The organism is Rhodococcus sp. 05-340-2, from assembly GCF_002258915.1.
In the GTDB taxonomy this organism is placed as follows: domain Bacteria; phylum Actinomycetota; class Actinomycetes; order Mycobacteriales; family Mycobacteriaceae; genus Rhodococcoides.
This window is the reverse complement of record NZ_NOYU01000022.1, coordinates 56,737-287,422: the sequence shown is the minus strand read 5'-3', so window position 1 is coordinate 287,422 and position 230,686 is coordinate 56,737. Positions and strand designations below refer to the sequence as shown.

General features: G+C 65.3%; 186 protein-coding genes (2 of these 186 running past the window's edge). 59 read left to right on the top strand and 127 right to left on the bottom strand.

Annotation, left to right across the window (positions count from 1 at the left end):
* From tsaD to glmS, 8 genes are all read right to left on the bottom strand, one after another.
* Window positions 1-365, bottom strand: partial view of a tRNA (adenosine(37)-N6)-threonylcarbamoyltransferase complex transferase subunit TsaD gene (gene tsaD / locus CH271_RS12020; protein WP_094633713.1) — the start only. 673 nt of this gene lie to the left of the window's left edge; 365 of the gene's 1,038 nt are visible here — the first part of the coding sequence; it begins with the start codon at window positions 363-365; its stop codon lies off the left edge, out of view.
* Window positions 362-853, bottom strand: coding sequence for a ribosomal protein S18-alanine N-acetyltransferase (gene rimI, locus CH271_RS12015; protein ID WP_037188257.1), 492 nt, complete (start codon window positions 851-853; stop codon window positions 362-364). Before rimI ends, tsaD begins: the two co-directional genes overlap by 4 nt.
* Window positions 850-1,521: a tRNA (adenosine(37)-N6)-threonylcarbamoyltransferase complex dimerization subunit type 1 TsaB gene (tsaB, locus tag CH271_RS12010; RefSeq protein ID WP_094633712.1), complete on the bottom strand. Its 672-nt coding sequence runs from the start codon at window positions 1,519-1,521 to the stop codon at window positions 850-852. Before tsaB ends, rimI begins: the two co-directional genes overlap by 4 nt.
* 52 nt (window positions 1,522-1,573) lie before the next feature.
* The gene (gene tsaE, locus CH271_RS12005) at window positions 1,574-2,083 is read right to left on the bottom strand and encodes a tRNA (adenosine(37)-N6)-threonylcarbamoyltransferase complex ATPase subunit type 1 TsaE (protein ID WP_094633711.1); all 510 of its coding nucleotides are present in this window, start codon (window positions 2,081-2,083) and stop codon (window positions 1,574-1,576) included.
* The gene (locus CH271_RS12000; RefSeq protein ID WP_094633710.1) at window positions 2,076-3,095 is read right to left on the bottom strand and encodes an alpha/beta fold hydrolase; all 1,020 of its coding nucleotides are present in this window, start codon (window positions 3,093-3,095) and stop codon (window positions 2,076-2,078) included. Before CH271_RS12000 ends, tsaE begins: the two co-directional genes overlap by 8 nt.
* 3 nt (window positions 3,096-3,098) lie before the next feature.
* Window positions 3,099-4,301, bottom strand: coding sequence for an alanine racemase (gene alr, locus CH271_RS11995; protein ID WP_179274863.1), 1,203 nt, complete (start codon window positions 4,299-4,301; stop codon window positions 3,099-3,101).
* A gap of 80 nt (window positions 4,302-4,381) precedes the next feature.
* Complete coding sequence (locus CH271_RS11990; RefSeq protein WP_094633708.1) at window positions 4,382-5,815, bottom strand: NAD(P)H-hydrate dehydratase; 1,434 nt, start codon at window positions 5,813-5,815, stop codon at window positions 4,382-4,384.
* Between the two features lie 8 nt (window positions 5,816-5,823).
* On the bottom strand, window positions 5,824-7,686 hold the full coding sequence (glmS, locus tag CH271_RS11985; protein WP_037188267.1) for a glutamine--fructose-6-phosphate transaminase (isomerizing): 1,863 nt from the start codon (window positions 7,684-7,686) through the stop codon (window positions 5,824-5,826).
* Between the two features lie 100 nt (window positions 7,687-7,786).
* Between glmS and CH271_RS11980 the strand changes: the two genes are divergently transcribed.
* The gene (locus CH271_RS11980) at window positions 7,787-8,647 is read left to right on the top strand and encodes a dienelactone hydrolase family protein (RefSeq protein WP_037188269.1); all 861 of its coding nucleotides are present in this window, start codon (window positions 7,787-7,789) and stop codon (window positions 8,645-8,647) included.
* A gap of 22 nt (window positions 8,648-8,669) precedes the next feature.
* On the opposite strand, the gene CH271_RS11975 is transcribed toward CH271_RS11980, so the two are convergent.
* Genes CH271_RS11975 through CH271_RS11965 form a run of 3 tightly spaced genes read right to left on the bottom strand, consistent with a single transcriptional unit; the run spans window position 8,670 to window position 11,052 of the window.
* Complete coding sequence (locus CH271_RS11975) at window positions 8,670-8,939, bottom strand: hypothetical protein (RefSeq protein ID WP_141216921.1); 270 nt, start codon at window positions 8,937-8,939, stop codon at window positions 8,670-8,672.
* The gene (locus CH271_RS11970; RefSeq protein ID WP_094633706.1) at window positions 8,936-10,750 is read right to left on the bottom strand and encodes a hypothetical protein; all 1,815 of its coding nucleotides are present in this window, start codon (window positions 10,748-10,750) and stop codon (window positions 8,936-8,938) included. The genes CH271_RS11975 and CH271_RS11970 overlap by 4 nt, the downstream gene beginning before the upstream one ends.
* Window positions 10,747-11,052 (bottom strand): type VII secretion target, encoded by a 306-nt coding sequence (locus CH271_RS11965; RefSeq protein ID WP_094633705.1) that lies wholly within the window; start codon window positions 11,050-11,052, stop codon window positions 10,747-10,749. The genes CH271_RS11970 and CH271_RS11965 overlap by 4 nt, the downstream gene beginning before the upstream one ends.
* Before the next feature lie 152 nt (window positions 11,053-11,204).
* Between CH271_RS11965 and CH271_RS11960 the strand changes: the two genes are divergently transcribed.
* The gene (locus CH271_RS11960) at window positions 11,205-12,245 is read left to right on the top strand and encodes an LLM class F420-dependent oxidoreductase (RefSeq protein ID WP_094633704.1); all 1,041 of its coding nucleotides are present in this window, start codon (window positions 11,205-11,207) and stop codon (window positions 12,243-12,245) included.
* 4 nt (window positions 12,246-12,249) lie between these two features.
* Here CH271_RS11960 and glmM read toward each other — a convergent pair whose 3' ends face one another.
* The 8 genes from glmM to eccCa form a co-directional block, all read right to left on the bottom strand.
* On the bottom strand, window positions 12,250-13,605 hold the full coding sequence (glmM, locus tag CH271_RS11955; RefSeq protein ID WP_094633703.1) for a phosphoglucosamine mutase: 1,356 nt from the start codon (window positions 13,603-13,605) through the stop codon (window positions 12,250-12,252).
* A gap of 107 nt (window positions 13,606-13,712) precedes the next feature.
* Complete coding sequence (gene rpsI / locus CH271_RS11950) at window positions 13,713-14,237, bottom strand: 30S ribosomal protein S9 (protein ID WP_032397516.1); 525 nt, start codon at window positions 14,235-14,237, stop codon at window positions 13,713-13,715.
* Window positions 14,234-14,677 carry a 50S ribosomal protein L13 gene (gene rplM / locus CH271_RS11945; protein ID WP_037188282.1) on the bottom strand — a complete coding sequence of 148 codons (444 nt, stop codon included), beginning with the start codon at window positions 14,675-14,677 and terminating at the stop codon, window positions 14,234-14,236. The genes rpsI and rplM overlap by 4 nt, the downstream gene beginning before the upstream one ends.
* 199 nt (window positions 14,678-14,876) lie before the next feature.
* A complete protein-coding gene (locus CH271_RS11940; protein ID WP_052047436.1) occupies window positions 14,877-15,245 on the bottom strand; it encodes a TraR/DksA family transcriptional regulator in 369 nt (122 codons plus the stop codon).
* An 82-nt stretch (window positions 15,246-15,327) separates the two neighbouring features.
* Entirely contained in the window at window positions 15,328-15,609 is a 282-nt protein-coding gene (locus tag CH271_RS11935; protein ID WP_068051312.1) for a WXG100 family type VII secretion target, read from the bottom strand.
* Between the two features lie 64 nt (window positions 15,610-15,673).
* Window positions 15,674-16,039 carry a WXG100 family type VII secretion target gene (locus tag CH271_RS11930; RefSeq protein ID WP_179274862.1) on the bottom strand — a complete coding sequence of 122 codons (366 nt, stop codon included), beginning with the start codon at window positions 16,037-16,039 and terminating at the stop codon, window positions 15,674-15,676.
* A gap of 159 nt (window positions 16,040-16,198) precedes the next feature.
* The gene (locus CH271_RS11925) at window positions 16,199-17,656 is read right to left on the bottom strand and encodes a type VII secretion-associated protein (protein ID WP_143546047.1); all 1,458 of its coding nucleotides are present in this window, start codon (window positions 17,654-17,656) and stop codon (window positions 16,199-16,201) included.
* Window positions 17,653-21,651, bottom strand: coding sequence for a type VII secretion protein EccCa (eccCa, locus tag CH271_RS11920; RefSeq protein WP_094633807.1), 3,999 nt, complete (start codon window positions 21,649-21,651; stop codon window positions 17,653-17,655). Before eccCa ends, CH271_RS11925 begins: the two co-directional genes overlap by 4 nt.
* 231 nt (window positions 21,652-21,882) lie before the next feature.
* On the opposite strand from eccCa, the gene CH271_RS11915 reads away from it, so the two are divergent.
* From CH271_RS11915 to mycP, 3 genes are all read left to right on the top strand, one after another.
* The gene (locus CH271_RS11915; RefSeq protein ID WP_094633700.1) at window positions 21,883-22,872 is read left to right on the top strand and encodes an LLM class flavin-dependent oxidoreductase; all 990 of its coding nucleotides are present in this window, start codon (window positions 21,883-21,885) and stop codon (window positions 22,870-22,872) included.
* A gap of 128 nt (window positions 22,873-23,000) precedes the next feature.
* Window positions 23,001-24,608 carry a type VII secretion integral membrane protein EccD gene (gene eccD / locus CH271_RS11910; RefSeq protein WP_179274861.1) on the top strand — a complete coding sequence of 536 codons (1,608 nt, stop codon included), beginning with the start codon at window positions 23,001-23,003 and terminating at the stop codon, window positions 24,606-24,608.
* Complete coding sequence (gene mycP / locus CH271_RS11905; protein WP_373453613.1) at window positions 24,605-25,996, top strand: type VII secretion-associated serine protease mycosin; 1,392 nt, start codon at window positions 24,605-24,607, stop codon at window positions 25,994-25,996. The genes eccD and mycP overlap by 4 nt, the downstream gene beginning before the upstream one ends.
* A gap of 8 nt (window positions 25,997-26,004) precedes the next feature.
* Here the strand turns inward: mycP and eccB are convergent, their stop codons facing one another.
* A complete protein-coding gene (gene eccB / locus CH271_RS11900) occupies window positions 26,005-27,459 on the bottom strand; it encodes a type VII secretion protein EccB (RefSeq protein WP_094633805.1) in 1,455 nt (484 codons plus the stop codon).
* Window positions 27,460-27,594: 135 nt separating this feature from the next.
* Between eccB and eccE the strand changes: the two genes are divergently transcribed.
* Window positions 27,595-29,289, top strand: a complete 1,695-nt coding sequence (gene eccE, locus CH271_RS11895) for a type VII secretion protein EccE (RefSeq protein ID WP_094633698.1) — start codon at window positions 27,595-27,597, stop codon at window positions 29,287-29,289.
* Window positions 29,290-29,296: 7 nt separating this feature from the next.
* Here the strand turns inward: eccE and CH271_RS11890 are convergent, their stop codons facing one another.
* The 9 genes from CH271_RS11890 to infA all read right to left on the bottom strand — a co-directional run bounded on the left by CH271_RS11890 (window position 29,297) and on the right by infA (window position 34,616).
* Window positions 29,297-29,854 (bottom strand): NADPH-dependent FMN reductase, encoded by a 558-nt coding sequence (locus tag CH271_RS11890; RefSeq protein WP_094633697.1) that lies wholly within the window; start codon window positions 29,852-29,854, stop codon window positions 29,297-29,299.
* A gap of 30 nt (window positions 29,855-29,884) precedes the next feature.
* Window positions 29,885-30,781, bottom strand: a complete 897-nt coding sequence (gene truA / locus CH271_RS11885) for a tRNA pseudouridine(38-40) synthase TruA (protein ID WP_094633696.1) — start codon at window positions 30,779-30,781, stop codon at window positions 29,885-29,887.
* A gap of 5 nt (window positions 30,782-30,786) precedes the next feature.
* Complete coding sequence (gene rplQ / locus CH271_RS11880; RefSeq protein ID WP_032397527.1) at window positions 30,787-31,374, bottom strand: 50S ribosomal protein L17; 588 nt, start codon at window positions 31,372-31,374, stop codon at window positions 30,787-30,789.
* A 34-nt stretch (window positions 31,375-31,408) separates the two neighbouring features.
* Window positions 31,409-32,473, bottom strand: a complete 1,065-nt coding sequence (locus CH271_RS11875; protein WP_008718222.1) for a DNA-directed RNA polymerase subunit alpha — start codon at window positions 32,471-32,473, stop codon at window positions 31,409-31,411.
* A 99-nt stretch (window positions 32,474-32,572) separates the two neighbouring features.
* Window positions 32,573-33,178: a 30S ribosomal protein S4 gene (gene rpsD / locus CH271_RS11870; protein ID WP_032397528.1), complete on the bottom strand. Its 606-nt coding sequence runs from the start codon at window positions 33,176-33,178 to the stop codon at window positions 32,573-32,575.
* A 21-nt stretch (window positions 33,179-33,199) separates the two neighbouring features.
* Window positions 33,200-33,613: a 30S ribosomal protein S11 gene (gene rpsK, locus CH271_RS11865; RefSeq protein ID WP_027496331.1), complete on the bottom strand. Its 414-nt coding sequence runs from the start codon at window positions 33,611-33,613 to the stop codon at window positions 33,200-33,202.
* The gene (rpsM, locus tag CH271_RS11860) at window positions 33,613-33,987 is read right to left on the bottom strand and encodes a 30S ribosomal protein S13 (protein WP_008718227.1); all 375 of its coding nucleotides are present in this window, start codon (window positions 33,985-33,987) and stop codon (window positions 33,613-33,615) included. The genes rpsK and rpsM overlap by 1 nt, the downstream gene beginning before the upstream one ends.
* A gap of 204 nt (window positions 33,988-34,191) precedes the next feature.
* Window positions 34,192-34,305, bottom strand: a complete 114-nt coding sequence (rpmJ, locus tag CH271_RS11855) for a 50S ribosomal protein L36 (protein ID WP_025347279.1) — start codon at window positions 34,303-34,305, stop codon at window positions 34,192-34,194.
* An 89-nt stretch (window positions 34,306-34,394) separates the two neighbouring features.
* The gene (infA, locus tag CH271_RS11850; RefSeq protein WP_005140011.1) at window positions 34,395-34,616 is read right to left on the bottom strand and encodes a translation initiation factor IF-1; all 222 of its coding nucleotides are present in this window, start codon (window positions 34,614-34,616) and stop codon (window positions 34,395-34,397) included.
* A gap of 347 nt (window positions 34,617-34,963) precedes the next feature.
* Between infA and CH271_RS11845 the strand changes: the two genes are divergently transcribed.
* Complete coding sequence (locus tag CH271_RS11845; RefSeq protein WP_170945696.1) at window positions 34,964-35,857, top strand: glycosyltransferase; 894 nt, start codon at window positions 34,964-34,966, stop codon at window positions 35,855-35,857.
* Window positions 35,858-35,873: 16 nt separating this feature from the next.
* On the opposite strand, the gene map is transcribed toward CH271_RS11845, so the two are convergent.
* From map to rpsH, 9 genes are all read right to left on the bottom strand, one after another.
* Entirely contained in the window at window positions 35,874-36,671 is a 798-nt protein-coding gene (map, locus tag CH271_RS11840) for a type I methionyl aminopeptidase (protein WP_032397529.1), read from the bottom strand.
* Window positions 36,671-37,225, bottom strand: coding sequence for an adenylate kinase (locus CH271_RS11835; RefSeq protein ID WP_037188302.1), 555 nt, complete (start codon window positions 37,223-37,225; stop codon window positions 36,671-36,673). The genes map and CH271_RS11835 overlap by 1 nt, the downstream gene beginning before the upstream one ends.
* Window positions 37,222-38,544, bottom strand: a complete 1,323-nt coding sequence (gene secY, locus CH271_RS11830) for a preprotein translocase subunit SecY (protein ID WP_032397531.1) — start codon at window positions 38,542-38,544, stop codon at window positions 37,222-37,224. The genes CH271_RS11835 and secY overlap by 4 nt, the downstream gene beginning before the upstream one ends.
* A gap of 315 nt (window positions 38,545-38,859) precedes the next feature.
* The gene (gene rplO / locus CH271_RS11825; protein WP_032397532.1) at window positions 38,860-39,303 is read right to left on the bottom strand and encodes a 50S ribosomal protein L15; all 444 of its coding nucleotides are present in this window, start codon (window positions 39,301-39,303) and stop codon (window positions 38,860-38,862) included.
* Between the two features lie 2 nt (window positions 39,304-39,305).
* On the bottom strand, window positions 39,306-39,485 hold the full coding sequence (rpmD, locus tag CH271_RS11820; protein WP_008718256.1) for a 50S ribosomal protein L30: 180 nt from the start codon (window positions 39,483-39,485) through the stop codon (window positions 39,306-39,308).
* On the bottom strand, window positions 39,485-40,156 hold the full coding sequence (gene rpsE / locus CH271_RS11815; RefSeq protein WP_032397534.1) for a 30S ribosomal protein S5: 672 nt from the start codon (window positions 40,154-40,156) through the stop codon (window positions 39,485-39,487). The genes rpmD and rpsE overlap by 1 nt, the downstream gene beginning before the upstream one ends.
* Window positions 40,157-40,190: 34 nt before the next feature.
* Window positions 40,191-40,607, bottom strand: coding sequence for a 50S ribosomal protein L18 (rplR, locus tag CH271_RS11810; protein WP_032365631.1), 417 nt, complete (start codon window positions 40,605-40,607; stop codon window positions 40,191-40,193).
* A gap of 1 nt (window position 40,608) precedes the next feature.
* A complete protein-coding gene (gene rplF / locus CH271_RS11805) occupies window positions 40,609-41,148 on the bottom strand; it encodes a 50S ribosomal protein L6 (RefSeq protein ID WP_032397535.1) in 540 nt (179 codons plus the stop codon).
* A gap of 14 nt (window positions 41,149-41,162) precedes the next feature.
* The gene (gene rpsH / locus CH271_RS11800; protein WP_008718266.1) at window positions 41,163-41,561 is read right to left on the bottom strand and encodes a 30S ribosomal protein S8; all 399 of its coding nucleotides are present in this window, start codon (window positions 41,559-41,561) and stop codon (window positions 41,163-41,165) included.
* A 481-nt stretch (window positions 41,562-42,042) separates the two neighbouring features.
* Between rpsH and CH271_RS28820 the strand changes: the two genes are divergently transcribed.
* The 6 genes from CH271_RS28820 to CH271_RS11770 all read left to right on the top strand — a co-directional run bounded on the left by CH271_RS28820 (window position 42,043) and on the right by CH271_RS11770 (window position 46,624).
* Window positions 42,043-42,375, top strand: coding sequence for a WXG100 family type VII secretion target (locus CH271_RS28820; RefSeq protein WP_179274860.1), 333 nt, complete (start codon window positions 42,043-42,045; stop codon window positions 42,373-42,375).
* Complete coding sequence (locus tag CH271_RS11790) at window positions 42,372-42,662, top strand: WXG100 family type VII secretion target (RefSeq protein WP_037188306.1); 291 nt, start codon at window positions 42,372-42,374, stop codon at window positions 42,660-42,662. The genes CH271_RS28820 and CH271_RS11790 overlap by 4 nt, the downstream gene beginning before the upstream one ends.
* Window positions 42,662-43,864 (top strand): colicin E3/pyocin S6 family cytotoxin, encoded by a 1,203-nt coding sequence (locus CH271_RS11785; RefSeq protein ID WP_218828549.1) that lies wholly within the window; start codon window positions 42,662-42,664, stop codon window positions 43,862-43,864. Before CH271_RS11790 ends, CH271_RS11785 begins: the two co-directional genes overlap by 1 nt.
* A gap of 116 nt (window positions 43,865-43,980) precedes the next feature.
* The gene (locus CH271_RS11780; protein ID WP_143546046.1) at window positions 43,981-44,211 is read left to right on the top strand and encodes a DUF7683 domain-containing protein; all 231 of its coding nucleotides are present in this window, start codon (window positions 43,981-43,983) and stop codon (window positions 44,209-44,211) included.
* Between the two features lie 345 nt (window positions 44,212-44,556).
* Window positions 44,557-45,924 carry a glutamine synthetase family protein gene (locus CH271_RS11775; protein ID WP_094633692.1) on the top strand — a complete coding sequence of 456 codons (1,368 nt, stop codon included), beginning with the start codon at window positions 44,557-44,559 and terminating at the stop codon, window positions 45,922-45,924.
* Window position 45,925: 1 nt separating this feature from the next.
* A complete protein-coding gene (locus CH271_RS11770) occupies window positions 45,926-46,624 on the top strand; it encodes a DUF6885 family protein (protein ID WP_094633691.1) in 699 nt (232 codons plus the stop codon).
* Between the two features lie 91 nt (window positions 46,625-46,715).
* Here the strand turns inward: CH271_RS11770 and CH271_RS11765 are convergent, their stop codons facing one another.
* The 4 genes from CH271_RS11765 to rplN are packed head-to-tail and all read right to left on the bottom strand — an operon-like array spanning window position 46,716 to window position 48,166.
* Window positions 46,716-46,901, bottom strand: a complete 186-nt coding sequence (locus CH271_RS11765) for a type Z 30S ribosomal protein S14 (protein WP_008718273.1) — start codon at window positions 46,899-46,901, stop codon at window positions 46,716-46,718.
* Between the two features lie 4 nt (window positions 46,902-46,905).
* Window positions 46,906-47,478: a 50S ribosomal protein L5 gene (gene rplE, locus CH271_RS11760; RefSeq protein ID WP_008718275.1), complete on the bottom strand. Its 573-nt coding sequence runs from the start codon at window positions 47,476-47,478 to the stop codon at window positions 46,906-46,908.
* 1 nt (window position 47,479) lies between these two features.
* The gene (rplX, locus tag CH271_RS11755; protein WP_008718278.1) at window positions 47,480-47,797 is read right to left on the bottom strand and encodes a 50S ribosomal protein L24; all 318 of its coding nucleotides are present in this window, start codon (window positions 47,795-47,797) and stop codon (window positions 47,480-47,482) included.
* Window positions 47,798-48,166: a 50S ribosomal protein L14 gene (gene rplN / locus CH271_RS11750; RefSeq protein WP_032397538.1), complete on the bottom strand. Its 369-nt coding sequence runs from the start codon at window positions 48,164-48,166 to the stop codon at window positions 47,798-47,800.
* A 238-nt stretch (window positions 48,167-48,404) separates the two neighbouring features.
* Between rplN and CH271_RS11745 the strand changes: the two genes are divergently transcribed.
* The 4 genes from CH271_RS11745 to CH271_RS11730 are packed head-to-tail and all read left to right on the top strand — an operon-like array spanning window position 48,405 to window position 54,576.
* On the top strand, window positions 48,405-49,442 hold the full coding sequence (locus CH271_RS11745; RefSeq protein WP_094633690.1) for an endonuclease domain-containing protein: 1,038 nt from the start codon (window positions 48,405-48,407) through the stop codon (window positions 49,440-49,442).
* Entirely contained in the window at window positions 49,439-50,083 is a 645-nt protein-coding gene (locus tag CH271_RS11740; protein WP_094633689.1) for a hypothetical protein, read from the top strand. The genes CH271_RS11745 and CH271_RS11740 overlap by 4 nt, the downstream gene beginning before the upstream one ends.
* 17 nt (window positions 50,084-50,100) lie before the next feature.
* Entirely contained in the window at window positions 50,101-53,226 is a 3,126-nt protein-coding gene (locus CH271_RS11735; RefSeq protein ID WP_094633803.1) for an ATP-binding protein, read from the top strand.
* A 27-nt stretch (window positions 53,227-53,253) separates the two neighbouring features.
* Window positions 53,254-54,576: an AIM24 family protein gene (locus tag CH271_RS11730; protein ID WP_094633688.1), complete on the top strand. Its 1,323-nt coding sequence runs from the start codon at window positions 53,254-53,256 to the stop codon at window positions 54,574-54,576.
* A 64-nt stretch (window positions 54,577-54,640) separates the two neighbouring features.
* On the opposite strand, the gene rpsQ is transcribed toward CH271_RS11730, so the two are convergent.
* The 11 genes from rpsQ to rpsJ are packed head-to-tail and all read right to left on the bottom strand — an operon-like array spanning window position 54,641 to window position 59,941.
* Window positions 54,641-54,919 (bottom strand): 30S ribosomal protein S17, encoded by a 279-nt coding sequence (rpsQ, locus tag CH271_RS11725; RefSeq protein WP_032397542.1) that lies wholly within the window; start codon window positions 54,917-54,919, stop codon window positions 54,641-54,643.
* Window positions 54,916-55,161 carry a 50S ribosomal protein L29 gene (rpmC, locus tag CH271_RS11720; protein WP_027496314.1) on the bottom strand — a complete coding sequence of 82 codons (246 nt, stop codon included), beginning with the start codon at window positions 55,159-55,161 and terminating at the stop codon, window positions 54,916-54,918. The genes rpsQ and rpmC overlap by 4 nt, the downstream gene beginning before the upstream one ends.
* Window positions 55,161-55,577 carry a 50S ribosomal protein L16 gene (rplP, locus tag CH271_RS11715; protein WP_027496313.1) on the bottom strand — a complete coding sequence of 139 codons (417 nt, stop codon included), beginning with the start codon at window positions 55,575-55,577 and terminating at the stop codon, window positions 55,161-55,163. The genes rpmC and rplP overlap by 1 nt, the downstream gene beginning before the upstream one ends.
* A 3-nt stretch (window positions 55,578-55,580) precedes the next feature.
* Entirely contained in the window at window positions 55,581-56,390 is an 810-nt protein-coding gene (rpsC, locus tag CH271_RS11710; protein WP_027496312.1) for a 30S ribosomal protein S3, read from the bottom strand.
* Window positions 56,390-56,812 (bottom strand): 50S ribosomal protein L22, encoded by a 423-nt coding sequence (gene rplV / locus CH271_RS11705; RefSeq protein ID WP_037188319.1) that lies wholly within the window; start codon window positions 56,810-56,812, stop codon window positions 56,390-56,392. Before rplV ends, rpsC begins: the two co-directional genes overlap by 1 nt.
* On the bottom strand, window positions 56,809-57,090 hold the full coding sequence (gene rpsS, locus CH271_RS11700) for a 30S ribosomal protein S19 (protein ID WP_008718309.1): 282 nt from the start codon (window positions 57,088-57,090) through the stop codon (window positions 56,809-56,811). The genes rplV and rpsS overlap by 4 nt, the downstream gene beginning before the upstream one ends.
* Window positions 57,091-57,103: 13 nt before the next feature.
* Window positions 57,104-57,940 carry a 50S ribosomal protein L2 gene (rplB, locus tag CH271_RS11695; protein WP_008718311.1) on the bottom strand — a complete coding sequence of 279 codons (837 nt, stop codon included), beginning with the start codon at window positions 57,938-57,940 and terminating at the stop codon, window positions 57,104-57,106.
* A 39-nt stretch (window positions 57,941-57,979) separates the two neighbouring features.
* On the bottom strand, window positions 57,980-58,285 hold the full coding sequence (rplW, locus tag CH271_RS11690; RefSeq protein ID WP_027496310.1) for a 50S ribosomal protein L23: 306 nt from the start codon (window positions 58,283-58,285) through the stop codon (window positions 57,980-57,982).
* Window positions 58,282-58,959 carry a 50S ribosomal protein L4 gene (gene rplD / locus CH271_RS11685; protein WP_008718317.1) on the bottom strand — a complete coding sequence of 226 codons (678 nt, stop codon included), beginning with the start codon at window positions 58,957-58,959 and terminating at the stop codon, window positions 58,282-58,284. Before rplD ends, rplW begins: the two co-directional genes overlap by 4 nt.
* Window positions 58,956-59,621, bottom strand: a complete 666-nt coding sequence (gene rplC / locus CH271_RS11680) for a 50S ribosomal protein L3 (protein ID WP_027496309.1) — start codon at window positions 59,619-59,621, stop codon at window positions 58,956-58,958. The genes rplD and rplC overlap by 4 nt, the downstream gene beginning before the upstream one ends.
* Window positions 59,622-59,635: 14 nt before the next feature.
* Window positions 59,636-59,941, bottom strand: a complete 306-nt coding sequence (rpsJ, locus tag CH271_RS11675; protein WP_003938093.1) for a 30S ribosomal protein S10 — start codon at window positions 59,939-59,941, stop codon at window positions 59,636-59,638.
* Between the two features lie 491 nt (window positions 59,942-60,432).
* On the opposite strand from rpsJ, the gene CH271_RS11670 reads away from it, so the two are divergent.
* From CH271_RS11670 to CH271_RS11635, 8 genes are all read left to right on the top strand, one after another.
* A complete protein-coding gene (locus tag CH271_RS11670; RefSeq protein ID WP_094633687.1) occupies window positions 60,433-60,927 on the top strand; it encodes a hotdog fold domain-containing protein in 495 nt (164 codons plus the stop codon).
* Between the two features lie 12 nt (window positions 60,928-60,939).
* Entirely contained in the window at window positions 60,940-61,848 is a 909-nt protein-coding gene (locus tag CH271_RS11665) for a prephenate dehydrogenase dimerization domain-containing protein (protein ID WP_094633686.1), read from the top strand.
* A 35-nt stretch (window positions 61,849-61,883) separates the two neighbouring features.
* Window positions 61,884-62,837: an AurF N-oxygenase family protein gene (locus CH271_RS11660; protein WP_094633802.1), complete on the top strand. Its 954-nt coding sequence runs from the start codon at window positions 61,884-61,886 to the stop codon at window positions 62,835-62,837.
* Window positions 62,838-62,957: 120 nt separating this feature from the next.
* Window positions 62,958-63,929 (top strand): daunorubicin resistance protein DrrA family ABC transporter ATP-binding protein, encoded by a 972-nt coding sequence (locus CH271_RS11655; protein WP_037188328.1) that lies wholly within the window; start codon window positions 62,958-62,960, stop codon window positions 63,927-63,929.
* The gene (locus tag CH271_RS11650) at window positions 63,926-64,783 is read left to right on the top strand and encodes an ABC transporter permease (RefSeq protein ID WP_094633685.1); all 858 of its coding nucleotides are present in this window, start codon (window positions 63,926-63,928) and stop codon (window positions 64,781-64,783) included. The genes CH271_RS11655 and CH271_RS11650 overlap by 4 nt, the downstream gene beginning before the upstream one ends.
* A 10-nt stretch (window positions 64,784-64,793) precedes the next feature.
* Window positions 64,794-65,648, top strand: coding sequence for an ABC transporter permease (locus CH271_RS11645; RefSeq protein WP_052047376.1), 855 nt, complete (start codon window positions 64,794-64,796; stop codon window positions 65,646-65,648).
* Between the two features lie 55 nt (window positions 65,649-65,703).
* Window positions 65,704-66,585: a glycosyltransferase gene (locus CH271_RS11640; protein WP_094633684.1), complete on the top strand. Its 882-nt coding sequence runs from the start codon at window positions 65,704-65,706 to the stop codon at window positions 66,583-66,585.
* A gap of 147 nt (window positions 66,586-66,732) precedes the next feature.
* Complete coding sequence (locus tag CH271_RS11635; RefSeq protein ID WP_094633683.1) at window positions 66,733-67,668, top strand: esterase/lipase family protein; 936 nt, start codon at window positions 66,733-66,735, stop codon at window positions 67,666-67,668.
* A 71-nt stretch (window positions 67,669-67,739) separates the two neighbouring features.
* On the opposite strand, the gene CH271_RS11630 is transcribed toward CH271_RS11635, so the two are convergent.
* The 5 genes from CH271_RS11630 to CH271_RS11610 all read right to left on the bottom strand — a co-directional run bounded on the left by CH271_RS11630 (window position 67,740) and on the right by CH271_RS11610 (window position 118,628).
* The gene (locus CH271_RS11630; protein WP_094633801.1) at window positions 67,740-73,610 is read right to left on the bottom strand and encodes an amino acid adenylation domain-containing protein; all 5,871 of its coding nucleotides are present in this window, start codon (window positions 73,608-73,610) and stop codon (window positions 67,740-67,742) included.
* Window positions 73,611-73,721: 111 nt separating this feature from the next.
* Entirely contained in the window at window positions 73,722-95,477 is a 21,756-nt protein-coding gene (locus tag CH271_RS11625; RefSeq protein WP_094633682.1) for a non-ribosomal peptide synthetase, read from the bottom strand.
* A gap of 53 nt (window positions 95,478-95,530) precedes the next feature.
* On the bottom strand, window positions 95,531-116,416 hold the full coding sequence (locus CH271_RS11620; protein ID WP_256986374.1) for a non-ribosomal peptide synthase/polyketide synthase: 20,886 nt from the start codon (window positions 116,414-116,416) through the stop codon (window positions 95,531-95,533).
* A 268-nt stretch (window positions 116,417-116,684) separates the two neighbouring features.
* On the bottom strand, window positions 116,685-117,110 hold the full coding sequence (locus tag CH271_RS11615) for a PPOX class F420-dependent oxidoreductase (protein ID WP_037188346.1): 426 nt from the start codon (window positions 117,108-117,110) through the stop codon (window positions 116,685-116,687).
* Window positions 117,111-117,170: 60 nt separating this feature from the next.
* Window positions 117,171-118,628 (bottom strand): amidohydrolase, encoded by a 1,458-nt coding sequence (locus CH271_RS11610; protein ID WP_094633681.1) that lies wholly within the window; start codon window positions 118,626-118,628, stop codon window positions 117,171-117,173.
* 73 nt (window positions 118,629-118,701) lie between these two features.
* On the opposite strand from CH271_RS11610, the gene CH271_RS11605 reads away from it, so the two are divergent.
* Entirely contained in the window at window positions 118,702-119,136 is a 435-nt protein-coding gene (locus CH271_RS11605) for an acyl-CoA thioesterase (protein WP_094633799.1), read from the top strand.
* Here the strand turns inward: CH271_RS11605 and CH271_RS11600 are convergent.
* The 13 genes from CH271_RS11600 to mftE form a co-directional block, all read right to left on the bottom strand.
* The gene (locus CH271_RS11600) at window positions 119,112-121,058 is read right to left on the bottom strand and encodes an acetoacetate--CoA ligase (RefSeq protein ID WP_094633680.1); all 1,947 of its coding nucleotides are present in this window, start codon (window positions 121,056-121,058) and stop codon (window positions 119,112-119,114) included. The two genes, CH271_RS11605 and CH271_RS11600, sit on opposite strands and share 25 nt — an antisense overlap.
* Before the next feature lie 13 nt (window positions 121,059-121,071).
* Window positions 121,072-122,706 carry an AMP-binding protein gene (locus tag CH271_RS11595; protein ID WP_179274859.1) on the bottom strand — a complete coding sequence of 545 codons (1,635 nt, stop codon included), beginning with the start codon at window positions 122,704-122,706 and terminating at the stop codon, window positions 121,072-121,074.
* 55 nt (window positions 122,707-122,761) lie between these two features.
* Window positions 122,762-123,535, bottom strand: coding sequence for an ethanolamine ammonia-lyase subunit EutC (gene eutC / locus CH271_RS11590; protein WP_441347150.1), 774 nt, complete (start codon window positions 123,533-123,535; stop codon window positions 122,762-122,764).
* Between the two features lie 47 nt (window positions 123,536-123,582).
* The gene (locus tag CH271_RS11585; protein ID WP_094633677.1) at window positions 123,583-124,995 is read right to left on the bottom strand and encodes an ethanolamine ammonia-lyase subunit EutB; all 1,413 of its coding nucleotides are present in this window, start codon (window positions 124,993-124,995) and stop codon (window positions 123,583-123,585) included.
* Complete coding sequence (gene eat / locus CH271_RS11580; protein ID WP_037188356.1) at window positions 124,992-126,446, bottom strand: ethanolamine permease; 1,455 nt, start codon at window positions 126,444-126,446, stop codon at window positions 124,992-124,994. Before eat ends, CH271_RS11585 begins: the two co-directional genes overlap by 4 nt.
* A 136-nt stretch (window positions 126,447-126,582) precedes the next feature.
* Window positions 126,583-127,566 carry a cation diffusion facilitator family transporter gene (locus tag CH271_RS11575; protein WP_094633676.1) on the bottom strand — a complete coding sequence of 328 codons (984 nt, stop codon included), beginning with the start codon at window positions 127,564-127,566 and terminating at the stop codon, window positions 126,583-126,585.
* 26 nt (window positions 127,567-127,592) lie between these two features.
* Window positions 127,593-128,132 (bottom strand): DUF779 domain-containing protein, encoded by a 540-nt coding sequence (locus CH271_RS11570; protein ID WP_179274858.1) that lies wholly within the window; start codon window positions 128,130-128,132, stop codon window positions 127,593-127,595.
* Window positions 128,132-129,655, bottom strand: a complete 1,524-nt coding sequence (gene exaC, locus CH271_RS11565; RefSeq protein ID WP_037188363.1) for an acetaldehyde dehydrogenase ExaC — start codon at window positions 129,653-129,655, stop codon at window positions 128,132-128,134. Before exaC ends, CH271_RS11570 begins: the two co-directional genes overlap by 1 nt.
* Before the next feature lie 146 nt (window positions 129,656-129,801).
* Window positions 129,802-131,097 (bottom strand): transcriptional regulator, encoded by a 1,296-nt coding sequence (locus CH271_RS11560; RefSeq protein WP_037188366.1) that lies wholly within the window; start codon window positions 131,095-131,097, stop codon window positions 129,802-129,804.
* A gap of 109 nt (window positions 131,098-131,206) precedes the next feature.
* Window positions 131,207-131,344: a hypothetical protein gene (locus CH271_RS28815; RefSeq protein ID WP_167326762.1), complete on the bottom strand. Its 138-nt coding sequence runs from the start codon at window positions 131,342-131,344 to the stop codon at window positions 131,207-131,209.
* Between the two features lie 92 nt (window positions 131,345-131,436).
* Entirely contained in the window at window positions 131,437-132,921 is a 1,485-nt protein-coding gene (gene mftG / locus CH271_RS11555) for a mycofactocin dehydrogenase MftG (protein WP_094633674.1), read from the bottom strand.
* Between the two features lie 33 nt (window positions 132,922-132,954).
* Window positions 132,955-134,352, bottom strand: coding sequence for a mycofactocin biosynthesis glycosyltransferase MftF (gene mftF / locus CH271_RS11550; protein WP_094633798.1), 1,398 nt, complete (start codon window positions 134,350-134,352; stop codon window positions 132,955-132,957).
* A 125-nt stretch (window positions 134,353-134,477) separates the two neighbouring features.
* On the bottom strand, window positions 134,478-135,164 hold the full coding sequence (gene mftE / locus CH271_RS11545; RefSeq protein WP_094633673.1) for a mycofactocin biosynthesis peptidyl-dipeptidase MftE: 687 nt from the start codon (window positions 135,162-135,164) through the stop codon (window positions 134,478-134,480).
* Between the two features lie 70 nt (window positions 135,165-135,234).
* On the opposite strand from mftE, the gene CH271_RS11540 reads away from it, so the two are divergent.
* The 3 genes from CH271_RS11540 (at window position 135,235) to CH271_RS11530 (ending at window position 138,355) form a co-directional block, all read left to right on the top strand.
* Entirely contained in the window at window positions 135,235-135,960 is a 726-nt protein-coding gene (locus tag CH271_RS11540; RefSeq protein ID WP_094633797.1) for a GntR family transcriptional regulator, read from the top strand.
* Window positions 135,961-136,041: 81 nt separating this feature from the next.
* Entirely contained in the window at window positions 136,042-137,613 is a 1,572-nt protein-coding gene (locus CH271_RS11535; RefSeq protein WP_052047382.1) for an NCS1 family nucleobase:cation symporter-1, read from the top strand.
* A 10-nt stretch (window positions 137,614-137,623) separates the two neighbouring features.
* On the top strand, window positions 137,624-138,355 hold the full coding sequence (locus CH271_RS11530; protein ID WP_094633671.1) for an aspartate/glutamate racemase family protein: 732 nt from the start codon (window positions 137,624-137,626) through the stop codon (window positions 138,353-138,355).
* Window positions 138,356-138,358: 3 nt separating this feature from the next.
* Here CH271_RS11530 and CH271_RS11525 read toward each other — a convergent pair whose 3' ends face one another.
* Window positions 138,359-138,553 carry a hypothetical protein gene (locus CH271_RS11525; protein WP_037188375.1) on the bottom strand — a complete coding sequence of 65 codons (195 nt, stop codon included), beginning with the start codon at window positions 138,551-138,553 and terminating at the stop codon, window positions 138,359-138,361.
* Window positions 138,554-138,579: 26 nt separating this feature from the next.
* Window positions 138,580-142,353 carry an NACHT and WD repeat domain-containing protein gene (locus tag CH271_RS11520; protein ID WP_094633670.1) on the bottom strand — a complete coding sequence of 1,258 codons (3,774 nt, stop codon included), beginning with the start codon at window positions 142,351-142,353 and terminating at the stop codon, window positions 138,580-138,582.
* A gap of 224 nt (window positions 142,354-142,577) precedes the next feature.
* Between CH271_RS11520 and CH271_RS29300 the strand changes: the two genes are divergently transcribed.
* Complete coding sequence (locus CH271_RS29300) at window positions 142,578-142,904, top strand: LuxR C-terminal-related transcriptional regulator (RefSeq protein WP_256986372.1); 327 nt, start codon at window positions 142,578-142,580, stop codon at window positions 142,902-142,904.
* Between the two features lie 82 nt (window positions 142,905-142,986).
* On the opposite strand, the gene mftD (CH271_RS11510) is transcribed toward CH271_RS29300, so the two are convergent.
* Genes mftD (CH271_RS11510) through mftA form a run of 5 tightly spaced genes read right to left on the bottom strand, consistent with a single transcriptional unit; the run spans window position 142,987 to window position 147,016 of the window.
* Window positions 142,987-144,174 (bottom strand): pre-mycofactocin synthase MftD, encoded by a 1,188-nt coding sequence (mftD, locus tag CH271_RS11510; protein WP_094633796.1) that lies wholly within the window; start codon window positions 144,172-144,174, stop codon window positions 142,987-142,989.
* A complete protein-coding gene (gene mftD / locus CH271_RS11505) occupies window positions 144,171-145,349 on the bottom strand; it encodes a pre-mycofactocin synthase MftD (protein ID WP_037188379.1) in 1,179 nt (392 codons plus the stop codon). Before mftD (CH271_RS11505) ends, mftD (CH271_RS11510) begins: the two co-directional genes overlap by 4 nt.
* Window positions 145,349-146,581, bottom strand: coding sequence for a mycofactocin radical SAM maturase (gene mftC / locus CH271_RS11500; protein ID WP_037188381.1), 1,233 nt, complete (start codon window positions 146,579-146,581; stop codon window positions 145,349-145,351). Before mftC ends, mftD (CH271_RS11505) begins: the two co-directional genes overlap by 1 nt.
* A gap of 34 nt (window positions 146,582-146,615) precedes the next feature.
* Window positions 146,616-146,900, bottom strand: a complete 285-nt coding sequence (gene mftB / locus CH271_RS11495; RefSeq protein WP_094633669.1) for a mycofactocin biosynthesis chaperone MftB — start codon at window positions 146,898-146,900, stop codon at window positions 146,616-146,618.
* Window positions 146,901-146,902: 2 nt separating this feature from the next.
* Entirely contained in the window at window positions 146,903-147,016 is a 114-nt protein-coding gene (gene mftA / locus CH271_RS11490) for a mycofactocin precursor MftA (protein WP_080733295.1), read from the bottom strand.
* A 106-nt stretch (window positions 147,017-147,122) separates the two neighbouring features.
* On the opposite strand from mftA, the gene mftR reads away from it, so the two are divergent.
* A complete protein-coding gene (gene mftR / locus CH271_RS11485; protein WP_094633668.1) occupies window positions 147,123-147,776 on the top strand; it encodes a mycofactocin system transcriptional regulator in 654 nt (217 codons plus the stop codon).
* 79 nt (window positions 147,777-147,855) lie between these two features.
* Here mftR and CH271_RS11480 read toward each other — a convergent pair whose 3' ends face one another.
* Window positions 147,856-148,602, bottom strand: coding sequence for a FadR/GntR family transcriptional regulator (locus tag CH271_RS11480; RefSeq protein ID WP_037188388.1), 747 nt, complete (start codon window positions 148,600-148,602; stop codon window positions 147,856-147,858).
* A 117-nt stretch (window positions 148,603-148,719) separates the two neighbouring features.
* On the opposite strand from CH271_RS11480, the gene CH271_RS11475 reads away from it, so the two are divergent.
* From CH271_RS11475 to CH271_RS11445, 7 genes are all read left to right on the top strand, one after another.
* Window positions 148,720-150,396 (top strand): AMP-binding protein, encoded by a 1,677-nt coding sequence (locus CH271_RS11475; protein ID WP_094633667.1) that lies wholly within the window; start codon window positions 148,720-148,722, stop codon window positions 150,394-150,396.
* A gap of 9 nt (window positions 150,397-150,405) precedes the next feature.
* Window positions 150,406-151,188, top strand: coding sequence for an enoyl-CoA hydratase-related protein (locus CH271_RS11470; protein WP_037188392.1), 783 nt, complete (start codon window positions 150,406-150,408; stop codon window positions 151,186-151,188).
* Window positions 151,185-152,399: an acyl-CoA dehydrogenase family protein gene (locus CH271_RS11465; protein ID WP_094633666.1), complete on the top strand. Its 1,215-nt coding sequence runs from the start codon at window positions 151,185-151,187 to the stop codon at window positions 152,397-152,399. The genes CH271_RS11470 and CH271_RS11465 overlap by 4 nt, the downstream gene beginning before the upstream one ends.
* Window positions 152,396-153,466 carry an acyl-CoA dehydrogenase family protein gene (locus CH271_RS11460; RefSeq protein ID WP_094633665.1) on the top strand — a complete coding sequence of 357 codons (1,071 nt, stop codon included), beginning with the start codon at window positions 152,396-152,398 and terminating at the stop codon, window positions 153,464-153,466. The genes CH271_RS11465 and CH271_RS11460 overlap by 4 nt, the downstream gene beginning before the upstream one ends.
* 148 nt (window positions 153,467-153,614) lie before the next feature.
* Complete coding sequence (locus CH271_RS11455; RefSeq protein WP_094633664.1) at window positions 153,615-155,354, top strand: PEP-utilizing enzyme; 1,740 nt, start codon at window positions 153,615-153,617, stop codon at window positions 155,352-155,354.
* A complete protein-coding gene (locus tag CH271_RS11450; protein WP_037188400.1) occupies window positions 155,351-156,298 on the top strand; it encodes a TIGR03619 family F420-dependent LLM class oxidoreductase in 948 nt (315 codons plus the stop codon). The genes CH271_RS11455 and CH271_RS11450 overlap by 4 nt, the downstream gene beginning before the upstream one ends.
* Window positions 156,295-157,056: an SDR family NAD(P)-dependent oxidoreductase gene (locus tag CH271_RS11445; RefSeq protein ID WP_094633663.1), complete on the top strand. Its 762-nt coding sequence runs from the start codon at window positions 156,295-156,297 to the stop codon at window positions 157,054-157,056. Before CH271_RS11450 ends, CH271_RS11445 begins: the two co-directional genes overlap by 4 nt.
* Before the next feature lie 9 nt (window positions 157,057-157,065).
* Here the strand turns inward: CH271_RS11445 and CH271_RS11440 are convergent, their stop codons facing one another.
* From CH271_RS11440 to CH271_RS11420, 5 genes are read right to left on the bottom strand one after another with little or no spacing between them, the layout of a single operon-like run.
* The gene (locus CH271_RS11440) at window positions 157,066-158,112 is read right to left on the bottom strand and encodes a zinc-dependent alcohol dehydrogenase (RefSeq protein ID WP_037188403.1); all 1,047 of its coding nucleotides are present in this window, start codon (window positions 158,110-158,112) and stop codon (window positions 157,066-157,068) included.
* 25 nt (window positions 158,113-158,137) lie between these two features.
* Window positions 158,138-158,965, bottom strand: coding sequence for a sugar phosphate isomerase/epimerase family protein (locus CH271_RS11435; protein ID WP_252341852.1), 828 nt, complete (start codon window positions 158,963-158,965; stop codon window positions 158,138-158,140).
* Window positions 158,962-160,089 (bottom strand): sugar ABC transporter substrate-binding protein, encoded by a 1,128-nt coding sequence (locus CH271_RS11430; RefSeq protein WP_037188405.1) that lies wholly within the window; start codon window positions 160,087-160,089, stop codon window positions 158,962-158,964. Before CH271_RS11430 ends, CH271_RS11435 begins: the two co-directional genes overlap by 4 nt.
* Before the next feature lie 26 nt (window positions 160,090-160,115).
* Complete coding sequence (locus CH271_RS11425; RefSeq protein WP_094633661.1) at window positions 160,116-161,144, bottom strand: ABC transporter permease; 1,029 nt, start codon at window positions 161,142-161,144, stop codon at window positions 160,116-160,118.
* Between the two features lie 10 nt (window positions 161,145-161,154).
* Complete coding sequence (locus CH271_RS11420; protein ID WP_094633660.1) at window positions 161,155-162,699, bottom strand: sugar ABC transporter ATP-binding protein; 1,545 nt, start codon at window positions 162,697-162,699, stop codon at window positions 161,155-161,157.
* Window positions 162,700-162,946: 247 nt separating this feature from the next.
* Between CH271_RS11420 and CH271_RS11410 the strand changes: the two genes are divergently transcribed.
* Entirely contained in the window at window positions 162,947-163,477 is a 531-nt protein-coding gene (locus CH271_RS11410; RefSeq protein WP_094633658.1) for a VOC family protein, read from the top strand.
* Here the strand turns inward: CH271_RS11410 and CH271_RS11405 are convergent.
* Together CH271_RS11405 and CH271_RS11400 are read right to left on the bottom strand one after the other, a co-directional pair.
* Entirely contained in the window at window positions 163,474-163,947 is a 474-nt protein-coding gene (locus tag CH271_RS11405; protein WP_094633657.1) for a nuclear transport factor 2 family protein, read from the bottom strand. The genes CH271_RS11410 and CH271_RS11405 overlap by 4 nt on opposite strands.
* Window positions 163,944-165,380: an aldehyde dehydrogenase family protein gene (locus CH271_RS11400; protein WP_094633656.1), complete on the bottom strand. Its 1,437-nt coding sequence runs from the start codon at window positions 165,378-165,380 to the stop codon at window positions 163,944-163,946. Before CH271_RS11400 ends, CH271_RS11405 begins: the two co-directional genes overlap by 4 nt.
* A gap of 246 nt (window positions 165,381-165,626) precedes the next feature.
* On the opposite strand from CH271_RS11400, the gene CH271_RS11395 reads away from it, so the two are divergent.
* From CH271_RS11395 to CH271_RS11385, 3 genes are read left to right on the top strand one after another with little or no spacing between them, the layout of a single operon-like run.
* Window positions 165,627-166,241: a hypothetical protein gene (locus CH271_RS11395; RefSeq protein ID WP_094633655.1), complete on the top strand. Its 615-nt coding sequence runs from the start codon at window positions 165,627-165,629 to the stop codon at window positions 166,239-166,241.
* Window positions 166,238-168,781, top strand: a complete 2,544-nt coding sequence (locus CH271_RS11390) for a putative PEP-binding protein (RefSeq protein ID WP_094633654.1) — start codon at window positions 166,238-166,240, stop codon at window positions 168,779-168,781. The genes CH271_RS11395 and CH271_RS11390 overlap by 4 nt, the downstream gene beginning before the upstream one ends.
* A 10-nt stretch (window positions 168,782-168,791) precedes the next feature.
* The gene (locus CH271_RS11385) at window positions 168,792-169,862 is read left to right on the top strand and encodes an acyl-CoA dehydrogenase family protein (RefSeq protein ID WP_094633653.1); all 1,071 of its coding nucleotides are present in this window, start codon (window positions 168,792-168,794) and stop codon (window positions 169,860-169,862) included.
* A gap of 17 nt (window positions 169,863-169,879) precedes the next feature.
* Here CH271_RS11385 and CH271_RS11380 read toward each other — a convergent pair whose 3' ends face one another.
* From CH271_RS11380 to CH271_RS11355, 6 genes are read right to left on the bottom strand one after another with little or no spacing between them, the layout of a single operon-like run.
* Entirely contained in the window at window positions 169,880-171,130 is a 1,251-nt protein-coding gene (locus CH271_RS11380) for an acyl-CoA dehydrogenase family protein (protein ID WP_094633652.1), read from the bottom strand.
* Window positions 171,131-171,143: 13 nt separating this feature from the next.
* Window positions 171,144-172,298, bottom strand: a complete 1,155-nt coding sequence (locus CH271_RS11375) for a thiolase family protein (RefSeq protein WP_082323505.1) — start codon at window positions 172,296-172,298, stop codon at window positions 171,144-171,146.
* On the bottom strand, window positions 172,295-172,681 hold the full coding sequence (locus CH271_RS11370) for a Zn-ribbon domain-containing OB-fold protein (protein WP_094633651.1): 387 nt from the start codon (window positions 172,679-172,681) through the stop codon (window positions 172,295-172,297). The genes CH271_RS11375 and CH271_RS11370 overlap by 4 nt, the downstream gene beginning before the upstream one ends.
* Before the next feature lie 14 nt (window positions 172,682-172,695).
* The gene (locus tag CH271_RS11365; RefSeq protein ID WP_094633650.1) at window positions 172,696-174,150 is read right to left on the bottom strand and encodes a 2-oxo acid dehydrogenase subunit E2; all 1,455 of its coding nucleotides are present in this window, start codon (window positions 174,148-174,150) and stop codon (window positions 172,696-172,698) included.
* A 2-nt stretch (window positions 174,151-174,152) separates the two neighbouring features.
* A complete protein-coding gene (locus CH271_RS11360; RefSeq protein WP_094633649.1) occupies window positions 174,153-175,187 on the bottom strand; it encodes an alpha-ketoacid dehydrogenase subunit beta in 1,035 nt (344 codons plus the stop codon).
* 19 nt (window positions 175,188-175,206) lie between these two features.
* On the bottom strand, window positions 175,207-176,235 hold the full coding sequence (locus tag CH271_RS11355; protein WP_252341853.1) for a thiamine pyrophosphate-dependent dehydrogenase E1 component subunit alpha: 1,029 nt from the start codon (window positions 176,233-176,235) through the stop codon (window positions 175,207-175,209).
* 131 nt (window positions 176,236-176,366) lie between these two features.
* Between CH271_RS11355 and CH271_RS11350 the strand changes: the two genes are divergently transcribed.
* A complete protein-coding gene (locus CH271_RS11350) occupies window positions 176,367-177,914 on the top strand; it encodes an AMP-binding protein (protein ID WP_094633648.1) in 1,548 nt (515 codons plus the stop codon).
* 31 nt (window positions 177,915-177,945) lie between these two features.
* Here the strand turns inward: CH271_RS11350 and CH271_RS11345 are convergent, their stop codons facing one another.
* On the bottom strand, window positions 177,946-178,956 hold the full coding sequence (locus CH271_RS11345; protein ID WP_256986368.1) for an NADP-dependent oxidoreductase: 1,011 nt from the start codon (window positions 178,954-178,956) through the stop codon (window positions 177,946-177,948).
* Window positions 178,953-180,677 carry a PEP-utilizing enzyme gene (locus CH271_RS11340; protein ID WP_094633647.1) on the bottom strand — a complete coding sequence of 575 codons (1,725 nt, stop codon included), beginning with the start codon at window positions 180,675-180,677 and terminating at the stop codon, window positions 178,953-178,955. The genes CH271_RS11345 and CH271_RS11340 overlap by 4 nt, the downstream gene beginning before the upstream one ends.
* Window positions 180,678-180,836: 159 nt before the next feature.
* On the opposite strand from CH271_RS11340, the gene CH271_RS11335 reads away from it, so the two are divergent.
* Both CH271_RS11335 and CH271_RS11330 read left to right on the top strand, forming a co-directional pair.
* Window positions 180,837-181,613, top strand: a complete 777-nt coding sequence (locus CH271_RS11335) for an SDR family NAD(P)-dependent oxidoreductase (protein WP_037188431.1) — start codon at window positions 180,837-180,839, stop codon at window positions 181,611-181,613.
* A gap of 37 nt (window positions 181,614-181,650) precedes the next feature.
* Window positions 181,651-182,445 carry a maleylpyruvate isomerase family mycothiol-dependent enzyme gene (locus tag CH271_RS11330; RefSeq protein WP_094633646.1) on the top strand — a complete coding sequence of 265 codons (795 nt, stop codon included), beginning with the start codon at window positions 181,651-181,653 and terminating at the stop codon, window positions 182,443-182,445.
* Between the two features lie 8 nt (window positions 182,446-182,453).
* On the opposite strand, the gene CH271_RS11325 is transcribed toward CH271_RS11330, so the two are convergent.
* From CH271_RS11325 to CH271_RS11305, 5 genes are all read right to left on the bottom strand, one after another.
* Window positions 182,454-183,233 carry a ThuA domain-containing protein gene (locus CH271_RS11325; RefSeq protein WP_094633645.1) on the bottom strand — a complete coding sequence of 260 codons (780 nt, stop codon included), beginning with the start codon at window positions 183,231-183,233 and terminating at the stop codon, window positions 182,454-182,456.
* A gap of 16 nt (window positions 183,234-183,249) precedes the next feature.
* Window positions 183,250-184,638, bottom strand: coding sequence for a dihydrolipoyl dehydrogenase (gene lpdA, locus CH271_RS11320; RefSeq protein WP_094633791.1), 1,389 nt, complete (start codon window positions 184,636-184,638; stop codon window positions 183,250-183,252).
* 19 nt (window positions 184,639-184,657) lie between these two features.
* The gene (locus CH271_RS11315) at window positions 184,658-185,419 is read right to left on the bottom strand and encodes an SDR family NAD(P)-dependent oxidoreductase (protein WP_037188435.1); all 762 of its coding nucleotides are present in this window, start codon (window positions 185,417-185,419) and stop codon (window positions 184,658-184,660) included.
* A 39-nt stretch (window positions 185,420-185,458) separates the two neighbouring features.
* Window positions 185,459-186,157: a histidine phosphatase family protein gene (locus tag CH271_RS11310; protein WP_037188440.1), complete on the bottom strand. Its 699-nt coding sequence runs from the start codon at window positions 186,155-186,157 to the stop codon at window positions 185,459-185,461.
* 70 nt (window positions 186,158-186,227) lie between these two features.
* Complete coding sequence (locus tag CH271_RS11305; RefSeq protein WP_230596168.1) at window positions 186,228-186,869, bottom strand: TetR/AcrR family transcriptional regulator; 642 nt, start codon at window positions 186,867-186,869, stop codon at window positions 186,228-186,230.
* 49 nt (window positions 186,870-186,918) lie between these two features.
* Between CH271_RS11305 and CH271_RS11300 the strand changes: the two genes are divergently transcribed.
* From CH271_RS11300 to mftM, 5 genes are all read left to right on the top strand, one after another.
* Complete coding sequence (locus CH271_RS11300; RefSeq protein ID WP_256986366.1) at window positions 186,919-187,638, top strand: TetR/AcrR family transcriptional regulator; 720 nt, start codon at window positions 186,919-186,921, stop codon at window positions 187,636-187,638.
* Window positions 187,639-187,712: 74 nt separating this feature from the next.
* A complete protein-coding gene (locus CH271_RS11295) occupies window positions 187,713-188,447 on the top strand; it encodes a ThuA domain-containing protein (RefSeq protein ID WP_094633643.1) in 735 nt (244 codons plus the stop codon).
* 107 nt (window positions 188,448-188,554) lie between these two features.
* Window positions 188,555-188,860 (top strand): hypothetical protein, encoded by a 306-nt coding sequence (locus CH271_RS11290; RefSeq protein WP_052047385.1) that lies wholly within the window; start codon window positions 188,555-188,557, stop codon window positions 188,858-188,860.
* On the top strand, window positions 188,857-190,230 hold the full coding sequence (locus tag CH271_RS11285; protein ID WP_094633642.1) for an aromatic ring-hydroxylating oxygenase subunit alpha: 1,374 nt from the start codon (window positions 188,857-188,859) through the stop codon (window positions 190,228-190,230). Before CH271_RS11290 ends, CH271_RS11285 begins: the two co-directional genes overlap by 4 nt.
* A gap of 223 nt (window positions 190,231-190,453) precedes the next feature.
* Window positions 190,454-191,281, top strand: a complete 828-nt coding sequence (gene mftM, locus CH271_RS11280) for a mycofactocin oligosaccharide methyltransferase MftM (protein WP_094633641.1) — start codon at window positions 190,454-190,456, stop codon at window positions 191,279-191,281.
* Window positions 191,282-191,362: 81 nt separating this feature from the next.
* Here mftM and CH271_RS11275 read toward each other — a convergent pair whose 3' ends face one another.
* The 6 genes from CH271_RS11275 to CH271_RS11250 all read right to left on the bottom strand — a co-directional run bounded on the left by CH271_RS11275 (window position 191,363) and on the right by CH271_RS11250 (window position 197,027).
* Window positions 191,363-192,628, bottom strand: coding sequence for an acyl-CoA dehydrogenase family protein (locus CH271_RS11275; protein WP_032404639.1), 1,266 nt, complete (start codon window positions 192,626-192,628; stop codon window positions 191,363-191,365).
* 153 nt (window positions 192,629-192,781) lie between these two features.
* Window positions 192,782-193,789 (bottom strand): helix-turn-helix domain-containing protein, encoded by a 1,008-nt coding sequence (locus CH271_RS11270; RefSeq protein ID WP_082323508.1) that lies wholly within the window; start codon window positions 193,787-193,789, stop codon window positions 192,782-192,784.
* Window positions 193,790-193,936: 147 nt separating this feature from the next.
* Window positions 193,937-195,184, bottom strand: coding sequence for a molybdopterin molybdotransferase MoeA (locus CH271_RS11265; RefSeq protein WP_094633640.1), 1,248 nt, complete (start codon window positions 195,182-195,184; stop codon window positions 193,937-193,939).
* Window positions 195,181-195,423, bottom strand: a complete 243-nt coding sequence (locus tag CH271_RS11260; protein WP_094633639.1) for a MoaD/ThiS family protein — start codon at window positions 195,421-195,423, stop codon at window positions 195,181-195,183. The genes CH271_RS11265 and CH271_RS11260 overlap by 4 nt, the downstream gene beginning before the upstream one ends.
* Before the next feature lie 18 nt (window positions 195,424-195,441).
* Complete coding sequence (gene moaA, locus CH271_RS11255; RefSeq protein ID WP_256986365.1) at window positions 195,442-196,467, bottom strand: GTP 3',8-cyclase MoaA; 1,026 nt, start codon at window positions 196,465-196,467, stop codon at window positions 195,442-195,444.
* A complete protein-coding gene (locus CH271_RS11250) occupies window positions 196,464-197,027 on the bottom strand; it encodes a molybdopterin synthase catalytic subunit (protein WP_052047387.1) in 564 nt (187 codons plus the stop codon). Before CH271_RS11250 ends, moaA begins: the two co-directional genes overlap by 4 nt.
* 249 nt (window positions 197,028-197,276) lie before the next feature.
* Between CH271_RS11250 and CH271_RS11245 the strand changes: the two genes are divergently transcribed.
* Entirely contained in the window at window positions 197,277-198,284 is a 1,008-nt protein-coding gene (locus CH271_RS11245; protein ID WP_094633638.1) for a helix-turn-helix domain-containing protein, read from the top strand.
* Between the two features lie 19 nt (window positions 198,285-198,303).
* On the opposite strand, the gene CH271_RS11240 is transcribed toward CH271_RS11245, so the two are convergent.
* From CH271_RS11240 to CH271_RS11185, 12 genes are all read right to left on the bottom strand, one after another.
* The gene (locus tag CH271_RS11240) at window positions 198,304-199,293 is read right to left on the bottom strand and encodes an NAD(P)/FAD-dependent oxidoreductase (RefSeq protein WP_094633637.1); all 990 of its coding nucleotides are present in this window, start codon (window positions 199,291-199,293) and stop codon (window positions 198,304-198,306) included.
* Complete coding sequence (fdxA, locus tag CH271_RS29110; protein WP_037188451.1) at window positions 199,290-199,604, bottom strand: ferredoxin; 315 nt, start codon at window positions 199,602-199,604, stop codon at window positions 199,290-199,292. The genes CH271_RS11240 and fdxA overlap by 4 nt, the downstream gene beginning before the upstream one ends.
* A 34-nt stretch (window positions 199,605-199,638) precedes the next feature.
* Window positions 199,639-201,816 (bottom strand): molybdopterin-containing oxidoreductase family protein, encoded by a 2,178-nt coding sequence (locus CH271_RS11230; protein WP_094633636.1) that lies wholly within the window; start codon window positions 201,814-201,816, stop codon window positions 199,639-199,641.
* Window positions 201,817-201,935: 119 nt separating this feature from the next.
* A complete protein-coding gene (locus tag CH271_RS11225) occupies window positions 201,936-202,589 on the bottom strand; it encodes a MadR family response regulator transcription factor (RefSeq protein WP_032405004.1) in 654 nt (217 codons plus the stop codon).
* A 23-nt stretch (window positions 202,590-202,612) separates the two neighbouring features.
* Complete coding sequence (locus CH271_RS11220) at window positions 202,613-203,968, bottom strand: MadS family sensor histidine kinase (protein WP_094633635.1); 1,356 nt, start codon at window positions 203,966-203,968, stop codon at window positions 202,613-202,615.
* On the bottom strand, window positions 203,965-205,152 hold the full coding sequence (locus CH271_RS11215; RefSeq protein ID WP_256986393.1) for an iron-containing alcohol dehydrogenase: 1,188 nt from the start codon (window positions 205,150-205,152) through the stop codon (window positions 203,965-203,967). The genes CH271_RS11220 and CH271_RS11215 overlap by 4 nt, the downstream gene beginning before the upstream one ends.
* A 185-nt stretch (window positions 205,153-205,337) precedes the next feature.
* Entirely contained in the window at window positions 205,338-206,855 is a 1,518-nt protein-coding gene (gene madC / locus CH271_RS11210) for a MadC family VWA domain-containing protein (protein ID WP_094633633.1), read from the bottom strand.
* The gene (locus tag CH271_RS11205; RefSeq protein ID WP_037188459.1) at window positions 206,852-207,889 is read right to left on the bottom strand and encodes a MadB family AAA-type ATPase; all 1,038 of its coding nucleotides are present in this window, start codon (window positions 207,887-207,889) and stop codon (window positions 206,852-206,854) included. The genes madC and CH271_RS11205 overlap by 4 nt, the downstream gene beginning before the upstream one ends.
* A gap of 83 nt (window positions 207,890-207,972) precedes the next feature.
* Entirely contained in the window at window positions 207,973-209,244 is a 1,272-nt protein-coding gene (mdo, locus tag CH271_RS11200) for an NDMA-dependent methanol dehydrogenase (protein ID WP_032376592.1), read from the bottom strand.
* Between the two features lie 198 nt (window positions 209,245-209,442).
* Complete coding sequence (locus CH271_RS11195; protein WP_094633632.1) at window positions 209,443-210,675, bottom strand: MFS transporter; 1,233 nt, start codon at window positions 210,673-210,675, stop codon at window positions 209,443-209,445.
* A gap of 76 nt (window positions 210,676-210,751) precedes the next feature.
* The gene (locus CH271_RS11190; RefSeq protein ID WP_037147759.1) at window positions 210,752-211,528 is read right to left on the bottom strand and encodes a glutamate racemase; all 777 of its coding nucleotides are present in this window, start codon (window positions 211,526-211,528) and stop codon (window positions 210,752-210,754) included.
* On the bottom strand, window positions 211,525-212,697 hold the full coding sequence (locus tag CH271_RS11185; protein WP_032376589.1) for a cystathionine gamma-synthase: 1,173 nt from the start codon (window positions 212,695-212,697) through the stop codon (window positions 211,525-211,527). Before CH271_RS11185 ends, CH271_RS11190 begins: the two co-directional genes overlap by 4 nt.
* 81 nt (window positions 212,698-212,778) lie before the next feature.
* Between CH271_RS11185 and CH271_RS11180 the strand changes: the two genes are divergently transcribed.
* On the top strand, window positions 212,779-213,951 hold the full coding sequence (locus tag CH271_RS11180) for an acyl-CoA dehydrogenase family protein (protein ID WP_037188465.1): 1,173 nt from the start codon (window positions 212,779-212,781) through the stop codon (window positions 213,949-213,951).
* Between the two features lie 51 nt (window positions 213,952-214,002).
* On the opposite strand, the gene CH271_RS11175 is transcribed toward CH271_RS11180, so the two are convergent.
* Window positions 214,003-215,388: a cystathionine beta-synthase gene (locus CH271_RS11175; RefSeq protein WP_037188468.1), complete on the bottom strand. Its 1,386-nt coding sequence runs from the start codon at window positions 215,386-215,388 to the stop codon at window positions 214,003-214,005.
* A 96-nt stretch (window positions 215,389-215,484) separates the two neighbouring features.
* Here CH271_RS11175 and CH271_RS11170 point away from each other — a divergent pair, with 96 nt between their 5' ends.
* Both CH271_RS11170 and CH271_RS11165 read left to right on the top strand, forming a co-directional pair.
* Window positions 215,485-216,498 (top strand): SGNH/GDSL hydrolase family protein, encoded by a 1,014-nt coding sequence (locus CH271_RS11170; RefSeq protein ID WP_094633631.1) that lies wholly within the window; start codon window positions 215,485-215,487, stop codon window positions 216,496-216,498.
* Window positions 216,499-216,569: 71 nt separating this feature from the next.
* Window positions 216,570-217,790 (top strand): acetyl-CoA C-acetyltransferase, encoded by a 1,221-nt coding sequence (locus CH271_RS11165; protein ID WP_094633630.1) that lies wholly within the window; start codon window positions 216,570-216,572, stop codon window positions 217,788-217,790.
* A gap of 63 nt (window positions 217,791-217,853) precedes the next feature.
* Here the strand turns inward: CH271_RS11165 and CH271_RS11160 are convergent, their stop codons facing one another.
* The gene (locus CH271_RS11160) at window positions 217,854-218,702 is read right to left on the bottom strand and encodes a Bax inhibitor-1/YccA family protein (RefSeq protein ID WP_032404782.1); all 849 of its coding nucleotides are present in this window, start codon (window positions 218,700-218,702) and stop codon (window positions 217,854-217,856) included.
* Between the two features lie 197 nt (window positions 218,703-218,899).
* Here CH271_RS11160 and CH271_RS11155 point away from each other — a divergent pair, with 197 nt between their 5' ends.
* Window positions 218,900-219,325, top strand: coding sequence for a hypothetical protein (locus tag CH271_RS11155; RefSeq protein WP_094633629.1), 426 nt, complete (start codon window positions 218,900-218,902; stop codon window positions 219,323-219,325).
* Between the two features lie 4 nt (window positions 219,326-219,329).
* Here the strand turns inward: CH271_RS11155 and CH271_RS11150 are convergent, their stop codons facing one another.
* The gene (locus CH271_RS11150) at window positions 219,330-220,457 is read right to left on the bottom strand and encodes a class I SAM-dependent methyltransferase (RefSeq protein WP_094633628.1); all 1,128 of its coding nucleotides are present in this window, start codon (window positions 220,455-220,457) and stop codon (window positions 219,330-219,332) included.
* A gap of 92 nt (window positions 220,458-220,549) precedes the next feature.
* On the opposite strand from CH271_RS11150, the gene CH271_RS29295 reads away from it, so the two are divergent.
* Complete coding sequence (locus CH271_RS29295) at window positions 220,550-220,672, top strand: hypothetical protein (RefSeq protein ID WP_255138702.1); 123 nt, start codon at window positions 220,550-220,552, stop codon at window positions 220,670-220,672.
* Window positions 220,673-220,696: 24 nt separating this feature from the next.
* Here the strand turns inward: CH271_RS29295 and CH271_RS11145 are convergent, their stop codons facing one another.
* The 3 genes from CH271_RS11145 to CH271_RS11135 are packed head-to-tail and all read right to left on the bottom strand — an operon-like array spanning window position 220,697 to window position 222,604.
* Window positions 220,697-221,221 carry a peroxiredoxin gene (locus CH271_RS11145; protein WP_037188483.1) on the bottom strand — a complete coding sequence of 175 codons (525 nt, stop codon included), beginning with the start codon at window positions 221,219-221,221 and terminating at the stop codon, window positions 220,697-220,699.
* 17 nt (window positions 221,222-221,238) lie between these two features.
* Window positions 221,239-222,006, bottom strand: a complete 768-nt coding sequence (locus CH271_RS11140; protein ID WP_094633627.1) for a tyrosine-protein phosphatase — start codon at window positions 222,004-222,006, stop codon at window positions 221,239-221,241.
* A 25-nt stretch (window positions 222,007-222,031) separates the two neighbouring features.
* Window positions 222,032-222,604 (bottom strand): antibiotic biosynthesis monooxygenase, encoded by a 573-nt coding sequence (locus tag CH271_RS11135; RefSeq protein ID WP_037188487.1) that lies wholly within the window; start codon window positions 222,602-222,604, stop codon window positions 222,032-222,034.
* 171 nt (window positions 222,605-222,775) lie between these two features.
* Between CH271_RS11135 and CH271_RS11130 the strand changes: the two genes are divergently transcribed.
* Both CH271_RS11130 and CH271_RS11125 read left to right on the top strand, forming a co-directional pair.
* Window positions 222,776-223,273 carry an Lrp/AsnC family transcriptional regulator gene (locus tag CH271_RS11130; RefSeq protein ID WP_094633626.1) on the top strand — a complete coding sequence of 166 codons (498 nt, stop codon included), beginning with the start codon at window positions 222,776-222,778 and terminating at the stop codon, window positions 223,271-223,273.
* A complete protein-coding gene (locus CH271_RS11125) occupies window positions 223,270-224,415 on the top strand; it encodes an NAD(P)/FAD-dependent oxidoreductase (protein WP_094633625.1) in 1,146 nt (381 codons plus the stop codon). Before CH271_RS11130 ends, CH271_RS11125 begins: the two co-directional genes overlap by 4 nt.
* Before the next feature lie 68 nt (window positions 224,416-224,483).
* On the opposite strand, the gene CH271_RS11120 is transcribed toward CH271_RS11125, so the two are convergent.
* Entirely contained in the window at window positions 224,484-225,101 is a 618-nt protein-coding gene (locus CH271_RS11120; RefSeq protein ID WP_094633624.1) for a TetR/AcrR family transcriptional regulator, read from the bottom strand.
* Between the two features lie 146 nt (window positions 225,102-225,247).
* On the opposite strand from CH271_RS11120, the gene CH271_RS11115 reads away from it, so the two are divergent.
* Window positions 225,248-226,717, top strand: a complete 1,470-nt coding sequence (locus CH271_RS11115) for an MDR family MFS transporter (protein WP_094633623.1) — start codon at window positions 225,248-225,250, stop codon at window positions 226,715-226,717.
* 1 nt (window position 226,718) lies between these two features.
* Here CH271_RS11115 and CH271_RS11110 read toward each other — a convergent pair whose 3' ends face one another.
* The 3 genes in view from CH271_RS11110 to CH271_RS11100 are tightly spaced (at most 52 nt apart) and all read right to left on the bottom strand, a layout consistent with a single transcriptional unit that may run on beyond the window.
* Window positions 226,719-228,866, bottom strand: coding sequence for a thiamine pyrophosphate-dependent enzyme (locus CH271_RS11110; RefSeq protein WP_094633622.1), 2,148 nt, complete (start codon window positions 228,864-228,866; stop codon window positions 226,719-226,721).
* A gap of 52 nt (window positions 228,867-228,918) precedes the next feature.
* The gene (locus CH271_RS11105) at window positions 228,919-230,211 is read right to left on the bottom strand and encodes a dihydrolipoamide acetyltransferase family protein (RefSeq protein WP_037188503.1); all 1,293 of its coding nucleotides are present in this window, start codon (window positions 230,209-230,211) and stop codon (window positions 228,919-228,921) included.
* A gap of 48 nt (window positions 230,212-230,259) precedes the next feature.
* Window positions 230,260-230,686 carry the 3' end of an alpha-ketoacid dehydrogenase subunit beta gene (locus CH271_RS11100; protein WP_037188505.1) on the bottom strand. Its footprint extends 578 nt past the window's final position, so only the last 427 of its 1,005 coding nucleotides appear in the window; its start codon lies off the right edge, out of view — the gene reads right to left on this strand; the stop codon is at window positions 230,260-230,262.

The window sequence follows — 230,686 nt, the reverse complement described above, 5'->3', positions numbered from 1 at the left end:
GTGTCGACCGCGACGTGGCCACCGAGATGGTTGACCGCGTAGAACGGCACGCCCCAGGCCGCGGCGTACGCCTTCGCAGCGGCAACCCCGACCAGCAACGCCCCGGCCAGCCCCGGTCCGATCGTCACCGCGACGGCGTCGGGACGCTCGATGTCAGCGGTCGCCAGAGCCCGCCGCATGGTCGGCACGATGGCTTCCAGATGCGCGCGCGACGCCACCTCGGGCACCACTCCGCCGTACCGCGCGTGTTCGTCGACGCTGGAGGCCACCTCGTCGGCCATCAGCTCGCACGTCCCCGCCCCGCTCCACCGGACGATCCCGACTCCTGTTTCGTCGCAAGAACTTTCGATACCCATGACGATCATCGGGCTGATCCTTCCGTCTTCTCGGACCGACGCATGGTGAAGGCGTCGGCCCCGCTGGGCTGGTAGTACCCGACCCTGGTGCCGACGATCTCGAACCCTTCGCGTCGGTACAACTCGATGGCGGGCTCGTTGTCGGTCCGTACCTCGAGGAAGACCGGCCCACCGTGCTCGTCGGCCACTCGGAGCAATTCGTCGAGCAGTCGCCCGCCGATTCCTCGGCGGTGATGCGACGGATCGACACCGATGGTGTGCACCTCGGACTCACCGACGACGAACGCGCCGCGACTGGGCTGGCCCAGCAGGGAGATGCCTGCGTAGCCGACGACCTCGCCGTTCTCTCGCGCCGTGACGTAATGATTGTGTGGCGCCGCCAGTTCCGCGATGAATGCATCCTCCGCCCACGGGTCGTCACCCGGGAACAGCACGGTCTCGAGATACGCGCACCGAGCAGCGTCCGCCGTCGTCATCGACTCGATCGACACCGTCACTTCGAAGCCTTCGCTGCGGCGAGCTCGTCGAGCGTCTTGGCGTCGGGACGACGCAGGTACAACGGGACGAGCGGGCCCGGGACGATCCCGCTGCCGATGTCGGCAGCGGCAACGGCGACCAATCCGGCCGGAGACGGTGCCTGCACATCACGAATCGGAAGCTCGAATGCCGCAGCATGCGGTGCCGATCCAGCGACCGCGTCGACTCCGACACGATCCAGTTCGGCCGGGGCGACAACGTCGGGCCCTGCAATCCGAACCCCGGCTTCGTAACGCGCCCAATAGATTTCGCGCCGGCGCGCGTCGGTCACCACCAACAGGGACCCGGGCTCGGAGACATCTGCGGCGATGGCGTCGAGACTGCAGACGCCGTGCACGGGAAGACCGAGCGCGTCACCGAATGCCGCAGCTGTCGCCATGCCCACCCGCAACCCGGTGTACGGGCCGGGACCGACGCCGACGACGACGGCCCCCAACTCGGCCGCGGTGATTCCGGCCTCGGCCAAGCACTCGAGAATGTTGGGCGTCAAGATTTCTGCATGAGATCGCGCGTCCACCCGAACCCGTGTGGCGAGGGTCGTGGCCACTGCACCGGCGCCGGGCTCGGTCAGGCTCACCACACCTGCGGTGACGGCGGGGGTCGAGGTGTCGACGGCAAGTACAAGCACGATGTTTCAGATTACCCGTCTTCAGGGGTACGACCGCGCACCCGGTACCCGGTCAGCCTCGTTCTCGGTGATCCGCTCTGCTGTCCACCCGACTCGCCGTCACGCGCCGAACATCGGAATCCGGATCACGCGTCAGACGCACCGACACATGGCCGTCCGTCAGCTTCTCTACCAATCCCTCGCCCCACTCGACCACAACGACGGCGTCGGCGAGGTCGGTATCGAGGTCGAGAGCATCGAGTTCGTCGACCGCCGACTGCCCCGTCATGCCGAGCCGATAGGCATCGACGTGGACCAGCGCAACCGGCGGTAGTCCACCGGGCCGTGACCCGGCCCGGTGCTCGCGGGCAATGACGAACGTCGGCGAGGTGACGCGGCCCTGGACACCGAGTCCGGCCGCAATCCCCTTGGTCATCGCTGTCTTTCCGGCCCCGAGCGGGCCGTCGAGAATCACCAGATCGCCGGCGACCAGAACGTCGGCGAGCCGTGCACCGAACTCGGCAGTGTCTGCGGCAGTGACCAATTCGACGTTCACCGGCAAGGTCAGCGGCTCGTCAGACAACGCCCCACCGTCGCTTCTTGCCTGCGGCCTCCGTCGCCCGTGCCACGAGCCGCTGAATCGCGCCGTTGACCTGTTCGGGAAATTCGAGTTGGACCAGGTGCCCACCCTGGCGCACACGTACCGTCTCCGAACGCGGCAGGGCCCGAGCCAGAGCCTCCGAGCTGGCGAACGGAATGATCCAGTCCTCGTCGCCACACACCACCGACACCGGGATGTTCTCGAATTCCAGCAGGGCCTCGGACTCGTCGTGCAATTCGAGAGTCTCGAGGAAGTTGACGATCGTGATGACGGAGGTGTCGTCGATCATCGACTGGGAGAATGCCACCAGCCGCGGGGAGACCCTGGTGCCGTAGGACGCCGCCCGCAGTATCGGTGAAATGAGCGCACGCACGGCACCGCGACCGAACTGGACGAAACCGGGCGAGGTCCGCACCGCGAGCCGGAACGCGTCGACCGCCGGATTCTGCAGACTACGACCCACCCCGGACTGCGCGAGACCGGCCGCAGTCGTCGAGATCAGAACTGCGCCGATGACCCGCTGGCGCAACACGTCCGATCGTTGCCGCGCCATGGACAGGATCGACATCCCGCCCATCGAGTGCCCGACCAGAACGATGCGGCCCTTGGGTACCACCGAGCGAATCACCGCGTCGAGATCGAGGCCGAGTTGACCGATGGTGCAGCTCTCCGGGCTCGGCACTCCCGAACGTCCGTGACCGCGCTGGTCGTAGAAGACCATGCGTACCGTCGAACCCCACTGCTGTTCGAGCGCGCGGCGCTGAAAATGCCACGACGACATGCGCAGGCAGTAGCCGTGCACGAAGATCACGGTGGTCTCGGCGTCACACGGACCCACTTCGCGGACCGCAAGCGGTACACCGTCGTCCGCGGTGACGATACTGCCGCGATCGGCATCCATCAGGTCGAGGTTCTCGGTGGCCAACGGATCCTTGTTGGACCGAAACGCCGTCTCCCGCACCACAATCGCAATACTCTCCAGCAATCCGAGCATGATCTAGACCGTCGCCTCCCCTACGCGAGCGCCGACGAACCGTCGTCGGACGCGTCCACGAACGCCGGTGACGACTTCGTAGCTGATCGTGTCGAGCGCATCCGCCCAATCCTGAGCGTGCGCCTCTCCCCTGTCCCCTGATCCGAACAGTAGCGCCTCGTCGCCGACCGCGACACCCGAGCGGTCACCACCGAGATCGACGACGAATTGGTCCATGCACACTCGCCCCACCGAGGGATAACGACGTCCTGCGATGGTCACCTCGAACCGCCCGCTGAGGCGGCGAACCACCCCGTCGGCGTATCCGAGAGCAACGAGTGCGACCACGGTGTCGGCAGGAGCTGTCCAGGTGTAGCCGTAGGACACAGATTCACCTTCGCTCACCTTCTTGATGTTCGCCACCTGCGCCGACAGCGTCATGACCGGGCGCAACCCGAACGTTCCCAGCTCGGGCACCGGCGACAAGCCGTACAGAGCAATACCCGGGCGGACCATGTCGAAACCGAGATCGGGTCTGGTCAGCGTGGCTGCAGAGTTGGACAGGTGCACGACGGCGGGAGGCGTTCCGCGCCGGGTCGCGCGCCGCACCGCGTCGCGGAGCCGCTCGGCCTGGGCGTCGTTGGCGGGGTGCCCCGGTTCGTCGGAGCAGGCCAGATGCGAGAACATTCCCGTCAACCGCACAGTTCCCTCCGCGACGGCGGCCGCCGTACCGTCCAGGACTGCATCGAGATCCGATTCCGGGACCCCGTTGCGATTGAGTCCGGTGTCGATCTTGAGCGAGAGATCAGCGGTGGAACCGACTCGGCGTGCCGCTTCGACCACAGCGTCGAGCTGGGCCGCCGTGGACACCCCGATCCCTACCTGCCCGGTGATCGCCGCAGCGAAATCGGAGTCCGTTCGGTGCAACCACGCCAACACCGGGACCGTCACACCCGCAGCGCGGAGTTCGAGGGCCTCACCGATGGTGGTGACGCCGAGCTCCTGTGCACCGGCTGCCACTGCGGCGTGTGCGACCTCGACGGCACCGTGGTTGTATCCGTCTGCCTTGAGGACCGCCATCACGGCGGCGTCCCCGGCGAACCGCTGCAACACGCGGACGTTGTGAGCCACTGCGTCGAGGTCCACGGACGCCACAGCACCCGAACCCGTCCGAGGATCGGTCCTCTCGTCGCCGCAGCCGATACTCACAACATTCGATAGTGCCATCCGAGCCGCCGATACGACGGATCAGGGTGCCACAACTCGTGACACACCCGGCATCGGACGTGGGCCACGCACGACCACGGTCAGACTGTGAGCGAGCGCACGGTCCGGATGGCGTCGGGGATGGACTCACACAGTGGACTCGCAGAAATGGGCGCTGCGAACTCTCCGTCCGATCCGTGAGCCGCACGGGCCGCGGCCAGTGCGTGAACCTTCGCGCCGCAGGCAGCCGCAGTGGACGGTGCCATTCCCGACGCGAGTAGCGCCCCGAGAATGCCCGACAGTACGTCGCCCGAACCGGCGGTCGATGCAGCCGATCCCCCGGCATCGCTGACGAACGTGGTGCCGTCCGCATCGGCGACGATCGTCGCTCGCCCCTTGAGGAGAACGGTGACGCCCCAACGCGCGGCGAGATCTCGAACCGATCCCACTCGGTCGGGTGCGGGGTCGGATCCGGTCAGGCGCGCGAACTCCCCGGCATGCGGGGTCAGCAGAGTCGGTGCGGTGCGTCCGGCGACCCAGCGTTCGTTGCGTGCGAGGATCGTGAGCGCATCCGCGTCGACGACGACCGGCAGATCCGTCTCCAGCACTCGACGCACGATCTCCGCCGAATCCTCGTCGGTGCCGAAACCGGGACCGACCACCCACGCCTGCACCTTCCCCGCCGCGTCGAGGTCCGGGGCGGCAACGACCTCAGGACAGTGCGAAACGACTTCTGCCCCTGCGCTTCCCACGTAGCGGACCATTCCGGAGGTGGCCGCGACCGCCGCACCGACACAGAGCAGTGCGGCACCGGGGAACGTGGCACTACCGGCCAGGACACCCACCACGCCCTGCGAGTACTTGTCGTCCGAGGCCGACGGGATCGGCCACACCCGTCCGACGTCGGACGGCTCGAACGACGCCATCGCAGGCGCCGGCAGATCCAGGCCGATGTCCACGAGTTCGATTCGGCCACACCGGGGTACGGCCAGCACGTGAACCGGCTTGCGGGCACCGAACGTCACCGTCACCTCGGCCGTCACCGCCGGTCCCGGTGCGGCACCGGTCTCCGCATCGACTCCACTGGGAACGTCCACGGCCACGATCGATGCGGTGATCCGCTCGACCACCGCAGCAGCATCGGGCCGCAGCGGGCCTTTGCCGGAAATCCCCACGATGGCGTCGACCACGATGTCTGCGGGTCCGCACCGTGCCACCACGCGCCCGCCCGACGATCGCAGGGCCGCGAGACCCTCGGCGTGCACCCGCGTCGGATCGAGCAGCAGAGCCGACACCGAAACACCGCGTCGACGCAGATACGCCCCCGCCCACAGACCGTCGCCGCCGTTGTCTCCCGTGCCTACCAGAATCGTCACGCGGCGTCCCGCGACGCCGCCCGTGCGCGCCGTGAGCTCGGCTGCCACCACAGCGGCCAAACCATAGGCGGCGCGACGCATGAGAACGCCGTTCGGCAGGGAATTCAGTAGCGGCGCTTCCGCATTCCGAATCTGCTCGGGTGTGTAGTAGCCGCGCATGCCGAGCGCTATTCGACGGTGACGGACTTGGCCAGGTTGCGTGGCTTGTCCACGTCGTAGCCGCGCGCCTGAGCCACCTCGGCGGCGAACACCTGCAGTGGGATCGTCGACAACAACGGCTGCAGCAGCGTCGACGCAGCCGGGATCTCGATCAAGTTGTCCGCGAAAGGCCGCACTGCCTCGTCGCCCTCTTCGGCGATGACGACCGTTCGCGCACCACGCGCCTGGATCTCGCGAATGTTGCTCAGCATCTTCGAGTGCAACACCGCCCGACCCTTGGGCGAGGGCATCACGATGATCACCGGCACACCGTCCTCGATGAGCGCGATCGGACCGTGCTTGAGCTCGCCGGCCGCGAAGCCCTCCGCGTGCATGTACGCCAGCTCCTTGAGCTTGAGCGCACCTTCGAGAGCAACCGGATAGCCGACGTGTCGGCCGAGGAACAGAATCGTCGTGGCCGTCGAGAGCTCTCGCGCGAGCGCCCGGACCGGCTCGACAGTCTCGAGCACCCGTTGCACCAACTCGGGCATCGCTTCGAGTTCGGCGAATTCACGGGCGACCTCGTCGGGATACTTGGTGCCGCGAGCCTGCGCCAACGCCAGCCCGACCAGATAGTTCGCGGTCACCTGGGCGAGAAAGGCCTTGGTCGACGCGACGCCGATCTCCGGACCTGCCCGCGTGTAGAGGACGGCGTCGGCCTCCCGGGGAATCTGCGAGCCGTTGGTGTTGCAGACCGCGAGAACACGCGCCTTCTGATCCTTGGCGTGCCGAACGGCTTCGAGGGTGTCCGCGGTCTCGCCGGACTGCGAGATGGCCACGACGAGGGTCGAACGATCGAGAACCGGGTCGCGATAACGGAATTCGCTGGCCAGTTCCACCTCGACCGGCAACCGGGTCCAGTGCTCGATCGCATATTTGGCAAGCAGGCCCGAGTGGTACGCGCTACCGCAGGCCACGACGAACACCTTGTCGACGTCGCGCAGTTCCTGATCGGACAGTCGCTGCTCGTCGAGCACGATTCGACCGTTGTCGAAGTGACCGAGCAACGTGTCCGCCACAGCGGCGGGCTGCTCCTGGATCTCCTTGAGCATGAAGTAGTCGTGGCCGCCCTTCTCGGCGGCTGCCAGATCCCAGTCGATTCGGAACGGACGCCCCTGCGCCTCGTTGCCCTCGAAATCGCTGATGTCGTAGCCGTCGGCGGTGATGACGACGACCTGATCCTGGCCGAGCTCGACGGCGTCGCGCGTGTGCTCGATGAAGGCAGCCACGTCCGACCCGAGGAACATTTCGCCCTCGCCGACACCGAGTACCAGGGGCGTGGAGCGACGAGCCGCGACGATCGTGTCCGCGTGATCGGAATGGGTGAACACCAGAGTGAACGCACCCTCGAGACGACGCAGAACAGCTTTGGCGCTGGCCACGAAGTCGCCCGCGGTCGGACCCTCGGCGTAGGCACGCGAGACGAGGTGCACTGCGACCTCGGTGTCGGTATCGGACAGGAACTCGATCCCGACCGCTTCCAGTTCGGCACGCAGCGGACCGAAGTTCTCGATGATGCCGTTGTGGACCACGGCGACCGTGCCGGACGCGTCCCGATGGGGATGGGCGTTGCGATCGGTGGGACGGCCGTGCGTCGCCCACCGGGTGTGGCCCATGCCGGTCGTGCCGACGAATGTATCGGTGCCGATGTCGTCCAATTCGGCTTCGAGATTCGCCAGTCGACCTGCCTTGCGCTCGACGGCTGTCGCTCCCGCACCGTCCAGAATTGCGATGCCAGCGGAGTCGTAGCCCCGATATTCCATACGCCGAAGCGCTTCGACCACCACACCCAGAGCTGGGCGGTGGCCGACGTAACCCACGATTCCGCACATGGACAATCAGGGTACTCGGCGGGGCGCGCACGACCCATTCGCTCGGGTTGCCGTGTCCGGTGTCCCCCTGACGCGCCGCAGTTCGGTAGCGTCATCTCTCGTGGCGAAACCGAAGAAGCTGGCATCTGCTCTCTCCAAGCGCGGCCCGCACAAGGTGCTCCGAGGCGACCTGGCCCTCGCCGGGCAACCCGGTGTCGTCTACACCCCCGCCGAGGGCTTCGGCCTGCCCGGCGTGGCCTTCGCACACGGCTGGATGCTGCGTCCCAGCCATTACACCGACACTCTGAAGCACTTGGCGTCCTGGGGCATCGTGGTTGCGGCACCGGACACCGAGCGCGGCCTCGTACCCTCGCACCGCGGACTCGCGACCGACCTGGGCACTGTGCTCGACATCATGACCGGCGTGCGTCTCGGCCCCGGCAACATCAGCGTGCATCCGGACAAACTCGCCACAGCAGGCCACGCGATGGGTGCCGGGACCGCTGTTCTCGCAGCCTCTCGGCGAGCGGACATCAAGGCCGTAGCCGCACTGTTCCCGGCACCGACGGCACCGTCGTCCGAGGAGGCAGCCGCCGGACTTGCCATCCCCGGGCTCGTCGTCGGCGACAACTCGAACGCCGATTCGCTCACCGACAACTCACTCGCTCTCGCCCAGTCCTGGCGTGGACCGTCCGTGCTCCGACGAATCGACGGCTCGACGGCAGACGGATTCGTCGAAGGCAGGCGGATCCTCGGCGCACTGGGCATCAACAAGCCCGACCGCAAGACCCAACAACGCACCCGTGCCGTACTCACCGCGTTTCTGCTGTTCCACCTGACAGGTGACTCCGACTACGAGGAGTTGGCCGGATCGGCAGGTGAGATCGACGGAACCAGAGCGGTCGATCCGCACGCGCCGCTCGACGCGCAGCCCAAGCCCAAGGCGTCCGCGTCGATCAAGGCCCTGCTCGGCCGGGGCTAGTCCCGTTTTTCACCGACCGGTGTCACACCAGCCAGGACCTCGGCCGTTCGTCGGGATCGGTCTCGACGTGCGGTGTGGGTGCTCGCCGGTCCAGGTGAGCCGGTTGCAGCACCGAATCCGACATCGACTCGACGTCGGAGTCCGCTCCGCTCGCCGTCGCTGAAATCCGTCCGCCTCGGTCCACTGCCGGGGCCTGTGCCCGACTCAACGCCTCGGCCGCCCGCGCCATCGCGATCCGGTGCTCATCGCGTATTCGATGCAACTCCCGACGCCACGCACTGTCGGTGCTCACAGCTCCCCTGCTTCACTCAGGCCTGCACCGCTACCCGTGTCGGCGGGTTGCGGATCGGTGACCGGTCGATCCGCAACCACCGGATGCTGCACAGCAGGCTGCTCGGTGTCGGGTGCCTCGGGTGAGCACTGCGCCTGTGCATCCGAAACGGATTCGGACGGCGGCACAGGTTCGGTCGCAGGCGCAGGTTCGACCGCAGGAACCGGCCCGGAGGCAGGCTCCGGTTCGGCAGGCGGCACGGGTTCGGTAGGCAGCACGGGTTCCTCTGCCGCCGCGGATTCGGCCGCGGGCACCGGTTCGGTCGGCAACGGTGCAGCCGAGGCCGGTACGTCCACCGCGTCGGCGATGCCGGGAACTTCGACGATCTCGGGTAGGCCGAACGGTCCGATTCCGAGCTCGAACGAGCGCGTTCCGAGTCCAGGAGTCTCGAGTTCGAGGGACGCCGTGCCGTCGTGTTCGAGCGCGATGCGGGCCCGATGCCCGTCGAGCTCGGCCTCGAGATGGCCGCGCTCGTCGGTGGCCGCGGTCCACGACTGCTCGGGCTGCGGCAACGGAGTCGGTTCGGGTCGCTGGTCGCCACTCCCGTCCGGAGAAGCCTCCTCGGGGTTGCCGTCACCTGCCCGACTGTCGACGGCAGTGTCACCGGAGCTTTCGAGATCTCCGCCGTCGGTCGTCTCGGTCAACGCGTTGTCGACTCGGTCGATGATCTCGGCGACCACTCGATCCACGAGCCCGTCGAGAGAATTCCCCAGCTCCTCACCCACACCACCGTCGGCGGTGAGAGATCCGGCCGGATCCACGCTGCCTGCTCCGACGAGTGCGTTTCCGCCGGGCAGTGTCGCCACCGGTCCGGTCGCTGCGGGCCCGACAGCCGCCGGTGCGACAGCCGCCGGTGCGGCTCCGAAAGCGGAAGGCGTGGAACCGATCCCGGCAGGATCCGGGTCTGCGCAAGAGCCGTCGGGCCCCGGCCACCTCGCTGCTGCACCGGGTTCCATTGCCCAACCGCGCTCGTCGAGTTCACCGAACGACGGCTCGTGGACGCTGCCCAGAACGTCCACCACCAACGCCAGACAGTTTCTGACGGCGATATCCGTAGCGGTGCACGCTGCCATGACTGCCTCGCACGTACCCTGCACCCGCGGAACGAACTCGGTGTCGATCCAGCGCCTGCAGCGTTCGGTCACCTCGGCGGCGAACTCGTCGGAGAGATCGACGCTGCTCGCCCCGTCGTTCAGATCCTCGAACGCAGACGCCAATCGTGGGAACACCGACTCTCGATCCACCGGCAGGCACTCGATTCCCGACGCGAGCAGAATCGCATCGATCCGGTCCATGTCTTTGCCGTCCACCAGGTCGATGTCGAGGCCGCCGACGAGCTCTGCCTTGTCGGTCACTGCGTCGCGGAGAACGTCGACGGCCGCACACATCGTCTGATGGGAATCTTCGATCGACGCGAGGAACTGGGACGCCTTCTCCTGTTCGGCCGAAAGATAGGTCTGCACTGCCTCCCCTGCGTCACCGTGCCAGCGCAACTGCAGAACTCGGCGAAGTTGAATCTGTTCCTCGAGTTGATCGGCGAGTACTGCGGACACCGCCCCGACGGCGTCGGCATCGTTACCGAGCGCACCCAGGTTCAGTCCGCGCTGCTCGTCGTACCTGGCGCACATGTCCTGATACTGCGGAACCTCGACGCCCGGGACACGGCCGGCCAGCGGCAGGAAACGCTCGAAGAACAGCAGTCCTTCTGCGTTCGCATCGAGAATCTCGTCGATCGACGCCCCGTCACCGGACGAGGCCGAAGGAAGTGTCACCGGGGTGTCTCGATCGCGTATGCGGTGGCGTCGTCCTGTTGCTCGTACTCGTTCATCGCGGTGGTGAGGGCACCGGCAATGTCCTCGACCGAGGATCTCCATGCCCCGACTGCACGCCCGAGCCCGAGGTGCGCCTGGGAATAGGCAGCGCCCAGGTCGCCGTAGTTCCGTCCGGCCCCGGCTGCGCCGAAGCCCGCGTCGGCGACCGAATCGCCGGCATCACCGAGCGCCTCCGCCGACGACGCCAACGCATCTGCCACCCCGCGAACTCGGTCCGCGTCCACCCGAACTTCGCCGCTCATACGTTCCCGTTCCCCCCTCGAAGTGCCCCTATCTCACTATGACGTGCGCCGACTCACATCGGTTCCCCAGGGAGCGGTAACGTCCCGATGTGAAATGTCCGTAACAGGTACCTGAAGTGGCTGCACCAGCTGCTCACCGAACGAGGAGTCCCATGCACATCGGAACGATGCTGAATTACAGCGGTGGTTTCAACGAGACCGTTGCCGAGGTCGCCGAGCTCGAGAAGGCAGGTCTCGACATCATTTTCGTGCCCGAGGCCTACTCGTTCGACGCCGTCAGCCAACTCGGATTCCTCGCAGCCAAGACGCGCACGATCAAGATCGCGTCCGGCATCTTCCAGATCTACACCAGGACACCGTCACTGACCGCCATGACCGCGGCCGGTCTCGACTACGTCTCCGAGGGTCGATTCGTACTCGGGCTCGGCGCATCGGGACCGCAGGTCGTCGAAGGTTTCCACGGCGTCAAGTACGACGCACCCATCGCCAGAACCCGCGAGGTCATCGAGATCTGCCGCCAGGTCTGGCGTCGTGAAAAGGTGCAGTATCAGGGCAAGCACTATCAGATCCCGCTGCCGGCCGACCAGGGAACGGGCCTGGGTAAGCCGCTCAAGTTGATCAATCACCCTGTGCGCGATCGCATTCCGGTCGTCATTGCCGCTCTGGGCCCCAAGAACGTAGAGCTGACCGCCGAGATCGCCGAGGGCTGGCAGCCCATCTTCTACTTCCCGGAGAAGGCCGCCGACGTCTGGGGCGACTCTCTCGCGGCAGGCAAGGCCAAGCGTGATCCGTCGCTCGGCGAACTCCAGGTGTTCGCAAGTCCCACGCTGGCGATCGGCGAGGATGCCGAGAAGTACCTCCCCTGGGTCAAGCCGCACCTGGCGCTGTACATCGGCGGCATGGGAGCCAAGGGCAAGAACTTCTACAACTCCCTGGCTCAGCGATACGGGTACGAGGCCGAGGCCGAGAAGATCCAGGACCTGTACCTGGCCGGAAAGAAGGAGGAGGCCGCTGCGGCGGTTCCCGACGAGCTCGCTCGCGCGGTCAACCTCATCGGCCCGGAGAGCTTCGTCAAGGAGCGGGTCGCAGCCTTCGCCGAAGCGGGTGTCACCACTCTCAACGTCGCGCCGCTCGCCGAGAACACCGCAGGCCGCGTCGCGCAGCTGACCGCACTGCGCGAACTGACCGCCTGAGACGTCAGACCGACGCGACCCGGCCCGCCAGTTCTTCGGCGAGTCGGGTCGCGACGTCGAGTTCCGACGCTTCGACCATCACTCGCACCAACTGTTCGGTACCGCTGGGGCGCAACAGAACTCGACCCGATTCCCCGAGTTCCCGCTCGGCCGACGCCACGGCGTCCGATACCGACGGCGCCGACGCCACCGCCGCTTTGTCCGACACACGGACATTGATCAGCACCTGCGGCAGCGTCCGCATGGCCGACGCCAGATCCGCGAGGGAACGCCCGGTCTGCGCCATCCGCTCCATCAGTCGCAGTGCAGTGGCGATCCCGTCTCCGGTTGTTCCGACTGCGGGCAGCACAACGTGTCCACTCTGTTCACCCCCGAGTGCGAAGCCGCCGCGGCGGAGCTCCTCGAGCACGTAGCGATCTCCGACGGCGGTGGTGCGCAACGTGATTCCGGCCTCGCGCATCGCAATGTGCAGACCGAGGTTGCTCATCACCGTGGCGACCAACGTATCGTCGGTCAGGTGGCCCGCGTCGTGCATCGCGATGGCCAGCACCGTCATGATCGCGTCGCCGTCCACCACCGAACCCGCCGCGTCGACGGCGAGACATCGGTCGGCGTCTCCGTCGTGCGCGATACCGAGGTCCGCACCGTGCTTCACGACGGCCTTCTGCAACCCCTCCAGGTGCGTCGACCCGCAACCGTCGTTGATGTTGATGCCGTCGGGTTCTGCATTGATCGCCACGACCGTCGCACCGGCACGTCGGTAGATCTCGGGCCCGACGACCGAGGCGGCACCGTGCGAACAATCCACCACGACGGTCACACCGTCGAGTCGATGTGACACCGATCCGGCGAGATGCTCGGTGTAGCGGACTGCCGCGTCCTGTGCGACGTCGATACGGCCGATCGCGGCACCGGTGGCGTCGTAGTGCTGTGCGTCGTTCCGGGAGCGCCCCTCGGAATCGAGGGCAGCTTCTATCCGGTCTTCGACGTCGTCGTCCAGCTTGTGCCCGCCTGCGGCGAAGATCTTGATTCCGTTGTCGGGCATCGCATTGTGCGATGCCGAGATCATCACACCGAGCTCCGCGTCGTATTCGGCGGTGAGGAAGGCGACTGCGGGTGTGGGCAGCACGCCGACATCGATCACGTCGACACCCGATGCGGTGAGTCCGGCGGACACGGCTGCGCTGAGCATCGCGCCACTGACACGCGGATCACGACCGACCACTGCCACACGCCTGACGCCGTCGACATTCGGTGCCAACACGGCGGCTGCGGCGCGCGCGATTCTCAACGCCAGCTCAGCGGTCAGAACCCCGCCCGCCAGTCCCCGAACTCCGTCGGTGCCGAACAATCGCGCCATGAACCAAGAACCCCTTCGAGCGGAGAGAATGTGGTGTGAAATGCCTCGAGGGCAGGCGTCCGATACTGCTGGATGCCTGCCCTCGAGGATGAAGCGGGTAAGACGCGTCAGCGCTTGGAGTACTGCGACGCCTTACGGGCCTTCTTCAGGCCGTACTTCTTGCGCTCGACTGCACGCGCGTCACGCGTGAGGTAGCCCGCGGCCTTGAGCGGCGGGCGATCGTCGGGTGCGAGTTCGATCAGCGCGCGCGAGATGGCCAGACGCAATGCGCCTGCCTGTCCCGACGGTCCGCCACCGTGCAGCAGCGCGACGATGTCGAAGGACTCCGCGCGGTCGACCAGAACAAGAGGAGCCTTGATCAGCTGCTGGTGCACCTTGTTCGGGAAGTAATCCTCGAGGGTGCGGCCGTTGAGCTTGAATCCGCCGGTGCCCGAGGACAACCGAACACGAGCGACGGCTTCCTTACGGCGTCCGACGGTCTGGATCGGGCGATCGAACACGATCGGGGCCGGAGCGGCTGCAGCTTCGATGTCCGAGACGACCTCGGGATCTTCGACTGCCACGAACTCGTCGGCGGCGATCTCTTCGATGTTCTCCTGCGACGTCACGTCATTTCCCTCCGGCGCCGTCACTGGGACACCTGCTTGATCTCGAACGGAACGGGCTGCTGAGCGGCATGCGGGTGATTCGGTCCCGCGTAGACCTTCAGCTTGCTCGCGATGGCACTACCGAGCTTGTTCTTGGGGATCATGCCGACGACGGCCTTCTCCACGAGACGATCGGGGTTGCTCTCGAGGACCTGACGGGTCGAGCGCGACTTCAGACCGCCCGGATGGCCGGAGTGGTGGTGGTGGAACTTGCCGTCGAGCTTGTTGCCGCTGATGGCAACCTTCTCGGCGTTGATGATGACGACGAAGTCGCCGCCATCGACGTTGGGTGCGTAGGTGGGCTTGTGCTTACCGCGGAGCAGAGTCGCGGCCTGGACGGCGAGGCGTCCGAGCACGACGTCCGTGGCGTCGATCACATGCCACGTCCGGGTGGTGTCCCCGGCCTTCGGGGCGTAAGTAGACACAGAAAATTCCTGTCTTCATGATGTCGCTGCTGGCCAAGACGAGTGGATGCCCTCGGCGGCCAGTTGAGACCCGAGGACAAGAGCTCGATACGCACAGGAGTGCGCGGCGAGCCCATACACGCCAACGGGGAACGATACCGGGAGCGGACGCCCAGGTCAAAACGCCTCCGCTCGTCGGGGCCTGAACTCGTCGACGTCGTCAGCGCAGGCGCACACACTGCATGCACCGACGGGCAGCGGGCAGCGCCTCGAGCCTGATCGCCGGGATCTCGCCGCCGCACCGCTCGCAGGTACCGTACGTCCCGGCCGAGAGCCGTGACACCGCCGCGTCGATCTCGCGTATCTCGGATTCGGTGTCGGTGATGAGCGCCGCGATCTTCGCTCGCTCGAATGCGATCGTCGACCCCTCGGGATCGTGCTCGTCGTCGTCGGTCGTGAACCGCGATCCTTCGATCACCGACGCCAGTTCTGCTCGCAGGGACACCAGTCGATGCTCGGCACGAGACCGTTCGGCCCCCAGTACCGCTGCGAAGTCCGTCACCGGACCAGTAGACACCCCGGCCGGCATCGTGAACAGGACGCAGGGCCCCAGACGCAGCGGATGCCCCGACCGATGTCTCGGTCGGGGCATCCGCTTTCGTGACGATGGGTCAGCGAGCCATCCGCGCCTTGTTGGCCATCTCGACGCCGTGCATCGTCTCGCCACCGGTGCGGGCGGCCGCGACGAGGCTCGACAGAATGAGGTTGAGCTCGTCGGATGCGGAGTTCCACTGACGCTGCAGCTCGTAGTAGGACGTCATCGCGTCGCCCTCCCACGACTGGTAGAGCCGCTTCGCGGTGCTGTCCACGTCCCCGAGAAGGTCCTTGGTCACGTTCGCCTGCTTGTTCATCGCCTCGGTCAGCGCCGCGATCTGCGCGAAGTCGTATTTCATGTCGGATCGGTCTCCTTGGTCGAGCATGGTCGTGTGGATGGTCGTGTGGTCACCGGATGCGGCGTCACGTGAACGAGGACAGTCCCGAGTTCAGGGATCCGGCCACCTGGTTCACGGCCGACACGTTGTCGTCGTCGGCGTCCGAGTAACCGTGGCCGTTGGTCTTGATGTCCGCGGAGATCTGCTCGAGCGCACTCCGCATCTTCTGCGCACTGGTGTCCCACTGGGCCATGACGTCCTGAAACGACTTGCCCGCCTTACCGACCCACGCCTCGGCGGTCTGCTCGACGATCGAGCGAACGGCCGAATTGGACGCGTCGATCGACACGCTCAGGCCTTCGATCGTCGCTCCGGCAGCGACGAGTTCCTGCGGTGTGACCGTGACGCCGTTCGACGAACCCGTAGCTTCCGGTCCCCCTGGATATCCCACTTCGACTCCTTGTCTTCGATACTCGATTCACGTGCACCCGCGGCGCACGTGCTGCTCGACCGAGAGGCCGCTGTCGGCCCGCTCACTCCCCTACATCTCCTTTGACGCAACGACCCCTCGATTCGGTTCCGGCCGTGCGCGAAAAACTGTGGGCGGCTCTCACGACGCCGGGACGATCTCCAACGTCTGCGTTGCCTGCCCGCATTCGGCGTCGATCACCGACACGTCGCCTCCCTCGAACTGGCAACCGATGCTGACCTGTAGGTCGGACTCGACGAACACACGCCAGAGCACCGTCGAGTCGTCGATCGGCCTCTCTGTGTAAGCGATTCCGACGCGGCCGCCGAAATCGCGTGTGGATTCGAGAGATCCGATGGTGGAATCCGGCCCACGGGCATCGATGGCCGACCGCAGCTCGTCGGCGACCTGCTCCTGTGTCGTACCCGGCAACAGCTCTGCCACGGTGACGACGATCCGACGCTCGGGCGGGTTCGGCGGAATCAGCACCATGCGATCCGGGTCGTACACCTTCGTCCAGGTACCGGGCAACCGCATCGAGACGCGCCCGGACACGAACGTCACCGTCTCGACCGGCGTCGGCGCGTCGGCGATCGTGGTCGGTGGCGGTTCGACGACGGACGACGACGTAGTGTTCGGGGCCGCCACAGGCGAAAAGGGTTGTGCCGCCACGACATCGGATCCGCCCGGAGACTGTCCGGCGAAATACACGGCTGCGCAACCGAATACGACAACCGCTGCCACGACACCCACGGCGGCGAGCATCGGGGGACGCCGCTTCTGCCGGGACCGCGGCGGTGCTGTGACGTCGTCGAGCCATGCCGCCGATCGCGTCGTCGCGGCACGGACCGACGGTGCCGGAACGAGATCCGCCCCGGCTCGCCGGTACAGCGACCTGGCGATGTCGAGGCCGGTCAACCACTGTGTGGGGTGATCGACGACGGGATCCGCCCCGGCGCTGGTCGCCGCCACCACGTACACCTCGTCGGGGCAGCGCGTGACCGACGACCGAACGTAGTCGCCGACCGCTCGTCGCCACGCGTCGTCGTCACCCGTACCGAACGGAAGTATCGCGCCGGTGTCTCCGCCGTGCGCCCCCGACTCGTCGAGGACGACGACGGACGTGTCGAGAGCTCCGACTTCGACGACCACCGCGGCGGACGGCGCTCGTTCACCCGACCACGACAGGGCGGCCTCGGCCGTCTCCACGAGCACCACCTCGTTTGCCGAGGTCGCAAACAGTGCCCGAACGATGCCCGAGCGTTGCTCGCCCCAGGTAGACGGATACGCGATCTCGAGCACGTCGAGTCGGTCGTGCACTCCGGCGCTCTGCAGGGCCGACCACACGATTCCGTGGAGTACCGCCTCCCGGTCCCACACCGTGGCCCCCACCGGGATCGACGCATCGTCGATACAGAGCAGGGGCGGAATCTCGTCTTCGGCCGGGCCCCGGCCGAACACCAGACGGCCACCCTCCACCGTGGCGAACGCCGATCCGACGCTCTCTCTCGGGCCCTCGAATACTCCGCCCGTGGCAACGACGGAAATCTCCGTGTGGCCCAGATGCACTGCGGCATAACGCCACGAGGTGCCCGTCAACTCGAATGTCCGAGCTGAACGAGTGACTGGCCGGAGCGGTCGACGAACACCCCACGTCCGGGCGGCATGGCACTGGGACGTACCGTCCCGAGCAGGTTCCCCTCGTCGCGGCTTCCGCTCATGACCAGTCCCGGCGTCACCAGATCACGCAACCGCCCGATCACCGGGTCGAACAGCGCCCGACCTGCCCCGCCCGAACGACGCGCCACGATGACGTGCAGCCCGATGTCTCGGGCATGGGGAAGGTGTTCCACCAACGGGGCCAACGGATTTCCCGACGACGTGGCGACCAGGTCGTAATCGTCGACGACGACGAACACCTCGGGGCCGTTCCACCACGACCGCTCACGAAGCTGCTGCTGGGTCACGTCTGCACCCGGCATGCGATCGGCCATGCGGCCGGCGAGGTCGACGAGCATGGCCGTCAGCGTCGCCTGCGAAGCCGCATACCCGGCCAGATGCTCGGAATCGACTGCGCCCAGGAGAGTTCGGCGGTAGTCCGCGACGATGAGTTTGACGCTGCCGGACGAGTTCGCCTCGACGAGCGATCGACAGATTCCGCGCAACAGAGAAGTCTTGCCGCACTCGCTGTCGCCGAACACGACGAAGTGTGGATTCTCCGCGAAGTCGACCACCACGGGTGCCAACTCGGCCTCGTCGATGCCGATGGGAACTCCGAGCTCGGGGATATCGCCACGGGTTCGTGGCCACGCATCACCGAGCTGATCGAGTACCGCGGATCTCTCGAGCAGCTCCGGCAGCATCCGCACCGGCGGCGCTTGGGTTCCCGCAGATGCCGCCGCGATCGCGGCGACCGACCGACCGACTGCGCGAGACAGATCGTCGACGGAGCAGACGTCGTCCACCCGTGGAAGTGCGATCAACAGATGCAGACCGTCCCTGGTCATGCCCCGGCCCGGCCGGCCCTCGGGAACGCTCGCCGCTTTGGCGCGCCCCATGTCCGAATCCGACGGGTCGCCGAGCCGCAGTTCCAATCGGGTACCGATCAGGTCCTTGGTCGCAGGCCGAACTTCCGCCCACCGCGACGCGGTGAGGATCAGATGCAGACCGAAAGCGAGGCCCTGAGTCGTCAAGGTGGCGATCTGCTGTTCGAGACTCTCGAAATCGGACCTGATGGACGGCCAACCGTCGATGACGAGAAAGACGTCGCCGAACCGATCCTCGGGGTCGACGGGTTGCGTTGCACGTCGCCGTCGGAACTCGGCCATCGAGTCGATCCCGCGATCACGGAATGTCCTCTCTCGCTGCCGAACGACACCGGCGACCTCGGCCACGGTCCGCCGAACCCGATCGACATCGAGGCGGTTGGCCACCGATCCGACATGTGGCAGATCGGCCAGCCCGGCCAACGTTCCGCCGCCGAAGTCCAAGCAGTAGAACTGGATCTGTGCCGGCGAATGCGTCATCGCGAGAGCCAGGATCAACGACCGAAGCGCCGTCGACTTACCCGATTGCGGGGCACCGACGATGGCGACGTGGCCCGCAGCACCGGACAGATCGACGGTCAGCAGATCGCGGCGCTGATCGAAAGGCCGGTCGATGATGCCGATCGGGGCCCGCAGGGTGCTGAGCGGACCGATGCGCTCGGTCGGAACCGACCCGGGCAGCAACCGGTTCAACGTGGTTGAGGTGTCCAACGGTGGCAGCCACACCTCGTGGGCCGGCATTCCGCGACCCCGAATTCGTCCGACGACCACGTCGAGCACCGTCGCACCGGTGCTGTCGGAGTCGACCGGATCCGGTTCGGCCTCCGGCGCAGCGGCAGCCTCGATGCGGCCGAGATCGATGGAGTCGAGCGGTACCGTGTACGCGGTGAAGGGTTTCGGCCTGATGTCGCCCCCGAGCGAGGGCCGAGCGCCGGGACCGGACCGCGACGGCGAGTACGGACCGGAGACGTATGCCGCAGCGAACCTGACGATCTCGGCCGAATCGCACTTGAGGTAGCCCGCACCCGGCTGCGCGGGAAGGTGATAGGCGTCGGGAACTCCGAGCACCGATCGAGACTCGTTCGCGGAGAACGTTTTCAGGCCTATGCGGTACGACAGGTGACTTTCGAGACCGCGCAATTTTCCTTCTTCGAGGCGCTGGCTGGCGAGCAGCAGGTGCATGTGCAGCGAACGTCCGAGCCTGCCGATCGCGACGAACAGCTCGGCGAATTCCGGTTGCTGGCTGAGCAATTCCGAGAACTCGTCGACCACCACGAACAGCGCGGGCATCGGTGCCAGATCCGCTCCCGCGGCGCGCGCCCTCTCGTAGTCGGAGACGTTCGCGAAGTTCCCGGCCGAGCGCAGCGACTCCTGCCGTCGGTTCATTTCACCGGCCAACGCGTCGCGCATTCGATCCACCAAGGCCAAGTCCTCGGACAGGTTGGTGATGACCGCGGCCACGTGCGGTGCCGATTCCAGGCCCGCGAACGTCGCGCCGCCCTTGAAGTCGACGAGCACCAGGTTCAGCTGTTCCGGCGAGTGAGTCGACACCAAGCCGAGCACGAGTGTGCGGAGGAACTCCGATTTTCCGGAACCTGTTGCTCCGATACACAATCCGTGAGGTCCCATGCCGTTCTCGGCGGATTCCTTCAGGTCGATCTCGACGGCGCTGCCGTCGGGGGCGACACCGATCGGTACCCGCAGCCTCTCGCGTCCGCGCCGCATCGTCCACGCTCGATCCGTGTCGAGTGCGCCGACATCGGCGATACCGACCAGGCTGTTCCATCCCGAGATCCGGACTCCGTCGTCGTCGACCACATCGACGACCGACGAGGACGACGGCACACGATACGGCGACAGGCGTCGAGCGACGGCGTGCGCTTGGGTGGTGCTCATCGAATCCGCGACGGCGAACACCTCGACCGTGGTTCCGCTGACCGCGCCTATCGATCCGTTCTCGGCGAACAATCGGAGTCCACGCGACGCGGCGAGTCCTGGGCACATGCCGGACAGATCGACGATCGTGACGGAATCGAGGCCCGTGTCGGTGAGGTCGGTCGATCGGTTGTCGAGAAGCCCGCCGTCCACCACGATCACCAACTGCACGACGCCTGCAACCGGCACAGCTCCGCGCGCGAACCGATTTCGCATCGACAGCACGTCGCCCAGCGCACTTTCGAGTTCGAGAAAGCTGCCGAAGATCATCCGAGCGGACCCGGCCCCGTCGCGCAGAGCGTCGTGCTGAGTGTGCGGCAGCCACTTGGCCCACTCCCACTGCTGCACGGTGTCCGGGCCGCAGACGATCGCGACAGCGACGTGATCGGGTCCGTGAAAGCTGCACAGCGAGGCCAACATCGCGCGCACCATCGCGCGGGCTCCGTCGCGGTCGCCCGCTACGGACAACGCCGCAAATCCCCTCAGCGACACCGCAGTCGGCAGCGCGGCCACCACCGAATGCGCCCGCACGAATCGACGTAGAGACACGGCCGAGACGGGTTCGAGTTCTTCCACCGGCCCGGTTTCCGGCGGAACCAGTCGAGTGGCAAGCCGCTGATCCCCACGGCCGACTCGTACGTGTGCGAAATCCGGATCCGACAGTCGCCGTTCCCACATGCGCTCGGTTCCGGCGATCGACCACAACGTGTCGGGGGCCGGGTGACTCCATTCGAGGGCTCGGCGTTGCGCTCGCTCGGTCTCGGCGACGTCGCGGCGGAGCTGATCCAGATAGCGGAGGTAATCCTTGCGGTCCTCGTTCGCCTCGGCCGTGCGCGCTCCGCCGGACTTCCCGCCGCCGGCCAACATCCCCACCATGGACATCAACATCATGGCCGGGAACATCAGCATCATCGGGTTCGCTGCTGCCCCGGAGGTGAACATCAGCGCGACCATCCCGACCATCGCGGCGACCATCACCAGCGGCATCAGCTTCATCAGTAGATTGCCCGGCACCGCGCGCGGAATTTCGGGCGGCGGCTGCAGGGTGACTTCCCCGCCCGGAGATCGAGGTACTTCGCGTCGGGCACCGCGAACGAAGCGCACGGTACTCATCGATCCGCCCCCACGGCAACGCCCCCAGAACTGCATCGCGGCAGCCTCCCCCCGAGGCCGCAGGTCGACAGGCTAACGCATCGAAGACCGGGCGGTCCACAGCTGCCGTCTCGTAGGACGGACCCACGGGACCACCGGTCCGTCCGACGAGAAATAGAACGCTGCCCGACACCGTTGCACCTGAATGCGGCTCCTCGCCGCGCGCTCGACGAACGAAAGGCTGGCCCCACCGTGTCCGTACCCTTGTCCATCCTCGATCTCGCTCATGTGGGCGAGGGCGAAACAGTCCGCGACAGCTTCGATGCAAGCGTCACACTCGCTCAGCATGCCGAGAACTGGGGATACCGACGCATCTGGTACGCCGAGCACCACAACATGAAGACGATCGCGTCGTCGGCCACATCGGTTCTCATCGGCCACGTCGCCGCCAACACCGAGCGAATCCGGCTCGGATCCGGCGGGATCATGCTTCCCAATCACGCGCCGTTGACCATCGCCGAGCAGTTCGGCACCTTGGCGACGCTGCACCCGGGACGAATCGATCTGGGTCTGGGCCGCGCCCCCGGCAGCGACCAGGTCACGATGCGAGCGATGCGGCGCGATCCCGCGTCGGCCGATCGCTTTCCCCAGGATGTCCAGGAACTGCAGGGCTACCTGTCGACGGAGTCCCTGATCCCAGGAGTGAGCGCGACTCCCGGCGCAGGTACCGAAGTACCGCTGTACATCTTGGGGTCGTCGCTCTTCGGCGCGCAGCTCGCCGCTGCACTCGGCCTGCCCTATGCCTTCGCCTCGCACTTCGCACCCGACGCCCTCGAGCAGGCCGTCGAGATCTATCGACGTGACTTCCGACCGTCCGCGCAATTGTCGGAGCCGCACCTGATCGTGGGTGTCAACGTGATCGCGGCCGATTCGCTCGCCGATGCACAGGCGCAGTTCCTCCGCACCAAGCGCAGTCGCGTCAGCCTACTGCTCGGCCGCGGCCGGACCTTCACCGACGAGGAAGCCGACATGGTCCTCGAAGCGCCTGCGGGCCAACAGATCGCGAAGATGACCAAGTACTCGGCCGTCGGTACGCCGGACATGGTGAAGGACTACCTGGATCGATTCGCCGAACGCACCGGGGCGGACGAGCTGATCGTCGCGTCCGGTGTGTCCGACCGCGCGTCGTGGCTTCGCTCGTTCGAGTTGCTCGCACAGGTGAGTGACCTGGTTCCTGCCTGAGAGCTGCGCACTCCGCCGGCAGATCCCGACGAGCAATGGCTTGTCGCCGCGATGTCGTAAGGTTTGGACACCGATGCCCACTGGGGCGGGCATCGGAACGCGAATCGAACGCATCCGGGGGGATCTTCATGACACGCGCCGACAGCCGTCCATCGGCCGGCATTGTGCCGTCACGCACGGCACCTGCCGATCCGACACAGTCACCCACTGCATCGGACGCGAGTAGGCGGGCATCGGGCGCGCAGTCCGTCTTTGCCCAGGAAGTCTGCCGGGTGACGGTGTTGGCCAGGTCCACACAGGTGGACATGGCGCTGCCGGTCGACGTTCCGGTCTCGCTTCTCGTTCCTGGGATCGTCGACATGATTGCGGCGGGAGTGGAGCCTGCGGAACGACCTGGGAGAGCGGGAGTGGAGCCTGCGGAACGACCCAGAAGAGCGGGAGATCCCGGCGACGAGGATCCCTCGTCGGACGGGTTGCCCGTGGCATGGACGCTTGCGCGGATCGGGTGTCCACCGTTGTCGCAGACTGCAACGTTGGCCGAGTTGTCGGTGCGCGACGGGGAGTTGCTCGTGTTGGGTGTGGCCGAGCGGCCCGCGCCGGTTCCGCTGTTCGACGACCTCATGTATTCCGTTGCGCGATCGGGTAGTGACGATGTTGCGCACTGGACTGCGCGTACGGCGCGCACGGTGGGTTCGGTCGTCACCGGAGTCCTGGTGTTGTCGGCTTGCGCGGTCGTGTTGCGTGGGCCGATCCGGGCGGGAGCCGAGCACGTCGGCAGTCTTGTCGAGGGACTCGCTGCGGTCATTGCGTCGATTCTCTTCGCGATCGCGGGGGTGATTCTGGGGCGGGTCTATCGCCAGCACTCCGTCGCTGTCCTCTTCGGTGGGTGTGCCGTCGCGCTGATGTTCACCGGCGGGACTGTGCTGGTACCCGGGCAGTTCGGTGCGGCTCAGCTGATGCTGGGTTCGGCCATGGCAGGCGCGATCGCCCTCCTGTCACTTCGTATCGGCGGGACCGGGTTCGCACTGTTCACCGCTGCGATAGTGCTGTCACTTCTGACGTTCGCTGCCGCGGTGTGCGCACTGTTCACCACCATCCCGCAACCGGCGATCGGCACTGCCGCTGCTCTCGTCGGCCTGGCCGGAATTGCGCTCTCTGCCAGAGTGTCGATGATGCAGGCCAAGTTGCCGCTTCCACCGGTCCCCACTGCAGGCGCACCGTTGGACACTGTGGAGGAAGCCGAACTCGACGCGATCTCGTTCGCCGATCTGCAGATCGCCGCGGCCGGAGCGCGTAGCTACCTGACCGGTCTGCTGTCGGCCTTCACCGTCGCGGTGGTGGCGGGCGTGCTCGTCTCGGCGGCAGCCGATTCCGACGGTGGTGTCCGGTGGCCGGCGGTCGCGCTCGCAGCGCTGTGTGCGCTTGTCCTGCTGCTGCGCGGACGCACGTATGCCGTTGTGACGCACGCCGTTCCGCTGGTTGCAGGCGGAACGGCGATTCTGCTGGCGCTATTCGCCGGTGCGGTCGTTGCATCACCCGAATACGCTCTCGCCTTGTTCGGTGTGGCACTGGCAGGCGCGGTGACGGCATCGACCTTCGGGGCCTTCGTGCCCACCCGCACGTACTCGCCGGTGATGCGGCGATCGGCCGAGCTGCTCGAATATGCCACCATCGCCCTGGTCATTCCGATCGCAGTGTGGGTGTGCGGTCTGTACAGCGTCGTCCGCGGGCTGTGACGCCGCGCAAACAGCGAACGATCGTCATCGCGGCGTTCACTGCTCTTGCCCTGTCGTCGAACGCCGTCATCGGCGTGTATCCGGCACTCGCCGAACGTCCGGTGATCGACCCGTTCCAGCTGCCTGCACCGAGTCCTCCCGGCCCACTCGAACCCACCGAACAGAAGAATGCCTGCGCCCTTCCGTCCTCGACCGCCGATGCCCAGGACGTCCCGACCGCGCAGAAGGCACTCGACTTCGCATCGGTCTGGCCCATCACCCGTGGGGCAGGTCAAGTGGTTGCCGTCATCGACACCGGAGTCACCGCTCATCCGCGCCTACCGGGCTTGATCGCCGGCGGTGACTACGTCAGCGCAGGCGACGGGTTGTTCGACTGCGACGCGCACGGAACGATGGTCGCCGGCCTGATCGCCGCGCAGACCGCACCGGGCAGCGGATTCGCCGGGGGCGCACCCGACGCACGCATACTGTCGATTCGTCAGTCCAGCAATGTCTTTCAGATCGTCGACAACAGGCCGGAGGAGGAGCAGGGGGCCGAACCGGAGAATGCCGCGGGCTACGGCAACGTACGCACGATGGCGATGGCCATCCGCACCGCGGTGGACTCCGGTGCCTCGGTCATCAACATCTCCGAGGTCGCCTGTGTGCCTGCGGGAGGCGGCGTGGCCGACGGTCCGCTCGGTGCGGCCGTGCACTACGCCGTCCGAGAAAGAAATGTCGTCGTCGTCGCAGCAGCCGGCAATCTCGGCAGCGCTGCCTGCCAGGCACAGAACCCGATGACCGACCCGCTTCGGCCCGGTGCCGACCCGTGGGCGTCCTTCGCGACCATCGCCACTCCGGCGTGGTTCGACGACGTATTGACTGTCGGTTCGGTCGAGTCGGATGGCACACCGTCTCCGTTCGGCCTGGCCGGTCCGTGGGTCGACGTCGCCGCTCCGGGCTCGAATATGACCTCGCTGTCGCCGACGGGCAACGGACTGGCGAACGGCACCCTCGGCACCGATGGCGTGCTTCCCATGACGGGAACGAGTTTTGCGGCACCGCTGGTTGCGGCGGTGGCGGCGCTGGTGCGCGCTCACCGGCCCGAGCTGTCGGCGCTGGAGGTGGTGGACCGGATCGAACGAACGGCGCATGCGCCGGCCGAAGGGTGGAATCCCCTCGTCGGCCACGGCATCGTCGATCCGCTTGCAGCGGTGACCGATTCGGTGACGCCTGCTCCCCTCCCGGTCCCTGCGGACAGTGTTGCGATGAGTGCGCCGTTGCCGCCGCCCACTCCGGATCATCGCCCGCGGACCACAGCGGTCACCGGTTCGGTGCTGGTGGCGGTGATCCTGGCACTAGGGCTGGCACTGTCGGTGCCTCTGCGCCGACGCGGCAGACTCGACTGAGCCGGACGCTACTTCGTCGGAAGTGCCGCGGCCTGCGGGTCGGGAGCGACACCGTCGTGCATCGTCAGGGCCTGGCCGCGCCCCAGAGTGGGCCCACTGCCGAGCAATTGGAGTATCTGCCAGGGCGCGGGTGCCGGCGGTCCGAACCCCAGCGCCGACGCGGCCTCGGCACCGTCGACGCCGTAGCGCACTCCGGTGTCGGCCACGAAGAAGACACTGCCCTGACGTGTACTCGAGGTGGAGATTCCGGTACTGCGCACGAACCCGCCGCTACCGGGTGCCAGATAGACCTGGTCGACGGCGTCGCCGCCGCCATCTGCCTGAGCCAACGCAACCGGTTGGGAACCGGTCTCGAGCGGCAATCCTCGACCGGCGGACTCGATCAGTCGAGCCGACGGTCCGCCGTCGGCAGCTCCGAGTGGCTCCCACGTCAAGCACCCGACAGGGCGCTCACCGGTATCGACGATCGCAGGAGTGGTCGCCGGAAACGTCGAAACCTCCAGTCCTGAAGAAGTTTTGGGAGCGTTCGCGAGCAGGTCGGGATTGACGGCGGCAATATCCGGACTGCCCTGCGAATCGGTGAATTTGATCAGCAGTGCCGCAGTTTCGTTGATCGCCTGGATTCCGTCCTCGAGAACCACGTAGTACCGAACGTCGCGACCGGCGACCTGCACGACCGAACCGATCGTCCGGCCGTCGAACGGGAACGCAGGAGCCTCACCCGCTCGGGGAACGAACGGTGCTGCGACCGGCGGCGATTCGGGCACGGAATTGAGCAGACCGGCACTGACCGGGGACGGTGTCGCGTCCTCTAGTCCGAGTGCGCGGACCACTGCCCTGTTGTTCAGGTCGACCGGCGATTTGGTGCCGTTGTGCACGAGATACGCAGTGCCGTCGGATGTCCAGAGAAACGCCTCGGAGTCGGCGAGCGCAGCCGTGCTTTCACCGTATCGAGGATTGCCCACCACAACCGTTGTCGAGGTCACTCCTGCGATCGGGTCGACGGTGTCGCAGACGGTCCACGTTTCCGCGCTGCCGTCACCGTCGTACGGCAGCGCAGACGGAGCACCGGGAATACCCACCAGCGCGCCGCGGGGTCGCGACGACAATTCGGATTCCTTGACCGTCAGCGGGTTGTCGGGCTTGCCGACGATCAAGCGAGCCGACGCGAGATTGAGCACCGGATGGAACACGTCGTCCACTTTCACGAACATCGCGGCCGAGTCCTTACCGACCACGATCGACGCGTCGCCGATCTTGTCCTGTGGCCGAAACGGTGCCAGCGCAGCGCATCCCGCCAAACCGATGCAGGCGATGACGACACCCACCAGCAGTGCCCGCGACTGCGACTTCATCGGATCGTGCAGCATCCGAACGTCGCGTCTGATCAGTGCGTGTTCCATTCTGCGGACGAGAAAGCGGTAACCGCCGACCTGCCACTTGGTTGTCGGCGTCGACGCCATGATTCCTCCCCAGGATTGTGCAGACGACCCGATCCCCATTCGGGTCACGCGACACAGTACAGTTCCTCCGCACACCTCGGCGACCGCGTTGGCGGTCATCGATGGGGCACTGCGACCTTCGGGGGGAGGGTTTCGATGACGCGTATCGGTTGGGCAGAGCGTGGGCGCGCCGCCGTCCCTTTCGTCGCGCCCACGGTCCGGCGGGTGATCGTGGCCGAGACCGCAGCCGTGGCGATCAGTCTGGCTTTGTATGCGGCACAGGTACGGACCGGATGGGCTCTGCTCGCCGCTGTGGCAGTGGCGCTCGGTCCGTTCGTGGCCGTTCGGCGTAGACCGGTCGTCGACTGGGTCCGGGCCATCGGGAGGTTTCTCGCCGATCGCGCCCCCGATGTAGGCGTGACCACGGAACACACCGACACCGCAGGCGGCCCGGTCGGCGTCCACTGGCAGCGCGACACCGTCACCTGCACCATCGAGATCGTCCCGCCCGAGCACTCCACCACGGTCCTCGGCAGGGCGAGCGCCGAGACGCAGTACGCGCTCCCTGTCGACGCGTTGGCGTCGTGTCTGACCCAGCACGACATCGAGGTCTGCTCGATCGATGTCGTCGCCCTCGGTTTCCGCAGCTCGGCAGGTTCTGTCGCCACCGAGGTGTACGAGGGACTCATCGGTCCGCTACCGGCCGTAGCGGTGCGAACCGTCTGGGTGGCAGTCACTCTCGACCTGCGCGCGAATGCTCGGGCGATCGAGGTCAGAGGCGGAGGCAGGGCCGGCGCAGCCCGCACCGCTGTCGTCGCGACCACGCGTGTCCTCCGCGCTCTGCACGCGCACGGCCTGTCCTCGCGACTGTTGACGAGCTCCGAACTTCGGTCGGCCGTGTCGCAGCTCTGCCGGGGAGTGAGCACCGACGACCTGACCCAGACATGGTCGACGGCACCCATGCCGGGTGCGTCGAGTACGGGGTTCGGAATCGATTGCAGCGCAATCACTGCCGAGGACATCGCCACCCTGTGGGCAACACCGTCCCTCGGAACGACGATGTCCTTCCACCTGCAGCCCACCCGCGACTCAGGAAAGGTGCGCGTCCGTGCGTCGTGCAGATTCGCCGCCCGGACACCGATCACGAAGCCTCGCGTACGCGCGTTGACCTCGATGAGCGGAAGTCAACGCGACGGTATTCTCGCCCAGCTTCCACTGGCCCTACCCGCACCGAAATCGTTGTCTCCCAGCCGAATCCTCGATGTCTCGACGGTGAACGAGTTGATGCTCCCGGTGAGTGGCTGCGGCCAGCTGCTGGGATCCGACGCCCGCGGACGCGGTGTCGCGGTGCGGCTGTTCGGGCCTGGGCTGACGCGAGTGCGCATCGTCGGAGAGCTCTACCTCGCTCAGCAACTGCTGTTCCGCGCCATCGCCACCGGTGCCAGGGTCCTCGTCCGCACCGATCGCCCCCACGCCTGGCGCGCACTCCTCGACGCCATCGGGGATCCCGATCGACTACTGGTCGACGGAACCACATCCCGATCCCGTCCCTCGTACGACGTGATCCTCATCGACTTCGCCGACGGTTCGGCACCGCCTGCGCAACAGGGACCGTCGGGCGTCACCGTGATCTCGTTGTCCGAGCACCTACCGCGGACCGGCCGCCCCGAACAGGAGCGAAGCATGCAGCGCTCGGAGGCGGATCTGACGATCGTCCAACCCCACGCATCGGGTGATCGAATTCGAGTCCGGTCCGGTCCACTCGACGTCGAGTTGACTCTGGTCACCATTCCGCAGGAAACGGCCTTCATCGGACGGCCCAGAAGTCTGCGCCCCGCGGTTCGAGCATGACCGATTCTCAGCCGGGGTAGTCGGCACGCCCACGAGCGCCGGCCACCGCGTCGGCCCACCACTCCAGTTGGTCGAGAAGACGCCCGAGAGCGTCGACGGCGGCTGCATCGTCGATGCCTCCCGATTCGTCGAACCGCTTGCGCACCCGATGCAGCGACACCGCGTCTCGAACGGAGACCATGTGCAGTTCGGCGGTGATCTGCCGCAACTGTTCGGTGGCTCGAACTCCCCCGCCGAGCCCGCCGTACGAGACGAACCCCACCGGCTTGCCGCGCCACTCGTACTTCACCGTGTCGAGCGCAGTCTTCAACGCACCGGGTACGCCGTGGTTGTACTCGGGGGTGACGAACACGAAGGCGTCGGCGGCACCGATGATTCCGGTGAAGCGTTCGGAGTCCTCGCACGGAGCCAGGGAGTTGGGCAACTCGAAATCGGCCAAGTCGACGTCGACCACCTCGACGGTGGTGCGTTCGGCTGCAACACCTCGAACCCAGGCCGCGACGGTCGGTCCTACTCGACCGGCACGCACACTACCGACGACGATGGCGAGCTGTATCGGCTGCATCGCTCCGACACTAGACCCGGTGACGCTCGGTCAGCCCTCTCCCCCACAGCAACTGTCATCGGTGATCGCCGTGCGCACTTCTCGGGTGGCCGCGTTACGGGCAGCCAGCTCGTCGGCCGGCGGGTAGTCGACTCGAACCAAGGACAATCCGTGCGCCGGAGCCACCGCCACCTCGCTCGCCCTCTCCCGGCGAGTCAACAGCGACCGCGCCCAGTCGGGAGTTCGACGCCCTTCCCCCACGGCCTGCATTGCACCGACGAGGCTACGGACCATCGACCAGCAGAACGCGTCGGCGCTGACGTACGCGGTGAGACGGTCGCCGTCGCGCTCCCAGTCGAAGCGCTGCAGTTCCCGAACGGTGGTGGCACCGTCACGTCGCTTGCAGAACGCGGCGAAATCGTGCAGGCCGATCAATGCCGCGGACGCCTCGCGCACCGCGTCCAGATCGATAGGCCTGGGCCAGGAGACGACACCGGCGACATCGAGGGGGTCGACGCCGTAGAGCGCAGTGCCGAAACGATATTCGTAATGCCTGCGGTACGCCGAGAATCGCGCGTCGAAATCACCGGAGACGGCGCTGATGGCACGCACGCGAACGTCGGTGGGCAGAAACCGTGCCATTCGGCGGACCAGTCGGTCGAGATCGTCCGGAACGTCGACGGCGTCGAAGTGCGCCACCTGTCCCGCTGCGTGGACTCCCGCGTCGGTTCGCCCCGCCACGGTCAGCTCTATCGGTTGCCGCAGCACCGTGGAGAAAGCTTCTTCGAGCACTCCACACACGGTGCGAATGCCCGGTTGGCGCGCCCACCCGGAGAAGCTCGTGCCGTCGTACGAGATGTCGAGCCGAAATCTGGTGGGTACCGAAAAAGCGGGCCCGCCCTCCCCGGAGGGAATGGCGGGCCCGCTTCGATCGTGCTCGGAGCTCAAAAGGACTAGTCCTTCTTTGCTTCCTCGGCCTCGGGGGCGTCCGACGCGTGTGCGTCGTTGTCCTCGATGCCGTCGATGACTGCGTCGGCGTTGGCAACCTCGGCGTCGGTCGCGTCGGCTTCGACAGCCTCGACGACGTTCTCGTCGGTCGCGTCCTCGGCCGGAGCCTCGGTTGCGGCGGGAGCAGCCTGCGAAGCCTTCACGCGGCGAGCGCGATCGGCTTCGTTGGACACCGTCTGCTCGTTGACGAGCTCGATGATGGCCATCGGCGAGTTGTCACCCTTGCGGGGGACGGTCTTGATGATGCGCGTGTAGCCACCGTCGCGATCGGCGAAGAAAGGCCCGATCTCGGCGAACAGCTTGTGCACAACATCTTTGTTGTTGATCGTCTTGAGAACCTCACGACGATGCGCCAGATCACCCTTTTTCGCATGGGTGACGAGCTTCTCGGCGTGGGGACGAAGGCGCTTGGCCTTCGACTCGGTGGTGGTGATGCGGCCGTGCTCGAAGAGTGACGTCGCCAGGTTGGCCAGGATGGCCTTCTGGTGCGACGCCGACCCGCCGAGACGGCGGCCCTTGGTGGGCTTGGGCATGATGAATCTCCTAGTAAGAGCTCCAGCGAGCTGATTACAGCTGTTCTGTCTCGGCGTAGTCCTGCTCGGCACCTTCGGTGTCGCTGAAGGAGCCGGCGTCGGTGTCACTCCACGTGCCCGTGGTGGCGTCGTAGCCAGGCACGGTGCTCGGATCGAACGACGCGGGGCTGTCCTTGAGGGAGAGGCCGAGCGAATGCAGCTTGACCTTCACCTCGTCGATGGACTTCTGCCCGAAGTTACGGATGTCGAGCAGATCGGACTCGGTACGACCAACCAACTCGCCGACGGTGTGAACACCCTCGCGCTTGAGGCAGTTGTAGGACCGGACGGTGAGGTCCAGATCCTCGATGGGGAGTCCGAAGGAAGCAATGTGATCGGCCTCGGCGGGCGAGGGTCCGATCTCGATGCCTTCTGCTTCGACGTTCAGCTCACGGGCGAGGCCGAAGAGCTCAACCAGGGTCTTGCCCGCCGAAGCGAGCGCGTCCCGCGCGGTGATGGAATTCTTGGTCTCCACGTCGAGAACGAGCCGATCGAAGTCGGTGCGCTGTTCGACGCGGGTGGCCTCCACCTTGTAGGTGACCTTGAGCACGGGTGAGTAGATCGAGTCGACCGGAATACGGCCGATCTCGGCACCCGATGCCTTGTTCTGAACGGCGGGGACGTAGCCGCGACCGCGCTCGACGACGAGCTCGATCTCCAACTTGCCCTTGTCGTTCAGGGTCGCGATGTGCAGATCGGGGTTGTTCACCGTGACGCCGGCCGGAGGCACGATGTCGCCTGCGGTCACAGCGCCGGGGCCCTGCTTGCGGACGTACATGGTGACCGGTTCGTCTTCTTCGGAGCTCACCACGAGGCCCTTGAGGTTCAGGATGATGTCGGTGACATCTTCCTTGACTCCGGGGACTGTGGTGAATTCGTGGAGGACGCCGTCGATACGGATGCTGGTGACAGCAGCGCCGGGGATCGACGACAGCAGGGTGCGGCGGAGCGAGTTGCCGAGTGTGTAACCGAAGCCGGGCTCGAGCGGCTCGATGACGAATTTCGAGCGGTTATCGGCGATGACCTCTTCGGTCAGCGTCGGGCGCTGTGAAATGAGCATTGTGTGTTCCTCCTGTACGGGCGTCCGCTATTTGACGCCCACGTGTGGAGGCGAAGACGCATGTGAGCCTCGCGGGGAGACTCACATGCGTGCTGCGCCTTACTTCGAGTAGTACTCGACGATGAGCTGCTCCTGGAGCGGCACATCGATCTGTGCGCGCTCCGGCAACCTGTGCACCAGGATGCGAAGACGGTTGGGAACGACCTGCAGCCACGGGGCGACGGGACGGTCGCCGTAGCTTTCGCGGGCGATCTGGATCGGCAGCGTCTGTGCTGACTTCTCACGGACATCGATGATGTCGTACTGCGAGACGCGGTAGCTGGGGATGTCGACGCGCTTGTTGTTCACCAGGAAGTGACCGTGCGTGACCAGCTGACGGGCCTGACGACGCGTACGTGCCAGTCCGGCACGGTAGACGACGTTGTCGAGACGACTCTCGAGGATGGTCAGCAGGTTCTCGCCGGTCTTGCCGACGGTCCTGTTGGCTTCCTTGTAGTACAGACGGAACTGCTTCTCCATGACGCCGTAGGTGAAGCGAGCCTTCTGCTTCTCCTGCAGCTGGAGCAGGTACTCGCTCTCCTTGATCCGCGCGCGGCCGTGCTGGCCGGGCGGGTAGGGACGACGCTCGAACGCTTGGTCGCCTCCGACGAGGTCGACGCGCAGACGACGCGACTTGCGGGTGATAGGACCGGTATAACGTGCCATTTTCTAAACCTTTCCTTCCCGCTAGACCCGACGCCGCTTGGGCGGACGGCAGCCGTTGTGCGGCTGAGGGGTGACATCGGAGATGGTGCCGACCTCGAGGCCAGCGGCCTGAAGCGAGCGGATCGCGGTCTCACGGCCGGAGCCGGGACCCTTGACGAAGACGTCGACCTTCTTGACGCCGTGCTCCTGTGCCTTGCGCGCAGCGTTCTCGGCTGCGAGCTGTGCGGCGAACGGAGTCGACTTGCGCGAGCCCTTGAAGCCCACGTGTCCCGAGGACGCCCATGAGATGACGTTTCCGGCGGGGTCGGTGATCGACACGATCGTGTTGTTGAACGTGCTCTTGATGTGCGCAGATCCGTGCGGGACGTTCTTCTTGTCCCTGCGACGCGTCTTCTGCGCCTTCTTCGGACCGGTACCGCGTGCTTTGGGGGGCATTACTTCGCCTTCTTCTTGCCGGCAATGGTGCGCTTGGGTCCCTTACGGGTACGCGCATTGGTCTTGGTGCGCTGTCCACGGACGGGCAGACCACGACGGTGGCGAAGACCCTGGTAGCAGCCGATTTCGATCTTGCGACGGATGTCGGCCTGCACCTCGCGGCGCAGGTCGCCCTCGACCTTGAGGGACTCGTTGATGTAATCGCTGAGCTTGCGCAGATCGTCGTCGCCGAGATCCTTGCTTCGCAGGTCGGGGCTGACGCCCGTCGCTGTGAGGATTTCCTTGGAGCGGGTACGGCCGACGCCGTAGATGTAAGTCAGTGCGATCTCCATGCGCTTTTCGCGCGGCAGATCCACACCTGCGAGACGTGCCATGTGGCATTTCCTTTTCTTGTCCGGAGGTCTGCTCCCAGTCCGTCCCCTGTGTCCTTCTCACCGCTGGGGTGTGAAGCGTCTTTCAACAAACTCAGTGGGGCCCCGGCCTCCGTGCCGGGGGTATGCCGCGACGCGTGTGTCGCGGTTGGTGCTGGGAGGTCATCTTCTAGCTGTTGCCAAGCCGACGTGCGAAATGCTCGGTGGTTATCCCTGACGCTGCTTGTGACGCAGGTTGTCGCAGATCACCATGACGCGTCCGTTACGACGAATCACCTTGCACTTTTCGCAGATCTTCTTGACGCTCGGCTGAACCTTCACGTCGTTGATCTCCTGTGTGTAGCTCGGCCCCGCTGCATGCAGTGGCCCCGAGCATGGTTCTCCCCGACCGGACGTGGCCGGGGAAGCTGTTACTTGTAGCGGTAAACGATGCGTCCACGCGTGAGGTCGTAGGGCGAAAGCTCCACCACGACGCGATCCTCGGGAAGGATGCGGATGTAGTGCTGACGCATCTTTCCGCTGATGTGAGCGAGTACCTTGTGGCCGTTTTCGAGCTCAATGCGAAACATCGCATTGGGCAGCGGTTCGACAACTCGGCCCTCTACCTCGATAGCACCGTCTTTCTTGGCCATATCCTCCGCGATCCTGGCTCTCACACCTGGTTGATTGCATCTGTTTCCGTTACCGTGATGCCCACTGACCGACCCGAATGAAGGGACGATGTGTCGCCGGAACGGTTCGCAGCCCACCAGGGCACGCGAACATCCGGTACGCAGGGCGCACCGTCGATCCATGTTACCGGGTAAAGCACGTCTGGCCAAATGCGTCCCGCGTCCATGCTCCAGGTCATCGTTTGCCCCTCGTCGATTTCCTGGACTAGCGTTCTGCCGGGCTGCATCACAGCCGCACAACTTCGGGCCGTCCCGCCTGCGCTCGCAGCGACGGCCGTCTCCGCGACGACGACTACAAGGCACCCCTCTTGAAATCAGACACGCGCGCCGGAAACCCGGTCGTATCCGTCATCATCCCAGTCCACAACGCCAAGGATGTTCTCGACGATCAACTACGAGCTCTCGCTCGACAGGACTACGAGCATCCGTTCACGGTGATCATCAGCGACAACGGGTCGACCGACGGCCTTCGCGAACACATCGAGAACCATTGCCTCCGTGGTGCCCTGGACCTGAAGTACGTCGATGCCGAAGGAAAACCGGGCGCATCGTTCGCTCGTAACAGGGGCGCAGACGCCGCCCGCACCGAACTGCTCGCATTCTGCGACGCGGACGACGCGGTGCATCCGACCTGGCTCCGACGCATCGTTGCAGGCCTCGACGAGTACGGCCTGGTGGGCACCGGTTTGGAGACGGAGACACTGAACTCCGTTGCCACGCGAGCATCGACCCCCTTCGCACCGCCGTCGGACCAAGGCAAGTCGACGTTCCTCCCGTTCGCCATCGGTGCCAGCATGGCGTGCCGCAGATCGACCTACCGTGAGCTCGGCGGCATGCTCGAGCACGTACACGCGAGCGAGGACATGGAGTTCTCGTGGCGCGCACAGCACGCCGGCTGTCGATTGCACTTCATCGCCGAACCGCTGGTCTCGTACCGACTGCGCACCGGCCACCGGGAGAACTGGAAACAAGCAGGCGCTCTGGGGTACGGATCGGCTCACGTGCGCGGCCTCTACCGAGCACACGGCTGCCCGCCCTTCCGGGCCCGATCGATCTCCGTCGCCCTGCTGATGCTCGGCGTACGAAACCCACTGCTTCCGACTGCGGTGACCAAGATGCCCACTCGGCTCTGGCTCCGTCTGGTGGCTGCGCACCTCGGCCTGGTCCGCGGCGGTCGACGCTACGGATCGTTGGCCTGGTGACCTGGCCGGGTCGGACCTAGCTGGGTCGCAGGGTCAGAATGCGGGGCCCGTCCTCGGTGACGGCAACGGTGTGTTCCCAGTGCGCGGACCGGGATCCGTCGGTCGTCACGACCGTCCACCCGTCGTCGAGGATGTCGGTGTCGTACGTACCGAGAGTCAACATGGGCTCGATCGCGAGGGTGGATCCGACGACCAGCTCCGGTCCCTTGCCGGGGGCACCCTCGTTCGCGAGGAACGGGTCCATGTGCATTTCACGGCCGATTCCATGACCGCCGTATCCGTCGACGATTCCGTACTTGCGTCCGTGCGCCTGCTCGGCCGCATGGGTTCCGGATTCGATGGCGTGCGAGACGTCGGTGAGCCGGTTGCCGGGAAGCATCGCGGCGATGCCGGCTTCCATCGACAGCCTCGTCGCCTCACTGAGCATGGCGTCGGCCTCGATGATGTCGCCGACACCGAATGTCCATGCAGAGTCTCCGTGCCAACCGTCGAGAACCGCCCCACAGTCGATGGACACCAGATCGCCCGCGACCAAGAGCTCGTCTGCCGACGGAATGCCGTGCACCACACGGTCGTTCACCGACGAGCAGATACTGCCGGTGAAGCCGTGGTAACCGAGGAACGACGGCACGGCACCGGCGTCACGAATGACCGCCTCGGCCACTCGGTCGAGCTCGAGTGTCGAGACACCGGGTACCGCCGCTGCCCGGACGGCAACCAGAGCAGCGCCGACGACCGCGCCGGCCGCAGCCATGGCGTCGAGTTCGCCGGCACTGCGGAACGGCACGACCTTGCGTTTACGGCCGAACGCCATTACTTGCCGTGGTCCTCGATGGACTTCAGCGCGCGAGCGTTGACCTCGTCCACCTCACCGATCGCGTCGACCGTGACGAGTTGACCCTCGTAGTAGTCGAGCAGCGGCGCGGTCTCGTCCCGGTACACCTTGAGCCGGTTCCGGATGACGTCTTCCTTGTCGTCCTCGCGTCCACGCGAGAGCATGCGTTCGACGACGACGTCCTCGTCGACGACGAAGGACAGTACGGCGTCGAGCCTCGCGTTCAGATCCGCCAGGATGCCGACCAGTGCCTCGGCCTGACCCACCGAACGAGGGAAGCCGTCGAGCAGGAAGCCGTTGACGGCGTCCGGCTCGGAGAGGCGGCTGCGGACCATGTCGATGGTCAGCTCACTGGGAACCAGATCGCCGGCATCGAGGTACTTCTTCGCTTCGAGTCCGAGGGCCGTCTTCTCACCGATGTTCGCGCGAAACAGGTCGCCGGTGGAGATGTGCGGAACGCCCAGCTTCTCGGACAGGAGAACGGCTTGGGTGCCTTTGCCGGCACCGGGGGGACCGAGCAGAACAAGTCTCACTTGAGGAACCCTTCGTAGTTACGCTGCATCAGCTGGCTTTCGATTTGCTTCACGGTGTCCAGGCCGACGCTGACCATGATCAGCACGGCGGTGCCACCGAAGGGGAGGTTCTGTCCTCCACCCGAACTACCGATGTCGAGGAACAGGTTCGGGAGCACGGCAATGGTGCCCAGGTAGACCGCGCCCGGCAACGTGATGCGACTGAGGACGTAGTTCAGATAGTCGGCGGTCGGCTTGCCCGGACGGATGCCCGGGATGAAGCCGCCGAACTTCTTCATTTCGTCGGCGCGCTCTTCGGGGTTGAACGTGATCGCCACGTAGAAGTACGTGAAGAAGACGATCAGACCGAAGAAGATCGCGATGTAGACCGGGTTCGCGGGGTTCACCAGGTACTCGTTGATGATGCGCTGCCACCAACTCGGATCGACCGCGGTGCTCGCCGAGGTGAGCTGGGCGATGAGGTTCGGCAGGTACAGCAGCGAGGACGCGAAGATCACCGGGATGACGCCGGCCTGGTTGACCTTGAGCGGAAGGTACGTGGACGAGCCGCCGTACATCTTTCGACCGACCATGCGCTTGGCGTACTGGACGGGAATTCGACGCTGACCCTGCTCCACGAAGACCACGCCGGTGATGATCAGGAACGCTGCGAAACAGACGAATCCGAACACCAACCCGCCGCGGCTCTCGAGGATCGAGTTGCCCTCGGACGGGATACGCGAGGCGATTCCGGCGAAGATGAGCAGCGACATGCCGTTACCGACGCCGCGCTCGGTGATGACCTCACCGAACCACATGACGACGGCTGCACCTGCGGTCATGACGAGCACGATGATGACGAGGCCGAAGATGGACTGGTCGGCGATGATGTCCTGCTGGCATCCCTGAAGGAGCTGCCCACGCGAAGCGAGGGCCACCAGGCCGGTCGCCTGCAGGATGGCCAGCGCGATCGACAGATAACGCGTGTACTGCGTCATCTTGGCCTGCCCCGACTGCCCCTCCTTGCGGAGTTCCTCGAACTTCGGGATGACGACGGTGAGCAGCTGCACGATGATGCTGGCGGTGATGTACGGCATGATGCCGATCGCGAACACCGAGAGCTGTAGGAGCGCTCCACCGGAGAACAAGTTGATCAACGAGTAGATGCCCGCCGAGTCTCCACCGGAGACCTGGTCGATGCATGCTCGGACATTGGCGTAGTCGACACCCGGCGACGGCAATGTTGCACCGAAGCGATACAGGGCGACCAGACCGAGCGTGAAGAGGATCTTCCGTCTCAGGTCAGGAGTCCTGAGGGCCGACACGAAGGCGGAAAGCAAAGATCCTCCTGGCACGACTGCATTGACGCTGCGAGTGCATCGTCGGGAGCGCAACTGCTGCTCCCGTGAGCCTCACGAGCATGGACTGCAAGCGACATGCGTCGCCCGCATCGAAACGAACTTCTGTGAACTCTAGAACTCTAACAGTGCGTATCGAACCGCCCGACGGTCAGTGTTGGACCCTGTCCGTTCGGTCGACCTCGACACGTGGTGCCGAGGCAACGATGGCCGCAGCTCAGCTGCGAGAGCTGTGGCTGCGGCCATCGTCACGAACTGCTGGTCGATGCGCTACTACTCAGCACATCGAACCGATGCTCATACCTCGGTTGCAGAACCGCCGGCAGCGGCGATCTTTTCCTTGGCGGAGCCCGTGAACTTGTTGGCCGAGATCTCGACCTTCACGGTCAGGTTTCCGTCGCCGAGAACCTTGACGGGCTCGTTCTTGCGAACGGCGCCCTTGGCGATGAGCTCGGGGATACCGATCTGACCGCCCTCGGGGAACAAACGCTCGATGTCGCGCAGGTTCACGACCTGGAACACGACACGGTTGCGGTTGGTGAAGCCCTTGAGCTTCGGGAGCCGCATGTGGAGGGGCATCTGGCCACCCTCGAAGCGTGCCGGCACGTTCTTGCGTGCGCCGGTTCCCTTGGTACCGCGACCTGCGGTCTTGCCGCGCTTGCCACCTTCACCACGGCCGACGCGAATCTTCGTCGACTTGGATCCGGCTGCGGGGCGCAGATGGTGCAGTTTGATGGTCATGGTTAGACCTCCTCAACAGTTACGAGGTGGCGCACCGTGTTGACCAGTCCGCGGTTCTGCGGGTTGTCCTCGCGGACGACCGTCTGGCGGATGCCCTTGAGCCCGAGAGTACGCAGGCTGTCACGCTGGTTCGCCTTCTGGCCGATGGTGCTCTTGATCTGGGTGACCTTCAGCTGAGCCATTACTTCACCGCTCCTGCCTGTGCGCGTGCGCGCAGCATTCCGGCGGGTGCAACCTCTTCGAGGGTCAGGCCGCGGCGAGCCGCAACTTCCTCGGGACGCTGCAGACCCTTGAGGGCTGCGACGGTCGCGTGCACGACGTTGATGGCGTTGTCGCTACCGAGCGACTTCGACAGCACGTCGTGGACACCGGCGCACTCCAGCACGGCACGCACAGCGCCACCGGCGATGACGCCGGTACCGGCGCTGGCCGGACGCAACATGACGACGCCGGCTGCGGCTTCGCCCTGGATGGGGTGCGTGATGGTGCCGGCGATCATCGGGACGCGGAAGAAGCTCTTGCGAGCCTCCTCGACACCCTTCTGGATGGCCGCGGGAACTTCCTTGGCCTTGCCGTAGCCGACGCCGACCAGTCCGTTGCCGTCACCGACGATGACCAGGGCGGTGAAGCTGAAGCGTCGACCACCCTTGACCACCTTGGAGACGCGGTTGATCGTGACGACCTTCTCGATGAAGTTCGACTTGTCCGCAGCGTTGCCGCCACGGCCGTTGTCACGACGGTCACGACCGCCACCGCGGTTGTCGCCGCGCTGGTTGTTGTCGCCACCTGCGTTGGGGCCACTGTTCTGTCCGGCGGGGCCGCTTCCGCCGTCACGCCGTTGACGTCCCGGCATCAGGCTGTCCTTCCGTTGTCAGTCATTGTCATCATCAGAACGTCAACCCGCCTTCACGGGCTGCGTCTGCGAGTGCCGCGATGCGGCCGCTGTAGTTGTTGCCGCCGCGGTCGAACACGACTGCCTCGACGCCGGCTGCCTTCGCGCGGCTGGCGATGAGCTCGCCGACCTTCGCACTGACGGCCTTCTTGTCGCCCTCGAGGGCGCGCACATCGGCTTCGATGCTCGACGCGCTGGCCAGCGTGTGGCCGGCGAGGTCGTCGATCAACTGCACGTGGATGTGACGCGAGGACCGGTTGACGACCAAGCGGGGACGCTCGGGCGTGCCGGAGATCTTCTTGCGAAGGCGGAAGTGACGACGTGCCTTCGACAGGCGACGCTTCGTCGAGACGTCGGTGCCACGCGGAGTGCGCTTGACGACGTTCGCCTTGTCTGCTGTTTGCTGGCTCATATCACTTACCCGTCTTTCCGACCTTGCGGCGGATCACTTCACCCTCGTAGCGGATGCCCTTGCCCTTGTACGGGTCCGGACGCCGCAGACGACGAATGTTGGCAGAGATCTGACCGACCTTCTGCTTGTCGATGCCGACAACGGTGAATCGCGTGGGCGACTCGACCGTGAACGTGATGCCCTCGGGTGCTTCGATCAGCACGGGATGGCTGTAACCGAGTGCGAACTCGAGGTCCTTGCCCTTGAGTACGACGCGGTAACCGACGCCGTGAATCTCCATCTTGTTGGTGTAACCGTTGGTGACACCGGTGATGAGGTTCGCGACGAGAGTGCGCGAAAGTCCGTGCAGTGCACGGCTCTTGCGCTCGTCATCGGGCCGGGTGACGGCGATGGTGCCGTCGTCGGCGCGAGCGATCTGGATGGGCTCGGCGACCGTCAGGCTCAGGGCACCCTTGGGGCCCTTGACCGCAACGTTCTGGCCGTCGATGGTGATATCGACTCCAGCGGGGACCGGTACCGGCAATTTTCCAATACGTGACATGGTGGTGGCCTCCCCTACCAGACGTAGGCGAGGACTTCTCCGCCCACACCCTGCTTGGCCGCCTGACGCTCCGTGAGCAGACCTGTGGACGTGGAGATGATCGCCACGCCCAGGCCGCCGAGAACCTTGGGCAGATTGGTGGATTTTGCGTACACCCGGAGACCGGGCTTGGAGACGCGTCGCACGCCGGCGAGGCTGCGCTCACGGCTCGGGCCGTACTTCAGATCGACGATGAGGGTCTTGCCCACCTCGGCGTCTTCCGTGCGGTAGTCGGAGATGTAGCCCTCGCGCTTGAGGATCTCGGCGATGTTCGCCTTGAGCTTCGAGTGGGGAAGCTTCACCTCGTCGTGGTACGCCGAATTGGCGTTACGCAGACGGGTCAAGAAGTCTGCAATTGGATCGGTCATCGTCATGGTGTGACCTGTGCACCTTTCTCGCAGCGGTTCCCATGCAGCATGCGCGAGCTGGTGCCCCTGGATTCTCGAGAACCCGGCGGGCCTGGCTCGTCACATCGTGGGCCTACAACGAAGTGAACATGTCCTGACCGACTGTTGCCGGTCAGGGGTTGCGCTCCAAGCAATGCATCGCTGCACTGCCAGGTGTTTCGAGCTTCCGCATTTCGATGCTGACGTACGGAGAACTCGAGGTTGCGTTTCTATTGCAAGGACTCGCGTGCAGGCACGACGAAGCCCGGGCAACCGCTCTAGTGTAGGGAACCGGGTGCCGTTCTCAAAATCGGGCGTGGTAGCGCTCGACGAACACCATGCCGGAAGGACGGGGCGGGTACGGCCGAGCCAGTCGGTTCGGTGCAGTAGTCTTCCGACATCATTTCATCGCTCCGGGGGGTTCGATGCGCACAACCGATTCTGTTGCGAGGACGGTCGACGTCCCACCATGGCCGGGTTCGTCCCGCACGACCCTGTGAAAGCCGATCCCGATCGGATCCGCCGTGCCTCTGCTCGGATGTCCGGCCTCGCCGCCGTGTTGTGGGATGACATCGATCTCGTCCGTCTCGCCGCAGAGGAATTGCTGGAGACCTCCTGGACAGGCGCTGCGGCCGATTCCCATACAGTTCTGTGGGCGGAGTGGGTCGATTCGGCTCGGAAGATATGCGGCGCGCTCACCGAGGACGCGTGGCTGCTCGATGGCATTGCGACCGAATATGCCGCATCGGACAACGTGATCGATGAACACGTGGTGGATTCCGGCCTTCGGTTGGACCGTTGACGGCGCGCTACGTCGCCGACGTCGAGCAGATTCTCGCTCTTGTCGATCGCGCACACATAGTTGGAGCCACGATCGAATCGGCTATCGCCGATGTGGAGCGCGAGGTGAACGATCTCGGCATCGAATGGGAGGGCGAAGCGGCTGAGGCTCACCGCTCGAAGCACGAGCTGCTCCGGCAGGAATTGAACGATATGCGAACCGCGCTGGCGCAACTCGGCACGCTGGCGCGAGGCGCCCATGATCGCTACCGCGCAGCCGTCGACCACAACAAGCGAATGTGGCCCTGATGGCCCCGATCAGCGTCGACCCGCACATCCTTACCGATGCGGCCTCCCAGTACAGCAGCGCCAAGACCATCTCGAGCGGCGCGATAGCGGATCTCGCCGCGGAACTCCACCGGAACTGGGGCTGCGCAGGCACCGACAACGCCGGAAAGTCTTGGGCAGACAGCTACGACTCCGCGGCATTCGACGCAGTCACCGCGGGGACCGACATCGCGAATGCGTTCGGCAAGCTCCACGACCTGCTTGCAACAACCGGCGTCAACCACGCCAACGCAGAGAATGCGAACACCGTTCCGCCGACCCCGCCGCTGCCCGCTCCCCCACAACTTCCTCATACGAGTACACCGCGGTTCAACGGTTCCTACGGCGGCGACACCGACGCCCCGATGGGGTGGGGGCTGATCACGCGATGGCTTCAGGGCCACATGTGGCCCAACGGTGATCCGGAGAAGTTGCGGGGTCTCGGAAGCGCGTGGCGCACCGCCGCCGAAGAGCTGAGACGAGCGAGCGACGCCACGAACTCCGCGTGGACCGACATGGAGGAACTTGCCTCCGACGAAGTGCCGCAGGCCCTCGCCCAAATGGACGGTGTCTACAGCGCTGCGCACAACGTCGCCGACCAGTTCGACACTCTCGCGAGCGCTTGCGGCGAATGGGCCTCGACCATTCAGGACGCTCACCAGAGCGTCATCGATATCGTGGGAACCGCCATCGTTGCCGGCACGATCGCCGGTGCAGTTGCCGGCTTCTTCACCCTCGGCGTGGGAACGGTCGCCGTTACCGGCGCGACGGGCAGCGTCATCGCCGGAAGTGTCATCGCCGTCCTCACCGGAGTGGAAGCGGCGTCCGCAATTGCCGTCGGTGTCACCGTGGCAACCGGGGCGGCGGCCATCGGAATTGCGATGGACGTGCAACCGCTCCTACAAGCAAGTCCGACGACCTTCAACGCAAACACTGGTGGGGGAAATTGGCACTACCATCCCGCGCCCCGGGGCGGTCTGCCAGGCTTTCCAAACGCCACACGAGGAAAACCGCTCAACCGCAGAACGCGGTGGACTGACGACAAAGGGAACATCTACGAATGGGATAGCCAACACGGCGCAGTCGAGAAATACAGCAAGAACGGCAAGCACTTAGGCGAATTCGATCCGAATACCGGAGCACAAACCAAGCCCCCAGATCCCACTAGAAAGCCTGGTCGATGACCAACCGAGGCCCGACATCTTGGTAACTCGAACCGGAGACGACGCCGGTTCACGACCGCTCGAGAATAAGGCAGCACGATCTGACTACTACCAACAAGGAGAGGACAATGTGGTACTTGGAATCATACGATAACCAAACCGATTTGATCGCGGACAGCTATCCCCTGACTGCTATCACCGGAGACGAAATCAGAGAACTGATTGACGTCGATGAAACTGAACTTCCACTAGAAATGGGACCGTACCCAGTCCCATTGGCCGACGTGCCGAAGTTCGCCAAGTACATCGAGGGCGATTTCAGGATCAGCTCCGATAATGAGTACTTCATCGGCCTGTTCACCGACTGAGGAAGGGCAGTCTGGCACCTGGAGGCCAGCTGTAACGCGACTGAAAACCGGCCCGAAATTCACGTGCTCGGGAGCATGACTGTCGACAACCAGTAACTGTCATTCGGCACCTGACATCACAACGCGCCCTGACACGGTCCGGAGGTTCAGATGCAGGCCTCGGGCACGCTTCAACCTCTTCCAATGTCGTCCGTGAGACTCACCGCCGCGTCGACGCCGCCCTGGGCTCAACCGCAGAGACGATGAAGCGCGGGCAACCGCTCAGCTTCCGCGTAGCCAAGCCTTTTCGCAACCCGCAGGCCCAGTCGGACACCCCGACGAGCACTTCTTCGCTAACGTCGGACCATGACGGACTCGAAGGCAGTCGACATCGACCACCTCACCCACACTCTGCGCGACCGCAACATCGTCGGCGTGACCATCGGCTGGGTCGACAACAACGGCATCGTCCGATCACGCACCGTGCCCACCGCAGAATTGACGGCAGTCGCGCGACGCGGAGTAGGAGTCACCGCGGTGTTCGCGGTGTTCGATTCGCACGACGGGATCACGTTCGCCCACGACGCACTGTCGACTCCGTCCGGCGATGTGCGGTTGATTCCGGTGATCGACAACGCGTCGAGCGTGGTCCCACTTGCCGGCCAACCAGGTTTGGCCTGGGTGCACGGTCGGCAGCTCTCGGCGGACGGCTCTCCCTGGCCCTACGATCAACGCGCGGTTCTCGAGCGGCAGGTGCAACTGGCGGCCGATGCCGGTTTCGAGGTGCGGGCCGGATTCGAGATCGAGTTCGCGCTGACTCGCGAATCGGACGGCCTGTCCGCTCATCGCGGACCCGCCTACTCGGCGAACGCAGTACGCGATGTCGACGAATTCGTCGTTCTGTTGCTCCAGGCGCTGTCTGCGAATGGCCTCGACATCGGTCAGATTCATGCCGAGTACGGCGCTTCCCAAATCGAGATCGCATTGAGTCCACTCGACCCACTTGCTGCGGCCGACGCGCAAGTACTCGCGCGGCAGACCATCCACTCAGCGGCGAAAGCTCAGGGGCTGAGGGCAAGCTTCGCGCCTCTGCCCTCGTCGAGCAGTGCGGGTAACGGATGGCACCTGCACACATCACTGGTGCGCGACGGACACAACGCGTTGACCGGGGACGGAGAGCACGGATTGTCCGAGACCGGGCGGTCGTACATCGCTGGCCTGGTTCGAGAACTCTCGGGACTCACGGCCATCACGGCACCGAGTTCGGGGTCCTTGCTGCGCCGTCGACCCGGCTATTGGGCCGGTGCCTTCGGATTTTGGGGCGTCGAAAACCGGGAGGCTGCAGTGCGACTCGTGCCGGCCACTCCCCTTCTCGGCCCGGAACACACCAACGTCGAGTTGAAGGCGTGCGACGCGTCCGCCAATCCGTATCTGGCGCTGGCCGTCACGATCGCGGCCGGCCTGTCGGGTGTGGCAGATGGCGCGCAGTTGCCGCCACCGGTTCAGGAAGATGTGGGCAGCTGGGATGATGCCCGACGCGACGCCGCGGGCATCTCCCCACTCGCGACGACCCACGCGCAGCAGCGCGAAAACCTACTGTCGTCAGCACTGGTCCGAGCCGTGTTGGGCGAAGAACTTCTGGGCGCGTTCGTTGCGTGCCGGGACGCCGATGCAGCGTGGGCGGAGAGCCATACCGAGGACGAACTGCTCGAATCGTTGCGCTGGATCTACTGACATGCTGCGACGGTTCCCCGGCGCAGGTTCCATCGTCTCTGCACTCGATCGTGTTCTGCCGCAACCGGATCAACTCTGCGGACCGTTCTCGGCATCGGTAGCGCTGACAGCCGTCATCGGCGACGACGCACCGGACGTCACCGCACTTGCGATGGCATCGGGATCCGCGATCTGGCCGGGCGAGATCGAGTCGGCCCGTCCTCCCGGAACGCCCCGGCTCACCGATGGGTGGGATGTGTTGCCGAGGGCCGTATCGACCGATACGGCCGGGACAACAGCGGCAGGTCTTGCGGCGGGCATCGAGACTGCGACCGACCACCGCGTTGCTGTCGTTCCGATCAGGGGGCCCGGTGCCGAGGGATTGCGCCTGCTACTTGCTCGCCTTGCCGACGCGCCCTTCCGATTCGGCCTGGTGGCGAATGTACACACTGCCGAACTGACCGAATTCGATTGGAGCGTAGGACATTTCGTGACCGTCTGGGGATTCGATCCGGTCGCGGACGTAGTAGCGATTGCCGACACCTATCGGGAACTCGGCGACTCGGATATGCCGCCCGGATGTAGGACCGTCTCCGCCGACGCCTTCGCGTCGGCGATGTCCGAGCGTGGTTTGCTGCTGATCGTCGACAACGAGGTTCATCATGCGGCGGTAGGTCTGGTCCGCTCGCTGGAGCTACGACACGACCTGTGGTCGGTATGAGTCGGGAGCCCTGAGAAACACGAAATGGGCGTGGGTTCCTGTCGGAACCCACGCCCATCAGCGTGGTGTGGTGAAGCCCGGAGGCCTCAGATCACCAGGAGCTCTTGCGAACTCCGGGAAGCTCTCCGGCGTGTGCCATCTCGCGCACGCAGATACGGCAGAGGCCGAACTTGCGGAACACGGAATGGGGACGGCCGCAGCGGTTGCAGCGAGTGTATGCACGCACCGCGAACTTCGGCTTCTTGTTGGCCTTGTTGACCAATGCCTTCTTCGCCATGGACTCAGTTCTCCTTGAACGGGAAGCCGAGGTGCTTGAGCAGCGCGCGGCCTTCTTCGTTGTTGGTTGCGGTGGTTACTACGGTGATGTCCATGCCGCGCGGACGGTCGATCTTGTCCACGTCGATCTCGTGGAACATCGACTGCTCGTTGAGGCCGAACGTGTAGTTTCCGTTGCCGTCGAACTGCGTGCCCGAGAGGCCGCGGAAGTCCCTGATTCGGGGAAGGGCAATGGAGACCAGACGGTCGAGGAACTCCCACATGCGGTCGCCACGGAGGGTGACGCGTGCGCCGATGGGCATTCCTTCGCGCAGCTTGAACTGTGCGATGGACTTGCGAGCCTTGCGGATCTCCGGCTTCTGGCCGGTGATGGCAGCGAGGTCGGCAACTGCACCGTTGATCAGCTTGGCGTCACGGGCGGCGTCGCCGACACCCATGTTGACGACGACCTTGACGATGCCGGGGATCTGCATGACGTTCTCGTATGCAAATTCGGTGTTCAGGGCGTCTTTGATCTCGGCGCGGTAGCGCGCCTTGAGGCGGGGCTGTTCGCCCGCGATGTTTTCGGTGGTAGTCATCTCAGATGTCCTTCCCGTTCTTGCGGGAAACACGAACGCGCTTGCCGGATTCCTCATCGGTCCGGTAGCCCACGCGAGTGGGGTTTCCGTCCGAGTCGACCACTGCGACGTTCGATACGTGGATCGGGGCTTCCTGAGTGACGATGCCACCCGAGGATGCGCCGCGCTGGTTGGCGGAGACCGCGGTGTGCTTCTTGATGCGGTTCACACCCTCGACCAGAACCTTGGAGTCAGCGGGGTAGGCCTGAATGACCTTGCCCTTGGCGCCCTTGTCCTTGCCTGCGATCACGAGAACGGTGTCGCCCTTGTGCACCTTCATTTACAGCACCTCCGGGGCGAGCGAGACGATCTTCATGAACTTCTTCTCACGCAGCTCACGGCCGACCGGGCCGAAGATACGAGTTCCACGGGGATCGTTGTCGGGCTTGATCAGCACCGCAGCGTTCTCGTCGAAACGGATGTACGAGCCATCCGGACGGCGACGCTCCTTGATGGTGCGGACGATGACGGCCTTGACGACCTCACCCTTCTTGATGTTTCCACCGGGAATGGCGTCCTTCACCGTAGCTACGATGATGTCGCCGATTCCGGCGTAGCGACGTGACGAACCACCGAGAACGCGGATGCAAAGGATTTCCTTCGCGCCCGTGTTATCAGCGACGCGTACTCGCGACTCCTGCTGAATCACTAACTTCTCCTTGACCTGGATGTACGTACGTGCCGGATTTCCGTCCCGACACGCGCGGTCGGCTGCCGGGAGCGAGCGCACGAAGGCACACCGCTGCCACAGGCAACCGGTCAAGTGTAGGGGAACGGGCCTCCAGGATCCAAATCGCCATCGCTCGAGCACCGGCCGTCGCCTGCGAACACAGAACTCTCGGTACGGTTTCGGAGATGGGACATCTTCGGATCAGCGGGGCGCGGCGATGACGTCTACGGGCGACGACGGCGGTTGGTGGTCGAGTCTGCCACTGGATCGGGTCGTCCGACTGCACGGTGCCACCGAGCGGGAACTCGCCGAGTCCGTGAACCCTCTGCCGTCGGACGCGCCCTCGATCGTGTTCTTCGCGGTCGATCCCGCGACGGCGAACCGTGCCGTCGATCTCGTTGACGCGGTGGTCGCAGAACTCGAGAAGGCGGCAGTCGACTCGGTTCCGCTGTTGCTCACGGAATTCGACCACCACGAAGGCTCGGCGACGTTGGATCGGCGCGCTGCACGCGTCGCCGCCATACGGTTCGCCGGCGACACAGCGCACTTCGGTCCGTACGTCGGGGCCCTCGCCGACGCCGCAGTCGCGGGACGGTCGCCGCGTCGAACCGCATTCACCGTCGAGACCAGAGCCGCAGGGTCGGCTCGAGTAGTCGCCTCCGCTCAGCAGCGAAGCACTGCTGCCCTCGTGTCGGTCGTGCCCGTCGGAACGGACGCCGGAGTCGTCGCCGCAGCAGCGGAATGGTTGTGCACGCACGCCGAGATGGCGGTGTGGGTCATCGGAGACGGAGCGTCGGGCATGGATCGGTTCCCGTCGGTGTCGGTGCGAGCACCCGCAGTGCCCACCGGCGTCAGCACTGTCCTCGATCGCTTTCGCCCACTGAGCTATCCACCGATCGCCGGACATCCGCACCCGGCCAGTGATCCGGAGAAGCGCTTGTACCGAGCGCTGGACGTGCATGAGTGGGCCACCGGAAGGGAGCACAATCGCTCGATTCGGCTCGGCGAGCTCAGCAGACCGTTCACCGTCGACGTACTGTGGCGCACCGAGAAGATCGTCGTGGAAATCGACGGCAGCGAACACCGCGCACCCGAACGCTTCGCCGAGGACCGCGTCCGTGACAACGAGCTGCAGACACACGGCTACATGGTGCTGCGCTTCACCAACGCTCAGGTGATCGACGATCCGCAACGTGCGGTCGCTACCATCCGCGAGGCAGTATCGAGAAGACGATCGAAGGGGGATCCTCGATGAGTACCGAAGACCTGAACGGGACCGAAGCGGCTGTGCTGCTCGTCCTGATGGCCGAGGCAAGTCCGGTCAAGAATTCCGAACTCAGAGCGATGGGCCCCGAGCTCGCGAAGCCGTCCCGCGACAAGCTGAAGAACGCCGGTCTGATCGAAGTGGATTCATCTGTGCGCCCGATGACACTCGAACTCACCGACAAGGGGTGGCGCACCTGCGGCGACCTCATCGGCGGTGAACCTCCGGCTCGATCGACCGGCGCAGGAAAGGCCATGTTCACCGTGTTGGCGGGGTTGCGTCGGTGGCTCGATCGCACCGACAGCCGCCCGGCGGATGTGTTCTCACCCCGATCGGACGAGCCTGCACCCGTCGAGAGGACCGACACGACCGTCGACATCGAAGCCTCGATTCGCGCGGCCTACGCACGGCTCGCGCGCGAACCCGGCAGCACTGTCCGACTCTCCAGGCTGCGAAACGAGTTGCGGGACATACCCAGAACCGATCTGGACGACGCACTGGCGCGCCTGCGCCGCGCTGCGGACGTGGCGTTGATTCCCGAAGAGAATCAGAAGACTCTGACCGACGAAGAGCGCGCGGCGGCCGTCGTCGTCGGTAACCAGCAGAACCACCTTCTCTCGATCGAACCATGATGGGCGTTGAGTCGACGATGACGGACAACGAGCAGATCCGAGCTCTCGAATCGGTGCGGTTGAGCTGGGCACCGACACCCGACGACGTGTGGCGTTCGCAGTCGAACGTGCACGTGCCGGGAATGCACGAACGTGTGTTCCTCGAGGTGATGAATGCCTACGACGACGCGGACGCCTCCGACGACGCCAGTCCGCTGGGCGTCGTCGTGCGCGGCCCGGCCGGTTCGGGCAAGACACACCTGCTCGGCCAGGTACGAGAAGAAGTGCAGCTCAAGGGCGGCTACTTCTTCCTGATCAGGTTGCTCGACGCCGCTGGATTCTGGCGCTCGACGCTGATGGGGATGCTCGACGACCTGATGCGTCCGTCCGGCCGCGGATCGGACAGCCAGCTGGCACTACTCCTCCGACGCCTGTGCGAGATCGGCGAGATCCCCGACGATCAGCGCGCAAAGATCATGGGCGAGAACATGATCGACGCGGACACGTTGAACGACTTCGTCACTGCGGTCTACAAGGTCCACCCCCGCCATCGACGGACGTCGCAGCACACGTTGCGCGCGCTCGTGCTGTCCATCGCCCCCGACTCGGCCGTTCAGGATCTCGGTGACGCGTACCTGCAGTCGATCGACGACGTCGATCCCGACGAGTTCTCGGCCTGGGGCATTCGCCGGGCCGAGCTCGGCCATCAGGGCATCGCCGAGAACATCTCGCGCCTGCTCGCCATCACCGGTCCGACGATTCTCGCGATCGACCAGATCGACACGCTCGTGGCGCAGTCTCGTACGGGATCGGATCAGGAGTTCGCCGACGCGCAGGAAGACAAGGTCGTCGAACAGCTCGCGCACGGTTTGATGTCGCTGCGCGAGACCCTCCCTCGCACAGCCTCGGTGCTCTCCGCGCTGTCGAGCGCCTGGGAACTGATCGCCGCGCGCGGAGTCGCGCCGATGCGTGACCGTTTCCGAGTCACTCAGTCGCTCAAGCCGATTCCCTCGTCGGACATCGGCCGCCTGCTTCTCGGACGACGTCTGGCAGCATGCTTCCTCGAAGCCGGGTTCGTCCCTCCTCACCCCACGTGGCCGGTCGCGCCCGACGCGTTCGAGCAGGCTCCGGACTTCACTCCGCGCCAGCTTCTCATCGCCGTCGACCGGCACATCAGGCACTGCCTCGACACCGGCGTCGCGTCGGAGTTGGAGAGCTTCACCGACAGGTCGGGTCCGACCGATGCGCCGGACCTACCCCAGGCACGGGTCGACGAGCTCGACATCCTCGACGATCGCTACAAGCAACTGCGCGAGCAGGTCGACGTCTCGGTTCCACTGCGACCCGACAGCGAGGACTCGATCGTTCCGGCACTGCTGTCGGCGGGATTGACCGCGTGGATTCACGAGCATCAGTCGTCCGACGACAGCCTGGCCCAGGACCCACCGCCGAGCGGCAAGCCCGCGCTGCACGCCCGCCTGCGCCACACAGTCGACACCGATACCGACGACGAGGAGCACTGGTGCTTCCGCGCGGTCACGTCCGGCAACGCCCGCGCCGCGCTGGCACGAGTCGAGCGAGCAGTGACAACGGCTGGCCTGCGCATCGACATGCCGAGGCGACGGTTGATCCTGATCAGAAACGAGCCGTGGCCGAACGGCGCGAAGACCGAGCAGACGATCGCGGCCTTGCGCCGCGCCGGAGGCATCGTGGTGCCCTTCGGCGACGAGGACCGCAGGGCGCTGGCGGCGTTGTCGATCCTGTTGGCCGAGAACTCCCCCGCGCTCACGTCCTGGCTGCTCGCACGTAAGCCGGCACACGATGTCGAACTCTTCGGGGCTGTTCTTCCCGCTGTGAGTGTCGTCGACGACGACACCGCCCTCATCGAACCCGAGATTCCGAGCGTTGCCGCGCAGCCCGCCGCGGCGCGGCGACCGTCCATCGTGGTCGGTGCCGAACTGAGCACCGGCGCGGACGTCGCCATTCCACTCGAAGCGCTGCGCAAGCACACGGCGATCTTCGCGGGATCCGGCTCGGGCAAGACGGTTCTGATCCGCCGATTGGTGGAAGAGTGCGCCCTGCAGGGTGTTTCGGCGATCGTGCTGGACGTCAACAACGACCTCGCCCGGCTCGGCACCGCATGGCCCGAGGACGAGAGGACCTGGCCACCGGGTGACGAGGCCAAGGCAACGGCGTACCTGCGCGACACCGACGTCGTGGTGTGGACGCCGCGCAAGTCCGCCGGTCGGCCGCTCAGCTTCCAGCCCCTTCCCGACTTCGCCAGTGTCGTGGGTGACGCGGACGAGTTCGAGGCCTCGGTCGAGTCCGCCTTGGCCTCGCTCGAACCGGCCGCAGGTGTACTCGGCACGTCGCAGAAGGCCAAACATGGTCGAGCAGTACTGAAGTCGGCCCTCGATCAGTTCGGTCGTCGTCCGCAGGGCGGGGATCTGTCCGACTTCATCGACCTGTTGGAAGAGTTCCCCGAGGACGCGAGCGAGATGCGCGACGCGGTCCGCATCGCTGCCGGTCTGGCCGAGAACCTCAAGGCCGCCGCCGCGAACGATCCGATGTTCGCCGGCGCGGGCACGCCGGTCGATCCTGCTGTTCTGCTGACTCCGGCCGAGGGTAAGAAAGCCCGGGTATCGGTGATCAACCTCGCGGGCCTGACCACCGACGAGCAGAAGCAGAGCTTCGTCAACCAACTCCAGATGGGGCTGTTCGCCTGGATCAAGAAGAACCCCGCCGGCGACCGGCCCCTCGGTGGACTGTTCGTCATGGACGAGGCGCAGAACTTCGCGCCGTCCGACCGGAGCACCGCGGCCACCCACAGCACCCTGGCCCTGGCGTCACAGGCACGCAAGTACGGACTGGGCCTGGTGTTCGCCACGCAATCCCCGAAGGGCCTGCACAACCGCATCGCTGGCAACGCGTCGACTCAGTTCTACGGCCTGCTCAACAGCCCATCGCAGGTCGATGCGGCCAAGGAGATGGCGCGGGTGAAAGGTGGCTCGGTTCCCGACGTCGGACGCCTGCCCGCCGGCCAGTTCTACGCGGCGGTGGAGGGCGCGGAATTCCGACGCACGGCCACTCCCCTGTGCCTGTCCTACCACCCGAAGAGCCCGCCGACCGAAGAAGAAGTCATCGAGTTGGCTCGGCAGTCCTGACGCCGTGACAGTGGCACACTGGGTTCGATGAAGACCCTCGCTCGCGGGGAGAACTGCCCCGCTCCGGCCGGCCTCCTGACGGTGACGCTCGCGGCGTCGACCTCGGTCGACGTCTCCGCGCTGCTACTGGGGCCGGGCGGCCGGGTGCGTTCTGACGCGGACCTGGTGTTCTACAACCAGCCCACCGCCCCCGGCGTCGAGTACCGCCGTGTACCGACCGGGCACCAACTGATGTTCGACGCCACCGCCGTCCCGGCCGGCGTCGATACCGTGGCCGTGGCGGCGTCACTCGACGGAACCGGACCCGCAACGTTCGCCGCTGCAGGCCCGACGGCGGTGACGGTGTCCGATGCGTCGGGCACCGCGCTGATCGGATTCACTGCCGATGCGCTCGGAGACGAGAGCGCGCTGGTGTGTCTCGAGTTCTACCGGCGCGGCGAGCAATGGAAGCTCCGCGCCGTCGGCCAGGGATACGCCGATGGACTCGCGGGGTTGGCCACGGCGTTCGGTATCAGTGTCGAGCACGACGAGCCGACGCCCGACACCCCGCACGAGCCATCACCGACCACCACCTCGCCACCCGTGCATTCACCCGTCCATCCAGGAGTTCTGGCCATGAGAAGCGAACTGTTCACGCCCGCCCACGCCGAGGTTCCCGGTTCGGGTATTCAGAAGCAGGGCAGCAAGATGTGCCGCATCGGGATGAACGGCGACGTGATGGCCCGGGCCGGTTCGATGGTCGCGTATCAGGGCAATCTGCAGTTCGAGGCCAAGGGCTCCGGTGGCATCGGCCGGGCGCTCAAGCAGGCGCTCTCGGGCGAGGGTGTCCCTCTGATGAAAGTCACGGGTCAGGGCGACCTCTTCCTCGCCAACGCCGCACAGGACGTGCACCTCATCGATCTGGACGGTACCGACGGACTGACCATCAACGGTGCCAACGTTCTCGCCTTCGAGAGTTCACTGAGTTACGACATCAAACGTGTACAGGGAGCTGCAGCGGGCGGTAACGCGGGCTTCTTCAACTGTGTCTTCTCCGGCCGCGGTCGGATCGCCATCACGACCGACGGGATTCCGGTGGTGCTGAACGTCGACCAGCCCACCTTCGCCGATCCGCAGGCTGCGGTCGCATGGTCGTCTTCCTTGCAGACGAGAGTCAAGAAGAACGATTCGTTCGGCCTCGGCACACTCATCGGGCGCACCACAGGAGAAAGATTCACCCTCGAGTTCGCGGGTCAGGGATTCGTCGTGGTTCAGCCGTCGGAGCAACCGCCGGGCGGACTGGTCGGCGGCAGTGGTAGCGGTGAACAGGCAGGTGTCGGCGGGGCACTCGGCGGCTTGCTGGGCAGATAGGCCGCGCGGCCGAAACACAAAATGCCCGCTCCCAGTAAGGGAGCGGGCATTTGCGGTGAAGGTACTACTTGGCCTTTTCGAGAACCTCGACCAGTCGCCAGTGCTTCGTGGCGGACAGCGGTCGGGTCTCCATGAGCTGAACGCGATCGCCTACGCCGGCGTCGCCCTTCTCGTCATGTGCCTTGACCTTGGTGGTGCGACGGATGATCTTGCTGTAGAGGGGGTGCTTGACCCTGTCCTCGAGCTCGACCACGATCGTCTTCTCCATCTTGTCGGATACGACGTAGCCGATCCGAACCTTACGGTTGTTGCGCTCTTCAGTCACAGTCTTTTCCTCGCTCATGCCGCGTCACCTGCAGTGTCCTCGGAAGGACCAGATGCCAAGCCGAGCTCACGCTCGCGCAGGACGGTGTAGATGCGCGCGATCTCGTGACGGACGGTGCGCAGTCGACGGTTGTTGTCCAGCTGGCCGGTAGCCATCTGGAAACGAAGGTTGAACAGCTCTTCCTTCGACTCACGCAGCTTGGTGACCAGCTCTTCACCGGTGAGCTCGCGGAGCTCTGCGGCTGGGGTTCCGGTAGCCATCAGAACTGCTCCTCCCTGGTGATGATGCGTGCCTTGATGGGCAGCTTGTGGATGGCGCGAGTCAGTGCCTCACGCGCGATGGTCTCGTCGGGGTACGACAGCTCGAAGAGCACGCGACCCGGCTTGACGTTGGCGATCCACCACTCGGGCGAACCCTTACCGGAACCCATGCGGGTCTCGGCAGGCTTCTTGGTGAGCGGGCGGTCCGGGAAGATGTTGATCCAGACCTTGCCGCCACGCTTGATGTGGCGAGTGATCGCGATACGAGCGGACTCGATCTGACGGTTGGTGATGTAGGCGGGCTCGAGAGCCTGGATGCCGTAGTCACCGAATGTCACCTGAGTTCCGCCCTTGGCGGCACCCGAACGCTTCGGGTGGTGCTGCTTGCGGTGCTTGACCCGGCGGGGGATCAACATGCGTCAGCCCTCCTGAGTGGGTTCGGTCGAGGCCGGAGCCTCGGTTGCGGATGCCGCGCGGCCGGCCTCGGTGCTGGTCGCCGTGGTGCCCGAGGCACCGCTGCGACGCGGACGAGTGGGACGCTCACGACGGGGACGGTCTGCACCGGCGGCCGGAGCCGCAGCGGCAGCGAGTTCACGCCGTCCGCCGACGATGTCGCCCTTGTAGATCCAGACCTTCACGCCGATGCGGCCGAAGGTGGTCTTGGCCTCGTACAGCCCGTAGTCGATGTCGGCACGGAGCGTGTGCAGGGGAACGCGTCCCTCGCGGTAGAACTCCGAGCGAGACATTTCGGCACCACCGAGACGGCCGGAGCACTGAACACGAATGCCCTTGACGTTCGGCTGACGCATGGCCGACTGGATGGCCTTACGCATTGCGCGACGGAATGCGACGCGGTTGCTGAGCTGCTCGGCAACACCCTGGGCCACGAGCTGAGCCTCGGACTCGGCGTTCTTGACCTCGAGGATGTTGAGCTGAACCTGCTTGCCGGTCAGCTTCTCGAGAGCTCCGCGGATGCGGTCGGCCTCGGCGCCACGACGACCGATGACGATGCCCGGACGTGCCGTGTGGATGTCCACGCGAACACGGTCACGGGTGCGCTCGATCTCGACCTTCGCGATTCCTGCGCGCTCCATGCCGGTGGCAAGAAGCTTGCGGATCTCGACGTCTTCCTTGACGTACTCCGAGTACTGCTTGTCTGCGTACCAGCGCGACTTCCAGTCAGTGGTGATACCCAAGCGGAAGCCGTGCGGGTTGATTTTCTGACCCACTACTGAGCCCCTTCCTTGGACGCCTGGCCCTTACGACGGTTGCGAGACGTTCCGCCGGTCTTGGGCAGGCTTTCGACGATCACCGTGATGTGGCTGGTGCGCTTGCGGATCCGGAATGCCCGGCCCTGAGCGCGCGGCTGGAATCGCTTGAGGGTTGCACCCTCGTCGACGAATGCAGTGGCGACGATCAGCGTGCTGGGATCGAGATCCAGGTTGTTCTCGGCGTTGGCCGCTGCGGAGGCGATCACCTTGGCGACCGGCTCGCTCGCTGCCTGCGGCGCGAACTTGAGGATGTTGAGCGCGTCCTCGACGGAGCGCCCGCGAACCAGATCCACGACGCGACGTGCCTTCATCGGCGTGACGCGAACGTGCTTCGCTACGGCCTTGGCAGTCGGATTGGCGGTGGGGGTGAAGTTGGTCATCGCCTCTTCGCCTTCCGGTCGTCCTTGATGTGACCCTTGAACGTGCGGGTCGGTGCGAATTCCCCGAGCTTGTGGCCGACCATGGAGTCGGACACGAACACCGGTACGTGCTTGCGACCGTCGTGAACGGCGAAAGTGTGACCGATGAAGTCGGGCAAAATTGTCGATCGACGGGACCAGGTCTTGATGACCTGCTTGGTTCCCTTGTCGTTCTGGACGTCAACCTTCGCGAGGAGGTGATCGTCTACGAACGGGCCTTTCTTCAGGCTGCGTGGCATTCTGAACTCCCTCCTAGCGCTTGTTCTTGCCGGTACGACGACGACGGACAATCAGCTTGTCGCTCGCCTTGTTCTTGCGGGTACGGCCTTCCGGCTGTCCCCAGGGGCTGACCGGGTGGCGTCCACCGGAGGTCTTGCCCTCGCCGCCACCGTGCGGGTGGTCGACCGGGTTCATCACGACACCACGAACTGTCGGGCGCTTGCCCTTCCAGCGCATGCGGCCGGCCTTGCCCCAGTTGATGTTCGACTGCTCGGCGTTGCCGACCTCGCCGACGGTTGCGCGGCAGCGCACGTCGACGCGACGGATTTCACCGGACGGCATACGCAGCGTGGCGTAGGGGCCTTCCTTACCGAGGAGCTGAATGCTCGCTCCGGCGGAGCGGGCCATCTTCGCGCCACCACCCGGACGGAGTTCGACCGCGTGGATGGTCGTACCCGTCGGGATGTTGCGCAGGGGCAGGTTGTTGCCGGGCTTGATGTCGGCATTGGCACCCTGCTCGATCGGCGAGCCCTGGGCGATGCCCTTGGGTGCGACGATGTAGCGCTTCTCGCCGTCTGCGAAGTGCAGCAGAGCGATGTTCGCGGTGCGGTTGGGGTCGTACTCGATGTGAGCGACCTTGGCCGGCACGCCGTCCTTGTCGTTACGACGGAAATCGATGAGACGGTACGCACGCTTGTGACCGCCACCCTTGTGCCGGGTGGTGATACGACCGTGTGCGTTACGTCCACCGCGACCGTGCAGCGGGCGGATCAGCGACTTCTCGGGGGTCGAACGCGTGATCTCAGCGAAATCGGAAACGCTGGAGCCACGACGGCCCGGGGTTGTCGGCTTGTATTTACGGATTGCCATGAGTCTTCTCGTCCTCTATATCCGAAGAGTCCCAGTCGCTTACGCGACCGGACCTCCGAAGATCTCGATGGGCTTGCTGTCGGCGGAGAGCGTTACGAGCGCGCGCTTGGTGTCCTTGCGCTTGCCGTAACCGAACCGGGTCCGCTTACGCTTGCCCTGACGGTTCATCGTGTTGACGCTGGTCACGGTGACGTCGAAGATCTTCTCGACGGCAATCTTGATCTGCGTCTTGTTCGAGTCCGGGTGCACCAGGAACGTGTAGGTGCCCTCTTCGATCAGTCCGTAGGACTTCTCGGAGATGACCGGTGCCAGCAAGATGTCGCGGGGATCGGCGATCGTGGTCACTTGCTTGCCTCCTCGTTCTTTGCAGGCCCAGCGATGAAGGTGTTCAGCGCTTCCACGCTGAAAACGACATCATCGGCGTTGAGCACGTCGTAGGTGTTGAGCTGGTCGGGTGCAATGGGGTGCACGCCGTCCAGGTTCTGAACGCTCTTCCAGGCTGCGATGTCCTCGCGGCCGACGACGAGCAGGACCTTCTTGCGGTCCGAGATCTCGGCGAGGAACGTCTTCGCACCCTTGGTGGACGGAACCTGTCCGGCAACCAGTTCGGTGATGACGTGCAGACGCTCGCTGCGGGCCCGATCGGAGAGGGCTCCGCGCAATGCGGCGGCCTTCATCTTCTTGGGGGTCCGCTGGCTGTAGTCGCGCGGCTGCGGTCCGTGGACCGTGCCACCGCCGACGAACTGAGGAGCGCGGGTCGATCCCTGACGGGCGCGGCCGGTGCCCTTCTGCCGGTACGGCTTCTTGCCACCGCCGCGAACCTCGCCACGAGTCTTCGTGGAGTGGGTTCCCTGACGAGCAGCTGCCAGCTGTGCGATGACGACCTGGTGCAGCAGCGCGATGTTCGCCGGAGCGTCGAAGATCTCCGCGGGGAGATCGACGGTGCCGTTGGTCTTGCCGCCGGCTTCCTTGACATCGAGCGTCAGCTTGGTCTCGGTGTTCTTCTCGAGGCTGGTCATGCCCGTGCACCACCCTTCAATGCAGACTTGACGATCACGACGTTGCCGCGACGGCCCGGGATCGCTCCCTTGATCAGCAGAAGACCGTTCTCGCTGTCCACCTTGTGGACCGAGAGGTTCTGCGTCGTGACGCGGTCGCCACCCATACGTCCGGACATGCGCATTCCCTTGAAGACGCGACCGGGTGTTGCGCAGCCACCGATGGATCCGGGGCGACGGTGCACGGCCTGTGCGCCGTGGCTCGCGCCCTGACCCTTGAAGCCGTGACGCTTCATGGTTCCGGCGAAGCCCTTGCCCTTGCTGGTGCCGGTGACGTCGACGTATGCGCCGTCCTCGAACACTGCAGCGGTGAGCTCCTGGCCGACCTCGAACTGCGAGGCGTCGGCTACGCGAATCTCCACGATGTGGCGACGCGGCGTGACACCTGCCTTCTCGAACTGGCCGGTGGTGGGCTTGTTCACCTTGCGCGGGTCGATCGCACCGAATGCGACCTGGACGGCGCTGTAGCCGTCACGTTCCTGGGTGCGGATCTGGGTGACCACGTTGGGGCCTGCCTTGATCACGGTCACCGGAACGACGCGGTTGTTCTCGTCGAAGACCTGGGTCATTCCGAGCTTGGTGCCCAGAATTCCTGTTGCAGGCCGGTTCTTGTTATCAGTCATCGTTGTCTCCGCGCTCACTGGATGTTGACGTCGACACTGGCCGGGAGGTCGATGCGCATGAGCGCGTCCACCGTCTTCGGTGTCGGGTCGAGGATGTCAATGAGCCGCTTGTGAGTACGCATCTCGAAGTGTTCGCGCGAGTCCTTGTACTTGTGCGGCGAACGGATGACGCAGTACACGTTCTTTTCTGTCGGCAACGGCACCGGTCCGACGACGCGGGCACCCGTACGGGTGACCGTTTCGACGATCTTGCGCGCTGACGCGTCGATCGCCTCATGGTCGTAGGCCTTGAGCCTGATGCGGATCTTTTGTCCCGCCACGCTTAGTGTCCTTTTCTTGCCGCTTGGTCGTAGAACGGGCCGTTCGGCCTGCTCCACCTCGTCTGCACAGTCCCCGAGCCGTGGGAAACCCACCGACTCGAACTGCCTTCGTGCACACACGACAGTGAAAAACGTTGACGACCAGGCGTGACCTGATTCCGTTGCCGCTCTTCATCTGTCATGGTTCTCCGGTCCACGCGGTCGGGCGTGTCGCGATTCCGCTCATTCTTCTGCGCTGAAACTTTCGCCTCAACCATCCGAATCGAACGAAATCCGCACCGATCGAGCTGGTGTTCCGGACGCGCTCACGTGGAGCGCTGGTCTCATGTTCTTGCTCAGTCGGCTTTTCGGCCGACTCACCTGTTTCAGGCCGCACGCATGCGCGTCCCGTGTCCAGGCAACCCGACCAGTATGCCGCAGACCGGGCACCAGATCAACTCGGGCCCGATCGATTGCCGCCGCGCTACCTTACCGAGCAGTAAGGTAGCGCCATGACCACCGTCGAGAACACTACCGGCGCGACCTATCGCGCCTGGTCGAAGCTACCGAACAACACTATCGGCTCCACTGTCTTCTCCGTCGGCATGTGCCTGCGGGTTCCGTACTTCGCATCCGTACTGCCCCGTGTCGTCGCGCTCGAGCCGGGACGCTGCGAGGTCACTGCACCCAAGTGGTTCGGCATTCGCAACCACCTGGGCACGTTCCACGCCATCGCCGCCTGCAATCTCGCCGAGGTCGCCATGGGCATGCTCGCCGAGGCGACCGTCCCCACCTCGCACCGGTGGATTCCCAAATCCATGACCGTGCAGTACCTGACGAAGGCCACCACATCACTGCGCGCGGTCGCCGAACTGGACGAGGTCCCCGACTTCGGGACGATCACCGACGGCATCGACATCGTCGTGCCCGTGGCGATCCGAGACACCGCGGGCATCGAGGTCGTGCACGCGGACATCACGATCTGGGTCTCCGCCGCATCGCGTTGACATACTCGAACGATGAATTCGAGGACACGGTCGAAGCCCGACGACTCCGTGGTCGTGGTCGGAGGCTCGGGAGCGGTCGGCCGCTTGATGGTCGGCCTCCTGATCGCGGACGGCGTGCCGGTGACCATCGTGGACGTGCACGGCGGCTCGGTACCCGGTAGTTCGACGGTGCTCGCCGGCGATGTCACCGCCCCCGACCGCCGGGTCGAATCGGTACTGGAAAAGGCTGCCACCGTGATTCTGGCAGTGCCCGAATCCGTGGCACTGCGGGCCGACCTGTCCGCGGTGCACCCCGACGCGCTGCTGGTGGAAACTCTGTCGGTGAAGTCCGGCTTCTCCGACCATGTACAGGACGCACGTCCGATCGGATCCGCGGTGGGAATCAATCCCATGTTCGCCCCGTCGCTCGGAATGACCGGACGCCCCGTCGCCGCCGTCGTGCACCGACCAGGCCCGCCGGTGGATGCCTTCCTGGAGAGCATCGCGCGGTGGGGCGGTCGAGTGGTCCTGCTCGACGCAGCACGCCACGATCGCCTCGCCGCGGCGACGCAGGCGCTCACGCACGCCAGTGTGCTGGCGTTCGGCCTGGCTCTGGCCGAACTGGACCTTCCGTTCGTCGACATCGACGCCGTTGCGCCTCCCCCGAACGCAACGATGCTCGCGGTGCTGGCTCGGATCACCGGCGGTGAGCCCGAGGTCTACTGGGACGTCCAGGCAGGCAATCCGCACGCCGCCGATGCCAGGGCTGCGCTGCGCCGAGCCACGCAGACGGTGAGCGAGACCGTCGATTCCGGTTCCGAGGCCGACTTCGCTCGCCTGTTGGTGCAGGCCGAGGCCGCTCTGGGCGGGAACGGAGATCGGTATCGAGCTCTGTGTGCGGAGATGTTCGGTATCGTTCGAGGTAGCGGTGATCGCCGATAGCCGCGGTAGGACGAGTGCGGAAGCAGAGGCAAGCGATGTTGGAGCAACCGTCGTTGCCGGAATTCGACTCCGACGATGTCGTCGAGAGCGCAGTCGTCGCACGGTTGGCGAAGAACTGGTCGCAACGCGCGACGGTCAAGAAGCCCGAACCCGAGCTGGACGACCTGTTCGACGCGTCCAAGCAGGATTTCCCCGACGCTCTGATCCCCTTCGGTGAGCACGACACCTTCACCGGTGCCACTCCCGAGCAGCAGGATCGACTTCGGGCGTGGGGCTGGATCGCGTTCAACAAGAACGTGATGGACGTCGAGCAGCATGTCGTTCATCCCGGTTTCGCCCTGTTGGCGCAAGACGTGTTCGAGACCGGAATGGGTGACACCCTCGCGGTGGCGGTGACCCAGGCCATGGTGGACGAGCAGTACCACACCCTGATGCACCTCAACGCGAGCGCAGCCACCAGGCGCGGACGCGGTTGGGCTCTGTCGGAACGCTCACTGCCGTTCAGCTCCACCGTGCGCCGGCAGCGGGCGGCGCAGGCGACCAGTGACGACCCCTGGTCTGCCGCGATCAGTTCGCTCGCGTTCATGACGGTTGCGGAGATCTCCATCACCTCGTACCTGGACCTGATCGAGGACGACGACGTGATTCAGCCCATCAACCGGGCAACCGTCAAACTGCACAACCGCGACGAGTACTGCCATGCATCGATCGCCGACGACATGGCTGCGATCGTCTTCGACCGACTCGGTACCGACGACCGGCAGAAGTTCCTGGACGGCCTGGTCGACGGTATGGACGCGTTCTCGAGCAGCGATTTCTCCACCTGGGCACGCATTCTCGAACTCGAAGGCGTGCGCGGCGGCGACGCGATGCTCGCCGACGTCGAGCAGGACAAGAGCCGACGCGCATTGGTTCAGGACTACAGCGGGTTGCGGTCTCTGTGCCGAAAACTCGACGTCGAGAACAGTATCGATATCGACTGGGACTGACTGCGAAGGTCCCGCAGCGACGACCCACAAGTAACATCCACGGCGAATTTCGCTATCAAGTAGTGGCCCTCGACTCCACGGGGTCCGGTCCCACCACTCCCCCGACAGCTCGGAGATTCGATGTCGTCAGCACAACACGCAGCCGTACACGTGGAGGACGTACACAAGTCCTTCGGCGATGTGCAGGCGTTGCGCGGCATCAGCTTCTCCGCAGAGCGGGGAACCGTGCTGGGCATCCTCGGCCCGAACGGTGCAGGCAAGACGACGACCGTGAAGGTGCTCTCCACCCTGATCGCACCCGACAGCGGCAGAGCGTTCGTCGCGGGTCACGATGTCGCGGCCGACGCGCCGGCAGTACGTCGCTCGATCATGATGACCGGGCAGTACGCGGCCCTCGACGACACACTGTCCGGCCGCGAGAACATCGAGCTCTTCGGTCGTCTGATGGGTCTGGACAAGAAGGCCGCGAAGGCCCGAGCCAAGGCGCTGCTCGACGAGTTCGACCTCTCCGACACCGGCAAGCGCCCCGTGCGTGGCTACTCGGGCGGTATGCGTCGCCGCATCGACATCGCCTGCGGCCTCGTCGTGCGACCGGAGGTCGTGTTCCTGGACGAGCCGACCACCGGACTCGACCCACGCAGCAGGCAGGGCGTCTGGTCGTTGGTCGAAGCACTCAAGGCGCAGGGCATCACCGTGCTGTTGACGACGCAGTATCTCGAAGAAGCAGACGTTCTGAGCGACAACATCATCGTCATCGACAAGGGCACGGTCATCGCAGAGGGCACCTCGGACCATCTCAAGGCCATGACCGGCGGCAGTTACTGCGAGGTCGTTCCACTCGATCCCGGCCAGCTCCGTGCAGCCGCCGAGGCCCTCGGCGACATGGTCCCCGCCGCGGTCCACGCCGAGATCACTGCTGCCTCGGACCGGCTCTCCGTTCCCGCACCCGACGGCGCAGCCACTCTGTCGGAGATTCTGCGCCGCATCGATGCGGTGGGAATTGTGCTCGCCGACATCGCGCTCCGCCGTCCGTCGCTCGACGACGTGTTCCTCACCCTCACCGGGCACTCGCAGACGAGCACCACGCCATGACGGCCACGACGCGAGGCGTAGCCGATTCGCAGGCCAGGACCGTGCAACGGACCGATGTCGGTTCGACGGCGCGGCAGCCGAAGCGGCGGTCGAGGACGAAACCGTCGGGATTCGTACAGTGGCAGGCACTGACCGGGCGTGCACTGTGGACGATGCTGACCAAGGGTGAGTTGTTGGTCGCGGTCATCGCCCCGCTCATCTTCACCGTCGGCTTCTACCTCCCTCTCAAGTTCGTCATGGGTTTGCAGGGCATCGACTACGCCCAGTTCCTGATGCCGATCATCGTGTTGCAGGCCATGGCGTTCACCGCGATCTCGGCGGCACAGCGTGCCTCGGCCGAGGCGATGAGTGGCCTCAACTCGCGGTTGAAGACCATGCCTGTCGTGCGGGGTGTGCCCCTCGTGGCACGAATCTCGAGCGGTGTCGTCCGCTCGTTGGTCTCGCTCGTATCCGCCCTCGGTTTCGGTTATGTCATCGGCTTTCGCTTCACGGCAGGGTTCGGTCAGGCCCTGCTGTTCTGCGCACTCGTCATGCTGATCAGCACCACGTTGTCGATCGGGGCCGATGCGATCGGCACCCTGTCGAAGAGTCCCGAAGCAACCAGCCAGGTATTGACCCTCCCCCAGCTCATTCTCGGTATGGCGTCGTGCGGGTTCGTTCCGGAAAGTGGTTTCCCGGAACTCATCCGACCGTTCGTACGCAACCAGCCGATCTCGCAGTTCTCCTTCGCAATGCGCGATATGGCCGAAGGCGGAGTCACCTTCCAGGTGTTGTGGCCGTCGCTCGCGTGGGTGACCGGCTTGATCCTGTTCTTCGTACCGCTCGCCATCTGGGCGAGCTCCAGGCCAGAGTGAAGAGTCCGACATGACGATGTCCGAAGCGTCGGTGAACACGACCCGCGTGTCCAGCTTGACCTTCCCCGAACCCAACATGGTCCTGGGCGAAAGGTCTGTCCGTGCCCTCTGGACCCACAGTCTGATCCAGGCCAAGCGACTGTTGATGCGATGGATGCGCGATCCGTCGACGATGATTCAGGCGTTGCTGTACCCCGCCTTGATGCTGGTCATGTTCCGTGTCGTGCTCGGAAACTCGATTTCCGCGGCCACCGGAGCGCCGGCGATCTACGGCCAGGTGCCGATGATCGCTCTCGTCGGAGCGATGTTCGGATCGATCGTCAGTGCGGTCGGACTCAAGGGCGAACGTAAGTCTGGTTTGTTGTCCCGGTTCTGGACGACACCGACGCATCGTGCCGCCGGTCTGCTGGGCAGGATGATCGCCGAAGCAGTTCGAGTGCTCGTCACCACCATCGTCATCACCTGCGCCGGTGTCGCGATGGGGTTCCGATTCACCCAGGGAATTCCGGCCGGCATCCTGTTGATTCTGGTGCCGATCGTGTTCGGTATCGGGTTCGCGGTCATGGTGACATTCCTGGCCACCGTCGCGGGCGACGCACCCCTGGTCGAAGTCGTGTCGATCTTCGCCACGCTTCTGATGTTCTTCAACGCCGGCTTCGTACCCGTGCTGGCCTACCCACCATGGCTTCAACCGGTCGTCGCGGCACAGCCGATGTCGGTGGCGGTCGATGCGATGCGAAACCTGGCAATGGGTGGTCCGGTCCTGACACCGGTGTTGCAGACTCTTGCGTGGTCGCTCGGAATGGCCGCGGTGTTTCTGATCCCGGCAATTCGCGGATACAAGAAGGCATCGTCGGACGGCTGATCGAAGTGGCTCCGGTCGACCCACGGCCCGGAACGGAGGTGACGTCGTGAACCATATGCACACCGCACATCCGTCGATCTCGGTGATCATTCCTGTGGGCTCGCTGGATCCCCTGCTCGACGCCCAGTTGCAGGCGTTGGCGGAGCAAGATGTCGACTATCCGTTCGACGTGCTGATTTCGGACAACGCCGGCGACGGACGAGTCAGCGATCACGTCGCTTCGCATCCCCTGCGGGACCGACTGCAGTTGACCTGCGTGGACGCGTCGCAGCAGGTCGGTGCGGCGCACGCACGCAATCGCGGTGCCGAGAGCGCCTCTGGCGATCTGTTGGCGTTCTGCGACTCGGACGATGTCGTGCACACGTCGTGGCTCACCACGCTCGTGCAGAAGGCGTCGTCGTTCGATGTCGTCGGCACTGCAGTCGAAACCGTCACGCTGAACAGCGCCCGGGCGTTGTCGTGGACGCCCACGACGGAGCCGGAGAAGCAGGGCCGCACCGATTTCCTGCCGTTCGCGATCGGCGCGAGTATGGCCTGCTGGGCGTCGGTGTACCGCGATCTCGGCGGCATGGACAATCGCTTCAGGGCGAGCCAGGATGTGGAGTTCAGCTGGCGCGCGCAACTCGCGGGTTACACCCTGGGATTCAGTGACGAGCCGGTCGTCGCGTATCGACTTCGCGCCGAGCTGCGCCCCATGTTGCGTCAGTCTTTTCGTCTGGGGTTCGGCTTCGCCAAGCTTCGCGGAATCTACCGGCCACAGGGGTGCCCGGCACTGAAAGTGCGCCGAGTCGCGTCCTGGTGGATGGCGCTGCTGCTGCGCAATCCCTTGTTGCCGACGTCGCTGACCGGGATGTCACGGGGCCACTGGCTCCGCGCGTTCGTGATCCGAGTCGGCGAGCTTCGCGCAGGGATCAGGTACGGAGCCATCGGTTGGTGATGTGCACCACACGCGCTCGCCGACCGGCCTGCGTGGCGGGCACCCTTGACCAGCACGCCTGTTACGTACGCGTGTCCGGCTGTTACGGTCGGTGACGCAGATGCTTGCGAACAGCGGCGGATCCACGCCCCAGACGAGATTGAGGCCATGCCGAAGAAGTTCACGAGAGTACTGCCCACAGCGATAGCTGTCGCGGTGGCCGGTGCCCTGTCCTTCACCGGGACGGGCACAGCGGTCGCTGCACCGTCGCCCACCGGCACCTCGGTGTCCGCCACGCCTACGCTCGAGGGTGCCAACGACTTCGGCTGCGTTCCCAGCGCGGCCCATCCCCGTCCGGTTGTGCTCGTCCACGGAACCAAGATGGACGCGTCCACGTGGAAGATCCTGGCACCGCAGTTGAAGAGCGAGGGCTACTGCGTCTTCGCCCCCAACTACGGCGGCGTCTCGCTCCTCCTCGACCCGGGCACGACCATCTGGGGCTCCGGCGACATCGCTGAGTCAGGCCGACAGATCGGCCGTTTCGTCGACGAAGTACTCGCGGCAACCGGTGCCGCGCAAGTCGACATGGTCGGCCATTCGCAGGGCGGCACCGCCACTCGGCAGTACATGAAGTTCGATGGCGGCACCGATGCGCAGGACCCAGCCCGCAACAAGGTGCACACGCTGGTCACCCTCGGTGCCACCAATCACGGCACGACCTTCGGTGGTCTGCAGCAACTCTCCGAATTGCTCACCTCGCTCGGTCTGCCCGGCGACGCACTCACCCCCCTGACATACAACATGGCGGGTGCCCAGCAACTCGTCGGTTCGACGACGCTTACGAGCTTGAACGAGGGCGGAGACGTCGAACCCGGGGTGGAGTACACCGTCATCGCCACGCGCAACGACACCGTCTCGACGCCGCCCGCGAACACCTTCCTCAAGTCCGGCGACCCGGCGATGGTGCACAACGTCTGGGTTCAGGACGTGTGCCCCGCGGCGACGACGTCCCACGTCGGTCTCGTTGCCGATCCCGCTCCCCTGTACATGGTGAAGACTGCACTCGATCCCGACTACGCAACCACCACGCCTGCACCCTGCTGAGCGTTTCTCCACACGCAACGACGAAGGCCTCACGACACGGTGTCGTGAGGCCTTCGTCGTTGCCGAACGGCCTACCGGCGCAATTCCGTGTCCAGCACGGGCCCGATCTCGGTCGATGCCGGCGACGACGCCATCTGCCAGTGCGTCGCATGGACCGGAACGACCGTCACGCCCTCGCTCAGCGCACCGTGCCACGTCGCCGCCGCCACGTTGCCCGTGGGATCGTCGGTGACCGATGCGAACAGCACCGCCCGACCCGTGAAGGTCTGCGGCACATAAGTTTCGATGAGCTCTGCCGATCGTGCGATGCCGTCGAGTATCCCGGAGACCCGTTCGCGGGAAATCGAGTCGAAGGGTGCGGGCATCGACTTCAACAGTTCGGCCACGGAGTCGACCGTGAGTTCACCGATCTCGGGGTGATCGTCCGTACCGATACCCAGCCCGCCGAGAATTTCGTCCACCGACACCGGCCTGTCGACGAGGTGGTCCGATCCACCCGCAACGAACGAGTCCATCATGGCCAGCGTCGAGACCTCGTGGCCCTCACGTTGCAGTTGCACGGCCATCGCATGCGCGATCAGTCCGCCCATGGACCACCCCAGCAGGTGATACGGGCCCGACGGTTGCACGGCGCGAATCTTGTCCACGAATACGGCAGCCCACTGCTCTATCGACTGCGGCACAGGTTCTGCACCGGACAGCGTGGGCGACTGCAATCCGTAGATCGGGCGGTCGTCGCCGATGTGCGGTGCCAGAGCGCCGAAGGCCCAGGACAGACCCACGATGGGGTGGACACAGAACAGCGGGGCCGAAGAACCACCTACCCGTAGAGGTACGAGGACCTCGAGCCCGCTTGCTTCCGCTCCGCCGACTCCCGATGCCGTGGCAGCAGTGATTCGCGCCGCAAGCGAGGCGACGGACGCGTCCACGAACAACCAGTTCAGAGGAACAGACCGACCACCGAGGGCCCCCTTCAGCGCGGAGACCAACTTGACAGCCAGCAGAGAGTTGCCGCCGAGCGAGAAGAAGTCGTCATCGAGTCCCACACGTTCGACTCCCAGAACGTCCGCGAACACGCCGGCAACTGCTTCCTCCACCGGTGTCTGCGGGGCCCTGAACTCTCGGGTCTCGAACTCCGGAGCAGGCAGCGCACGACGATCCAACTTTCCTGCAGCGTTGAGAGGTAGAGCGTCGAGCACGACGAAGGCCGACGGAACCATGTACGACGGCAGCGCAGACACCGCCTCCGACCGCACCGCCTCGACATCGATGTCGGTGCCGGGAGTGGGAACCAGGTACGCCGCCAACGACTCACCGACCGCCGAGTGCGACACCACGACGACAGCCTGACTCACCGACGACCGCGCCGTCAACGCAGTCTCGATCTCTCCCAACTCGATTCGCTGCCCACGGAACTTCACCTGAAAATCGGTGCGACCGATGTACTCGAGCCGATCGGAATCCATCGACCACCGCACCAGGTCACCAGTTCGATACATCCGCGCCCCCGCATCGCCGAACGGGTTCGCCACGAACCGCTCCGCCGACAAGTCGGGCCGCGCAACGTAACCCCGCGCCAACTGCACACCCGCCAAGTACAACTCCCCCGGCACGCCCGCCGGTACCGGATGCAACCGCGAATCCAGCACGTACACCGACGTGTTCCACTCCGACACACCGATGGAGACCGAACCGGCCCCCGATCCGGACAACGCCCCGTCCTCGGAGACATCGCGATAGGTGACACTCACCGCCGCCTCGGTGGGACCGTACAAGTTGTGCACCCGCGCATCCGACACGGCCCGCCAGGCATCGACGGTACCCGCGGGCAACGCCTCACCGATGACGAAAACATGTCGCAACGACGAGATCGACTGCGCCGACGCCGCTTCGACGAAGACCGTCAGCATCGACGGCACGAAGTCCGTCACAGTCACACCGTGCCGCGAGATATCGGCGGCGACCGCCTCGACGTCACGTTGCGCACCCGGGGCCGCAACGATCAACCGACCTCCGGTACGCAGGGGCAGGAAGAAACCCCACAGCGAGACGTCGAACGTCGTCGCCGTCTTCTGCAGGTACACATCCGACGGATCGAGACCGTATTCCTGCGCCATCCACAACATCTGGTTGACGATGGCCCGGTGTTCGATCGCCACGCCCTTCGGACGACCGGTCGACCCGGACGTGAACAGCACGTACGCCAGGTCGTCCCCGGAGGCGCGCGGAAACACCACCGACCCGGACGGCTCAGGCAGATCGGTGATGTCGACAACCGGAATCGCTGTCCCCGTGACGAATTCGTCCCGTGCCGTCGACAACACGACAACCGGCGACGCCGTATCGAGAATGTAGTCGTTGCGCTCGGCCGGCTGATCCGGATCCACCGGCACATAGGCCGCACCGGATCGAAGCAAGGCATACATGCCGACCACCAGCTCGACCGACCGCCGCATCGCCAACCCCACCAACACACCCGGCCCGGCACCACGTTCCTGCAACAACGACGCAGTCGCATCCACCCGGTCCGAGAACTGCCGATACGTCAACGATTGTTCACCGAACACCAATGCCACCGCATCCGGCGAATCGACCACCGTGCGGTCGAAACCATCCAACAACACCTCGCCCGAATCGACAGCCACTGTGCTGCCGTTCCCCCGCGACGAGAGTTGTTCACGCTCAGCCGGATCGAGAACGTCGATATCACCGACCACGACATCCGGGCGAGCGGTCACCGCCTCGAGTACAGCCACCAACCGCCGCCCGAACGACGCCACCGTCGCCTCGTCGAACAGATCCGTCGCGTACATGAGCTCGCCGGCCAGACCTGCGCCGTCTCCGAGTTCGGTGAGCGTCACCTGGAGATCGAACTTCGCCGACGCCGCCCCGGACCCGAATGCCTCGACGCCGAGATCGGGGAGCTCGAACGATCCCTGGGAGAAGTTCTGGAAGAACAGCGCCACCTGGACCAGCGGGTGCCGCCCTTGCGATCGCACCGGATCGAGTACCTCGACAAGACGCTCGAAGGGTACGTCCACATTGTCGAAAGCCTCCAGGTCGGAGGTACGTACGGCAGCGAGTACTGCACCGAACGAGGCGTCTCGAGCGATCTGCGTTCGCAGGACCACCGTGTTGACGAACATGCCAACCAGGTCGTCCAACCGTGCGTCGCCGCGGCCACCCACCGGTGCTCCCACGGCGATGTCGGACGTCCCGGACAACGTGGCCAGCAGCACCGCCAACGCTGCATGCACCACCATGAACGCGGTGGCGTCGTGCTCGCGTGCACACTCGAGTACGCGCGCGTGCAATGCAGCGTCGATCTCGAACGCCGTCACCGCCCCCTGTCCCGATGCGACCCGCGGGCGCGGCCGGTCGGAGGGCAGATCCAACTGCTCGGGGAGGCCGTCGAGCGTGCGACGCCAATAGTCGATCTGCTTGCGGGCCAACGACTTCGGATCCGATTCGGAGCCGAGCATGTCGAGTTGCCAGAGTGTGTAGTCGACGTACTGGACCGGCAGCGGTGCCCACTGCGGTGCCGATCCGCCGTGCCGCGCGAGGTACGCCGTCATGACGTCGCGGGACAGCGGGGCCATCGAGAGCCCGTCCGCCGAGATGTGGTGTGCAACGAAGGCCAGCACGTACTCCGGTGCTGCACCGGCGGGGTCCGTGATGTGGAACAGCCGGACACGAAACGGGATCTCGACGGTGACGTCGAATCCCCGGGTGAAGAAATGTGTGACCGCAGCGAGCGCGTCGTCACGAGCGATGCGGACCACGTCCATCCCGACGTGCGTCTCGGCCTCGTCCCGCACCTGTTGGTACCCGACACCGTCGATCTCCGGGTACACGGTGCGCAACGATTCGTGTCGACCGACCACGTCCCCCACGGCGGCCTGCAACGCGTCGACATCGAGTTCTCCGCGGAGCAACAGAGCGACCGGCACGTTGTTGAGGGCGGAGTCGGTGTCGAGGCGGTTGAGAAACCACATGCGCTGCTGTGCGGACGAGAGCGGGATGCGCTCGGGCCGCTGCCTCGACGTGTCGAGCGCAGCTCGAACCGGACCGTCCGCCGAATCGGCGGCGTGCGCCAAGGCCTCGACGGTGGAGGACTCGAACACCGAGCGCGCCGGAACATGGACGCCCAGAGCCGAACCCAATCGAGCCGCGAGCTGTGTGGCGATCAGGGAGTTACCCCCGAGCGCGAAGAAGTCGTCGTCCAGGCCGACACGTTCGACCCCGAGCAGCTCGACGAAGATATCGGCCACCACATGTTCGGTAGTGGTCGACGGGGACCGGAACTCCGCGGCCTCGAACACCGGTTCCGGCAGTGCGTCTCGGTCCAGCTTGCCGGTGGGAGTCAGCGGGATCGAATCGATCCGCGTGATCACCGAAGGCACCATGTGCGCAGGCAGACTCCGCCCGGCCTCGTCCAGCACCCGGTCCAGGTCGACGTCCGTCCCTGCCACCGGCAATACGTATGCTGCGAGAACGGTTGCGCCGGTGGGACTGCGGTGACCGAGAGTCACAGCGAAATCGACCCCGTCCTGCGCTGTGAGAACGGCGTCGATTTCACCGAGTTCGATTCTGAAGCCTCGGATCTGGACCTGAAAGTCGTTGCGGCCCAGGTATTCGATGGCCCGTCCGGACGCCACCTCCCGCCAGCGCACCAGGTCACCGGTGCGGTACAGCCGACTCTGATCCGAGTTACCCTCGGCCGCATACGGATTGGCGACGAAACGCGCCGCGGTCAGCGCGAATCGTCGATGGTATCCCCGCGCAAGGCCGGCACCGGTCAGATACAGCTCCCCCGGCACCCCGGCGGGCACCTGCCGCAACCGGTCGTCGAGCACGTGGTAGCCCATGTCCTTGGTGGACGGCCCGAGCAGCACGGCTTCGCCCGCGTTCAACGGCGGCGAGATATTGCACACCATCGACGCTTCGGTGGGGCCGTAGACGTTGTGAAAACGTCTGCCCGGTGCCCACTTCGACATCAGTTCCGAGGTGAAGGCCTCGCCGCCGATCGCGAGCACTCGCATGTCGGGCACCTCTGCCGGATCGAGTGAGGCCAGCGCTGCCGGTGTGATGAACGCATGGCTGACGCGGTGGTTGCGGAGCATGTCACCCAGATCGGAACCGCCGTAGACACCGGGCGGGACGATGACCATCGTCGAACCGGCGCCCACAGCCATCAGTAGCTCCAGCACGGACGCATCGAAGCTGGGGGACGCGAAATGCAGTGTGCGCGAATCGGAGTCCAGCCCGTAGATCTCGACCTGAGTGGAGGTCAGCGGTGCCAGCCCGGCGTGGGAGACGGCGACGCCCTTCGGCAGACCGGTCGAGCCGGAGGTGTAGATGACGTACGCGAGCGTGGACGGGCGAATCGGTGCCCGTCGGTCGTCCGCCACGACGGGATCGTCGGACAACCCCTGGAGTGCACCTTCGGTGTCGGACGAGTCGAGGCTGATCCACGACACCGACGTCGGCATCGCCTCTTCGAATTGTGTTGCAGTGACACCCATTCGCACGCCGGAGTCGTTCACCATGTGCGTGATTCGGGCGGCCGGGTAGTTGGGGTCGATGGGCACGAATGCAGCACCGGTCTTCGCCACGGCCCACACGGCCGTGACAGATTCGATCGAACGGGTCAGTGCCAGTGCCACGAAATCCTCGGGGCCGACCCCGCGTTCGATGAGCAACCGGGCCAGCCTGGACGACCGGGAGTCGATCTCTCGATAGGTGAGCGATCGGGTACCGAATTCCACCGCCGTGCCGTCCGGATTCTTCTCCACCGCCGCGGCGAGCAGGGTCGGCAGCGACGCCGTACGAGCGGGTCGACTTCGGGTCGGCCGGGCGCGAGTGGGCCGGGGGCGACTCGGCCGTCCCCCCACTCGGCCACCCGACTCGGACGGTATACCGGTCGATCCATCCGAACTCATCTGATCCAAGACTCCTCACCAGTGTTGCCCCGCGCGTGGTCGTGGACGACGCGTCGGCCGATACGACCGTTCATCGTCCACGACGCGGCGAGCGTTGCAGTTCGCCTCACCCTATCGGTCGACGGTTCCTATCGACCCGGGCAGACGATGCACCGGAATGTCGACACCGCTCATCTCGGCACCGTCACCGTCGACCGACACGATCGCAACGAGGGCCTCGGTGTCCTCGGGCTGCAGTCGATCGACCCCGACGATGTCTGCGGCGGTGAGGAACGCATGGGTCACCCACTCGGCCGACACGAGGTCGGCGGCGTCCTCTGCCGATTCCGCCCGGTCGATCACCAGAGCTGCACCTGCCGCCGCAGCGATCACGCCGGCCAGAACTGCTGCAGCGGTGTCGAACCGGGTGGGAACGGCCAGCCGTGAATCGTAGGCCACGGACCAGTCGCTCACCGCATTCGTCGCCAGCGCAGCGAGCGTTCCATGATCTATGACGGTGCCGCCTTCGTCCACGACCAACGCCGGGCTGTCCGGTCCCAGAACCGCCGTTCTGTCCGAATACGTCACCGGCCGCGCGGAACTCGCGGCAATGGCGTCGACGACGTCCGGTTGCCCGAGGTGAATGGTCGTGACGGACCCGGCCCGGCTCGGCGCGTCGTCACCGTCGAGGACGAGGACGGATGCGCCCGCCCGCTCCAGAACGTCGGAGGAGTTCGACGTGGCAATCGGAGCCACGGCTCCGCCTGCCTTCGCCACCGCCCACCGCGTCACGACTGCCGCAACAGCGTCGGTGACAGTGACGCCGACGACGACTCCGGTTCGGACGCCACGTTCGATCAGTACCCGAGCCATACGTGAGGACTGCTCGTCGAGCTCACGGTAGGTGGTCTCGACTCCGTCCGACGACAACGCGGGCGCATCGGGATCTGCGTCCACCGTCGAGGTGAGTACCTGCGGCAAGGTCAGGTCCGACCGTGCCGGTGCCGCAGTGGAGTCAGCGGTCTGCGGGGTCTCGGTCAGTGCCGCCCGCTCGGAGGCGTCGAGCACGTCGATGTCGCCGACGACGACCGCTGGTGTTGCCGCCACAGCACCCGCGATGCGTGCAAATCGTTCCGCCAGCGACGCGACCGTGGACTCGTCGAACAGATCGGCGGCATACACCCATTCGACGTTCAGGGTTCCGGTGCCGCTGTTCCCGTCGGCGTGCTGGGTCTCCACCGTGACCTGCAGGTCGAATTTCGCCGTCGGCTCGAAGCCGCTGACGGGTTCGACCACCAGGTTCGGCAGCTCGAAGCGCGCCTCGCCGTGGGGCTCCACCGACAGCACCGTCTGGAACAGCGGGGTGTACCCGGCGTTCCGGTCCGGTGCGATGGTGTCGACGACCCGCTCGAACGGGACGTCCGAATTCGCGAAGGCTCGCAGGTCGGTCTCGCGTAGAGCGGTCAGCAGCTCTGCGAACGTCGAATCCGGGTCCACGTCCGTCCGCAGCGCCAGCGTGTTGACGAACATGCCCACCAGTCCGTCGAGCGCCTCGTGCCCGCGCCCGGCGATGGGCGTGCCGACGGCGAAGCTGCGAGAGCCGCTCATCCGCGACAACAGCACCCCGAGGACCGCGTGCAACACCATGAACAGAGTCGCGTTGTTCTCGCGCGCGATCGCGGCGAGCCCGGTGTGTACCGACTCGTCCAGCTCGACACTCACACTGGCTCCGCGCAGGTTGGCGGTAGCCGCCCGCGGCCGATCCCACGGCAACGACACGACCGGGGTGATCCCGCTGAGCTCGTCCGCCCAGAAGGCCAACTGCTGCGACAGAATCGACGTGGGGTCGCTGTCCGAGCCCAGCACCTGCCGCTGCCATACCGCGAAGTCCGCGTACTGCACCGTCAGCGGTTCGGGCGTGTAGTCGGTTCCCGACGCCGCAGCGAGGTACGCAGTCATGACGTCACGGGCCAGCGGTGCCATCGATGCGCCGTCTCCGCTGATGTGGTGCATCACGATGACGAAGACGTACTCGTCCGGGTCGAAGCGGAACAGTGCTCCCCGGACCGGGGGTGCGACGGTGACGTCGAAGCCCTCGTGGACGAGTGCGCGAATCCGTTCGGCGGTGTCGGAGTCGTCGGTCGCGTCGATCGGAGTCAGATCGGGTACGACCGATCCGGCGTCGACGAACTCCTGGTACGGCGAACCGCTCGCATCTTCCGGGTAGCGCGTGCGCAGTGCCTCGTGGCGTTCCACGGTGCTGGACACGGCGCTCTGCAGTGCCGCGACATCCAGCTCGCCTCGCAGACGGAGCGCCAGCGGCATGTTGTAGGCCCCGGACTCGGGGTCGAGTCGGTTCAGTACCCACATGCGCTGTTGCGCGAGCGACAACGGAACGGTCTGTCCGGCCGGTCGGCGACGCAGCGGCACACCGTTCGCGTCGTCGATGCGTGATTCGGCGCGCGCGGCGAGTGCCGAGACCGTCGAGGCCTCGAACAGGTCTCGGACACCGACCTTCTTCCCGAGCGCAGCCGACACCCGTGCCGCCACTCGCGTGGCGATCAGCGAGTTACCACCGAGATCGAAGAAGTCGTCGTCCGATCCGACCCGCTGCACGCCGAGCAGCTCCGCGTAGATCTCCGCCACGACCTCCTCGACCGGCGTTGCGGGAGCACGGAACTCGCGAACCTCGAACACCGGCTCCGGCAGTGCCTTTCGATCCAGCTTGCCGCTGGTGTTCAGCGGGAATTCCGCGAGCACCATCACCGTCGCCGGCACCATGTACTTCGGCAGCGCGCCGCCGACGAAGGTGCGTACCTCGGCCGGGTCCAGCGTTCTACCCGGCGCAGGCACTACATATCCGACGAGCTGGTCGCCGGCACCGGTGGTCGCCACCACGGCCGTGGCCTGGTTGACATCGGGATGGGCCAACAGTGCGGTCTCGATCTCACCGAGCTCGATCCGCTGGCCACGGAACTTGACCTGGAAGTCGGTGCGCCCGATGTACTCCAGGACTCCTGCAGCGCCCGGCCCCGATCGCCATCGGACAAGGTCTCCGGTGCGATACATGCGCTCGCCGGCAGCCGAGAACGGGTTCGCGACGAAGCGGTCCATCGTCAGGTCGACCCGCCCGAGGTATCCGTCGGCGAGCTGCGTCCCCGCCAGATACAGCTCACCCGCGGTCCCTGCGGCAACCGGATGCAGCCTGCCGTCGAGAACGTAGGCCTGGGTGTTCCATTCCGGCGCACCGATCGGGACGGTCGCGCCCTCGTCGGCAGACGTCTCCCAGTACGTCACAGTCACTGCGGCTTCGGTGGGGCCGTACAGGTTGTGGATCCCGGCAGAGGTGATCGCGCGGAAGTCCTTCACCGTCTCCGGGGGCAGTGCCTCACCCACCACGTAGACGTGTCTCAACGACCGGCACTGCTCCTCGGTGGCGTACGCGGCGAACACCGTGAGCATCGACGGCACGAAGTCCGTGACGGTGACGCCGTGCCGGGCGATGCGCTCCGCGACGTACGCCGGGTCGCGGTGGCCGTCCGGGGTCGCGAGAACGACGCTCGCACCGACCTGGAGTGGGAGGAAGAAGCCCCACAGTGACACGTCGAACGTCGTCGCCGTCTTCTGCAGGTAGACGTCGTTCTCGTCGAGCGAGTACTGGTCGATCATCCACGCCATCTCGTTGACGATCGCGCGGTGCGGCACCGCGACGCCCTTGGGTCGCCCGGTCGACCCGGACGTGAAGATGACGTAGGCGGTGTTCTCCGGGCGTACCGGTGCCAGTCGGTCGGCGTCGGCCACGGTGTCTGCCGGGTAGGACGCGAGATCGAGGGTGTCCAGTTCGAGAATCGGGAACCGTTCCGGCAGTCCCGTCCGATCGTGGCTGGTCGAGAGAACGGCGACTGGCACCGCGGTGTCGAGGATGTACTCGATGCGCTCGGCCGGGTGGTCCGGATCGATGGGTACGTATGCGCCGCCGGCTTCGAGGACGGCGTACATGCCGACCATCAGGTCGATGCCTCGCCTCATGCCGAGAGCGACGAGCGACTGCGGGCCGACGCCGAGCGAAATCAGTTTTCTGGCAAGACGATTGACCCGCTCCGAGAACTCGGCGTAGGTCACTGCGGTGCCCTCGTACAGCACGGCCGTGGCGTCCGGGTTCGCCGCAACCCGAGCCCTGAACGGCGCGGTCAACATGATGCCGGCGTCGACCTCGTGCGCAGTGTCGTTCCAGGTGTCGATCACTCGAGTTCGTTCGTCCGAGCCGAGCAGATCGATATCGCCGACCGCCGCCGCGGTGTCGGAGACGAAGGTCTCGAGAACACCGACGAGCCGGGACAGTATCGATTCCACGTAAGCAGCGTCGAACAGATCGCTGATGTACTTGAGCGTGAACGAGATTCGGTCCTCGGCCACGACGAGCAACGTCAGCGGATAGTGGGTGTTGTCGTTGGAGCTCACGCCCTCGACGGTCATGCCGTCGATGGCCGCAGCCTGTTGCGTCAGTTGCGCTTCGTCCACCGGGTAGGACTCGAAGATGGTCAGGGTGTCGAACAGATTCCCGACGCCGATCGCCCGCTGGATGTCGACCAGCCCCATGTGGTGATGGTCGAGAAGATCTGCTTGTTCACCCTGGATCCGGACCAGGTAGTTCTCCACCGTGTCGGCGGGATCGAAGCGCACCCGCACCGGGATGGTGTTGATGAACAGCCCGATCATCGACTCGACGCCGGGAAGAGCAGCGGGACGACCGGAGACCGTGGCACCGAACACGACATCGGTGCGGCCGGTGATGTGTGCGATCAACAGTCCGTATGCCGCTTGCACCAGCGTGTTGACGGTGACGCCGAGTCTGCCACCGAGCGCAACGAGCGACGCGGTGGTCTCGGCATCGACGAATCGCTCCGTCTCGGCCGAGCGTGCGGAGATCTCTCGTCCGACACTCGGCGGTGCGACGAAGGTCGATTCCTCGACACCGTCCAGTGCCCGAGTCCACGCGCTCAGAGACACGGCCGGGTCCTGTCGATCGAGCCACGCCAGGTACGAGCGATACGACCGCACCCGAGGCAGCGCCGCCGTCGAGCTCTGCGCCGCGTACAGGTACAACAGTTCCTTCATCACCAGCGGCAACGACCACCCGTCGAGCAACACGTGATGGTTGGTCATCGTGAGCTTGTACGTGGTCGGCGTGATCCTCACGAGCAGGAACCGCAGCAGGGGTGCCGTGGAGACGTCGAAGTGCCGTCGCTGATCCGCGGCCAGTGCGTCGGCGACGGCAGCGTCGCGTTCGAGCCCGTCCAGATGAGACAGATCGATCGTGTTCCACGGCAGCCGAACGTTCTGCTGAACGATCTGCACCGTCTCGCCGTCCGCGGTCGCGGTGAACGACGTACGCAGATTGTCGTACCGGTCCAGCAGCGTCTGCGCAGCGCGATGCAACCGTTCGGCGTCCACCTCGCCGGCCAGATCGAGTACGACCTGCATGGTGTAGACGTCGATCGACGCATCGGCGAACAACGCGTGGAAGAGCAGTCCCTGCTGCAGCGGCGACAGCGACCAGATGTCCGCCAGATCCGGGTACCGCGCCTCGAACGACGAGATGTCGGGCTGTGAGAGCCGCACCAGCGGAACGTCCGACGGGGTCAGGCCACCCGAGCCGGGTGCCTCGGCGTACGTGGCCAGCGCCGACAACGCGTCGGACCACAGCCCGGCGAGACGCTCGACCGTGTCCGCGGACACGGCTCCGGTCGGGAATGCGAAGGACGCACTCAGGACCCCACCCTCGTCGGTGTCCAGCACGATCGCGTTGATGTCGATCGTCTTGTTCGCGGCCATGTCGGCGTCGCCGGGCGCGGAGAGCTCACCGTCGGCGGCCGGCAACCAGCCGAGCGCCTTCATCTCGTCCGGGACCTCGCCGGTGTCGACCCGACCCAGGTAGTTGAAGCTGATCTGTCCGGTCCCGAGTTCCGCCAATTCCGCAGCGGTCTCGGAGTTCAGGTAACGGAGCAGTCCCCAGCCCATGCCTCGATCGGGCAGCGCCAGCATCTGTTCCTTGACGGCCTTGACGGCATCGCCGAGCTGCGACCCTCCCGCGAACGCAGCCTGGACATCGATTCCGGTCAGGTCGAGGCGGACGGGGAACAGGCTGGTCAGCCAGCCGACGGTGCGTCCCAGATCCGCTCCGGGAACCACCGCTTCCTCGCGGCCGTGGCCTTCGAGCTGCACCAGCGTTGCCGGTGCGGTGACGCCGCTCTCCGACCGTAGTCTCGTGACGGCCAGAGCGAGCCCGGCCAGCAACCCGTCGCCGACACCACCGCGGAAGATCTCCGGAACGGTGGTCAGCAAGGTGCGCGTGACGTCGGGTGCCAGTTCGATGTTCACCCGTTCGAGCGTCGCCACGACGTCGACGGCGGGATCGAAGGGCCGGTCGCCCAGCACGGGATCCTCGGTGTCGGCGATCGAGCGCCACAGCGGCAACTCGGCCAGCCGGGCCTCGCTCGCTGCCGCGTCGACCAGTGCATGCGTCCACCGCCGCATCGAGGTTCCGACCTCGGGGAGGCTCGGGTCCACTCCCGCGGACACCTGAGCCCAGGCGGAGACGAAGTCGGGAACCAGAATTCGCCACGACACTCCGTCGATCACGAGGTGGTGCGCCGCGACGGTCAGCGTGCCCGCTTCCTCGGGTCCTCGATCGACCCAGACGAGGGCGAGCATGCGCCCGGCCGTGGGGTCGAGCGTTCCGACTGCATCGTCGAACGATGACGCAGCCGAGCCGGTATCGGCCCGGGTGAGCAGTGCATCCACGTCGACGGTACCGGTGCCCGCAACATCGAGACCCCAGCCGCGGTCGTCGCGCACCAGGGTCGACCGCAGCACGTCGTGTCGATCGACCACTGCGGTCACCGTGGCGAGAATCCCGGCTCGGTCGATACCGAGCGGCAGCTCCAGTGTGACGGCCTGATGGAAGCGTGACCATCCGCCGCCGCGCTCGATCATCGCCACACCGAACGGAGGTAGCGGCATCCAGCCGACGCCGCCGCCGTCGAGTTCTTCGAGCACGGCCGCGTCAGCGCCCTCACCGACGATCACGGCGACCTCGGCGAGACCGGCAACAGTCTTGCGCTCGAACACATCTCGCGGCCCGAACTGAATTCCCCTGGCCTTCGCGCGAGAGACGAGCTGAATCGAGACGATGCTGTCGCCGCCGAGCGCGAAGAACGAATCGTCGACGCCGACGGTGTCGAGGCCGAGCACGTCCGCGAAGACCTCGGCAATGACGCGTTCGGTGTCGGTTGTCGCCGTACGGAATTCGGCATCGCTCCCGAATTCCGGTTCGGGTAGTGCTCTGCGGTCCAGCTTGCCGTTCGGCCCGAGTGGGAGGGCATCGAGCACGATGAGCCCGGCCGGAACCATGTATTCCGGAACCAGGGTGGCGACCGAGGTGGTGACCGCAGCGGTGTCGATCGTCTCCCCGGAGACAGGAACGACGTACCCGACCAGTAGTTCACCTGCCGACGGGGTCCGGCGGACGAGAACCACGGCCTGGTCGACCGACGGGTCGGCAGTCAACGCGGCTTCGATTTCGCCGAGCTCGATCCGCAGGCCTCGGAGTTTGACCTGGAAGTCGGTGCGGCCGAGGTACTCGAGTTCGCCGTCTGCGTTCCAGCGAACCAGGTCGCCGGTGCGGTACATCCGCGAGCCGACACTGCCGTGCGGGTCGGCGACGAACCGGTCGGCGGTGAGGTCCGGACGGCCGAGGTATCCGCGGGCCAGTTGCCGCCCGGCGAGATACAGCTCCCCGGGTACCCCGACCGGGACCGGGTGCAGGCGTGCATCGAGCACGGTGACTCGGGTGTTCCAGACCGGTGCACCGATGGGAACCGACACGGTGTCCGACGGCAGGACTCGGTGATAGGTGACGTCGACCGCCGCCTCGGTCGGGCCGTACAGGTTGTGCAGTTCGGTGGCAGGCAGTGCAGCGCGCAGGGCGGAGGCAACCGATGCAGGCAGCGCCTCGCCCGAGGCGAAGACCGCACGCAGGCCGGTGCAGCTCGAGACACCGTCCGCGGCGGCGAACACGGCCAGCAGCGACGGGACGAAGTGCGCGACCGTGATGCCGCGTTCGGCGACGGTGCTCACCAGGTATGCCGGGTCTCGGTGGCCGTCGGGCACTGCGATGACGAGTTCGGCGCCGATCTGCAACGGCCAGAACAGTTCCCAGACCGATACGTCGAACGTGACCGGAGTCTTCTGCAGGACCTTGTCCTGGTCGGTGAGACGGTACTCGTCCTGCATCCACAGCAGGCGGTTGACGATGGCCTCGTGGCTGACCGCAACGCCTTTGGGACGGCCGGTGGAGCCGGAGGTGAAGATGACGTACGCGGTGTCCGCCGGTCGCAGCGGTGCGGTTCGCTCGGCATCGGTCACCGGTGCCGTGGACAGACCTGTCGTGTCGACGGTGTCGACCAGGATCGTGGCGGCGTCGGTGACGAGACCTGCGCCGTCGTGCTCGGTCGTGAGCAGCACCACCGGTGCCGCCGTGTCCAGGATGTAGCCGATTCGTTCGGCCGGAAGGTCCGGGTCGATCGGGACGTAGGCACCACCGGCGGCGAGCACGGCGTAGATGCCCGTCAGCATGTCGATCGAGCGGCGCATGGCCGTGGCCACCACAGTTTCCGGGCCGACTCCCTCGGCGATGAGCAGGCGCGCGAGCGCGTTGACCCGCTCGGAGAACTCGCGGTAGGTCACTCGATCGTCGGCGAAGCTCGTGGCGATGTTCTCCGGTGACGCCGCAACTCGGGTCTCGAACAGCGACACCAGAGTTGCGCCGGGATCCACCTCGTGCGCGGTCGCGTTCCATTCCTCGAGGACGCGGGTACGTTCGCCTTCCTCGAGGATGTCGATGTCGCCGACGACTCCGTCCGGTGCGTCGGTGAGCGCGTGCAGCACCCGCACGAGCCGTCGCCCGAGAGACGCCATGCTGGACTCGTCGAAAAGATCGGTGGCGTAGTCGAATTGCACGTCGATGCCGGCCGCAGCACCGTGCTCGTCGGTGTTCTCCCACAGTGTCACCTGCAGGTCGAACTTCGCGAACGCGCTACCGAGATCGATTCCCTCGACGCTCAGCCCGGGCAGGGCCAACGTCTGACGATTCAGGTTCTGGAACGTCAACATGACCTGGAAGATCGGGTGACGAGCCTGAGAGCGGTCCGGGGCCAGCTCGTCGACGAGCCGCTCGAACGGCACGTCGGCGTGCCCGAAGGCACCCAGGTCGGCCTCACGAACTGCGGCGAGCTGCTCGCGCAACGTTGCCGCGGGGTTCATCGCGGTACGGAGGGCGAGCGTGTTGACGAACATGCCGACGAGCTCGTCCAGATCCGCGTCACCGCGACCTGCGACCGGGGTGCCGATCGTCACGTCGTCGGTTCCCGCCATCGCGCCGAGGAGCACCGCGAGCGCGGTGTGCACCACCATGAAGTTCGTGGCGTTTCCTGCTCGGGCGGCCCGAGCGATGTTCGACTGAAGAGCCTCGTCGATCGAGAAGTTGTATGCCGCACCGCGATACGACGCCACCGCCGGGCGCGGTCGGTCGGTCGCGAGATCGAGCTGCGCCGGGGCACCGGCCAGAGCCGACGTCCAGTAGGCGAGCTGCTTCGCCAACGGCGAATCAGGGTCGTCCTCGGAACCGAGCACCTCGCGTTGCCACAACGCGTAGTCCGCGTACTGCACCGGAAGTGGTGCCCACTGCGGGCTCTCCCCCGCGGCACGGGCGGTGTAGGCCACCATGACGTCGCGCGTCAGGGGTCCCATCGAGAACCCATCAGCGGCGATGTGGTGGGCGACGAACGCCAATACGTGCTCGGTCTCGCTCACCCGCAGGATCCGGATTCGCACCGGAACAGCTCGGGTCACATCGAATCCCGCGGAAACGAAGTCGCGCAGGGCCTGCTCGATCGAACTCTCGTCCACGTCGTCGACGACGACCGTCACGCCGGCCTCCGCGGTACCGAGCACCACCTGATGGCCTCGTCCGTCGACCTCCGGGTACACGGTGCGCAGAATTTCGTGCCGCGCCAGCACGTCGTGCACGGCGTTGGTGAGTGCATCGACATCGACGCTGCCGGACAATCGAATCGCGACCGGGATGTTGTTCACGGCGGAGGTCGGATCGAATTGGCTCAGGAACCACATGCGCTGCTGAGCCATCGACAGCGGCACCGAGTCCGGTCGTGTTCGAGCCGTCAGTGCCCGGCGCGCGCCGGTACCCACCTCGGACTCGATCGCGCGTGCGAGCGACTGCACCGTCGGCGACTCGAAGATCGAGCGGACCGGCACCTGCGTATCGAGCGCCGCCCCCAGCCGGGAGACCACCTGGGTGGCGATCAACGAGTTACCGCCGAGCGCGAAGAAGTCGTCGTCCAGACCCACGCGCTCCACAGCGAGTACCTCGGCGAAGACCGCCGCGACGGTCTCTTCCACCGGGTTGGTCGGTGCGCGGAACTCGGCTGTCTCGAACTGTGGTTCGGGGAGCGCCTGTCGATCCAGCTTGCCGTTGACGCCTCGCGGGAGAGCGTCGAGCACGACGAAGGCCGACGGGATCATGTACGACGGCAGACGTTCGGCGAGTGTCCGGCGGATGCCGTCCTGATCCAGTGTCACCCCGATGGCGGGCACGAGGTAGGCCACCAGCCGTGCGCCCGATCCCGTGTCAGCGAGAGCGATCACGGCGACGTCACGGATCTCGTCGAGCGATCCGAGAGCGGCATCGATGTCGCCGAGTTCGATACGGAAACCGCGAATCTTCACCTGGAAGTCGGTACGGCCGACGTACTCCAGTTCGCCGTCGGCGCGCCAGGAGACGAGGTCACCGGTCCGGTACAGGCGGCCGCCGGGGGTGAACGGGTCCGCGACGAAACGCTCGGCGCTCAGATCCGGCCGCGCGAAGTACCCGTCGGCCAGCTGCGCACCCGCGAGGTAGAGCTCGCCGGCGACGCCGGCCGGAACGGGAGCCAGACGCGAATCCAGAACGTAGACACGGGTATTCCACTCCGGGCCACCGATGGGAACCGTGGTGCCGTCGACGGTCGCCACTCGATGCGCGGTCACCGACACCGCTGCCTCGGTCGGTCCGTACAAGTTGTCCAGTCGCGCAGCAGAACTGCGCAGTGTGCGCTCGGCCGTCGCGACGGGCAGCGCCTCGCCGATCGCCAGGATCCGTGTCAGATGCCGCGGTAGGACTCCCGCCGACGCGGTGACCAACGCGTCGAGAACGGACGGCACGGTGTGCAGTGTCGTCACCGATTCCCGGTTCATCAGATCGACGAGGTAGGCGGGATCGCGGTGGCCCTCGGCGTCGGCGACCACGATCGCACCACCGGAGACGGTGGCGACCCAGAATTCCCACACGGACAGATCGAAGGTGGCGGCAGTCTTGAGCAGTACCCGGTCCGTGGTGCCCAGCCCGTAATGGGCGCTCTGCCAGAGCAGCTGGTTGACGATGGCGGCATGACCGACCGCGACGCCCTTGGGACGGCCGGTGGATCCGGACGTGAAGATGACGTACGCGGTGTTCGCGGGCCGCAGCGGCGAGGTGCGCTCGCTGTCGGTGACGGGCGCGTCCGAGACCTCTGCACCCAGCAGTCGAGGATCGGTGTCGACGAGCAGAACCGGAATCGACTCGAAGTCGACATCGTCACGCGCAGTGCTCAACACCAGAGCGGGAGCGGCTACCTCGAGAATGTAGGCATTGCGGTCCGCCGGCTGATCCGGGTCGATGGGTACGTACGCCCCGCCTGCCTTGGCGACGGCGTACATCGCCACGAGCAGATCCACCGAGCGCCTGATCGCCAGGGCAACCGTCACCTGCGGACCGACGCCTGCACCGATCAGGACGCGAGCCAACCGGTTGATTCGACGATCGAACTCGGCGTACGACAGCGATTCTCCCGCATGGACCACCGCGATCGCGTCGGGCTGCGCCTGCACCTGTCGGTCGAACAGCGATACCAGGGTCTGCGACGAATCGACATCGTGATCGGTGTCGTTCCACGTGCGCACGATCCGGGTGTGCTCCTCGGGCGAGAGCAGAGCGAGATCGCCGATGACGGCCGAGGGGTCCTGGGCCACTGCGGCGAGGAGGCGAACGAACCGGTCGGCAAAGGCTTCGACCGTGGCGCGATCGAAGAGATCGGTGGCGTAACCGAATTCGGCCGACAGTTCCGCAGGCGAGCCGTCCGCGTCGTAACGATCCGAGATGGACAGCTGCAGATCGGTCTTGGCCGTCACAGCATCCGCCTCGACGGCACTCACCGTCAGACCCGGCAGCTCGAACGTCGACTCGGCGAGGTTCTGGAAGGACAGGCCCACCTGGAACAGGGGGTTGCGTGCCGTCGACCGCACCGGGTTCAGCACCTCCACGAGACGCTCGAACGGAACGTCGGAGTGCGCGAACGCGGCCAAGTCCCGCTCACGGGCCTGAGCGAGCAACTGACGGAAGGTCATCGACGATTCGACGGTCGACCGGAAGACGAGAGTGTTGACGAACATCCCGATCATCGAATCGAGAGCCCGCTCGCCGCGGCCGGCGATGGGCGTTCCGACGGCGATGTCCTCGGAACCGGACAGGCGTGCGAGCAACACCGCGAATGCCGAGTGCACCACCATGAACAACGTTGCCTGCTCGGTACGTCCGAGCTCGGCGAGAGCGGCGTGCGTGCCTGCGTCGACGGTGAACCGCACCGCATCGCCGCGGAAACTCTGCGCAGGCGGGCGCGGGCGGTCGGTCGGCAGTACCAGTTGATCCGGGAGCTCGGCGAGCGCATCTTTCCAGAACGACACCTGCTGCGCTGCAACGGAATCAGGATCCGATTCGGTACCGAGCACGGTTCGCTGCCACAACGCGAAGTCGACGTACTGCACCTCGAGCGGCTCCCAGTCCGGGGCCGCCCCTGCAGATCTCGCGGTGTACGCGGTCATGACGTCGACGGCCAGCGGGCCCATCGACGCACCGTCGGCCGACACGTGGTGTACGACGAAGGCCAGGACGTGCTCGTTCTCACCCACGCGGAACACACGCGCGTCGACCGGCACCTCGACGGTGACATCGAAGCCGCGCCCGAAGAACTCGGTAACAGCCGCAACGACATTCGCACCGGCCACGTCGCGGACGGCGAGGTCCATCGGCACCTCGGACGCCGAGAGCACCTGCTGGAACGGGCCCTGCGCCGAGTCCGGGTACCGGGTACGAAGAGACTCGTGGCGTTCGACGACGTCGCCTACCGCGGACTGCAGCGCAGCGACGTCGAGCTCGCCGGACAACCGCACAGCGAACGGAATGTTGTCCACCGACGACGTCGTGTCGAACTGGTTGAGGAACCAGTACCGCTGCTGCGCCGGCGAGAGCGGTGGGCGCTCGGGACGCGGACCCGCCACGAGTGCAGCTCGACCGCCCGAACCGACAGCGCTCTCCACGTGCGCCACCAGCGCGGCGACGGTCGAGCTCTCGAACAGCGCGCGCACCGGCACGACGGTGTCCAGGGCCGCGCCGAGTCGCGAGACCACCTGGGTGGCGATCAACGAGTTACCGCCCAGGGCGAAGAAGTCGTCGTCCAATCCCACTCGATCGATGTGCAGGACGTCGGCGAACACTCCGGCAACGATCTCCTCGACCGCGGTTGTGGGTGCTCGGAATTCACGGGCCTCGAACACGGGTGCGGGAAGTGCGGCGCGATCCAACTTGCCGACAGGGGTCAGTGGAACGGTGTCGAGCACGATGATCGACGACGGAATCATGTAGGCCGGCAGTGATTTTCCGACGAAGGCGGTCAACTCGTCGACGTCGACGACGGACCCGCGCGTCGGCAGAACGTACGACACGAGGGCCGTGACGCCCGACGGCAGTTCGTGACCGAGTGTGACGGCGAAGTCGACCTCGGGAACGGCGGTGAGCGCGGAATCGATCTCGCCGAGCTCGATACGGAAGCCGCGCACCTTGACCTGGAAGTCGGTGCGTCCGACGAACTGCAGCTGCAGGTCGTCGGTCCACCGCACCACGTCGCCGGTGCGATACATCCGTGCGCCGTCGATGCCGTACGGGTTGGCCACGAAGCGCTCGGAAGACAGACCGGGCCTACCGAGATAACCGCGAGCGAGCGCACCGCCCGACAGGTAGAGGTCACCCGCGACACCGGTCGGAACGGGTTCGAGACGGGAATCGAGGATCAGCACGGACATGCCGTGAATCGGTCGACCGATGGTGATCGGCTCGCCGGGCGTCAACTCGGCGAAGCTGGAGATGATCGTGGTCTCGGTCGGTCCGTACCCGTTGAAGTACTTCCGGTCCCCTGCCCACCGGGCGAGCAATTCGGGAGTGGTCACGTCGCCGCCGACCGAGAGCACCTCGAGCGAATCGATCCCGTCGGGACTCATCGTGCCGAGCACCGCGGGCGTGATGATCGTGTGAGTGACCCTCTCCGCCTTCAACAATTCGGACAACTCGGTGCCGCCGAGAATCGATGCCGGTACGACCACCAACGTCGCGCCGACGGAGAACGCCGCCATCCACTCCAGGACCGAAGGATCGAAGTTGGGCGAGCAGACGTGCAAGAACCTCGAGGCCGGTTTCAGGTGGTACAGGTCGGTTGCTGCGTCGAGAACACCGCCGAGTCCGGCGTGCGTGACGACGACGCCCTTCGGCTTGCCGGTCGAGCCCGAGGTGTAGATGACGTAGGCCGGGTTCTGGAACGTGACGGGTCGCAGGCGGTCGGCGTCGGTGACCGGCTCGGCAGAGCCGGTGCGGACCTCGGCCACGAACTCCTCGTCGTCGACGCTCAGCCAGAGCAGATCCTGCTGTCCGTCGGCGAGCCGATCCGAGTGCGCCCGGGTGGTCAGGCCGAGTACGGCCTCGGAGTCCGAGACCATGTGGGCGATGCGATCCTGCGGGTACGTCGGGTCGACGGGTAGGTGTGCAGCCCCGGATTTGGCCACTGCCCACACCGCGAGCACCATGAAGTAGGAGCGCTGGAATCCAAGAGCCACAACGGATTCGGGGCCGGCCCCGCGCTCGATGAGCACCCGGGCGAGCTGCGAGGACGTCGCATCGAGTTCGGCGTACGAGATCGAGCGGCCCTCGTAGCGGATCGCGGTCGCCGACGGGTCGAGTGCGGCTCCGGCAGCGAAGATCTCGGCCAGAGTGCCACCGGCCAACACGTCGTCACCGTGGACGTGTGTGAGCCGGTCGTACTCGTCGTCGTAGAGGATGGACAGATCGCCCACCGGGGTGTTCGGTGTCGCCACGATCGCTTCGAGAAGCCAACGGAAACGACGCGAGAACACCTCGATCGTCTTCTCGTCGAACAGGTCTCGCGCATAGAGGAAGCCGGCGGCCAGACCGGTGCCGTCGGACTTCTCGTGCAGCGTCAACGACAGGTCGAACTTGGCGGTGTCGACCTCGACGTCCACAGCCGAGACCGTCAGTCCGGGTAGGTGCAATTCGCTCGGCGGGAGGTTCTCGAACGCGATCGCCACCTGGAACAGCGGGTGCCTGGCTGTCGTGCGCTCGGGTTCGAGCAGATCGACGAGACGCTCGAAGGGGATGTCCGCGTGTGCGAACGCATCGAGGTCGACGTCCCGGACGTGGCCGAGGAGGTCGGTGAATCCCTTGCTTCGATCGACCGAGGTGCGGAGCACCAGGGTGTTGACGAACATACCGATCACGTCGTCCAGGACGGCCTCGCCGCGGCCTGCGACGGCGGTACCCACTGCAACGTCGTCCGACGTCGACATACGAGCGAGGAACAGCGCGAGTGCACCGTGCAGCACCATGAACAGGGTGGTTCCGGTCGACCGGGCCAGATCGTCGAGCGAGGCGCGCAGCTCCGCATCGATGTCGAACTGGAACCGCCCGCCCGAGTAGGTCTGGACCGCAGGACGCGGCCGGTCGTACGGCAGAGTCAGCTCACTGGGCAGGTCCGCCAGTGCGGAACGCCAGTAGTTCGCCTGTGCTGCCATCAGGCTGCTCGGGTCCGCGTCGTCTCCGAGCACGGCGCGCTGCCACAGCGCGAAGTCGGCGTACTGAACCGACAGGGGCGTCCACTGCGGAGCCTCGCCGGCCACACGAGCGAGGTACGCGGTCATGACATCGCGCGTCAGCGGGCCCATGGACCACCCGTCGGCACTGATGTGGTGAACCACGACGACCAGCACGTACTCGTCGTCGGTGACCCGGAACAATCTGGCGCGCAACGGAATCGATTGGGTGACGTCGAATCCTTCGGAGGCGAAGGCGATCACGTCCGCCACCGCTCCGTCGGCGGACGGTGCGATGGGCGTCAGGTCCGGTGCCACCGATTCGGCAGGCAGGATTACCTGGTGCCCCGCTCCGTCCACACTCGGGTAGACCGTGCGCAGTGCTTCGTGCCGGTCGAGAACGTCGGTGACCGCCGCGTTCAGGGCCGCGGTGTCGAGTGCTCCGGTGAGCCGGATCGCCACGGGGATGTTGTTGACCGCCGATTCGGGCTCGAATCGGTTGAGGAACCACATCCGCTGCTGGGCGAGCGAGAGCGGAATTCGTTCGGGGCGTTCCTGCGGCACCAGGGGCGCGGACGCTCCGTGGCCGACGTGGCTTTCCAACGCAGCAGCCAAGGCTGCCACCGTGCCTGCCTCGAACATCGTTCGGACGGGCACCGTCGTGCCCAGTTCGGCACCGAGTCGTGCGGCGACCTGAGTGGCGACGAGCGAATTGCCGCCGAGCGCGAAGAAGTCGTCGTCCACACCGACTCGGTCGAGTCCGAGAACCGCGCCGAACACGTTTGCGACGATCTCTTCGATCGGATCGGACGGTGCTCGGTAGGGTGTTGCCTCGAATTCCGGATCGGGCAGTGCTTTTCGATCGAGCTTGCCACTTCCGCCGAGCGGGAACTCCGCCAATTCCACGACGGTGGACGGCACCATGTACTCGGCCAGACGCTCACGTAGTGCCGTGCGTACCCGGTCCACGTCGATCGAGCCTTCGGCGGGAACGACGTAGGCGACCAGTTGTTCTCGTCGCACGAGCACCACGGCCTGAGCGATCTCGGGCAGATCCAACAGAGCCGATTCGATTTCGCCGAGTTCGATACGCAGGCCACGCAGCTTCACCTGGAAGTCGGACCGGCCCACGTACTCCACTTCGCCGGTGGGCAGCCATCGCACCACGTCGCCGGTGCGGTACATCCGCTCACCGTCGACTGCGAACGGATCGGCGACGAAGCGATCCGCGGTCAGATCGGGTCGGCTCACGTATCCCCTGGCGAGCTGGACACCCGAGAGGTAGAGCTCTCCCGACACTCCGACCGGAACCGGCCGCAAGGACGAATCGAGAACGTACACATCGGTGTTCCACACCGGCGAGCCGATCGGCACCACTGCGGTGTCCGCGTCGGTGACCGCGTGATACGTCACGTCGACGGCAGCTTCGGTCGGGCCGTACAGGTTGTGCACCGACACCTGCGGGAGTGCGCGGCGCAGTGAATGTGCGGTGGCAGGCGCGAGCGCCTCCCCCGAGGCGAACACCGTACGCAGCGACGCTCCCGCGTCCGGCCTGCGCAGTGCCTCCGGCGCGAACACCGACATCATCGACGGCACGAAGTGCACCACCGAAACCTGTTCGCGTGCAATGACATCGAGCAGGTACGACGGATCCCGATGGCCCTCGGGAACGGCGACGACCACCGATGCGCCGATCTGGAACGCCCAGAAGAACTCCCACACCGACACGTCGAACGTAGCCGGCGTCTTCTGCAACACCACGTCCTGCGGACCGAGGGGGTACTCGTGCTGCATCCACGACAACCGGTTGACGATCGCCGCGTGCGATACGCCGACGCCCTTCGGCCGACCCGTCGACCCCGAGGTGAAGATGACGTATGCGAGGTTCTCTGCCCGCAGCGGTGCCGTCCGCTCCACATCGGTCACCGGCGCCGACGAGTATTCCGACACGTCGACGGTGTCGATGTCCACCGTCTCCACACTTGGGAACTCGACGTGGTCTCGGGTGCTCGAGAGCACCCGTACCGGCGCGGCCGTGCTCACGATGTACTCGTTGCGCTCCGCCGGCTGAGCCGGATCGATGGGTACGTACGCGGCACCGGCCTTGACGATCGCGTACATGCCGACGAGCAGCTCGATGCTGCGGCCTACCGCGAGGCCGACCGTCGAATCGGTCCCGACACCCACCGACAACAGGTACCGCGCCAGGCGGTTCGCGCGCGCGTCGAGCTCGGCGTACGTCAGCCGAACGTCCTCGAACACCAGGGCCTGCGCGTCGGGAGTCTGCTCGACGCGAGCGTCGAACCGATCCACCAGCGTTGTTCCGCCGGGGATCTCGTGCGCCTGCCCCGAACCGAACGCCAGCACGGACTTCTGCTCGACCGAGTCGAGCAGGTCGATCTCTCCGACGGCTACGGCTGGCGCTGCGGTGACCGCACGAAGAACACGAACGAACCGCTCACCGAACCGGTCCATCGTCGATTTCTCGAAGAGGTCCGCAGCATAGGTCAGGGCGACCGTCAGGCCTGCGGGCTCGGAGCCGGCCGGTGCCGAATCCCACAGCGTCACCTGCAGATCGAACTTCGCCAGGTCTGCTTCGTAGTCGACCGCCGCGATGGTCAAGCCGGGCAGTTCCACCGAGGTTCGGTCCAGGTTCTGGAACGTCAACATCACCTGGAACAGCGGGTGTCGTGCCTGCGAGCGCACCGGGGCCAACACGTCCACCAGACGCTCGAACGGCACCTCGGCGTGCGAGAACGCGGCGAGGTCCACCTCCCGCGTCTCGCGCAGCAGATCGTCGAACGACGTCCGTGGATCGACTTCGGTGCGCAGCACCAGTGTGTTGACGAACATGCCGACGACGTCGTCGAGGGCCGCATCACCACGGCCGGCGACCGGAGTACCGATACTGATGTCGTCGGCGGCGGCGAGCTTGGCCAGCAACACCGCCAGTGCGGCATGCACGACCATGAACGTCGTTGCGTTGTGGTCCCGTCCGAGCTTCTCCAGCTCGCGGACGAGGTCGGCGTCGATCTCGAACGTGTGCGTGCCGCCGTTGGTGGTGGCGACAGCCGGGCGAGGACGATCGGTCGGTAGCTCCAATTGGTCGGGAGCACCACCGAGCTGGTGCCGCCAGTAGTTCTCCTGCGCCGAGATCAGCGAATCCGGATCGTCCTCGCTACCGAGGACGGCCCTCTGCCACAGCGTGAAGTCCGCGTACTGCACCTCGAGCGGAGTCCATCGAGGGGCCTGGTCGTTCGAGCGGGCAACGTAGGCCGCCACCACGTCTCGCGTCAGCGGGCCCATCGAGAATCCGTCGGCCGCGATGTGGTGCACCACGAACGCAAGCACGTGCTCGGTCTCGGACGTCTCGAGCAGCACCGCACGGAAGGGCAGCTGTACCGCCAGATCGAAGGGCCTGAGCGCGAATTCGAGCAGCGCGGCGGGGACGTCGGCTCCGGTGGCCGTCGCTCGCTCCAATTCCACTGCCACCGAGTCCGATTCGAGCACTCGCTGGAAGCCGATACCGTCGTGATCGGGGTAGACCGTCCGCAGCGATTCGTGCCGATCCAACACGTCGACCAAGGCCGACTGCAGGGCCGTGAAATCGAGTTCACCACTCAACGCGATGGCGACCGGGATGTTGTTCACAGCCGAGTCCGGCTCGAATCGGTTGAGGAACCACATCCGTTGCTGGGCCAGCGACAGCGGCACACGTTCGGGCCGCTGCTGCGCAACCAACGCCGGTCGCGCGTGCGTCGAGCCTGCGGCGTCGACTGCCGCGGCGAGTTCGGCGACGGTCGGTGCGTCGAAGAACGACCGCACATCCACCGCGGTGCCCAGTTCTGCGTTGACTCGCGCGATCACGCGGGTGGCGTTGAGCGAGTTTCCGCCGAGGACGAAGAAGTCGTCGTCGACGCCGATGCGATCGATGCCGAGCACGGTCTCGAAAATCGCCGCCAAGGCCGTTTCGGTGTCGGTGCTCGGGGCGCGGTATTCGCGTACGAGCGACGCGAAATCGGGAGCGGGCAACGCCTTTCGGTCGAGCTTTCCGCTGGCACCGAGCGGGAACTCGTCCAGGACGACGAATACCGACGGCACCATGTACTCGGGCATACGACGGCGCACCGCGTCCGCGAGGCCGTCGTGATCGAGCTCGGGTTCGGTACTGACGACGTAACCGACGAGCTGCTCGCCCAGCTGTGCCTGCGACCGGTCGGCGTGAACGAGCACAGCGGCCTGAGTCACCTCGGGCTCGGCGAGCAGCGCTTGCTCGATCTCGCCGAGTTCGATGCGGAGGCCGCGTAGCTTGACCTGGAAGTCGGTGCGGCCGATGTACTCGATCAGGCCGTCGCCGCGTCGGCGCACCAGGTCGCCGGTGCGGTACATGCGGTCACCCGGCTCACCGAACGGGTCGGCCACGAATCGATCGGCCGTCAGGTCGGTGCGGCCGAGGTATCCGCGAGCGAGCTGCACGCCCGCGAGATAGAGCTCTCCCTCGACTCCACGGGGTGAGCGCCGCAGACCCTCGTCGAGCACGTAGAGGTCGGTGTCGTCGACGGCAGCGCCGATCGGTACCGAGGCCTCTTCCACCTGCTGGGTTCGGTAGTACGTGACGTCGACGGCCGCTTCGGTCGGCCCGTAGAGGTTGTGCAGTTCCGCGTTCGAGATCGAGTGGAACGCGTTGACGGTCCGCGCCGGGAGGGCCTCACCGGAGGCGAACACCATCCGAAGCGAATCGGCCTGCGCAGCAGTGGGTTCGGCGACGTACACCGAGAGCATGGACGGCACGAAGTGCGTCACGGTCACGCTGCGCTCGCCGATGATGCGGGCGAGATAGGCGGGGTCGCGGTGTCCGTCGGGCTCGGCGATCACGAGCGTGGCACCGATCTGCAACGGCCAGAAGAACTCCCACACCGACACGTCGAACGTGAACGGAGTCTTCTGCAACACGACGTCGGCAGCGCTCATCGCGTACTCGCGCTGACGCCAGGAGATGTTGGCGACGATGGCGCGGTGGCTCACCGCCACACCCTTCGGACGTCCCGTCGAACCGGACGTGAAGATGACGTAGGCGAGGTCGTCCTCGGTCAGGGCGGCGCGTCGATCCGCATCGGTGATCCGCCCTCCCGGCACATCGGTCAGGTCGACGTCGTCGACGAGAACGGTGACGGTGCTCTCGGGCAGCTGCGGCAGGTCGTTCGTGGTCGTCAGGACCAGGACCGGGTTCGCGGTGTCGAGAACGTACCCGAGTCGATCGATCGGATGATCCGGGTCCAACGGAACGTAGGCTCCGCCTGCTGCGGAGACGGCGTACATACCCACCAGCAGATCGAACGATCGGCGAATCGACAGTCCCACCGCCGAATCGGGGCCGACGCCCCGTGCGATCAGCACTCGGGCGAGACGCTCGACCGACGCGGCGAACTCGGCATAGGTTCGAGTCTCGTCGCCGAAAACGAGGGCAGGTGCATCCGGGGTGCGCTCGGCCTGATCGGCGAACAGTGTGTACAGCGTGGTGGCTTCGGGATCGGCCGGGCTCGACGTCGAATCGTCGTCGCCGAGAACCGACACTGCATCCGCGACGACGGTCGACACGACGGCATCCAGACCACCCTCGGTGGCCTCGATCAGGCCCGCGAGAGTGTTGGACAGCACGACCGGGACCAGCGCGTCGGGGCCGAGGACGCCGCCCATGGCCGCATCGAGGGTGGTGATCTCCTCGTCCAGGCGGGCGTAGGTCAGTTCCGTACCGAGGTGCACGAGCGCTACGCGGTCGGGTTCGACCGCTGCAACGCTCCGAACCAAGCGCGGAAGGTCCTCGACCGTCAGAGCTGCATCGCTTCGACGTCCTACCGCCATCTAACTTTTCCTCCTGATCGATCCACGTGCACAACCGGCGAACTCGGTTCTCGTCACGACGACGCGATCACCGACTCCGCCCGTTCGATCAACGATGCCAGAGCGGTGTTCAGCCCCTCAGCACCGAGGGCGGGCAAGATACCCGGAACCAGTGCCGACAGTGTGACCGTCACCAGAGCCTGCGGCTTCATAGCCGAGCCCATCGTTGCCGACATCTGTGCCAGTTTGGCGTGCAGAGCAGCGAAATCGATCGTCGTCGATTCGTGTTCGAGTGCCACCGCATCGGGTGCGACGTTCGCTGCCCGGGCAACCAGTTCGGGTAGATCGTCCACCGTCTTGGGCTTGGTTCGCGGTGCGAACTCGGCCTTTTCCTCGTCGGAGAGGATGTCGATGGACCGCAGCACCACATCCGGATCCGAGACGACGGCGTTCAGAATCCGCAGCAGTCGATCGGCGAACGTCGCGATCGACGACTCGTCGAGGATCGCCGTCGCATAGGTGAACGTCGCGTCGATGTCACGCAAAGCGCCGGTGTCGTCGAATCTTTCGACTGCGGTCAGCTGCAGATCGAACTTGGCCTGGTCGTCGCCCGCGGGCAAGGCCTGCACCTGCAGACCCGGCAACTCGAACGTTCCGGTCACGTGGTTCTGGAAGGTCAGCATGGCCTGGAACAGCGGGGTGTAGGCACTCGACCGTGCCCGGCCCAGTGCGTCGACGAGCCGCTCGAAGGGGACGTCCGCGTGGCCGAACGCCGCCAGGTCCTTGTCCTTGGCCTGCTGCAGCAGCTCGACGAACGTGCCGCTCTGATCGAGTCGCGTTCGCAACACGAGCGTGTTGACGAACATGCCGACGAGCTCGTCGAGTTGCTGTTCACCGCGACCTGCAGTGGGAGTGCCGATGCTGATGTCGGAGGAGTTGCTCAGCCTCGAGAGCAGCACGGCGAAGGCACTGTGCACCACCATGAACGTCGTCGCCGAGTGTTCGCGCGCGATCTTCTCGATCGCCGATGCGATGTCGGTGCCGAACGAGAAGTCGTACGAGGCACCCTGCATCGTCGGGCGAGGCGGTCGCGGCCGATCCAGCGGGAGCGCCAACTGTTCCGGCGCTCCTGCCAACTCGGTCGTCCAGTACGCCAGTTGCTTCGCGAGCGGACTCTCGGGGTCGCTCTCGCTGCCGAGCACGTCACGCTGCCACAGCGCGAAGTCGGCGTACTGGACCGGTAGCGGCGTCCATGCCGGCATCTCCCCCGCAACCCGAGCGGTGTAGGCCACCATGACATCACGGATCAGCGGACCCATCGAGAAGCCGTCGGCGGCGATGTGGTGTGCCACTACAGCGAGTACGTGCTCGTTCTCGGCGACCTGCAGCAGCGCGGCCCGCACCGGAACCGACTTCGTGACGTCGAACCCGGCACCGAGGGTCTCGGTCAGGCGCGAGATCACAGCATCAGGTTCCACCCGCTCGGGCGTCAGGTCGACCCGCACGTCGGCGACGGAACCGATCTGCTGCACCGGCCCGTCGACCGAATCGGGGTATGCCGTGCGCAGAATCTCGTGGCGTCCGAGAACGTCGTCGAACGCCCCGCGCAGGGAGTCGATGTCGAGTGTGCCGGTCAGCCGGACCGCGACAGGAATGTTGTACGCCGAGGAACCGGGGTCGATCCGGTTGATCGTCCACATTCTTTCCTGAGCGATCGAGAGCGGAAGCAGATCGGGTCGCTCACGGACGGTCAGTTCTCGGCGCGCACCGCCACCGACGAGCGGGGCGATGTGAGCGGCCAGACCTGCAACGGTGGACGCCGCGAACACTGCTCGCACCGGAATCTGGGCGTCGAGCGCCTGGCCCAGCCTCGAGACCAATTGCGTTGCGACCAATGAGTTTCCACCGAGCGCGAAGAAGTCGTCGTCGAGTCCGGCGCGATCGAGACCGAGTAGTTCCGCCACGGTGGCCGCGACGATCTCCTCGATCGGAGTGACCGGGGCACGGAACTCGGCAACCTCGAACTGCGGTGCCGGAAGGGCCCGTCGATCCAATTTGCCGTTGGCGTTGAGCGGGAGGGCGTCGAGGACGACGAACGCCGCAGGAACCATGTACGACGGCACGGCGCGAGCGAGTTCGGCTTCGACACTCGCCACGTCGAGTACAGCTCCGGACTGTCCGACGACGTAGGCGACCAACTGGTCCCCCATCGATTCGCCGGAGTGCACCACGACGGCGGTGTCGGCCACCGTTGCCTGTGTGCGCAGGGCAGCCTCGATCTCACCGAGTTCGATGCGGAATCCGCGAATCTTGACCTGGAAGTCGGCACGCTCGATGTAGTCGAGGCGGGCCGCTGCCGGCGCACCGTCGACGAGCGGAACTCGCCAGCGTACGAGGTCGCCCGTGCGATACATCCGCGTTCCGTTCGCGTCGAACGGATTCGCCACGAACCGCTCGGCGGTGAGGTCTGCTCGCCCGAAGTATCCTCGCGCCAGTTGCGCACCGGCGAGATAGAGCTCTCCGGTGACTCCGGCAGGAACCGGATGGAGGCGAGAGTCCAGCACGAACACGGCGGTGTTGGCCTCGGGCACGCCGATCGGCACGGCCACGGTGTCGGCATCGGTGACCGGGTGCGAGGTCACCGACACCGCTGACTCGGTCGGGCCGTAGAGGTTGTGCAGCTCGGCGGAACCGTTGTGCCGTCGGAAATCCTGCGCCACCGCTGCGGGTAGTGCTTCACCGATGGCCAGGACGCGTCGCAGATCGGGTGACAGCTCGCCCGCGGCAACGGTGCCGAGCATCGACAACATCGACGGGACCAGATGCAACGTCGTCACCGCGTGCCGACGGACCAGCGTGAGCAGGTAGTCCGGATCGCGATGACCCTCGGGGTTCGCGACGACGAGCCGCCCACCCGAGGTCAGCTGCGACCAGAACTCCCACACCGACAGGTCGAATGTCGCTGCGGTCTTGAGCAGCGAAGCATCGGTCTCGTTCAGGCCGTACTCCGCGCGCAGCCAGTTCAACTGGTTGACGACGGCACCGTGCGAGACCGCCACGCCCTTGGGTCGCCCGGTGGAGCCGGACGTGAAGATGACGTAGGCCGTGTTCTCGGCGGAGAGCACACCGCGGCGCTCGGAGGTCCCCACCGGCGTGGACGACCGGCTCGTGAGATCGAGCTGTGTCAGATCGACGACCGTTGCTGCAGAAGAGATCTCCGGCCCGACGGCACCGGATGTCAGTACGCACAGCGGCGCAGCGGTCTCCAACACGAGCGCGTTGCGCTCGGCCGGCTGATCCGGATCGATCGGGACGTAGGCACCACCGGCCACGGATATGGCGTACATGCCGACGAGCAGATCCACCGATCGCCTGATGGCAAGTCCGACTGGAACTTCGGGTCCGACACCCAGGCCGATCAGGTGACGGGCCAGACGCGACACCCGCTCGGAGAACTCGCCGTACGTCAGCGTGCCGTCGTCGTGCACGAGGGCAACGGCGTCGGCGTGACGCGCTGCCGAGTCCGCGAACAGATCGGCGAGAGTGCTGCCCACTGCGGAATCGAACTCACGATCGGTGTCGTTCCACTCGTCGACGATGGCGGGCAGCTCACCGTCGAGGAACAGATCCAGGTCGCCGACCGGGGTCGACGGCGACGCCGCGACGGCGTCGAGAACGGCCTCGAACCGCGCGACGAGCGAGCGAGCAGTGCGCTCGTCGAACAGATCGGTCGCGTAGGTCAACAACGCATCGAAGCCACCGGACGCCTCGTCGTCGCGCGGGGCGTCGGAGACGATCAGGTGCAGGTCGAACTGCGACGTTCCGGTCTCGGTGTCCAGTGCCGAGATGTCCAGTCCGTCGAGCTCGAATTCTCGGCGCGCGAAGTTCTGGAACGAGAAGCCGACCTGGAACAGCGGGTGACGGGCCGTCGACCGGGTGGGGTTGACGACCTCGACGAGCCGCTCGAACGGTATGTCGGAATTGGCGAAGGCCTGCAGATCGGTTTCTCGAGCTGCGTCGAGAAGGTCCTCGAAACTCGCTCCGGCAGCCACGTCGAGCCGCAGCACCAGCGTGTTCACGAACATGCCGACGAGGTTTTCGATCTCCGCTTCGCCACGACCCGCGATGGGGGTTCCGACGACGATGTCCGGCGATCCCGACATGCGCGAGAGCAGCACGGCGAACGCCGCGTGCACCGCCATGAACACCGTCGCGTTGTGCGCGCGTGCCAGTTCGGTCAGTCGAGCGTGCGCGGCTGCGTCGATCCGGAAATCGACGCGGCTGCCCCGGAAGGTCTGCTCGGCGGGACGCGGACGATCGAGCGGTAGTTCGATCTGCTCGGGCAACTCGGCCAGAGCATTCTCCCAGTACCGAATCTGCTGCGCAGCAATCGATTCCGAGTCCTCCTCGGACCCGAGAACCTGTCGCTGCCACAGCGCGTAGTCGGCGTACTGCACCGGCAGCGGTGCCCACGCCGGATCGGAACCGCGGGTGCGCGCGGCATATGCGGTCATGACGTCGGTGGACAACGGCATCACCGAAAGACCGTCGGCACTGATGTGGTGGATGACCATGCCGAGTACGAATTCGGTGTCCGAGACGCGGAAGAGCGCGGTCTTCAGCGGCACCCGGGTCGTGACGTCGAACGTCGCCGACAGCAGCTCCAGAACTCGAGCGGTCACCGACTCCGCGTCGGTGTCGATCACCTCGAGGGTGGTGGGAACCTCCGACATCGGCACTATCACCTGATGTGGGCCCTCGGGTGAATCCGGGTACACCGATCGCAGAGTCTCGTGACGCTCGATCACGTCGGAGACCGCACGTTGCAACGCGTCGACATCGAGACGTCCGCTGAGCCGAAGTGCGAACGGGATGTTGTACGCCGTGGACTGGGAATCGAAGCGGTTGAGGAACCACATCCGCTGCTGCGCGAGCGAGAGCGGCACTCGGCTCGGTCGCGTCGATGCCACCAGCGCCGGACGCGCGCCTGCGCCCGAACCCTGCTCGACCCGCGCAGCCAGAGCCGCGACCGTCGGTGCCTCGAACAGAGCGCGCACGGGAACAGTCGTGTCCGCTGCGGCACCCAGCCTGGACACCACCTGTGTTGCCACCAGCGAATTGCCGCCGAGTTCGAAGAAGTCGTCGTCGAGACCGACACGTTCGACGCCGAGAACATCGGCGAAGACGTCGGCGACCATTTCCTCCACCGGAGTGGTCGGTGACCGGAACTCACGAGTGCGCGCAGCCGGCTCGGGCAGGACTCGTCGATCCAGCTTTCCGTTGGCGGTCAACGGAATCGCGTCGAGCACCACGAAGGCCGAGGGCACCATGTACTCGGGAAGGTTCTCCCCGATCGCGGCCCTGACGACGTCGATGTCGATGGTCGACTCGGCCGCGGGCACGACGTAAGCAACCAGGCGTGCGGCACCGGGAGTGTCCTCGCGCACGATCACCGCGGCCTGCCCGACGGCAGGAGCGGACGCAACGGCGGATTCGACCTCGCCCAGCTCGATTCGGAAACCGCGGATCTTGACCTGGTCGTCGGCGCGACCGACGAACTCGAGTTCGCCGTCGGTCGACCACCGAGCGACATCGCCGGTGCGGTACAGCACGGATCCGTCACCTGCGAAGGGATCGGCGACGAATCTCGTCGCGCTCAATCCGGCTCGGCCGAGATACCCGCGCGCGACCTGACCACCGGAGACGTACATCTCCCCCGGCACGCCTGCGGGTACCAACGACAACCGCGAATCCAGTACGTACACCGACAGCCCGGAGATGGCGCGTCCCACCAGGGATCCCGATGCCTGCGCCGCGGACCGCGCGTCCACGACACGGTGCGAGACGTGGACCGTGGTTTCGGTGATGCCGTACATGTTGACCAGTTGCGGGGAATCGTCGCCGTGACGATCGAACCAACCGGCCAGTCGTCGCAGTTCCAGCGCCTCGCCACCGAACACGATGTACCGCAACGAATAGGCATCTGCCGAGCCTGCGGTGCGATCGACCTGATCGAGCTGGTAGAACGCGGACGGAGTTTGGTTGAGAACGGTGACTCGCTCACGAATGAGCAACTCCCGCAATGCTTCCGGCGACCTGGAGGTGAAGTAGTCGACCACGACGACGCTACCGCCGGTGGTCAGCGGGCCCCACAGTTCCCACACCGAGAAGTCGAACGCGAACGAGTGGAACAGCGTCCACACGTCGCCTCGACCGAAACCGAAGTGCCGCGCGGTGTTCGCCAACAGCCGTACGACGTTGCGATGCGGAATCAGCACGCCCTTGGGCTTGCCCGTCGAGCCCGAGGTGTAGATGACGTACGCCGTCGCAGCCGCGGTCGCCGGAATCGGATCGGTCGCCGGCAGGTCGCTCTCGGCCGAGGCGGTGTCGATGTCGATCCTGGGAAGCGCTGCGGGGAGCGCCACCTCCACACCCGTCCACGTCAGGACGGCCACCGGACGAGAATCGGTGAGGACGAATTCGATGCGGTCCGCCGGGTAGGACGGATCGATCGGTACGTAGGCACCCCCGGCTTTGAGCACCGCGAGCAGTGCCACGACGAGATCGGCGGTGCGCGGCAGCACGACGGCCACCAGCGACTCCGGCCCGACCCCCTGGGCGGCGAGAATTCTCGCCAGTGCCGTCGAGGACTCGTCGATCTGTCGGTAGCTCGTGGAGGCACCCTCGAACACCACTGCGGAAGCGTCGGGGTCCTCGGCCACCCGAGCGGCGAAGAGATCGACGATCGTGTCGAGCGAATCGGCGACGGCAGGCGCGTCCTGGGCGAGTGCGAGAACACGGCCGCGTTCGGCTTCGTCCATCACCGGGACGTCGCCGATTCGCTGACCCGGGTCGAGTGCCACGGACTCGAGGACGCGGATCAGACGTTCGCCGATTGCACGCGCCGTGCTGTCGTCGTACAGGTCGCGGGCGAAGGTGACGTCGATGGTCATGCCGCCGTCGACGTGGTTCTCGGTGAACGTGAACTGAACGTCGAACTTGGCCGTCTCGACCTCGAGGTCGACTGCGCGCACGCTCAGGCCCGGGAGTTCGAGCTCGGTCTGCTCCATGTTCTGCACGGTGAGCATCACCTGGACGAGCGGGTGACGAGCCGCCGACCGCGGTGGGTCGAGTACCTCGACGAGCCGCTCGAACGGCACCTCGGCGTGGGCGAACGCCGACAGGTCGGTCTCGCGTGCCCGCGCCAGAAGCTCGGTGAATGCGCCGCCGTGATCGATATCGGTGCGCAGCACCAGCGTGTTGACGAACATTCCGATGACGTCGTCGAGTGCGGCCTCGCCGCGCCCTGCGACCGGTGTACCGATCGCGATGTCGGTCTCTCCGGACAGTCTTGCCAGCAACACGGCGAGCGAGGAGTGCAACACCATGAACAGCGAGCTCTGGTTGGCGCGGGCCACGTCGCCGAGGCGTCCGTGCGTGTCTGCATCGAGGGCGAGGGTGATGTTGCCGCCGCGGTACGACGACCGATCCGGGCGGACTCGATCGCCGGGGAAGGTGACCTCGTCCGGCAGCGAAGCGAGTGCCCGAGTCCAGTGCCGAATCTGGTTCGAGACCGGTGACGTCGGATCGTCCTCGGAGCCGAGAACGGCCTGCTGCCAGAGCGTGTAGTCGACGTAGCGGACGGCGAGCGGAGCCCAACCGGGCTCGGTGCCCGCGCTGCGCGCCGCGTACGCGACCATCAGATCCCGAGTCATGGGTCCGATCGAGAATCCGTCTGCGGCAATGTGATGGGTGACGAACGCCAGAACGTGACGGTCCGACTCCAGCTCGAACAACGCGGCACGCAACGGCGGCGCAGTGGTGACGTCGAACCCGCCCATGGCCAGCGCCGCCAACGCCGACGGCAGTTCGGCCGTGATGGTCGCCGTGGGCACCAGATCCGGAACCACCTGCTGAGCCGGAACGATCACCTGAGAAGCGACACCGTCGACCTCCGGGTAGACCGTTCGCAGCGACTCGTGCCGCTCGACGACGTCGGCCACGGCCGCCCGCAGGGCGGGGATGTCGAGATCGCCGCCGAGATCGATGGCGACGGGGAGGTTCTCCGTCGCGGACTCGGGGTCGAACCGGTTGAGGAACCACATGCGGCGCTGCGCGAGCGAGAGCGGTACCAGATCCGGCAGATCGGTGCGCACCAAAGGAATTCGACGGCCCGAACCCGAGAGCTCGTCGAGCCTGGCCGCCAGGGCGGACACGGTGGAGGCCTCGAAGATGGTCCGGACGGTCACCGTGGTGTCGAGTGCCGCGCCGATTCTCGACGCCACTCTCGTGGCGACGAGGGAGTTGCCGCCGAGGGCGAAGAACTCGTCGTCCGCACCGACCACATCGATACCAAGGACATCGCGGAACACTTCTGCCACAACGGTTTCCGACGTCGTGGTCGGCGCACGGAAAGCACGCTGCTCGATGTTCGGCTCCGGCAGCGCACGACGATCGAGCTTGCCGTTGGGCGTCAGCGGCAGTGCGTCGAGCACGACGGTCGCGGCCGGGACCATGTAGCTCGCGAGCGAGCGCGACGCGAACTCCGTCAGTTCGGCAACGTCGACGGTTCCGCCGACAGCGGGTACGACGTAGGCGACCAGCTGATCGCCCGCGGCAGCTGTTTGCCGAACCAGAACGACGGCCGATTCCACGGACCGATGCTTGCGCAGCACGGTCTCGATCTCGCCGAGTTCGATCCGCAGTCCGCGGAGCTTGACCTGGAAGTCGGTGCGGCCCAGGTATTCCAACCGTCCCGAACCGGAGGGCACCGCACGCCAGCGCACCAGGTCACCGGTGCGGTACATGCGCGTGCCCGGTTCTCCGAACGGGTCGGGAAGGAATCGATCGGCCGTCAGGTCCGTTCGTCCGAGGTATCCGCGGGCCAGTTGAACTCCGGCGAGGTACAACTCGCCCGCCACCCCGGGAGCGACCGGAGACAGTCGCGCGTCGAGGACGTACGTTCTGGTGTTCCACACGGGGACACCGATCGGCACGAGGTCGACGTCCGCCTCCGACACTGCGTGATAGGTGACGTCGACGGCAGCCTCGGTGGGACCGTAGAGGTTGTGCAGCGCCACGCCCGGCAGCACCCGTCGGAGCCGATCGCCGACCTCGGCGGGTAGCGCCTCTCCGGAGGCGAACAGAGTCCGCAGAGTGGCGGCCGCAGTCGACGGCGCTGCTGCCACGACGGAAACGAAGACCTCGAGCAGCGAGGGTACGAAGTGTGCCGTCGTGACCGACTGCGCCTCGATCGTCTCGAGCAGATACTGCGGATCACGATGACCGTCGGGTTTCGCGATGACCAACGTGGCACCGATCTGCAACGGCCAGAACAGCTCCCATACCGACACGTCGAACGTGACGGGGGTTTTCTGCAGCACGACGTCGTCGGTGGTGAGCTCGTATTCCGACTGCATCCACAGCAGGCGGTTCACGATCGCCTCGTGGGTGACGGCCACGCCCTTGGGCTGCCCGGTCGAACCCGACGTGAAGATGACGTAGGCGGTGTTCGACGGTGCCAGCGCACCGATTCGGTCCGCGTCGGTGATCGGCGTGTCGGAGAAGCCGGACAAGTCGAGGGTGTCGATGTCGAGGACCTCGACGCCGTCGGCCTCCACCGTGTCTCGTGACGTGGTCAGCACGCAGACCGGTGCCGCGGTTCCGAGAATGTGTGCGATCCGCTCGGCCGGCTGATCGGGATCGATCGGTACGTACGCGCCACCGGCGGCGATGATCGCGTGGATTCCGACGAGCAGTTCCACCGAGCGACGGGCAGCGATGCCCACTGCGCTCTCGGGTCCGACACCACGGTCGATCAGGAAGCGCGCCAGCCGAGCGACCCGTTCCTGGAATTCTCCGTAGGTGAGCGTGTCGTCTCCGAAAACCAGTGCGGTGGAGGATGAGTCGACCTGTCCGGCGAGGGAGGCCAACGTCTGTGCTCGGTCGACCTCGTGCTCGGTGTCGTTCCAGTCGACCAGCACACGCCTGCGTTCGACGGGCTCGAGCAGTTCGATGTCGCCGACCACGGTCGAGAGGTTGTCGGCGACGGCTTCGAGAACTGTGATCAGGCGATCGCCCAGCGTGACGACCGTGGCTTCGTCGAACAGATCGGTGGCGTAGGTGACGTCGACGGTCATGCCCTGCGGAGCGCCGCTGGGTCCGATCGACTCGACGAAGGTGAACTGCAGATCGAACAGTGCGACCAGCGTCTCGAAATCGACACCGGAGACCGACAGTCCCGGCAGTTCGAGATCCTTCTGTCCCAGGTTCTGGAACGCGAGCACCACCTGCACGAGGGGATGACGAGCCGTGGATCGGGCGGGGTTGAGGATTTCGACCAGTCGCTCGAACGGTACGTCCACGTGGGCCAGAGCCGACAGGTCGGTCTCGCGGGTGTCGGCGAGTACCTGGTCGAATCGACGCGCTGTGTCGATCTCGGTGCGCAACACCAGCGTGTTGACGAACATGCCGATCAAGTCGTCCAGGGCAGCTTCACCGCGTCCGGCGACCGGGGTGCCGATCGCGATGTCGGCTTCGCCGGACAACCGCGACAGCAGTACGGCCAAGGAGGTGTGCACAACCATGAACAGCGAGGCGTTCTCTGCTCTGGCGGCATCGATCAGTGCGCGGTGCAGATCCTCGTCGATGGAGAAGCGCACGAGCGCACCACTGTTCGACGCCACGACGGGCCTCGGGCGGTCGGACGGCACGTCGAGCTGGTCCGGCAGACCGGCCAGAGCTGTTGTCCAGTAGTCGATCTGCTGCGAGACGACAGACTGCGGGTCGTCCTCGGAACCGAGTACCTGGCGCTGCCAGAGGCTGTAATCGGCGTAGTCGATCGGCAGCGGAGACCAGAAGGGCTCCTGGTTCAGCGAGCGAGCCGCGTACGCGTTCATCACGTCTCGGGTCAGCGGGCCCAGCGAGAACCCGTCGGCCGCGATGTGATGGACGACGAACACCAACAGGTGCTCGGTGGGGCTGACCTCGAAGAGTCTGGTTCGGAAGGGCAGGTCCTTCGACAGGTCGAATCCGGTGGTCGCCAGTTCTCGCAACGCATCCGCGACCTCGTGTGCGGCGATGTCGATGGGCGTCAGATCCGGCGTGGCCGAGGCTGCGTCGACGATGACCTGGTGTGCGGTTCCGTCGGTCTCCGGGAACACCGTGCGCAGGGATTCCTGCCGAGCCACGACGTCCGCGACCGCAATCTGCATTGCGCGGCGGTCCAGCAGACCGGACAGTCGCACGGCGATCGGAATGTTGTTGGCTGCGGATTCGACGTCGAACTTGTTGAGGAACCACATTCGCTGCTGCGCGAGCGACAACGGAATGTGTTGCGGCCGTTGCAGAGGCACCAACGGCGGGCGGCTTCCCGTGGCGACCAGTGTGCCCAACCGCGCGGCCAGATCGGCCACCGTGGAGGTGTCGAACAGCTCTCGCACCGCGATTCTGGTGTCCATGGCCACGCCCAGTCGCGAGACCAGTTGCGTTGCGATGAGGGAGTTTCCGCCGAGCTCGAAGAAGTCGTCGTCGAGACCGACACGCTCGACTCCGAGGACCTGGGCGAAGACCTCGGCAACGGTGCGTTCGATGTCGTTGGTCGGTTCCCGGTACTCGGTCACCTCGAAAGCGGGATCGGGCAGCGCCTTACGGTCGAGCTTTCCACTCGCGCCGAGCGGAAACTCCTCGAGCACGATCAGCGTCGACGGCACCATGTACTCCGCGAGCCGAGACCGCAGCGCGCCGAGGACGGCACCGGTCTCCACCGAGGCACCGGCCGGTACGACGTACCCGACGAGTTGCTCGTGGCGGACCACGACGACCGCCTGGGAGATCGAGCGTTGTGCCAGCAATGCCGATTCGATCTCGCCGAGTTCGATGCGCAGGCCGCGCAGCTTCACCTGGAAGTCCGACCGTCCCACGTATTCCAGCTCGCCGTTGCGGTTCCACCGCACGACGTCGCCGGTGCGATAGAGGCGCCGCCCGCCGGTAGCGAACGGATGTGCCACGAAGCGGTCCGCGGTCAGGTCCGAGCGTCCCACATAGCCACGTGCCAGCTGAGTACCCGCGAGATAGAGCTCACCTGCGACACCGACGGGAGTGGGATTCAGTCGCGAATCGAGCACGTAGACAGAGGTGTTCCACACCGGTGCTCCGATGGGCATCACCTCCGAATCCTCGTCCGTGACAGCGTGATAGGTCACGTCGACGGCAGCCTCGGTTGGGCCGTACAGGTTGTGCAACTCCACTCCAGCGATTGCCCGCCGTAGCGCGCGGGCCGTGGTCGGAGCCAATGCCTCACCGGATGCGAACACCAACCGCAGCGAGGCACCCGACGCTCGGCGTCGCTCCACCTCGGGTACGAACACCGACATCATCGACGGCACGAAGTGCACCACCGAAACATGCTCGCGAGCAATGACATCGAGCAGATACAACGCATCCCGATGACCGTCCGGAACAGCGATGGCCACCGACGCCCCGTTCTGCAGCGCCCAGAAGAACTCCCACACGGACACATCGAACGTCGACGGAGTCTTCTGCAACACCACGTCCTCGGCGGTCAACCCGTACTCGTGCTGCATCCACAGCAACCGATTCACGATCGCCTCGTGCGAGACACCCACGCCCTTGGGACGTCCCGTCGAACCCGATGTGAAGATCACGTACGCGAGATTCGACGCCCGCAACGGTGCCGTGCGCTCGGCGTCGGTCAACGGTGCCGCAGACAGACCCGACACATCGACGGTGTCGATGTCGATCGTCTCGACCCCCGCGAACTCCACGTGATCACGCGTCGTCGACAACACCCGAACCGGAGCCGCCGTGGCAACGATGTACTCGTTCCGATCCGCCGGTTGCGACGGATCGATCGGCACGTATCCCGCACCGGCCTTCACGATCGCGTACATACCCACGAACAGGTCCAGACTCCGCCCGATCGCGAGCCCCACCAGCGAATCAGGCCCAACCCCGGCCGACACCAGAAGTCGCGCAAGACGATTCGCACGCCCCGCGAACTCCGCATACGTCAACCGCTCACCCTCGAACACCAATGCTCTGGCATCCGGAGTCTCGGCCACCTGACGATCGAACAGGTCGACCAGCGTCACCCGGTCCGGTACCTCGTGTTCGGTGCGGTTCCACGCTGTCACGACTCGCTCGCGCTCGCCGTCGTCGAGAAGGTCGATGTCTCCCACCGACAGCGAGGGATCTGCCACCACGGCACTGAGTATCCGCACGAAACGTTCGGAGAACCCTCTCACCGTCGCGGCGTCGAACAGGTCGGTCGCGTAGGTCAACTCGGCGGCCATGCCCTGTCCGCGACCGTCCACTCCGATGGACTCGGTGACGGTCAGCTGCAGGTCGAACTTCGCCACCTCGGCATCGAGGGCGACGCTGTCCACCGACAGACCCGGTAGGTCGACGTGCGTGCGGGTGAGGTTCTCGAACGAGAGCATCACCTGGAACAGGGGGTGCCGCGCCTGCGATCGGGACGGATTGAGCACCTCGACCAAACGCTCGAACGGCAGATCGGCGTGTCCGAACGCGCCGAGCGCCACTTCGCGGGCGCGCCCGATCTGCTCCGAGAACGTCCGACCCGACTCGATGTCGGTGCGCAACACGAGGGTATTGACGAACATGCCGACCACGTCGTCGAGGGCTGCGTCGCCTCGGCCTGCGACCGGAGTACCGATCGCGATGTCCTCGGTGCCGGACAGGCGTGCGAGCAGCACCGCCAGAGCCGCGTGGACGACCATGAACAGCGATGCGTTGTGCGTGTGGGCCAGCGAGGACAGGCCTCGATGGACCTCGGCCGGTACATCGAATCGGATCGACGATCCTTGGTAGGACTGACGATTCGGGCGCGGCCGATCGGTCGGCAGATCCAGCTGATCGGGCAGACCGGCAAGCATGTCGGCCCAGTAGTCGACCTGACCGGAGATCAGCGATTGCGGATCGTCCTCGGAGCCGAGAACCGAACGCTGCCACAGGCTGTAGTCGGCGTACTGCACCTCGAGCGGCATCCACGCCGGGTTCTCCCACGCGGTACGCGAGGCGTACGCGATCATGAGGTCGCGGGCCAGCGGACCCATCGACCAGCCATCGGCCGAGATGTGGTGCACCACCATGGCGATGACGTGCTCGCGAGGACCGATCTCGAAGAGGCGGGCCTGAATCGGAACGTTGACCGTCACGTCGAACGTCGTCGACGCCAGTGTGAAGACCTGCCGCTGAATATCGGCTGCGGACGTCGGAATGGGCATCAGGTTCGGCACCGTCTGAGCGGCGTCGAGGATGGACTGCTGCGGGCCGGCCGCGGCGTCCGGGTAGACCGTACGCAGCGATTCGTGCCGGTCGATCACGTCCATGATCGCAACCTGCAGCGCGGCGACGTCGAGTTCACCGGTCAGTCTCAGTGCGAACGGAATGTTGTATGCGGTGGAGTCGGCATCGAATCGATTGAGGAACCACATTCGCTGCTGCGCGAGCGAGAGCGGAATTCGCTCGGGCCGCACGGTCGCGACGAGTGCGGTGCGGCCGCCCTCCCCTGCGGCCTGCTCAACCCGTACTGCGAGCAGCGCCACGGTCGACGCCTCGAACAGCATGCGCACCGGCACGGTGGCATCGAGAGCGACTCCCAGGCGCGAGACCACCTGTGTGGCGATCAGCGAGTTACCGCCGAGCTCGAAGAAATCGTCGTCGAGACCCACGCGCTCCACCCCGAGAACGTCCGCGAAGACGTCGGCAACGATCTCCTCGATCGGTGTCGTCGGGGCACGGAACTCGCGCACCTCGAACACCGGAGCCGGCAGTGCCCGGCGATCGAGCTTGCCGTTGACGGTCAGGGGGATGGCGTCGAGCACGACGAACGCCGACGGCACCATGTACTCCGGAAGTACCTCGGCGATACCGGTTCTGATGTCTTCGATGTCGACGATCGGCCGACCCTCGACCGCAGCGGACACCACGTAGGCGACCAGTCGAGCGGCACCGGGCGAGTCCTCGCGAACGACCACGGCGGCCTGGGTGACGGTCGGCTGCGCGGTCACCGCCGCCTCCACCTCGCCCAGCTCGATGCGGAAACCACGGACCTTGACCTGATCGTCGGAACGACCGAGGTATTCGAGTTCTCCTGCGGCGTTCCACTGTGCGAGGTCACCGGTTCGGTACAGCAGCGATCCGTCGTCGGCTCCCGACGAGAAGGGGTTCGCCACGAAGCGAACCGACGTCAGCTCCCGGCGACCGAGATAACCGCGGGCGAGTTGTCCACCGGCAACGTACATTTCGCCGGGCACCCCGACCGGAACCGGATGCAGGCGGGTGTCCAACACGAACACCCGCAGCCCGGCGATGGGCTTGCCGACCACCGAAGCGCTGGTCTCGACGGACGCGGCATCGAGCGCACGATAGGACACGTGCACGGTCGTCTCGGTGATGCCGTACATGTTGACGAGCTGGGGCGAACGGTGCCCGTGCCGCTCGAACCACCCGGTCAGACGCCGTTGTTCGAGGGCTTCACCGCCGAAGATCACGTAGCGCAGTGACAGTTCGCCATGATCGGTTGCCGTCGTGCGATCGGCCTCGGACAGCTGATAGAACGCCGACGGCGTCTGGTTGAGCACCGTGACCTGCTCGTCGACGAGCAAGCGGTGGAATGCCTCCGGCGACCGCGAGGTGAAGTAGTCGACGACGACCAACGTGCCGCCGTACAGCAACGGGCCCCACAGCTCCCACACCGAGAAATCGAAGGCGTAGGAGTGGAACATCGTCCACACGTCGTCGGCACCGAAGCCGTAGACCGAATCGGTGTTGTCGAGCAGCCGAACGACGTTGCGGTGCGGAATCATCACGCCCTTGGGGCGGCCTGTCGAACCCGAGGTGTAGATGACGTAGGCGACGTTGTCGGGTCGCAGCGGACTCGTCCGGTCCTCGTCGGTGAGACGATCGCCGGACACCGACGACAGATCGACGGTGTCGATGTCGAGCAATGCTGCGCCGGTACGAGATTCGACGTCGGACGGCAGTTCCACTCGGTTCGAGCCGGACAACAGTACGGTTGTGGGCCGAGCGTCGTCGAGCATGTACTCGACTCGGTCGAGTGGGTAGCTCGGATCGACGGGGAGGTATCCACCGCCGGCTTTGATCACCGCGACGAGCGCGACGACGAGTTCCGCAGACCGCGGAAGGGCGACGGCGACCAGGCTTTCGGGGCCGACGCCGTGGGAGATGAGAACGCGGGCAAGACGGTTGGAGTGCGCGTCGAACTCGGCGTATGTCATCGACGAGTCACCGAAGCGCACCGCGACGCCGTCCGGGTGACGTGCGACAGCGGCGTCGAGCAGATCCACCAGGGTCAGCTCCCGAGAGACGTCGTCTCCCGATGCGTTCCACTGCGACACCACGGACCGGTGCTCCGCGGCATCGACGATCGCGACGTCGCCGACCGGCACCGTCGAGTCCGTGGTGACCGCGTCCAGAATCGCCAGGAAGCGACGAGCGAAACTCTCGACGAGATCGGCGTCGAACAGATCTGTGGCGTACTCGAACACCGCGTCGATACCCGCGGGTGCCCCGTCGTCGAGATGCTCGGTCAGCCACAGCTGTACGTCGAATTTGGCGATGGGAACGTCGAATTCGGCGGCTGTAGCGCGCAGGCCACCGACGGTGAGTTCACGAGACATCGCCGATTCCAGCGAGATCGCGACCTGGAACAGCGGGTGCCGGGACGTCGAACGCACCGGGTTCAGCACCTCGACGAGGCGCTCGAACGGCACGTCTGCATGCGCGAACGCGGACAGGTCCGTGTCACGAACGCGCGAGAGGAGTTCCTCGAACGTCAACGCCGGATCGACCTCGGTGCGCAGTACGAGTGTGTTGACGAACATGCCGACCAGGTCGTCGAGTGCTGGTTCTCCTCGACCGGCCACGGGCGCACCGATGGCGATGTCGGTGGTGCCACTGAGCCGGGCGAGCAGGAGCGCGTACGCGGACTGCATGACCATGAACAGCGAGGCGTTGTTCGCCCGGGCCAGGCTCGCCAGCGAGGCGTGCAGATGCGCAGGCACGTCCACCCGAAGCTTGCTGCCCGCGTTCGAGGACACTGCGGGACGAGGCCTGCTCGACGGCAGTGCCAACTGATCGGGAAGATCTTCGAGAGTCGCGCTCCAGTACGCGATTTCGCGCGAAGCCAAGGACAGCGGATCGGTCTCGGGACCGAGCACCGCTCGTTGCCACAGCGCGTAGTCGGCGTACTGGACCTCGAGAGGCGTCCACTCGGGTGCGCGCCCCTTGACCCGGCTCGAGTAGGCCACCAGCACATCCCGCGCCAGCGGACCGAACGACGCCCCGTCGGCGGCGATGTGGTGCAGCACCATCGCGAGTTCGTGCTCGGTCGGTGAGATCTCGAAGAGTGCGATGCGGAACGGTGTATCGACCGTGACGTCGAATCCCTTGGCGACCAGCTCGTGCAGGCGACCGCCCAGTTCGTCGCGTTCGATGCGGACCGGCAGAATCGTCGCCGGGGTCCGCGCCGCCGTGAGCACAACCTGTTCCGGTGAGCCGTCCACCTCGGGGTAGACGGTGCGCAGGGTCTCGTGTCGGTCGACGACGTCGGCGAATGCGGCCGACAGGGCGACCACGTCGAGCGGACCGGTCAGACGGACGGAGAACGGCAGGTTGTACACCGCGGTGGTGGGGTCGAAGCGGTTGAGGAACCACATACGCTGTTGCGCAGGAGAGAGTGGAATACGTTCGGGCCGTTCCCGCGACTCCAGCACCGGGGTGTCCGCCCCGAGCCGAGCCGCCGATTCGGCCCTGGCCGCCAGCGCGCCGACCGTGGGAGCTTCGAACAGCTCACGGACGCCGAGGCGAACTCCGAGAGCGCTGCCGACTCGCGTCACCAACTGCGTGGCGATCAGAGAGTTGCCACCGAGCTCGAAGAAGTCCTCGTCCAGACCGACCTTGGAGGCACCGAGCAGATCCTCGTAGATACCGGCGACAACGTACTCCGCCCGGCTCTGCGGGGCCCGATACTTCTTCGCGCTGCTGAACACCGGTTCCGGCAACGCTTTTCGGTCGAGCTTGCCACTGGTGTTCAGTGGCAGGGCGTCGAGGACGACGACCGCTGCAGGCACCATGTACGACGGTAGGGCGTGGCCGGCGAACTCGATCGCCGCGGCGGATTCGATGGATCGTCCCGGAGCCGCGACGACATACGCCACCAACTGATCACCGGTGACCGTCTGGACCACCAATACCACTGCCTGCGATATCGATTCGTTGGCGAGCAGAACCGTTTCGATCTCGCCGAGCTCGATGCGTTGTCCGCGGAACTTGACCTGGAAGTCCGTCCGGCCGATGTAGTCCAACACTCCGTCGCCACGCCAGCGCACGAGGTCACCGGTGCGGTACATCCGCTCGCCGCCGGTGCCGAAGGGGTTGGCGACGAAGCGATCCGAGCTCAGATCCGGTCGGCCCACGTAGCCGCGCGCCAGCTGAACTCCCGCGAGGTACAGCTCGCCCGATTCGCCGATCGGGGTCGGTCGTAGCCGACCGTCGAGAACGAAGGCCTTGGTGTTCCACTCGGGCACACCGATCGGAACGGTGCGAGTGTCCTGCGGTCCGCTGGGGTGATAGGTGACCGAGACTGCGGCCTCGGTGGGGCCGTAGAGATTGTGCAGCCCCGCCGAGCACAGTGCGCGGAACGACGCTGCGGTCTCGACCGGCAATGCCTCGCCGATGACGAACACGTGGCGCAACGAACTGCAGGTACCCGTCGGCGCATTGGCCACGAACACCGTCAGCATCGACGGCACGAAATCGGTGATGGTGACCCGATGTTCGGCGATCTTGTTGGCCACGTAGACCGAATCTCGATGCCCGTCGGGAGTGGCGAGCACCATTGTCGCGCCGACCCGCAGAGGCAGGAAGAATCCCCAGAGCGAGACGTCGAAGGTGGTGGCCGTCTTCTGCAGATAGACGTCGGATGCATCCATCGGATACTCCGAGAGCATCCACTCCATCTGATTGTCGATCGCCGCGTGTTCGACCGCGACGCCCTTCGGCCGTCCGGTCGAACCGGAGGTGTAGATCACGTACGCGGTACTCGAGAGTCGCAGTGGCGCAGTACGTTCGGCATCCCGAACGGGTGCCGTGGACCGCGACGCGCAGTCGACGAGGTCGACCGCAACCGTCTCGGTTCCCTCGGGCAGTTCGACGTCGTCGTGCGAGGAAATCAGCACGCATCGCGGCTGTGCCGAGTCGAGAATGTACGCGGTGCGATCGGCAGGGTGGTCGGGGTCGATCGGCACCCAGGCACCGCCCGCCGCCACGATCGCGTACATGCCGACGACGAGGTCGAACGAACGGCGGATCGAGAGTCCGACGAGAGTCTCGGGGCCGACACCCATATCGATCAGGTGACGAGCCAGGCCGTTCACTCGCGCGGAGAGTGCACCGTAGGTGACCGACTCGCCCTCGTACACCAGGGCCGTCGCGTCGGGGTGTGCGGCCGCAGCCGCTTCGAAGGCGGACAGCAGCGTGCGTGGCTCGGTCTCGTGCTCGGTGGCATTCCACTCGGCCACGACGAGTTCGCGTTCGCCACCGTCGGTCAGTGCCAGATCCCACACCGCGCTCTTGGCTCCCGCCGCCACGAACCGGGCGAAGAATTCGACGAACCTCTCGTGGTTCCGCCCGGACTGCTCGGGTCCGTACAGATTGGGGTTGGACTCGAAGTCGATGTGGGTGGTCGACCCGGCAACGCTGGTGTAGAGGTTGAGCCCGAAATCCTCGATGAGGCCGGTCGAGAGAATGTTGATGCCGCCGACCATCGAACCGAGGCGCACCTCGCCGAAGAACAGCATGATGTTGACCCACGGACCGAAGAACGAGGCCTGACCGCTGGCCGCTCCGGAATCGCGCCGAATGTCCTCGTGCCGGTATCGCTGGTGCCGCAGGGCCCCGGAGACCTCGGCGTTGACGCGCGCGAGCAGCGTCTCGACGGTGGTGTCACCCGACACGTCGAGTCGGAGGGGAACGACGTTGGAGACCATGCCGCCGGAACGGCGCAACACCGCGGTGGTGCGCGCGGTGACCGGGAGCGAGAGCACGACGTCCTCGCGTCCGGTCATCTGCGCGAGGTAGGCGGCGAAGCCGGCGATGACGATGGTTGCCATCGTCGTGTCGGTCTCGCTTCGCAGGGCTTCGAGTCCGTCCATCGTCTCGGCGGACAGGGCTGTGCTGTCGATCTGACTCGTCGCCGCCGGTGCAGCCGTGTGACCGGCGAGGGTGGTGACTCCGTCGATACCGTCGATCCGCGACGCCCAGTACTCGCGGTCGGCCTCGAAACGGCTCGAGTCGCGGTAGGCCACGTCGATGTCGTAGACCTTCGTCAGGTCCGACGCCAGGTTCTTGCTCGGTTCGGTGCCCTCCACCGCCGCGGTGTAGAGCTCCGCCGCACGGTTCATGAACGTGACGGCACCGAATCCGTCGAGCACGACGTGATGCACGCGCTCGTACCAGAACCAGACGTCGTCCTCTAGGCGCAGCACGGTCGCGGCGATCAGTCGGTCGCGCAGAATGTCGATCGGCGCGCTGTAGTCGCCGTGCATCCACGCCAGGGCCGCTGCACGAGGATCGGCCTCGCCGCGTAGGTCCAGGTAGTTCAGGGAGTCGTCGAGGGTGGGATCGACGATCTGCCGGGGCTCGGCGTCGATCTCGACGATGCGCACGAATCCGGACTGCAGTTCGAGTGCCGCCTGTGAGGATGATCGACGAAGCAACTCCACGTCGAGCTCGCCGTGCAGCTCGATGTACTGGGCGATGTTCGCGGGTACCGAGGGGTCCACATGCTGCGCGAACCACATTCCCAATTGGGCCGGTGACAGGGGGAACGACGAATGCTCAGGACTGCCGACTCCGTCGTCGTGTCCAGCACCTTCCACACCTAGCGGGTCCAATCGATTCCTCTCTTTCCCACAATCACACGCGCCCCCACCGGCTGCCGAACGGGCAGCGATCGGCGGGCACCGAACACGTCGAGCAAGTTGCTTACTTCGTTCTCTATTTTCTCACCGGGAGCAACTCGAAGTTACCTTTCAGTACATATCCGTACGTATGTACCGGACCGTTACAAGTCGATACCCGATCCGAGCCGACCCGACACACTCCGACTCGATTCGGCACCCGGTCAATCTACAGTGCCGAACGTGCGGCGAGCGTCGGTCGTCATGCCGTCATGTCGAAAGCGGCGATGACCTTGTTCGGTGTCACCCGAACGATCAATTCGCCCGGAACACCGTTGCGTGCGCCGAACTCCTCGGCGCGATCGCGGCCCATGTACCTGGCCCCGAGCTCGGTGGCGGTGCGGAGCAACTCCGCGGGGTCCTCGTCGACCGACGCGATGCCCTGCACCTGGACGAATCCGTACGGCGGCTCTTCGAGATCGACGGTCAGCACGACGCGGGGGTCACGGCGAATCGACTTTCCCTTCGCCGTGTCGGCCCCGGTGTTGAACACGATCTGGTCGCCCTCGACGAGGAACCAAATGGGTGCCACCAGGGGCCTTCCGTCGGAGGCGAGGTATCCGAGCTTGCCGGTGCGGGTACCCGCGGACAGAAACTCGCGTACGCGCGGATCGGTGATCGACGTCATCGCAGTCACGCTACGCGGCCACACCGACAAGATCGATCCGTGGGCTTCGCCTCCGTGCTCCTACACAGCAGCTGCGTGAGTGAGCGCACCGGCGCAGATCGTGGCTCTGATGTCGGTCTCGGCGAGATCGTGCACCGAGCGGTGCACGGGATGCTCGACCAGAACGACGATGTCCGCTGCATCCCCCTCTCGGAGCGCGCCACGGCCACCGCACGCCGCGCGCAGTGCCACCTCGAGGGGCACGGCTTCGTCCAGGTGCCACGGGGGTCGGTCGTCGTCGGTACGGAACACCGCTGCGGCGACTCCCGCCAACGGCTCCGGTGGACTGACCGGGGCATCGGAACCGAAGAGCAAGGTCGCACCGCTTCGGTGCAGCGAGCCGTAACCGTAGGCCACCGAGCGCCGTCCGGCCCACAGGTCCTCGGCGATGTCGCGATCGGCCATCGCGTGCTGCGGTTGCACCGATGCCACGACGCCCAGCGCAGCGAAGCGCGCGACGTCGTCCGGCAGTATCTGTTGCGCGTGTTCGATGCGGCCACCGCAGCCGGCGCGCTCGAATGCATCGAGGGCGATGCCGTTGGCGCGGTCACCGATCGCGTGGATGGCAGGCACGATTCCGCCGCCCGACGCCCGCGAGACGAGCCGGTACAGATCGTCCCGAGTTTCGAGCAACAGCCCGTACGCGTCGTCCCCGTCGATGCCCGGGTACCGATCGTGGCAGCACGCCGTTCGAGTGTTGAGCGAACCGTCGAGCATCACCTTGAGCGGTCCGCGCCGGACCAGTTCCGACAGAGCCGAGACGTCGCCGGTGCGCTCGCCGCGCTCGAGTGCTTCGTCGAGCCATTGCGGCCACACCGTCGTGTCGACGCGCACCGCAGGCGAGCCGGCCGTCAGGCGTCGATCCCACACCGTCTTGTTGTCGGCGAACTCGAAATCCACGACGCCGGTGACGCCGCGGACCGCCAGTGCGGCGGTGGCGTCGAGCACGGCCCGATCGAGTTCGGCCGGATCGTCCTGCTCCTCGAGCGCCATGACCGCTTCGAGACCGTCGACGTCGCGCAGCACACCGGTGGGGTGATCGATACCCAGATCGTCGAGCAACGCCGGGCTCAGCCACAACGTGTGCAGATCCATGCTCGTCATCGCCACGCGAGCACCGGGCAGCGCATTCTCGAGCAGGTCCTTGTGCGGCTCCTCCGGCCAGTGTGCGTCACGGAAGCCGTTGGCGCGCACCACCGATTCGCCTGCCGTGCGCGCGTAGGGGTACACCAGGGCGACCGCGTCGGCAGCCGATGCGGCGGACCCGACATCGATTCGCCGCCGCGCCGCCGCCCACTGCGTCAGGTGCACGTGAGAGTCCACGAACCCGGGCAACGCCACCCCGCCCCCACCGTCGAGCACCTCCTCGCCCCGTGCGCGCCTGGTGCCCGCCGGAGTGATCGACGCGATGACCGATCCTGCGAGTTCTATGTCGAAGAGCACGCCGGAACCATCCAGTGCGACATTGGCGATAATCACTCCTGGGACTCTAGAGCGTCGTGGTCACGGGCGCGCATGCCATCCTCTAGCAATGGAAACAGAGCCTGGTGCGATGCAGACAGAGCCGGCCGGTCCCGTCGGATATCACGCGAGCGTGACGGTGCGGTGGTCCGATATGGATGCCTTCGCGCACATCAACCATGCACGGATGGTCACTTTGCTCGAAGAGGCGCGCATCGAATGGCTGCTCAGCGAGGGCGAGGCCAACGAGTCTCTGATCAAGAGTGCGTTGATCGCGAATGTGACCATTGCGTACAAGAAGCCGCTCCGGCATTCGGACGGTCCGCTCGACGTCACACTGTGGTTCGAGAAGGTGCGCGCTGTCGACTTCACCATCGGGTACGAGGTCCGCGCCGCGGGCGCGGCACTCGATTCGCCGCCTGCCGTGGTGGCGACGACCCGGATGGCGATGGTCGACGTCGGTGCCGAGACCCTGCGCCGCATCGCGCCGGAGGAGAAGGCCTATCTCGCGCGCTGGACTCGCTGAAACTCGGTCGCCCGGTCGACGAACCACGCCAACGCAGCCGGGTCGTCGACGGCACGTGCATCGAGAGTGCCTGCGGCAGTGGCACCTTGGAAGAGCCGTTTGAGCGGTACCTCGAGCTTCTTCCCGGTTCGAGTGTGGGGTATCGCGGGCGTGGCGATGACGTCGTCGGGAACGTGTCGCGGCGACGCCTGCGTTCTGATGACGGATTCGATGCGTTCACGCAACTCGTCGGTCGCACCACCCGGGACCACCACGAACAGGGGCATCCAGTATCCGCCGTCGGGTAGCTCGATGCCCAGAACGAGCGCCTCGGTGACCTCGTCCAGAGATTCGACGGCCTGATAGATGTCGGCGCTCCCCATACGAATTCCGTTGCGGTTGAGCGTGGAATCCGATCGCCCGTGTACGAGAACACTGCCGCGATCGGTCATGGTGATCCAGTCGCCGTGCCGCCAGATTCCCGGATAGGTGTCGAAGTAGGCGTCCCGGTAACGAGATCCGTCCGCGTCGTTCCAGAAGTACAGCGGCATCGACGGCATGGGCTCGGTGACGACCAACTCACCGACGGTGCCACGGACTGCGTGGCCGTCCTCGTCGTAGGCGTCGAGCGCAACGCCGAGGAACGGCACCGACAGCTCCCCCGCCCAGACCGGCGCGGTCCGCACTCCCCCGGCGAATGCCGACACCACGTCGGTGCCGCCGGAGATGGAGAAGACCGGTACGTGGGCTCCGATGTTGTCCGACAACCAGATCGACGACGTCGCAGGCATCGCGGATCCGGTGATGCCGACGGCCCGTAGTGCCGAGAGATCGTGATCGGCACCGGGATGCGCGTCGGCCTTGATGCACGCGAGCACGTACCCGGGGCTCGTTCCGAGGTACGTCACACCCAGCCGACCAGCGATGTCCCACAGTGCATCCGGCGTCGGGAACGACGGATTGCCGTCGGCGCACACGATCGTGGACCCGGCCAGTAGACCGGCGACCTGGAAGTTCCACATCATCCAGCTGGGGCTGGTGTACCAGAAGAACACGTCCTCTGGTCCCAGATCGGAGTGCAGGGCAACGGATTTGAGATGCTCGAGCACCACACCGCCGTGACCGTGCACGATCCCCTTCGGCAGACCGGTGGTACCCGAGGAGAACACGACCCACAGCGGGTGATCGAAAGGCACTGCGACCGGACTCAATTCGCGACTCTGCGCTGTTGCGGCAGACCAACTCACCGCGCTTCCCGACGCCTCGCCGACCGTCACCACGACCCGTAGCGTCGGCAACCCCGACGTGAGCGCGTCGACATCGGCGGCCTTGTCCCTGAACTTCCCTCCGTACACGTACCCGTCGGCAGTGATCAGCGCTGTGGGCTCGAGCTGGCCCAGACGGTCGAGCGCCGCCGAGGCCGAGTAATCCTGCCCACACGCGGACCACACCGCCCCCAGGCTCGCGGTCGCCAGGAATGCGATCACTGCCTCGGGAACGTTGGGCAGATATCCGACGACGCGGTCGCCGCGTCGAACTCCCGCGCCTGCGAGCGTCCCCGCCAGCGCCCCGGCCCGATCGATCACCTCCTGCCACGTCACGGTCCGCGTCGAACCGTCTTCGCGGGCGTGGACGATTGCGGCGCGACCGGGTCGAGAGTGCCTGATCACCTGGTCCACGTAGTTCAGCTGCGTACCCGGAAACCAGTGCGCTCCCGGCATACTGCGCTCTGCAAGCACCGTTGTCGGCACGCTGGAGGAGCGAACTTCGAAGAAGTCCCACACCGCTCGCCAGAACAGTTCCAGCTCGTTCGTCGACCATCGCCACAGAGCCGAGTAGTCCGGTAGAAGCACATCGTGACGTTGCTCGACGAAGCGCGCGAACTCGGTCACCCGAGCCTCGGCGAGATCGGAATCCGTCGGCGTCCACAGCGCACTGATCATGGAAGCGAGTATGTCAGCCGAACGGCAGCTGTTCGATCAGACCGAGCGATCGCTCGCGCATCTCGACCTTGCGCACCTTGCCGGTGACCGTCATCGGGAACTCGTCGACCACGTGCACGTACCGCGGGATCTTGTAGTGCGCCAGCCGTCCGTCACAGAAAGACCGTATCGCAGCCGAATCGAGGGGCGCGGCATCGTCTTTCATCCTGATCCACACCATCAGCTCCTCGCCGTACTTCGGATCGGGCACACCGATGACCTGTGCGTCGAGGACATCGGGGTGGGTGTAGAGGAACTCCTCGACTTCGCGGGGATAGATGTTCTCGCCGCCGCGAATCACCATGTCCTTGATCCGCCCGGTGATCGCCACGTAGCCGTTGTCGTCCATCACCCCGATGTCGCCGGTGTGCATCCACCCTTCGTCGTCGATGGCCTCGGCGGTCTTCTCCGGCTGCTCCCAATAGCCGAGCATCACCGAATAGCCGCGGGTGCACAGCTCGCCCGCCTCGCCGCGCGGCAGTGTGCTGCCCTCGATCGGGTCGACGATCTTGACCTCGAGGTGCGGACCGACGCGTCCGACGGTCGACACCCGCTGCTCGATGGAGTCCTCGCTCCGCGTCTGCAGGGACACCGGCGACGTCTCGGTCATGCCGTAGCAGATCGACACCTCGGCCATCCCCATCCGCTCGATGACCTGCTTCATCACCTCGGTGGGGCACGGTGATCCGGCCATGATGCCGGTACGCAGACTGCCGAGGTCGAAACTCTCGAAGTTCTCCAGTGCCAGTTCGGCGATGAACATCGTCGGGACTCCGTAGAGCGACGTGCACTTCTCCGCGGCGACGGCCGTCAACGTCGCCACCGGATCGAACGAGGGACCGGGAATCACCATTGCTGCGCCGTGGGACGTGCACGCGAGATTGCCCATCACCATGCCGAAGCAGTGGTAGAAGGGCACCGGAATGCACACGCGGTCCTCGGCGGTGTAATGGCAGAGCTCGCCGACGAAGAAACCGTTGTTGAGGATGTTGCGATGACTGAGCGTCGCGCCCTTGGGGAAACCCGTTGTCCCCGAGGTGTACTGGATGTTGATGGCATCGTCGGCACCGAGCCGCTCGGACACATCGGTGATCATGTGCGGAGTCTTCGCCAACGCTCGATGCCCGCGATCGGTCATCGCCTCCCACTGGATGCTCCCGATGAACAGCACCTCACGCAGGGATTCCACCTCGGGGCGCACGTCGTCGATCATCGCCGCGTAGTTCGATCCCTTGAACTCCGTGGCCGACAACAACACCGACACCCCGGCCTGCTTCAGCACGAACTGCAGCTCGTGCGAGCGATACGCGGGATTGATGTTGACCAACACGGCACCGATCTTGGCCGTCGCGTACTGCGCCAGAACCCATTCCGGGCAGTTCGGTGCCCACATCCCGACGCGGTCACCCACCTCGACTCCGGCCACGAGCAATCCGGCCGCCAACAGATCGACGTCGGCGACGAACTCCGAGTAGGTCCACCTCCGCCCGGACGCAACATCGATCAACGCATCACGATCCGAGTACCGCGCCGCAGTTCGATCCAGATTTGCGCCGATCGTGTCGTCCAGCACCGCGGTGTCGGACGCACCGGAAGAATAACTGTCCATACACCCCACGGTAGTGACCGCCGTCACCCTCGGCCACCCCCGGATAGGGGTGATGTCACTCCAGGGTGAGGGCCTCGGTCGCCTCGAGCACATCGGCTCGCGAGGTGTCCTTCAACGCCACACCCGACCGCCCGAGCTTCCTGGCACCGGCCAACAGACCGGCCACGATTCGTGCCGACTGCGCATACCCCTGACCTTCCGGCGGATGGATGTTGGAGATGCAGTTGCGATCGGCGTCGGTGCACCCGGGTTTCGGCAGATGCGTCAGATAGATACCGAGACTGTCCGCAACGGACAACCCCGGACGCTCCCCGATCAGCACCAGCACCGTCCGCACACCCATCGCCGCGGCGATGTGATCACCCAGCGCCACCCGTGCCTCGGTCGCGACGACCGGGGCCGCTATCGAATAGCGACCGGCCAGTTCGGCTTTCAACGCCTCCAGCATCGGCACACCATGATCGGCGAGTGCGCGCGGGGACAACCCGTCGCTCAACACGATTCCGATCTCGTCCTCGGAATTCACCACGTCCGACAGATCTTTCGGTTGCCGACCCAGATCGGGCCGTCGCAGATACTCCGCGCGACTCGTCGCCAACGACGTCACCACCGACGGTGCACCGAGACCGACCTGCTCCACCCGGCCCACGAAGTCCTCGACCTCGAGCGGCATGTGCACCGCATCCCGCGCCGCAGCGTGCGCCGAGCGAAACTCGAGCACCCGCGTGGTCGGCAACGAATCACCGATGCGCCCCAAACCGATTCGAGCCTGCGTCATCGCGCGCAACTCGCCCCAGAACTCGCCTTCCGGTCGTTCCGCAGGCTCCACTCCTGCCACTTCCTGCCGTTCCGCGGGCACTGCGCCCGATGGGTCTGTCATCGCGCACTCATCAACGCTCGAAGTGGCGATCCCGCGGCATCGACGTCGAGGACTCTGCCGTCGGCGTCCACCATGCCCAATCGGGAGAGCCACGACTCGAATTCCGGTGCCGGTCGCAGACCGAGAACCTGCCGAACGTAGAGCACGTCGTGAAAGCTCAACGACTGGTATCCGAGCATGACGTCGTCGGCACCCGGCACCGCGATGACGAACGCGACCCCAGCGGTGCCGAGGAGCGTCAGCAGGGTGTCCATGTCGTCCTGGTCGGCCTCGGCATGGTTGGTGTAGCAGACGTCCACTCCCATCGGCAGCCCCAGCAGCTTGCCGCAGAAGTGATCTTCCAGGCCGGCCCTGATGATCTGCTTACCGTCGTACAGGTACTCGGGCCCGATGAATCCGACGACGGTGTTGATCAGCAGCGGCTCGAGATCGCGGGCCACCGCGTACGCCCTCGTTTCCAGGGTCTGTTGATCGACGGGTCGGTCACCGGTGCCGATGTGCGCGCCCGCCGACAACGCCGAGCCCTGGCCCGTTTCGAGATACATGACGTTGTTCCCGACGGTTCCGCGGTGCAGCGATCGGCCGGCCTCGTTGGCCTCGCGTAGCAGCGGAATGTTCACGCCGAAGCTCGAATTGGCTCCTTCGGTGCCCGCGATGGACTGGAACACCAGATCGACCGGAACTCCCTTGTCGATCAGTTCCATCGTCGTCGTCACGTGCGAGAGCACGCACGACTGCGTCGGGATCTCGAAGCGCTGGCGAATTTCGTCGAGCAGATGCAGCAGGTCCGCCGTGGCCTGCGGTGAGTCGGTCGCGGGGTTGATCCCGATGACCGCATCGCCCGAGCCGAGGAGCAGTCCGTCGAGGGTGGCCGCAGCGATTCCACGCGGATCGTCCGTCGGGTGATTGGGCTGCAGACGCGTGGTGAGCGTTCCGGGTAGCCCGATCGTCGTACGGAACGCCGACGTCACCTGCACGGCTCGAGACACTGCGATCAGATCCTGGTTGCGCATGATCTTGCTGACCGCTGCCACCATCTCGGGAGTCAGTCCGGCGGCCACCGACCGCAACGTCGCCGCCGCGTTCGGCTTCGCGGTGACCTGGAGCAGCCAGTCCCGCAGGCCTCCGACGGTCAGGTGCGAGACGGCCCCGAAGGCGATGCGGTCGTGTGAATCGATGATGAGGCGAGTGACCTCGTCGGTTTCGTACGGGACGAGCAGATCGTGCAGGAAGACATCGAGCGAGACCTCCGACAACGCCCACTGCGCTGCCGCGCGCTCGGCATCCGATTCGGCTGCGCAACCGGCCAATTCGTCACCCGATCGAAGCGGCGTCGCCTTGGCCATCAAGTCCACCAGACCGTCGAAGGTGTAGGTGGTGCCCGAGACCTGCTGGGTGTAGATCGTCATTCCAGCTCGGCCTCGGCCTCGGCCAGAGCGGCGAACTCCTCGTCCGGCGAGTTCGCGACCAGATGATGCCTGCTGTAGATGCCGAAGTAGGCCATGAACGCGACGAACACTCCCAGGCACCACAGCGCCGCCGTGGAATCGACGACGAACGTGGCCACCACGGCGAGCGCCGCGATGATCAATGCGAATCCGGTGGTCACGACGCCGCCGGGGGTTCGGTACGGGCGTTCCATGTTCGGCTCGTTGCGTCGGAGCACGATGTGGCTGACCATCATCAGAACGTAGCTCAGCGCCGCGCCGAACACGGCCATGTTGAGCAACATTCCGCCCTGACCGGTCAGCGAGAGCAGGAAGCCGATGACGCCCGGGACGATCAAGGCGAGCGTCGGGGCCTTGCGAGAGTTGGTGATGGACAGTGTCTTCGGCAGGTACCCGGCACGCGAGAGCGCAAAGAGCTGACGCGAGTACGCGTACATGATCGAGAAGAAGGACGCGATCAGTCCGGCCAGGCCGATGTAGTTGACGATCTTGCTGGCGGTTCCGTCACCGAGGGCTTCCACCAACGGGTTTCCCGATTCCTTGACGGCGTCGGCACCGCCTGCGCCGGTCACCAGGAACAGCACGACGGCACCGGTGACGAGCAGCACGCCCATGGCGGCGATGATGCCGCGCGGGACGTTCTTGGTCGGATCCTTGGCCTCTTCTGCGGCCAGCGGAACACCTTCGATCGCAAGGAAGAACCAGATGGCGAACGGGACGGCAGCCCAGATGCCGAGGTAGCCGAACGGCAGGAATCCCGAGGCCCCGGCAGCGTCGGTCGGCGCGATGTCGGTCAGGTTGCTCGCGTCGAACTGTCCGATGGCGGCGATGGCGAAGACGATGAGTCCGACCAAGGCGATCGCGGTGATGACGAACATGATCTTGAGGGCTTCGCCTGCGCCGGAGAGGTGGATTCCGATGAACACCGCATAGACCACCAGGTAGACCCACCACCCGTCGGTGATGCCGAACAGCCCGAGGGATTCGACGTAGGCACCGATGAACGTCGCGATGGCCGCGGGAGCAATGGCATACTCGATGAGAATCGCTGTGCCGGTGGCGAATCCGCCCCACGGTCCGAGAGCGCGGCGGGCGAAGGTGTAGCCACCGCCTGCTGCGGGCAGCGCCGACGACATCTCGGCCATACCGAGGACCATGGCCAGGTACATCCCCGCGATGATGATGGCCGCGATGAGCAGACCCCCGAAGCCACCCTCGGCGAGACCGAGGTTCCATCCGGAGTAGTCGCCGGAGATGACGTAGCTGACTCCGAGGCCCGCCAGCAGGACCCAGCCGGCCGTCCCCTTCTTCAGAGTTCGCTTGGCCAGGTAGTCACCGCCCTCGACGTGCGACTGAGTGCTCTCGTGGGAGCCTGCTTTCGGATGAGACGACTGGGGGTCTACTACGGACATTGCAAGCCTCTCGTCACCAGTTCGCTCGGAGCGGGGTCACGCCCGAGGGGGTCGATTCACAACACGTGTGGCGCGCGAATCGGTTCAAGATAGGCCCGTGATGTAAGCGGCGCGTCATCGATGAATGACGGGCGAATTACGGCTGGTACCCGACGGCGTTGACGTCGCCGATGTCTCCCTCGTCCGGTTCGGCGACTGTCAGTACTGCGTCCACCACAGCTCTGTTGGTTTCCAACTCACGCTCCAGCCGCCGGAGCGTGTGCGCGATGCGTGATTCTGCGAAATCACCGACGAGATCGACACTCGCCACCACGTAGAGCTGTTTGGGACCGACGAACTCGATGCGAACGAACCTGACCGACGCCACGTCGGGAAGTTCTTCGATCCGCTGCACCACCGCGTTCCATAATGCTCTCGATCCCGGTTCGCCGGTGAGGAATCGGCGGTTTCGATCGATCAGAACGAACGCGACGATTCCGAGCAGTACACCCACCAGAATGGAGCCGATGGCGTCGAACGCCGCCGATCCGGTGAGCTGATGCAGGCCGATTCCGGCACCGGCGATGACGATGCCGATCAGTGCGGCACTGTCCTCCGCGAACACTGCACGCAGCGTCGGGTCCGAGGTCTCGAGTGCGTAGTCGAGAAAGTCCCGGTCGTACTCGGCGGCCTCGCCGCGGATCTGACGCACCGATTGCAGAAACGACACGCCCTCGAGCAGGAAAGCGATGGCGAGCACGACATAGGCCACCAGGTAGTTCTCGCTGCTCGATTCACCGGCGAACAACGAGGTGACGCCGTGCCACACCGAGACGGCCGCACCGGCGACGAACAGTCCGATCGCCGCGAGCGTCGACCAGAAGTACGTTTCGCGTCCGTAGCCGAGCGGCCGACGATCGTCCGGTCCGCGCGATCCCCGACGATTGGCGACGAGCAAGAAGATCTCGTTACCGGTGTCGGCCCACGAGTGCGCAGCTTCGGCGACCATCGATGCAGATCCGGTGAACACCGCGGCAAACGTCTTGGCAATCGCGACGCCGAGATTGGCGACGAAAGCGATGATCACGGTACGTAGGCTCTCGCCGCCCTCGGCCGCGTCGGACTTCGGTGCGCTCTTCATCTTTCGCACTGTATGCGCTGCCGCACTCAGCCCTGGAGCATCCCCGGGACGGGACATGCGTCGACGGCCTCGGCGACCACCAACGGATCGTCGGGAACTTCCGGCCGTCGACCTTCTTCCCAGTCGACGCCGACGAGCGGCGGATGCTCGGCGAGGATGTCGTTCTCCTCGTCCGTGTAGGCCCGCCCGCGACTGAGGAAGCGCACTCCCTCGGGCGATTCGAGCGAGAAGCCACCGCCGCGGCCGGGAACCACGTCGAGTACCAGTTGAGTGTGCTTCCACGCCTGGAACTGCGAGCCCGAAATCCACACCGGCACACCATCGGTGCCACTGGGGAGGTCGGGCGGGATCTCGCCCACCCCGAGCCGGAGGTCGATGTACCCGAGGAGAACATCCCGGTCGCCGACGATGAATTCCCCTGCGGGGTAACACATCGGCGACGACCCGTCACAACATCCACCGGACTGATGCATCATCAGTTTGCCGTGGATACCGCCGAGGCGACGGAGCAGGTCCATCGCCTCGACGGTTGTCTTCAGCCGCGCGGGCGGCCGAGGGCTGTTCATCAGAAGAAGCCCTGTGCCTTCTGCGCGTAGCTCACCAACAGGTTCTTGGTCTGCTGGTAGTGATCGAGCATCATCTTGTGGTTCTCGCGGCCGATACCGGACTGCTTGTAGCCACCGAACGCGGCGTGCGCGGGGTACTGGTGGTACGTGTTGGTCCACACGCGACCGGCCTTGATGTCACGTCCGGCGCGGTAGGCGACGCCACCGTCACGAGACCAGACGCCTGCGCCGAGGCCGTAGAGGGTGTCGTTGGCGATGTCGATCGCGTCGTCGTAGTCCTTGAACGACGTCACCGACACGACCGGCCCGAAGATCTCTTCCTGGAAGATGCGCATGTTGTTCTTGCCGGTGAAGATCGTCGGCTGCACGTAGTAGCCGCCGTTGAGGTCGCCGCCGAGCTGGGCGCGCTCGCCACCGGTGACGACCTGTGCGCCCTCACCCTTGCCGATCTCGATGTACGAGAGGATCTTCTCGAGCTGATCGTTCGATGCCTGCGCGCCGATCATGGTCTCGGTGTCGAGCGGATCTCCCTGTCGCACAGCCTTGGTGCGGATGGCTGCGAGGGCGAGGAACTCGTCGAAGATGTCCGCCTGGATCAGCGAGCGCGACGGGCAGGTGCACACTTCACCCTGGTTGAGGGCGAACATCGTGAAGCCCTCCAACGCCTTGTCCTGGTAGTCGTCGTTGGCCTGCAGCACGTCGGAGAAGAAGACGTTGGGGCTCTTGCCACCGAGCTCGAGGGTCACCGGAATCAGGTTCTGCGACGCGTACTGCATGATCAGGCGGCCGGTTGTGGTCTCACCGGTGAACGCAATCTTGGCGATCCGCGGGCTCGACGCCAACGGCTTGCCTGCCTCGACTCCGAATCCGTTGACGATGTTGATGACACCGGGGGGAAGAAGGTCGCCGATGATCGAGATCAGGTGCAGGATCGACGCGGGAGTCTGCTCGGCGGGCTTGAGCACCACTGCGTTACCCGCGGCCAGAGCGGGCGCGAGCTTCCACACGGCCATGAGGATCGGGAAGTTCCACGGGATGATCTGCCCGACGACACCGAGCGGCTCGTGGAAGTGGTATGCCACTGTGTCGCTGTCGATTTCGGACAGCGACCCCTCCTGCGCTCGGATGCAACCGGCGAAGTAGCGGAAGTGATCGACGGCGAGCGGAATGTCGGCATTGAGGGTTTCGCGGATCGGCTTGCCGTTGTCCCAGGACTCCGCCAGTGCGATGGACTCGAGGTTCTCGGCGATACGGTCGGCGATCTTGTTCAGAATCACGGCGCGCTCGGCAGCGGAGGTCTTGCCCCATGCGGGGGCCGCGGCGTGTGCGGCATCGAGCGCGAGCTCGATGTCCTCGGACGTGGAGCGGGCGACCTCGCAGAAGTTCTCACCGGTGACGGGAGTCGGGTTCTCGAAGTACTGACCCTTGACCGGCGGTACCCACTCGCCACCGATCCAGTTGTCGTAGCGCGACTGGAACGACATGACGGAATCGGCGGTACCTGGACGGGCGTAGACGGACATTGAAAATCCTCCTGATCGACACGTGCTTCACAGTTGATGCGGTGTGTGATTCAGGACACTAGGGGTTGCAACGTTGCAACTACGTTGCCGATGCGACGGCATCTGTGTCGCTGCACCTGCCGGAGGTACCGACAGTGGCGATACGGTCAGATTCCGAGTTCGCGGTCGAGTAGATCGATGCGCGCACTGACCTGCCCGTAGAGTGCGGAATCGCTGCTCAGGGTGGCCCTGTACGCCTCCCACGCGATCACGTCCGAGCGACCGTGAATGGACGATGTCCACTGCGCCAGCAGCACCGGATCTCCGAGCCGGAGCAGTGCTGCCTGCATCCGGGACCGCAGTTCCTCGCGGATCTCCTCGATGCCGGGTGCGGACGATCCGGGAAGCACCGGGCCCGAGTAGATACGGAGCGCAGCGTCGACGTCGCCGCGGTCGAGGGCACGCCTGATGTCGCCGACGTCCGAGGACAGCTCGCCGACCAGACGGTAGGGCCGCGACGCCAGGCCTGCGGTCCCGAATGCCTTACGCAATCTCGACATCTCGGCGCGAATCGTCACGGAGTCGAGCTCCTGCTCGTCGAGCAGCACGGCGAGGTGGTCGGAGCTGAGGCCTTCGGGATGCTCACCGAGCAGAAGCAGGATCTCCGCGTGTCGCTGAGAGAGCGGTATCCGGCCGGAACCGCGCACCACACCCGGCCGTCCCGATCCGAGAACCTCGAGCCGAGGAGCTGTGTCGCCCAGAGATTTCGGAGAATTCATCAGATGCAGGCGTAGCTCGGATTCGGCGGCGGCGACGGTGGCGCGCACCAACGAGAGCACCTCGGGCACCGCAACGCGCGGGCCACCGGTGATATCGATGGCGCCCAGGATGTGGCCGCTGGTGGGGTGGTGAACCGGTGCCGCCGAGCAGCTCCACTCGTGCACCGACCGAGAGAAGTGCTCGGACGCGAAGATCTGCACGCTGTGGTCGACGGCGAGCGCAGTACCGGGGGCATTGGTGCCTTTGCTCTCCTCGCTCCAATCGACCCCCTCGGCGAAGTCCATCGTGAGCGCGCGGTCCTTGGCCGCGGAATCACCCTCGACCCACAGCAGGCGCCCCTCGGCATCGGAGATGGCGACGAGCAGACCGGTGTCCGACGCGTCCTCGACCAGCAGCTTGCGGATGACCGGACGGATGATGGCCATCGGATGCCCGTTGCGGTAGCGCTCGAGGTCCGCACCGGTCAGTGCCGGAGTGTCGTTGCCGCCGTCGGGATCGACGCCCTTGGTCCGACTGCGCATCCACGAATCGAGCACGACGGACCTGACGGTCGAACCGTGCGTGCGCACATCGTCGACGAAAGATTGATGGGCACTGGACATCTGGCGTGCGAGCACAGCGATGTCCTCGCCGGGGCGCACTGCGACCCAGGGGTTGCCACCACTGTCCGATCGGCTTGCCATTCGACGCTTCCTCCGTGACCTGTCCACATCGCTGTAACCCAGCTCACAAGCAAGGATACAGCCGTGGTCGACGCGCGCGGCCGTGGCCGGTCGCGCCGACCCCGAGTGCCTACTTCTTCTTGACGGCCGAGGTGATGATGTCGTTGCTGGTGTCACCACTCGACTTGGCCCGCTTGTCCGCGCGCTTGTCCTTGAGAGATTTGCCGGATTTCTTGGTCATCGTGTTGCGGGGCGATTTGTCCGACATGGCAGTAACCCATCTATTGGGGAACCTGAACGGTCCCCAGACCACGAACGCTACGCCTCGACGCGCACCCCGTGGTCTGCAACGGTCACCAGTCATCCCGCCGGCTCCACTCCCATCAACGCAGCGGCGCGTTCTGCGAACATGATGGCCGTCGCATGCGGGCCACGGCTGGGCACCACCGGAAACGCCGACGTGTCGACGACGAGGACACCGTCCACTCCGCGCACACGGCAGTGGTCGTCGAGCACCGAACCGGGGTCGGACTCGGGTCCCATCCTGGCACTGCCGGACAGGTGCAGCGACGTACCGAGTGCCGCGAGAGGGTCGTCGCTCGCGGGAACCTCGACCCGGCAGGCCATGGACGGCGATGCGAGCAGATCTCGCGCCAGTTCGACGCCACCTCGCATCGCTCGCCGGTCGCCCGCCGATTCGAGATAGCGGTATCTCACGTCCGGGGCCTCGAACGGATCGGTGCTGCGCAGCGCGATGCTGCCTCGTGCCGTGGAGCGCATGAGGCCGACACCGAACACGTGGGGCCCAGGTGGAAGACCGGAGATCAGTCGATCGAATCTCCTCGTGTACGGCCTGATCTCCACGTCGCCCGCATGCAGCACCGCTTCCAGAACCGGGGATACCGTCGAGAATTCGTTCGCCATGGCGACGGGGACGGCAACCTCGGGATGATCGCTGAAACCTCGGCCGACTCCCGGACTGTCGGCGATCACCGGAACGCCAAGCGCAGCAGAGCCTTCCGACGGTCCCACGCCGGATCGAAGCAGCAACGCGGGGGTGTGCACCGCGCCGGCCGAGAGGACAACGGTGTCGGACTCGACGACACGGCGTACGCCGTCGGCGATGATCTCGACCCCGATCACCCTGTTTCCCTTGAACATCAACGACGCCACCGTCGTATTCCCTTGCACCCTCAGGTTCTTTCGCCCGACGACCGGCAGAAGATATGCCAGAGCAGCACTTACGCGGATCCCGTTGCGGATGTTCGACGGCACGCTGCCCACTCCCCCTGCGGCCGCATCGGGAGCGTTCATGTCCTCGTGGAATCGAAATCCCGCGTTCGTCGCGGCCTGCACGAATGCCGCCGTGAGGGGATGTCGGTCCTGCGCGGGGGTGCGCGAGACCGGTATCGGTCCGCGGGAACCGTGCCACCGCCCGATCGCTCCGGCATCGAGATCGGTTTCGGAGCCGATGTAGAACGGCAGCACTTGATCGAAGGACCACACCGATTGCGGCCAGGCGTCGAAGTCACCCGGCGTGGCACGCATGAAGTAGCCGCCGTTCACTGCGCCGGAGCCTCCCAGCACCCGGCCTCGGGCGATCGTCCGAAAGACATCCGAGGCGAGTTCGGCCGTGTAGGTTCCCACCCATTCGCTGTCGGGGCCGATGGGAAGCGTCGACGCGTCGAGCAAGGCCGCCGGAACATCGTCGACGCCGGAGAACGCCGGTCCGGCTTCGAGCAACAGCACCGACCGATCGGGATTCTCGCTGAGCCGCGACGCGAGAACGCAGCCGCAGGAGCCACCTCCGACGACGATGACGTCGGCGAACTCGATCGGGTTCACACCGTCGACAGAGCCGACCGGGCTCGCACCACGTCAGCCGTCGAGGCGTGGCTTGAGCGCGTCGACACTGCGCGCGGACAGTGCACCGCGCCACAGCCCTGCTCCGTAGGCGACGTCATCGGCTCGCTTGTAGAACGCATAGCGCACAGGATCGAGGCCGCCGAGCTCACGGTGCTTGTACCAATCCGAAAAGGCCTCTGCCACAGCCAATCCCAGCGCAATTCTACGAATACGACTCGACAGCAACACGGCGAGCAGCGTGATCGGCCAATAATGTCGACACAGGGCCGACGCCAATTGCCACAACCCCGCCACAAAACCCTCGGCGGCGAGAATGGCCGCGATCCGCGTGGGTTGATCCAGACCGACGAACATCTTTCGCAGGCGCACTATCGTCACGCCCAGTGTGGCGGCAGCACCGACAAGCCCGATTCGCGTCAGACTCGCGGCGAGCAGACACGCGACCAACGTCCACGGAGACATCGCGATCGGCGGCACCATTCCCGGATGACGTGCCGACAACGGCGTGGCACCGGTCCCGTAGAACAGCTTGCGGGCGAACCATTCGACGAAGGTGACGCGATGCTCGTGCGCGACGTGGGCGACGGGTTCGTACCGCAGCCGCCACCCCGCTTCCTGCAATCGCCAGCACAGGTCCACGTCCTCGGCCACGTGCATCGACTCGTCGAATCCGTCGCAGTCCATCGCCACCGACCGGCGCATCAACATCGCGGCGCTGGGAACGTACGACACCGAGCTGCCCGCGCGTACTGCAGCTTCTCTACGGCCGAGGTCGAGCGACGAGCGGGCGTGTTCGTACCGGGCCAGCGCGCTGCCCTCGGACTCGAGTGCGACGATGCGAGGGGCCACCAGAGCGACTGCCGGGTCCGAGAAGTGGCCCAGCATCACCTCGAGCCACCCCTTACGCGGGACGACGTCCGAATCCAGGAACGCTACGAAATCTGTTGTGGCGCAACGCAAGCCAGTGTTCCGCGCCGCAGCCGGTCCGCGCGAGCGCTCGTGCCGCAGCACCGTCACGCTGCCCACACTCCACGAGATCCGCGGCACTGCGACCGGGACGTCCGACCCGTCGTCGACGATGATGACGTGCAATCCGTGCAGCGCCGCGATCAACCGCTCCAACCCCGCCTCGTTGTTCTTGAGCGGTACGACGACGGTGACGTCACACGGCGACGGGATCGACATCGGGCGCGGGTTCCCGACACCCGAGTCGAGCAATTTGCGAGCGACGAGAGCGGACTGCGAGTCGGTCACTTCGATGAATCCATCGCCGATCATCGCCGCAGCGGTCGGTGCGAGCTTGAGCATGCGGGTCGGTGAACCACCGATCAGGACGCGCCCTTCGGAGAATGTGCGTACGCGTGGATCCACTCGCACCCCGAAGCCATCAGGCAACCGACCTTCACCCATCAGGAGATCGTAAGCGGACGAGACGCCGAAGTGTCGGCCACCCGTGAAATCGGACGGAACATACCCATGCCCCGTTTTTCCGGAATCGTCGACCGGTCCCCCAGCAGGCGTTTCACCGTGTTCGATCATGTGATCACTCCGTGCTCGGAGGGACTCCATCTCTGTACTGCATCGCCTGCGCGGACGCAGAGGGCCTCGAACAAGCGCCTCCCCTCCTCCGAATCGGCCCCGGTGGGATCGCCGAGCACGCCGTTGGGAGTGATCGGTGCCATGCCGTCGACGCGAAGCGACGGGAGCAGGTCGGCGATGTCGGCCACGTTCCCCACCTCGGCCTTGCTCATGTCCACCACCTCGGGCGAAAGGTGCAGCAGCAACGACGTTTCGGTGCGACCGGCGTGAGCATCTGCTCCGGGTATCGCGCACGGGAACCACACGACATCGCGTCCCTCGTACCGGAGCAACAGCACTGCGGACCGCACAGTGGGGCCGTTGCCTCCGTGCCCGTTGACGAAGACCACCCGCTCGGCCCAGCGGCACGCGGAGCGCCCGTACTCCACCAGGACCGATTCGAGCGCTGCGGCCCCGATCGAGACGGTGCCGGGAAATCCCTCGTGCTCGCCACTGGCTCCGTACGCGATCGCGGGGGCCACGACGGCATCCGCGATGGTGTGCGCCACGGCTGTTGCGATACGAGTGTCGGTGTCGAGCGGGAGGTGCGGACCGTGCTGCTCGGTCGAGCCGACCGGCACCACGAGGGTCCGAGACCCGTCGATGTCCGGCCAGTACTGCGTACCGAGGGGGTCCGTGGCCATGAGTGCAGATGCTATCGGATGGAACGAGGACGTCACGCCGCCGAAACACTGCGACGATAATCTTCGATTCGTGCCACCCCGTCGCCGATCCATATTGCTCTCGCAATTGTCGATATCGGCACCCGGTGGCCCGCAGCCGACAATTCTACAAGAGTTACGCCGAGTCATTCTTGCCGGCGATGCGCCTCCGAATACACCGATTCCACTCAATGAAGTAGCGGAACTTTTCGGAGTGAGCAGAATTCCGGTGCGCGAATCCCTCAAGACACTCATCGGCGAGGGCTTGGTCGATCATCGACCGAACCTGGGCTACACGGTCGCTCAGCTGACCGCGGCCGAACTTCGCGAAATGTACATCGTGCGTGAGGTTCTCGAGACTGCGGCACTACCGGTCGCGGTCGATCTGGCGACCGATACCGACCGCGAACACCTCATCGAGGTCAACAGACAACTCGAGGCCTCCTTGGCCCAGGACGACTCACGGGAGTATCACCGACTCTCACGTGAATTCCACCTGTCGCTGACGCGCCCGTCTCGGATGCACCGGTTACTGCACATGCTCGAATCCGCCTGGAACATCACCGAACCCGTGCAACCCATGGTTCATGTCGCCGGGTCGGACAGAGCGTCACTGCACAGCGATCATGCCGAAATGCTCGCGGCATTCTTGGCCGGTGATTCCGCGGGTCTGCTGCGCGCCGCGCAGCATCATCACACGCGTCTCAATTCGGTCATTTCGACACTGTCGAACGACCACGGATTGTTCGCCGATCCGCCGTCCGACCAGACGCGATAGACAATCCGCCGAAGATATATCGCTTACGTCACGAGCGCGCAACACTACGCCGCTAACTTTTCCTCATTCACCTCATACGCCATGCCGTCAGGAGCATCGATGACAGATACAGCGCACGGTCCCGCCCAAACGGGAGATCTTGTGGAAGCCGCGGGGCACCCCGTCGGTGGTGGACTGATCAAGGACAGCTACGACCCGCGGCTGACCAACGAGGATCTGGCTCCGCTGAAGAAGCAGACCTGGACCTCGTACAACCTGTTCGCCTTCTGGATGTCGGATGTGCACTCGGTCGGTGGGTACGTGACCGCGGGCAGCCTGTTCGCGCTCGGGCTGGCCAGTTGGCAGGTGCTGATCGCACTCCTCGTCGGCATCACGATCGTCTACTTCTTCTGCAACCTCGTCGCCAAGCCCAGCCAGGTATCGGGGGTTCCGTACCCGGTCATCTGCCGCAGCGTCTTCGGCGTCCTCGGTGCCAATATTCCGGCCATCATCCGCGGTCTGATCGCGGTGGCCTGGTACGGCATTCAGACATTCCTGGCCTCGGCCGCACTCGATATCGTGCTGATCAAGTTGTTCCCGTCGCTGGCTCCGTACGCGGTGACTGCGGACTACGGTTTCGTCGGACTCTCCCTGCTCGGCTGGGCGAGCTTCCTGTTCCTCTGGGTTGTCCAGGCCGCGGTCTTCTGGCGTGGCATGGAGTCCATTCGCAAGTTCATCGACTTCTGCGGCCCTGCGGTCTACGTCGTGATGTTCATGCTGTGCGGCTACCTGATCTGGAAAGCCGGCTGGGGCGCGATCGACCTCAACCTCGGCGAGGTCGAGCACACGGGTCTGAGCTCGATCCCGGTGATGCTCGGCGCCATCGCGCTCGTGGTCTCGTACTTCTCCGGTCCGATGCTCAACTTCGGCGACTTCTCGCGCTACGGCAAGTCCTATGCCGCAGTGAAGAAGGGCAACTTCCTCGGCCTGCCGGTGAACTTCCTGGTGTTCTCGATTCTCGTCGTCGTCACCGCCTCCCTGACGCTGCCGGTGTTCGGTGAGCTGATCACCGACCCGGTCGAGACCGTCGCCCGAATCGACAGCACGTTCGCGATCGTCCTCGGTGCCCTGACCTTCACGATCGCCACCATCGGCATCAACATCGTCGCCAACTTCATCTCGCCGGCCTTCGACTTCTCCAACGTCAGCCCCCAGAAGATCAGCTGGCGTGCCGGCGGCATGATCGCCGCCATCGGCTCGGTGCTCATCACCCCGTGGAACCTGTACAACAATCCCGAGGTCATTCACCTGACCCTGGAAACTCTCGGTGCGTTCATCGGACCGTTGTTCGGCATCCTGATCGCCGACTACTACCTCGTCCGCAAGCAGAAAGTCGTTGTCGACGAACTGTTCTCGATGTCGCCGACCGGGTTGTACTGGTACTCGAAGGGTTACAACCCGGCAGCGGTGTACTCCACAATCGTGGGCGCGCTCGTAGCCATGTTCACCGTGCTCTTCAACGGGGCAATCGACGGCATGGAGATCGCCGGAATGTCGACGGCCTCGAAGTACAGTTGGTTCATCGGCTGCGGCATCGGCTTCGTCATGTACTTCTATCTGGCGACGAAGACCAAGCTCGCTGTCACCGACTTCGACGTTCCAGCCAAGGCATAGGATTTCGTACGTGCTCATCAAGGTCATCAATCCGAACACCACCGGTTCGATGACCGCAACGATCGGTGATTGTGCCCGGGCCGTAGTAGGCCCGGGCACCGTCATCGATGCGGTCAGTCCCTCGATGGGGCCGGTATCCATCGAAAGTCACGTCGACGAAGCCCTCAGTGTCCCCGGCATTCTCGCCGAGATCGCCAGTGGCGAGGCCGCGGGGGTCGACGGTTACGTCATCGCCTGCTTCGGCGATCCCGGCATCGACGCGGCCCGCGAATCCGCGTCCGGACCGGTCATCGGTATCGCGGAAGCGGCAATGCACGCCGCGAGTTTCCTGGGCCGCGGATTCAGTGTCGTCACCACCCTCGGCCGCACCGTCGGCCGGGCACAGGATCTGGCGCATCACTACGGCTTCGGCCGCCATTGCCTCGGTATACATGCGTGCGACATGCCGGTCCTGGATCTCGAGACCGACCCCGACGCCCGCAAGATCGTCACCGAGGCGTGCCGCGTCGCCGTCGAGACGGACGGCAGCGATGCCGTCGTGCTCGGCTGCGCAGGCATGGCCGATCTGTGCCAACACATTTCGGCCGAGATCGGAGTACCCGTCGTCGACGGGGTTGCCGCGGGAACACTGTTCGTGCAGTCCCTCGTAACCCTCGGACTGCGGACCGGAAAGCGCGGCGAATTCGCCGTCCCACCGCCCAAGCTCTACACGGGGATGCTCGAGGGATTCAGTAGGCCCTGAGTGTTACCTGGACCGACCGAGCTTGGCGACGGTGTAGCCGATTGCTGCGCCGGCAACCAGTACGCCGACGAGCAGCAGTACGACCTGCAGGGTCGTGGACATCGAGTCGTCGAACAACCCGACGTAGATCACGACGCAGGACGCCACGAGTGCGACGAGAGCAGACGTCGTAATGCTCCTCGGCAGCTTGTCGGTCATTGCGCAAGTACACCATCCCCACTCGGTCAGCTGCTACACAACTCTCGGTAAGGAACGCCGGGGAGGTACTGGGCCCATTCGGCCTCCGTGACCACCGATCCTCCTGATCCGCACAGGCGAGTACGTACGTCCTCCGGCTCGGTCCGCCACATTCGGACGTCGCGGGCCGTGCCACCGCCCAGCACCACCTGCCCGTCCGCGGCGAACACCGCATCGTTGACGCGCCGGCCGTAGGCCGTGAGCGCGGCATACTGCTCGGGTGCGGTGCGGTCCCCCACGTTCCACAACCACAGCGTCGAGCCCCCGTCGCCGGCAGCCAGGCGTGCACCGGCCCGGTCGAACGAGAGGGAATAGATCGGGCTGGACGGCCCGACGATGCGCGACAGGTGCTGCGGCTCGGCAGAGTTCTCCATGTCCCACAGTCGAATCGAGCGATCCGCACTGCCTGCGGCAAGAGTTCGCCCATCCGGTGAGATGGCCACGGCCTGGACGCTACTTCCGAACCCGCCGAGCACGGCCGTCCGGCGCGGCTCGGTCGGGTCGCCGACATCCCACAGTTCGACCACGCCCCCGACACTGGCGATGGCGAGTACCGAACCGTCGGGCGACAGCGCCATCCCCGCGGGGTAGTTCCCCGCCTCCAGGGTCGACAACGCTCGTGGGGTTGCGGGTTCGGCCAGCGACCACAACGACACATCGCTCGAGTTCTGGCCGGACGCGACCAGCAGGGTGCCGGTGCGGTCGAAAACCAACACTGCGGTCAAGCTGGTGGTTGCCGTCCGAACGGTGCCGAGGGCCACCGGATCGGCGAGATCGGTTGTGTCCCAGAGCTGGAATCCGCCTGTCGTCGTGCCGACCGCAGCACGGGTGCCGTCGACGGCGAGCGCCACCGCACCCGTCTGCTCCATACCGTCACCGACCACCAACGGTTCCGATGCCACCGGATGTTCCACATCCGAGACGTCCCAAAGAGTCGTGGCAGGGGCTCGGCTACCGGCTCCGACGAGGAGACGAGTCCCCGACGCTCCGATGGGATTCTGGTAGATCGTGTCACCGGCGTCGGCAAGGGCCGGTCCGGGGAGTGGCCAGATCCGGGTGATTCCATCGCCACTGGCGGTGACGATCGACGAGAGATCAGGCGCGAACGCGAGCGAGGTCACCTCGATCGGGCCGGGCAGCGTCCGCTGCAGCGTTCCCGATGCGGCGTCCCACACCTTCGAGGAATTGTCCGAACTCGCTGCAGCGATCAACACCCCGTCTCCGCTGAACGCCACATCGTTGACGTAACTGGTGAATCCCGTCAACGCCGGTAGTGGAGACAGCCGACCGCCGTCGACCGCCCAGCGCAGAACCTCGCGACCGGTGGTACCCGCGATCAACGTGCTGCCGTCGGGAGAGAAGGCCAGCTGTAGCGCGGTGTAGGTCGACCCGTCCGAGGGGACGTCGATCAGCGGAACGACAGGGGCTGCTGGAGACGCGGTCAGTCGGGTCGCGTCCCACAACCGCATCGCGCGACCGGGACCGACCGTCACCAGGTACCGACCGTCGGGACTGAATTCCGTCGCTGTCGGCGAGCCGGGCTGAGTCACTTCGGCCATTGCGACCGGCCGAGCGGGCTCGGAGACGTCGAGGAGCGGCATCGTCTCGTCCTGGGTACCGACGAGAAGCAAGCGGCCATCGGGAGAGTAGGACAGGCTCCGGACCTCGTTGATATCGTTGCGCGACAACATAATCGGTTCTACCGGGTCCGACACGTCCCACAGTTCGACGCCGTAGAACCCACCCACGGCGAGAACGCCACCGCGCGGATCGAACGCCAACGCCGACACGTCACGGGAGACGATTTCGCCGAGCTGTGCGTGTCCTTCCGCGAGGGACCACATCCGCACATGTCCGTCGGAACCGGCTGTTGTCACGATGCTTCCGCGAGGGTCGACCGCGGTCACCGCCTCGCCCTCCACCCCGAGCAGCCGCACCGGAGTGTGGATCGCGGACGAATCGAGCAATGCCGATCGCGCCTCCGACGTTCGGTCCACCTCGTACGACGCCAACGCGAAGTAGGCCGCGAGACCGGGATCTTGGCTCCTCAATTGCTGTGCGACACCGGCGATCTGACGGGAGACGGCCTCCGCCTCGGCGTGTTCGGCGTCGACCCGCCGACTGTTGGCGTCCGATCGGGCAACGAACGCGGTCACCGCCAGTGTCACGGCCAGCACGGTCAGAAACGCGAGTGCTCCGACAAGCGTTTCGAGGGTGCGTCGACGACGGCGATCGCTTCGGGTCCGGTGCTCGATCCTGTCGGCGCTCGCTTCGAGGTAGTGCCTCTCCACGGAATTGAGGTCTCGCCGACGCACCGGTCCGATGGATTCTTGCACGAGTAGCAGCCTCGATGCGGACAACAGCGAGCCGTCGTCGCGGTCGTTGTTCTCCCACAGTTCCGCCGCCTGGGTGAGCCGGCGGTGTTCGACGAGCCACTGCCGATCGTCGTCGAGCCACTCACCGAGCCGCGGCCACGCCGTGAGCAACGCCTCGTGGGTCACCTGGACGGTCTCTTCCTCGACGGTCAGCAGTCTGCGCGCGGCGAACCGTTCGACGACGGCGTCGACGTCGGTCACCGCGTCTGCGTTCTCGTCTCCCTGGAACAGCTCGACACGATCCACGCGGCGACGAGTGACGACGTCGTCCTCGAGATTGACCAGCCGCATGAAGATGCGTCGTGCTTCGCGCTGCTGTTCGGCGGTCAGGGCCACGAACACTTCCTCGGCGCTCTGCCCCACTGCGCCGCCGATCCCACCGGTTTCGAGATAGTCCGCGACGGTCAGCGTGCTGCCTCTCGACGCCTGCCACGTGGTCAGCAGAGCGTGGGACAGCAACGGCAGAGCACCCGAGTCGTGGGCGAACTGCGATCCGCGCGGACCCAATTCGCCGACCAAGACCTGAACGAGAGCATCCTCGACGGTGACACCCGCCTTCGCGGCAGGCGAGACGATGACCTCCCGCAGTTGTGACTCGGTGAGACGCCCGACAACAACCGGGTTGTCGGACAGTCCAACAAGCAACGCGTCCTCGGACGCGGCGTCCTGATAGAAATCCGCCCGCAGTCCGACCACGAGAACCGACCCCGCGCTCGGCAACGCCGATGCCGCACGGAGAAAGTTCTCGCGCTCAGGCGATGTCGCCAGTGTCCACAGCTCCTCGGCCTGATCGAGGACGAGAAGTGATCCCGGCTCGAACGATTCGGCTCGCTCGGGGAAGGCACGGATATCGCCGACGCCGGAATGGACTTCCGAACCAGGGAACCTCGATGCCAGACCTGCACGCAGGAGCGAGGACTTACCCGAGCCCGAAGCACCGACGACGAAGACAATGCCTCCACCGGAGTCGAGGGCGCGACGGACGCGAGTGCCCAGGCGCTCGATGAGATCGTCACGTCCGAAGAACCACTCGGCGTCGGCTGACTCGAACGCTGCAAGGCCCTTGTACGGGGGGTCGCCCTTCACCGGATCGACGGCGCGTCTGCCCGGAATGGACCGCACCCGGGACACCGCATCCCACCACAGTGCGCGCTCGTCCTCGGCGTCGACGCCGCATGCGATGAGTACGGCGGCGAACATCTCGGCGCTGGCTTTGGTCGGAACGTGGTGGCCGGAGAACCAGCCGCTGATTGTGCCGTGCAAACCACCGGAACGCTCGACGACCTCTCGGACCGTTGCGCCCGCCTCGACCCTGACCGCACGCAGTGCGGCCGCGAATTCGGTGCGGTCCGAGATCGACGAGGGATCCGGGCGGTCGGGGGTCATGAGCGCAAACTATAGGACTGGAAAGTCGTCGACAGCGGCACTCATTCGTCACGCTGAGCAGGACAAACACCAAATTGATGCGTTTGAATGACGCACGTACGGCGTCCGTGGCCGTCCGTATTGACCTTGTACGGACTTGCTCGTCCGGCTGGTTCCGCCACGAACTCCCGTCGACGATGGACGGTGTGGTCGGGGGTAGGCGCAGACTGGAGGGGGAAATTCTCGTGCTCGAACGAACGCTGGCATCGGCAGTGCATCATCCGTTCCGAAGGCCTGCACCGCGGGGACCTGATGCACCCCCCGCACCGCTCGACCCTCGTCTCCGCAAGCCTGCGCTCAGCGCCCGCGAAATCGAGGTCATGCTCGCCTGGTTCGCCTCCGACTCGAAGACGGTCGCAGCTCGGTCCGTCTACATTTCGGTGGGCACGATCAACACGCACATCACCCGAGTTCGACAGAAGTACGCCGCTGTGGGCCGCAGCGCGCCGACGAAGGCCGCCCTTTTCGCACGTGCGCTGCAGGACGGTCACACTCACCTGTCCGAGTGGTGAGTCTCGATTCGTAACCTCGCAGTCGGACCGGCGAGTAAAATCAGCCCCTCGATTCTGGATCCCGGACTCGGATCGGCGTCGGCTATCCCAGACCGGGGCGCTGATTCGACCGTTCGAAGTCAGGCGGCACAACCACATCGGACGGTGACAGGTCGTGCACCGAAGCACGTCCGAGACCGAGGACCGCGGAGTCCAGGCCGCCGCGCAGAATGTCGAGCACGTTCTCGACCCCGGCCTGACCGTTCGCGGCCAGACCCCACAGGTACGCCCGTCCGATCAGGACAGCTCGCGCACCGAGCGCCAGTGCTTTCGCGACATCACTTCCCCGCCGGATACCACCGTCGAGGGTGATCTCGACCTGATCCCCCACTGCTTCGGCGATGGACGGCAACACCCGAATCGAGGCAGGAGCCCCGTCGAGATTGTTGCCGCCGTGATTGGACACCGACATCGCCGTGACGCCGGCGTCCACGGCCCGCAGCGCGTCGTCGACCCGCGAGATGCCCTTGAGCATGAACGGACCGCCCCACTGCTCGCGTAGCCAGGCGATGTCCTCCCACGTGGGCAGCGCGGTGGACTTCCACTCCCGATACGCAGCGAAGAACGTCGGCGCGGGCCCACCGGGCGGGGCAAGATTGGGTGCGGTCAGGTCAGGGATCGTGCCCGACCGCACCCATTGAGTCAGCCACCGCGGCCGCGACAGAGCTTCCGGCGCGAACCGCAGCATCGCCCTGGCATCGAGGCGTTCCGGAATGACCGGGCTACCCCAGTCGCGGCCCTCCGAAAACGACCAGTCCATCGTCACGATCAGCCCGACCGCGCCCGCGGCACGTGCGCGATGAAGCATGTGCAGCAACAACTCTCGTGAACCGACCCAGTGAAGCTGAAAGAACGTCTGCGGATTCGCAGCGACGACGTCCTCGATCGGTTTGCTCGCGAACAACGACAATCCCATCGAAATACCCCGCGCCGCTGCCGCTCTCGCCACAGCGACCTCACCGTCCGGGTGGACCGCCTGCACACCCGTCGGCGAGATCATCACGGGAAACGAAAGAGCCTGTCCCATCAGTGTTGTCGACAGATTGCGCGTGTCCGACAATCCCGCCACGTGTGGGGCGAACCCGAGTTCACCGAACGCCGCTGTGTTGTCTGCCGCGGTCAGACCGCGTTCGGACCCCGCCACCAACGCTGCGTACACGGACTTCGGTAGACGCCTCGCCGCTCGCCGCTGCGCTTCGGCAACGGTCTCGAACCACACGTTCTCGCTCAGACCCCGAGCTTGCGGTCGAATCCGAGAGGCATCACGACATCGGACGGTGAGAGATCCTGTACCGAGGTGTGGCCGAGGCCGAGGACAGCGGAATCGACTCCGCCGCGCAGAATGTCGAGCACGTTCTCCACACCCGCCTGACCATTGGCAGACAGACCCCACAAGTACGCGCGGCCGATCAACACAGCCCGCGCACCCAACGCCAGTGCCTTCACCACGTCGCTGCCACGGCGAATTCCGCCATCGAGAGTGATCTCGATCTGATCGCCGACGGCCTCGGCGATCGCAGGCAGCGCCCGGATCGGAGCAGGTGTGCCGTCGAGATTGTTGCCGCCGTGATTCGACACCGAAATAGCGGTCACGCCTGCATCGACAGCCTTCTTGGCGTCGTCGACACGCATGACGCCCTTGAGCATGAACGGCCCACCCCACTGCTCACGCAGCCACGCCACGTCCTCCCACGTCGGCAACGGAGTACCCATCCACTCTCCGTACGCACCGAAGAACGTCGGCGCGGGACCACCGGTGGGTGGAGTCAGGTTGGGGGTCGTCAGGTCGGGAATCTTGCCGGTCTTGGCGAACTCCCACAACCACTTCGGGCGCATGATGCCTTCGGGCGCGAACTGCACCATTGCCTTGAGGTCCATCTTCTCCGGGATCGACGGAGAGCCCCAATCGCGGCCGTTGGAGAACGACCAGTCCAGGGTCATGATCAACCCGACAGCTCCCGCGGCACGGGCACGCTCCATCCGTTGCAGCAGGATCTCACGCGAACCCACCCAGTACATCTGGAAGAACGTCTGCGGGTTGGCCGCAGCGACCTCTTCGACGGATTTGCTCGCGAACGAGGACAATCCGATCGGAATCCCCCGCGCCGCAGCAGCTCTCGCGACGGCGACCTCCCCGTCGGGATGAACCGCCTGCACACCGGTCGGGGAGATCATCACCGGGAACGACAGCGACTGCCCCATCACCGTCGTCGACAGATCCCGCTTGTCCGACAACCCAGCCACATGCGGGGCGAAGCCGAGCTCGCCGAACGCCGCCATGTTGTCGTCGATCGTCAACCCGCGCTCGGAGCCTGCCACCAGCGCGGCGTACACCGACTTCGGTAGGCGTTTCTTCGCACGCCGCTGCGCTTCGGCAACGGTCTCGAACCACTCGCTCTTCGCCATCAGTGTTCCTGTTCCATTCCTGCGAGCGGGTTCTCGTCGCAGATCTTCGCCGGCGGACGCATCATCAACGTCAGCGGCACCGACTTTCGTGGGGTCTTGCGCTGCCCGGTACGGGAATGGTCGACGCTGGACTTGGGGATCTCCCCCGCCGCTGCCAACGCCATTTCGCCGTTACCGATGACGCATTCGGGATCCGGGCCGTCCATCGGCAGGCCGGTGAAGAATTTCGCTGCCATGCATCCACCACGGCACGCATCGAAATGGGCGCACTTGGTGCACGCGCCCGAGGTCTGCGGCGAGCGCAGTTCCTGGAACAATTCCGATGTCTGCCACACCGATTGGAATCCGCCCATTCCGTCTTTCGCGTCGCGGACGATGTTGCCGGCGAGGAAGTTCTCGTGAATGGCGAACGGGCACGCATACACGTCACCGATCGGATCGATCAGACACACCACACGCCCCGCGCCGCACAGGTTGAGCCCGGGCAGAGCGTCACCGAATGCCGACAGGTGGAAGAACGAATCACCGGTCAATACGCCTTCACCGTTCGCGACGAGCCAGTTGTAGAGCTCGCGCTGCTGACCGGCCGTCGGGTGCAGATCGTCCCAGACATCCGCACCGCGACCCGACGGCCGCAACCGGGTGATACGCAGTGTCGCAGCGTATTTGTCGGCCAGGGCCTTGAAATCGTCGAGCTGCGAAACGTTGTGCCGGGTGACGACGACGGAGATCTTCGCGTCGCGGAAGCCCGCTTCCTTCAGGTTCTCCAGAGCCCGGCAGGCCATGTCGAACGAACCCGGCCCGCGGACCGCGTCGTTGACCTCGGCGGTCGCGCCGTCGATGGAGATCTGTACGTCGACGTAGTCCGACGCCGCCAGACGCGCAGCCACCTTCTTGTCGATCTTGACCCCGTTCGTGGAGAACTTCACCCCCACCTGATGCGCCGTCGCGTAATCGACGAGCTCCCAGAAATCCGACCGCACCGTCGGCTCACCGCCACCGATGTTGACGTAGAACACCTGCATCTTCTGCAGCTCGTCGATGATCGACTTGCACTGCTCGGTACTGAGCTCGCGCGGGTCACGGCGACCCGACGAGGACAAGCAATGCACGCACGACAGGTTGCAGGCGTAGGTCAACTCCCACGTCAGACAGATCGGTGCGTCGAGCCCGAGCTCGAACTGATCGACCAGTTTTCCAACCGGAGCTGGTCTTTCGAGGGTGGAGGTCATGGGCGGAAGTCCTCTTCTGCAGTAGGTCAGGGCTTTACGGGCGGGTGATCATGTTCGAGTGAGCCAGCGTGGTGAGTGCTTTCACGTACGGAGCCGACGCGGATTCGGTGATCCCCGCGGCTGCGATCGCCGACCGCATGTCCGAGTGCTCGGGCAGCGATTCGATGATCGCCACGATCGTGCGGTTCTTCAGAAACGAAAGCTTGCGAGTTCCGAAGTGATACAGCAACGCCCCGAACGACTCCGGACGCAACGCCACCTGCGGATGCAGAACCCACCGCGCATCCAGATCGAGTGCGTCTTGCACTGCAGCAGTCATGATCAGTAGACGCCGCACATGCCGTCGATCGACACTTCCTCGACCAACGACTCCTCGACCAGATCGGACTCGACGACAGCCGTACCGACCACAGCGTTCTCGTTGTTCTTCGACATCTGAAACCTCCGGAAATTGTTGCGGACCACAATCGGAGTCGACAGTGGCTTGGGTCACCAACATAATGACACTGAGTGCAGAAAACCAGAGGATGGAAAGAAGAAAATGGTCAGGAGCGCGAAACCCTCCAATCAGCCAGGTAGACGCCCGTCCACAACGCGGGGCGAGCTGAGTGATCTCGGAATCGAGCTGTTCGCCGCCAAGGGATTCGAGGAGACCAGCGTCGACGACATCGCCGATGCCGCGGGCATCGCGAGGCGCACGTTCTTTCGCTACTTCCCATCCAAGAACGCAGTTCCCTGGGGCGATTTCGACGCTCAGCTCTCGGCATTGAGGACCCACCTGAACGGGCTGCCCGAGGACATCGGACTCGCGGACGGATTGCAATCGGCCCTGTTGCAGTTCAACACGTTTCCGCCCGAGGAGGCTGCCGTCCATCGACAGCGCATGGCGCTGATCCTGGGAAATCCAGCACTGCAGAGCTACTCGATGGTGATGTACGAGGGCTGGCGTCAGGTCATTGCCGAGTACGTGGCTGCACGAACGAACTCAGCCCCTGCCGACCACCTTCCGCGCACCGTCGGGTGGATGCTCCTGGGCGTGGCGATCTCCGCGTACGAGCATTGGCTGATCGACGAGAAGAACGACCTTCCCGAACTTCTGACGGCAGGAGCGTCGGTTCTGTTCGGCGGTGTCGGTCCGCTCCGAGCGTCCAGCGGCACCACCGCCGGCGAACTGGACGGAGAGCGCGTCGAGTAAGCGGTCGAAACCGAGCGCGGAGTCGATTCGATGGAGTCCGCGACGAGACCCGTTCCGACACCACTGGTGTCTCGGAGATCTACATCTGCCACCGAACCGGACGGGAAATGATGGCCCGCAGGCGGCGACGGTAGTACTTCGCCGATTCGCCGACGAACGCGCTCATCGTGGCCGCAGCAGCGTCGGGATCGCGCAGGCTCAGCGCATCGAGGACGTCCTGCTGCATCTCGATCGCCGCCAGCCGCGTCGCGAGAGGATGCTCGTTCGGTTCGGCGTCGCGCACCAACAGCCAGAGAGTTTCCATCAGAATGTTCAGGACCGGATTTCCGGCCGCGTCGTACACCCCCCGCTGAAACTCGGCGTTGTTCTCCTGAAAATTGCCGTAGTCACCCGGGTCCTCGCGCATTCGATCCAGCGCACCCTGCATGATCTTTATCTGCTCGTCGCTCACGTTCGAGGCGGCCTCGCGAGCGATGATGGGTTCGAGCATCAGACGAGCATCGATGACGTCGCTGATGTTGGCCCCGTCCAACTGCAGGAACAATTTCATGGTGTTGCCGAGTGATTCGAGCCTCGGCCGCTTGACCACCGGCCCGCCGCCGATTCCCGATTTGATGGTGACCAGATCGCGGCTTTCGAGCAGACGCAGCGCTTCACGCACCGTGGTCCGAGCAACACCGTGCTCGGCCATCATGTCCTTCTCCGTGGGCAACCGCTCACCCTCCACCACGCCCCCGTCGAGGATGCGGTCCGCGATGATGTTGGCGATCCTCGCGGAGACCTTGGGCGATCGCCCCCGCGGAGCGACACTCTCCTCAGCTGTCATGTCTGTGGCCTGACCTCATCGATCTCGGTGTGATGCGGGTTAACTCTATACATAGTTTGGTAGCTTAGTTACTGTAGTGATTGTCAGAAAACTGAAGGACTAGGGCAGGAGCCGACCATGTTGCCGACTCGGCCGCCGGGCAGCGACCTCGCCCGGTCGTATCGCGAACGCGGGCTGTGGACAGATCTTCCGATCGGGCACTACCTCTCACGTGCCGCCCGCCTCTATCCCGACGCCACTGCTGTGGTGGACGGCGACCGGCGCGTGAGCTTCGCCGACATCGACCGTGACGCGACTCGACTGGCGGCTGCGTTGCACGCCCGAGGGATCACCTCCGACGATGTGATCGCGTTCCAGCTCCCCAACTGCACCGAGGCAATCGTCGTCTTCCATGCCGCGATGAAGCTCGGAGCCATCGCGAATCCGATCGTGCCGATCTACCGATTTCGCGAGCTCCGCTTCATCTTCGGTCAGTCGCGGGCGCGGATCGCCTTCGTACCCGCCGAGTTGCGCGGGGTCGACGTCGCCGACATGTACAGCGACCTGTCCGCCGAACTACCGGACCTCGAATCGATCGTCACCGTAGGCGATTACGCGGACGACCGACCTGGAACCAGGTGGACCGACCTGATCGGCGAGGCCACGGACGCGATGGTCGCCGAACTCGATGCCGCGACTTCTCCGTCGCCCGACGACATCTGCTTGTTGCTCTACACGTCGGGAACGACCGCAGACCCCAAAGGCGTACTCCACAGCCACAACACCCTGGTGTACGAAAACCTGTCGATGGCGCGGTGGTTCGGACTGAACGAAACCGACGTTGTCTTCAATCCGTCTCCGGTCACGCACATCACCGGAGTCAACTGTGCTCTGGTTCTCCCGTTCGTAGTGGGCGCAACCGTTGTGTTGCAGGCCGATTGGGACCCGGCAACAGCGCTGCAGCGAGTGATCGACGAACAGTGCAGCTTCATGATCTTCTCGACACCGTTTCTCCGAGGCCTGCTCGACGCCGCCGAAGCGACTCACTCGTCGACCCCGTCGATCCGCTATATCGTCTGCGGCGGAGCCGACATCCCCGATGCTCTGACCGCGGCGGCCACCACCTGCCTCGGTACCGTCGTCCGGATGTACGGGGCCACCGAGGGGCCGTCGGTCACCACCGCGGACCGGTGGGACCCGCCTGCATTGCGGATGAAATCCGACGGTCGCCCCATCGAGACAACCGAGGTGGTCGTGACCGACGCCTCCGGTGGGATCGCCCAGACCGGCGATGTCGGCGAGATCGTCTGGCGTGGACCGGATACTTTCCTCGGCTACCTCGATGCCTCTCTCAACGCCGCAGCGTTCACCGACGATGGATTCTTCCGTACCGGCGACCTCGGCCGCTTCGACGGTAGCGGAGCCCTTCATGTGGTCGGGCGAATCAAGGACATCATCAACCGGTCCGGCGAAAAAGTCAGCGCCTACGACGTGGAGAACGAACTCGGAACACATCCCGATGTGCTCGAGATCGCCGTTGTCGCAGGTCCCGATCCTGTGACGGGAGAACGTGGTTGCGCCTTCGTCGTCACTCGCGACCACCGCGATCTGAGTCTCGAGGAAGTGCGCGAGTTCCTCGTACAGCGCCGAATCGCCGTACAGAAGATCCCGGAGAGCGTTTTCATCGTCGACTCACTACCCAAGACGGCCAGCGGAAAGATTCAGAAGTTCGCACTGCGCAACTGGACGCAGGACCGCGTCACGGTGCCGCCTCAGATGGCTGCGATGACCTTTGCCGCAGCACACGAAAGATAGGACACCCCAATGCCTCTCCAGCCGAACGGAATCGAACATCTCACGGTGACCGAGCCGGAACCCGGCATCGCGGTGGTCGAGTTGGCCCGCGGCAAGGTCAACGCCATCGACACGCAGATGTACGGGGAGATCGCCACGGTCTTCGAGGCGCTGTCCGACAACCAGGACATTCGCGCCGTGGTGCTCACCGGTCGAGGCAGAATATTCTGCGCCGGAAACGATCTCGGAAGCTTTCGGGTCATGGACTCGATCGGCGGCGAGATCGAGATGCGGGAAGTGCGCCGAGCGATTTTCGGAGTTCTGGACTGCGCACTCCCAGTGATCGCGGCCGTCAACGGCCCCTGCCTCGGAAGCGGGTTCGGCTTGACGTCGGTCTGCGATCTGGTGGTCGCGTCCGAGCGGGCGACATTCGGGCTTCCGGAAATGGGAGTCGGTGTCCTCGGCGGCGGCCGGTTCACGGCGCGCATGCTGCCGCAGCAAGCCATGCGGCGTCTGTTCTTCACGGCCGACGCAGTCGACGCGGAGACACTACGGAGTTGGGGCGCTCCGATCGAGGTCGTCGCGCACGACGACTGCATGACCACGGCCATGACGCGCGCGCGATCCATTGCGTCGAAGAGTCGCTACGCACTCACTCTCGCGAAGCAGTCGCTGAACGGTTGCGAGAACCTCGATCTCAAGCGCGGATACGAGTTGGAACAGACGTTCACACTGCGCCTGTCCGAACACCCCGACTCGAAGGCGGCGGTCGAGGCACGCATTGCCGAGATGGCAGGAGGCAAGAAAGCATGACACCGGATGATCGCGGTATCGACGTTGAGGCTTTCACCGAAAAGGCCGAAGCGTGGCTCGAAGAAAACCTGGCGCGGCGAAGCAATGAATCGGCCGTTTCCAACTATGCGATCTTCCACGATCGGAGCCACGACGAAGAGCGGCAGCTCATCGACGCCGCCCGACAATGGCAAGGGGTTCGCATCGACGCGGCCTTCGGAGCCATCACATGGGGTCAGGAATGGGGCGGTCCGGGATTGACCGCAAGCCACGAGCGCGCGTACGTCGGTCTCGAACGAGACTTCGCAGCGCCCGAGCGGCACGAAAGCGTCCTTGTCACAGTCGAACTGGTGGCTCCGACGATTCATGCACTGGGCACGGACGAGCAGAAGCAGCAGTTCGTCAGGGCCTTCCTCCGAGCCGACCAGTTGTGTTGTCAGCTGTTCTCGGAGCCTGGAGCCGGTTCCGACCTCGCCGGACTGGCCACCAAGGCGGTGAAGACCGACGGTGGCTGGCGGGTGAACGGCCAGAAGGTCTGGAGCTCGGGAGCTCAGTTCTCCGAGTGGGGTCTTCTCATTGCCCGCACCGATACGACCGTCCCGAAACACCGGGGTATGACGGCATTCATGGTGCCGATGGACAGCCCGGGTGTCGACATCAGACCGATCCGTCAGATGTCCGGTGGCTCGACGTTCAACGAAGTGTTCTTCTCCGATGTGGAGCTGCCGGACTCACTGCGCCTCGGTGCCGAGGGAGACGGCTGGACGGTCGCCCTCACGACGCTCGGCTTCGAGCGAAGTTCGAGCGCAGGAATTGTCAGCGCCGGCGGAAACAGTGCCGACCTGCTGCGGTTGGCACGGACTTCGGGCATCACCGAAGACCCACTGGTTCGTCAACAGCTCGCCGACGCGGCGATCTACGAGCGGGCCTCGGCGCTGCTGGTGGCTCGCTACGCCGAGCGAGAACTGGCCGGAGCCGTTCCGGGAGTGGAAGGATCGATCGGCAAGCTGGTCTGGACCCAGAACCTCAAACGCATCGGCGACGCGGCAGCGTCGTTCCTCGGGCCGAGCATTCTTGCCGACACCGGGGTACCCGACACGTTTGCCTGGACCGAGCATCTTCTCGGCGCACCCGGATACCGAATTGCCGGGGGTTCCGACGAGATTCAGCGCAACATCATCGGCGAACGCGGACTCGGCTTGCCGCGTGAACCGCGGGAAGGCCTCGCATGACACTCGAACTGTCCGAAGAACAGCAGGATCTGAGCAGCAGTCTGCGGGCATCGTTGTCGAGAACTGCTGCAGGAGAGGATGTGTGGCCTGCACTTCTGGAGATGGGCTTGACCGAGATTCCGTTCCCCGAGCACGTCGGTGGTGCGGGCTTCGCGTTGAAGGACACTGCAGTCGTCATGTCCGAACTCGGTCGTTCGCTCGGACGCGCTCCGTACTTCTCGTCGGTGATCTTGGCCGGGCTCACTCTTCTGCATGCCGGTTCCGATGCTGCCTGCGCGCAGTACCTCCCGTCGATCGCCGATGGCACCGCCACTGCGGCACTCGTGACGGGATTTCCCTTCGGCACCTCGCTCGTCACCGCGCGCGAAGGTGCCGACGACACCGTCGTACTCGACGGTGCCCAGGAAGCAGTCGTCGACGGCTCCGATGCCGATGTGCTGTTCGTGGTCGCAGACGGATCGGACGGACCTCACCTCGCTGCGATCGACGCGCACGCCGACGGGGTAACCCGAACTCGCCGAGAAACATTGGACTTCACGCGCGGGCTCACGCGAGTCGAGTTCTCCGATGCCGTCGCACATCGGGTGACCGGCCGAGACCTGCCGACCGGTCTCGCCACGGCACAAGCGGTAGCCATCACGGCCCTTGCCGCCGAGCAAGTGGGTGCGGCGCGCGCCTGCCTCGAGATGTCGGTGGAGTACGCGAAGACCCGGCGACAGTTCGGCCGGGCCATCGGATCTTTCCAGGCGATCAAGCATCGTCTGACCGACATGCTGATCGCGATCGAATTGGCCGAGGCCGCTGTACTCGATGCGGCGGGTGCCGACACGCGACGCACGAGCGAGTTCCTCGTCGCCGCAGCGACCGCGCGCGTGCTCGCGTCCCGGGCCGCGACTTCTGCCGCCGAGGAGTCCATCCAGATCCACGGCGGCATCGGCTTCACGTGGGAACACCCACTGCACCAGTACTTCCGCCGGGCCAAGACCAGTGAGCTACTGCTCGGAAGCACCACCGTTCACGTCGAGGCCGTCGCGGCCGCGCTCGTCCACGACCGAAATCGTTACTGATTCACTTCTCAAGTTACTGACGCTTCGCCTGACGTCGGTATACCTGTCGGACTTGCGGACAAATATCTCTGTACATGTTTCTTTTGCCCCATAGTTTCTATAGTGTGACTTGAAATACAGTCCGGCATCAACGGCAGAGGAGCACTCAGTGAGCGTCGAGAACGATCGCGACAGCTGGATCACCGACTGGGAGTTCAGCGAGCGGTACCCGGTGTACACGCGAGCCAACGCCGGGGAGGTACTTCCCGACCCGTCGAGTCCGCTCAACGTGACCCTCGTCTGGAACAAGGGCCTCAACATCGGCTGGCGCGAAGGATATGTGGAACACCTCGGCACTCACCTGCCCTCCGAGATCGACGAGACCATGCCGCAGATCATCGGTAACTTCGGCGGCTACCACTACACCAACTTCTCGATGACCGAGCTGAACGGAGCCCGCCTGCCGGGCTTGACCGTTCCGGTCTGGAACAGCCTGTGGGTCGGCGATCACCCCGACATCCCCGACTACGTCGAACAACCGTGGCACCAGAACGACCAGCTCACAGCGGGATTGGCCGACAAGACCGCGTGGGCTCTGACCACCGACACCTTTCCCGAGGCAGAGGAGGCGAAGCGTCGGGCGGACGCCGCTCGCGCCGCTCGCCCCGACATGTCGGCACTGAGCGATCGCGAACTGGTCGACCACGCGCGATCGTTCGTTCCGGACCTCGTCTTCTGCTACGCCTACCACCCGGTGACCACCACACTCTCGACGATGGGGCCTGCCGTGGCCGGAGCCTTGCTCGAGGCCATCGGTGAAGCCGACAAGCTCGGCGACCTCCTCAGCGGGCTGGGCGGAGTCGACTCGGCAGAACCGTCGTACGCCCTGTGGAACATGGGTCGGTCGGTGGCGAAGTCCGCGGAACTGACCTCCCTGTTCGACAACGGACTCACCACTCTCCTCGACGCCGTCGATGCAGGCGACTCCCCCGATGCGAAGCAGTTCCGACAGGACTTCGACGACTTTCTGTACAAGTTCGGATCGCGAGCGCCGAACGAGTGGGACATCCGCTCCGACAGTTGGGAATCGAAGCCGGTGCTCGCCCTGCTGGCCATCAACGGAATGCGGCTCAGTCCCGACGAATCCGACCCCGAGGTGATCGGACGGCGCAACGAGTCCAAGCGCATCGCACTCACCGCGGAGCTCGCCGCCAAGATGCCCGACGATGCAACTCGTCAGAGCTTCCTCGACGCTGCCAAATCCATCACCAAGTTCATGCCCTGGCGAGAGCGAACCAAGACTGCCTGTGTGAAGGTGATGGGCGAGATGCGCACGGCCCTGTACGAACTGGGGCATCGTATGGTCGACCGCGGCATCATGGACGACCATCACGACATCACGATGCTGCTCGACGACGAACTCGATGCTTTCGTCGCCGATCCCGAAAGTTTCGCAACCACCGTTGCCGAGCGGCGCGAGCAGTACCTCGCACTCTTCGACCTCGAGCCGCCCTTCTTCCTGTTCGAGCCGCTGCCACTCTCGCAGTGGCCCAGAAGGACCGAGAACAAGGCGCAGATCGCAGCTCCCGGCGATTCGTTGACCGGAGTCGGCGGCGCACCGGGGGTGAGCCGCGGCCGAGCGCGCATCCTCCATGATCCGTACGAAGTCGGCGACCTCGCCGAGGGCGACATCATCGTTGCCCCACAGACGGATCCGGCCTGGACCCCTCTCTTCGTGTTCGCCGGCGGCGTGGTCGTCAACGTCGGTGCCACCATCACTCACTCGTCGATAGTGTGCCGCGAACTGGGCATTCCCTGCGCGGTCTCGGTGCAGGACGCAACCCTGAAAATCCCCGACGGTGCGATGATCGAAGTCGACGGAAACACGGGAACGGTGACCGTACTGTGACTCTCGCAATCGGCTTGTCCCTCCCTCAGCTCGGTGAACATGTCGACGCCGGTGCTGTCCGCGCCTTCGCCACCTCGGCCGAGGAACTGGGCTTCTCGAGCCTGTGGGTTCAGGAGCACCTGTTCTATCCCGAAGAGAACGAATCGATCTACGGCGGGCGCCACACCACCAGCGTGCATCCCGCCTACCGCTCGGTTCTCGGTGCCACCGAACTGATGGCGTTCGCCGCTGCCTGTACAAGGACGATCACGATTGGCAGCAGCATCCTGGTGGCCGGTTACCATCGTCCGGTCGAACTGGCGCAACGCTTGTCGACTCTGGATCTACTGTCGGGCGGACGACTCGTTGCCGGTCTCGGGGCCGGGTGGTCCGACGAGGAACATGCTCAGATGGATGTCGATCCGCGCACCCGCGGCCGTCGAATGGGCGAATTGGTGCGGGCAGTGCAGGCCTGCTGGGGACCCGACCCGGTGGAATTCGAGGGTGAGTTCTTCAGCATCCCGCGGTCCATCGTTCGACCCAAACCAGTGCAGCAGCCACACCCACCACTGCTCTCGGGCCTGCGTTCGGCGACCGGATTGAAGCGCACCGCAGCACTGTTCGACATCTGGAACCCCAGCAGTGGCAGCCCGGAGGCTCTGCTCGAACAACTCGAGACGATGCGGGAACTGCGCTCGGAGGATGCGAGTCCGATTCGACTGTTCCTCCGTTCGTATCTGCAGCGGCCCACCGACGATGTGGGATCGGGTGGCCAGGGCATCGACGGGGTCCGCACCGACATCCGCACTGCGCTGGCGGCAGGCGCAGAACACCTGATCGTCGAGCCCAACTTCTGGGACGAGATGCGTTCGCCGAACGATTGGGTCGACGCACCGGCGCGGCTGGCAGTCCTGCTCGACGACATCGAGGATCTGTCGACTCCGGCGACGGCGAGCGCGTCGTGAACACCGTCGCGGTGGTGACAGGTGCGGGGTCGGGTATCGGCCGTGCGACCGCGGAGATCATTCTCGAGAACGGCGGCTCGGTCGTTGCGTTCGACACCACCGCGGAGTCGTTGGACTGGTTGTCCGGCAACGACAATGCGGTGCCGTTCGTCGGCGACGTCACCCACCAGGACGACAACCGTGCGGCAGTACAGCACGCGGAGACCTCGTTCGGACGCCTCGACGCCCTGGTGCTCAATGCCGGTGTGCCTGCATCCGGATCCATCGAAACCCTCGACATGGAGGTCTTCGATCGTTCGATCGAAGTCAACCTTCGTGCGGTCGTACTCGGTGTGCGCGAAGCCATTCCTGCGTTCCGCCGAGCAGGCGGCGGTTCGATCGTGATCACGGCATCGGCAACCGCGCTCGGTGGTGAGCCGAACCGGTGGCCGTACGCCGCGGCCAAAGCCGGCGCTGTGAACCTCGCACGATCCTTCGCCCTGGACCTGGCGAACGACCGAATCCGCGTCAACGCCGTCTGCCCGGGACCCATCGGCACCGGCATGACCCGACGCATCGAGGACAACACCCCCGACCGCTACGAAGCGCTCAGGACGATGGTGCCCCTTCACCGTTGGGGAACCGCTCGCGAGGTGGGCGAGGTCATCGCATTCCTGGCCTCACCGCTGGCGTCGTTCGTCACCGGTGTCGCCATCCCGGTCGACGGTGGAGCGACCTGCGGGAGCGGTCAGACGGTGCCGGTGCCGGCTCCCGTCTGACCCACCGCGTCAACGACTCGGGTCGACCAGCACCTTGGCGTGCCGACTCGTCCCGGAGTCGAGCTCGGCGAACATCTCGACCAGTTCACCGAGCCCGATCGTGCCGGTGTGCAACGACTTCACATCGATCCGACCTTCGGCGACCAGTGTCATCGCACCGAGGAAATCCTCGTGCGAGTACGCCAGCGAGCCGATCACCGTGAGCTCGCGAGACTGCCAATCGCCATAGCTGACAGAGGAATCGGTGCCCGGATACCCGAGCAATGCCAGGGTCCCGCCCCGTCTGACCAGCTCGGCGGACGGTTGCATCAAAGCGGCGACTCCGGTGCACTCGAACAGGACGTCGGCCCCGAGCCCACCGGTGACGTCGGCGAGCAACGCTGCGAGATCCGCCGGTTCCACCACGTCGGTGAAGCCCAGATCCGTTGCCGCCGTTCGACGTGCGGATGACGGCTCGCTGACGAGGATTCGGCCTGCCCCAGCGGTACGGGCGTGTTGTGCGGTAAGTAGACCGATGGGACCCGCTCCCTGGACGACGACGGTGGAGCCCAGCGTGATCGCGGCACGTTTGACGGCATGGAACGTCACGGTCGCCGGCTCCATCAACGCGGCCTCTTCGTCCGACAGCGCGTCGAGTACCGGGATGGCCCTGCGTGCGGACACCGTGAGGGTGGTGGCGAATCCGCCGTGTGCGGGGGCGTCATCGGTAATACCGTTGGCCTCTGCGAATGCGAGGTCGCAGTGAGCGGCGTGACCTGCCCTGCATTGGGCACACACGCCGCATGCAGGCCCGACACCTGCGACCACGCGCTGACCCACCCGCAAGGTGGTCACGTTCTCGCCCACGGCGCTGATCGTGCCCGTCCATTCGTGGCCGAACACGGCCGGCGGCAGGGCCGCGGACGAGTATCCGTGTGTGTCGGTTGCACAGATCCCGCAGTAGCGGATGTCGACGACGACACCGTCCGGGGCAGGCACGGGTGCAGCGTCGACACTCGTCTCGGCTGTGCCGGGTGCGACGACGTGGACGTACCTTCGCTCCGAGGTGCCGGTCACGACAGCGCGCAATTCAGTTTATTGGTCATGTCTCCAGTTTCTCACTTTCCGCTTCGTCGAGCACCTTTCGAGTAGCTCGACCCAGTTCCACAATCCACGCCCGCGTATCGCCTGCGCTACGGGCGGACGGGACCTCAACGCTGACCGCAGCCGTGGGCGGGAGCGCCCGCACGAGATCGACCAGCGGGAAGGCGCCCTGTCCCGGCGGGAGCCTGTCGGTTCGAGCCTCGGTGATCGCTGCGTTCAGATCGTCCCAGGGCTCCGCCGACGTCGCGTCGCAGATCTGCCAGTACGGCAACGAGTTCTCGTCGACGGCGTCGAGATCGGACAGCGCCGACCCCGCCCGTACCCAGTGCAGGGCGTCGACGAGAACACCGCCATTGCTGCCCCGGGCAGCGGCGACGAAGTCGGCAGCGGCGCAGAAGTCTCGAATGGACGAGAAGATCATCGGCTCGAGACAACACCGAAGACCGACGTCCTCGGACAGCTCCGAGATCTCGCCGAAGTTGTCCGCTGCCCGGTTGCGCTCGTCGTCGAGCACCGTGACGAGCAGGTGCCGGGCACCGAGCTCGGCACCTGCGTCGAGGATGGACGACCAGTCCCCTCTCGAACTTCCGGGATGCAGCTTGACCACCTCGACATCGAGAACTCGCATCCCGTTGTGCGCCAACGCAGATTTGGTCTCACGCAGCAGCGCCGATCCGGCCGGGAGACAGAATCCCCGGTCGCGTTCGGTGTGCGCCACTCGGACGCCCACCGCGCCGAAGCCGCCCGACGCAGCGCAGTCGATCAGCTCCGGCGGTGCCAGATGCAGCGCCGAGAGGTGGGACAGAGACAGGATCCGTGGCGTCACTTCTGCCAGAGTGTCTCGAACTCACCCTGGTAATCCGCTACGCCGACGTAGTAGCCGGTGTCCTCGTCGAGGACTGCCGAACCGATGTTGTCGCTGTTGAGCAATTGCGTGGGAAGGAACGCGGCATCGGCCGCGGCGAGGTCGTCACCGTTGAATTGCCTTGCCAGAGTATCGATCACGCGCCATCCGAGAATTTGCACCGGGAAGCCGACCCAGACACTGTTGTCGCCGCCTTTCAGGGACTCGAGGTTGTCCGGCGTCGGCGTCTGACCGGCGAAGGTCACCTGATCGGTCAGGCTTGCCCCACGCAGGGCCGCATCGACACCCAGCACGAGGTCACCGAAGGAGAAGACCGCGTAGTTGATGGTCGGGTCACGCTGGAGCGTACTGACCACGCTCTGGGGGGTCTTGGTGCCGAGATCGGTGACCTGCTGGTTCACGAGTTGGGTTGTGCAGTCGGGGCACTGGGCTTTCAACTGTGCGGTGAACGCGTCGGTGAAGACATTGAGGATCGAATAGTCGGTGATCGAGAAGATGGCGACGTTCGCCTGCCCGTCGCTGTCGGCGACGACCTGACTCGCGACCATCTTTCCCCACTCCTCGACCTGAGCGTCACCGTCCAATGCGGTCGAGATGACACCGGCCACGGGCGGGCCCGCGATACTGTCCGCGATGATGGGAATGCCTGCGGCTTCGGCAGATTCGATCTGCCGGGTGAGCATCGTGAGTGGGGTACCCGAGATGTGGATCGCGTCCGGCTTCAGCGCGATGGCCTGATCCATCGCCTTGGGTGCCGCTTCTGCGTCGGTGCCCATCAGTACTCGCTGATAGCGCCACCCGAGGACGTCCGCGGCCTGTTGGATGGCGTCGTTCTTCGCGCTCGAGATCGGTTGCGGTGTCTCGATACTGATGACGTACTTGCCGCTGTCCGGAGCTCTGCTCAACGGCGTTGTCAGAACGAGATCGGCCGGCGGTGCCTCGTACCGATCGGCGACGGCCTGCGCGCCTGCCACGTCGGCAGCTGCACCGGTCGTCGTGGTCTCGTCCGAGCTGCTGCATGCGGACGCCAGCAGGCTCGCGGATACGAGGGCCACGAAAGCCTTCGTCCAGTTGGTTGATTTCACGTGATCACCTTTCGAGAGGAGGGAGGTCAGGTACGGCGGGCGGTCCGAGCCGCGAGAGCCACGGCGACGATGAGGGCCAGTCCGTTGAACAGGTCGTTGACGAAACTGGGTGCGCCGGCCAACTGCAGCCCCTTCACACCGGTGGCAAGCAGATAGATGGCGATCAGTGTGCCCAGGACGTTGACCCGACCTGCGCGTATCTGAGTCGAGCCGAGGAAGACGGCCGAGAACGCGGGAAGCAGGTACGACGGGCCGATGTCGGGTGCGGCGGTGCCGAGCTTGGCCGCGAGGACAACTCCGGTGAAGGCCGCGATGGTGACCGAGGTCATCAACGCGCCGAACATGATTCGCTCGACTCGTAGCCCGGCGAGCCGTGCGGCCTGACGGTTACCACCGGTGGCGTAGAAGTAGCGACCCAACGGGGTCTTCTCGAGTACGACGTACATCACGGCGGCGACGCCGATCATGTAGAAGAACGGCAACGGCAGGCCGAGGAACGGCTTGCTCCCCAGGTCGAGGAAGCCATCGGTGAATCCCTCGGTGATCTGCTTTCCGTCGGTGACCCAGTAGGTCCCCGCCAGCAGGATGCTCGACATTCCCAGAGTGGCAATGAAGGAATCGACCTTGAGCTTGACCACGACAAAACCGTTGACGGCCCCGATCAACGCTCCGCACAGCACCGTGGTGACGACCGCGATGGGTGTGCCGATGCCCTGCGAGAGCTGGTAGGACACCATCGCGACCGAGAACCCCATGATGCCTGCGATGGACAGATCGAACACTCCGGCGGCGAGCGGCACGATCAACCCGATGGCCAGCATGGCAGTGATGGCCTGGTCGCCCGCGATGATGCGAAAGTTGCCCTGGGTCATGAAGGTGTCCGGAATCCAGAGCGCGAAGAGCGCGATGACGGCGATCCACACATAGAGACCGCTGAAGCGATCGAGTCCGAGATTCGGCCGTCGTCGAGCCGTGCGACGTTCGGCATCGACCTCACCGCCCGGCGGTGGAGTGTGCGGTGACGCTGCTGTGCCTTCGTGGGATTGTGTTGTCATGGTGATCCTTTCACCGATCTTCTGCGCCGGACCGCGCTGCTGCGGACACAGGTTTCTTCAGAGTCGAGGCCGTCAATCGATCCGGGTCGATGCGGGGGCGGGAGAATTCGTCGACCACCCGGCCTGCCGAGAGGACGATCACCCGATCGCACAAACGCGTGAGTTCCCCGTGGTCGGTGGACACCACGAGTACCGCAGCGCCGTCCTGCGCGGCCTTGTCCACGAGTGCATGGATGTCTGCCTGAGCACCGATGTCGACGCCCTGCGTAGGCTCGTCCAACAACAACACGCGAGGACTGCGCCGAAGCCACCTGGCCAGCACGACCTTCTGTTGATTGCCTCCGCTGAGAGTGCCGAGATGGCGCTCGGTGTCACCGGCCGGACGTACACCGAGTCGCTCGAGCCACGTGGCAACATCGGACTTCTCCCGCTTCACTCGCACGATCCCACCCCGAGAGAAACCCCACGGGTCCGCGACCGAGACGTTCTCGCGAAGGGAAGCTGTAGCGAATGCAGCATTCGAAAGCCGCTCGGCAGGAACGCATCCGACGCCCGCCGACATGGCGAGGTCAGGGCGGCCCTGTTCGACCACCACACCGTCGACGGCAACCGTCCCGCGTCGAGACTCGGCACCGAAGAGTGCAGGCACGATCTGCTCCCGACCGGACCCGGTGATACCGGCGATACCGAGGACCTCACCGGACCTGATCGCGAACCCGAAGTTCTCCACCGCTCCGCAGTTCAACTCGGACACCTCGAGCACGGGCTGCCCCTCGGGGTCCGAGGTCTCCTCCGGTTCGGCCAGGAAGTCGTCGATACGGCGTCCGATCATCAACTCGACCAGGCCTGATTCGTCGAGACCGTCGAGTGGTCGTGTGGTCACGATTGCGCCGTCCCGCATCACGGTGACGCTGTCGCACAGCGAGAAGACCTCGTTCAGATGATGCGAGACGAACAGGACTGCGACTCCGCGGTCCCTGATCCTGCGCACCAGCTCGAACAGCCGAACAGACTCTGCCGCAGGCAGATTTGCCGTCGGCTCGTCGAGTACCAGAACGGCGGCTCGCCCGGACCGGTCCTGAACCGCACGAGCGATGGCGAGCATCGTGCGTTCGCTCATGCTGAGCGCTCCGGCAAGCCTTCCGAGGTCGAGGTCGACTCCCAGTTCGGCTAGGGCGGCTCTGGCCCGAGCTCGCTCGGCACGGAAGTCGATCGTGCCGACCGCGGTCGTCAGGTAGCCGTGGCCGAGTGCCAGATTGTCGACGACATCGAGGGATTCGACCAGCCCGAGTTCCTGGTGGACGAATCGCATGCCTGCGGCCTCACCACTGCCGGGAACACCGAGGGCAAGGTCGTGACCGTCGACTGCTATTCGTGCACCCTCGTCCGGATCATGATATCCCGCAAGCACTTTGATGAGTGTCGACTTGCCGCACCCGTTCTGACCGACCAAACCTCGAATTTCACCCGGGGCCAGTGACAACTCCACGTGGTCCAGCGCTCGATGCCCGCCGAAGGTCTTGGAAAGACTGTTGATGCTCAGTGCATCGGTCATGGAAGCCCGCCTGTGACTTGAGTTACTTGATACCCGCTTGTGTTATCCACGTCATACTCAACTATGTACAGGGATAAGTCCAGCAATTCGCGAAACTCGATATTGTGCGCCTCAGTGCAGGAATGATCGACGAGGAGAGGATCGCGGTAACCGCCGCGATCGAGAACCGTGGCGTCGTATCTGCAGTCGATCATCAGTTAGCAAGCATCAGAATCGACGGTTGCACATGGAAAGCGAGACAATCCGGATGAGTGAGTTCGAGCTCGGCAGTGTGGTTCAGATCGCGTACATGGTCGACGACGTCAGTGAAGCGGCCGCCGACTTCTCCGCCCGTACCGGAGCGGGGCCGTTCTTCGTGCGACGGAACGTCATCACGGCCGCGTACGGCTCCGACGGCCGAACGGGGGCTTTCGACCACTCATCGGCCTACGGGCAATGGGGCCGCATGCAGATCGAATTGGTGCACACGCACTCGGCCGAACCGCCGGAATTCGCCGAGACCACGCGAGCACGCGGGTGTGTGCACCACGTTGCGATCATGGTCGCGTCGTTCGCCGAGCACCAACGGCAACTCAGCGAGCGTGGTTGGCCGGCCCTACTGTCGGCGTCCACCCCGCACGGCAACAACTTCGCGTTCCACGATGCGCGGCCGCAGCTCGGACATCTCCTGGAGATCTACGAGCCACGGCCGAGCATTCTCGAGCTGTACCGGCGTGTTGCCGACGCAGCGACGAACTGGGACGGAACCGATCCCGTTCGCCGCCTCCGACGCGTCTAGGCCTCGGCGAGTAGGGCAGCCGCTCGTTCACGGGCCAGCGTCAGCACCTGCGGGTTGCCGGAGTTCCAGAGAACCGTCAGTTGCTTTCGGCGGATCTTCCACTCACCGCCGACTCGCACCACCGAATCGGTGTAGTACCCGCCGATGGTGAACACGGCATCGCCGGAGGTGTTCGGGAGTACGTGCTCGGCTCGCACGTAGGTGATGACCGTGCCCCGATCACCCTCGACCGTGATATCGAAGTTCGACAAGAAGTGTTGCGACGCAACGAGCCCCGGGAACAGCATCCGCCCACGCTGCACCCAGTCCTCGGCGCGGAAGTGCCCACCGTTACCCGCGCGGTAGCTGGTGTAGTCGACGTCGATCTCGTCGGTGAACACGGATCGATACATATCCCAGTCACGCAGGTCGATCCCTCGCGCGAATCGCGCCATGAGCCGGGTGATGTCACCGGTCGCCTCGGCGCTCATGTCGCAGGCAACTGTAGGGAGATCTTCTCGAAGTATTCGTCCAATCCATCCGGTCCGAGCTCTCGTCCGATACCCGACTTCTTCATGCCACCGAACGGTGCAAGGGCATTGAAGCGCCCCCCGTTGATGCCCACCTGACCGGTGCGCAACCTACGGGCGATGGCAATCGCTGCGTCGTCGTCGGCCGCGAACACGGCTCCGGACAACCCGTACTCGGAGTCGTTGGCAATGCGGACCGCGTCGTCGATCCCGTCGTAGGTGAGCACCGTGAGGACCGGGCCGAACACCTCTTCGCGGGCGATCGCAGAATCGTTGTCGACTCGGCTCACCACCGTCGGTCGGACGAAGAATCCCGACCGCAGTCGATCGTCCAGGTCGGGCACGTCGCCCGGCCCACCGACCACGAAGTGAGCGTTCGAGGGAACTGCGGAGAGGTGATCGAGGACAGATTGCTGCTGCTCACGCGATGCCATCGGTCCGATGTCGACGGATTCGTCGAGGGGGTCACCGATCCGCTGCGAGCCGACCAACTCCGCCAGCTTCTCCTCGACGTACTCGAGGCGATCGGCGGGTACCAGCAGCCGCGTTGTCGCAGTGCAGGTCTGCCCGTTGTTGACGTAGCAGCCGCGCACCGCGGCGGTCAGAGCTGCATCGAAGTCGGCGTCGGGAGCGATGACGAAGGCCGACTTGCCTCCCAGCTCCAGAGTCACTTTCTTTATTCCGGCTGCAGCTACCTGTCCGACGCGAGCACCGGCTGCCGTCGAGCCGGTCAGACTCACCATGTCGACGTCCGGGTGTCCGGCCAGTCGCTCCCCCACCCGGCCGCCCGCCCCACTGACGATATTGAGCACGCCCGGGGGCAGAGCGGTCGAATCGGCGATCTCGGCGACCGCGAACGCGACCAGCGGGGCCACACTGCTGGGCTTGACCACCGTGGCGCATCCGGCTGCAATGGCAGGCGCGACCTTGGCGGCGAGCTGGTAGAGCGGGTAGTTCCACGGCGTGATCGCGCCGACGACACCGATGCCGACCTTCAGGATCAACGATGTCCCGCGACGTTCCTCCAACGAGGTGTCCTCGAGAATGTCCGCCATCGATCGGAAGATCGTGACTCCGAGCCCCACCTGTACGGTTCGAGACCGCGCGATCGGCGTCCCGACCTCGCGCGCCATCATCTCGGCGAGCTCGCTCTCGCGTTCGACCAGCCCGTCGGCGATCCGCCGCAACACCGAGACGCGCTCCTCGATCGAGGACTGCGACCACACATCGAAGCCGGAGCGCGCTGCGGCGACAGCGTCGTCGACGTCGGTTTCCGTTCCTGCGGGTACGCGGGCGAGCACCTCACCCGTCGTGGCGTCGAGCACATCTATGGTGCCCCCGCCCGCGGAGGCCACCCACTTCCCGCCGATGTAGAGCTCGGTTCGGTCGTCCATGTCGCGATCCCTCTTCCCGTACGGCGGTCGGCCGAGTGGCGGCCATCACATGCAGCCTAGCCGCCAAAGGCGACATGCTGTCAAGTAACTAGCCGCAGTCAAACCTGTACAGAGTTGGACAAAGTTTCTTGACATCCACTACTATTTGAGTAGGTTATGAGCACCGTCACAGTCCCGCCTACGGTAGACGTACATCACTTGCCGAAGGCTGTTCCCCACGGGGGACCGGAGAGCGCCAGGAGCACCATGAACGACCTTGCGACCACCACATCCGAATCGACCGCTCTGGTCGACCTCGTTGTGAAGGGCATGCTTCGAGGGCCGGTCACGCCCGAGCTACAGGCTGTCGTCGATGCCGGTGACGCCGTGGCCAAGGGCCCGATCGTCATGCCGACGCAGGCCGGAATCGCCGCTGCCGGTGCGCAGGTTCGTCTCACAGACGGAAGCGACGAGCACTCTGCGGTCACCGACTTCCTGCGCGCATTCCTACCGGTCAACCGTCGGCTGCGGGAACTGTGCACCGCATGGCAGTGCCGTCCGGACGGCACGGCCAACGACCACGGCGATGCACAGTACGACGCCAGAATCCGCGACCAGCTCGAGGACATTCATACATCCGTGGCCAAGCTGCTCCGCCGCGGTGGGAAGCAGTGTGCAGTCCTACTGGAGTACCGCGACCGCCTGAATGTCGCACTCGAACGGTTCGACAACGGCGATACCGCGTCGATGACGTCGCCCCTGACCGATGGCTATCACACCGTGTGGATGTGGCTCCATCAGCACGTGCTGATGATGCTGGGACTCACCCGCGCCGAGGACGAGGCCCTCGAGGAGGAACTCGTTCGCGGTAGCGCCGAATGACCCTGTCCGACAGTTCCGTACTCACCTCCGCGCGCGCAGCAGTGCCGTACGGGCAAGGCCGTGCTCGCGGTCTCGGTGCCGACGCGCTGGGGGTTCACGGCGTCGAGATGGACAACCTTGTCGCGCTTGGTCTTCCGGTCGTACCCGGGCTGACGGTGCCGATCGGGTCCGGTGCCGGCCTGCGTGTTCCCGACACCGCGAGCGCCACGATCGATCTGTTGGAGAAGTTGGCAGTCCGCGGGATCTGGCCGTCGGTGCGCACCGAGCGCCGACCCATGCTGCTGCATCTACGATGCAGCGCACCGGTTCCGGTGTCGGCTCTGCCTCCTGCCATCTCGGTCATCGGGCTCTCGCCCCTGAACGTCGATGCACTCGTCGAGGTGATCGGACGCGATCGCGACATCTACGACTCGTGGGCTGCGACCCTTCGATTCGTCGCCGAAGGTGCCCTCGACGTCGACACCGACGATCTCGACGATCTGGACGAGGACCACCCCGACAGTCACTCTCGCGTACCCGCCCTTCTCGAACTGATCGAACGTGCGACGGGCAGTCCGTTTCCCACCGAACCTGCCGAGCAGCTCGGCCTCGCAGCGACCGCCATGTTGGCTCGCTGGGCCTCTCCCCGCGGGCAGCGGGCCCGCCGCTCTCTGTCCCTACCGGACGATCTGGGCCTTGCACTGCACGTCCGCGCTCTGCGACTCGGCCCCTGGGACGACTCGGGCCATGGTTCCGCCGTCAGCCGCGATCTCGAGACCGGCAAGTACGCACCCCACGGCGTGTTCCACCTCGGTGTCCGCAAGGCCGATCCCAATCCCGGTCCTGGCGAACCACTGTCCAGTACTCCCGGTGGTGAACAGATCCTCGATCAGATCTTCGCGACTCTCGAGCCGCATCTGCGCGGTGTCGCCGAGATCGAGTTCGAGGTCCGCGATCGCCAGCTCGCCCTGCTGAGTGCAGGGGCGCTGGACCATCCAGGCCCACGTGCGGTCACCAATCTCGCCGTGGATCTGGCCAACGCGCGATCGATCGACCGCAGCGAGGCAGTGCGCATGCTCGAGCCCGACCTGATGCAGGACCTTCTGCACGCTCAGCTCACCCTCACCGGTAGCGAGCAGTTGCTCGTCCGCGGACTCCCCGCGTCACCGGGTGCTGCCGTCGGCGAGATCGCACTGTCGAGCGATCGAGCACTTGCTCTGGCAGCGCAGGGCAAGGCCGTCATCCTCGTTGCGTCCGAGACCAGCCCCGCCGACGTGCCCGCTCTGTTGGCAGCCACCGCGGTCGTCACGTCCAACGGCGGGCTCGCATCCCACGCCGCCGTCGTTGCCCGCGGTGCTGGTCGTCCGGCGGTCTGCGGCGCGGCGACCATCCGCATCGACAGAGAGCACGCCACCGTGACGACCGACGGCGTGACCCTCGCCGAGGGCGACACCGTCTCGGTCAACGGCCGTACCGGTGACGTCTACGTCGGTACCGTGGCAATTCGGCCGGCCGAGCCGTCACCGGAATTGGAAGTGTTGCTCGGTTGGGCGGACGACATTCGCGAACTGCGCATCCGCACCAACGCGGACAATGCCGACGACGCTGCTACCGCCTTTCGCCTCGGTGCCGAGGGAATCGGACTGTGCCGCACCGAGCACCAGTTCCTCGGCGATCAGCTCCCGCTGGTGCAACGGCTGGTACTGGCCGAGAGCGAGGCCGAGGAGATCGAGGCCATTGCGGCCCTGACCGCCGCGCAACAATCGGACTTCACCGACCTGCTCCGTGTCGTCGGCGACCGACCCGTCACCGTGCGCTTGCTCGATGCGCCGCTGCACGAGTTCCTCCCGGCCGACGGCCACTATCGCGACCGCGAACAAGCCGAACGTGCGGCTGCCACACACGAATCGAACCCGATGCTCGGTCTGCGCGGAGTTCGATTCGCCATGGTGCAGACCCGGTTGTATCCCGCCCAGGCCGAAGCTCTGTTCCGTGCGTGGGTCGTGGTGAACGGCGAAGGAATGACACCGCAACTCGAGGTCATGATTCCGCTGGTGTCGCTGCCGGGCGAACTCACCGAGGCCATCGCACAGGTGCACCGGGCCGCTGCGACCGTTGCCGCCGACACCGGCGTCACCGTTCCCTATCTCGTCGGCAGCATGATCGAGACTCCCCGCGCAGCCCTGCTGGCCGAACCATTGGCCGCCGAGGCCCAGTTCCTCTCCTTCGGGACGAACGACCTGACCCAGCTCACCTACGGGTTCTCCCGCGACGACGTGGAGAAGACGGTACTGGCCCACTATCTCGAACATGGGCTGCTCACCGACAGCCCGTTCGCCGTCCTGGATCGGGACGGTGTCGGCGCTCTGGTCTCCATGGCCGTCGACCGTGCCCGCACCGCTCGTCCCGACGTCAAACTGGGTGTCTGTGGTGAGCACGGCGGCGATCCGCAGTCCATCTCGTTCCTCAATTCGCTCGGCCTGCACTATGTCTCGTGCTCACCTCGGCGGGTCCCGGTTGCCCGGCTCGCCGCGGCGCACGCCACCCTCGAAAGCCGGTGAATTCCACACGATGAGCGCCGAACTCGACGCCCTTCGAGCTGCCGTCCGCGCTGCTGCCACCGAACTCGGCGGACACGACCTGTGCCGTCGACTCGATCCGGCCGGCCCAGGATGGGACACGCGCGCCTGGTCGATACTGGCGGAGCAGATCGGAACGGCTGCCCTCGGCTTGCCCGAATCCTGCGGTGGTATCGGAGGATTGGCCGAACTGGTCGTCGTCGCCGAGGAGCTCGGCGCTGCATTGCTTCCGGTCCCCTTTCTCTCGACCCTGTTCGCGGGGCAGGTGCTCGCCGGCGCAGGCAGCGCCGAGGACGTGGTGTCCGACATCGCCGAAGGGCAGCCTGCGGCGTTCGCCGGGCTCGACCGGCGCGGGTGGTGGTCGCTCGACCACCTGCCGTTCACCGCCTCGGAGATAAGCCACGGATGGACAGTGAGCGGGCACACGCCAGCCGTCCCGGGTGCCGCAGGCTCGCGATGGATCGTCACCGTGGCGGCAACTCCCGACGGCCCCGATGTCTTCGTCCTCGAGGCGTCTGCCGACGGCGCGTCGATCTCCCGCGTCGAGACACTGGATCTGTCCCGCGCTCAGGCCTCTGTGACCCTCACCGATACCTCGGCACGACGTCTCACAACTGGCGGAAGCGCTGCCACAGCACTACTTCCGGCCCTCGACCTCGCCTGCATAGTGCTGGCCGCCGAGCAGCTCGGCGGTGCCCAGGCCAGTCTCGATGCCACGGTCCGGTACGCCAAGGAACGACGGCAGTTCGGCCGCGAGATAGGTAGCTTCCAGGCGGTCAAGCACTCGCTCGCAGACCTACTGGTGCTGGTGGAGTCGAGTCGGTCAGCGGTGACCCGCGCGGTCGAAGCCGAAGACCGCACCGAAGCCGGTTCGGTTGCCCAGGCGTGGTGCTCGGACGCGTACCGAACGGTGACGGCCGAGGCGGTGCAACTGCACGGCGGCATCGGCTTCACCTGGGAGCACCACTGCCACCTGTACTTTCGACGTGCACGCGCAGACGCTCAACTCTTCGGTGGTTCCGCGTTCCATCGGGAACGTCTGGCCCTCGCCCTCGCCTGGTGAGACCTCCACCCGGTAGATCAGCGCTTGTCGCGCCCCGACCACGGCCGATCACGATTCTCCCGTGGCTCGGACGGTAGGCCGAGCACTCTCTCGCCGATGATGGTTCGCTGAATCTGATCGGTGCCGCCCGCCAGCCGGTAACCCGGGCTACCCAACACGTGCTCGGACCACGCGAAGAGGTCGTCGTTCACCCGGGCGGAGATGTTCTCTCCCAACAGGTCTGCGGCAATCTCGCCGATCTTGCTCAGCACGTCCGATGCCATCAGTTTTCCGACCGACGCGGCCGGTCCCGGCGAGATCCCTGCCGCAGCGGCCCTCGCTACCCTGTCGGCGGTGGCGGCGCGCAGTTCGGATCGGATGTACACGTCGGCGATGTCCTGACGCACCAGCGGATCGCCGGCCACGCCGAGGGATTGTGCGAGAGTCACCAACTCTGCGACCGAGCCGCCCTTCTTGCGGGTCACCGAACCGGAGGCGGTGCGCTCGAAGGCCAGAGTGGCACCGGCAACTTTCCACCCCGCGCCGACGTCGCCCAGCCGCATGCTGTCGGGAACTCGAACGTTGTGCAGGAACACCTCGTTGAAGGATGCGCCCCCGCTCATCTGCCGAATCGGGCGGATCTCGACGCCCTCGAGGTCGAGTGGAACCAGGAACGCGGTGATTCCCTTGTGCTTGGGCACGTCGGGGTCGGTACGGGCCAGCAGCATCCCGAGATCCGCGAACCGCGCTCCCGACGACCAGACCTTCTGCCCGTTGAAGACCCAGTGGTCACCATCGCGCACCCCCTTACATCCGAGCGCCGCGAGATCGGATCCTGCACCGGGCTCGCTGAAGAGTTGGCAGGCGAGCAAGTCCGTGCGCAGCAGCGGATTCGCATAAGTCGCTCGCTGTTCGTCCGAGCCGAACATCGCAACTGCGGGACCGACGAGACCCGTGGTGACACTGATGAGTTCGGTCGAAGGCGGAACATCGAACTCGCGCTCGGCCTGGGCGATGGCCGATGCGAACGACGCGGGAAGCCCGCGTCCACCGTGCTCGACCGACAACGTCACCGCGCCGTAGCCTGCATCGAAACGCATGCGACGGTATTCTCTGACGGCGTCGAGCAAGGCCGACTCGTCGTCATCGGACAGATTGCGAAAGACGGCCAGGTCCGGCCGGTCGTCCGGTGACGGGGTCGGCCGCGGCGGGAGGATCGAGCTCAACCACGAGCGGACCTCCGACCGGAAATCGGCCAACTCGGGAACGGTGTCGACAACCTCTGTCATGGTTCGCCTTTCGCTATCGGCTCGTCAGCACGGTGCAGGCCGACAGACCCGGTGCCCCGTAGACATGCGTGAATCCGACGGTCGGCCCGCCGGGCACCTGACGCCCGTCCGCTCGACCCTGCAGTTGACGCACCACCTCGTGCACCTGCCGCAATCCGGATGCGCCGATCGGCTCACCTCCGGCCAGACATCCACCATCGGTGTTGATCGGAAGGTCGCCGTCCCAGTCGGTCGCTCCGGAGCCGACCAACTGTGCTTGCTCGCCGTGCTCGCAGAGCCCGGTTTCGGCCATGTGGATCAACTCGGACCCGGAATCGGTGTCCTGCAACTGCGCCACATCGACGTCGGCCGGATCCACACCCGCTCCGGCGAATGCAGACGCGGCCGCGTCGATACTCGGGCTGTGCACCGGATCGGTGGTCAACCAGGGTGAGAAGACCTCGAAGGATCCCGGTCGTCTCGTTCGGACTTCGACGGATGCCAGCCGAATCGGCCGCTCGCACATGTCGTGTGCCCGCTCACCCCGAGCGAGAATCAGTGCCACGCCGCCCTCGCCCGGCGAACAGAACATGTACTGGGTCAGCGGGTCGTTGATCATCGGGGACGCCAGAACCTGCGCAGAGGTCAGCGGAGTGCGACGCCATGCCATCGGATGCGCGGCCCCGTTCGCGAAGGCCCGCTCGGATACCGCGGCGAGGGCGTACTCGTCGAGTCCGTACCGGTGGAGGTACCGACGAGTCTTCATGGCGAAGTACTGCGTGGTGACCATCAGACCGGTCTGCGCGTACCAGGGGTCGAGACCGTAGGCCGCGGGGTCGGATGCGAATGCTCCTCGCGGGTGCTTGTCGAAACCGACGACTGCGACGATCCCCGCTCGACCGGCGGTGAGCATGTCGGCCGCGGTCGACAGCGCGACTCCCCCTGTGGCGCAGCCGTTCTTGACGGTCGTGAACGGGATTCCGGTCAGCCCGAGCCGAGACACCAGCGAGTCGGGCTTGCCGGAGACGTTGCTGCCACCGACGGCCGCATCGACATCGGACCACCCGATTCCGGCGTCTTTCAGTGCGGCACGAAGTGCGTGTTCACCCATGTCCATGCCGGAGACACCGTCGTGCCGCCCGAAGGCATGCATCCCCGCTCCGACGACGAAGATGTCGGCCGGACTCACGAGACCACCCTGGCAAAGGCGAACGTGACCTGGCCCCCGCCGACGTCGAGCAGACGCAACTCGACCTCGTCGCCGATCGCGACCTCACCGACTATTCGCGACTCGACCAGAACCGCACCGAGATCGACGTATCCGACGACGAACGGTTCGAATCCCGACGACGGCGGCTGGTACGGCGGTTTCGGCGCGAACGTCTGGGTGGTCCACGTCCAAATCGTTCCTCGATCGGGCAGCGCCGTGCGCGTGACGTTCTCGCCGGTACACCCCGGGCACCGCTCGGCTGCCGGAAAGACGACCACATCGCAGTCGCCACACGAACTCCCGGCCAACAGTGGTGGGTCGAGTTCGACGAACAGCCCGTCGTCGATCGCAGTCGATTCCATGTCCTCCCGCTGGCCTATTCCGCCAACAGGCTCAGCGGGCGCGCCAAGAGGTCGCTCACGGTGCGGAGGTATTCCGCCGCGGGAGCTCCGTCCACGGCTCGATGGTCGAACGTCAAGCTCAGGGTAATCACCTGAGTCTTGACGGGAGTCTCCCCCTCCCAGCGGAATCCGTCCTTCACGCGGCCGACTCCGAGGATCGCCACGTTACCGGGATTGACGACCGGCGTGAAGAAATCGACCCCGTACGCCCCGAGTGTGCTGACCGAGAAGGTCGCACCCTCCATGTCCGACAGTCCCAGTCTCCCCGACCTGGCAGATGCCGCCAATTCGGTGGTGCGAGAACCGATTGTGCCGATCGACAGCGAATCCGCTCCCCGGACGACCGGGACGACGAGGCCACCCTCGACCGACACTGCTACGCCGATGTCGATGGCCTCGAACAGGGTCACCTTGTCGTCGGAGATTCCCGCGTTCAGCAGTGGGTGCTTCTTCAGTGCCAGCGCTGCGGCCTTGACCACGAACGCGTTGAGGCTCGGCGGCTTCGACCCGCTGCGCGCGGACTCGGCTGCCAGTTCGGCCCTGATCTGCACCAGTGCGGTCACATCTGCTTCGTAGCCGTGCGTCAGCTGCGCCATGGAGTGCAGACTGTCGAGCATGTTGCGAGCGATAGCGCCTCGCATGCCCTTCAGCGGGATGGTGTCGCCGGGTTTCGGGCCGGTCGTGCGGGCAGGCGCGTCCGCTTCTGCCGATTGCGCGCCAACCGGGACCGAAACACTGCGACCGGCGGCAGTCTCTATGTCGCCCTTCGTGATTCGCCCTCCGACACCGGATCCGACGAGCTCGCCGAGATCGACTCCGAGCTCGGCTGCCCGACGACGGAGTACCGGGCCGACGAACCGACCGGCCGCACTGTCCGCGCCGACGGCCTTCTCGGGCTGCGCCGCCTCTCGCATCACGACCGGCTCGGAGGAAGCGGCCTGCGCTGGACTGGCCGAAGGCGTTGCGGCGAGGAACTCCTCGACATCCTCGGAGACAATTCGCCCACCCGGGCCGGAACCTCGCACCTGTGCGAGGTCGACGTGGGACATCCCGGCGACGCGGCGTGCGTTGGGCGACGACTTGATTCGCGATTCGCTGCCCCGTCCGGACACTGCGGTCTCGACTGCGACACCGTCTTCGGCCGTCGGTTCGTCCGCAGTCGCGACCGAGGCGTTACCGCCGGGCGCGGACTCACCGTCGCCGAGAAGCCACCCGATCACCGCGCCGACGGGCAAGACGTCACCGGCCTGCGCGGTCGTCGCCAGGATTCCCTCCGCCTCCGCTTCGACGTCGACGTCGACCTTGTCCGTTTCCAGCCGCAGAAGAACGTCGCCCAGACCGATGCGCTGGCCGGATTCGGCCACCCACTCGCCGATCACGCCCTCCTGCATCGTCAGACCCAGCTTCGGCAGCACGATCTGCTGAGCCACGATCAGTTCCTTTCGAGGAGACGGCGCACACCTGCGACGATGCGGTCGGCATCGGGAACGTAGGCCTTCTCGAGTGGTGTGCTGAACGGCACCGGCGTGAAGGGAGCACCGACGCGAAGTACGGGCGCGTCCAGGTAGTCGAACGCCTCCTCCTGGATCTGCGCGGCCACCTCGGCTCCGATTCCACCGAAGGTCACGGCCTCGTGCACCACGAGGATGCGGTTGGTCTTCGACGCAGACTTCACGATGGTGGCAGTGTCCAGAGGCTGGACCGTCCGCGGATCGACGACCTCCACCGACACCCCGGACTCGGCCAGGATGTCCGCGGCCTTCAGCGCTTCGGTGACCATCCGCCCGAACGCCACGATGGTCACGTCGTCGCCTTCTCGCGGAACGGCAGCCTCGCCGAGGGGAATTGCGTAGAGGTCCTCGGGAACCTCGGCACGGGCACCGAGAAGCACCTTGTTGAGCATGAACACGACGGGGTTGTCGTCACGAACGGCGGAGACCATCAATCCCTTTGCGTCGTGGGCGTTCGACGGCATGACCACCTTCAGACCGGGCGTGTGCGCCAACCAAGCCTCGAGACTCTGCGAGTGCTGCGCCCCCGCGCTGACACCGGCACCGTAGGCGACGGTGATGACCATGGGGACCTTGACCTCGCCCCCGTACATGAACTTCATCTTGGCGGCCTGATTGACGACCTGATCGAGCGCTACGGCCAGGAAATCCATGAACATGATGTCGACGATGGGGCGCAGACCGCGCGCGGCCGCGCCGACGCCGAGTCCGATCAGGCCCATCTCGGCGATCGGTGTGTCGACCATGCGCCTCGGCCCGAATTCGTCGAGCAGGCCGTCGTACATATGGAAGACACCGCCGTATCCGGCGACATCCTCACCGATGACGAAGACGTCCTCGTCCTCGCGCATGACCTGAGCGACGGCTTCGTTGTAGGCCTTGACGTAGGTGGTGACTCGGCCCGCAGCGGCTGGTGCCGTCGCGGTTGCGTTGGGTGTTTCCGTTGCAGTAGACATGCTCAGCCTTTTCAGATCTTCAGTCGCTGTAGACATTGAGGGCGAAGTCGGCCAGGTCCGGGAACGGGCTGGCTTCGGCGAAATTCACGGATTCGGCGATGTCGGCATCCACCTCGGCCCAGACGGTGGCGAACTCGGCTTCGGTGACCAGTCCCTCGGTCACCGCCCGCGCCTCGAGCAACTTGATGGCGTCACGTTCCTTCCAGGCCTCGACCTCTTCCTGGGTGCGGTACGTCTTGCGGAGACCCTTGACACCCTGGTGGTCGTAGTAGCGATACGTCTTGGCTTCCACCAGGGTCGGACCGCCACCGCTTCGCGCCCGCTCGACGGCGCGACCGACTGCGGCACGCACGGCGATGGCGTCCATACCGTCGCAGATCTCGCTCGGGAACCCGTACGCAGCCGCGCGATCGGCCACATTCTCCAGCTTCATGTGGTCACGGAGTGCCGTGAATTCGGCGTATCCGTTGTTCTCGCAGACGAAGACGACCGGCAGCTCGAGAATTCCCGCCATGTTGGCCGCCTCGTGAAACGCCCCGATGTTGCTTGCTCCGTCGCCGAAGAAAGGTACGGCGACCGTATCCTCGTCGCGGTACTTCGCCGCGAACGCGGCACCCACTGCAATCGGAATACCGCCTCCGACAATGCCGTTGGCACCGAGCATGCCGATCGACAGGTCGTTGATGTGCATGGAGCCGCCACGACCCTTGCAGTAACCGTCGACGCGGCCGAACAACTCGGCGAACATCGGCTTGAACTCGGCACCCTTGGCGACGGCATGGCCGTGTCCACGATGGGTCGAGGTGATCTGGTCGGTGTCCCTGAGGTTCGACATCGCGCCGGCCGCAACGGCCTCCTGGCCGACGTAGAGATGCAGGAAGCCCGGCATCCGACCGCCCTCCATCAACCGCCCGGCCTCGGTCTCGAACTGCCTGATTCGCACCATCCTGCGATGCAGATCGAGCAGAACCTCTCGGCTCGGCGTCGGATCGTTCGATCCGATGGGCTCTACGGCCTCGCGGGTCGGGTCGGTCGCGGTCGAAGTCACCACGTACACCTCATTCTCTGCAGACTTTGTTTACGTCTTCACCAGTATGGCCACAACCCTAGCGCAATGTAAGTAGAATCACTATAAAGTTACTTAACCCATTGCACCACACCCTTCGGAGGATCGATCCCATGCTCGACCGAATCAGAGATCGAGCCCGAGTCGATCCGTCTGGCCCGGCATTGATCGACGACACCACCTCGATGACGTGGTCCGAGGTCCTGACGGTCCTCGACGCACTCGGCGAACACCTTCTCGAGATCGCCCCCGACTCCGACGACCGCATTGCCGTCATCGGCGAGAACTCCAGTCCGACCCTGCTCACCCACGTGGCGGCCATTGCGCGGGGCGTCGGCACGGTCGCCGTCTCCCGTCAGCTGACACCGAACGAGATGTCGGAGCAGTTCCTCGACTCCGGAACCGTCGCAGTGGTGACGGGGCCCGCGGGTCTCGCCTCGTCCCGCGGTGCCGCGGCCGCGGCACACCTCCGCGAGTTGATCGTGCACAGCTGCGACGGCGGCGTCGACTCGGTGGCCTGGTCCGAGGCAGTCGTGCCGCGGCAGAACACCGCTGCATCCACACCCCCGACCGAGCGTCCAGCGCGTCCGCCCCTGGTCTACACGTCCGGCACCACCGGACGAGCTCGTGGCACCCAGGTGCGGTGGTTGCCGAACACGGGCCGGAGCGCTGCCGAATTCGCTGACGGGGTCGCTGCGCGTTCCGGCTACCCGGACGGGGTTCACCTGGTGGTGGGACCACTGCAGCACAACGGGCCCTTGACCGCCGTTCGCCATCTGCTCTCCGGCCACCCTGTGGTGGTGATGGGCCGTTTCGACGCCGAGACGACCCTGAAGTCGATCCATCGCCACCGCGTCACGTCCACGCTGATGGTCCCGACCCACTTCCAGCGACTGCTCGGACTCGATGCCGACACTCGCTCGACGTACGACGTCTCCAGTCTCGAGTACGTTGCGCACACCGGCTCGGCATGCCCGGCGGATGTCAAGCGATCCATGATCGACTGGTTCGGGCCGGTTCTGGTGGAGTCCTACGGCGGTAGCGAAATCGGCACGGTGTGCAAGATCGACTCCCCCGACTGGCTGACGCATCCGGGATCGGTCGGTCGAGCGGTACCGCCGTTCGAAGCGGTCGTCGTCGACGCCGACGGAAACGAACTCGACCGCGGACAGACCGGGGTTCTCGGCTTCCGAACCCCACCCGAACGCAGCGTGGTCTACCACGCCGATCCCGAAAAGACCGCTGCAGCATACATTCTGCCGGGTGTCGCAACCCTGGGCGACGTCGGATACGTGGACGAGAACGGGTTCGTCTTCATCACCGACAGAATCGCCGACATGGTGGTGTCCGGAGGCGTGAACCTCTACCCCGCCGAAAGCGAACGAGTCCTGTCCTCGCACCCCGCCGTCGCAGAGGTGGCCGTCATCGGAGTACCGGATGCCGACTTCGGCGAAGCCCTACTGGCTCTGGTTGTCCCGGAACCGAATACAGGATTGGACACCGCCGAGCTCGCAGGGTTCGCCAAGGCGTCGATGGCGTCGTACAAATGCCCCAAGAGGTACGTGATCGTCGACGAGCTGACCCGCAACGCCATGGGCAAGCTCGACAAGAAGGCACTGCGAGCACCGTACTGGGCTACCGACCGGACCATCGCCGGCTAGAGCGTCGGGCATGGTCCGACGAGACGACCGGTCAGGACACCCGGACCAGCATCTTTCCGATGTTGCCGCCGCCGAGCATCGACAAGAATGCGTCGGCCGCGTTGTCGAGGCCGTCGTGGATCGTGGACTCGGCCACGATGTCGCCGGCAGCGAGCCAGCCGGCGACGCGGTCCTCGAACTCGCTCCTGAGGTCCTCGTGATCACGAACGATGAAGCCCTTGATGGTGATTCGCTTCAGGATGACCTCGATCAGACGGTCCAGGGGTGGACTGTCCGGACCGCCGTTCGAGATCATGCCGCACAGTGCGACGCGGCCTTGCTGTCGGAGCGCGGACAGCGCAGCGACGAGGTGATCGCCGCCGACGTTGTCGAAGTAGAGGTCGATGCCGTCCGGTGCCGCATCACGCAGCGCAGCACCGACAGGGCGGGCGCGATAGTCGATTCCAACGTCGAACCCGAACCGATCACGCAGCAGGGCTGCCTTGTCCGGTCCCCCGGCGCTCCCGATGACCCGCGTCGCACCGAGCAATCTCGCGAACTGACCCGCGGCACTTCCCACTGCGCCCGCAGCTGCGGACACGAACACCGTGTCTCCCGTTCGGATCTCGCCGGCGCGCTGCAGTCCGCAGTACGCCGTGAACCCGGTTTGGCCGAGTATCCCGAGCCAGTGGTGCAGCTCGATACCGCGTGGGGCGATCACCGTGGCCGCAGCGGTGTCGAGCACCGCGTGTTCGCGCCAGCCGAGCCGATGCCGGACGTAGGAACCCGCGGGCACCTCGTCGGTGCCCGCGATCACCACCCCCAGCGCCGAGCCGTCGAGCGGCGAACCCACCTCGATGTTGGTGGTGTACTGCATGTTCGAAGTCCCCAGGCGTCCCCGCGTCGACGGATCGACGCTCATGAAGATGTTGCGGACGAGAAGCTGATCCGCAGCGCGTTCGGGTAGCGGTAATTCCCGAACGTCGAAGTGTCGGGCTTCGGGTTCGCCCGAGGGCCGCTCGGCGAGAAAGACTGCTCGGGTCGCGGTCACGACACCACTCACGTCAGTTCCAGAATGGTGACCGTGCCCTTGGATCCGTCGATCTCCACGAGCGTACCGTCGGGAATGCGACGGGTCGCCGCCTGAACTCCTGCAGCGCAGGCGATACCGAGTTCGCGGCTGACGATCATCGCGTGGGAGCCCATGGCCCCGACGTCGGTGATCGCCCCACCGGAGACCATGAACAACGGTGTCCACGACGGATCCGTCTGTGGCGCAACGAGGATCTCACCGACCTCGAACTCGCCCAGTGCCGCCATCGAGGTGATCACCCGAGTGCGGCCCTGGGTGACGCCCGGTGACGCGCCCGAACCCTGCAGCACATCGCCCACCTGCACGAACTCGATGGCCGACTGGCCTTTGCGACCGAGGGAGGACAACGGCGGGAATACCTCGCGCCCGTCGAGGAACGTCGGCAGTTCCAGGCCGAACAGTTCCTTCCAGTCGCGATGGCGTTGCGCGAGTACCGGTGCGATCGACTCGGGCGCACTCGCCAACACGTCGAGTTCTGCGTCGACGGCCATGAACACGTGGTCGGCCGATTCGAGACGGCCCTCCGAGAACAGTCGGCGTCCGAGCTCGACGAGCGGAACCCGCGCTTCGTGCAAGACCTTGATGCAGTTGGTCTTGGCCCGCTCCCGCCATGCGGCGAAACGACGAGCCGACGCAAGCGCGGCAGTGAGAGTTGCTCGTCCGTCGGCATCGTCGCCGACGATGTCCTCGGCCTTCTTCAGCGCCGTGTCGGTGGCCGATGCATGGTCGGCCAGCCGCGCATGTGGTGAGGCCGCGTCGTCCTGGAGTCGAAGCCGGTCGACGAGACCGAGAACCAGTTCGGGTCGGGTTTCCCACGACACCGATCCGAGATCCCATTCGTTGGGTCCGCGGTAGCCGAAGTCGAGCAGGAACTGTTCGAGCTGTGCGTCGAACGCGGAGTCGATCCCGTGCACGCGCGCACCGACACCCTCGACGCCCTCGTCGAACGCGGCCATCAGCCTGTCGTCGGCCCGTGCCAGTCGACCCAGATCCCACAGTGCATACGAGGGCAGCGCCGAATCGACGTCGCCTGCGGCACCGACGAGGGTCACGATGAGGTCCTGATGCTCGGCACCGAGCAACTGACCGAGTACGGCGGGGCCCACCGCGGAGCAGTTGGTGGCGACGACCTCACCGCGCCACGCCACTCGTTCCAGGGGCATCACCGAGCGTGCGCGCGCGACGAGAGCAGCCGGGGTCAGCACCGACAGGTCCGGCCGTTCGGTACGCAAGCGGTCGGCGAGGGTTCGGTCCTCCTCCAGTTCGGGAAAGTCCTCGGTCGAGAGCGCCCAGGCATTTCGGGCTTGCAGGCGCTGGCTTGCGTCCGCGTTCTCGTCGTCCGGATGTGCCACGTAGGGAGGGATATCGGGGTCCCCGCCGTACCAGAGCTGGTCGACCAACTCGACGGGCAATCCACCGCGAATGCCGGTCAATCGCGACATCGACATGTTCACGTAGAGATGGCCGTAGAAGATGGCCGCCGACGCCGTCAGATCGGGCGACTCCGCCAGTGAGTAGCTACCGAAGCTGGCATAGCCGAAGTTCCATCCCGGCAGGATGTTCTGAATCCAGCCCAGATCTGCGCCGAGCGGCGTGATCGGGTCCGACAGCACGTCACTCGCGTTCAAACGTGTGTACACGGGGAGACGGGTGCTCGGCTCGGTATCGACCAACCAACGCTGTTCGGACATGTCGCTTCTCGTCTCTGACGTCATCGTCGACGTCTCGGTGGATAGTTTTTTGATTCGTTCTGCACATTGCTGTGACTTCCGCCACTCTACATGCAAGACTGTAGACGATGACAAGTTACTTGTCCGAGATCCCGTCCGACATTTCCGAGGAGAACTTCGATGAAACTGCAAGACAAGGTTGTTGCCGTCACCGGTGGAACTCAGGGCATCGGTCGTGGCATCGCCGAGGCGGCCTTGGCCGAGGGCGCGAAGGTCTCACTCAACGGCCGCTCGGCCGAGAAAGGTGACAAGGCCCTCGCCGAATTCGGTGTCGGAGATCGCGCCGCGTTCTTCGCAGGAGACGTCACCGTTCAGGCGGACGTCGAGAACTTCATCGAGCAGACGGTCTCCACCTTCGGTCGAATCGACGTACTGGTGAACAACGCCGGTGGCGCGAAGGACTTGCAGCCCACGGTCGATCTCAGCGACGAGGAGTGGACGTTGGTGATGAACTGGAACCTGAACTCCAACTTCTGGGCGACCCGCCGAGCCCTGAAACACATGCTGCCCAACAAGTACGGCCGCATCATCAACATCTCGTCCGTCGAAGGCAAGCACGGCAAGCCCGTGTTCACGGCATACGTCGCGGCGAAGCACGCCATCAACGGAATGACGAAGTCGATCGCCCGTGAAGTCGGAACCCAAGGGATCACTGTCAACTCGATCTGCCCCGGACTTGTCATCACCGACATCATCAAGAACAACGGCCCCAGCACCGCCGCCGCAATGGGAATGTCGTTCGAGGAGATGGTCGCTCTGTTCGCCGAGGAGTCGGCCATCAAGCGCCCCAACACGATCGAGGAAGTGTCGGCGATGGCCATGTTGCTCGCATCGGACGCAGGTGCCGGAATCACCGGTGCCATCCTCAGCGTCGACGGCGGCACTGCGTCCTACTGACGATTCCCATCGCGGCGAATTTCCCGAGGAGTTTCACATGAGCACAGCCGGATTGTCTGCCAGTCGCGAACTCGCCGAGCGCTATTCGGTGGTGATCAGAGGGCTCACCGCGGACGAGTGGGCTGCCCCCAGTCGCTGCGCCGGATGGTCCGTCAAAGACCTCGTCGCGCACACGGGATCGAATTTCAAGATCATGGTGGACCCGCCGGCCCACGACCCGTCGGCACCCGTTCCGACGACAGCGGAACAGGCGCAGAACCTACTCGTCGATGCACGACGCGACTGGTCGAGCGCGCAGGTGGCCGACGAATTCCTGTCCAACGCGGACGGCGCACTCGGCGTGCTCGAGGCGATGCAGGGCAGCGAGCTGGCAGCGACCCCGATGACACTGACCGATCTGGGAACCTATCGCACCCATCAACTCTCGGATGCGTTCGCGTTCGACATGTGGTGCCATCTCTACGTCGACCTGCTCGGACCCGACGGTCCGGTGACACGCGATACACCCGATCCCGAAGACGACCTGGTCCGCACTGCCGTCGATTGGATGTGGACCGGCCTACCGCAGATGTGCACCCCGGTCAGCGGCGTCCTCGACCGGCCGCTCGGCGTACAACTCACCGGTGCCGGCGGCGGCGAATGGACCCTTCGGCCCGGCTCGCAGCTCCTGACGGTCGAATCCGGAATCTCGAGTGTCGATACCGTGGTCCGTTCGACTGCAACGGATTTCGTGCTCTGGGGCACCACACGAAGTCCGTGGCGAGCGCATGTCTCGATCGAGGGTGACCGAGCCTACGCCGAGAAGATTCTCGACACCGTCGACATCATCTGAGCACTCGGTCAGTCGTGGGCCGCTGCATCTCCGGTGACGGCCCACGACAGGCAGCGCTCGAACACGGTGCGAAACTCCGGAACCGTCCAGCTCCCCCGGTCCACCCGGCCCAGATCGTCGATGCCGAGATCCTGTACGTCGAATCGCCCTCGGCAGTGACCGAGCGTGAAATAACAGACAGTTCCGCGACCGTGATCCTTGAGGTAGAGCACCGGACGTGGCTCGTCGTCGGCGGTGTGTCCTTCCTCGAAACCCGTCGACTCACCGACGAATCGAGTGTGTGCCAGGACCTGAATCGGTTGATGGAGTTCGCTGACGTAGAGCTCGTCGGTCACCTCGAACGAGTCGATCCCGGCCACGAACGGGTGGGCCGGATCGGTGATCTCGACCGTGTACGGCGCGATCGGTGGGTGACCGAGGAACTGGCTTCCCAGCACGGGAGCAATGGTGCTCAGAGATCGTGGCGTCACGTATTTGCTCGCCGATCCGGGTGAAGTCCTCTCGATCGCCGAGTTGGTGCCGTGCAGGGCCAGCCATCGTCCACCGCGAGAGACGAACTGCGCCAAAGCATTCTGCTGCGCTTCATCGGGAACCCGATTGCACGTGTACGTGATGAGGAGGTCGGCCGTGGCCACCGCCTCGATGCAGTCGTAGTCCTCGAAGACTCTGGTCCGAACCTGCTCGTACTCAGCCACTGCCGACAACAATTGCAGGCGTGCGTAATCGAAGTCGTGCCACTGCCCTCCGCATACGAGAACAGCATCGAGTCGGCCTGCCGGTCCCGGCATTGCTTCTCCTTGTTCGTCAGCTGTGCGCGTGCAGCGCTTTCCCCGCCAACGCGAGGTGCGCCTCCCCCAGAGCTTCTGCCTGGGTCGGATGGGCGTGTACGTGCTGGGCGACGTCCCCTGCGGTCGCCTGCCAGTTGTAGATGAGCTGAGCCTCCCCGATCAGTTCACCGACACGCTCGCCCACCAGGTGGATTCCCACCACGCGACCCTCCGGTCCCGCCTGGACGAGCTTGACCCCACCGGACGTGCGGAGAATCCGACTCTTGCCGTTACCGGCGAGGTCGTAGACCACTGTTGCCACCTCACCGAACTGCTTCGCGGCTTCGCTCTCGGTCAATCCCACCGACGCAACCTCCGGGTTCGAGTAGGTGACTCGCGGAATTCCGGTGTCCTCGATGGGAGTGCAGTCCAACCCTGCCAACTGCTCGGCAACCAGAATGCCCTGAGCGAAACCACGGTGTGCCAGTTGCGGACCGGCCACGATATCGCCCACCGCGAAGACCCCGGGAACCGTCGTCTGCAGCCATTCGTCGGTGACGACGAACCCCCGGTCGAGCTCGATTCCCGCCTCCTCGAACCCCATGTCCGCAGTACGCGGCCCGCGGCCGACGGCCACGAGCATCAGGTCCGCTTCGAGCTGCGATCCGTCGCTGAGATCGACGTGCACGCCGCCGCCCGGTCGTTCGGTGACTCCGCTGAACGAAGTCCCGGTACGCAGAGTGAGACCTCGTTTGCGGAAGGCTCGTTCGATCTGTTTGGTTGTCCACGGATCCTCCGTCGGCAGTAGCGTCGCCGCGGCCTCGACAACGGTCACGTGCGCGCCGAGCGAGGTCCAGACGCTGGCGAACTCGCATCCGATCACACCGCCGCCCAGCACGACGACACTGTCCGGAACGACATTCAACTCCAGAGCACGATCGCTGGTCATGACCGAACCGCCGATGTTCAGGCCCGGCAACGACTTCGGTCGAGAGCCCGTGGCCAGCACCAGGGCTTCACCGCGGTACGTGCCGGTTCCGCCGTCGGCGAGCTCGACCTGCACGGTGCGATTGTCCACGACACGTCCGCGACCGGCGACGAGCTCGATCTCACGGGACGCCACCAGCCCCTGCAGTCCGCGGTACAGGCCGGCCACCACCTCGTCCTTGTACTTGTTCACCGCAGTCATGTCGACGCCGTCGAGCGTCGCCTCGATCCCGAAAGTCGATGCCTCTCGGACCGAATCGGCGATCTCGGCCGCGTGCAGCAGCGCCTTGGTGGGAATGCATCCGGTGTGCAAGCACGTGCCGCCGAGCCTGCCGGCCTCGATCATGATGACCGACATGCCGAGCTGGGCTGCCCGCAGTGCACAGGCGTACCCGCCCGAACCGCCGCCGAGGATGACGACGTCGGCGGTGCCCGTCAGCTCACGTGTCACGCCGCGCTCAGAAATCGAAGCGGTTGGTGAAGCCGCCGTCGACCACCATGTTGATTCCGGTGATGTGCCCGGCGGCGGGCGAGGACAGGAAGGCCACGGCATTCGCAACGTCCTGTGCCGCAGCCAGTTTACCGAGCGAGGCCGACTCGAGGGCAGCCTCGTACAGTGCCGGACGACTCGTCTTGATGGTGTCCCAGGCACCGCCCTCGAAGAAGACGGGACCCGGTGATACCGCGTTCACTCGGATACCGGCAGGTCCGAGTGCGCGGGCCTGCGCCGACGAATGTTGCAGGACAGCGGCCTTGAGTGCACCGTAGCTGTTGGCCGTACTGATCGGTCCGGCCTCGAGCGCGGACGTCGTGCTGATCGTGACCACCGATGCGGAGCCGGACTTCTCGAGGTGTGGCTTGGCGGCTTCGATGAAGTTCACCAGGCTCATCAGGTCGACGTCGAAGCTGTTCTGCCATGCCTGCGCGCCTTTGCCCGTTGCAGCGGAGGCGTTGACCACGACGATGTCGATTCCACCGAGGGCACCGGCTGCATCCTCGACGAACGATGCAACCGCGGCGGCATCACCCACGTCGACCGCCTTGTGGAAGACGGTACCCAATGCGGACAGTTCTCCGGCAACCTCGTTCAGATGCTCCTCGCCGCGGGCGCACACACCGACGGAGGCACCCTCCGCCAGAAGTGTGCGGGCGATCGACAGGCCGATGCCGCGGCTCGCGCCACTGATGATTGCGCGTTTTCCGCGAAGATCGAGATCCATGTGAGACTCCTTGAATATGACGTGATTCGACTGCAGGACTTATAGATTCATGGCTCCGACGTGCGACTGGAAGTCGAGTACATGAGTGAAATCGTTCACCGATTGGACCGCGCGACGCGTATCGGCACCGCGCACCACACTCAGCGAGGTGTGGTGGACTCGGACCGGCATGTCGAATGCGCTACCCAATGCGTCGGCGAGCACGGCATTGATGACACCACCGTGGCAGCTGATCACCACTCGCCGGCCCAGATGCGCGTCGACGATCGACGAGATCTGGCGGAGAACGCGCGCATGAAACTCTGCGCCGTCCTCGGCGTAGGTGAACGCACCGTAACGACGCGTGCGAATGTGATCGCGGAACATGGCCGCGACCTCCTCGTGCGGTAGCACCTCGAACGGAGACTGGTCGGCCGGAAACTTCTGCCACGGTTCGTATTCGGAGAGTTCGTCACGCACGACGGGCTCCAACCCGTGCTTGCTCGCGATGAGAGTGCCGGTACGTAGTGCGCGACGCAACGGGGAGCTGTAGACCGCATCCACCCGTGTGCGCGCGAGTCGGTTCGCGACCGCCTCCGCTTGTCGCTCACCGAGTTCGGACAGGGGTGGGTCGACGGTCTCCCGCGCACTGAGTTCTCTGCTCAGTACCTGCTCACCGTGCCGAACCAGAATCAGTTCACAGAGCCCGGTCAGCGGGGCAAAGGGATTGTCGAGATCGATCGACCTGGCGCGCGGCATGAACCCAAGTCAACCACAAACTGTCGTCGCTCTAAAGATACTTCGCAAAATCGGTGCCGCGAGAGCCCTTTCAGACGCTCGAGATGTCGGCCGCGAGCTCGCGAACTTCCTCGGAGAATCGACGACGTCCGAGATCGGCCAGGACCGCGTCCTCGGTGAGCCACGACGAGGCCGACACTTCGAGCAGGGTCGTCAACGCGACAGCGGCCGCACCCTGCTTCGCTTTGGACGCGATGCCGCTTCGAGTGCGCAATTCGGCCGAGAACAGCGCCAGCATCACCGAACGCACTTCTCTTCGCAGAGTTTCGATGGACAGACTCCAACCGGGCGATCGGGTGAAGTACACCAATGCCGCAGCACGGTGCTGGTCCGTCCATTCGAGCAACGACGAAATGATGTCACCGAGAGCAGCGTCCGGATCGGCCGCGATCTCTGCCCGCAGTTCGCCGAGAAGGCCATCCGCGAACAAACGCAACCCGGCGAGCAGAACCTCGTCCTTCGACGGGTAGTGGTAGTAGACGGCCGCCGACGTCATCTGGGCCTCCGCAGCGATATCGGCCACGGTCACGTCCTCGATGGACCTGACCGAATACAGATGCATGGCAGCGTCCACCACTACTTCGCGTCGCGACGGCCGGTGCGCCGCACGCTTGGCACCCTTGTCCGCCGGGGGCGTCACCGTCGATTTCGGCTTCACTGCCTTTGCTGCCATGACGTAGATCATGGCACCATGCAGTGACCCGGGTGCCGAGGAGGACGCTGTGCCGCGACGAACCAGCAGCTCACAGTCGAAAGTCGACGAGAGTTCCGAGCCAGAGACTGCCGCCGATTCTCCCGTTGCGTCCGAGCCGGATGCCGCATCCCTCAAAGGATCTGCCCACCGGCCCTCTCGACGCCACCTCATCGTCCAGGCAGCGGTGCGCGTCTTCTCCCGCAAAGGATTCGCGGAGACGTCGATTCAGGAGATCGCCGAGGCAGCGGGCATGGTCCCGACTGCGGTCTACTACCACTTCGCCAGCAAGGAAGAGCTGTTCGATACTGCACTGGGATACGCGATGGATGCCAGTACCGCCGCAGCCCAGGCAGTTCGACCGGACGACACCGAGGCCGATGCCGCTGCGTTCAAGGATGTCGTCGATGCCGTATGGGACTGGACCGAGGAACATCCCAATGCGGCCCGGATGTTGTTTCTGCAGGTGGCCGGCGGTGCCACGCCGGGGACACGTCTACTGACGAAGGAATACGAGGACAGGCACGTCCGTCGTGCCTTCGACTATTTCCCCGACGCCGAGATACCGGCGAACAAGCGATCGGCCGCGGCGCAGCACGCCGCGCGATCGCTGCGAGCACGCACGATGATTGCGACGACCATCGCCATCCAGCCCCTGAGGATCGAGGGCGGGCCCTTGTCCAACATCTCGGTGTCGCGTCTCCGGTCGGCCACCACCGATGTGTGCGCGAAAATGATCGAGGGTCGCTGAACCTCCGACGGACGGGCACCACCGTCGAGTAACTTGACTGAAACAACAGTCGAGACTCTGAATGGACGTCCCTCATGCGTATCGCGGCTTTTTCCGGTGGACACTCCTTCGATCGTGACGCGTTCGCCGGATTTCTGGAGTCGATGCCCGGTGAAGTCACCTGGTTCGAGCACCCGGACGCGAATCCGGGGCCGGAAGCGTTCGACGTCTCACTGCACTACGACATGCCGGGCACGTTGCCCCGGCCGTCCGCGCCCCCCGATGCACTACGCGACGCAGTGAGGGCCGCACCGAAGTCCGGACTCGGGTATGTCGTGCTCCACCACGCCATCGCATCGTGGGCCGCCTGGGACGAGTGGGCCGAGTTCGTCGGCGGCCGCTACCTGTATCGACCAGGCGTGGTGCGGGGCGTCGAGCGACCCGATTCGGGCTATCGACACGCGGTTCCGCAGCACATCTCCGTCGTCGACACCGACCATCCGATCGTCGCAGGGATTCCCGAGTCGTTCGACCTGACCGACGAGACCTACCTGTGCGAAGTCTTCGAGGACGACGTGACACCGCTGCTGCGAACCGACGCCGAGATGACCGACGCCGTTCACTTCTCGACCGCCTCGGCCATGGCGGGCAGGCGCGACGATCGCACGGGATGGCAGCACGCGCCCGGCTCGTCGCTGGTCGGGTGGACCAAGACGAACGGTCGTAGCCGGCTGGCCTACCTGCAACCGGGCGACGGGGCTCCCACCCTGTCGGACCCCGTCTACCGCAGGCTCGTGGGGGCAGCGCTCCGATGGGCCGCTCGGCAATAGTTATTGGAGTCGCACTAAAGAAAACTGTGCTCGTCGTCACTGTTCGCTGATACAGTTAGTGGATACAGCATTAAGTAACACCTCTACTGATCATCAAGGAGATTGCGATGCGACAGATCAAGCATCCGATGAGCCACGCGATCTACGAGTTCGACGACGACTTCAACGTCCTGGTCACCACTCGCGACGGCAAGACCGGCACGTTCGATCCGGAAGGTCGCTACCTCCACGGCGAGGTGAAGGCTGTGGATCCCGAACTGGCCCGATGGGTGGGGCTCGGCCCCCGCGCTCCCGTTCCCATCACCCAGAACCGACGTTTCATGGGCGCTGCGAAGCTGCTCGAGAAGATGCAGGCCGACAAACAGGCGCAGGACGCCCTCGCCATCACGCTGGAACAGGGAGGCAAGCTGTGACCGATATCGATGAGCGCGCCACACCACCCATCGAGAACGGGACGGGGTACCAACGACTGCTCGAGACCGATACTCATCCGGTGCCGGACATCCTGCGCGAAGAGTCGCACGAGCAATACGCCGACCAGAATTTCGTTCCGGTGTCGCGCTACATCAGTCGCAAGTATCACGAACTCGAGCGAGATCGAGTCTGGTACAAGGTATGGCAGATGGCGTGCCGTGAAGAAGAGATCCCCGAGCCGGGCGACACGCTCGTGTACGAGATCTGCGAGAAGTCGATTCTCCTCGTCCGCGGTAAGGACATGGGCATCCGTGCGTTCTACAACTCGTGCCTGCACCGTGGCCGCACCCTCCGCGAAGAGGACGGCCCGGCCGGAAACGAAATCCGTTGCCCCTTCCACGGTTTCGCCTGGAACTTCGACGGCTCGCTCAAGTCGATGACCTGTGCCTGGGACTTCCCCCAGGTCGACAAGTCGAAGATGGATCTGCCGCAGGTCAAGGTCGACACCTGGGGCGGCTTCGTGTTCGTCAACATGGACCCCGAGTCCGAATCACTGGACAGCTTTCTCGGTGACCTCGGAAAGCACTTCGAGGCCTGGCCTCTGGAAGATCGCTTCATCCAAGCGCACGTTGCGCAGGTCATTGCGGCCAACTGGAAGATCGCGCAAGAGGCGTTCTCCGAAGCTTTCCACGTGATCACCACTCACCCACAGCGCGTCGTGGGCACCGGTGACTCCAACAGCCAGTACGACAGCTGGGGCAACTTCAACCGCGGTATCACGGCGAACGGCGTACCGAGCCCGCACATCAACTTCGTCCCGTCCGAGCAGGAGATGTTCGACTCGATGATCGATGCCCGCATCGACGAGGACCCGATGGTGACGCTCCCCGAGGGTGTCACCGCGCGCGAGATGTCCGGCATGCTGGCCCGCGAGGGTCTGCGCGAGATCATCGGTGATGTCAAGGCGGACAACATGTCCGACGCGGAATCACTGGACAGCATCTACTACACCGTGTTCCCGAACTTCCATCCCTGGGGCGCATACCAACGCATCGTCTACCGATTCCGACCCAACGGTGACGACCACGAGACCTCGATCATGGATGTGTACCTACTCGCACCGTTCAAGGGCGAACGGCCCAAGCCTGCCAAGACCCAGTGGTTGCGACCGGAGCAGTCGTGGCTGGAGGCAACCGTGCTCGGCAGTTCGGCGCGGGTGTTCGACCAGGACGCGTACAACATGCCCAAGGTACAGAAGGGCTTGAAGTCGGCGCAGTCGAAGACGCTGCCGCTGGCTCGATACCAGGAAGTCAAGATCCGGCATATCCACCACCTGCTGGCACAGTGGATCGGCGAGGAAGCGGACTGACACCGGCGACCGTCCGAGGGACCGGCATGACGGGAGGAATCGGTCGGCCGTCGAAAGCAACTGACCATCCGGGTAGGTAGCCGCCCGTCCGGCGCGCGGGGTCCGCAGCGTCCGAGCGGGCCGAACTGCTCCGGAGCGGCAGATTCGCCGAGCGTCGTGTGGAACGCTCGACCTCACCGAGGGGACGACCTCGTCTGGCGTCCTACGAACAGAATGGCTTTCGATGACCGAGCTGGATGCACTGGCACCGAGCCCGGATGGAGTGTGGGCTCACGAGAACGTGGTCGTTCGACATCTTCCCGGACTGGAGTTCGACGCGGCCCGGACGGGGTCGACCGTGCAGGTCGGCCACGGCCTGACGTCGGCCGACATCGGTGAGCGCCTCGTTCCGATCGTGACCGCACAAGCGCGTCATGTGGGTCTCTCTCAGCGCGAGTTCGAGCTGGTCCTGGTCGGGATCGTCCGCACCGCCGTCTCCGATCCGGTCGACGCATGGGCCACCTATTACCGAAATTCGCTGGACGAGCTGCTCTCGGGAACCGCCGACTTCGCACCGGTCCACGAACGCGCCGAGAAATCGGTCGTCGGATCGGTGCTCGACCTGGGTTCGTGTTTCGGCTTCTTTCCGCTACGCCTGGCGATGAAGGGTCACTCGGTGACTGCGACGGACCTGTCGGCGGGCACCATGCGGTTGCTCGCCACCGTTGCCCCGCACCTCGGGATCACGCTCGACACCATGGTGTGCGACGCTGCGGATGTTCCCGTTGCCGACGGCAGTGTCGACACGGTGACTGCACTGCATCTCCTCGAGCACGTCGACGCCGAGACCGGCTCCCGCATAGTGGAAGAAGCGCTACGCATCGCACGCACCCGTGTTGTGGTTGCCGTGCCCTTCGAGACCGAGACCACGGCCTGCCACGGACACGTCCGCACCTTCGACGGGGCATCGTTGGTCGAGCTCGGTCGGTCGACAGGCCGGCAATTTCGGACGTCCGAACACCACGGCGGGTGGCTCGTGATCGACAAGGCCACGACTCACCAATTGGTCTGACCGGCCGCTGGGAGTACCACATCGCAGTACCGAAGTGGTGTCAGGATCGCAATGGATCCTGACACCACTGCCTCGGTGGGTCTAGGCGTGCTCGGGTACCGACAGTCGATTCTCTGCAGCGGCGAGTGAGTCGAATCCGTCTGCCTTGAGCAGATTGTGGACGTTGCGCCGTCGGACCCCCATGTTGCCGCCGTCGTAGACCGGGAAGCACAGGACGTCTTCCATGATCGCGGCGATCGGTGTCAGGTTCGTGTACGCATCGACGCCGACGAGACGCATGGCGTCGTACACCACTTGCACGGCCGTCTCGGACGCGAAAATCTTTGCCTCGTTCGCCAATTCACGATCGCGTCCGCCGGTGCGGTCGAAATGGTCGGCGGCCTTCCACGCGAAGTAGCGGACCGCCTCGATACGAGTCTTGATGTCCACCAACATGTATCCGGCGTTCTGATACTCGATGACCGGTACCGGACCGGAGCGGTGGTCGGTCTTGGCGAAGTGCAGTGAGTAGTCGAATGCAGCTCGCATCCTGCCCACGCACGCGGCAGCGATGGACGAGCAGGTCCAGGAGAAGGCAGTGGCGACGATGTCCAACCCGTCGCCCGGCTTGCCGATGAGGTTGCCGACCGGCACCCGTACGTCGCGGAATTCCACCCGCGGCGAATTGGTGGCGCGATGTCCGATGGTGTCGATCATGTCGGTGATCTCGACCCCGGGCGTTCCCTTCTCCACGACGATGACGGCGAGCGACTCCGACGGCGGCAGTGCAGGATCGGTACGGCAGACCACACTGATCAGGTCGGCACCCTGACCGTCCCAGCCCGAGGCATTGGTGGTGTAGTGCTTGGCACCGTTGATGACCCACTCGTCGCCCTCGCGACGCGCGAAGGTTCGAATGCCGACGGTCGGGTCCTCCGAGTCGTAATTCGCTCCGCCGGTCACCTCTGTGTAGGCGATCGCAGCCAATCGGGGTTCGCCGTCGCAGAACAACGGGAGCCAGCGATTCTTCTGCTCCTCGGTACCGAAGTTGATGATCGGGTTGAGTCCCAATCCCGTGCCCAGCAATGCAGTCGGAGTGTTGATGTCGACCCGAGCGAGTTCCTCCGCCGCCAGCGCGAAGGTGAGATTGTCGAAGTACGCGCCGCCGTATTGATCGGGAACCAGCCCCTTGACGAATCCGAGACCGGCCAGCTGCTTGTAGACCGGCTGCAGTGCGTAGAAGCGATCCTCGGGGCGCGGTATGGAGGAAATAGCGGGCGCTACTTCGCTCAGAATGTCGTCCGCCACTTGCCGCGCCTGCATGCGCACTGCCATCTGCTCGGGGCTGAGCTCGAAACTCAGGGTCATGTGAGACTCCTCGATGTCTGTCCTGGTGGGGGTGAAGAACGGAATCGGGCGACGCTGCCCTGCACACCATGTTTCACGGCCCGATGCATCCCGGTCTTGTACCGGACTGCGCCGTCGTCGGTACCGTTCTGCACTCCCGAACAGAGAGTCTCCCTACGCCAACTGCGACATTTCCCCTGTCTTCACCGACGCGCGGTATTCGACCGGACTGCATCCGAAGCGCGATCGAAAGGTCTTGGCCAGATGGGCCGAATCCGAGAAACCCCACGCTGCAGCTATCGTTCCGATCGATCGAGTGTCACGCGAATCGGCAAGCTCACGGCGACACGCTTCGACGCGATGCTCACGTACGACGGCACCGAACGTGGTTCCCGTCCTCTCGAAGAGGGCATGGAGCGTGCGTACCGATACCCCGACATGGCGGGCCGCATCGGTAGCGGGAACTCGGCCGAATGCAAGCCTGGAGTCGATGTACCGAACTACGGACACCCGAAGTGCTTCGTCGGTCTCCGACGAGCATCCAGTGCCCCGTTGTGTCCCTCCCAGTACTGCACGCAGCAGATCGACATGGGCAGCACCGATCATCTGCCGCTCGGCGGTCTGCAGCGAGGAATCGGTCCGCCAGGTCTCCACCATCAACGAGCTGAGCAGGCGAGCAGAACCCGACGAACTTGCGAAACGCCGCGCAGTGGTCGCTGCCGACGGGCCGACCACATCTGCCAGCAGAGGGCGCGGCAGTCGGAAGGACAGCACTCGCCACAGTTCGTCGTTGCCGGGCTCGACGAACTCGAGCCGGTACGGGCGAGTCGAGTCGACGATGGCGAACTCGCCTCGGGAGACCGTGCACTGCCGCCCGTCCTGAGTGGTCGTACAGTGGCCGTCGAGCTGCAGATTGACGAAGACGACGTCCTCGTCCGCGCGGGCGACCTCGCGCCTTCCGTGATCGATTCGCTGTGTGCAGGAGGCGATCTCCGCTGCGTTGCCACCCCCGATCGCCGCGGAGCGCACCCATCCGGGAAGTCCGGAACGCGACGAACTGTGTTCGACGTGATCCCGGGATCGCCACGGTGCAAGAGGGGTGAATGCCTGGCAGAGAACATCGGCCCAATAGCTCATCTGATCGGCCGGGCCGAGTCCCCGGGTTGTCCAATACGACGTCATGATGCACTCCGCGCTAGGTTCGAGTGCACACACGGTAAGCCTTGGGCGTAAGCCATCCGAGGCATTTGCGTTACGAAATGCGTGCACTCTCCTCACACCGGCGTGCAGGGCGCGGAGAGGTTCCCCGCGCCTTCGGAGGCAGGTACCTCACCGCGTCGACGCGACCGAGTCGAGCATCCAGGCGGGGTACTCATCCGGCGGACCCAGGCCGCCGTCGGAGGGCGGAATCACGATCAGACAGTTGGCATGGGCGAGCGCACCGACAGAGTGCGATCGAATGATCGTGGCGTCGTCACCGTCGACGACGCCCAGCATCACCCGGGGTATCGCCGAGGCAGGAGGCGTCTGCCCCTGCGCCCTGACCGTTCTCATCGTTCTTTCCGCCTGCGGGTTTCGCAGTGCCGCAACGACCACCGGCCGGACGAACAGTTCGTAGGAGATCAATGCGCTGACCGGATTTCCCGGCAGGCACACGATCGGAGTTCCGCCGAATCGACCGCACGCCTGCGGCTTTCCCGGCCTGACTGCGACAGAGACGAAGTCGACCTCCTGATCCGCGAGTGCCAGCCGAACCACTTCCTCGGTACCGGCGCTGATACCACCGGTCGTGACGATGACGTCCGCAGCGTCGGCGCACCGGGCGAGTGCCGCCCGACATGCGTCCACGTCATCGGCCACAGCCGGTTCGAGGTGCACGTCGGCACCGCACCGGGTGAGATCGGCGACGATCATCGCGGCGTTGGCATCGTGACACTCACCGTTCGCGAGTTCGGTCCCGAGGCCGCGGATCTCCGATCCCGTCGAGAGCACAGCGACAACCAGAGACGATTCGACCCGAACGTGGGTGCGGCCGAGAGCGGCGAACAGGCCGACCTGGGCGGGGGTGACCATCGTCCCTACCCCGACAGCGATATCACCGACCTCCAGATCCGACGCCCGGGCGCGAATGTTGCTCTTGGAATCGAGCGAGTGGACGGTGACCTCGGCCGAACCGAACGACTCGACGAATCCGCTGGTTCTCTCGACCGGGATCACCACGTCTGCACCGAACGGCACCACGGCCCCGGTCATGATCTGGACGCACTGACCCGGCAGAACGTGCAGCGGCACCGGTTGCCTGCCTGCGACGCTGCGAGCGGAGACGAGCAACCGAACGGGCGCACGGCCCGCACCGTCCACATCGGCAGCGCGGACGGCGAATCCGTCGACCGCCGAGTTGTCGAACGCCGGCAACGCGTGGTCGGCAACGATGTCCTCGGCCAACACTCGTCCCACGGCACTGTGGATCGGCACCGAGCGAACGCGTGGCGACACGCCCAGTCGGTCCACAGCACAGCGATGTTCGTCGACCGTCCGATGCGACGTCGGACGAATATCGACTCCTGCCGACTTCATCCGCCGGAAATCGGAGGCAGCACTGCGATCTCGTCCCGGTCCGAGCACGGCGAATCCTCGCTACGACCCAGCGAACGACCGTTTATCCAGATCCGAGACACAGCAAGCACATCCGCGAAGGGCGCGCCGTACCGTTCGACCGCGGAATCGAGCACCTCTCGGACGGTCGACCCAGGAATCTCTCGCGCCGCCTCACCGGCGATCTGACGGGCCGCTGCGAACATCAGGACTTCGGCCATGAACCTCTCACTCTCCGATCATCCACCGATGTAGGACATTTCGATGCGGTCGCGCACTGCACCGTCGTTCGTTCCGGCTCGTAGCTCCGAGTAGCGATCGTCGCGGCGCAGCCACAGCGCCGACAAGCGCGCAACGAGGTCGTCCTGCGAGGCTCCCGATCGCAGCAGGGCCCGCAGATCGGTTCCCGTCGAGGAGAACAGACACGTGAACACCTTGCCGTCAGCGGACAACCTCGCGCGGGTGCACGTTCCGCAGAACGGTTCCGATACCGAACCGATCACGCCGATTTCGCCGCTGCCGTCGAGGTAGCGATACCGCACCGCCACCTCACCGTCGTATTCCGCGTCGACTCTCTCCAGCGGATGGCTCCGTCCGATCGTGTCGACGATCGATTCGACGTCGACGACCTGGGCCAGCTCCCACCTGTTGGTCGCGCCCACATCCATGTATTCGATGAAGCGCACCACGACGTCGGTGCCTCGGAACCGTTCGGCAACGGCCAGGATCGAGCCGTCGTTCACTCCCCGGCGCACCACTACGTTCACCTTGACCGGCGACATCCCGGCCCGCACAGCCGCGTCGATGCCGTCGAGCACGGTCTGCACAGGCACGCGGGTGTCGCTCATCCGGGCGAACGTATCCGGATCCGTTGAATCGAGGCTGACGGTGACACGGCGCAACCCGGCCGCCACGAGTTCTTCGGCATGCGCAGCGAGCAGTGAACCGTTGGTGGTCATCGCCAGATCGATGTTCTCGATCGAACTCAATCGCTCTATCAGCGTGGTGATTCCGGCGCGTAGCAGCGGTTCACCGCCGGTGAGACGTACCTTGCGAATTCCGATGGTTGCCGCCGCTCGAGCAACTCTGTCGATCTCCTCGAAGGACAGCAACCTGCTCGCGTTCAGGAACGAATGATCGGGGCCGAATTCGGCACGGGGCATGCAGTACACGCAGCGAAAATTGCACCGATCGGTGACCGAGATCCGTAGATCGCGAAGGACTCGCCCACGAGTATCGCGAACGCCCACGTCGAGTCCGCTCACGAGGAACGTCCGTAGGTGGCGGGCAGCCACTGCGAGGCCGCCCGCTCGACGCCCTCGATCTGCACTCCGGTCTCGACCCAGTCGCTGACTCCGGCCCGCTGTTCGAGCTTCCACACCGGTACGGACGCTTTGAGAACGTCGATGCAGAACTGCGCGGCCAGGAAGGCATCGACGCGATGACCCGAGGACACACAGACGAGGACGCCGGCCTCACCGAGTGGAACCGATCCGACTCTGTGCAGCAACGCGATACGTCCGATTCCCGGCCACCGGTCTCGCGCCGCGGCCGCGATCTCGAACAGTCGCACTCGCGCCACCGACTCGTAGGCCTGGTAGTCGATCGACACGACACCATCTGCGGGGCGACCCGCGACGTCCGTCGAGTATTCGCGAACCACCCCGGTGAAGATCACGACGGCCCCGCACTGCGGCAGTGTCGCCCAGTCGATCGTCGCCTCGACCGACAGATCGTCGGCTACCACCGCGACATACGTATCGGTCGCGCGTGCTTTCGGAGTCGTATTCGCATCCACTTCTCGGACAGTGTCGACTTCGCCCACGGCACACCCCTTCCACCTCGTGTGCACCGAGGATTGCCGAATCGGGTGATCCACAGTTGACCGTCAGTGACGGCTAGTTGATCCGCAGAGACCACGCTGCGACGTCGTCGCAGGACTTTCCGGCAATGTTACGAACAGCCAATCGAGCCGAAACATTGCGCGTTAACCTCGAACGAAGCCCCTCCATCGCGGTGATCGACACGATCACGACGAGTCGATCACGGTGGGCTCCTACGACAAGGGGTTCTCATGCTCTCCAGATCCGGATTCTCCATCCCGGCCCGGACGACCAGCCGCGGGGACTGGTGCGACATGTTGAACGAACACTTCGTGGCACTCGATGTCGCCGATGTGGCCGACAGTCGATTCACCGGGGCCGTTCGCTCGATGTCGCTTGCGCACCTACAGGTTTCGAGCGTTCGATCCACGACACAACGCATCGCTCGTACCGACTCGCTCATCGAGAAGGACCGTATCGAGTACGTGCAGATCGGGATGATCCGTCGGGGCCGCGCGATCGTGGTTCAGGACGGTCGCGAATGTTCGCTCTCACGCGGCGACTTCGCCATCTACGACACCTCGCGACCGTTCGACTGGATCATCGACGGCCACCCCGACGACGACCAATGGGAGCTCGAGGTCTTCACCTGGCCACGGCACATGCTTCGACTCGACGACCGCGAGTCCAGCGACATGACAGCCATGGCCTTCGACGGGTCGGCCGGCTTCAGCGGCCTCCTCGGACGATTTCTGCACGACCTGGGGTCGACCCGCTCGGCACTCGGTGCCTCCGGGGCCCAGGCGATAGCCGACGAGGTCGGAGATCTGGTCAGCGTGATCGCCCGCAACACCACCACCAACCCGACGATCGACTCCCCTACCGCAGCACTCGTGCGGTCGGCACAGCGGTACATCGACGATCATCTCGCGGACCCCGAGCTCTCGCCCGGCGCGGTCGCGGCGGCGATGCTCGTCTCGACCCGCCAACTTCACCGCGTCTTCGCCGCCAGTGGCACGACGGTGGCCCGCAGCATCCGCGTCAAGCGACTCGAGCGGTGCCGTCGTGAGATCATCGCCAGCATGTCGGCCGACCGTTCTCTCGGGCAGATCAGTCGACGGTGGGGATTTGCGGACCTCGCCGTGTTCAGCCGGGCATTCCGCGAGCAATACGGCATGAGCCCCCGTCAGTACCGCGCCGCTGCGTGCGCCCACTCGGACGACCCACGAGCGATCACCCGCTCGATGCGACCGAACTGACCCGTAGGACCCGCTGGGGTCAGTGAATCGAGTCGCTCGAGTGCCCCGGCACGATCGGTGCCGAGCCGTCCACCAGCGGAGCGATGTGATTGACCGCGGTGGCTGCCTCCGCGAAGCCGACCGCGATCAATTTGACCTTGTCCTCGTGTCCGGCAACGTCACCCACCGCGAACACTCGCCTCCGGTTGGTGCGCATCGTTCGGTCGACGGCGATGTCGCGTTGGTACTTGTCCAACCCCCACGTTCCGATGGGTCCGAGCGCCGCCTTGAATCCCAGTGCGGCAACCACACTCGACACCGCCAGCTGTCGCCGCTCCACCCCGGCACCGTCGACGATCGTCACCGATTCGACAGCGTCCTCGCCTGCGATCTCCTCGACCTCGAACGGAGTGAGAACATCGACACTCGACCGCTCGAGCAGACCCAGACTGTGGGCGTGCGCTCGAAAGTCGTTGCGCCGGTGCACCAGTACGACCGATTTTGCGATCGGCTCCAAGCTCAGTGCCCAATCCACCGCCGAATCACCGCCGCCCACGATCATCACGTGTTCGCCGGCCAGATCGTTCAGCCTGGGCACGAAATACCGTAACCCGCGGTCGTGGAACTCCGACCCGGCGGGCAGCGGCCTCGGCGTGAACTTCCCGATCCCCGCTGCCACCAGTACGGCCTTCGCGACGACGGTGGCACCCTTGTCGGTGGTGATGCGAACGGAGTCCTCGAACTCCTCGAGCTCGGTCGCGACGTGTCCCATCAGATACGTCGGTCTCGCCTGCTCGGCTTGCTCGACCAGTGCGTCGACCAGATGTTGCGCCTTGATCGCCGGGAAGCCCGCGACGTCGAAGATCTTCTTCTCCGGGTACAGCGCGGCCAGTTGGCCGCCGGGGTGTGGCAGGGCATCGACGACGGTGACCGTCAGTCCTCGGAAGCCCGCGTAGTAGGCACCGTAGAGCCCTGCCGGGCCGGCTCCGACGATGATCAGGTCACACTCGGAAACCGTTGTGTCACTCACTTCTTCGCCACTTCGTCGATCGTCGGATGGTCGTGCCCGACCGGCCCGAGATCCTCCGCGCCGCCGGAGGCCTCGGCGTCCTCGCAGAACTCCACTGCGATGTCGACGAATCGCTTCTGCTCGTCCGGGATCTTGTGTTCCCAGAAGATCGCGTCGTTCGGGCACGCGGGCATGCACTTTCCGCAGTCGACGCACTCGTCGGGATTGATGTACATCATCCGAGCGCCCTCGTAGATGCAGTCGACGGGGCACTCCTCGGTGCATGCCTTGTCGAGTAGGTCGATGCACGCTTCGGTGACGACGTAGGCCATGGCGAAATCCTCTTGTTCGTAGTGGTGACGATGATCAGGCGTCGAGTGGTCGCACTTCGACGAGGGTGTCGGAGAACGTCGGGGCGTTTCCGAGGTCTGCGAACACGGTCGGGTTCAGCGAAGCCGGAGTCGACAGCGACAGCATGTTCTTGCGCCACGCGCCCATCGCACAGACCGTGACGCCCTCCATGACCGTCTTGTCCGGCTTGGCAACAACGGTGAACTCTCCACGATCGTTGAAGACCCGCACCACATCCCCCGACGCGATTCCCCGACGCTCGGCATCGACTGGGTTGATGAGCAATGTCGGCTCCTTCTGCACCTTGCGGTGCATGTCCAAATTCCCGAAGCTCGAATTCAGATAGGCGTGCGACTTGGGAGTCAGCAGGTTGAGCGGATACTTCTGCGCCAGTTCGGGGTTGGTGCGCAGCGATTCGCGGGGCGCGATGTAGTGCGGCAGCGGATCGACCGGCTGGCCCGGTTGGTGATCGTTCGAGCCCTGCCGGAACAGAGGAAGAACGAAGTTGCCGCCCGCCGCTGCCGAGGACAGGAATTCCGTTTTGCCGGAAGGGGTCCTGAAATTTCCGTCGGCGTGTGGCGCGTACTCGTCGGGACCGGGCAGATTGAGTCTCTGCCAGCCGAGCCGTTTGAGCGACTCGATGGTGATGCCCTCCATCGCCGGGGCCTTCCAGTCGTAGGCGAGACCGATGAGCTCTTCGTCGGTTCGGGAGAACACCGGCTCGGTGAACCCCATTGCCTTGGCCAATCGCCGGAACATCTCGGTGTTGGGGACTGCTTCACCCATCGGCTCGATCGAACGGTTGTTGTAGGTGACGAACAGGTGGCCCCACGAGAAATTGATGTCGTCCTGCTCGAGCTGAGTGGTGGCAGGCAGGATGATGTCCGCGTAATCGGCTGTGTCGGTGATGAAATGGTCGCTGACGACGGTGAACAGATCCTCGCGGCTGAGCCCGTCGATCATCCGCTTCTGATCGGGGCACACCACCACCGGATTCGAGTTGTAGACCATCAGGCCCTTGAGTGGCGTATCCAGATTCAGCCCGCCGGTCAGTGCTTCGCCGAGCTGGTACAGATTGATCACGCGAGTACCCGGAGTCTGCAGATCCGTCTGCAGGAATTCGGGCCAGTTGACCGGGAATGCCCACAGGGGTAGTTGGAGAATTCCTCCACCGGGCTTGCGCCACGCCCCCACCAACGAGGGGAGACACGAAATGGCCCGAACGCTCTGTCCACCACCGGCACTGCGCTCGATCGCGACGCCGATACGAATCACGGACGGCTGACTCTGCGCGTATTCCCTTGCCAACGTGTAGATGTCCTCGACGGGAATGCCCGTCTCCTCTGATGCCCACTGCGGGGTGTATTGCTGCACGCGCTCGGCCAACTCGTCGAAGCCGATGGTGTGCTGCTCGATGTAGTCGGCGTCCGTCAGTCCCTCGTCGATGATCACGTGCATCATCGCCAGTGCGAGTGCGCCGTCGGTGCCGGGCCGGATGGGGATGTACCAACTTGCAGCCTTCGCGGTTCTGGTCTTGACCGGATCGATCACCACGACCTTGGCACCGCGCTTCTTCGCCTCGGCCACATACGGCCAGAGGTGCAGATTGGTGCTCATGATGTTCGACGCCCAGATCAGGATGAACTTGGAATGGACGAAGCTTTCGGGGTCGACGCCCGCCGTGTCGCCGACCGTCATCGCGTAGGCAGTGCACGAGCCGGCGTCGCAGTAGGTGCGCTCGGCGACCGTCGCTCCGAGGCGGTTGAAGAATGCGTCCCCGACGTTGAGCCCCTGCGTGATCCCCTGGGTGCCGAGGTAGTTGCACGGCATGATCGCTTCCGGACCGAATTCCTCGGCGATGGCGGTGAACTTCTCCGCGATGGTGGCCACGGCTTCGTCCCACGAGATTCGTTCGAAGCGGCCGGAGCCTTTGGGTCCGGACCGTTTGAGCGGGTACAGAACTCGATCGGGGCTGTAGACCTTGTCCAGGTAATTGTCCACCTTCACGCACAGCCCACCGTTGGTGTACGGGTTGGTTTTGCTCCCGCTGACGCTGGTCGCCACACCGTCCGCGACGGTGACCACCATCGAGCAGGAGTCCGGACAGTCCTGGCCGCAGGCCCCGAGAACGGTGAGCTCCGTGGGGCGATCCGTGGGAGCGTCGTCTGGGCGTGTGTCTTCCTGAACGGTCATGGGTGCTCCTCGGCATGGATATCACTGGTGTGTGTTATCCGAAGCCTGCACCTCCCGAACGCGCCGAACAGGACGCGGAGCGCCGTCTACTTTGCGCTCGGTGCCTCATCGGTCGTCGCTCAGATCAAACCCTGCTTGCTCGCCGCGTACACGGCCTCGGCTCGTCTCGACACCGCAAGCTTGCGCATGATGTTGCTGACGTGAAATTTGACGGTTGTCGCAGAGATGAAGAGTCTGGTTCCGATCATGTTGTTGGACAATCCCGTTGCCAGGAGACGAAGCACTTCGAGTTCACGCTCGGTCAGGCGCTCGATACTGCTCGGCGTGCCGTTGAGAGAACGAACGACGGCCGAGGCGCTCCGCGAGTCGAAGGCGCTCTCACCTCGCGAGACGGCGCGGATCGCGCGAACCAACTCGGTGGTGTCGACGTCCTTGACCACGTAGCCCCGCGCTCCCGCGTGCACGGCCTCCACCACGAGTCGGTCGTCGAGGAAGGTCGTGAGCACCAGCAATCCGATCCCGTTGTGCGCCTTGGCCAGTTGTGCGCACAGAGCCAGGCCCTCGTAATCCGAGCTGGCCGAGAGCTTGAGGTCCATCAGCACGATGTCGGGCTCCACCCGCGCGACGACGGCCAAGCCCTCCTCCCGCGTCGACGCCTCCCCCACGATCGTCAGGTCGGACTCACGTTCGAGCACCGACCGTAACCCGTCGCGCAGAATCGCATGATCGTCGACCAGCACGATGCGGACCGTGGGTGCGGCCACCTGCCCCATGCCCGTACGTACCGTCGGAACGCTCACTGTTCTCGGCCCTTCTCGGATTGTCTCTGGAACGGAATGCGTGCTGCCACACGCACTCCCCCGGTACGGGCACGTCTGATCTCGAAGACACCACCGTGTTCACGGGTACGGGCCGCCATGTTCGCCAATCCCCGATGCCGACCGTCGACGTCGGTGGACTCGGACAGATGCAGCATCATCCGCAGATGGGCCGGATCGCCGTCACCGTCGTCGGCTATCGACAACTGCACCTGATCGGACGAGTAGGTCAGTCTGAGAATCGCTCGCGACGCATGCGCGTGCACCGCAGTGTTGAACAGTGCCTCGCCGGCGATGCGCAGAAGGGCGTGCTCGCATTCGCTGCTGAGCTCGACCGGAGTTCCCTCCACCCGCAACGACACCTGCAACTCGTCCGGCATGTGAACCACCGAGAGTTGCTCGAGCATCTCGGGCAGCGACGTCCGATCGGCGTCCTGAGGGTGATTGAGTGCGTAGATCGCCGACCGCAGCTGTTCGACGGCTCGACGCGTCAGATCCTTGGCCAGATCCAACCTGTCCCCACGCTCCTCGGCCGAGATGTCGCTGCGACACACTTCGATCTGCATACCCGCCGACAACACGGCCTGGGTAACGCTGTCGTGCAGTTCGCGAGCGATGCGGTGCCGTTCGTCGTCGAGGACCTGATGCCGATGTGCGGCACCCAGTTGCCGCTGCGTCAGCAACAGTTCGGCATTGCGGGCTGCGAGATCGGCCGCTGTGCGGTTCGCCTGGGCGTATGCGTTCTCGGTGCGCTCGAGCAACTGCCGCCGACTCTGAAAGAGCGCCGAATTCTGCAGAGCCACAGCCGTTTGACTGGCGAGGATGCTCAACACTGCGGCGTCGGTGGCGTCGAGCACCCGCTGCTCTCCGGTCCAGGCGGCGAACGCGCCCACGACACCGCCGTCGAACGCGATCGGTACGAACGCGTGATGAGCAGAGATCACCGGGGTCTGCCCGTCGCCGCACGTCGACTTTCGAATCGACTCGAGGCAGTCGACGACGTCTTCCGGCAACGGTGGCCCCTCGACGTTGTCGACCAGAAACGGTGTGGCGTCGGGTCCGAGCACCAGGCGGCGAGGACCGGCGTCCGGGAGAGCGCCGTCGGCGAGAGCGAACACGACCCAGCGGGCACTCAGATGGGCGCGAGCGGCCTCGGCCACAGCGCACACCAGCGTTTCCGGACCGTCGACCGTGCGCACGAGCGCCCGCGAAATCAGTTCCAGCGCATAGACGACACGCTCCAGACGTTCTGCCGCGCCGCGATACTGGGGGTAGAACGTGTTCTTGCCCGAACGCAGTCCCGTCAGCAGCGACAGGTCGGGCCCGGATGTCACAGCGCACTCCTGAACAGATCGACCATTTCGCGGTGTGTGGCCGAGCGCGGATTGGTGGACATACAGGCGTCCCGTAATGCGTTGGTCGCCAACACATCCAGGTCGGTCTCGCTGACACCGATCTGCGCAAGACCGGTAGGGACACCGACCTGACGTGCAAGGCGATCGACCCGGTCCGCGACGGCCATGGCGGCCTCCTCCGGCCTTGCCCTACCCTCGGGTAGTCCGAGGCTCGTCGCGATGGCGACGTACGGTAACGGATCCTCTGCGGCGTTGAAGCGGATGACGTGTGGCAGCAGTACCCCGTTGATCACCCCGTGCGGCAGGTCGAGCAGGCCACCCACCTGATGGCTCATGGCGTGCGTGGCACCGAGGATCGCGTTGGTGAACGCCAGACCTGCTTCCAGACTTGCCTGCGCCATCGATCCGCGGGCAACCATGTCGGTAGGTTCGTCGATGGTGCGGGCCAGTTGCGACATCACCATGGTGATGGCTCGAAGCGCGTGATGGTCGGTGAGCTGGTTGTGACCGAGGGAGACGAAGGCCTCGATCCCGTGTGTGAGGGCATCCAAACCGGTTGCGGCGTTGAGCCATTCGGGCATCGTGGTCAGCAACATCGGATCGATCACGGTGATGTCCGGAACGAGGGCACGGCCGAGAATGGTGATCTTGGTCGAGCGTGCCGTATCGGTGACGATGCAGAACTGAGAGACGTCGGCCCCGGTGCCGGAGGTCGTCGGCACCATCACCAGAGGCGGAATCGGCCGCGTGGCCTGATCGACGCCCTCGTAGTCGAGAATTCTGCCACCGTTTCCGGCGAGGATGGCAATCCCCTTGGCCGCATCCATGACCGATCCTCCGCCGATCGCCACCAGCACATCGCAGCCGTAGTCGGCGTAGTAGCCATGCCCGGCCTCGATCTCGAAGTCCTTGGGGTTGGGTGTCAACGCACTCCAGACCTGGGGTTCGAGGCCCTGCGCAACCAGCAGGTCGACCAACTGTCCCGCCCAGCCACTGTCGAGCAACCCCGAGTCGGTGACGAGCATCGGCCGTACCCCACCGAGACGACGTGTCGCGTGCGCGACCTCCCCCAGAGAATCCGGACCGAACACGATCTCGGGTGCATGGAACTTGAGAACTCGAGGTGCCTCGGTCCGGCTGCGCTGGGCATCGAGGTCGTGCAGCGCCTTGCCGACGTCCGCAGTAGCTGCCTGGTCCACCGTTCTCACCCTCGCTGTCCTTCGGTCCGAAAATATCCGGACCTGTGATTCAGGTTACAACCTTACGGGCGTGGCCGGTTCGATCCCACCAGCGCCCGGCCAGGTTGGGACCTACCCGATCGGGTAGGTCCACGGTGCACTCGGTCAGGTCACGACAGCGCATGCCCCAGTTCGGCTGCCTGCGCAGTCAGCTGTTCCCCGTCCCTCGCAACCACGACCCGGTCGCAGATCTGCTCGTACTCCTCCATCGAGCACGCTGCCTGCGCCCAGTAGCGACGAGCTTCGGGGGTGATCCACGCGATCCGATGGACCTTGGACCGAATTTTCTCCAACGCATCGAGTCCGGACGGACGGCCGTTGCACCGGCCGTCCCCCACGACGATCACGGCCGTCCGCTTGTCCAGCACGTCCCCGTGCGAAGCCAACAGGTCCGCAAAGGTTCTGCCGTAATCGCTGCTCGCTTCCAGGTCCAGTCGCGCATCGGCGAGCACGGCAGCGAGTGCGCCGTCGCCGGTGCTGCCGAGCAGGGTGGTCGTCACGTCCACCGGTGCGTCGACGAACCCCATCACCGTGCATCGGTGTGCGCGCGCATGCATGGCTTGCGCGAGCCTCAGCGTGAACGCGGTGATGGGCCGAACCGACAACGACACGTCCGCCAACACCAGCAATCGAACCTTACCGGGTACAGGAGTTTTGGTCACCAGACGGAAGGGGATGCCGTCGGTACGCAGACTGGACCGGACGGTGCGCCGCATGTCGAGCGGGCCGCGTGAATGTTCGCGTGGCCGAGGGCGAGGAGTGCCCCGCATGTGTTTGAGCACTTCGTGACTCGCGCGCTCGATCTCGGCGTGCCGGCCGATCGCCTGCGCGGCGCCGTCGTCCGGCGCCGGTGACGACATCGTCCCGGTCAGATCCCCCAGCGCTGCGACGAAAGCTTCGACGGCATCGGTGATGCGGTCGAGCATCGCGGCACTCAGCGGACCGGAATCATCCCCGTCGCCGTAGACGCCACTCGGATCGTAGGCATCGAACCACGCCAGGATGCTCGCCGGATCTTCCCAGTTCAGCTGTCCCGCAACCGCTCCACTGGTGCTCGACGCCAACTCCCCTGCCGCCGTGGATCCGGACCGCTCCAGGTCGACGGTGTAGGTGACGCCCCGCCGCCCCATGTCGCCGTCGGTGTCGATCGACAGATCGTGATCCTCGGACGAGAGGCTGATGTCGTCGTCGTCCTTGTGGGGGTTGAAGCCCTTGTCCGCTTCCGGGGCATCGAGCAAATCCCCGATCTCGACGGCACGCTCGTTGTACTCGGCGTACTTGGCGGCCTCCTGATCCGCTCCCACGTCCAGGTCCGTCGGAAGTCCGCCCGCGACCTGAGCACCCACGGACGAACGATGCTCGTCCACAGCACTGCCGATGGGGGCCTCGAACATCGACTCGAAGGCGAGATCGAAACCGTGCTGCTCGTGGTCGTACTTGGCACACGTCGCGCGCAGAGCAGCGCGCAGAATCGTGAGGTCACGGCCCCCGAGGAGACCGAGGACGCGTCGTACCTCGATGACCTCGGCCGGCGACGCCGCCACTCCGAAGCGCCTGAGCGTCCGGCCGAAGACTGCTGCCAACACATCGAGTACTACCGACGGCGTGAACGGCTGTACAGCAGTCATCGTCGTATTCCGATGCCGCCCTTGTCGCGTCCACCGTGCCCTCGGAAAGCCGTCGCGGTCGTGTTGACGACCGTGCCGAGTGACGTTGCTGCAGAGGATGTTTCTGCTACCGGTCCGGCCAGCGCGATCTTCATGTCCGAGGAGTACTTGACCAGCGCGGCGAGCAGATACTTGCGGGTGTCGTCGGTGTGTCCGAGGACCGACGCGATGCGGGCCGCGTCGATCACCTCCGAGATGGACGGGCTCTTGCGGAGCGGTAGCTCTCGCAATTCTGTTGCCAGTGCCACGATCTCGGCCACGATGTGTGCGGGCACCTCGGGAGCGCGAGCGGTGACGATCTCACGTTCGCGCGAGGCCGTCGGGTAGTCGAGGTGAAAGTGCAGGCAGCGACGCTTGAGCGCCGAGGACAGCTCGCGAGTGTCGTTGGAGGTCAATATCACCCACGGATCGCTGCGCGCGGTGAACGTACCCACCTCGGGGATGGTCACCTGCTTCTCCGCCAGAACCTCGAGCAGCAACGCCTCCATCGATTCCTCGGTGCGATCGACCTCGTCGACCAGAAGCACCACCGGCTCCTCCGAGAGCACCGACTCCAGCAGGGGGCGTACGGCGAGGAACGGCTCGGAGTAGAGACCGAAGTCTTTGGCGGCGAGCATCTTCGAGGCGTCGTCGATATCGGTGACGTGCTGGGTGAGCGCACCGATGTGCTCGCGCAGCATCTGCACGTGCAGCAGTTGCTTGGCGTAGTCCCACTCGTAGAGGGCCCGGTTGTCGTCGAGGCCCTCGTAGCACTGCAGCCGAACCAGCTTGCGTCCGCTCGCCGCGGCGAGGGACTTGGCCAGCTCGGTCTTGCCCACGCCCGCAGGGCCTTCGAGCAGGAGCGGGCGATCGAGTGCTGTCGCCAGATGCACCACGGTGGCGAGGTCGTCGTCGGCGATGTAGTCCTGCTCGCCGAGCGCGCGCTGCAGATGAGCCGCGTCGGTGAATCGAACGGTGCCGGTGTCGTCGCTACGCACTGTCGACAGCGAGGTCATGTGTGTCCCTTCGGAAGGCGGCTGCGCCGCATGTGAGCGGAACCTCGTACCCTGCTACGAAGTTCCGCTCACATGGGTGGCGGTTAGTACGACTCGTTGATCGCGTGAGAAACGACGGGAATCATCGACTCGACGGTGACCTCACGGGGGTTGCCCGGGGTGCACCAGTCCTCCTGGATGTGCTCGGAGATCTTCAGAACCGACTTCTCGTCGCCCTTGATGACGTCGCCCTTACCCGCGTACTTTCCGGTGTTCATCCGGTTCTTGTCGTACGTCGCGGAACGGATCGATCCGAAGTTGTCGGGAATGCCGACGTCCTTGGCGAGCCTGATGGCGGCTTCCACGGCAGCATCGGCTGCCTGCACGGTGGTCATGTTCTTCGTGTCGACGCCCATGGCCACAGCGATTTCGGCATAGCGCTCGTAGCGCGAAGGCAGGTTGTACTCCCACACGCGCGGCAATGCGATGGCGTTGTTCAGGCCGTGGGCGCTGTCGTAGAACGCGCTGATCGCGTGCGAGATCGAGTGGATGACACCGAGTCCGCCGGAGTTGAACGCCTGTGTCGCGATGTACTGAGCGTTCATCATGCCCTCACGGGCCTTCAGGTTGCCCGGGTCGTACACGGCCTCGCGGAGGTGCTTGGACACCAGACCGATCGAGTAGATCGCGTTACCCAGCGACGGCGCGAAATCCAGACGCGAGACGTACGGCTCGGCACCGTGTGCAAGGACGTCGAAGCCACAGAACGCGGTCCACTGCTGGGGGCAGGTGTAGTAGAGCAGCGGATCGTCCAAAGCCAGAGTCGGTGTCGACGCCTCGTCGAAGGCCAGCCACTTGTGCGGCTTCTCCATGTCCGAGGTATCGGTGATGACGTAGGCCCAGGACGTCTCCGACCCTGTTCCGGCAGTGGTGGATACCGCGATGTGCGGCGGGTTCTGCTTGTTCGTGGACTTGGAGAAGCCCTCGAACTCATTGATGTTGCGGCCGTCGTGGGCGACGACGACGCGGATGCCCTTGGCTGCGTCGTGGCTCGAGCCACCACCGACGGAGATGACGCTGTCGCACTTCTCCTTCTGGTAGAGCGCGGCACCGTCCATGACGTTGTAGTCCTTGGGGTTGGACTCGACCTTGTCGTAGAGGACCACCTCGACGCCCTGGTACTCGATCTTGCCGATCAGTTCCTCGATGATTCCGGAACCGCGCAGTCCGGTGGTGACGAGCAGAGAGCGCTTGAACCCGAGTTCCTTGGCCTCGACACCGATCATGTCGTGGGCGCCGACTCCCAGCTTGGCGCGCGGCAGCGGGTGAAACTCCTTGATGGGGAATTCCCAGATCTGGTTGAGCTCGATGACCATCGGTGTCTCCTCGGTGAGTGTGAGTGACAAGACGCCTTCTTTTGTGATCGGCGTCTCACTGGTGAACACACTCCACTGCCCTGCACCGCGTGGGAACACCTCGAGGCGGGAACCCTGCCAACGACCCGACCGAACTACCCGATCGGGTAGGAGTACTCGCTCACCCTCGGCAGAGGAAGACTCACGGACTCTGGCGCACTACCGATCTCGCCGCTGCGCCAGCGAGAATCCGAGAACCGAGATCAGCGCGAGCGTGATGACGAATCCTCCGTACAGTTCCACCGTCGTGCTGAGCCCAAGTCGGTGTACGGCCAGTCCTGCGACCACGGCGGGCACGCTGAAGGCGAGGTAGCTGATGACGAATGTCGTGGCGAAGACCCCGCCTCGCTCCGCGGCGGGGACAAGGGCACCGAGCGTACGCATCGCGCCGAGAAATGTTGCTCCCCAACCCGACCCGGCGATGACGGCACCGACGAAGTACAGCCCGATCGAGCCGATCTGGACCGAAACCAAGGTCAGCGCCACACCGATTGCGAGCACAGACGCACCGATCATCATCACCCGGCGAGGAAATCCGTTGCGCACCACGGCAGCTGCTATCGAACCGGAACCGAACAGTGCGAAGATCTCCAACCCGCCCACGATGTGGTTGTCGATACCGAAGACGGTGCCGATGATCGACGGCCCCAGCGAGAGATGGAACCCGCCGAGGGACCAGGTGGCGAACAGCGCGGGAGCGATGACGACGAAGGGTGCCCGGACCGATTTCGGCATCGATGCCCTCGGCAGCAGCGTCGACGCGAGATGACGGCGGGAATCGAAGCCGCGCAACGCCGAGGTCTCGGGCACGAACAGCAGTGCCACCGTGAGAACCGACGCCGCGCCGATCAACAGGGCGAACACGAGGATCTCCGGTGCCGGTGCGAGCTGCACCAGCAAGCCGGCACCGAGCGCCCCGGCCGCCAGGCCGAACGATGGGGCCACACTGTTGAGCAACGGCCCGGTGGAGACGTTGGGCTGCAGATCGATGATGGCCGCACTCATAGCACCCGTAGCCGCACCGGCAGCAATTCCCTGCACGACGCGAGCCGCGATGAGAAGCGGCACGCTGTCGGCGACGATGAACAACACCAGGCCGACGATCAGCAGCAACAGCGACGCGATCAGAATCGGTTTACGCCCGATGTGGTCCGACAAACTACCGACGGTGAGCAACGTGAGCAGCAGAGCAAGGGCGTACACGGCGAAGATGACCGTGAGCGTGATCGCGCTGAATCCCCAGGACTGCTGGTAGACCGGGTACAACGGTGACGGTGCTGCCGAGGACGCCATCAGCACGATGAAGGCGGTACCGACCACCCAGAAGGCGTACCGGTGCGGCATCCTCACCGCAGTCATTCCTGCACTACCCCGCACGTCCACGTCGACCATGTGTTGTCCCTCCACCGCAGCGACCGTTACCTCAGTGAAGGACAACGCGTAGGAAGGTCTCGCATTCCCGACGGACTCAGAGTCGGTGTGCTCCCGCACCGTCGAGCAGCAGCTGGCCCTCGCGGTACCGCTGCGCGCTCGCAGGCAAACCGCCCTCGATTCCGCTCAACCACACCGATACACGTCCGGTTCCCGAACCGCTGGAACCGACTTCGTCGACGCGTCGCACCGTCTGGTTGGCCACTGCCTCGGCGCTGTCGAACATCGTGATGCCGCTCGGCAGCTGCGAGACGATCTCGGCCGACACCAGCGGGTAGTGCGTGCACCCCAGCACGATCGAGTCGACGTCCGTGGGCGTGGCTGCCACGGCCGCGGCGATGGCCGCACCGATCCCGCGAACATCACCGCGATCGATCGAATCCGCCAGACCGTGGCACGCCACACTCGTCACCGTTCGGTGCGAGGCGAACTGCTCGATCAGACGCCCCTGATAGGCGCTGGCGGTCGTGGCCGCCGTGGCCCAGATCGCGATCCGATCGCTCACCGCTGCAGCGGGTTTGATCGCCGGGACGGTACCCACCACCGGAATCGTGTCACCGAGCGCGGCCCGGACATGGCTCAGCGCCGTCACACTGGCGGTGTTGCACGGAAGCACGACCACCTCGGCACCGAGTTCGACCGCATGCTGCGCTGTGCCGACCACCCGGTCGACGACCCAACCGTCCGGCTTGGGTCCCCACGGAGCGTTGTCGGGGTCCATCATCAGCACCAGATCGAGCTCGGGGCGCGCTTGTCGTAGCCGCGCAGCCGTCGGAAGCATCCCCAGGCCCGAGTCGATCAGTGCGACGATCATGCCAGCGCTTGCTCGACGTCACCGACCAGATCGGCACCGTCCTCGATGCCGACCGACAGACGCACCAGATCGTCGGGAACTTCGAGCAACGAACCGGCCGTCGACGCGTGGGTCATCGCGCCGGGGTGTTCGATCAACGATTCGACGCCACCCAGAGATTCGGCGAGAGTGAAGATCTCGGTCTTCGCGCAGAAGTCGAGTGCTGCCTGCTTGCCACCGGCCAGACGCACCGAGACCATTCCGCCGAAGCGTCGCATCTGCTTCGCGGCGACCGCGTGGGACGGGTGCGATTCGAGACCGGGGTAGATGACCTGCGAGATGGCCGGGTGGCCGTCGAGGAATTCGACGATCTTCTCGGCGTTGTCGCTGTGCCGTTCCATCCGCAGCGCGAGGGTCTTGATGCCGCGCAAGGTCAGGAATGCGTCGAACGGTCCGGGAACGCCGCCCGCGCCGTTCTGCAGGAACGCGAACGCCGTATCGAGTTCTTCGCTGTCGGTGACCAGTGCGCCGCCCACCACATCGGAGTGTCCGCCGATGTACTTGGTGGTCGAGTGCAGCACCACGTCGGCACCGAGGCTCAGCGGCTGCTGCAGATACGGAGAGGCGAAGGTGTTGTCGACGACGAGCTTGGCCCCACCCTCGTGCGCGACGCCCGAGAGGGCCTCGATGTCACCGACGTTGAGCAGCGGGTTGGTGGGCGTCTCGACCCAGACGAGCTTGGTGTTCGGACGCATCGCTGCACGGACCTCGTCGACGTCCGACACTGCGGCAACCGAGTACTCGATGCCCCACTGGGTGAAGACCTTGTCGATCAATCGGTACGTGCCGCCGTAGGCGTCGTTGGGGATGACGAGGTGGTCACCGGGACGCAGCGCCGAGCGCAGCAGGCAGTCCGTGGCCGCCATGCCCGAGGAGAACGCGCGCCCGTAGGTGCCGGACTCGATGGCCGCGAGATTGGCTTCGAGCGGCCGACGCGTCGGGTTGCCGGTGCGCGCGTACTCGAATCCGCTGCGCATGCCGCCGACGCCGTCCTGGGCGAAGGTGGAGCTGGCATAGATCGGCACGTTCACTGCGCCGGTCAGCGGATCCGGCTCGTAGCCGGCGTGAACCGCCTTGGTGGAAAAGCCCTGCCAGGAGGTGTTGTCTGCCTTGCTGCGCTGCTCACTCATGGCCTCCACCCTAATCGGCCTTCGTCGTCAGGCGGGGGCGTGGGTAACCTGCGAAGACAACCCCCAGCGGAAAGAGGCACCGTGGCCAACTCCCAGAGCGTCGACGAACTGTTCGCGATCGATTCACTCCTCGACGACGAGGAGCGGCAGATCCGGGACACCGTGCGCAAGTTCGGCAACGAGCGCATCCGGCCGCACATCGCCGACTGGTTCGACGAAGGCACGGTCCCGGTGCGCGAACTGGCCAAGGAGCTGGGCTCGCTCGGCCTGCTCGGCATGCACCTCGAGGGCTACGGCTGCGCCGGAACCTCGGCGACGGCATACGGCCTGGCCTGCCTCGAGCTCGAGGCCATCGACTCCGGCATCCGGTCGCTGGTCTCGGTGCAGGGCTCGCTGGCAATGTTCGCCATCTGGAAGTACGGCTCCGAGGAGCAGAAGCAGCAGTGGCTTCCGGGGATGGCCGAGGGAACGCTGATCGGCTGTTTCGGACTCACCGAGGCCGACTACGGATCGAACCCCGGCGGCATGCTCACCCGCGCCAAGCGCGACGGTGACGACTGGATCCTCAACGGCAGCAAGATGTGGATCACCAACGGACCCGTCGCCGACGTCGCCGTGGTGTGGGCACAGACAGACGACAAGATCCGCGGATTCGTCGTCCCCACCGACACACCGGGATTCACCGCCAACACGGTCAAGAAGAAGCTGTCGCTGCGTGCGTCGATCACCGGCGAGTTGGTGTTCGACGACGTCCGACTCCCCGCAGACGCGATGCTGCCCGAGGCCAGCGGTCTCCGCGGACCCCTGAGTTGCCTCAACGAAGCGCGCTTCGGCATCGTCTTCGGCGCGATGGGCGCGGCGCGGGACTGCATCGAGTCGGCCGTCGAGTACTCCAAGACCCGCGCGGTGTTCGACAAGCCACTCGCCGGTTACCAGCTCACCCAGGCCAAGCTCGCCAACATGGCTCTCGAACTCGGCAAGGGCCAACTGCTCGCTCTGCATCTGGGTCGACTCAAGGACAAGGGCGAACTGCCGGGCGAGCGAGTGTCACTCGGCAAGCTCAACAACGTCCGCGAGGCCATCAAGATCGCACGTGAATGCCGAACGATTCTGGCCGCCAACGGAATCACGCTGGAATACCCGGTGCTCCGTCACGCCAACAACCTCGAATCCGTCCTCACCTACGAGGGCACGTCCGAGGTCCATCAACTGGTGATCGGGCAGGCGCTGACCGGCACCAGCGCGGTGCGCTGACGCGCAGTGGTGTGGTCGAGTGCGTCAGGGCACTCGACCACACCACTGCCGCTAGGCACCCTTGCTGAGGAATCCGAGCAGATCGTGGCGAGTGATGACGCCGACGGGCTTGCCTTCTTCGACGACCATCAGCGCGTCGGATTCGCCGAGCGCCTTGGTGGCGTCGGAGACGGTTTCGCCGGCACCGATCAGCGGGAACGGGTCACTCATGTGCTTCGCAACGGGATCGGCCAATGCAGCGCGACCCTCGAACACAGCGCTGAGCAGATCCCGTTCGGTGACACTGCCTGCTACCTCGCCTGCCATGACGGGCGGCTCGGCTCCGACGACCGGCATCTGGGAGACGCCGTACTCGCGCAGAATCTCGATGGCGTCACGCACGGTTTCCGACGGGTGGGTGTGCACCAGATCCGGCAGCGCACCGGACTTTCCGCGCAGCACTGCGCCGACGGAGGTCTCCTCGGTTGTGCCGTCCAGACGCGAACGCAGGAATCCGTACGACGACATCCACGAGTCGTTGAAGATCTTCGCCAGGTAGCCGCGCCCGCCGTCGGGCAGCAGGACGACGACCAATGCGTCAGGACCTTCGCGCTCGGCAACCTGGATCGCGGCAACGGCGGCCATTCCGCACGAGCCGCCGACCAACAGGCCTTCCTCGCGGGCGAGGCGACGGGTCATGTCGAAGGAATCGGCGTCGGAGACGGCGATGATCTCGTCCGGGATGGACGGGTCGTAGGCCGTCGGCCAGAAATCCTCACCGACACCTTCGACGAGGTACGGGCGTCCCGTGCCGCCGGAGTAGACCGAGCCCTCGGGGTCGACGCCGATGACCTTGACCTTGCCGCCGGAGACCTCCTTGAGGTACTTGCCGGTGCCGGAGATGGTGCCGCCGGTGCCGACGCCTGCGACGAAGTGCGTGATCTTTCCGTCGGTGTCGGCCCAGATCTCGGGGCCGGTGGTCTCGTAGTGGCTGGCCGGTCCGGCCGGGTTGGAGTACTGGTTGGGCTTCCAGGCTCCCTCGATCTCGCGAACGAGTCGATCGGAGACGCTGTAGTAGCTGTTGGGGTCCTCGGGTGCGACAGCCGTCGGGCAGACGACGACCTCTGCTCCGTAGGCGCGCAGCACGTTCCGCTTGTCCTCACCGACCTTGTCGGGGCACACGAACACACACTTGTAGCCGCGCTGCTGCGCGACGAGCGCGAGACCGACGCCGGTGTTGCCGGACGTGGGTTCGACGATGGTGCCGCCGGGCTTCAATTCGCCGGATGCCTCGGCCGCGTCGATCATCTTGACCGCGATGCGGTCCTTGGACGAACCACCCGGGTTGAGGTACTCGATCTTGGCCGCGACCGTGCCGACGCCGTCGCCGATGACGGTGGACAGCTTCACCAACGGGGTGTTGCCGATGAGTTCGGTGATGTGCTGAGCGATGCGCATTGCACCATCTTCCCAGATGCAGGTATTCGACTCTCGGCCACGGCTGTCGACGCCCGCCTACGATGGTGTCGACGGCGCGACGAGAGGGATCGATCTGTGACGGCGAGCGGATGGCGAACCGCTGCGAAAGCGAGCGCCGCGACGGTACTTGCGGGCTCTGGAGCAGGGACTGCGTCCTGGGCCGCCTACCGACATCTGATGGCGCAGGCCGCTGCGGCGCGCGGCGTCATCGGGCGTACCACCGCCAAGCCACCGGAGGCCGACGGCGTCTACACAGCGAGATGCGCGGCCCCCGAACGGTGGCGGATGGGAAGTTCAGCAGATATTCATCTGATGATCTTCGGCGACTCCACGGCGGCAGGCGTGGGCTGCGTCGTCGCCGACGAAGTTCCCGGGGTTCTGCTGGCCCGCGGACTGGCCGAGGAAACCGGGCAACGAATTCGATTGAGTACCAAAGCAATTGCCGGTGCCACCTCGAAGGGGCTCGAAGGCCAGGTCGACGCGATGTTCGTCGCGGGCCCGCCCCCGGATGCAGCGGTCATCTTCGTCGGCGCGAACGACGTCACCAAGAAGTTCTCCATTCCCGCGTCGGCGGCACGACTGGGCGACGCGGTCGAGCGGCTGACGGCCAAGGGCTGTGTCGTCGCCGTGGGGACGTGCCCCGACCTCGGTGTCGTGACGGCCATCCCGCAGCCGCTGCGCACCGTCGTCCGCAATTGGGGTCGACGCCTCGCGCACGCGCAGACGGCCCGCACGCTCAGCGCCGGCGGGCATCCGGTGGCGCTGGCGGATCTGCTCTCCCCCGAGTTTCTCGCGGCACCCGACACGATGTTCTCGGCGGATCGCTTCCATCCGTCGGCCGCCGGCTACGAGCTCGCCGCGCAGCAGATTCTGCCGGTGCTCGCATCGGCGCTCGGGGTGTGGCACGGTGGCCCGCTGCCCGAGCTGCCGACCGTGTCCGCCGCCGCCGAATCACGCAAGGCCATCCCCCGCGCCACGGCCGCACTCGACCGCTTCCTGCGTCGCAGAACCGCGGAGCTCGACGCCGAGATCGTCACTGCATCGGAGGATCTCGTACGTCGTGGCGGCGGCGGTCGGGCGGGGTTGTAAGTTCGGTCAGGAGACATCGCCTACTCGGCGGTAACAGAGCAGGTAAGCAGTATCGATTCGAAGGAGATCTCATGCCAGAGGCAGTCATCGTCGCCACCGCGCGCTCACCGATCGGCAGGGCGATGAAGGGGTCGCTCAAGGACATTCGTCCCGACGACCTCACCGCTCAGATGGTCGCCGCCGCGCTGGCCAAGGTGCCTTCGCTGGACCCCAAGGACATCGACGACCTGCTCCTGGGCTGCGGTCTGCCCGGCGGCATGCAGGGCAACAACCTCGCTCGTATCGTCGCAGTGCAGCTCGGCTACGACTCCCTGCCCGGAACGACGATCACCCGCTACTGTTCGTCCTCGCTGCAGACCACCCGCATGGCGCTGCATGCGATCAAGGCAGGCGAAGGCGACGTGTTCATCTCCGCAGGCGTCGAGAGTGTGTCGAGCTTCATCCACGGCAGCTCGGATTCGCTTCCGGCAAGCCACAACCCGATCTTCGCCGACGCCGAGGCCCGCACCAAGAAGGCACAGGAAGAGGGCGCGGACAGCTGGACCGATCCCCGCGAGAACGGCGAGCTACCCGACGCCTACATCGCGATGGGCCAGACGGCCGAGAACGTCGCACTGCTCACCGGCATCACCCGCGAGGATCAGGACCACTGGGGCGTCCGCAGCCAGAACCGCGCCGAAGAGGCCATCAACGGCGGCTTCTTCGAGCGGGAGATCACCCCGGTGACCCTGCCCGACGGCACCGTCGTCAACACCGACGACGGCCCTCGCGCCGGCACCACCTACGAGAAGATCAGCCAGCTCAAGCCGGTCTTCCGCCCCAACGGCACCATCACCGCCGGTAACGCGTGCCCGCTCAACGACGGCGCAGCAGCGCTCGTCATCATGAGCGACACCAAGGCCAAGGAACTGGGCCTGACCCCGCTGGCTCGCATCGTCTCCACCGGAGTCACCGGCACGTCCCCCGAGATCATGGGCCTCGGACCCATCGAGGCCACCCGCAAGGCGCTGAAGATCGCGGGCATGTCCATCTCCGACATCGACCTGTTCGAGATCAACGAGGCCTTCGCAGTCCAGGTCCTCGGCTCGGCACGCGACCTCGGCATCGAGGAGGACAAGCTCAACGTCTCCGGTGGTGCCATCGCGATCGGCCACCCGTTCGGCATGACCGGTGCACGCATCACCACCACCCTGCTGAACAACCTGACCACCCACGACAAGACGTTCGGCGTCGAAACCATGTGCGTCGGCGGCGGCATGGGTATGGCGATGGTGCTGGAACGCCTGAGCTGATCCGAGTCACAACGAAAAAGCCCCGCCCTCCTCGATGGAGTGGCGGGGCTTTTCGCGTGAGTACTAGTCGTTCTGGAAGTAGCTCAGCAGACGCAGGATCTCGACGTACAGCCAGACCAACGTGATGGTCAGACCGAGGGCGACGCCCCAGGCTGCCTTCTCCGGAGCCTGTGCACGGATCAGCTGATCGGCCTGGTCGAAGTCGAGCAGGAAGCTGAACGCGGCGATGCCGATGCAGACGAGGCTGAAAATGATGGCCAGCGGTCCGCCGGAGCGGAGTCCGAAGCCGTCTTCCATGAAGAAGCTCGCGACCAGGTTGCCGAGCATCAGCACGACGACGCCGATGAGGGCACCGACGACCATGCGGGTCAATCGCGGGGTGACACGGATCGCGCCGGTCTTGTAGACGATCAGCATGCCGAAGAACACGCCGAAGGTTCCGAGGACGGCCTGGCCGATGAGGGCCGATCCACCGACTCCGCCGAACTCCACGCCGGTGAACATCAACGACAGTGCGCCGAGGAACACGCCTTCTGCGGCCGCGTAGGCGAGAACGATGGCCTTGTTGTCCATCTTGCGACCGAAGGTCGCGAACATGACCAGACCGAAGCCGATCAGGCCGCCGCCGATCACGAACGGGATGGCCAAGTCGGTGTTGTTGGAGACGAGGAGGTACGAGATGATCGCCGTCACGCTCAGCACACCGAGGGTGATGCCGGTCTTGGTGACAACGTCGTCGATCGTCATGGCCCGCTGTGCGGGCTGCGTGGTGTACGGATCGGCCTGCGTTCCGGGATGCTGGCCGAAGGTTGCGGCCTGCGAGGCTCCAGCCGTCGCAGATCCGAATGTGGCGTATCCGCCGCCCTGCTGCTTGGGCAGGTTGCGGAACACCGGGTTGCTGGAGGTGCGCACCGTGTCTCTTCCCTTCGTAAGTTCTGATCCCCACCGGGGATCTCCCCGTCGGTCATCAGTAGAACGTCTGACATCCGGACAAAAGTTCCCAGGAGGAGAACTTCTACGACGGACAAATCGGACTCTACCGGGTAGGGCCCCGACACGCGGAGACGACCGCGTGTGTGACACCGAATCGAAACGGGCACTATGAGGAAATGGCAATCGAAGACGGACCCGACCAGACCTTGGACCCCAGTGAAAGCGTCGACTCCGACGAGGTGCGCAACGACGACGGTGACACCGTGGTCGATCCTCCCGACCACTGGAGCGAGGCCAACAGCTTCGGCACCACCGCCCGCGAGGCAGCCGAGGGCGAGAGCCTGGACCTCAAGCTCAGCGAGGAAGAACCCGATGTCGCCGTCGAGGAAGATCTCGACCGCCCGATCACCGAGACCCCCGACGAGGAGTTGACCGAGGAACTGGTCGACCACGTCATCGAGGAATCCGACGAGGATCCCGACATCGACTACGCGGAGGGCCAGCGTCAGGCCGAGATCGTCGAGGGCACTCTCCTCGAGGATCTCGGACGCAACCGGGGACAAATCGACGGAACCCCCGAGGACGGCGGCCCGGTCAGCTGACCGTCTACCGTTGCTCGCTCGGGCGTACCGAGCGAGCGACGGTGAACTTGCCGTTGCGCCCCACCAGGTCGGTGGGGCCAACGGCGTCGGCCAGTTCACGTCGGTAGTTCAGGTGGGTGTTGAACACCGTCCACAGCTGACCGCCCGGCCGCAGCACCCGACCGGCCGCGACGAACAACTTGCTGGCCCCACCCGTGTGCACCGCCGCCCCCTCGTGGAACGGCGGGTTGCACACCACCAGATCGACCGATTCCGACTCGAACGTCGACATCGCGTCGTCCGCGATCACCGCGACACTCGTCCCGTTCGCCTCCGCGGTGGCCGCTGCCGACGCGATCGCTGCGGACGAGCGATCGGTGGCGATCACCTCGAGATCGGGCCTCGTTCGGGCCAGCTCGGTCGCGAGAATTCCTGTGCCACAGCCCAAGTCGACGGCAACGCGGGCTCGCGGGAGCATCTTCGGAACGTATTCCAACAGGTATCGCGTCCCGATGTCGAGACCGGCCCCCGCGAACACCGCACCGTGCGCCACCACCGTCAGGTCCAGGTCGGCAATCCGCTTGCTCACCGGATACGTCATGCCCGACGCCACCGCGCCGCGTGCGGTGAGCACTCGGGCTTTCTGCCGGCCGCGGCCGGCCGTGACCGTCTCGAACGACTTCCGCAGGACGTCGTTCATCGCCGGGGTCATGTGCTTGTCTCGTCCGCCTGCGAGGACGACGACGTCCGCCGGCGCATGTGCGGCGATGTGTTCGGCGATCTCGGTCAGTTCGGCCAGACCTCGCGGCAACTGCATCAACACCACCCCGACGCCGTCGAGCAGTTCGGCACCCAATGCGTGCTGGGTGTACGACCCGGTCATCGCAACCCGCGCGGCGTTCAGCTCGAGCGCCCGCGCGCCGGTGACGGCGTCCTGATGAACTCGGACCGCGGTGAACCCGAGAGAAACGGCTCCGAGGGTCAGAGCTCCGTACCGGTCGCCGATCACCGCGATCGGCGTCGTCCTGTCGATTCCGGGGAGTTCGTCGACGGTATCGAGGACGAGGCGGTCCGCGGCGTCGACGGCATGGAGGTTGGGTGCCTCGGCGTCGGGCTCACGCCGCAGGGCGTCGAACAGGGATTCATCGGGCACACGGGCAGTATCCCACCCGAACCCGACCGGTCGGACACGGTCGTTCCGCGCGGCAAGTGGCTATTGCGGCGAATCAGGGGCATGCTCGGGGAATGGAACACAAAGACAAGAACGAGGCACTCTTCAGCCATCCCGACGACGCATCGACCGATGCGCACGCCGAAGCCTCGAAGCCTGCCGTCTACACCGCCCTGTTCAGCGGCGCGAACGACTGACGTTCGGACGACAACGAACAACTCTCACGACAGGTAGCGCAGGTACTCCAACGCCTTGGTCGCGTGCACGTGACCGCGCTCGCTCTGCACCATCATCCGCACCACTCGGTGCCGATCGATCACGAACGTCGTCCTCTTCACGGACAGCAACTGCCTCAGATACCCGCGTCGACCCGCGTTCGAGTGGCCGCGTTCGAGCTCTCGAAGCCGACGCCGCCGAGTGAACCACCCGCCGCGTCGCACGCCGAATTGTTCGGCCACCGCACCGTCGGGATCGGACAGCAACGGAAAGTCGAACGACCTCTGCAGAGCGAAATGCTGATTCTTGTCGCGGGTGTCGGTGCTGATCCCTACTCGCTGAGCACCGAACCGTTCGAATTCTGCTCCCAGGTCACGAAAGTGACATGCCTCGGCGGTACAGATGGGACTGTTGGCCGCCGGGTAGAAGAACAGTACGACCGGACCGGACTCGGTCAGCTCGGAGAGCGCACGGGATTCACCCGAATGATCGGGGAGCTCGAAATCCGGGGCCGTCCGTCCGATTCGCATGACGCAGAGGGTACCGCTCAGTCCTGTACGAGCGAGGCAGTCAGACGTCGTCGGAGATCCCGATCGATGCCCAGGTAGTTCAGGTACCCGTCGAACGAGCCGTGCGACCTCGCCATGACCTCCAGGCCGTGCTCCAGGTAGGACGCACGGACACCCAGTATCGCCTCGGTGGGGAGAACGTCGTGGAGTCCGGTCCAGGTTCGGCGGACGTGCGCGAGCAACGGCTCCATCGCGTCGTTGCTTCTCAGATAGTCCGCGACGATGTCGTCCTCGTCGACGCCGGCCGCCCGCAACACCGTCGCGACCGTCCACCCTGCCCGGTCCTTGCCCGCTGCGCAGTGCACCAGGACGCCGCCGCGTTGCTCCACGATCTCGTCCACCACCCGCTTGATCGCGTGGGACGCTCCGTCGAGAGTCGAGAAGGAGGCATACGCCCGCATCATGTAGTCCACTTGAGTCTGCTCGTCCTGAATCGGAGCTACCTCGTGTGGGGCTCGCTCACCTTTCAGATTCTCGTACGGCACGGAGATCGACTCGACGCCGTCGGGAACTCGGTCGACGCCGCTCCGTTCGGCCTCCGAATCACCGCGGAGATCGAACACGGTACGAATGCCCAGATCCGCGACAGCGCGCTGCCCGATCTCCGTCAACCCACTCAATTCGGATGCGCGATAGAACAATCCGGGCCGGATCGTCGCCCCGTCCGTGGTGCGCGCACCGCCGAGATCGCGGAAGTTCCAGGCCCCGTCGAGGGCGAATTGATCGTGTACCGGGGCGTTGCGCATGGTTTCGACCCTATCGAAGGTGATGCTACGAGCGCGGTACCAACCACCGACGCAGCCGGGCGGTGACGAACGGCATCACCACGTAGACCATCAGCGGCGTGCACATCATCACCACCAGTGCAGTGCGCAGAGCCACGTTCAGGTCCGTCAGATGTGGCGTGAGAACGATGTTGACGAGCAGACTGACGGCGTAGAAGGCCACGCCGATCGAGATCGCCTGCTTCCACCGCGGCGGCGGACCACCGATGACCCGGACGGCGTCGGTGAGGTTGGACTGCGGCTCGAACCATCCCTCCACACCGGAGAGTCGATGTGTCGCAACGTCGTCGGCGATGGGACGGCCGGTGCTGAGCCAGGTGCGCCGGGCATCCGAGCGCAGCCAGGCGTCGAGGTTGTCGTGTGTCTCGAATCGATAGACCACGTGGTAGTCGCTGGAATCACCGGAACTGCGCAGCCAACCGCCACCGAGAAATCCGGGAAAGGTTCGGACGAGATCCATACCGCGATCGGTCCACTCCACGAAGTCGGCTTCGTATCCCTGACGGACGCGTCGTGCGACCGAGGTCGTGACGTGATCGAGCGTATCGGTCGTGGTCATGCGGTACCCCTTCTGCTCGTGTTCGTCGCGGATCGATGTGTTCTACACAGAGTGCGGCCAGATGGACCGACATTCAAATCGTGGGCGGAAACGAAGATCGATGGCTCGATGTGCCAAAGGATGTGACAATTCGTCTACACAGACCCTTCTCGAGCGACCTGGAGTGGACGGATGGCACAGCACGGACCCGAGTACCGACTCGACGACGTGGACCGACGCATCGTCACCGAGCTCAGCCGGGACGGCCGGATGTCCATGCGCGCCCTGGCCGAGGCCACCCACATCTCGCGAGCACACGCCTACGTGCGCGTCGACCGTCTCGTCGACGAAGGGGTCATCGAGGGATTCACCGCACGCATCTCCTACGAGAAAGCGGGGTTCGGCGCGTCGGCGTATGTGGCTCTGTCCATTCGGCAGGATTCCTGGCGCGCCGTCGCCGACGACCTGAGCACCTTCCCGTTCGTCGAACACGTCAGCCTCATGGGCGGAGATTTCGACGCGCTCGTCCTGGTTCGGGCTCCGGACACGTCGGCACTACGCCATCTGGTGCTCGACAAGCTGCAGGGACTCGACGGGATACTGTCGACGCGAACCTGGCTGATCTTCGACGAGGCGATCGGCCCCGGCGCGCAGTGGACCGCAGAGACAACGAACGGGAGCAATCCATGACCACGTCCGAGCGAGAACCGAACTCCACCGACGTCATCGTGATCGGCGGCGGAATCGGGGGCGTCTCGCTCGGTTACGAACTCGCGAGCGACCGACGCGTCACACTGCTCGAGCGCGAGAAGACCCTCGCCTTCCACACCACCGGCCGCTCGGCCGCGCTGTTCCTGGAGACCTACGGCAACAGCACCATTCGTGCTCTGACGACCGCCAGTCGTGAATTCCTGATGAACCCGCCGGAGCACTTCCGGTCCGAACTGCTCGCCCCGCGTCCGCTGCTGCAGATCGCGGCCGTCGGGCGAGGTGACGCGCTCGAGGCGATGTACGCCGATGTCAGCCGACTGACACCCGACGCCCAATTGGTCTCTCCTACCGACGCGCGTGAGTTCTTTCCGCCGCTACGCCCCGAACTGATCGATTGTGCACTGTACGAACCACATTCGATGGAGGTCGAGGTACACGCGCTGCATCAGGGGTTCGTGCGGGGGCTGCGCGATCGAGGTGGTCGCGTCCACACCAGGGCAGGTGTGACGCAACTGAGACGCATCGACGGACTGTGGCACGTGCACACCACGGACGGTTCGGTCCACACTGCGCCGCTCGTCGTCGACGCAGCAGGCGCATGGGCGGACGTCGTGGGCGCACTGGCGGGTGCCGGTCCGATCGGACTCGTCCCGATGCGTCGGTCGGTGTTCATGGTCGCCGCGCCCGATGATCTCGACACCGCGAATCTTGCGACGTTGAGCGATATGGACGAGAAGTTCTACATCAAACCCGAAGGCGCACAACTACTGTGCTCGCCTGCGGACGAGACGCCCATCGAGCCCAGCGATGCCCGCCCGGACGAGTTGGAGATCGCCCGAGCGTTCGACGACATTGCCGAGGCGACCACGCTGACGGGACGACATCTGCGCTCGTCCTGGGCGGGTCTGCGCAGTTTCGTCCCCGATCGCACCCCGGTCGTGGGCTTCGATCGGAAGGTCGAGGGATTCTTCTGGTGCGCCGGTCAGGGCGGATACGGAATCCAGACGTGTGCGGCGCTGGCCAGGGTCGGCGCGACGATCGTTCGCGGAGAACCACTTCCGGCCGACGTCATCGCCCGCGGACTCGACGAAGCGGACCTGTCGCCCAGTCGCCTGAGGTGAGAGGCGCATCGCGCCACGTGCACGAAAACTCGACCCCTGCTACGAAGTTCCGCGCACGACCTGCGCGGTCAGCCGGCCACGACGCGTCGTAGATCGCGCAGCGTGGTTCGGTAGATGTCCACCAGGTCGGCGTCCTGCCCGGCGTCGATGCGCTCGGCCCAGTCGTCGAAGGCGATGCGCATGGCCATTCCGGCACCCTCGATCAGCAACCGTGCGTACGAACGTGATTCGTGGCCACCGAGTTTGGCGGCCACCGAGTCGGTGACGCGACACAGCGTCATGGCCTCGGTCGCGAAGGCAGCGGCTCGGAGGTGGTCGTCACGCCCGATGAGCCGTCGGGTACGCAGTAGTCGATCCCGCGCCTCGTGCGGGGCGGCGGAAAATCGTTCGACCGATCGCTCGTAGAGTGCTTCGATCGCAGTGAGGGTGATGTCCTCGGGTGCGGACGACGCCAGCCAGGCGTCGATGTCGAGCTCGAACTCCGGGGCGAGGCCGAGAACCGATTCTTCCTTGGATGCGAAGCTACGAAAGAACGTGCTGGGCGATACTCCGGCCCGACGTGCGATCTGGTCGACCGTCGTCGCGGCGCAGCCCTGCGTCTCGAACAGTTCGAGCGCGGCACGGGTGATCTCGAGCTGGGTTTCTCGGCGACGACGCTCTCGCAGATCCGGTACGTGCTCGCTCATCGTCCTCCACCCATCGCCCGCTTCTCGGTATTCTCGCCGTCAACTTACCAGTAATATTCAAGTTGACAGTCACTGTCACAATGAGTCAGGCTGTCTCGACAGTATTCCTTTGCACCTTTGAACCCATACGCGAAAGTTCTCGACACATGACCACACCTGAGACCGACCACGCACCCGACGGGCAGCTCGCGCCGGGCAGCAAGTTGTTGATCGGCATCCTCGTCATCGCCGCGTTCGTCATGATCCTCAACGAGACGATCATGAGCGTGGCGCTGCCCACACTGATGGTCGACCTGAGCATCACGGCGACCACCGCACAGTGGCTCACCACCGGATTTCTGCTGACGATGGCGGTGGTCATCCCCATCACCGGATTCCTGTTCCAGCGCTTCACACTGCGCCAGGTATTCGTGGCGGCGATGACTCTGTTCACCGTCGGCACGCTGCTCGCAGCCTCTGCCCCTGGATTCGAGCTGCTCCTGCTCGGACGCGTCACCCAGGCCAGCGGCACGGCGATCATGTTGCCGCTGCTGATGACCACCGTGCTCACGGTGGTTCCGGCGCACAAGCGCGGCGCGATGATGGGCGTGATCTCCATCGTCATCGCCGTGGCCCCCGCCATCGGTCCGACCATCTCGGGAGTCATCCTCGATTCGCTGAACTGGCGTTGGATGTTCTGGCTCGTCCTGCCGATCGCACTCGTCGCGTTCGCCATCGGGACCACTCTGGTGAAGAACGTGACCCAGACCGGTCGGCCGTCGTTCGATCCGCCGTCGGTCGTGTTGTCCGCGTTGGCTTTCGGCGGGATCGTCTATGGCCTGAGCAGCCTGGGACACTCGGCCGAGGAGTCCGTGGTGCCGGTATGGCTGCCACTGGTGGTCGGAGCGATTGCCCTGGTGGTGTTCGTGCTGCGTCAGATCGCCCGGCAAGATCAGGGTGGAGCTCTACTGGACATGCGTCCGTTCCGTACCCCCACCTTCAGCATCGGCCTCGGCATGATCGCGATCTCGATGATGGCCCTGTTCGGCGCTCTGATCCTGCTACCGATGTACCTGCAGAACGTCCGCGGTCTCGACACCCTGGACACCGGCCTGATGCTGCTCCCCGGCGGACTGCTGATGGGCCTGCTCGCGCCGTTCGTCGGACGCATCTTCGACCGAATCGGACCGCGCCCGTTGGTCGTTCCAGGTGCGGTGGTGGTGAGCACCGCGCTGTGGTCGATGACCGTCCTGGACGCGCAGTCCGCCCTTCCGCTCGTGATCGGTATCCACATGCTGCTCTCGGCCGGCCTCGCGCTCATCATGACGCCGCTCATGACCTCGTCGCTGGGATCGCTTCCCACCCAGCTGTATTCGCACGGTAGTGCCATCTTCAGCACGGTTCAGCAGTTGGCAGGTGCCGCAGGTACCGCACTGTTCGTCACCGTGATGTCGAACACCGCAGCAGCCCGAATCGCCGACGGCGCAACCGCTGTGGGCGGCTCCGAGGCCGGGATCCACACCGCCTTCCTCTACGGCGGGGCCGTGTCACTGGTGGCGGTGGCAGCGTCGTTCTTCATCCGGGCACCGGCGCGCAGTGATCGCGACGCCGTCGCCCCTGCCCAACCGGTTCACTGAGTCACTCGACTTCGATCAGCTTCAGGGCCGCGGCGACGATCCGGTCTTCCGACAGGAGGACCAGATCGGCCGCGGCACCCAGTGGTACGAACGAATTCGCACTCGACACTCTGTGGATGGCACCGTCGTAGCATCCCTCGACCAGAGCGGTCACGACACCCTCGCCCACTCCCCCGTCGTGCCGGGTCTCGTCGGCGATCAGTACCCGATCGAATTCCGAGAGCCGGCGCAGCAGATCCTCGCTCGGGAGCGGAACGACCCATCGCAGATCGACAACCGTGACAGCGATCCCGTGTTCGCGCAACGTGGACGCGGCTCGTCTACTCATCACCACGCCGTTCCCGAACGTGACGATCGCCAGATCGACGCCATCGCCATGCGTTGCGACCGTGCCGAATTCGGTCGAAGCATGGTCGGCACAACGCAATGCCCCGTCACCGTCGAGCAGGTCGGTGCGGTGATACAACGCGATCGGCTCCAGGAAAACGCACACCCGCCCCTCCTCGACGGCCAGTGCCACACACGTTCGGAGCAGACCGGCGGCCTCCGCCGCCGAACTCGGGACAGCAACCACTATGCCCGGAATGTCGCGCAGAACGGCGACCGCATTGTCGTTGTGGAAATGTCCGCCGAAACCGCGTTGATACGCCAGACCGGCGATGCGCACCACCATCCCGTTGGTGTACTGGGCGTCGGAGAAGAACTTCAGCGACGCCGCCTCGCCGCGAAGCTGGTCATCGGCGTTGTGCAGGTAGGCGAGATACTGAATCTCGGGTACGGGGACGAATCCCGCGAGCGCAGCACCGAGGGCGGTGCCGAGCACGGTCTGCTCGTCGAGCAGCGTATCGAAAACCCGTGCTGCGCCGAACTTCTTGCGCAAACCTTTCGTGACGCCGTAGACGCCACCCTTGACGGCCACATCCTCGCCGAACACGAGGACGTCCGGTCGCGCCGCCATGATGTCGGTGAGCGTCCTGTTGATCATGGCTGCAAGCGTCAGACGCGACCCGCCCTCTGCAGGTCGCAGGCTCTGTTCGGTGGCGGTTACCGCAGTCGGTCGCCGTTCGGTGAGCGGGGCCATCACCGCGTCCGCGGTAGCCAGGCGCGACGACGCCCCGGACCGCAGGGACTCGACCATTGCCTCGGCCTCGGTCATGACGGTCTCGCGCATCGCCTCGTAGCGGCCTTCGACGTCGGCTGCCGAGAGCACACCGGCCCCGATCAGCGCGCGTGCGCCGGCGAGCAACGGATCTCGTGCGTAGTCACCGACGATGTCTGCGTTGGTGCGGTACGCGAGTTCGGCATCGGAACCGGCGTGGCCCATCAACCGCACCGTTTCGAGGTGGAGGACCACCGGACGCCGCCTTGCCCGTACCGTCGCTACCGCAGCGTCGACGGTGCGCATCAGTTCGATCGGATCATCGCCGTCGGCGCGCACGTACTCGATCGACGGTAATCGGCCGAGCGACTGCGCGATCCAACCCCGCGGCGATCGGGTACTGATCCCGATTCCGTTGTCCTCGCAGACGAACAGGATCGGCATCGGAACGGATTGGTGTGCGCAATAGGCCGCAGAGTTCAGCGCACCCACCGTCGTCGAATGATTGGCCGAGGCATCGCCGAAGCTGCACACGACGATGGCGTCCTCGGGCCACGGGGTTCGATGCCGGAGTGCCTTCGCCCGCCCCAGTGCGAACGCCAGACCGACCGCGCGCGGCACCTGTGAACCGATGGTCGATGTCTGCGGAACGATGCCCAGGTCCGGATGCCCGAACACCTTGTGGCGGCCACCGGACATGGGATCGGATGTCGAGGCAATCAGGCTCGCCAGCACGTTCTGGATCGGCGTCGAACCCGGATACTGTTGTGCGCGTGCGGCATAGAAGCCGCCGGATCGGTAGTGCAGGAGCGCCGGGTCGGTGACCGTGGTCGCGGCACCGACAGCTGAGTCGGCCTCGTGCCCGGACGAGCCGATGGTGTAGTAGCCGAAGCCCGCGGACTGCAACCAGCGCGCGGCGAAGTCGAGATGCCGGCTCGCGAGTTGAGCGTCGAAGTACCGGATCAGTCGCTGCGGATCCGCGTCGACCGACCGACCGGGCCGGATCGACCGAACCTGCTGCAGGAAGTACTCGTCGATCGCCTCGGCCACACTCGCACCCTTGTTCCCGTAGAGCCGTCTCCATCGAGCCGAGCTGCGTGAATCAGCTCAGGGCGATCATATCCATCGGAGTGCTGAGCAACCGGCCTACGAGGGCGAGGAACTGCGATCCCTGCTGGCCGTCGACGAGACGGTGATCGAACGAGAGCGACAGTGTCGTCACCGACCGCAGTGCGATGGCACCCTCGTGTTCCCAGGGCATGCGGCGGATCGAACCGAAGCACAGGATGGCAGCTTCGCCGGGATTGAGGATGGGAGTGCCTGCATCGACACCGAACACTCCGACGTTGGTGATGGTGATGGTTCCGTCGGCCAGGTCGGCAGGACTGCTCTTGCCCTCCTTGGCCGTGCGCGTCAGCTCTGCCAGTGCGCGCGCGATATCCACCAACGAGAGTTCGTGGGCGTCCTTGATGTTGGGAACCATCAATCCGCGCGGGGTCGCCGCGGCGATGCCGAGGTTCACGTAGTACTTGGTGACGATCTCCTGAGCTGCCTCGTCCCAGGACGAATTGAGCGAGGGATTCGATTTCAACGCAACGAGAACCGCCTTGGCGACCAGAGCCAGCGGAGTCAGCCGCACGTCGGCGAAGTGAGCCGAGGACTTCAGGGATTCCAGCAGTGTCAGGGTTTCGGTGACGTCCACGGTCACGAACTCGGTGACGTGTGGAGCGGTGAATGCACTGCGCACCATCGCATCCGCCGTGTGCTTGCGCACTCCCTTGATCGGTGTGCGCACCTCGCGTCCGACCCGCGGTGGGGTCTGCTCCCCTGCAGTGTCCGCTCCGTGCAGATACGACTCGACATCGTCGCGGGTGACGTCGCCGCGAGCTCCGGTCGGGGGTACCTCGGCAAGATCGACAGCGTTGTCCTTGGCAATCTTTCGCACCGGCGGTGTAGCGAGCGGTTTACCGTTCTGGCCACTCGAGGTCGAAGCGACCGGCGTGGTCCCTCGGCCGCCGCGTCGACTCGACCCTTCCTTCGCCACGCCGTAGCCGACGAGAACCGGGACGCGTTCCTCGCTGTCCTCCACCGGACTCGCTTCGTCCACATCGGCGGCTAGCTCGGGGGTAGCTGCGACATCGTCGGTGCCTCCATCGACGCGGATGTCGATGATCGGGACGCCGACCTCGACGGTGTCACCTTCCGACACATGAAGGGCAGCAACGACGCCCGCGAACGGTGAGGGAAGTTCGACGGCGGCCTTGGCCGTTTCGACCTCGGCGATGTTCTGATTCAGCTCGATGGTGTCACCGACGGCGACGAGCCAGGTCAGCAGATCGGCTTCGGTGAGTCCTTCCCCGAGGTCGGGCAACGGAAAGCTCTTGATGGTGGGCATCGTCGAATCCTGTTCGGTACGTATCGGCGGCGGTCGGTGAGCGCGAGATCAGTGCGAGCGGCAGCGGTCGACTGCGTCGAGAATCCGGTCGACGTCGGGGAGATAGAACTTCTCCAGCTTCGATGCCGGGTACGGAGTACCGAAGCCACCGACGCGCAGCACCGGCGCTTCGAGGTTGTAGAAGCAGCGTTCGGAGATCCGAGCGGCGATCTCGGAGCCGAGGCCCATGAACACGGGGGCCTCGTGCGTGACGACCAGCCGTCCGGTCTTGCGCACCGAGGCCTCGATGGTCTCGAAGTCGATCGGCGAGAGAGAACGCAGGTCGATGACCTCGATCGAGATTCCCTCGTGGGCAGCGACTTCGGCGGCCTTGCGGGCGGTGGCAACGAGTGGGCCGTAGGCGATGAGGGTGATGTCGGTGCCCTCGGTGACCACCCGCGCGCGATGCAGAGGGTAGGACGCGTCGAGATCACGC

What these genes read in the sequence shown, in the direction of transcription:
- CH271_RS11395 (WP_094633655.1), top strand. Translation starts at nt 165,627, where the DNA reads ATGAACGACCTTGCGACCACCACATCCGAATCGACCGCTCTGGTCGAC.
- CH271_RS11420 (WP_094633660.1), bottom strand. Translation starts at nt 162,699, where the DNA reads ATGACCGATGCACTGAGCATCAACAGTCTTTCCAAGACCTTCGGCGGG.
- CH271_RS11105 (WP_037188503.1), bottom strand. Translation starts at nt 230,211, where the DNA reads ATGCCCACCATCAAGAGCTTTCCGTTGCCCGACCTCGGGGAAGGACTC.
- CH271_RS11115 (WP_094633623.1), top strand. Translation starts at nt 225,248, where the DNA reads ATGACCACACCTGAGACCGACCACGCACCCGACGGGCAGCTCGCGCCG.
- CH271_RS11190 (WP_037147759.1), bottom strand. Translation starts at nt 211,528, where the DNA reads ATGATCGTCGCACTGATCGACTCGGGCCTGGGGATGCTTCCGACGGCT.
- rplF (WP_032397535.1), bottom strand. Translation starts at nt 41,148, where the DNA reads ATGTCACGTATTGGAAAATTGCCGGTACCGGTCCCCGCTGGAGTCGAT.
- CH271_RS11775 (WP_094633692.1), top strand. Translation starts at nt 44,557, where the DNA reads ATGACGGACTCGAAGGCAGTCGACATCGACCACCTCACCCACACTCTG.
- CH271_RS11960 (WP_094633704.1), top strand. Translation starts at nt 11,205, where the DNA reads ATGCACATCGGAACGATGCTGAATTACAGCGGTGGTTTCAACGAGACC.
- CH271_RS11145 (WP_037188483.1), bottom strand. Translation starts at nt 221,221, where the DNA reads ATGCGAATCGGACGGACGGCCCCGGATTTCGAGCTCCCCGATCATTCG.
- eccD (WP_179274861.1), top strand. Translation starts at nt 23,001, where the DNA reads ATGACACGCGCCGACAGCCGTCCATCGGCCGGCATTGTGCCGTCACGC.
- CH271_RS11625 (WP_094633682.1), bottom strand. Translation starts at nt 95,477, where the DNA reads ATGGCGGTAGGACGTCGAAGCGATGCAGCTCTGACGGTCGAGGACCTT.
- alr (WP_179274863.1), bottom strand. Translation starts at nt 4,301, where the DNA reads ATGGCACTATCGAATGTTGTGAGTATCGGCTGCGGCGACGAGAGGACC.
- CH271_RS11275 (WP_032404639.1), bottom strand. Translation starts at nt 192,628, where the DNA reads ATGACCCTGAGTTTCGAGCTCAGCCCCGAGCAGATGGCAGTGCGCATG.
- rpsS (WP_008718309.1), bottom strand. Translation starts at nt 57,090, where the DNA reads ATGCCACGCAGCCTGAAGAAAGGCCCGTTCGTAGACGATCACCTCCTC.
- CH271_RS12000 (WP_094633710.1), bottom strand. Translation starts at nt 3,095, where the DNA reads ATGCTCGGATTGCTGGAGAGTATTGCGATTGTGGTGCGGGAGACGGCG.
- CH271_RS11340 (WP_094633647.1), bottom strand. Translation starts at nt 180,677, where the DNA reads ATGTCCGAACAGCGTTGGTTGGTCGATACCGAGCCGAGCACCCGTCTC.
- CH271_RS11730 (WP_094633688.1), top strand. Translation starts at nt 53,254, where the DNA reads ATGAAGACCCTCGCTCGCGGGGAGAACTGCCCCGCTCCGGCCGGCCTC.
- rplQ (WP_032397527.1), bottom strand. Translation starts at nt 31,374, where the DNA reads ATGCCCAAGCCCACCAAGGGCCGCCGTCTCGGCGGGTCGGCGTCGCAC.
- rpsH (WP_008718266.1), bottom strand. Translation starts at nt 41,561, where the DNA reads ATGACGATGACCGATCCAATTGCAGACTTCTTGACCCGTCTGCGTAAC.
- CH271_RS11935 (WP_068051312.1), bottom strand. Translation starts at nt 15,609, where the DNA reads ATGAAATACGACTTCGCGCAGATCGCGGCGCTGACCGAGGCGATGAAC.
- CH271_RS11225 (WP_032405004.1), bottom strand. Translation starts at nt 202,589, where the DNA reads ATGGGGCAGGTGGCCGCACCCACGGTCCGCATCGTGCTGGTCGACGAT.
- mftC (WP_037188381.1), bottom strand. Translation starts at nt 146,581, where the DNA reads ATGACCTCCACCCTCGAAAGACCAGCTCCGGTTGGAAAACTGGTCGAT.
- CH271_RS11605 (WP_094633799.1), top strand. Translation starts at nt 118,702, where the DNA reads ATGCAGACAGAGCCGGCCGGTCCCGTCGGATATCACGCGAGCGTGACG.
- rpmD (WP_008718256.1), bottom strand. Translation starts at nt 39,485, where the DNA reads ATGGCTCAGCTGAAGGTCACCCAGATCAAGAGCACCATCGGCCAGAAG.
- CH271_RS11290 (WP_052047385.1), top strand. Translation starts at nt 188,555, where the DNA reads ATGCGACAGATCAAGCATCCGATGAGCCACGCGATCTACGAGTTCGAC.
- CH271_RS11595 (WP_179274859.1), bottom strand. Translation starts at nt 122,706, where the DNA reads ATGGACAGTTATTCTTCCGGTGCGTCCGACACCGCGGTGCTGGACGAC.
- CH271_RS11130 (WP_094633626.1), top strand. Translation starts at nt 222,776, where the DNA reads ATGGCACAGCACGGACCCGAGTACCGACTCGACGACGTGGACCGACGC.
- CH271_RS11390 (WP_094633654.1), top strand. Translation starts at nt 166,238, where the DNA reads ATGACCCTGTCCGACAGTTCCGTACTCACCTCCGCGCGCGCAGCAGTG.
- CH271_RS29295 (WP_255138702.1), top strand. Translation starts at nt 220,550, where the DNA reads ATGGAACACAAAGACAAGAACGAGGCACTCTTCAGCCATCCCGACGAC.
- CH271_RS11135 (WP_037188487.1), bottom strand. Translation starts at nt 222,604, where the DNA reads ATGACCACGACCGATACGCTCGATCACGTCACGACCTCGGTCGCACGA.
- mftR (WP_094633668.1), top strand. Translation starts at nt 147,123, where the DNA reads ATGGTCAGGAGCGCGAAACCCTCCAATCAGCCAGGTAGACGCCCGTCC.
- CH271_RS11260 (WP_094633639.1), bottom strand. Translation starts at nt 195,423, where the DNA reads ATGGCCGAAGTCCTGATGTTCGCAGCGGCCCGTCAGATCGCCGGTGAG.
- CH271_RS11785 (WP_218828549.1), top strand. Translation starts at nt 42,662, where the DNA reads ATGGCCCCGATCAGCGTCGACCCGCACATCCTTACCGATGCGGCCTCC.
- CH271_RS11315 (WP_037188435.1), bottom strand. Translation starts at nt 185,419, where the DNA reads ATGGATCTCGATCTTCGCGGAAAACGCGCAATCATCAGTGGCGCGAGC.
- CH271_RS11380 (WP_094633652.1), bottom strand. Translation starts at nt 171,130, where the DNA reads ATGACAGAGGTTGTCGACACCGTTCCCGAGTTGGCCGATTTCCGGTCG.
- mdo (WP_032376592.1), bottom strand. Translation starts at nt 209,244, where the DNA reads ATGGTCATCGAGCTCAACCAGATCTGGGAATTCCCCATCAAGGAGTTT.
- CH271_RS11655 (WP_037188328.1), top strand. Translation starts at nt 62,958, where the DNA reads ATGTCGTCAGCACAACACGCAGCCGTACACGTGGAGGACGTACACAAG.
- CH271_RS11890 (WP_094633697.1), bottom strand. Translation starts at nt 29,854, where the DNA reads ATGCAGCCGATACAGCTCGCCATCGTCGTCGGTAGTGTGCGTGCCGGT.
- CH271_RS11185 (WP_032376589.1), bottom strand. Translation starts at nt 212,697, where the DNA reads ATGAGTGAGCAGCGCAGCAAGGCAGACAACACCTCCTGGCAGGGCTTT.
- exaC (WP_037188363.1), bottom strand. Translation starts at nt 129,655, where the DNA reads ATGTCCGTCTACGCCCGTCCAGGTACCGCCGATTCCGTCATGTCGTTC.
- CH271_RS11665 (WP_094633686.1), top strand. Translation starts at nt 60,940, where the DNA reads ATGAATTCGAGGACACGGTCGAAGCCCGACGACTCCGTGGTCGTGGTC.
- CH271_RS11575 (WP_094633676.1), bottom strand. Translation starts at nt 127,566, where the DNA reads ATGAAGAGCGCACCGAAGTCCGACGCGGCCGAGGGCGGCGAGAGCCTA.
- CH271_RS11940 (WP_052047436.1), bottom strand. Translation starts at nt 15,245, where the DNA reads ATGCCGGCCGGGGTGTCTACTGGTCCGGTGACGGACTTCGCAGCGGTA.
- rplB (WP_008718311.1), bottom strand. Translation starts at nt 57,940, where the DNA reads ATGGCAATCCGTAAATACAAGCCGACAACCCCGGGCCGTCGTGGCTCC.
- mftF (WP_094633798.1), bottom strand. Translation starts at nt 134,352, where the DNA reads ATGGGTGAAGGTCGGTTGCCTGATGGCTTCGGGGTGCGAGTGGATCCA.
- CH271_RS11465 (WP_094633666.1), top strand. Translation starts at nt 151,185, where the DNA reads ATGACACCGGATGATCGCGGTATCGACGTTGAGGCTTTCACCGAAAAG.
- rplO (WP_032397532.1), bottom strand. Translation starts at nt 39,303, where the DNA reads ATGACCATCAAACTGCACCATCTGCGCCCCGCAGCCGGATCCAAGTCG.
- CH271_RS11325 (WP_094633645.1), bottom strand. Translation starts at nt 183,233, where the DNA reads ATGCCGGGACCGGCAGGCCGACTCGATGCTGTTCTCGTATGCGGAGGG.
- CH271_RS11460 (WP_094633665.1), top strand. Translation starts at nt 152,396, where the DNA reads ATGACACTCGAACTGTCCGAAGAACAGCAGGATCTGAGCAGCAGTCTG.
- CH271_RS11195 (WP_094633632.1), bottom strand. Translation starts at nt 210,675, where the DNA reads ATGGTCGACGTGGACGTGCGGGGTAGTGCAGGAATGACTGCGGTGAGG.
- rpsE (WP_032397534.1), bottom strand. Translation starts at nt 40,156, where the DNA reads ATGCCGGGACGTCAACGGCGTGACGGCGGAAGCGGCCCCGCCGGACAG.
- rplC (WP_027496309.1), bottom strand. Translation starts at nt 59,621, where the DNA reads ATGACTGATAACAAGAACCGGCCTGCAACAGGAATTCTGGGCACCAAG.
- CH271_RS11640 (WP_094633684.1), top strand. Translation starts at nt 65,704, where the DNA reads ATGCACACCGCACATCCGTCGATCTCGGTGATCATTCCTGTGGGCTCG.
- CH271_RS11635 (WP_094633683.1), top strand. Translation starts at nt 66,733, where the DNA reads ATGCCGAAGAAGTTCACGAGAGTACTGCCCACAGCGATAGCTGTCGCG.
- CH271_RS11265 (WP_094633640.1), bottom strand. Translation starts at nt 195,184, where the DNA reads ATGAAGTCGGCAGGAGTCGATATTCGTCCGACGTCGCATCGGACGGTC.
- rpsM (WP_008718227.1), bottom strand. Translation starts at nt 33,987, where the DNA reads ATGGCACGTCTCGCAGGTGTGGATCTGCCGCGCGAAAAGCGCATGGAG.
- rpmC (WP_027496314.1), bottom strand. Translation starts at nt 55,161, where the DNA reads ATGGCTACCGGAACCCCAGCCGCAGAGCTCCGCGAGCTCACCGGTGAA.
- CH271_RS11410 (WP_094633658.1), top strand. Translation starts at nt 162,947, where the DNA reads ATGAGTGAGTTCGAGCTCGGCAGTGTGGTTCAGATCGCGTACATGGTC.
- CH271_RS11560 (WP_037188366.1), bottom strand. Translation starts at nt 131,097, where the DNA reads ATGGCAAGCCGATCGGACAGTGGTGGCAACCCCTGGGTCGCAGTGCGC.
- CH271_RS11385 (WP_094633653.1), top strand. Translation starts at nt 168,792, where the DNA reads ATGAGCGCCGAACTCGACGCCCTTCGAGCTGCCGTCCGCGCTGCTGCC.
- CH271_RS11875 (WP_008718222.1), bottom strand. Translation starts at nt 32,473, where the DNA reads ATGCTCATTTCACAGCGCCCGACGCTGACCGAAGAGGTCATCGCCGAT.
- CH271_RS11570 (WP_179274858.1), bottom strand. Translation starts at nt 128,132, where the DNA reads ATGAACAGCCCTCGGCCGCCCGCGCGGCTGAAGACAACCGTCGAGGCG.
- CH271_RS11745 (WP_094633690.1), top strand. Translation starts at nt 48,405, where the DNA reads ATGACGTCTACGGGCGACGACGGCGGTTGGTGGTCGAGTCTGCCACTG.
- CH271_RS11585 (WP_094633677.1), bottom strand. Translation starts at nt 124,995, where the DNA reads ATGACGATCTACACCCAGCAGGTCTCGGGCACCACCTACACCTTCGAC.
- CH271_RS11330 (WP_094633646.1), top strand. Translation starts at nt 181,651, where the DNA reads ATGAGCACAGCCGGATTGTCTGCCAGTCGCGAACTCGCCGAGCGCTAT.
- CH271_RS11670 (WP_094633687.1), top strand. Translation starts at nt 60,433, where the DNA reads ATGACCACCGTCGAGAACACTACCGGCGCGACCTATCGCGCCTGGTCG.
- CH271_RS11270 (WP_082323508.1), bottom strand. Translation starts at nt 193,789, where the DNA reads ATGACGTCGTATTGGACAACCCGGGGACTCGGCCCGGCCGATCAGATG.
- CH271_RS11155 (WP_094633629.1), top strand. Translation starts at nt 218,900, where the DNA reads ATGGCAATCGAAGACGGACCCGACCAGACCTTGGACCCCAGTGAAAGC.
- infA (WP_005140011.1), bottom strand. Translation starts at nt 34,616, where the DNA reads ATGGCCAAGAAAGACGGTGCTATCGAGGTAGAGGGCCGAGTTGTCGAA.
- rplR (WP_032365631.1), bottom strand. Translation starts at nt 40,607, where the DNA reads ATGAGCCAGCAAACAGCAGACAAGGCGAACGTCGTCAAGCGCACTCCG.
- CH271_RS11765 (WP_008718273.1), bottom strand. Translation starts at nt 46,901, where the DNA reads ATGGCGAAGAAGGCATTGGTCAACAAGGCCAACAAGAAGCCGAAGTTC.
- CH271_RS11535 (WP_052047382.1), top strand. Translation starts at nt 136,042, where the DNA reads ATGCCGTCAGGAGCATCGATGACAGATACAGCGCACGGTCCCGCCCAA.
- eat (WP_037188356.1), bottom strand. Translation starts at nt 126,446, where the DNA reads ATGTCCGTAGTAGACCCCCAGTCGTCTCATCCGAAAGCAGGCTCCCAC.
- CH271_RS11615 (WP_037188346.1), bottom strand. Translation starts at nt 117,110, where the DNA reads ATGACGTCGATCACCGATCCGCGCGTACGCGAGTTTCTGTCCGCGGGT.
- CH271_RS28815 (WP_167326762.1), bottom strand. Translation starts at nt 131,344, where the DNA reads ATGTCGGACAAATCGCCCCGCAACACGATGACCAAGAAATCCGGCAAA.
- CH271_RS11600 (WP_094633680.1), bottom strand. Translation starts at nt 121,058, where the DNA reads ATGATCAGTGCGCTGTGGACGCCGACGGATTCCGATCTCGCCGAGGCT.
- rpsK (WP_027496331.1), bottom strand. Translation starts at nt 33,613, where the DNA reads ATGCCCCCCAAAGCACGCGGTACCGGTCCGAAGAAGGCGCAGAAGACG.
- eccB (WP_094633805.1), bottom strand. Translation starts at nt 27,459, where the DNA reads ATGGCGTCGACGCCGACAACCAAGTGGCAGGTCGGCGGTTACCGCTTT.
- map (WP_032397529.1), bottom strand. Translation starts at nt 36,671, where the DNA reads ATGGCGTTCGGCCGTAAACGCAAGGTCGTGCCGTTCCGCAGTGCCGGC.
- CH271_RS11480 (WP_037188388.1), bottom strand. Translation starts at nt 148,602, where the DNA reads ATGACAGCTGAGGAGAGTGTCGCTCCGCGGGGGCGATCGCCCAAGGTC.
- CH271_RS11630 (WP_094633801.1), bottom strand. Translation starts at nt 73,610, where the DNA reads ATGAGTTCGGATGGATCGACCGGTATACCGTCCGAGTCGGGTGGCCGA.
- rplV (WP_037188319.1), bottom strand. Translation starts at nt 56,812, where the DNA reads ATGACCAACTTCACCCCCACCGCCAATCCGACTGCCAAGGCCGTAGCG.
- CH271_RS11205 (WP_037188459.1), bottom strand. Translation starts at nt 207,889, where the DNA reads ATGACCTCGCTGTCGACAGTGCGTAGCGACGACACCGGCACCGTTCGA.
- CH271_RS11165 (WP_094633630.1), top strand. Translation starts at nt 216,570, where the DNA reads ATGCCAGAGGCAGTCATCGTCGCCACCGCGCGCTCACCGATCGGCAGG.
- CH271_RS11360 (WP_094633649.1), bottom strand. Translation starts at nt 175,187, where the DNA reads ATGTCTACTGCAACGGAAACACCCAACGCAACCGCGACGGCACCAGCC.
- CH271_RS11770 (WP_094633691.1), top strand. Translation starts at nt 45,926, where the DNA reads ATGCTGCGACGGTTCCCCGGCGCAGGTTCCATCGTCTCTGCACTCGAT.
- CH271_RS11425 (WP_094633661.1), bottom strand. Translation starts at nt 161,144, where the DNA reads ATGACAACACAATCCCACGAAGGCACAGCAGCGTCACCGCACACTCCA.
- glmM (WP_094633703.1), bottom strand. Translation starts at nt 13,605, where the DNA reads ATGGCGCGATTGTTCGGCACCGACGGAGTTCGGGGACTGGCGGGCGGG.
- mftM (WP_094633641.1), top strand. Translation starts at nt 190,454, where the DNA reads ATGACCGAGCTGGATGCACTGGCACCGAGCCCGGATGGAGTGTGGGCT.
- rplD (WP_008718317.1), bottom strand. Translation starts at nt 58,959, where the DNA reads ATGACCAGCCTCGAGAAGAACACCGAGACCAAGCTGACGCTCGATGTC.
- CH271_RS11965 (WP_094633705.1), bottom strand. Translation starts at nt 11,052, where the DNA reads ATGAGCGGCGAAGTTCGGGTGGACGCGGACCGAGTTCGCGGGGTGGCA.
- eccCa (WP_094633807.1), bottom strand. Translation starts at nt 21,651, where the DNA reads ATGAGTACCGTGCGCTTCGTTCGCGGTGCCCGACGCGAAGTACCTCGA.
- CH271_RS11475 (WP_094633667.1), top strand. Translation starts at nt 148,720, where the DNA reads ATGTTGCCGACTCGGCCGCCGGGCAGCGACCTCGCCCGGTCGTATCGC.
- CH271_RS11525 (WP_037188375.1), bottom strand. Translation starts at nt 138,553, where the DNA reads ATGACCGACAAGCTGCCGAGGAGCATTACGACGTCTGCTCTCGTCGCA.
- CH271_RS11370 (WP_094633651.1), bottom strand. Translation starts at nt 172,681, where the DNA reads ATGGAATCGACTGCGATCGACGACGGGCTGTTCGTCGAACTCGACCCA.
- CH271_RS11740 (WP_094633689.1), top strand. Translation starts at nt 49,439, where the DNA reads ATGAGTACCGAAGACCTGAACGGGACCGAAGCGGCTGTGCTGCTCGTC.
- CH271_RS11310 (WP_037188440.1), bottom strand. Translation starts at nt 186,157, where the DNA reads ATGCCGCGCGCCAGGTCGATCGATCTCGACAATCCCTTTGCCCCGCTG.
- CH271_RS11175 (WP_037188468.1), bottom strand. Translation starts at nt 215,388, where the DNA reads ATGCGCATCGCTCAGCACATCACCGAACTCATCGGCAACACCCCGTTG.
- rplE (WP_008718275.1), bottom strand. Translation starts at nt 47,478, where the DNA reads ATGACTACCACCGAAAACATCGCGGGCGAACAGCCCCGCCTCAAGGCG.
- mftA (WP_080733295.1), bottom strand. Translation starts at nt 147,016, where the DNA reads ATGTCGAAGAACAACGAGAACGCTGTGGTCGGTACGGCTGTCGTCGAG.
- CH271_RS11120 (WP_094633624.1), bottom strand. Translation starts at nt 225,101, where the DNA reads ATGAGCGAGCACGTACCGGATCTGCGAGAGCGTCGTCGCCGAGAAACC.
- CH271_RS11140 (WP_094633627.1), bottom strand. Translation starts at nt 222,006, where the DNA reads ATGCGCAACGCCCCGGTACACGATCAATTCGCCCTCGACGGGGCCTGG.
- mftB (WP_094633669.1), bottom strand. Translation starts at nt 146,900, where the DNA reads ATGACTGCTGCAGTGCAAGACGCACTCGATCTGGATGCGCGGTGGGTT.
- CH271_RS11350 (WP_094633648.1), top strand. Translation starts at nt 176,367, where the DNA reads ATGCTCGACCGAATCAGAGATCGAGCCCGAGTCGATCCGTCTGGCCCG.
- mftD (WP_037188379.1), bottom strand. Translation starts at nt 145,349, where the DNA reads ATGGCGAAGAGCGAGTGGTTCGAGACCGTTGCCGAAGCGCAGCGGCGT.
- CH271_RS11405 (WP_094633657.1), bottom strand. Translation starts at nt 163,947, where the DNA reads ATGAGCGCCGAGGCGACCGGTGACATCACCCGGCTCATGGCGCGATTC.
- rpsD (WP_032397528.1), bottom strand. Translation starts at nt 33,178, where the DNA reads ATGGCACGTTATACCGGTCCTATCACCCGCAAGTCGCGTCGTCTGCGC.
- CH271_RS11125 (WP_094633625.1), top strand. Translation starts at nt 223,270, where the DNA reads ATGACCACGTCCGAGCGAGAACCGAACTCCACCGACGTCATCGTGATC.
- CH271_RS11990 (WP_094633708.1), bottom strand. Translation starts at nt 5,815, where the DNA reads ATGCGCGGCTACTACACACCCGAGCAGATTCGGAATGCGGAAGCGCCG.
- CH271_RS11645 (WP_052047376.1), top strand. Translation starts at nt 64,794, where the DNA reads ATGACGATGTCCGAAGCGTCGGTGAACACGACCCGCGTGTCCAGCTTG.
- CH271_RS11230 (WP_094633636.1), bottom strand. Translation starts at nt 201,816, where the DNA reads ATGACCGTTCAGGAAGACACACGCCCAGACGACGCTCCCACGGATCGC.
- CH271_RS11305 (WP_230596168.1), bottom strand. Translation starts at nt 186,869, where the DNA reads ATGGCAGCAAAGGCAGTGAAGCCGAAATCGACGGTGACGCCCCCGGCG.
- CH271_RS11470 (WP_037188392.1), top strand. Translation starts at nt 150,406, where the DNA reads ATGCCTCTCCAGCCGAACGGAATCGAACATCTCACGGTGACCGAGCCG.
- CH271_RS28820 (WP_179274860.1), top strand. Translation starts at nt 42,043, where the DNA reads ATGGCCGGGTTCGTCCCGCACGACCCTGTGAAAGCCGATCCCGATCGG.
- CH271_RS11660 (WP_094633802.1), top strand. Translation starts at nt 61,884, where the DNA reads ATGTTGGAGCAACCGTCGTTGCCGGAATTCGACTCCGACGATGTCGTC.
- CH271_RS11295 (WP_094633643.1), top strand. Translation starts at nt 187,713, where the DNA reads ATGCGTATCGCGGCTTTTTCCGGTGGACACTCCTTCGATCGTGACGCG.
- CH271_RS11245 (WP_094633638.1), top strand. Translation starts at nt 197,277, where the DNA reads ATGCTCTCCAGATCCGGATTCTCCATCCCGGCCCGGACGACCAGCCGC.
- fdxA (WP_037188451.1), bottom strand. Translation starts at nt 199,604, where the DNA reads ATGGCCTACGTCGTCACCGAAGCGTGCATCGACCTACTCGACAAGGCA.
- glmS (WP_037188267.1), bottom strand. Translation starts at nt 7,686, where the DNA reads ATGTGCGGAATCGTGGGTTACGTCGGCCACCGCCCAGCTCTGGGTGTG.
- CH271_RS11335 (WP_037188431.1), top strand. Translation starts at nt 180,837, where the DNA reads ATGAAACTGCAAGACAAGGTTGTTGCCGTCACCGGTGGAACTCAGGGC.
- eccE (WP_094633698.1), top strand. Translation starts at nt 27,595, where the DNA reads ATGACGCGTATCGGTTGGGCAGAGCGTGGGCGCGCCGCCGTCCCTTTC.
- CH271_RS11400 (WP_094633656.1), bottom strand. Translation starts at nt 165,380, where the DNA reads ATGGACGACCGAACCGAGCTCTACATCGGCGGGAAGTGGGTGGCCTCC.
- rpsQ (WP_032397542.1), bottom strand. Translation starts at nt 54,919, where the DNA reads ATGAGCGAGGAAAAGACTGTGACTGAAGAGCGCAACAACCGTAAGGTT.
- rplX (WP_008718278.1), bottom strand. Translation starts at nt 47,797, where the DNA reads ATGAAGGTGCACAAGGGCGACACCGTTCTCGTGATCGCAGGCAAGGAC.
- madC (WP_094633633.1), bottom strand. Translation starts at nt 206,855, where the DNA reads ATGACTGCTGTACAGCCGTTCACGCCGTCGGTAGTACTCGATGTGTTG.
- CH271_RS11520 (WP_094633670.1), bottom strand. Translation starts at nt 142,353, where the DNA reads ATGACCCCCGACCGCCCGGATCCCTCGTCGATCTCGGACCGCACCGAA.
- CH271_RS11735 (WP_094633803.1), top strand. Translation starts at nt 50,101, where the DNA reads ATGACGGACAACGAGCAGATCCGAGCTCTCGAATCGGTGCGGTTGAGC.
- mftE (WP_094633673.1), bottom strand. Translation starts at nt 135,164, where the DNA reads ATGGCCACGGACCCCCTCGGTACGCAGTACTGGCCGGACATCGACGGG.
- rplP (WP_027496313.1), bottom strand. Translation starts at nt 55,577, where the DNA reads ATGTTGATCCCCCGCCGGGTCAAGCACCGCAAGCAGCACCACCCGAAG.
- CH271_RS11650 (WP_094633685.1), top strand. Translation starts at nt 63,926, where the DNA reads ATGACGGCCACGACGCGAGGCGTAGCCGATTCGCAGGCCAGGACCGTG.